This is a genomic window from Streptomyces sp. NBC_01384, from assembly GCF_045040035.1.
GTDB lineage: Bacteria > Actinomycetota > Actinomycetes > Streptomycetales > Streptomycetaceae > Streptomyces.
The window spans coordinates 9,393,287-9,618,234 of sequence record NZ_CP109559.1 but is presented as its reverse complement, the minus strand read 5'-3'; the positions used below and the strand labels follow the sequence as shown (position 1 = coordinate 9,618,234).

Sequence of the window (224,948 nt, the reverse complement as noted above, 5' to 3'; positions counted from 1 at the left end):
GGCAGGGCGCGGCACCGTGGATGGCGTGCCGCATCGAGGAGACGTCGTAGCGCGCCTTCACCTCGTCGGGCAGTGCCAGCAGCCGGTGGAACTGGGTCGGGACCATATGGGTGTGCGTGCAGGCGTGGGCGTCGATGACGCGGAGCATCTCCTCGGGCGTCCACTTGTCCATCAGCACCAGGCGGTGGCCGATGTGCAGGGAGGCGCCCGCGAACTGGAGCACGGCCGTGTGGTATAGCGGCGAGCAGACCAGGTGGACGTTGTCGTCGTACGGCTTGATGCCGAAGATGCCGAGGAAGCCGCCGAGGTACGCCTCCTCGGGGAGCTTGCCGGGCAGCGGGCGCCGGATGCCCCGCGGACGGCCCGTGGTGCCCGAGGTGTAGTTCATCACCCAGCCGAGGGTGCGGCCGTCGGGCGCCGACTCGGGCTGTCCGGCGAGGAGTTCGGCGTACGGCCGGAAGCCCTCCACCGTGCCGACCGCGTACCGCTGGGCCGTCGGAAGCTTCGCCTCGTCGGCGGCATGGCGGGCGGCGTCCGCGAACCGTTCGTGCGCGATCAGCACCTTGGCGCCCGAGTCGGAGACGATCCAGGCGATCTCGGGGCCGACGAGGTGGTGGTTGACGGGCACGAGGTAGAGGCCCGCCTGCGAGGCGGCGAGGTAGGCGACGAAGAACTCGACGCTGTTGGGCAGGACGACCGCGAACGCATCGCCGCGCTCCAGCCCTGCCGCGCGCAGCCCGTGGACCAGTTGGTTGGCCGAGGCGTGCAGCCGCCCCGCGGTCCACTCGTCCCCGTCCGGGGTGATGAGGACCGTGCGCTCGGGGTCGGCGGCGGCCTGGGCCCAGAAACCGTTCGGCGAGGTGCTCATGACCGGACACTCCTTCCGGCGATCCGGTTGATGCGGTCGACGGCGCGCTCGAAGCCGCTGGTCAGATCGTCGAAGACCGCCTGGACACTGCGCTCGCTGTTCATCCGGCCGACGATCTGCCCGACGGGCGTGCCGAGCAGCGGCTCCACCTCGTACTTCTGGATGCGGGAGACCGCCTCGGCCACCAGCAGCCCCTGGAGCGGCATCGGGAGCGTGCCGGGGCCGCTCGGGTCGTCCCAGGCGTCGGTCCACTCGGTGCGCAACTGGCGCGCGGGCTTGCCGGTCAGCGCGCGCGAGCGGACCGTGTCGCCGGACTGGGCGGCGAGCAGTTTCCGGGTGACGGCGGGCGAGTGCATGTCCGCTTCCGTGACGGTCAGCCACAGGGAGCCGAGCCAGACGCCCTGGGCGCCGAGGCTGAGGGCGGCGGCCACCTGCTGTCCGCTGCCGATGCCGCCCGCCGCCAGTACGGGCAAGGGGTCGACGGCGTCCACGACTTCGGGGGTGAGCACCATCGAGGCGATCTCGCCGGTGTGGCCGCCCGCCTCGTAGCCCTGCGCGACGACGATGTCGATGCCCGCCTCGGCATGCTTGCGCGCGTGCCGGGCGCTGCCCGCGAGGGCCGCGACGAGCACCCCGCGCTCATGGGCGCGCTCGACGACATCGGCGGGCGGTGAACCCAGCGCGTTGGCGAGCAGTTTGATCGGATAGTCGAAGGCGACGTCGAGCTGGGTGCGGGCGACCTGCTCCATCCACCCCGTGATGCGCCATCCGGACGCCTCGCCCTCGGCGAGTTCGGGTACGCCGTACTTGGCGAGGGTGTCCTTGACGTACTGCCGGTGTCCCTCGGGGATCATCGCCTCGACGTCGGCTTCACTGACCCCTTCCACCTTCTTGGCGGGCATCACGACGTCCAGGCCGTACGGCTTGTCGTCGACGTTCGCCTCGATCCAGTCGAGGTCGCGCTTGAGGTCGTCGGGTGCGGTGTAGCGGACCGCGCCGAGCACACCGAATCCGCCCGCACGGCTGATGGCCGCGGCGACGGCGGGAAACGGCGTGAAGCCGAAGATGGCGTGCTCGACTCCCAGTTCCTTGCTCAGCTCCGTCTGCATGGGCGCAGGATGCCGCAGTCCTCCGGACGAGGGAAGACTTTTCCTGATGCTCCGTCAGATTTACGGAAGGGTCTCCAACGCTTTCCGGCGCGGTTGACACACCCACCCCTGACGGGAAATTAGTTTCACTCCGCGCGGCGAATCCGGAAAGATACTTTCATTCGGAGCGACGGGAGGCTCCTCGGTGACCGAAGGCGCGCTGGCCCTCGCGCCCTTCCCCGCGGGGCCGGCGGCGGCCTAGGACAAGGGGTTCATGGTCGACAACCTTGTCTGACCGGCGCTACTCACCCGTGCCCTCCAGCACGGCCATCGCCGCGTTGTGCCCGGGCACCCCGCTCACTCCCCCGCCACGCACCGCGCCCGCCCCGCACAGCAGGACGTTCGGGTGCCGGGTCTCGACGCCCCAGCGGCCCGTGCCCTCCTGGACGTAGGGGAAGGCGAGGTCGCGGTGGAAGATGTTGCCGCCGGGCAGCCGCAGGTCGCGCTCCAGGTCGAGCGGTGTCTTCGCCTCGATACAGGGGCGGCCGTCCGCGTCGGTGGCCAGGCAGTCGGCGAGCGGTTCGGCGAGGTGCGCGTCGAGCTGCGCCAGGGTCGACTTCAGCAGCTCTTCGCGCACGGCGTCGTTGTCCCGCTCGAACAGCCGGGCGGGCGTGTGGAGGCCGAAGAGGGTGAGCGTCTGGTAGCCCTGCTCGACCAGGTCCTGGCCGAGGATGCTGGGGTCGGTGAGTGAGTGGCAGTAGATCTCGGAGGGCGGCGCGGCCGGCAGTTCACCCGCCGCGGCCTGCGCGTGGGCGGTCGCCAACTGCTCGTAGCCCTCGGCGATGTGGAACGTCCCGGCGAACGCCTCGCGCGGGTCGACCGAGGTGTCGCGCAGCTTCGGAAGCCGCTTGAGCAGCATGTTCACCTTGAGCTGGGCGCCCTCGGCCGGAGTCGGCGGCTCGTCGCCGGTGAGGTGCGCGAGCTCCTGCGGCGAGGCGTTCACGAGGACGTGCCGGGCCGCGACGACGCCCTCCCCGTCCACGGTCCGGTAGGTGACCTCGGCGGCCCGCCCGTCCGTCTCGATCCGCACCGCCTCATGACCGGTGGCGATCACCACGCCCGCGCTGCGCGCCGCCGCCGCGATGGCGTCCGTGAGAGCGCCCATGCCGCCGACCGGCACGTCCCAGGCGCCGGTGCCGCCGCCGATCACGTGGTAGAGGAAGCAGCGGTTCTGGCGCAGGGAGGGGTCGTGGGCGTCCGCGAAGGTCCCGATGAGGGCGTCGGTGAGGACGACACCGCGTACGAGGTCGTCGGCGAAGTTCTCCTCCACGGCGACGCCGACCGGCTCGTCGAAGAGCACCCGCCAGGCCTCCTCGTCGTCGATGCGGGCGCGGAGTTCCTCGCGGGTGGGGAGCGGTTCGGTGAGCGTCGGGAACACCCGCTGGGCGACGCGGCCGGTCATGCCGTAGAAACGCTGCCAGGCCTCGTACTCACGGTCCGAGCCGGTCAGCCGCGCGAAGGCCTCGCGGGTGCGGCGCTCACCGCCGCCGACGAGAAGTCCGGTGGGCCGTCCGTCGCGTTCCACGGGCGTGTACGAGGACACGGTGCGCCCGCGCACCCGGAAGTCGAGGCTCAGATCCCGCACGATCTTCCGGGGCAGCAGGCTGACCAGGTACGAGTAGCGCGACAGCCGCGCGTCGACCCCGACGAACGGCCGGGTGGACACGGCGGCGCCACCGGTGCTCGCGAGGCGCTCCAGCACCATCACGGAGCGCCCGGCCCGGGCCAGGTAGGCGGCGGCGACGAGACCGTTGTGGCCCCCGCCGACGATCACTGCGTCGTATCCCTCGTATGCAGGCATGGTTCTTCGTAGCACGTGATGATCTAGAACGGCCAGAGCAGTGCGGCACCCGGGGGCGGGCCCCGCCCGCAAGGGCAGGCCCGCAGCGGCAGTCCGGCCGGGCCGGTCGGCCGCCCGTGCGGTCGGACCCGCCGAGACGGGCCGTCAGCGGCCCTGCGCCGCCCGCTGCTGGCGCAGCGCCGCCACCCTCCGGTACAGCTCCACCGCCTCCTGTCCTCGCCCCAGCTGCTCCAGACAGTGCGCCTCGTCGTTGCGGCTGGCCAGGGCGTCGGGGTGATCGGGGCCGAGGACGCGCTCGCGAGCGGTGGCGACGGCGCGGTACTCGGCGAGGGCGTCGGGCCAGCGGCCGAGCCAGCCGAGGCCGACCGCGACCTCGCGGCGGCTGACGAGGGTGTCCGGGTGGTCGGGGCCGAGGACCCGCTCGCGGATCGCGCACACGTCACGGGACTCGGCGAGCGCCTCCTCCCAGCGCCCCATCCGGCCGAGGTTGACGCCGAGGCCGTGCCGGGCGCGCAGGGTCTCGGGGTGGGTGGGGCCGTGCACCCGGGTGCGGTCGTCGATCAGGTCGCGGTACAGCTCCAGGGCCTGTGCGCTGCGGCCCAGCCGGCCGAGGCTGATGCCGACCTCGTAGCGGGCGGAGAGGGTGTCCGGGTGGTCGGGGCCGAGCGCCTGGGCGCGCGCCTCGGCCACCTCCTGGTAGGTCTCCAGTGCCTCGGGCCAGTGTCCCAACTGACCAAGCGCGTAGGCCACTTCGTAGCGAGTGACGAGTGTGTCGGGGTGGTTCGCCCCGAGCACCCGGGTACGCGCGGCGGCAACCTCGCTCGCCATCCGGTACGAGTCCTCCAGGCGTCCCAGCCTGCTCAGGTTGAAGGCGAGGTTGTGGCGGCAGCGCAGGGTGTCGGGGTGATCGGGGCCCATGGCGCGCTCCCGGGCGGCGAGCACGGAGGTGTACGCCTGGTGCGCCTCGAAGTGGCGCCCCAACTGGCCGAGCACGTAGGCCATTTCCTGGCGGGCGGCCAGGGTGTCGGGGTGGTCGGGGCCGAGCACCCGCTCCCGGCCCTGGGCGACCCGCGCGTACTCGCGCAGCGCCTCGGCGGCGCGCCCGGTGCGGCTGAGGGTGAAGCCCACCTCGTAGCGGCTGGCGAGCGTGTCGGGGTGGTCGGGGCCGAGGGCGTGTTCCCGTTCGACGGCCACCGCGCGGTGCACCTCGCCCGCCTCGGTCCACCGGCCGAGCCGCTCCAGGCTCAGTCCGGCGTTGTGCCGTCCCGCCAAGGTGGTGAGCAACTCCGGTGAAGGGGTGGGGCGTTCGATGCGCCCCGGCACTTCGGGAGCCGCCGTGGCCGGGCGCGCGGTCCAGTCGCCGGTCAGGCCCGCCGCCGCGTCCGGCGGGGTGCCGCCCAGTCCGCCGCCGGCCGCCTTGTGACCGGTGGTCATGCCCCGGGTCCAGGAGGGCAGCCGGGGTTCACGTGAGGGCGAGAGCGCGGGGGCGGGGGCGGGGGCGGGGGCGGGCGACGGTGCCTGCGTCGAGGGCTCCAGCATCCGCTGCTCACGGGCGGGGTGGTCCACGGCCGGGGACACGACGGTGGGCACATACAGCGGAGCCGTACGGCCCGCGCCGATCCGGCGGCCGAGCTCGCGCGCGTCCTGCGGGCGTTGCTCCGGCTCCTTGGCCAGCAGATCCAGGATGATCCGCTCGAAGTACTCGGGGAGTTCGGCGCGGTGGTGGCGCGGCGGCTCGGGAGGTGTGTCGCGGTGTCCGACGAGGATCGCCCAGGCGTCGTCGAGGTCGAACGGCGGCGCCCCGGTGACGATTTCGTAGAGCACACATCCGAAGGAGTACAGATCGCTGCGCTGGTCGACCTGGGCACCGCTGATCTGCTCCGGCGACATGTAGTGCGGGGTGCCCATCGCGACACCGGTACCGGTCAGCCGGGCCGTGAACCCGATGTCGTGGCCGAGGCGCGCGATGCCGAAGTCACAGATCTTCACCGTTCCGTCGGCCAGCCGCATGATGTTGGCGGGCTTCAAGTCGCGGTGCACAATGCCCTGTTGATGGGTGTAGGCGAGGGCCGCGGCCACCTGGTCGGCGATGTCGACGACGTCGGCGACGGGTAACGGATGCTGCTTGTTGTCCTCCAGGAGCTGGCTGAGGTTGCGCCCCTCCAGCAGTTCCATCACCAGATAGAGCACGCCGTCGGACTCGCCGAAGTCGTGCACCACGGTCACCCCGCGGTGCTGCAGCGCCGCGGCCACCCGGGCCTCGCGCCGGAATCTCTCCCGCAGGACACGGGTGAAGGACTGATCGTGGTGCGGGCCGAGGGGCTTGAGGCACTTCACGGCGACCTGCCGTCCCAGCGACTCGTCGCGGGCGCGCCATACCTCACCCATACCTCCCCGCCCGATCAGATCGAGCAGTCGGTACCGGCTCTGGATCAGCCTGGTCTCCGCCATCTCGTGCGATCGCCCCCGTCGCTGCTCGCCGCGCCCTCCCCTGGCCCGTCCAGTATGGCGAGTTATCTGCCGACTTTGTACGGCGCCGGGCGGGAGCCGGGGCCGAGCCGTGCCATGGCGCGCAGAATGTGTCTGGGCGGGAGTTGCCAGCGAAGACGTGCGGGAACGCAGCGCAGCAAGGTGCCCGTGACACGCAGGCGCCGGGTCACCGTCGCCGGGGCTGGTGCCGCTCTGCCGTACAACTCGTGGGCGTACGGCGGCAGGGAGGCGTACGCCAGGTGCGCCACGCGCCGCCACAGCAGGGCGCGCGCCGGGAGGAGCAACGGGTGGATCGGCGGGCGCAACAGGAAGTCGTCCACGTCACGCGCCTCGGGCCCGGCGGCGAGCTCCGGCAGCACCTTCTCGAAGTAGGCGGCCAACTCCCCCTGATTCGAGGGTACGTCGGCGGGGTCGAGGCCCACCAGACGGGCGCTGACCTGGTGTTCGCCGACGTAGCGGTCGGCCTGCGCTTCCGTCAGCCGGAACCCCGAGCGGCGCAGGACGTGCAGATAGGAGTCGATCTCGGCGCAGTGCACCCACAACAACAGCTCGGGTTCGTCGATCCGGTACCGCTCCCCCGTGTCCGGGTCGGTGGCCTTGAGCAGGGTGTGGATCTTCCGGACCCGGGCGCCCGCCTTCTCGGCGGCCTCGGTGGTGCCGTACGTCGTCGTCCCGACGAAGTTCGCGGTGCGCATCAGCCGGCCCCAGGCGTCGCGCCGGAAGTCCGAGTTCTGCAGGACGCCGCGGACCGTGCGCGGGTGCAGTGCCTGCAGATAGAGCGCGCGGATCCCGGCGACCCACATCATGGGGTCGCCGTGCATCTGCCAGGTCACCGAGGAGGGTCCGAAGAACCCCGGGTCACCTGTCCGAGGGGGGCCGAGAGGCCCTTGGTCACCTGTTCGAAGGGCGTCCACCCTGTCAGGTTAACTGTGACGAGGATCGCTAGTTGGCACTGAGCAACGTTCGTGACCTGCGTTGATGCCAAGTAGATTCAGCAACCGCAGGAACGGCAGCGGAGAGATAGTTGGCACTTTGGTACAGCGCAGGTCAGGTGGGGTGTCGCCGCGGCAACAGGCTGGACAGATCGTAGGCGGTTACGGTGTGCGCCGACAGCGGGCGGTCGCCGGCGAATGCCGCCCGCGTCACCATTCGCTCAGGCACACGGAGTGATGATCTCCCAGTCCTTCGCGGGATCTCCGGTCAGCAGGTACTCGCTCAAGTACATGTCCGTGTCCTCGTGGAGGTCGTCCTCCAGTTCCCATACGGACTCGCATTCCGGGCACAGGAAGAATTTCTTGCCCGTGTCCTTGCGCTCGTAGCAGCGTACCCAGTCCTGGCCACAGTGGGCGCAGGCAACCTTTTCCATCAGTTCCAACTCCTCGGAAAGGCCGTGATCACTTCGTTGCCGTGTTCGACGGTGATCGAAATATATTCTTCTCCGGGGTTGTAACCCACCTGCCGGGCCATCGGGATGATGTAGGTGGTACGAGCGCCCTGTTGGTTGACCGACACCGCTGCGGCCCGCCGGTTCCATGCCTCGTCGACTGTCTCCAGCACCCCCTGGTTGCCCGTGTCGAACACTCCGTGAGCGGGCTTCGCGGGGTTGTCCCGGGTGTACTGCATGACATGGGTGATGCGGTGCCCCTCAGCCGATCCCGAACCGTAGTCCAGGCCTTCGGGCGACCGGTACCAGCCGCCGCCGAGGTCCACCGGCAGCGGACAGTCCGGTCATCCAGCAGAGCTCTGCGTGAGAGGTCGGGGGCCTGGGCGGACAGCTGGTCCATTGCGGATGAGTCGCCTAAGCATGATGCCGATCACCGCCCAGCGGATCATGGTCTCCGAGTGAGCGCGGCTGGTCACGTAGTCCCGCGCCAGAGGCCAGTGTGCGGTCAGCCGCAATACCAATGACGCGCCCCTTGGCGGCTCACGCCAGTTCGTCTCACGTGCATCCCCGCAACCCGTTGTGAGTCGCTGGACATGGGATGCAAAGGAGGCTCCCCGGACCTGACCCGGGAAGCCTCCTGGCCGACGGACTACCTGAGGTCAGGCCGGGAGCACCCTGACGGGCGTGGTCATGGTGCGGGTGCGGTCGACAATGCGCTCGTCTCCTTGCAGGGTCACCTGGACCGGAACGCCGCGGTCGCCCGCCGACCGGGCGACGGTGAGCATGAGGTCACCGGGTTCGACACGTCGGCGAAGGTCTCTCCCGGTGAAGCCGGCCATGTCCGTGTGGACCTCGAACTCGACGACACGGGTCTCACCGGCGGCAAGGTCGACGCGGGTGAACGCGATGAGCTGGCGGACCGGGCGGGTGACCGAGGCGACCGGGTCGGTGAGGTAGAGCTGGGGAACGAAAGTCCCCCGGCGCTCACCGGTGTTGGAGACCCTGGCCCGCAACGTGATCGTCGCGTCGACGGACACTACGGCTTCGTCGACGGACGCGCTCTCGATCTCGAAGGTCGTGTACGACAGACCGTGCCCGAACGGGAACGCGGGTGTGGGGTCGATGTTGCTCACGCCGTCGCTCTTGAGGGCGAGCGGAGGCGCCAGGTAGGTGCCCGGCTGGCCCGCCTCGTCGCCCGGGATCTGGACCGGAAGGCGCCCGGAGGGGTTGATCCGGCCCGAGAGGACACCGGCGATGGCCGCCGCCCCTTCCTCGCCGGGGAAGAACGCCTGGACGGTGGCGCCCGCCCGCCGGGCGTGCCGGCCGATGGCGTACGGGCGGCCCGAAAGGACGACGAGGACGGCTTGGTTCGCGGCGTCGAGGACGGCCTCCACCAGTTCGTCCTGGACTCCGGGGAGTGTCAGCACGCTGACGTCGCAGCCCTCGCCGGAGGAACCGTGTCCGAACATCCCGGAGCGGTCACCGACGACGAGGACCGTCACGTCGGCCGCGGCGGCGGCAGTCACCGCGGCGGCGATGCCACTGCGGTCGTCCCCGGTGACCTGGCAACCGGTCTCGTGGCGGACCTCGGCGTCGGGGAACTCGCGCCGGAAGGCGTGGAGCACCGTGGGCGCCTCGACGCCCAGGGGGGTGTCGGGGTGGTGGGGCAGTACGTGGTTGGGGAACGAGTAGCAGCCGAACAGGCACCGGACGTCGTCGGCCGCGGGACCGATGACGGCGACGGAGCGCGCGCCGGCGAGTGGCAGCAGGTCCGAGGGGTTGTCGAGCAGGACGACGGACTCCTCGGCCAGCGCGCGGGCGATGGAGCGGTTTCGGGCCGAGTCGAAGTCAGCAGGAGCGGTGTAGCGCCCGGGATTCCAGTCGGGATCGAGCAGGCCGAGTTCGGCCTTCTGGGTCAGGACCCGCAGCACGGCGCGGTCGACGAGATCCAACGACGCGCCGTCGTCCAAGAGCGGCTCCCCGTATGCGGTGGTGTGGGGCAGTTCGACGTCGATTCCGGCCCGGAGCGCGGCACGTGCCGCGCCCGGGATGTCGGCCGCCACGTGGTGCAGGGAGGCGAGGAACGCGATCGCCCAGTAGTCGGACACCACCGTGCCCTCGAATCCCCAGCTCTCGCGCAGCAGCCGGGTCAGGAGTTCCTCGCTGGCACCACAGGGCACGCCGTCTATGTCGTTGTAGGCGTTCATGACCGAGCCGACCCGGCCCTTCACCACGGCCTTCTCGAACGGCACGAGGATCAGATCGGCGAGTTCGCGGGGACCGACAGCGGCGGGGGCGTGGTTGCGGGCTGCCCTGGAGGCGGAGTAGCCGGCGAAGTGCTTCAGCGTGGCGACGACGCCGGCCGACTGCAGCCCCTGCACGTAGGACAGGCCGAGTTCCGAAACCAGGTAGGGGTCCTCACCGAGGGTCTCCTCCACTCGGCCCCAGCGGTAGTCGCGTACGACGTCCACGACGGGTGACAGTCCCTGGTGGACGCCGACGGCCGCCATGTCCGAGCCGATGGCCGCCGCCATACGGTGGACGAGGGCGGGGTTGAAGGTGGCCGCCCAGGCGAGCGGTGTGGGGTAGACCGTGGCCTGCCAGGTGGTGAACCCGGTGAGGCACTCCTCGTGGGCGATGGCCGGGATGCCGAAGCGGTTCGCCGCCGTCACCCGCTCCTGGAACTCCGCGAGGCGCTTGCGGCCCGCCTCCGGGTCGACCGGCGCCGTACCGAATACCCGGGTCAGATGCCCGAGACCGTCGACGATCGCTTCTTCGAAGCTCTCGGCGCCGCGGAAGGTGTCCTGCATCGGGGCCACGTCTCCGGACTCGTCGTGGCCGGGCCAGGTGCTGCCGAGCTGTGCGACCTTCTCGGCCCTGGTCATGGTGTCGAGGAGGGCCCGCGCGCGAACGGACGCCGGCAGGGCGGGATCGTTCCACAGCCCGGTCGTCGGGCGCTCGTCGCTGATCGTCAAGGTCTCATCCGTTCTGTTGCGGGTGCGCGAGAACCGCGCGAGTGGTCGAGGAGGTCGCGGAGGCACCGCCGACCGGGAAGGGAGTGGGCCCGGACGCCGGTCCGGCGGTCATGGGGAGGCAGACACGCCGGACCGCGTCGCGCGGGTGAGTCGGCGCCTTTCGGCGTCCGGGCCCCGAACGGGGTGGCGTCCCGGTTCGGCGAACCCGGCGGGACGCGGCACCGTTACTTGCCGCCGGCTCCCATCAGACCCGCGACGAGGGCGCGGCGGGCGAAGAGGTAGACGACGAGGATGGGGACAGCGGACATCAGCACCGCGGCCAGCAGGGCCGGCACGTTCGCCCCGTACTCGGAGACGAAGTTGTACAGGCCCAGCGTCACCAGCTTGTTGTCGTTCGACTGGGTCATGATCAGCGGGAACAGGAAGCCGTTCCACGCCTGGAGGGCCGTGAAGACGCATGTGGTCGCGATGGCCGACTTCGACATCGGGACGACCAGCGTCAGCAGGGTCCGCGCCGGGCTCGCGCCGTCCAGCGCCATGGCCTCGTACAGCTCGTTGGAGATGTCCCGCATCCCGCCGCTGAGGACCAGCACGCTCACCGGCAGCGCGAACGCGGCGGTGGGCAGGATGATGCCCCACAGGGTGTCGTAGAGGCCGAGATTGTTGATGATCAGGAAGAGCGGGATGATCACCGCCTGGGAGGGGATCGCCAGGCCCAGCAGGAACAGGCGGAACACACCCTTGGTCATCCAGCCCCGCCCACGCACCACGGCGTAGCTGATCGGGACCGCGAGCGCCAGCACGATGGCGACCGTGGCCACCGCGACCACGACGGTGTTCCAGATGTACTGCAGGAAGCCGCTGTCCAGAACCGTGCGGAAGTTGTCCAGGGTCACGGCGTCGGGGATCGAGACGGGGCCCTTGTCGGTGTACTTCGTCTGCGGCTGTACCGCCGTGTTCACCAGCGCGTACAGCGGGACGCCGATGATCACCAGCCAGACGAGGGCGGCGGCGCCGGCGAGGTAGTTCGGGCGCGTCCTCACAGCCCCTCCATCGTGCTCGTCATCTTGTCGTACCCGCTGAGCTTCGTGAGGATGACGGAGGCGGCGGTGGCGAGCACCAGCAGGAAGCTGGCGATGGCGCTCGCGTAGCCGTAGTCGTATGTCCGGAAGGCCGTCTGGTACATGGAGAACGGCAGGATCGCCGTGTCGGTGCCGGGGCCGCCGTTGGTCAGCAGCAGGACGATGTCGAAGGCCGTGAGACCGCCGACGACCATGAAGATGGTCGAAGTGATCATCGTGTTGCGCAGCTGCGGCAGTGTGATGTGGACGAACTGCCGGACCCGCCCCGCGCCGTCGATCGCGGCCGCCTGGTAGAGCGTGTGCGGGATGGCCCGGGCGGCGCCCTGGTAGAGCAGGCTGTGGAAGGGGACGAACTGCCAGGTGGTGACGAGGACCAGGCAGGCGATCGCGCCCTGCTGGGTGCCCATCGGATTGGTGCCGAACAGCCACTCGAACTTGGACGGCAGGCCGAAGTTCGGGTCCAGCAGCTGGCGCCACATGATGGCCGTGGCCGCCGTGGACAGCAGCAGCGGCAGGAAGAACACCGCCGACAGGATCGCCCGGTTGCGCTGGTGACCGGCCGCCCAGACGCCCAGCAGGATGCTGACCGGCGCCTGTACCACGATGTTCCCGATCAGCAGGACCCCCGTGACCAGGGTGGACTGCCAGACCTGACTGTCGCCGAAGAACCGCGACCAGTTCGCCGCACCGGTGAACTGCGGTGGGTTCAGGCCGTCCCAGTGCGTGAAGGAGAGGTAGAGCACGCCCACCATCGGCGCGACGGCGAAGACGAGGAAGAACAGCAGCCCGGGAACCGCCCAGGCCACGCCGGGCCGCTCCAGGGTGGGCGGAGCGGCCCGGTCACGCACCCGCTGCTTGCGCATGGGCCGTGAAGTCGTTGCGGAGACCACGTGGACGCGCCTTCCTACTTCTTGATCGCCAGAACCGCGCTGACGAACTGCTCCGGCGAACTCTGCCCGTTGAACAGCTTCTGGATCTCGGTCAGCAGCGGCGTGCCGAGAGTGAGGCCGAGCGCCTGGTCCCAGGACTGGGTGAAGGAAGGGGCCTTCTGCACCAGGTCGTACTGGAACTGGGCGTACGCCGGGTCGGCCGCCTTGGTGAGGTACTTCGCGGCGTTGGAGATGACCGGCACCTCACCCTTCTCGACCAGTCCCTGCACGTAGCTGTCGCTGTAGGTGGTCTTCAGGAAGTCCGTCGCGGTCTGCTTGGCGGCGGAAGTGGTCACCGAAAGGTAGTTCGTGGGGTTGCCGACCACGTTGCCGGCATCGCCCTTGCCTCCCTCCACGGAGGGGAAGGCCACGTATCCCAGGCTGTTCTTCGCGAAGTCGGGGGCCTCACTCTGCTGCTGGGCGTACTCCCACGAACCCATCAGCACCATCGCCGCCTTGCCCTTGTTGAGCAGGGTGGTGGTGCCGCCGGGGCCGTAGTTGACCGATCCGAACTTCTCGCCGAACGCGCCGCTGTCCACCAGCTCCTTGATCATCTGCGCGGTCTTGAGGATGGCGGGGTCCTTCCACTGCGACCAGTCGCCGCCCTGGATCTTGTCGAACAGCTTCGGCCCCGCGAGGCGGTCGACGAGGTACTCGACCCACATCAGCTCGGTCCACGAGTAGCTGGCGTTGCCGGCGAGCGCGAAGGGCGTGACCCCCTTGCCCTTGAAGACCTTGACCAGGTTCTGCAGCTCGGCGTAGGTCGTCGGCGGCTCGACGCCCGCGTCGGCGAAGACCTTCTTGTTGTAGAAGAGGAACACCGGCTGGGTGCCCCGGCAGGGGATGCCGACCAGCTTGCCGCCGACCTTGCCCGCGGCCAGCGCGGACGGCAGGAAGCGCGACTCCAGGGCCGTGTCCAGTGTGACCAGCTTGCCGGCCGTGACGTAGTCGGTCAGGCTGCCGCCGCCCCAGCTGAAGAACACCCCGGGCATCTTCGCCGAGCCCATCGCGGTCCGCAGCTTGTCCTTGTACCCGTCCCTGGCGATCACGGCCATGCTGACCTTGCCCTTGCCGGCGGAGTTGAAGGTGTCCACCGCCGCCTTCTGGACCGAGTTGGTCGGGTCCTGCAGCGTCCAGAAGTCAACGTTGCCCGTGGGCGAGGACGTGGAGCTGCCGGACGAACCACAGCCGGCCACGGTGACGCTCAGCGTGGTCGCCGCCGTAGCGGTGAGGAACCATCTCCGGGACACACTGTTCATCGTTGAACACCTTTCGAGTCGGCAGGATCCCCTTCGCGGGTGCACTGCACCCGGCAGGCCGTCCCGGGCCTGCCCGCACTGAGGGATCTGGGTCAATGGCCATGACCGTCAGGCGCTGTTGCGCAAGTGTTGCGGTTCCGTTGCTCCTGCGGTTGAGCTGGCGTCGGTCACGTTAAGCGGCGCAATTCGGCCGCGGCAATATCGGAGCGAAATCACTTCCGAAAGACTTTCGCAGTCCGAGGGCTTGCGAAACCGGCTCAGGTTCGTCCCTATTTCCCGGTTTCGGGCGGCGCCGTGGACATGCGCACGACCAGTTCCGTCGCGAGTTCCCTGCGCGTCGTGGCGGGAGGCCGGCCCTCGGCGAGGTTCAACAGGACACGCGTGGCCTCCTGGCCCAGTTCCCTGAACGGCTGCCTCACCGCACTCAGCGGCGGCGAGGCCATGGCGGCCACGAGGGTGTCGTCGAACGACATCACCGACAGCCGGCGCGGTACGGCGATGCCCAGTTGCCGGGCGGCCTCCAGAGCGCCGAGCGCCTGGACGTCACTCGCGGCGAAGAGAGCGGTCGGTCTCTCGCCCCGCTCCAGCACACTGCGGGCGGCGCGCAGTGCCTCGCCGTAGTCGAAGTCCGTCGAGCGCACGAGCGTGGCGTCGTAAGGGATCCCGGCCTCCGTCAGGGCGGCCCGGTAGCCGTGCAGGCGCGCGGACCCGGCCAGGGAGTGCGACCGGCCGGCCAGCATGCAGATGCGGCGGTGCCCGAGGTCGATCAGGTGCTGGACAGCGGTCGTCGCGCCGTGCCAGTTCGCCACCCCGACACTGGGGATGTCCGCGGACGGCGCGTTCAGGGGATCGACGAGCACCACCGGAATCCGCTGCTCCAGGATCCGGCGCTCGTCCCGCTCGACGAGAGTGGAGATGACGATGACGACCCCGAGGGCGTCCAGCTTCTGACACTCCTCCAACCACTGTGCGATCGAGCGCCGGCTCGTCGTGCCGACGGTCGTGTGGACACCGATTTCGGCCGCCGACTCCACGATGCCGCGGACCACTTCGAGGGTGTACGGGCCGGCCAGGTCCCGGAACACCGCAAGGATCTGCCGTCGCCGACGAGCTTCGGTCTCCCAAGTACGGACAAAGCCACGTTCGGCCAGCAGCGCCTCGATGCGGGCGCGTGTCGCCTCGGACACGTCACGCCGTCTGTGGACGACCTTGGACACGGTCGCAGGCGAGACGCCGACCTCGTCGGCTATCGAGGCGAGAAGCCCGTACTGGGCGTTCCGGCGCGAGCTGGTTGGGCCCGTCACTGCGGTGTGGACCTCCCCTGCCCCATCCGTTGGCCTGTTCTGAGTGCGTGCTGAGTGAACGTACACGCCGGTTCGATCACGGCAGGCCGGGGAAGAGTGCCGAAAGCCGCGTACACCTGCGGAAACGCGAGAGCTCAAGGGCTGCGAAAGTCTTTCGCGACCCGATCGGCCGCCTCTTGTAGGCTCCCCCGCAGCCTGTTCGAGCCGCTCAGGCACGTTACTTCCGGGAGGCCGGGAATGCCGGTGCACAGCATCCACGACACACAACCCGCCGACCGCTGGGAGGACGCTTTCCTCTCCGGCAACGGCGAGTACGGAATCATGGTGTTCGGGCATCCCCACCGGGAGCGGATCGTTCACAACCACCACCGTTACGTGCTGCCCAACGAGTCCCTCGGGATGCGGCCGCCGGCCGTCGCCGACCGTCTTGAACAGGTTCGCGACCTGGCCCTCGCCGGGGAACGGGAGCGGGCACAGCGCGAGTTCTCCGACGGCAGGGCGATGGCCTGGACACAGTCCTTCCATCCGGGGCACGTGCTTCATGTGGATACGGCGGCCGGGGACGGCCCTGTCGAGCACTACCGCCGGGTCACCGACTTCGCCACCGGTGAGGTGAGGGTCACCTGGTCCGACGGGGAACGGGAGTGGGTACGGCGCGCGTTCGTGTCGCGCACCGACGCCGTCGCTGTCGTCGAGATCACCGGTCCGCGGCTCGACCTGGCCATACGGCTGTCCGGAGAGTCGTCGGGCCGCCCCGCCGAGGTCACCTTCACGACGTCCGCCGAGGTCACCGGGGACGGCGAGGCGTCACTCGCCGTCGTGGGAGAGTATCCGCCCGGTCCCGGCGCGGCGGGATTCACCGGCGTGACCCGGGCTGTCGTCACGGGCGGCAGGGTCGTGGCGGAAGGGGACACGGTCCGTGTCGAAGGAGCGACGCGCATCGTTCTGCTGACCCGGATGGACCGGTCGGCGCCCCTCCCCCGCATCGACGCGCTCCGCGCGGTCCTGGCTGAACTGCCCGCCGAATACGACGAGTTGCTCTCCCGGCATGCGCCCGTCCACGGCGAGCTCTACGGCCGCGCCGAACTCGACCTGGGTGTGCCCGACAGCGACCGCGGCCTCCCCGTGGGCGAGCTGATCGCCCGTGCCGACACCAAGACGCTGGACGGCGCGCTGGTTGAGGCGCTGTTCCACTCCGGCCGCTACCTGCTGCTCAGCTCCAGCGGGGTACTGCCGCCCCGGCTGACCGGCCTGTGGCTGGGGGAATGGGGCGCCGCCTGGTCCGGCGACTACACCACCGACGCCAACATCAACCTCCAGATGGCCTGGGCGGTCCTCACCGGCATGCCCGAACTCATCGCGCCGTACGCCGCGCTGATCGGCGGGCAGATCGACGACTGGCGCACCAACGCCCGCACGATCTACGGCACCCGAGGGATCCTTGCCCCCAGCCGGACGGACGGCGAACACGGGCTGCTCTTCCATCTGAACGACGACTGGCCCTGGACCATGTGGCTGGCGGGCGCGGACTGGCTGCTGTTCCCGCTGTACGAGTACTGGCAGGCGACCGGCGACGACGACTTCCTCGCCCGCACCCTCGCCCCCTGGCTCGTCGAGGCCGCCGTCTTCTTCGAGGACTTCCTCATCCGCGAGGACGACGACGGACACGTCGTCCTGGTCCCCTCCTACTCCCCCGAGGTCGGCCCTCGCAACGGGCGTGGCATGTCCGGGGTGAACGCCACCATGGACCTGGCCGCGGCCCGGCACGCCCTCACCACCGCCGCCGACGTCTGCACCCGCCTCGGCATCGAGCAGACCGCGGTCGGCCGCTGGCGCGCGCTGGCGGAGCGGCTGCCGCCCTACCGCGTCGACGACCAGGGAGCGCTCGCCGAGTGGGCGTGGCCGGGACTGGAGACCGCCGACGACCACCGGCACGTCAGCCACCTCTACCCGGTGTGGCCGCTGCACGACATCACCCCGGACGACACCCCCGACCTGGCCGCCGCCGCTCGCGAAGCCCTGCTGCGACGTGGTGACGAGAACCTCTCCGCGCACGGCAGCCTGCACCGCGCCCTGGTCGCCGCACGCCTGAAGGACAGCGAGACGGCGAAGGAGAACGTCCTCAAGATCGTGGGCCGGAACATGGTCTTCCGGTCGCTGATGACCTCGCACAACCCCGATCTGGAGATCTACAACGCGGACGCCGCCCACTGTCTGCCGACCGTGGTCGTGGAAATGCTGCTCGACTCCCGGCCCGGGATCGTGGAACTCCTACCCGCCCGGCCCCCGGAGTGGCGGTCCGGCAGCCTGCGCGGCCTCGCCACGCGCGCCGGGGTCGGCGTCGACGAGCTGACGTGGGATGTGTCCGAGGGCCTCACGAAGGTGGTTCTCACATCGCCACTTGAGCGGGACATCGTCCTCGTGTGCCGTGACGGCTCGGACCAGCGGCAGACCGTACACCTGCTGCCGCACGTCCCCACCACAGTGACCGTCCCGCTCGCCTGAGGCCTCAGGGGCGGGCAAACGCGGGACGCCCGCCCTCGAGGCAACCGCAACGGTGCAACGCGTGCGCCCTGCGGTCACTCACTGTGTATCGACTCGACTGCGCACCGAAGTCGAGGTGCGCAGCACGAGCTCCGTCGCCAACTCGATCCGGGACGACGCGGGCGGTCGACCCTCTGCGAGTTGCACGAGCACCCTGGTGGCCTCGGCGCCCAGCTCCTCGAACGGCTGGCGCACCGCGCTCAGCGGCGGGCAGGCCATGGCCGCCACGAGGGTGTCGTCGAAGGACATGACCGCCAGGTCCTCGGGAACGCTGAACCCGTGCTGACGGGCCGCTTCCAGGACGCCGAGCGCCTGCGCGTCACTTGCCGCGAAGACGGCGGTGGGTGGATTGCCGGAGCGCAGGATCTGCAGGCTGGCGAGCAGCCCTTCTTCGAAGTCGAAGTCGGTCGAGCGCACGATCGCCGGGTCGTACGCGATCCCCGCCTCCTCCAGAGCGGCCCGGTAGCCATGCAGCCGCGCCGCCCCGGCCAGTGAGTGCGAACGGCCCGCGACCATGCCAATCCGGGTGTGCCCGAGGCCCAGCAGGTGTTGCACCGCTTCCCTGGCCCCGCTCCAGTTCGTCACCCCGATGCTCGGAATGTCGTGAGTCGGTGCGCTCAGCGGGTCGATCAGCACCACGGGAAGCCGCCGCTCGACGATCCGGCGCTGGTCTTCCTCGGCCAGCATGGAGATCACGATGATCAGGCCCGCTGCGTCGAGTGCCACGCACTCCTCAAGCCACTGGGAGATCGAACGGTGACCCGTCGTCCCGGTCACCACGTCCAGGCCCAGTTCGTCCGCCGCGTCCACAATCCCACGGACGACTTCCAGCGTGTACGGCCCCGACAGGTCACGGAACACCGCGATGATCTGACGCGGCGCCGCGGGATCAGGTTCTCCCGGGCGGACGTACCCGTGGCGTGCCAGCAGGTCCTCGACCCGGGCTCGCGTCGCCGCTCCGACGTCGGCACGCCGGTGCACGACCTTCGACACGGTGCTGAGCGACACTCCCGCCTCGCTGGCGATGCCGGTCAGCAAACCGTACTGCGCATCCCCGCGTGCGCTGCCCCGAACTGTCACTCGTACGCCTCGCCTTTGAGCTGCCACTCGAAACTCCGCCGCAAGCCAACAGGACGAAAGGCCCGGTGACAAGGCTGCTGCATCGACGACGAGCAGCGCACCGCGTCGGTCTCACTCCCCGTGGATCGTCGAGGGTACGCACGGCGCCGTAGCCGTTCCGTGTTCGCCTGATCAGCATGCTCGCCACCGCGGTCCTGGCCATCACACGTGCCCACGCCGGTCACGTCGGCGAACCCAGCGGCCCACTCGCTCCTGTCAGCTGCCGCGAACTGCTCCGTCTCCTGCCCGTCGCGACCTGGACGACGGGTCAACCAACCGGTTGCGCATGGCGATCTCTGGCTGGTCCCGCCCTGCGACGGGGCCAGCTGGTTTGCCTACACCTCGTACGTGCCCGGCCAGAGCAAGATGCCGTGCTCCCTGGTCAACTGCTCACCGTCCTGAACAACCGGCCGGTCTCCTCGCCCGGATCCTTCGGGACGGTGTATCCCGTCTCGTCGCGGATCTCGTCGAAGTGGTCTCGGACGTCCTCCATCGACAGGGCCGGGTTGAAGTAGCCGTCCGTTCTGCCGACGAAGAACCCCCGGCGAATGGTCACCGCACTCGGCCGTCGAGCAGGCGATCGGCAGCACACTCACTTGACCAGACAATCGCTGGCGGACTGACGGCACATCGAAGCTCCGGGCGGTGCAGGCGACTTGATCGGTCGCCGACATCAACCGGAGCTTCGTTGCGTACGGAACGGGCCGACCACCCGTCAAAATACCGTCGCGACCTGCACACTCACGTGATCATCAGGAATTTGAAACCGCCTTGGATGGCGAGGGTGCGCCGACACGTCAATACACAGCGAACCGCTCCTCTGCGAAACACTTTCGAAACGCGCTGGTGACACAGATGCCCCACGCCCGAATAATTGGCCCATCCCCGCTCCCCGTCGGGGAGTTCAGAGGAGGTGAAGGGGTTGCCTTGTTCGCGATGGCACGAAGGCATTGGAACTGCGTTACAACCGCAGCCGGAATGGCACGCTACCGGCCTCTTTTGAACGGACCGCCACCCATCCGGTCCGCGCCGTCTGCGAAGTACCGACAGCGACGTGACATCAGCGATTCCCCTGTCATCGTCAACGGTTGAGGCAACCGCAACGCTGCCTTCCTCTGCAAACAGTTGCCGCGGACAGGTCGTTCGACTCCCTTCGGCTTTCACGCACTGCGTGCCCTCGACGGAATCGGGCGCGACGAGCGAATACAGTAGAGCGGTGGACCCGCTCGTACGCCATAAGCCGTGAATGCGCCCACTCACCAATCAGGAAACCCGATACCCCAGGGCCGACTCGACTGCACCGATCCGCAGGCTCAGTCCGCGACTCGAACGTTTGGCATCCCCTTGGCGCGGCGTGGACGGGACGCTCCAAATGGCCTGAGGGAAGACAAACCCGCCTCCGCTTTGGCGCCGCCAAGTCGGAGAGAAACCACCGGCCACCGGCATACGGGTCCCGGCTCGCTCCGGGCTCCAAGATCCGATCTTGTCTATCTTTTCGGGAGGAAAGATGAAAGGCACAAGACATCCGCGTAAAGCTTTGATCGTCGTTCTGGCTATAGCCGCGGCACTGTGGACCTTTGCGATGCCTGCGCAGGCGTCCACGCCGACTCCAGCCACCCTCTACCAGCTCCCGAGCAACGCATCCTGCACGAAGGCCACCAACAACTGCGCCCTGTACCCGAAAACGGCCGTGCTGCCGAGCGGACGGCTCGTCGCGGCATTCGAAAAGTCGACGGTAGCCGCCTCGGGTTCGGCCGACGGCCAGACAATGCCGTTGTACAAGAGCGACGACAACGGAACGACCTGGCAACACCTGGCAGACGTCAAGGCACCGGCGTACGCGTCGTCGAACCCCGCCTACTCCTCGTACGTCAGTAACTGGACCAACCCGTATCTGTACGTGCTGCCCCAGGCAGTCGGAAATCTCGCATCCGGCACACTGCTGATGGCCACCGTCGTATCGGGCGACGACTACAACTACCTCGGCCAGAAAGCAACCAACGCCAACTACACGCCGACGCACGACGGCGACCGCAGCAACACGGCGATTGCGCTTTACTCGAGCACCGACTCGGGCTCGACGTGGAATGTCGTCAACGTCATCACGACGGGCAGCTGGTCCAACGGTGCGAACTACCCGGCCACCGAGAACACTTACCACCAGAACGACCCCGTTTGGGAACCGTACCTGATGGTCTACAACAACCAGCTCGTCGCCTACTACTCCGACGAGAACGACTACACCGGCTACGACTCGTCGACCGGCGTCCCGACGATCGACCCGAACAACAACACGACTCCGGATCCCGCCACACAGATCCTTGCGCACCGGACGTGGGACGGCGTCAGCTCGTCGTGGAGCAGCCCGGTTGTCGATGTCTCCGGGACGACGGTCACCAATTCGTCCGGTTACAGCGAGATCGGCGGTGGCCGCCCCGGCATGACCACTGTCGTCCAGACCAGTGACGGCAAGTGGATGATGACCTTCGAATACTGGGGTGGCGGTGACAACGTCCGCTACAAGATCGCCAGCGATCCGCTGCACTTCTACTCGGTGGGCGGTACCGCGGGCACCGGCGTCACCTCGCTCTCGGTGACATCGGGCTCCAGCGCCTTGTCCCGTGGAGGAAGCCCGGTGCTCATGCGCATGCCGAACGGGCGGATCCTCTTCAACGCCGCGGGCAGCGGGGACGTCTGGACGAACGCCAGCGGAAGCAGCACCGGCGCGTGGACGCAGCAGCACACGACGATGGCGTCCTCCTACAGCCGCAGCCTCACCTACATCCCCAGTACGGGCCGAGTCGAGATCGTCGGCGGGACAACCACGATCTCCTACGCGGACATCGACTTCGGAAGCTCCACCGGCGCGTACTACAAGCTCGTCAACGTCAACAGCGGTAAGGCCCTCGGCGTGTTGGGCGCCGACCTCCTGGACGGGAAGAACGTGGTCCAGTGGACCGACAACGGGTCGGCCGACCAGTTGTGGCATGTCACGGATGTCGGCAGCGGATACAGCACGCTGCTCGACAAGAACAGCGGCCGAGCCCTCGGCATCCTGGCGGCCAGCACGTCGAGCGGCGCGAACGCCGTGCAGTGGGTGCAGAACAGCGGCAACGACCAGCAGTGGCAGGTGGTCGCCGTCGGCTCCAACTACAAGCTGGTGAACCGCAACTCGGGTCTCGCCCTCAGCGTTTCCGGAGCAGCCACCAGCGACGGCGCGCAGATCGTCCAGCAGGCGTACACCGGCGCCTCCTCTCAGCTGTGGTCCCTGGTGCTGGTTTCGTCGTAGACACCGGCACGCCTCAACAGGCAGCACACAAAGCGGGAGCCCGGCCAAACGCTGGGCTCCTGCCAGGGTGCCACGTGAGCATGCTCATGGGCAGGCGCACGGTATGGCGCCGGCCCTGCGGCGTCAGTCGAGCGGGACGCTCTGGGCCGAGCGGGGCATCACCTTGGTCCCCGCGGGACACGCTCACGCCGAGCCCGCTCATCAGTTGTCAGCGCACCGCCATCGGGATGCCTCACCCTTCGGCCTGGCGCAGCCTGCACCAGCCGAGACCACGCGTCCTACGCCCTGGCCCTTGAAGATATGGACATGGACCACGACGCCCGCCTCACCACGGGTAGGGTTGGCAAGTTGCTGTACGTACAGTGAGTCTTCGCCATCTTCGAACATGCAGGTCGGAGGCTCTGGCGTGGCGCTCGCTCGGGATACTCGTGCTGATCTCGGGCGGGAGTCTGCGGTCTTGATCATCCGTCATGTCATCGGTCGAGGCTGTCACATGCGGGTCATTGAACCAGCCCAGCCAGCCGGGTTGTTGATGTCAAACAGCCGCTCGCGGCGGCGCGGCCCGAAGGCCACATCAGCCCCCAGCGTCATCTCCCGGTGCGGTACGCTCTCGCGGCCCACGGCCGGCGACGGCGTCCGCGAGGGGCGCAGCCAGGTCTCCCGTTGTATGTAGTGTGCGGACATGACAAGAAGTGAGCGGATCGCAGACCAGCTGGACCGGCACTGGCAGAAGAACCTGCGGCCGCGGCTGCACGGTCTTGCCGATGAGGAGTACTTCTGGGAGCCGGTGCGTGGCTGCTGGAGCATCCGCCCACGTGGCACGTCGGCCGCACCGATGTCGGCAGGTTCGGGGGAATGGACGATGGACTCCGCGTCCCCTGACCCGGTGCCATCGCCGGTGACCACGATTGCCTGGCGGCTGGCGCACATCATCGTCTCGTGCCTGGGCTATCGGGTCGGATGGCACTTCGGCGGCCAGGACGTCGACTCCCAGACATTCGCCTACGCGGGGACCGCTGACGAGGCGCTGAAACAGCTCGATGAGATGTATGGGAGATGGAACGCGGGGGTCCGCGAGCTCTCGGACGCTGACCTGGAGAATCCGCCCACGGTGGGTCCCGAGCGGTTTCCCATGGAGGGCATCGTCCTGCACGTCAACAGGGAGCTGATCCATCACGGCGCCGAGATTTCCCTGCTGCGCGACCTCTACCGCTGGCAGGACGGAGCCGTACCGCGCCCAATATGACTTTCCGGTAACCGGCGATCGAGCTTCGGAAACCTACGTGGACTCCGTGACGCTCCGTGGCTGCGAGCTTCAGTGAAGCTGCGTCCTCTTGAAAGTAGCTGGTCAGGGCGGTGGCGGCGACGTCCAGCCGCGCGGTCGGCTCGTCGAGGACGATGAAACGCGCCCCGAAGGACAGCGCCCGGGCGATCTCCACGAACTGCCGCTGCTCGATGTCCAGTTCACCGCCGGGTGTGCGCACGTCCACGCCGACCGACCAGGTCGCCAGCAGTTCATGAGCCTTGCCGCGGACCGTCCCCCAGCTGATCAGGCCGCCGCGTCAGCGGTCGTGCCGGTTCAGGAAGAGGTTCTCGGCGACTGTCAGTTCGGGGATCCCGGTTCGGAAACGCCGCCGACAACGGGTGGCAGCAGCCGAGATATCCGACGGACATGACGGACGCGGAGTGGGCGGCCGTCCGGCCGTTGCTGCCGGTGCCGGGCTGGACGCGCGGTCGCGGCGGCCGGCCGGAGGCGTACTGCCACCGGGCTGTACTCGATGCGACCCGCGACCTCGTTGACAACGGCATCAAGTGGCAAGTTATTGAGAATCGAGACAGGGCTGTGTCCTTTCGTTCGGTGGGGTGAGGTCCGACGGCCGTTGACTGCGTGCCTGTCCGGGCACTCCGGGCGGGTGTCAGTGGGTTCTGCGATCGTGTGCGTCGTGGATGAACTCGTGGAACGCGTTGATGCGCAGGATCGTGTGCTGGGGGTAGTCAGTCGGCGGGACGCTGTTCGGGAGGGATGGCTGCACCGGGTTGGCGTGGTGGTGTGCCGCGATAGGCAAGGTCGCTTTCTCGTTCATCGGCGTGCCGAACAGTTGTCCCGTTTCCCGGGGCACTACGAACTCGGTGTCGGGGGCGCTGCGGGAGTCGGCGAGTCCTATGAGCAGGCGGCTGCCCGCGAGCTCAGTGAGGAGCTGGGGGCGCTGGCGACAGTGTGCCTTCGGTTCAAGTTCCTCAACCGGGGTGGGCTCAGCCCTCACTGGCTTGGGGTGTGCGATGCCGTGCTTCCGGAGATCGGCGCCCCCGATCCGGGAGAAGTGGCCTGGCACGGGTGGCTGACCGAGTCCGAGTTGCGGCGGATTCTGCAGCAGTGGACCTTCACTCCTGATAGTCAGGAGATTTTCGGTCGGTATCTCGCCTGTCGTGCTGACCCGTCGCTTTCGCGGAAGCGATACTCATGAGCTGGGTCAGAGGGACAAAGGCGCTGGTCGTTCCGAGCTCCTTGGGGGTTGGGCCGGCTGGGCTGGGGGCCATGACAGCAGGCTAGCCCTGCTCGATTCCACGTAAGGCGGGCGATGCCGGCCGGTTTCCCGCCGTGGGACCGGGGCTACGCGTTCTTCCGCCGCTGGCGCGACCATGGCCTGGTCAAGGAGTTCCACGACCGGCTGCGCGGACAGGTCCGCGAGAAGGTGGGCCGCGACGCGGAGCCGACGGCTGCAGTGATCGACTCGCCGCTGGCCGAGCCCGCGCCGGGCCGGTTCACGTCGACTGCGGGCGTGAGCGGGCCAGGCGGCGGGCGGCGAGCACCCAGCTCACGCAGCTCCAACAGCCCAACCGCCGACGGCATCCACGACCTCCCGGGCAGCGACAGCACGACAGGCCACTACTCCCACAAGACCGCCGACCCTACGCCCGACCAGCGAAAACGCAGTCCTCAACTCCGACATGACGACAACTTCTCAATCTCCTTGCTGGGGTGGGAACGTATTGCTGGTGCGGTGTGCCGGACAGCCGTGTTCAGGCGCGCGGGCGGATCCGCAGTCCGTGCATGCCGCCGTCGACGGCGAGATCGGTGCCGGTGGTGGAGCCGGAGAGCGGGCTCGCCAGGTAGGCGATGGCCGCAGCGACCTCTTCCGCGCTGACCAGGCGGCCCATGGGCTGGCGGGCGTTCAGGGCGGCGCGTTCGGCCTCGGGGTCGGCGGCGCTGTCCAGCAGGCGCCCGACCCAGGGGGTGTCGGCGGTACCGGGATTGACGCAGTTGACGCGGATTCCGGAGTGCACGAGGTCGGCGGCGGTCGCCCGGGTGAGGGAGAGGACGGCGCCCTTCGTGGCCGAGTACAGGGCCCGGTCGGGCAGCCCCGCCGTGGCCGCGATGGAGCAGGTGTTGACGATGGCCGCACTGTGCGAGCGCCGCAGGTGCGGCAGCGCGGCACGGGTCACCCGCACCATGCCGAAGACGTTGACCTCGAAGACGCGACGCCACTCGTCGTCGGTGTTGTCCTCGATCGTGCCCTGGGCGCCGATCCCCGCGTTGTTGACGAGGATGTCGATGCCCCCGAGCCTGCGGGCGGCCTCCCCGACGGCCGTTCGTACGCCGGTTTCGTCCGACACGTCGACCTGTATGCCGATGAGGGGTTCGGGCACGTTCTCCGGCTTGAGATCGAGGCAGACCACGCGCGCCCCACGCGCGGCGAGCAACCGAGCGGTGGCCAGGCCGATGCCGGAGGCACCACCGGTGACCAGCGCGGTCAGCCCGGCGAACTCGTTCGTGCTCATGTCCTGGCCTTCGCTTCCCATACCGGGCCCTCGGGGTAGCGGTGGGCCGCCACGGGGTCCGGGTGCAGTTCGGCGCTGATACCGGGGGCGGTCGGCGCGAGGTAGTGGCCTTCCCGGATTCGTACGGGATCGGTGAAGTGCTCGTGCAGATGGTCGACGTACTCGATCACGCGGTTCTCGGTGGTGCCGCTGACGGCGACGTAGTCGAACATCGCCAGGTGCTGCACCATCTCGCACAGGCCGACCCCGCCGGCGTGTGGGCAGACCGGGACGCCGAACTTGGCGGCCAGCAGCAGGATGGCGACGTTCTCGGTGACGCCCGCGGTGCGGCTCGCGTCCATCTGGAGGATGTCCAGCGAGCCGGCCTGGAGCAACTGCTTGAACATCACTTGGTTGTGGGTGTGCTCACCGGTGGCCACCTTCACCGGCGCCAGCGCCTTGCGGATGGCGGCGTGGCCGAGGATGTCGTCGGGGGAGGTGGGTTCCTCGATCCAATACGGGTCGTAGGGCACGAGCGCCCGCATCCAGTCGATGGCCTGCTGGACGCCCCACGCCTGGTTGGCGTCGACGGCGATCCTGATGTCCGGGCCGACCGCCTCGCGGGCCAGCCGCATCCGGCGCTCGTCGTCCGCGCGGTCGGCGCCGACCTTCAGCTTGATCTGGGAGAACCCGTCGGCGACCGCCTCCTTCGACAGCCGCACCAGCTTCTCGTCGTCGTAGCCGAGCCAGCCAGGTGTCGTCGTGTACGCCGGATAACCGTGCTCCAGCAGGTGCGCGGCGCGTTCGGCGCGGCCCGGTTCGGCGCGGCGCAGGATGTCCAGGGCCTCGTCGCGGGTCAGTGCGTCCTGCAGATAGCGGAAGTCGACCAGGTCGACCAGCTGCTCCGGGGACAGTTCGGCCAGCAGTCGCCAGACCGGCTTCCCCGTACGACGGCCGTACAGGTCCCACACGGCGTTCACGATCGCCGCGGCGGCCATGTGGATGGCCCCCTTCTCCGGGCCCAGCCAGCGCAGTTGGCTGTCGCTGGTCAGCCGCCGGGAGAAACCGCCGAGGTCGTTCAGGACCTCTTCCACCGGCAGGCCGACCACCAGCGGGGCCAGCGCACGTACGGCGGCGACCTCCACGTCGTTGCCGCGCCCCACGGTGAAGGCGAGCCCGTGGCCCTCGTCGCCGCCGCTCGTACGGATCGTCACATAGGCGGCCGAGTAGTCGGGTTCGGGGTTCATCGCGTCGGAGCCGTCGAGTTCCAGAGAGGTCGGGAACCGTACGTCGACCGCGTCGACGGCGCTGATCAGTTCACTCATGGTGCCCGGCATTCGCGGCCGGGAGGCCGAGGTGTCGTTTCGGGGTCATGGCAACCACCAATCGTCATGTGTCCATGGCATGTCCGTACTGCAACAGCAGCCTCCAGACATGGGATGGATTTTTTGGGCTCTGCTCGCTGCTGTGTCCATAGCTGAGACGAAAATAGTCGGACACGATCGCTTCTGACCTGCCAAGTAGGCGATAATTTCATAGTTGCGGCAGCGGGTTCAGTCATCCCATGTCTTCCTGTGTCATGGGATGTATTGCTACGGTGCCGCTGCGCACGCAATAACGAGGGGTCAGCCACGCATGTCACTGACCGACAAGGCCATCGACCGCATCAGGGACCTCATCCAGTCGGGCGAGCTGTCCCCCGGGGCCAAACTTCCGCCCGAGCAACAGCTCGCCGCGGAGTTGGGTCTGTCCCGCAACCTGATGCGGGAAGCGGTGAAGGCGCTGGTCGTCGCGCGGGTGCTGGAGATCCGGCGCGGGGACGGCACCTACGTGACCAGTCTGGAACCGGAGCTGCTGCTGAGCAGCATCGGGTCCGCGGTGGAGTTGCTGCGTGGCGACACGTTGCTGGAGCTCACCGAGGTGCGCCGACTGTTCGAGCCGGTCGCCACGGCGCTGGCCGCCACCCGGATCTCGGCCACCGAGCTCGGCGAGGTGGAGCGGCACCTGGACGCGATGCGGACGGCCCGCGACGACGTGGAGCGCCTCAACGAGCACGACGCCGCCTTCCACCGGGCCGTGGTCGCGGCCACCGGCAACGCCACGCTGGCCACCCTCCTGGAGGGCATCTCCGGCCGGACGCTGCGCGCCCGTGTCTGGCGGGGACTGGTCGACGACAACGCCGCCGGCCGCACCCTCGCCGAACACGAGGCGATCTACCAAGCGCTGGCCGACGGTGATGCCGTGCTCGCCCAGGCGGCGGCGCTGATGCACGTCAGCACCACCGAGCGGTGGCTGCGCGAGCACCTGGAACGGGACAGTCGGCTCCCCGGGGACGGTTCAGCCGTGTAGGTGCTTCCTCTCTGACTACTGGTGCGCCCTTTGTCCCTTTTCATTCCTTATGTCTCGCTCTCGGGTACCGAATTGCCGGTCACCGGGCGGGCATGTTCACCTCACCGAGGAGTACCGATGAGATTTCTGCGCGTGGGCCCGGCTGGCTCCGAGCGGCCCGTGTTCCTGGACTCCGACGGCACCGCGAGAGATCTGAGTCCGCTGACCGTCGACATCGACGGAGCGTTCCTGGCCGAGGGCGGCGTGGAACGCGTCCGTGCCGCCCTGGCCGAGAACGTGCTGCCGCGCACGGACATCGCCGGCCGGCGGGTCGGCGCCCCGGTCGCACGCCCCGGCAAGGTGGTGTGCATCGGGCTCAACTACGTCGATCATGCTGAGGAGACGGCGACACCGCCCCCTGCCGAACCGGTCGTCTTCATGAAGGCTGCCAACACGGTCGTCGGCCCCGACGACACCGTGCTCGTACCGCGCACCAGTGAGAAGACGGACTACGAGATCGAACTCGCCGTGGTCATCGGCCGCACGGCGCGCTACCTGGGCTCGCCGGAGGCGGCCGACGACGTCATCGCGGGCTACGCGATCGCCGACGACGTCACCGAGCGGGCCTTCCAGCACGAGCGGGGCGGGCAGTGGGACAAGGGCAAATCCTGCGAGACCTTCAACCCGCTCGGCCCCTGGCTGGTCACCCCCGACGAGACCGGCGACCCGCAGGGGCTGGCCATGCGACTGTGGGTCAACGGCGAACTGCGCCAGGACGGCCACACCAAGAACATGATCTTCGGGGTGCGCCACATCGTCTGGTACCTGAGCCAGTTCATGGTGCTGGACCCCGGAGACGTGATCAGCACCGGCACCCCGGCCGGCGTGGCCTTCGGCGCCAACGACTTCCCCTATCTGGGCGCCGGTGACGTGGTCGAGGTGGAGATCGACCGGCTCGGCCGCCAGCGGCACGTCCTCGGACAGGCCTGATGACCTCCGCGCGCCTGCCCTGGTTCACCGAGCGCGTCCCGCTCGGCCGCTCCGGGGCCACCGTCAGCCGTATCGGCCTGGGCACCGCACCGCTGGCCGGGCTGTTCTCGGCGGTCGGCGACGAGCAGGCCACCGCCACGCTCGACGCCGCCTGGACGGCCGGTGTCCGGTACTTCGACACCGCCCCGCACTACGGCGCCGGGCTCGCGGAACGGCGGCTGGGATCCTTCCTCGCCGACACCGGCCGCCCGCGCGCCGAGTTCACCGTGTCCACAAAGGTGGGACGGCTGCTTGTGCCGGGCGACGCCGCCCTCGGGGACGAGGCGTTCCACGGCGAACGCGGGCTGGTCCGGGTGCGCGACTACAGCGCCGAGGGCGTCTACCGTTCGCTCGCCGAGAGCCTTGAGCGGTCCGGTCTCGAAGCCTTCGACACGGTCCTGATCCACGACCCGGACGACCACTGGGAGGACGCGGTCACGGGGGCGTACCCGGCACTGGCCCGGCTGCGCGACCAGGGAGCGGTCCGGGCGATCGGCGCGGGCATGAACCAGACGGCGATGCTCACCCGCTTCGTCACCGAGACCGACCTCGACTGCACACTTGTCGCCGGCCGCCCAGCAGCCGCCCATCAGGACCGACGAGGGGATGAACCTCGGCTCCGCCTACCCCCGCGACCGATCAACGGCCGCCCGCGCGGAATGCATTGAAGTGATGCGCCGTCATCTCTGAGAACCAACGGCGATCTTGGTGCCAACCAGCCCTCTTTTGTGCCAACTCAGGTTAACGCCGTACCCTCGGCATCCCCAGCCCGATCCACGAGATGATTTCGCGCTGGATCTCGTTGTTCCCGCCGCCGAAGGTGAAGATCACCGCCGAGCGGTAGCCGCGTTCCAGCTCGCCGTGCAGGACCGCACCCGCCGAGCCCTCCTGGAGCACACCGGGTGCGGCGACGATCTCCATGAGCCAGGCGTACGCGTCCCGGCGCGCCTCGGAGCCGTACACCTTGACCGCGGAGGCGTCCTGCGGGGTGAGGGTTCCCTCCTGGACGGCGTTCACCATCTGCCAGTTCAGAAGCTTCATGGCGTCGAGCTTGGTGTGGGTCCGGGCGAGGCGGCGGCGTACCCAGGGGAGGTCGGCGACGCGACGGCCGTCGGCGAGTTTGGTCTCCATGGCCCAGCGCTGGACGTCGTGCAGGGCGCGGATCGCCATGGTGCCGTGCGCGGCGAGGGTGACCCGCTCATGGTTGAGCTGGTTGGTGATCAGTCGCCAGCCCTTGTTCTCCTCGCCGACCCGGCGGGAGACGGGGACGCGGATGTTCTCGTAGTAGCTGGCGGTGGTGTCGTGCGAGGCGAGGGTGTTGATGAGGGTGCAGGAGTAGCCGGGGTCGGAGGTCGGCACGAGGAGCATGGTGATGCCCTTGTGCGGCGGGGCGTCCGGGTCGGTGCGCACCGCCAGCCAGACCCAGTCCGCCGTGTCGCCGTTGGTGGTCCAGATCTTCTGCCCGTTGACCATGTAGTGCCCGGTGGCCTCGTCGCCCTCCCGTACGGCCTTGGTCTTGAGCGCCGCCAGGTCGGTGCCCGCGTCGGGCTCGCTGTAGCCGATCGCGAAGTCGATCTCGCCGGAGAGGATCTTGGGCAGGAAGTACTCCTTCTGCTCCTCGGTGCCGAATTGCATGATCGTCGGGCCGACGGTGTTCAGCGCCATCAGGGGCAGTGGTACGCCCGCCTGGGCGGCTTCATCGAAGAAGATGAACTGCTCCAGCGGGGTCAGCCCCCGCCCGCCGTACTCCTTGGGCCAGCCCACCCCGAGCCAGCCGTCCGTGCCGAGCCGCCGGATCGTCTCGCGGTAGAACCGCTTCTGGGCCGCCGGGTCGCCATACCGGGCGTACGCATGGTCGGGCACCAACTCGGCGAAGTAGCCGCGCAGTTCGGTCCGCAGCCGCTGCTGCTCTGGCGTGTATTCGAGATGCACGGCGCCTCCTGGCTCCCCAAGGCCGGACCTGACGGCGCACACCGTAGAACGTGTTTCAGAAATTGGGAATGCCGAGGACGTACGAGAAGGGCGGGCCCGGACGTCCGGGCCCGCCCTTCTCCACCCGCTCAGTGGGCGACGGGGGTTGCCTCCGGGGCGACCTCCTTCTTCACCGTGGCCGGTTTCGGGGACAGCACCCGCTCCGCCAGGAACCCGAAGACGAGCCCGAAGGCGGTCCACAGGGTCAGCTGGATGGCCAGTGCCGCGAGGCGGAACTGCCAGAGCAGGGTGGCGGAGAAGTCCTTCGGGACCTCGTTCACGGCCGGCAGGAACGCGTACGCGAGCCCGATGGCGAGGACGAGGAACGCGCCCGCCGCCAGCGTCGCGTTCCAGTTGCCCAGGCGCGGCGCGAGGCGCTTGCCCAGGATGACGGCGGCGACGGCGAGCAGCACGCTGAGCACCATCATGAGGAAGTACAGGGTCGTGCGCTTGCCGATGGTGTCGGGGTCGCCGACGGACGGCGGGTTGGCGGGGTATTTCAGGAACGGCACGACATAGACGGCGAGCAGGCCCGCGGCCGACAGGAGCAGCGCGCTCGCGCGCGGCCCGAAACGGCCGATCCTGCCGAGCGCGAAGCAGTACGCGAGGGCGGCGATACCGCCGAACGCGACCCCGTAGACGAGGACACCGGTGGCCAGGCCGCCGGTGGACTGCATCGTGCGACTGACGGCTTCCATGCCGTGCTCGTGCGTGTGCGCATCCTCGTAGGCGATGGCCGAGTCCACGCGCGGCTCACCCAGGAAGTAGGCGACGACCAGGGCGAGCAGGCCCGCGGCGAGACCCGCGAGCATGCCACGCACCAGAAGGTTTCTTACGGTTGCCGAGTTCATGTGCTCGTGCGTTTCCGCGTCGCCGTCAGTGGCAGGGGAAGCCGAGCAGGTGGCGGGCGTCGTGGACCCACTCGTGGACGTTCTCGCCGGACACGAGGGAGGTGGCGCCCTGTTCGGCGCCGACGAAGTAGAGCAGGACCAGCATCAGGATGCCGAAGAAGACCGCCCAGGGGGCGATCGCACCGATCGGCAGCTTCGCGGGAACGGCGGTGGGGGTAACGGTCGGCTGAGCGACGGACTGCGCCATGGGGCAGAACCTCCTGGGGAACTCGCGTCCCATCTTGGTGGTGCACAGGACGACGGCCGCGGGTCTGACTTGCTCGACCTCCACCACCCCTGGCGGGAGTGGTTCGTGCTGGGCTTACAGTGGCGCGACCGTGCCGGATTCCCACCGGACTTCCGCCGAACCGTCGTCAATATCGTCGAGACCGTACCGCGAAGCCGGGCTCCGGCCAAGAGCGCATAAAGAGAGACGACGTGCGCCCTGCGGCCGGGGGCGGCACCGGCTTCCCTTGCCCGGCAAGGATTCTGGTCACGGAAGACCGCACCAGCACGCGAGAGTGGACGTATGACAAGCCGAGTGATCTTGATCTCAGCCGCGATCAGCGCGGCGCTGCGCGAGGCCCGCTTCGACGAGGGAGGCCGGGTCGACGCCGCCGGACTGCGGCTCGCGCGGGCGGCCGCGGGTGCGGTGCCCGACGCGGAGCGGCTGTGGGTCTCCCCCACTGTCCGGTGCCGCGAGACCGCGGACGCGCTGGGCCTCGACGCGGTGGTGGACGCATGGGAGTTGGCCCCTCTGGACGTGGGCCGCTGGCGTGGCGCGACCCTGGAGGAGGTCAGCGCGAAGGAGCCGGAGGCGGTGGCCCGGTGGCTGGCCGATCCCGGTGCGGCGCCGCACGGCGGTGAGTCGGTGCGGGCGTTCTGCGAGAGGGTGGCGGGCCGCCTCGATACGGCCGCGGAGTTCACGGGCCGGACCGTGGCCGTGGTCGAGCCGGAGGTCGTACGGGCTCTGGTGGTTCGGGTGTTGGGGGCGCCGGAGTCGGCATTCTGGCGGGTCGACGTGCCGCCCCTGACCGCCACGGAGTTCAGCGGCCGCGCGGGGCGCTGGAACGTACGGGCCGGACGGCCGCTCGCGGAGCCGGCGTGAACCGGTCCGAGACGGTGCCCGGGTGCGCGGCTCAGCGTCGCGAGGAAGTCCGTGCGGGCCGGGGCACACTCACGGCAGGCCTTCGCGCTGCCCCGCGCACCGGGGCACTCGCCGTCGCCGCGACGCGCGGGTAGCCGAAGGAGAGCGCGTCAAACCCGCAGCGTCACGGACGAGTTCCCGGGCCGAGCACCGTGGGCCGGAAACGCCGGCAGCGGCCGCGCCTGCTGGACGGCTGCCCGGTTCGCAGGCGCGAGCGGGCGCCGGCTACGCGCCCGTCGCCTCCGCCGCCTCCCGTGAGATCTGTTCGAACTGCGCGCCCATCGCCTCGGAGAGCGCATGGGCCGCCGAGAGCGGGCGGACCATCACCATCAGGTCGTCGATCCTGCCGTCCTCGTCGAAGTGCAGGAAGTCGCAGCCGTTGAGTTCCTTGTCGCCCACCTTCGCGGTGAAGACCAGCGCGTGGTCACGGCCGTCGGCACCGGCGATCTCGCGTACGTAGCGGAAGTCGGTGAAGACGCGGGAGACGCCGCGCAGGATCGCCGCGGTGATCGCCTTGCCCGGGTACGGCTTGAAGGCGACGGGGCTGGTGAACACGACGTCGTCGGCCAGCATGTCCTCGATCGCGGCGAGGTCGCCCTCCTCCACGGCCTTCCGGAAGGGGTGCATCCGAGTCCCACCTCTCATCTCTGATAACTGAGTCTGATACTGAAACTGATGCTGATGCTGATGCTGATCTCTGGTACCTGATAGCTGATACTCAACTAATTGATTAGGTGCGGAACAGATTAGTCATGGAGGTGTTCCCCGTCTAGCCTGGGACCATGGCATTGCGCAACGCGGTCCTCGCCGCGCTTCTGGAGGGCGAGGCGTCGGGATACGACCTGGCCAAGGGGTTCGACGCCTCGGTGGCCAACTTCTGGATGGCGACCCCGCAGCAGCTGTACCGGGAACTCGACCGGATGGCGGCCGAGGGACTCATCGAGGCCCGGCTCGTCCAGCAGGAGCGGAGGCCGAACAAGCGGATCTTCTCGCTCACCGACGCGGGCCGCGCCGCGCTGCGGGACTTTACGGCCGAGCCGCCGAAACCCACCGCGATCCGCGACGAGTTGATGGTCAAGGTCTATGCCGTGGACGAGGGGGACGAGCAGGCCGTGCGGGCGGCGATCACCGAGCGGCTGGAGTGGGCCCGCGCCAAACTGGCCCGCTACGACCGGATACGGGCCCGGCTCCTCGACGGGCGCGGCGAGGACGACTATCTGGCCGGAGCCGAGCGCGTCGGCCCCTATCTGACGCTGATGGCCGGACGCGCCTTCGAGCGGGAGATCATCCGCTGGGCCGAAGAGGCTCTGCGTGTCCTGGAGCGGCGCGCCGCCGTGCCGCGCTAGACCTCGCATCGGGTGTTCCCGAGGGTCCATTGGATGTCCTATGGCTCTGCCCGGGCTCCCTATTGGTCACCTATGCCTGGCCCGCATACCGTCGAGGACATCGTCGCCCTGACGATCTGGGTCCAGAGTGTCAGGGCGCGCGACAGGAACGAACAGGAACGCCCCGCCCCCCATTACCCCCGGGAGAAACGCACCATGTCGAAGATTCTCTTCGTGATCACCGGCGTCGACCACTGGACGCTCGCCGACGGCACCCGGCACCCGTCCGGCTTCTGGGCCGAGGAGGCCGTCGCCCCGTACGAGGCGTTCAAGGCCGCGGGCCACGAGGTCGTCGTCGCCACGCCGGGCGGCGTCGTGCCGACCGTGGACCGGGGGAGCCTGGCGCCCGAGGTCAACGGCGGCCAGGAAGGCGCCGACCGGATCGCGCGCGTCCTCACCTCGATGGCCGAACTCCAGCAGCCGATCAAGCTGGAGGAGGTCGACCTGGACGACTACGCGGCCGTCTTCTACCCCGGCGGCCACGGACCGATGGAGGACCTCGCGGTCAACGCGGACTCCGGCCGGCTGCTCACCCTCGCGCTGGAGTCGGGCAAGCCGCTCGGTGTGGTGTGCCACGCCCCGGCCGCGCTGCTCGCCGCGACGAAGGAGGACGGTACCAACGCCTTCGCGGGCTACCAGGTCTCCGGGTTCACCAACGTCGAGGAGACGCAGGCCGGTCTCGCCGACAAGGCCAAGTGGCTGCTGCAGGACCGGCTCGTCGAGGCGGGTGTGGACTTCCAGGAGGGCGAGCCGTGGGCCCCCAAGGTGGTCGTCGACCGCAACCTGGTCACCGGCCAGAACCCGGCCTCCTCCGCCCCTCTCGCGGCCGAACTGCTGATGAAGCTGGCCTGACCTCCATGGGCACTGACCGGCTCGACGAGGTCCTCGACGCCGCCTACGACTGCCTGACCAGGTACGGCGTTCGGCGCACGACGATGGACGACATCGCCTCCACCGTGGGCGTGTCCCGGTCTGCGGTCTACCAGTACGTCCGCAGCAAGGACGACGCCTTCCGCCTGCTCGCCGGGCGCCTGCACGAGCGGGCGCTCCACCGGGCCCGGGAGGCGGCGGCCGAGCAGGACGCCCCGCACGCCGAGCGCGTCCGGGGTGTCCTCGCCGCCAAACTCGACCTGGTGCTTCAGCTGGCCGGCGACTCCCCGCACACCGTCGAACTCCTCGACGAGAAGGCCCGGTTGTTCGGTGACATCTGCCACGCGTTCGGCGGGGAGTTGCGCCGCCTGCTGATCGCCCTCTTCGCCGAGGTGGCCTCCCCGACCGGCGTCGAGCCCGCCGAGGCCGCCGACATCTGCCTGGCCCTGGTCGTCGGCCTGGAGTCGGCCCCCGACGGCAGACGTCTGCTGGCCCCGGCGACCGACGCGCTGCTGACCGGCCTGCTCGGCGCCCACGCCTAGGGGGACAGCAGCTCCGCGGTGGGGCCTTGGCGGACCAGCCGACCGGTCTCCAGGAGATGCACGGTGTCCGTGTAGGCGGCCACCAGGTGTGGCGCCCCTCACCGCCCGCGCGCCGGTGCCGGTGCCGGCACCGGCCTAACTAACCGCGTGGGGGTGCGGTCGTGCCGCGGACCTCGATGACCGGGGCGGTGAGGACGACCTCGCCCGGGCGGGCGGGGTCGGCGATCCGGTCGAGCAGAGACTACGCGGCGCATCCGGAGGGCGCGCTGACCTGGCGCTACGAGCGGGAGCGGGGCGGCAGCGGAGTCCTCGGCGACCTGGCCTCGCACGGCGTCGACCTGGCGCGCTTCCTGCTCGGCGAGATCGAGGCACTGACCGCCGACACCGCGGTCTTCCTGCCGGAGCGGGCCCGCCCGACGGGCGCCACCGCCGGTCACACGCGCGCGACGGGCGGCGAGCTGGGCCCGGTGGAGAACGAGGACTACGTCAACTGTCTGCTGCGCTTCGCCTCCGGTGCGCGGGGCGTGCTGGAGGCCTGCCGGATCTCGGTGGGCGAGCAGAACAACTACGGCTTCGAGGTGCACGGCACCAAGGGCGCGGTCTTCTGGGACTTCAGGCGCATGGGCGAACTGGGCGTCAGCAGGGGTACGTCGTACCAGGACCAGCCCGTCAGCACGGTGTACGTCGGCCCCGGGGACGGCGAGTACGCAGCCTTCCAGCCGGGTTCCGCGAACAGCATGGGCTACGACGATCTCAAGGTCATCGAGGCCCACCACTTCCTGCGGTCGATCGCCGAGAGCACCCCGTACGGCGCGACGCTGGCCGACGCGGTGCACAGCGCGGCGGCGCTGGACGCGATGTCCCGCTCCGCCGAGCGGGGCACGTGGGTGCCCCTGGCCTGACGTGGCGGTCGCGGTGGCCGGATCGATCCGTCATCGCGTCCATGAAGGACGGCGGCCGAGCGACTTTCTGTTATCGGCCGCGTTCCACGGCGTCTCCTGTGCGTAGGCATCCCCAGGCACCGAGCGCTAAGGAACCAAGTCAGTGACAGCACAGATCAGTCGCCGGAACATGCTGAAGATCGCCGGTGCGGCCGCGGGCGCCGCCGGAGCCGCCACCGTCGACGCGGCGGCCCCGGCATCGGCGGCGGGCGGCACCTTCGCACACCCCGGGATGCTGCACACCCGGGCCGATCTGAACCGCATGGCGGCCAAGGTGAAGGCCGGCGCACAGCCCTACACGGCCGGCTTCGCCAGGCTGGCGGCCAACCGGCATGCGCAGAGCACCTGGAGGGCCAACCCCCAGGCGACCGTCTACCGCGGCTCGGGCACACCCGAGAACTACGCCACGCTCTACAACGACATCCACGCCGCCTACCAGAACGCCCTGCGCTGGCACATCACCGGCATCGCCGCGCACGCCGACACCGCCCGCGACATCCTCAACGCCTGGTCGGCCAAGCTGACCAGGCTCGACGGCAGCGCCGACCGGTTCCTCGCCTCGGGCCTCTACGGCTACCAGTTCGCCAACGCCGCCGAGCTCGTACGCGGCTACGAGGGCTTCGAACTGGCCCGCTTCCAGAAGATGATGCTCGACGTCTTCCATCCGCTGAGCGAGGACTTCCTCGCTCACCACAACGGCGCCTACATCACCAACTACTGGGCCAACTGGGACCTGACGAACATCGCCTCCGTCCTCGCGATCGGCATCCTGTGCGACGACCACGCGAAGGTCGACCGCGCCGTCGAGTACTTCAGGCACGGCGAGGGGATGGGCTCCGTCAAGAACGCCATCCCGGTCGTGTACTCCGACGGCCTCGCCGAATGGGCCGAGGCCGGCCGCGACCAGGGCCATGCCCTGCTGGGCGTCGGCCTGATGGGCACCATCTGCGAGATGGCCTGGAACCAGGGCATCGACCTGTACGGCTACGACGACAGCCGCTTCCTCAAGGGCGCCCAGTACGTCGCCAAGTGGAGCATGGGCGGTGACGTGCCCTACACCTCGTACACCCGTAAGAAGGGCGCGCCCGGCATCTGGTCGGGCTCGGAGACCGCGTCCGCGGCTGCGGCCGTCGACCCGGCCATGGCCCGGCCGATCTGGGCCATGATCGCCAACCACTACACCGAGCGCCGGGGGCTGGACGCCCAGTACCTCACGAAGATCGCGGCCCGGTTCGCACCCGAGGGCGGCGGCGGGGACTACGGCCCCAACAGCGGCGGCTACGACCAACTCGGCTTCGGTACCCTGACGTTCACCCGCCCCCGGGCCACCCCCGCCGAGGCGTCGGCATCGCCGACGCCCACCGCCGCCGCGTCGGGTGTATCGCCCTCCGGCCGCACGTCCGCCACGCCCTCCTCCGCGGCGAGCCCCCTCGGTGGGAAGGGCGGCGACCTGGCCGCCACCGGTTCCTCCGACCTGCCGGCCTGGACCGCGGCCACCGGCGTCGCCGCCCTCGCGGGCGGCTTCCTCCTGCTGCGCCGCCGCGACCGGGTCCGCCGCGACGCCGGGGAGTGACGGCGGGCGAGCGCCCGCCCGTCGGTCGCGGCGCGCTCACGTGCGGAGCAGCAACTGGAACTCGAAGGCGTACCGCGAGGAACGGTAGATGTGGGTGCCGTACTCGACCGCGCGGCCGCTGTCGTCGTAGGCCGTGCGCTGCATGGTGAGCAGGGCGGCGCCCACGGACTGGCGGGCGCTGTGCAGGGTGATGCCGACGGCGCGCATCATGCGGTACAGGCCGGTCGACTCCAGCCGGGCGGTGTCGACGTCCAGCACCCCCTCCGGAATGTAGTTGCACAGGGCCGCCACGGGCCGGCCGTGGGTGAGGCGCAGCCGCTCCACGCGGTGCACTCCGCTGCCCTCGGCGATGCCCAGCGCGGCCGCGACCTCGGCGGACGCCGGCTCGACCGCGTTGTGCAGCACCTGGGTCGTGGGACTCTGTGCGGCGCTCTCCAGGTCGTCGTAGAGACTGCTGAGCTCCAGTGGGCGTTTGACCTGGCTGTGCACCACTTGGGTGCCCACGCCTCGGCGGCGGACCAGGAGCTCGCCGCCCGGCCGCTGGTCGCGGACGCACCGCGAGTTCGGCACTCGATCCGGGTGAACACGGTGGCCCCCGGCTTCTTCCGCAGCCAGATCACCAGCCCGCTCTCCGAGGGCGAGCGCGCCGCCGAGTACCTGCGCCGCAACACCCCACTGCCGAAGGAGGGGACGGCCGACGACATCGTCGGTGCGGTCCTGTGGCTCGTCGGCGACGCCGGTGGTTACGTCACCGGGCAGACGGTCGTCGTCGACGGCGGCTGGACGGCACACTGACCATTCGATCACGCCCCTTGAATTGAAAGGGAGCGGCTACGCTGAGGTCATGCCGTCCAGACGTCGTACAGCGCGCCAGACCGACCTGCTCGAGCGGCTGGTCGCGTTGCTGGCGGCGGAGGGTTTCGCATCGTTCACGCTCGACGAGCTGACCGAGCGGCTGCACTGCTCGAAGACGACATTGTACCAACTGGCGGGCAGTAAGCAGGAGTTGGTCCGGGAGGCGGTGAAGCACTACTTCCGAGGGGCCGCCGAGGCCATCGAGAAGCAGGTGGCGGACACCTCCGCGCCCGCGGAGCGCGTGGTGGTCTACTTGAACGCGGTCGCCGAGCAGCTGAGGCCGCTGTCCCGGCGATTCCTCGACGACATGGCGGAGTTCGAGCCGGCCCGCGAGGCGTACGAGGCCAACACCCGTCTTGCCGCGGGCCGGATCAGGCAGTTGATCGCGGACGGCGTGGCCGCCGGAGCCTTCCGTGACGTCCACGCCGCGTTCGTGGGCGAGGTCGTCGCCGCCACCATGCAGGAGATCCAGCGCGGCGAGGTTGCCGCGCGCACCGGGTTGAGCGACGCGGAGGCCTACGGCGAGCTGGCGTCGCTCATCGTGCACGCGGTCTCGCCCTGACCGGAGGGTCGGCGGGCAAGGAGCCGACGCCCCAGTCCCGGAACACGGACTCCGCGTCCGCGCCCGACTCCCCGTCCGCGCCCGTACCCGCGTCCGATGCGCCCAGGGCTGAAGGCCGGCTGCTGGGCGTACGCGAGAAGCGTGGGGCCGGTGCGGCCTGGAGGATGCCGTCGACCTCGATCAGGGTGCTCCGGGCCACGATATGCGGGTGGGTTCCCGCCTCGGCGAAGGTGAGTACGGGCGTCACGCACGCGTCCGTACCGGCGAAGTGCGCGGCCCAGTCGTCGCGCGTCCGGGAGGCGAACCGCTCCGTGAACCGTGCCCGCAGCGCCGGCCAGCCGCTGCGGTCGCCCTGGGCGGGCAGCCCGGCCGGGGCGACCCCCAGCCCGTCGAGCAGGGCCGCGAAGAAGTGCGGCTCGAGTGCGGCGACGGCGACGAATTTCCCGTCACCGCACGCGTAGGTGTCGTAGAAGGGGGGCCGCCCCGTCGAGGAGATTCGCGTTCCGCTCGTCCGACCACTCGCCCATGCCGCGCAGCGCGTACGTCATCTGGCCGAGCAGGGCGGTCCCGTCGACCATGGCGGCGTCGACGACCTGCCCGGCACCGGAGCGTGAGCGCTCCCAGAGCGCGGCCAGGACACCGATGACCAGGAGCATGGATCCGCCCCCGAAATCCCCCACCAGGTTGAGCGGAGGGGGCGGCGAACCGTCGGCACGGCCCATCGCATGGAGCAGGCCGGTGAGACCGATGTAGTTCAGGTCGTGTCCGGGGTCCTGGGCGAGCGGGCCGTCCTGACCCCAGCCGGTGATCCGTGCGTGGACGAGCCCCGGGTTCTGTGCGCCGCAGTCGTCGGGGCCGACTCCCAGCCGCTCGGCGACGCCCGGCCGCAGGCCCTCGATCAGGACATCGGACCGGGCGGCCAACGCCCGTACGAGCGAACGTCCTTCGGGCTCCTTGATATCCGCGAAGACCGACCGGCGGCCGCGCCGCACGACGTCGGTCGCGCCGACGGGGCCGAGCCGAAGCGCCCGGCCGGACGGCCGCTCGACGCGCACCACGTCGGCACCGAGATCGGCCGGCACCATGGCCGCGTGCGGAGCCGGCCCGAGCCCCACGAGTTCGAGGACACGTAAGCCGACGAGGGGACCGCCGGATCCATCTCTGGACAGCATGGCGTTACGGTACCAATAACGATACTGTTGTATCGCTTTCAGTATCACATTCGTCAGCGACCGAGGAAATCCCATGCCAGCTACCCGAACGCTTCCCTCCCCGGAAGCCGTGGATCTGATCGGCCTGACCCGTGAGCTCGCCGAGAAGGAGCTCGCGCCGCGCGTCGCCGAGGCCGAAGCCGGGGAGAAGTTCCCCCGCGAGGTCTTCCGCACGCTCGGCCGGGCCGGCCTGCTGAGCCTGCCCTACCCCGAGGAGTACGGCGGCGGTGGCCAGCCCTACGAGGTCTACCTGCAGGTTCTCGAAGAGATCGGGGCGGTGTGGGCCAGCGTCGCGGTCGGCGTCTCGGTGCACGCGCTGTCCTGCTTCGGCCTCGCCGCCTTCGGCACCGAGGAGCAGAAGAACGAGTGGCTCCCCGGCATGCTCAGTGGCGAGCTGCTCGGCGCCTACTGCCTGTCCGAAGCCCATGCCGGTTCCGACCCCGGGGCGATGCGCACCCGGGCCGTCAGGGACGGCGATCACTACGTCCTCAACGGCGCCAAGGCGTGGACCACGCACGGCGGGCACGCGGACTTCTACACGGTCATGGCGCGTACGTCCGACGCGGGCTCGCGGGCCATTTCCTGCTTCCTCGTCCCCGCCGACACCCCCGGCCTGATAGCCGATCCCCCCGAGCACAAGATGGGCCTGACAGGGTCGGCCACCGCCACCGTGCGCCTGGAGGACGTACGCGTCCCCGCACACCGCAGGCTCGGCGAGGAGGGCCAGGGGCTCACCATCGCCTTCGCCGGACTGGACTGCGGACGGCTCGGCATCGCGGCCGTGGCCACGGGCCTCGCCCAGGGGGCACTGGACCACGCGCTGCGTTACTCCCGCGAACGCGAGACCTTCGGCCGTCCCATCATCGAGCACCAGGGGCTGGCCTTCGTCCTGGCGGACATGGCCGCGGCGGTACAGGCCTCGCGCGCCACCACGCTCGCCGCCGCCCGTCTCAAGGACCAAGGGCTCCCGTTCGCCTGCGAAGCCTCCATCGCCAAGCTGATCGCCACCGACAACGCCATGAAGGTCACCACAGACGCCGTCCAGGTGCTCGGAGGCTCCGGCTACACCCGTGACTTCCCGGTCGAGCGCTATATGCGCGAGGCCAAGGTCATGCAGATCTTCGAAGGCACCAACCAGATCCAGCGCCTGATCATCGGTCGCGCACTGCGGGAGAACGACCGGGGCACCCTCAGGGTCCGGGACTGACGGAGGCGGCACGCACCGACGCCGCCTCGGAGTCGGCCGTGGTTCTCCACCGGCTTCTCGCGGCGCGGCCGCCGCGTCCCCGAGCCGCCTGTGAGGCGTCGGCGGTCTGGGCGGGCACGGCGTCCAGTTGCTGCGCGCGGTGGGCGCCTGCCGACCGCAGCACCGGACCTGCCGCTCATGCCGCCGGTCGAGGCGGACCGCATCGAGCTCCGCGATGAGGGGCCACAGATTTCCCTCGTCGGCCAGGAAGTCGTTTCAGCGGGTCGACCGGCAGAGCCCCCGTCCGGCTCCGGTCGTACATCAGACCGGGAACAACAGGCAGCTGCTGGTGGTGTGGGCGAGGAGCCGGTCGGCGGAATCGAAGAGCTCGGCCTGGGCGAGGGCGGTGCGGCGTCCGCTGTTGAGGACGGTGCCCACGGCGCGGACCTTGCCGGTGTCCACGGTGATCGGGCGTAGGAACTTCACGTTCAGGTCGAGCGAGGTGTACCCCATGCCCTGCGGCAGGACCGACTGCACCGCGCAGCCCGCGGCCGAGTCGAGGAGGGTGGCGTAGACGCCGCCGTGGACGCTTCCGATCGGGTTGTAGTGCTCCTCGCCCGGTACCAGGGCGAAGACCACCCGGCCGTACTCGACCTCGTCGAGGGTCATGCCGACGGTCGCCGAGATCGGCGGGGCGGGGAGCCGTCCGGCCTGCATCTCGCGGAGGAAGTCCAGACCGCTGTGCTCCCCGACGACGGCGGCGGAGACGGTCGGGTCCTCCCAGTCGTATGTGCGTGACCTGCCCATGGCACTCCCTCGATCATCTGGCTGCTCTCTTCGAAGCTAGCCAGTGCGAGACCTGGCTGTCAATGTCGAAGCCAACCTAGGATGGGGGGTATGACATGGCTCGAGACAAGCACCGAGAACTGCACGATCCAGCGGACTCTCGACCTGGTCGGCGAGAAGTGGTCGCTGCTGGTCCTGCGGGACGCCATGAACGGCGTACGGCGCTTCGACGACTTCCGGCGGCACGTCGGGCTGTCCGAGAGCGTGCTCGCGGACCGGCTGCGCAAGCTCGTCGCGGCCGGCATCCTGAACACCGTCCCCTACAGCGAGCCCGGCAGCCGCACCCGCCACGAGTACCGGCTCACCCGCAAGGGCTGGGAGCTGTGGCCCGCGATGATCGCCCTCAAGCAGTGGGGTGACCGCTACGTCGCGGACCCCGAGGGTCCCCCCACGGAGGTCACGCACGCCGACTGCGGCCGGCCGGTGCAAGCCGCGGTCATCTGCACCGCGGGACACGGATCGCTCATTCCGCCGGAGGCGCGCACCCGCCCCGGCCCGTCGGCGAAGCCCGCGGACCTGACCGCTCGTTAGGCGGGGATCTACCGGTATCGCCATGCCGATGAGCCGCGTTGGAGCGCCGCTGAGGCCGTGGGGTGAACGAGCAGCTGCATCTTGCGCCCGGCCCGCAGCGGTATGCCCCGGCTCGCCGGGGTCCAGGGTGCGCGCCGAGCAGCTCGATCGACCTATGACGGGGCCGGCGCCGCAGGCTGCCCGCCCACCGCATGACCACCGCCACCGCATCCGGGGCGTACCCGTTCCTCGCCGAGGGCGGCCTGGGCGCCGAGGGGAGCGTGATCCGCAAGTACTGGCGGGGATGGCGCTGGGCCGCATGCTGGAGAAGGTGCCGCTGCTGAACCGCGCGCTGTCCAACAGCTTCACCGATCACCATGCATTCATGGTCGCGGCGATGCTGCGGGCGATCGACCAGGCAGACGCCCGGATCGCTCAACTGAGCCCGGAGATCGCTCGTCAACTGCAGCCGCTGCGGCGCCAGGTCGAGCTGCTGACCACGATCCCCGGCGTCAGCCTGGTCCTGGCTCAGGTGATCATCGCGGAGATCGGGGTGGACATGAGCAGGTTCGCTACCGCCGGCCACCTCGCCTCCTGGGCTGGGATGTGCCCGGGAAACAACGAGTCCGCCGGCAAACGAATGTCCGGCCGCACCCGACACGGCGACACATGGCTCAAGACTGCTTTGTACATGGCCGGTTCAAGCGCCGCCCGGATGAAGGCCACCTACCTCGGCGCCCAGTTTCGGAGGCTGGTGCCACACCGCGGCGTGAAACGGGCGACCGTCGCGGTCGGGCACTCCATCCTCGTCGCCTCGTGGCACATCTTGCACGACGGTGTCCCCTACCGGGACCTGGGAGCGGATCACTTCACCATTCGACTGGGCAGGGAACGGCAAACCCGACGCCTGCTCGCCCAACTCGCGGCACTTGGCCACGACGTCACCATCGCACCCCACCAGGACACTGCTTGACCTGGGCTAACGCGAGAGCCCGCGGCTGATTTCCAAGAGAGCTCCGGTTGGAGCGGGTGCCCCCTCAGTGGCTGTTCTGCGGGTGTTCGGTGGTTCTCGTCGCGCTTGAGGGCGGGTTGTCAGGTTCCGGGGCTTCACGGTTGGCCCGGGGTACGGTCTGCTGGAAAGCAGGGGCGGGCGCAAGTCGTACCCGAGCGATCTGCCGGATGAGGCATGGGATCCGGGCAGAAGGAAGCGGAGCTGATCGGCTCCGAGAGGGGGACCCGCCGGGGCCATGAATGCCAAGGTTGACGGGTCTACGCCGGGGCGCCGGACGCTCCCGGGCGGAGGATCTCCGACGGGGTGCGGCCGGCGAGGGTTCGCGCCGTGCGGGTGAGGTGTGCCTGGTCGGCGAAGCCCGCGAAAGCAGCCGCGGCGGCCGCGGACTCGGCCGGTAGTTCGGTCATGGCGGTGCGCAGCATGGCCCACAGGCGTAGCCGCGGGAGCGGGATACCCACCCAGTCGCGGACGAGGGTGCGCAACCGCGGCTGGGAGAGCCCGACCTGGGTGGCGACCGCGCCGATCGTGGCGGTGGACCCGGGGCGGGTGATCTCCCGCACCGCGTGGGCGACCCTGGAATCGAGCGGGGTGCCCGCTCCGGCGAGGGTCGCGAGCTCGGCACGGGCCGCGTCCAGGTCAGCGCCGGGGCCGGGATGGTCGAGGGCCGCGAGTACGCGGTGGGTCGCGGTCTCGTTCAGGCGGGTCGGGCCGGTGCCGAGCGCCAGCTCCCACGGGTCCAGGAAGAGGGCGACGTAGGCCGACGAGACGGCGCAGGTGTGTGCCAGCTGCGGCGGCACGATCACGCCGACCGCGGCGACGGTGCGGTTACCGCCGTAGCCGACCTCGACACCGCCGCCGAGCGCGAGCACGATCTTCCACGCTGGGTGCCGGTGGGGGCGTACCCGAAAGGCGCCGGACTCGGCGAACATCGTCGCCGCCGGGCCGGACGCGAAGTGGAGTCGGCGATCGTTTCGTTCAAGCGTCCACGCCCGGGTCGGCGGCACTGTCATGGCATGAATTCTATTGTGGCCGTCGCCTTGGCGGCCTTCCTGATTGTCAACGGCGTCGCGCACTTCGTGCGCCCGGACTACGTCCGCCGGATGGTCCCTTCCTGGCTGGGTCGCGCACGACTGCTCGTCGCTGCGGGCGGGGTTGCGCTGATCACCGACAGTGTTCTCCTCCTCGCGCCGCGGAGCCGAGCGGCGGGCGGGTGGATCGCCGCGGCGATGATCTCGGTCTTCCTCGTCGCCCATCTCGATGGGCTGGCCCGGGTAGTGGCTGAGCGGCCGCGCCGTGCTCGCGGGTTGGCGAGCGCAACCGTCAAGGTGCTTCTCAACTTTGCCTACATCGGTTGGGCCGTCGCTGTTGCGACGACGGTTTGAGCCCGGCCACCAAGGCCTGGCCGAACACGCGCGGAACAGCCACTCAAGTCGCCCTGCCGAACCGGAGCTTCGATGTGCCGTCAGTCTGCCAGGGTCTGCCTGATCAAGTCGCCCTTGCGCCAGCACCGCGCACTGCCGGGACTGCCGCAGCGACTGGCCGCACTGGCGGATCCGCGGCACCGGCGCGGGAAGCGTCACCCGTTCGTGAGCGTATTGCTCACTGCGTGCTCAGCCGTGCTGGCTCGCGGGCGGCATCATCGACGCCGGTCCCCTGACCGGGCTGTCGGCGGGCGATCTTCGACTCCCGCCTCCAGGCGGCCTTCGCCGCCGCCCGCGCGGCGGCGACCCGGCTTCCCGCCGAGGGCTCGCTCACGTTCAGCTCGGGGATGTCAAGTCCTGAGCTCAGGTGGTGGGGTTAGGTGAGGGTTCTGCTTCCTCGGCTGTGCCGAAGCGGCCGAGGGGAGTGGTCGATCCGGCGGCGGCGGTCGCGTCGTCGGAGTCCGGCCCCGGCTGCGAGCGCAGGAGTGGGGTGTCGATCCGGCCGAAGCGGACGGTGTCCACGCCCAGCCGTGCAGGGCCACCGAAGCCCCACCGCGCCTATGCCCGCGACCTGGCACGGACGGTTTCGGAGACAGTGGCCTCGCAGCCGGCACCGATCGCGTAGTGCCGTCGCCACTGGTCGGTCCTCTGCTCGTGCCGGATCTGGGTGCACTGCAGCCGATCGTGCACTCGCGGCAGGCTTTGCGTGGAAAAAGCACCGGCAGCCGGGGTGCCCATCGCCGAGGGTGGGCTTCCAGGGTGAGCTGGTCCCGCCGTGGGGGCAGGTCAGGGAGCCGCAGAGCGCCAGCAGCTCCCGCTCAAGGAGTCAGAATCGTCCGGCCGGAGAACGCGGCCCGATACTCGGAGGGCGACACGTCGAGGATTCTCCGAAAATGCAGGCGGAGGTTGGATCCGGTTCCCAATCCGACGCGCTCGGCGATCTGGTCGACCGGGAGCTTCGTGGTTTCCAGGAGTGCTCGGGCAGCGTCGACTCGAGCGCGGAGGACCCACTGCAGCGGCGTCTTGCCGGTCTCCTCGGCGAAGCGGCGCATGAAGGTGCGCAGCGACATCCGCGCGTGCGTCGCGAGATCGGTGACTGCGAGCGGTTCGTGGAGGCGCGTCAGCGCCCATTCCCGGGTCGCCGCGAGCGTATCGCCATGCGGTGCCGGGCTGCTTCGGGGAAGGTACTGAGCCTGGCCGCCGCTCCGATAGGGCGCCGTCACCAGACGGCGGGCGATGTCGTTCGCCACGCTCACGCCGAGGTCGCGCCGGACGATGTGAAGGCACAGGTCGATGCCCGCCGCGACACCGGCTGATGTGAGGACCGAACCCTCATCGACGAACAGAACATTGGGCTCCACCACGATGTCCGGATGGCGCAGCGCCAGCATGTCCGCTGCGTCCCAATGCGTTGTCGCGCGCCGCCCTTCCAGCAGACCTGCGTCGGCCAGGGCGAACGCGCCGTAGCAGATCGATGCGATGCGGGCTCCTCTTGAATGCGCCCTCCGAAGCGCTTCGTGCACTGCGGCCGGGATCGGCCGGCCGACCGGCGCGTAGCCGGGGACGATGATGGTGTCCGCCCTGGTCAGCGCGTCGAGACCCTGCGGCACCGTGTACCCGAAACCCTCACTGGACGGCACCGTTCCCGCAGCGACGCCGCACACTGTCAGCTCGTACGGGAGTCCGTCACGCGAATGGAACACCTGGGTCGGGATGCCGACGTCGAGCGGGAGCGCCCCATCCAGCACAAGCACCATCACCTGGTGTGAACTCATCATCGTCCCTCTCCTCGGCTCGCGGCGCTCAATCCCCTGCGGCAGGATCCTCGCACATATTGGCATTCTTGCCACTGGAGGGTGTCGTCCAGCCGCTCGACACTGAGTGGGCCGTCCAGTCGGGTTCGGTCCTATGTCGAGTGGATAGGAGTTGGTTCCATGCCGCGTCCAACGGTTCCGCCGGTCGTTGCCTTCGTCTCGTCAGCTATCGCGTTCATGACAGTGATGGCCGCCGCGGGAGCACCGAGCGCCCTGCTGGTCGTCTACCAGCAGCACTGGCATTTTTCCGACAGCGAGCTGACGGTCGCGTTCGCGATCTACGCCCTCGCGCTCCTCCTCGCGCTCCTCGGCATCGGTTCCCTGTCGGATCGAATCGGTCGCCGTCCGGTACTCATCGCGGCCCTCGCACTTCAGGCGGTTGCGATGGTGGTGTTCCTGCTCGCGCCGAATATCGGCGTCATTATCGTCGCGAGGGCGTTGCAGGGCTTCGCGACGGGAGCGGCTACGAGCGCGTTCAGCGCCTACATCCCCGAGGTCGCACCGGCGGCACAGAAGAAGGTCGCAGCACTGGTCGTGAGCATCGCATCCGTCGCCGGTCTCGGCATCGGTGTCGCCCTCACCGGCATCGCCATCCAGTTCGCGGCAGCACCCGCCGCAGTCGTGTTCGGAGCCGCACTCGCGATTGTCGTCATCGCCATCGTCGTCACAGCGGCCTCGCCTGAGACGGTCGGCGAGTGTCAAACCGGCGATGCCCTCGTGCCACGCATCGGCGTTCCATCCGCGGCCCGGACCGCGTTCGCTCGCACTGCCCCAGGGATGATCGGGATCTGGATGTCGGCCGGGCTGGTCCTCGGCCTCGGGGCGTCGATCGTCCATCAAGCCCTGCACGTCACCAGCGGAGCCGCCCTCGGCCTGGTAGTCGCCGCCCAGCCCCTGGCTGCGGCCGTCTCCGCGCTCCTGCTTGGCCCGCTGATGCCGCCCCGGCGGTTCATGCTCGCCGGATATGTTGCCGTGCTCGCCGGTGTGTCGCTGGAGGCGTGCTCGTTCGCGGCGGGCCTCGCATCGCTGATCATCTGCGGCGCGGTCATCACCGGCCTTGGCTTCGGCGCCGTCTTTTCCAGTACGCTCGGGATCCTTGTTCCGCTGACGCGCGCGCAGGAGCGGGCGAGGCTGTTCTCCGCCGTCTACGTCGTGGCTTATCTCGCGTATGGCATCCCTACCATCGTGGCCGGCTTCCTCAGTGACGCCATCGGTTTGGTGCCCGCAGCAGTCATCTACGCCGCCGCAACAGTCGCCATAACAGCCGCTGGACTGATCGTCTCGCTCTCCCGGACGGGATCGATGCAGAGGGACGCTCTGCCCGGCGGCACGCAAGAAGCACGAGCGCACGACGTGCGAGCGTCCACATCAAGCGCGGCCTAGCTTGACTCTGATGCTCGTATAGCTGTCAAGGAAGGTCAGGCTGCGGTTGCCAGGCTTCGGCAGGAGGTCAGGTGGTGGCCTGCAGTTCGGGGGACGAGTAGGCGGTAGACCTCACGGACGATGTGCCGTTTCAAACAGCGGATGATCTCGGTCTTCGCCTTGCCTTCGGCTGTCCGGCGGGCCACGTAGGCCTGTGTGCGTGGCTCCCAGGCCATCCGGCTGACCGCGATCGTGTAGAGGGCGTGGTTGGCTTGGCGGTCGCCACCGCGGTTGTGGCGGTGGCGGCTGGTCTTGCCGGAGGAGGCGGGGATCGGGGCGACGCCGCAGAGGTGGGCGAAGGCAGATTCGGAGCGGAGCCGTCCGGGGTTGTCGCCGACAGCGATGAGCAAGGCCGCGACGGTCTCGGCACCAAGTCCCTTAACGGCCATGAAGTCAGGTGCGGCCTGGCCGACGAGCCGCTGGAGGTGGCGGTCAAGCTCTGTGATTTCGTCGTCGAGCTGTTGGTAGCGGTGCGCGATGGACTTCATCGCCAGTTTGGTGACCGTAATCAAGGTGTCCGGCTCGACTCCTGGGCGCCACCGGGTGACGGTGCGGATCAGTTCGGCTCGATGGTGAGCTGGTTGACGGCTTGTGTGCGGGCCTTCATCGCGCTGCGTCGGGCGACCCGCAGGGCACGGATCATCTCGATGGCGCCGCCGCCGCTCTTGGGTGTCGCTGTGGCGGTCCCGGCCTGCACTGCCCGTGCGGCGACTTCGGCATCAACGGCATCGGATTTGCCGCGGCGGCGTGTCCGACGATTCGGGCGGTTGACCTCAATGACACGGTGGCCGCGCTGCCGCATCCTCCTCGACAGGCCGGCGCCGTAACAGCCGGTGCCTTCCAGGCCCACTTGCTCGACGGTGCCCAGGCTGGTGGCCCATCCTTCCAAGGACGCATAGCCGCCTGGCGTCGAGGGGACGACGAGCGTGCCCAGCCGAGGCCCGAGTTGATCGAGAGCGGCAGCGACATGGACATCGGCGTGGGTGTCGACTCCGAGGTTCTCGGTGGTGGCGAGCCTGGACGGACAAGGACCCACCCTCCGAGCTCCAGGCCCTGATCGATGCGGTCACCACCGGACACGGCATTGATCTCTACTGCCGGATTCAACGAACTACCGGTAGCAAGCCCGACGAGATCGCCTACTACCTCGCCTACGCCCCTTTGGAAGCCACCGTTAAGGAGTTGGTGCGAACCGCCGGGACGCGCTGGGCGATCGAAGAGTGCTTCCTGGCCGCGAAGAACGAGTGCGGCCTGGACCAGTACGAAGTCCGTCGCTACGTGGGCTGGTACCGGTACATCACTTCGGCCATGCTCGCGCACGCCTTGCTGGCGGCCATGGCGCACCAGGTCCGGGAAAAGGGGGCGGCGCCGGTGGGACAGCCGGGGCAATCGAGTTCACAGTGGCGGGGTTTCGGCTGATTGACCGGGACCCATATCTGCCCGAGTGCCGGACTGGTGGTCGAGCACGCTGCGAGGTTGCGCATGTCCCGGCCGAGCGAAGGCCAGTCCGCCGGTCATGCGACGGTGGCGCCCAGCAGGAGGTCGAAGGCGTCATTCGCCTCGCGGAGCACCGCCGTCGCGTCGTGGCGGCCGAGGCGCCACGCCGCCTGGTAACAGGCGACGGTCAACTGGGCGGCGAGGACGGCGGTGGCCGGCGGGGTGCCGTGGTCGATCAGGTGTTTCTCGAGGAGGTCGGCGTAGTGCCGGGTCTTGCGGGTGTGGCGGTCTTCGAGCTCGGGGTGCTGCTCGACCAGACGGTGGTAAACCGCGTAGTGGTCGGGGTTGCGGGCGGCCTCCGTGCAGATCGCGAGCAGCAGCCGCCGAGATGTGGCCAGTGCCTGCGCGAGATCCTGGAGCGGCTCGGTGGGCGCATCGTGCATGGCCGCGGTGAGCGCGCGCAGGAAGTCGTCCTCGGTGGAGAAGACGACTTCCTGCTTGTCGCCGAAGTAGCGGAAGAAGGTGGTGCGGCCGATCTCGGCCCGCTGGGCGATCTCGTCCACGGTGACGACATCGAACCCCCGCTCCATGAAGAGCGCGAAGGCCGTCTCGATGATCCGTTCCCGGGTCTGGCGGCGTTTGCGATCCCGCAATGACTCCACCGGAAACTTGTTCGCGCTCATTCGGCCAGGATATCCGCCCGTCCCGCCCGGCGGTCAGCGTCGACGAGGCGGGCGGCCTCGCGCCACAGCTCCTCCTCGCGGGCCTCGTCGTGCGACTCTGGCGACGACGGCACGTTGCAGCCGCGATCGAGGTAGGACCCGGTCCGGGCGGTCAGCCCGGTCAGGATCGTCTCAGCGAGCCGCGCGCCCGCCTGCTGCGGCGTCATGCCCCGGCCGAGGAATCGCTGAAGCTGGAAGAATCCGTTGAGCACGCCCCGCACGGGCCCCGGGGCGTGGCGGAAGAAATCGGTGCCCGCGACGAGCGCCGGGTTGTAGGAGTAGACACCGACGCTCTCGGGCAGGCGGCGGGCCAGCGCGTGGGTCAGGTAGATAACGCCGAGTTTGCTGGTCGCGTACGCCCGCCCGGCCTCCCGCGCGCCACCGGCACGAGGCGTGGCCAGTCGTTCCGGCGTCTCCCAGCGCGGCGGCGGCGTGGCGCCGAGCGTGTAGCGGAACTGCCCGAAGTGGCAGTCGCTCGAGGTGAGCACGATCCAGCCCGGACCGGTAAACCGGGGCAGCAGCTCCCTGACGAGCAGGTAGTGGGACAGCACATTGACCCCGAAGGTCATCTCGTACCCGTCCGTGGTGCGTTTCTCGGTCGTCGTGACCGTCAGGCCGGCGTTGCCGAGATAGCCACCGAGCGGCGGCAGGTACCCGGTGTCGAGCCCACGCAGAATCTCCTCCACCGCCCGCCTGATCTCGGCGAGCGAAGCGAGGTCACAGTCCACGCCTGTGACCCCGGAAGCGCCGGTGGCCTCGGCGAGTTCCGCAGCGAGGCGTTCGCCGCCGCGGCGAGCCAGCACGACGTAGTGGTCCTGCGGCCGTTCCCGGATCAGCAACTCGACGGACTCGCGGCCGAAACCGCGGGTCACTCCGGTCAACACGATGGTCCGGCTATCCATGGCCGACTCCTCGGTACTAAGTTCCAAGTGGTACTCAGTACCGTAACATGTCATGGTTCACTTCCACATCGAGCGACGAAACCGCCGCTGACACGCTGGCCCGCATTCCCAGGCTCGAACGGATCTACATCCGCGGCGTGTACTTCCCGGCCACGAGGCGTGTGCGGGACCCCTCGAACTGGTACCCGAGCTTCAAGGCGGCGATCGACGGGCTGACCGACGAGAAGCGCAAGGGCCAGGTCCTGACGGTGGGTGTGCTGTCGGACGACTCCGACGAGCACGTGGTCGGCCCGGACATGCGGCTCGGCGACGTTGTGACGCGGCCGCACATCACGATGCTGATCTTGGACCTGACCCGCCAGGCCGGGTCGGCCGCGGGGGAGGCCGCCGATGCCCGGTGACCGCCCACCCCTGCCCGCCCCCGCGAAGGGCTGCCTGTGCGGTTGGGGCGGCTGCAGCGGCCGTTCCGAGGGGCGGGTGTGGTCCAAGCCGCTCCGCCGCGGCGACTACGTGCGGGACCGGGCCGTGGTCGAACGTCCGGGCGGGGCCGGGTGACCGCTGGTGATTCCCGTCCCGCGCGAGCTGCGCCCCTGCCCCGACTGCCACAAGGGCGTCCTGTGGACGGTGACCCGGAACGGCAAGTGGCTCCTGGTCGACGGCAAGCCGGACGACCAGAGCAACCAGGCGTGCTACCGGGACGACCCCGCACGTGGAAATCGCGCTCCCTCGATGCGGCTGGTGCAGAACCGCCCGCCAGGTGGGAGCACCGGTTCATGCCCCACGTGCGGACGTGCCCGAGCCGGGGCCGCAGCAGGCGGAGCTGCCCCTGGACACGCCGCAGCCTGCGGTGCGTGCGGCGCACACGCGGATCGCGGAGGCCCGGTAGGCCGAGCGCGACGCGGTGACCGCCGCCCGCGAGATCGGCATCCAATGGCGGAAGATAGCCGAAGCGATCGGCATGGCGCAGTCAAACGCCTCCCGCAAGTATGGGCCTGCCCGCACCCGTCGGCAGGCTCACCGGTCGTACGAGGACTTCGTCGCCGAACAAGTCGAGTACGCGGGCAGCGCTGCCTACGAACGCGATGTGGCGTTCTGGCGGGCGCGAGCCGACGAGATCCCGTCGAGCATCCCGCCGACCTCGGCGCACACCGACGTCACCGGGATCGAGACTGTCCGGACGGTGCCTATCGCCCCGGACGACTGGCGCGAGGTGCTCCGATTCGCCCGGCACGCGGCCGCCACCCCGTTCACAGTGATCCTGACCTGTCTCGGCAGAGCGCTGCGGCATCTTGTGGGGCAGTCCCGGATCGCCATCGGGCTCTCGGTGTCGATGCGACCGCCCGAAGGCTACGAGGCGGTCGTCGGCAACTTCACCAACATCGTTCCCGTCGTACTGGACCTGCGGTCCGGTCCGCTGCTCCGGCAGGTCGGACACACGACGGACGCAGTCCTGGACAGTTTCGACCACGCGCGCGTGCCCATACAGGACATCCTTCCCGCGCAGACCGGACAGAACCGACGGGACAGGGCCCAGCCGCTGACCGTGACAGCGACCACCTATGCCCAGCACGACCGGCTCACCCTGCCCCGCGGCGGAACCGCTCACACTGTTCCGGTCCACCGAGGCGCTTCCAAGGTGGGTCTGAGCGTGTACCTGGCGGTGGGCGCGGACTCCGCCGAGATCCATGTGGTGAGCGGGGCCAGCCGGCAGGTGATCGGCAGCGGACCGGTGGCTGACGAACTCCGGGCCGAGATCTGCCGGCTGGTGCGGGAGCGAGACACCTCGATCGGCGCATGACATCGGAAAACGGAGGACAGCGCACATGGACGAGCTCAACTACGTGGTGGTCAACGAAGAGGAGTAGTACTCGATCTGGCAGTCCACGGCTTCCTTACCGGCCGGCTGGTCGGCCGTCGGGCAACCGCAGCCCAGGGAGGACTGCCTCGACCGGATCGAGAAGCTCTGGACGGACATGCGGCCCGCCAGTGTCCGGCGCTGGGTGCGCCAGGAGACGGCCGAGGCCGGTGCTGCGGCGAACCCGCCGAAGCTGGTGTCGGCACATGACGTCGAATCGGCAGCGGAACGGATCAAGCCGCACATCGATCACACCAAACTGGTGCCCGTCATCGGTACCGACGGGATCCATGCCAAGCTGGAATGCGATCAGCCCACGAACTCTTTCAAGATCCGGGGCGCGATCAACGCCGTGGCCGTTCTGGCCGAAGAGGGCGCCGTCCGGCACATAGTGGTCCACTCGTCGGGCAACTACGCGCGCAGCATCGCGCACGCCGCCCGGCTGTACGGGATCAAGGTGACTGCCGTGCTCCCCGACACCGCGCCGCCGGTGAAGGTGGACGCCGTTCGGCGGCTCGGCGCCGAGGTCCTCGTCGTTCCGCCCGCCCAGCGGGAGAGCGCGGCGTCGGACCTGTGCGCGGAGAGCGGCGGTCGGCTCGTACCGGCGGACGAATTCGCCGCGATCGCCGGAGCCGGTACCGTCGGGCTCGAGATCGTGCACGACCTTCCCGAGACGGCCGCGATCCTCGTGCCTGTCTGCAGCGGCAGCCAGTTGGCGGGCATTTCCGCGGTCCTGAAGGCCGAGCACCCGTCCGTCCGTGTCATCGGGGTCGAGCCCGAACTCGCCGCCGACGGCGCGGAAAGTCTCCGCCGCGGTGCATTGACCTCCTGGCCGGTCGAACTGACATACCGCACAGTCGCCGATGGACTGCGTGCGCCATCCATGGGCCGGCTGGCATGGGCGCACATCCGACGCTTCGCCGACGACATACTCACCGTCGACGAGGATGCCATCGTCGAAGCGTCCGCACTGCTGCGGACCAGTACGGGGGTCACCGCGGAGCCGAGCGGCGCAGTGGGCCTGGCAGCTTGGCTGCGACACCGTGAGACTCTGCCCCGGGGGCCGGTGGTGGCAGTGGTGACGGGGGGCAACGCGGCTGCGGACCCCGCCTGATCCTTGACCCACGCGAGAGTTGTGCCAGTCCATCATTTTCACCAACTCAAGCCACTGCAGCACCAGTTGGCGCGAGCCCCGGTCTCGTTGCTATGGTCGCGCCATGCAGATGCGACTCGGCCCTTCCGGTTGGCGTAGCCCCTGAGGGGCGACGCCGGTCACATCCGCATTCCTGACGTACCGCGGCCGCCTGAATCCGGGCGGCCGTTTGCGTACGCGCCTTCGGCGGTCCGGCGCGGCGGCTTCCCTCGCTGAGAGAGCAGAAGCCATGCCACACCTCACCGCCATCACCATGTCCGGCAAGCACCTGCCGTGTACGCGGCTGCTCCTGCCGCCGCATCAAGCGCGGACACCACGCGGGACCCTCATCGACCAGTCCTTCGGCTCCGGCCGGTAGCGGAACCGGAGATGATCCCAGTGAACATGCCCACGTCCATCAGGCGCATCGCTCCGGAACCCGGGCCGGTGCGAATCCTGGCCGTCGCCACCTTGGTCAACATGGTGGGCAACGGTTTCTACGCCAGCGTCAGCATGCTCTTCTTCACCCGCAGCCTCGGACTGTCCGCCCAGACAGTGGGCGTGTGCCTCACGGCGGCAGCACTCCTCGGCGTTCCCTCCGCGATCCCGGTCGGGCACCTCGGGGACCGGCTCGGAACCCGAAGGGTCTTCATCGCCCTCCAACTGCTGCAGGCCGTCTTCATGGCCGCACTCCCTCTCGTCCACGGGATCGGTGCCTTCGTCGTGGTCATCTGCGGGGTCACAGCAGGGCAGCGGGGTGCCCTGGCCGTCAACGGGGCACTGATCGGCCAGGTCGGACCCCCCGAACACAGAGCGCGGACCAGGGCGTACCTCCGGTCGATCACCAATCTGGGGGTGTCCTTGGGAATCGCGCTCTCCGGTTTCGCCCTGCAGGCCGACTCCCAGGGCTTCTACAGCGCGTTGATCTGGGCCAACGCGTTCAGCTTCGTCCTGACCGCGATGCTTCTCCTGCGGTTGCCGGATGATCGGCAGGGGACGCCCAAACCGAAGATCCGGGGCACTGAGGCACTGCGCGACCGCCCCTACCTCGCCATTGCGGGACTCAGCGGCATTCTTTCCTTCCAGTACGACGTCATCGCCATCGCCTTGCCGCTGTGGGTCGTGGAACACACGGCGGCGCCTCGCTGGCTGGTCGCCGTACTGCTGTTCCTCAGCGGAGCCATGGTCGTGCTGTGCCAAGTGCGGGCGGCCCGTCCTGTGGTCGACGTGCCCTCCGCCGGCCGGATCACCCGGCGAGCAAGCATCGTGTTCCTGGCCAGCTGTTGTCTGTTCGCGTCCGCGGCCGGCACTCCCGCAGTCATGGCGATCGTCCTGCTCACGCTCGCCGTGCTCGTTCATTCTCTGGGCGAAGTATGGTTCGCCGCCGGCACGTTCGAGCTCAGTTACGGGCTGGCCCAGGACCACGCCCACGGCCAGTACCAAGGCACGTTCAATCTCGCCGCCGGCCTCGTCAGAACCACCTCACCGGTCGTCCTGGCGCAGCTCTGTCTGACCTGGGGACGCCCAGGCTGGGTCACTCTGGGCATCATGTTCTCCGTCACAGGACTGACCGTCCCGCCGGTCGCGAGGTGGGCCGAGCGCAGACGACGCGCCGAACAGCCGACACGGGGATCCGATCACCTGCCCCTGGGTTGACAGATTGACTACCGCATGGACGGCAGCCGCCACGTGGAGCGTCCGTGACCAGTTACGCGGAGTCGACACTCTGATCGCTTCCGTCACCCCGATGGCGACCGGCAGCCCACACACGCACAGCACGAAGATCGCCGCGCATCCGCCTATGTTGATCTCCGTCCTCTCTCATAGGCGTTTCGTGGTGGTGCCCGCACAACCGGGAGGTCAGGGACAGAAGCGAACGTGAACCTTCCCAGGGAAGCTTCACCGAAGCGAGTCCCCTCCGTCCAGTCCTTCCGGCCCTATTCGATGCCCTGCCGGGAACACCCGATGAAGTTTCACTGCCTGACAGTCCCTCCACTGAATGCAACCCCGCCAAGGCTGCGGCCGTCCTGCCTTCCGACCCCCTTCACGGCATCTGGCAGCCAGCCAGAATTTCGGGGATGCTCGGTTCAGCGGGCCGCAACAGTTCTCCACCACCAGGCCTGCAGGGAATGGGGAACACGCCCGAGTTTGGGATCGAGACACGAAGTGCTTACTACGCTCGCACCGGAGCCCTCCGCGCTTCCGATGAACCCTCGGTCAGACAGTGTCTCTGCAGTCCGCCCTGAGGCCAGACTTCGCCCGGCAGCCGGACAGCCGCAAACGCTCCCGTTCGCATCCGCACAGATGATCATCGCATCCCCAGCGCCGGCACTCCCCGGGGCAGGCTTCTCGGGTCGATCCGTACGCACGCCAGCCATATCTGACAACCTGTCGCCAAAGTCAGCAACAGGTCAGCATCAGTACCGCCGGAACCCGCTTCCGACCGACATGAACCGCCAAGATCATTCGCTAGTCCAACATGGCCTGACCTGCAAAAATAGAGGTCAGAGGCTCATCCGCTAGTCTCATCAGGAGGTATCCATGAAGATGCTCATCAACGTGGCGGAGACGGTGGTCGCGGACGCGTTGCGGGGTATGGCGGCCGCGCATCCCGAGCTGACGGTGGATGTCGAGAACCGGGTGATCGTACGGCGGGACGCCCCGGTGGCCGGAAGGGTGGGACTCGTCTCCGGTGGCGGGTCCGGGCACGAACCGCTGCACGGCGGATTCGTGGGGCCCGGGATGCTGTCGGCGGCCTGTCCGGGGGAGGTTTTCACGTCTCCGGTGCCGGACCAGATGCTGCGGGCGGCGGCGGCCGTGAACAGCGGCGCGGGTGTGCTGTTCATCGTGAAGAACTACACGGGTGACGTGCTCAACTTCGACATGGCGACGGAGCTCGCCGAGGACGAGGGCATCCAGGTGGCGAAGGTCCTCGTCAATGACGACGTCGCCGTCACCGACAGTCTGTACACCGCCGGGCGGCGCGGCACCGGCGCGACCCTGTTCGTGGAGAAGATCGCGGGCGCCGCGGCCGAGGAGGGCGCTCCGCTGGAGCGGGTGGAGGCACTGGCCCGGCAGGTCAACGAGAACTCCCGCAGTTTCGGTGTCGCGCTCGGCGCCTGTACCACTCCTGCCAAGGGCAGCCCCACCTTCGACCTGCCGCCCGGGGAACTGGAGCTCGGCGTCGGTATCCACGGCGAGCCGGGCCGGGAGCGGCGCGCGATGATGACCTCGCGGGAGATCGCCGACTTCTCGGTGCACGCGATCCTGGAGGACCTCAACCCGCGCAATCCCGTCCTGCTCCTGGTCAACGGGATGGGTGCGACACCGCTCCTGGAGCTGTACGGGTTCAACGCGGAGGTGCAACGGGTGCTCACCGAGCGCGGGGTGCCCGTGGCCCGCACGCTGGTCGGGAACTACGTCACCTCGCTGGACATGGCCGGCGCCTCGGTGACGCTGTGCCAGGTGGACGAGGAGCTGCTGCGGCTGTGGGACGCGCCGGTGAAGACACCGGGGCTGCGCTGGGGCGCGTGAACCCTGGCGACATCGGCATGATGGCGCGGTCCGGCCCGGTCAACGTTCGTACCACGCAAGGAGATTCTGTGCTCGACGCCGATTTCTTCCGCCGTTGGATGACGGCGGCCGCCGCGTCCGTGGACCGCGAGGCGGAGCGGCTCACCGCTCTGGACTCGCCGATCGGCGACGCCGACCACGGCAGCAATATGCAGCGCGGGTTCAACGCCGTGGTGGCCGAGCTGGAGAAGGAGGCACCGGACACCCCCGGCGCCGTTCTCACGCTCGCCGGACGCCTGCTGATCTCCAAGGTCGGCGGTGCGTCGGGGCCGTTGTACGGCACCTTGCTCCGCCGTACGGGCAAGGCCCTCGGGGACGCCGCCGAGGTCACCGGGGAGCAGTTCACGGACGCGCTGCGCGCGGGTGTGGACGCGGTGATGGCGCTGGGCGGAGCCGCGCCCGGCGACAAGACCATGATCGACGCGCTGGTGCCCGCGGTGGACGCGCTCCCCGACTCCTTCGCCGCGGCGAGCGCTGCCGCCGAGGAGGGCGCCGTCGCGACGATTCCGTTGCAGGCCCGCAAGGGCAGGGCCAGCTATCTGGGCGAGCGCAGCATCGGGCACCAGGATCCCGGCGCCACGTCCTCGTCCCTGTTGATCGCCGCTCTCGTGGAGGCCTCCGATGAGTGACTCCCCGGACGGGACGGAGAAGCTCGTCGGCATCGTGCTCGTCTCCCACAGCGCCGCCGTCGCCGCCTCTGTCGCCGAGTTGGCGAAGGGACTCGCGGGCGGCGGCACGATCGCACCCGTCGCCCCGGCCGGCGGCACGGTGGACGGCGGCCTCGGCACCAGTGCCGAGCTGATCTCCGCGGCGGCCGCCTCCGTGGACCGTGGCGCCGGGGTCGCCGTCCTCACCGACCTGGGCAGCGCGGTGCTCACCGTCAAGGCCCTGCTCTCGGAGGGCGACGAGCTCCCCGACCACTCCCGTCTGGTGGACGCGCCCTTCGTCGAGGGCGCGGTGGCCGCGGTCGTCACGGCCTCGACGGGAGCCGACCTCGCGGCGGTCGAGGCGGCGGCCGTGGAGGCGTACACCTACCGGAAGGTGTGAGCCCTCCGGTCAGTGATCCCGGGTCTGATCAGGAAAGTCCTTCCGCCGCGACGGCGAGGGCCGAGCGCACGGTCGCCACCAGCTCGGCCTCGGCCGTCGCGGCGTCGGGCTCCCCCTCGGGGGTACGCCATGCGTACTGCTCGATCGCCGTGCGCAGGGCCGCGTTGAGCATGGCGGCCTGGATCTCCGCGCGCAGGTCGACGGCCCGTGGATGCCGACCGCGACGCCCTCGGCCCGCAGGTCCTCGCCTCGTACATGGGCAATGTCGGCAACCCGGCCGAGGCCGAGGAGCAGGCCGCAGCCATCCTGTTCCTCGCCTCGGATGCGGCGAGCAACATCAACGGCGCCATCCTGCCCGTCGACAACGGCTGGGCGGCGGTCTGACGACCCTTCAGGACCTGGGAACTCCGGCCCCACAAGCGCTCGCTCAGGTACCGCCCGCCGGAGTGCCGACAGGCGGCGGTCTCGGCGAAGAACTTCGGAGAAGAACGGGTCGGTCCGGACGGTGCTCGGCGGGCCCGGCGGGCTCGCCGGGCGCATTGGGGCCGAGGGCCCGAGCCGCGGTCGGCTCGGGCCGCTCGACCGCCCTCGCCGGCGCGGGATCAGCGACGACAGCGGTCCGCGCCGAGGGCACGAACTCCCCAGCGAAGAGGGTGAGTTCACACCGCGTCAGGGATCAGCATACGTAGCCGCAGGACGGTCCGACGAACGGCCGCCGCCCTCTTGATGTGGCCGCGTCAGCCATGTCTTATAGGTACAGACCAATCCCGTCGAGGGAAGGCAGGCCCCGTGCGGCGCGTTTGCCTTGCGTTGATGTGTGCGTTGATGTGCGGCTCGCTGCTCGCCCTGACGTCCTGCGGGGACGGCGCCGCGAACGGGGGCACGAGCGGGCGACTGCCCCCGGCCCCGTTGGGAGTCACCGCGGCGGCGGGCAGTGCGACCAGCGTGCACGTCATGTGGAACCGGGTCTCCGGGGCCCCGGAGGTCATCGCCTACGAGGTGTTCCGCGGCACCACGAAGGTCGAGCGCGTGCCCGGCGGCGAGCACATGGTGGACATCACCAGACTCACCCCGGCCACGTCGTACGTCTTCACGGTCCGGGCCCTGGACACCGACGGGAACCCCGGACCGCCCAGCGAACAGGTGCGTGCCACCACCCCGGCCGCGGTCGCCGCCGACCGCACACCCCCGACCCGCCCCGGCCGACCGCGCGGCAGGGCCGTCGGGAGCCACGCCGCCCAGCTGGAGTGGTCGCCGTCGACCGACGCCCGGGGCGTGGCCTCCTACGACATCTACCAAGGCGGCTCGAAGATCCACAGCGTGGGCGGCGGACAGACGGCGACCGTGGTCACCGGGCTGCGCCCCGGCACCGGCTACTCCTTCACCGTCAGGGCGCGCGACGCGGCGGACAACGTCTCGCCCGCGAGCGACGTCGTCCGGCTCACCACCGCGCCGGGTACGGACGACGGCCGGGGCACCGCGCCGAGCGACTTCCGCGCGGGCGCCCACCGCGCGGACGGCGCGTACTACCTCGACCTCTCCTGGCTCCCGCCGCGGACGGACGGAGTGATCATGGAGTACCTGATCGACCTGGACGGCCACCCGGCGACCTCGCTCGTGTGGGGCGGCACCCCGCCTCGCGGCAGGTCCACGTACAGCTTCTATGTGGGACGGGACGCCGGGGTCTCGTACCGGGTGCGGATCAGGGCGAAACTGCCGGACGGGACCTGGGGCGGCTACTCGGCGCAGCGGAAGGTGACGACCGGCGGCGACGGCAATAGGCGATAGGCGATAGGCGATAGGCGATAGGCAGAACATAGGCTGATTCGTATGCCCCATAGCAAAGCCAATGCCTCGGCGCCTTCTCTGGACATCTCCCTGCTGCGCACCTTCCTCGCCGTGCATCGCGCGGGCTCGTTCACCGCGGCCGCACGACTGCTCGGGCTGTCCCAGCCGACGGTGACGACACAGATGCGGTCGCTGGAGGAGCAGGTGGGGCGGGTGCTGTTCGAGCGGCAGCCGCGGGGGGTGGTGCCCACGTCGGTGGCGGACGAGCTGGCGGCGCGGGTCGCGGCGCCCCTGGACGCGCTCGCGGTGGTCGCGGACCACGGGGGGTTCGGTGCGCAGCAGCCGCCGGACCCGGTGCACCTCGCGGGCCCCGCCGAGCTGCTGTGCACGCGCGTACTGCCCGCGCTCGCGCCGCTGACCGCACAGGGCGTACGGCTACGGATCACCACCGGTCTCACCGACGACCTCCTGGACGGGCTGCGCGGCGGCCGCTTCGACCTCGTGATCGCCACCATCCGGCCGCGCGGCCGCACTCTGACCTCCGTGCCGCTGATGGACGAGGAGTTCGTGCTCGTCGCCGCCCCGGGGTGGGCCGAGCGCATCGGACCCGACCGGGTGGCGGCCGAGGGGCCCACCGCGCTGCACGGGGTGCCCCTGGTGACGTACGCCGAGGATCTGCCCATCGCCCGCCGCTACTGGCGGCATGTGTTCGGGGTACGGCTGACCGGGCAGGCCGCGATCACGGTGCCCGATCTGCGGGGTGCGCTGGCCGCGGTGGTCGCGGGCGCCGGGATCACCGTGCTCCCCCGCTATCTCTGCCTTGCCGACCTGGCCTCCGGTGCGCTGGTCCCGCTGCTGTCCCCCGAGGACCCGCCGATCAACACCGGGTACCTCACCCAGCGGCCCGGCGCGTCGGACAACCCGCATGTGGCGCTCGTCCGGGAGCGGCTGCTCCAGGCGGGCCGCACCTGGTGACGAGCCACCTTTCAGGTCGCATCCACCGTGGCGTACGTGGCATCCATGGCGTCCGCCGGACGAAGGAATTCGTCACCTGCCCGGTCCCCGTCCGCATGCGGGCCGGGCCGAAGGCGCATTGGCTCTCCCTGAGGCAGCACGGGCCTTTCCAATCCTCGGCGGCGCATGGGATGTACCGCCAACCGTGCCGCTGGAGGGCAGTCCTATGCGTACTACTCAGATACTTATCCGCTCCGGCCTCACGGTGGCCGCCGCCGCTGCGCTTCCGCTCACCCTGGCCTCCCAGTCGGCCGCCGCTTTCGGTTCGGGCATCTCGGTGAGCACCAGCGGTTCCGCCGTTTCGGTCACCACCAGCGCCTGTCCGAGCAACGGCAGCAGTTTCGGCAACGCCGCGCTGCTCGCAAACGGACAGGTGAACTTCTCCCAAGGGCGCCAAGTGCCGTTGACCGGGACGAGCGCCAGTCAGTCGGCGGTCTGGTCGAGCGTCGGCAACGGCACCTATACCGTCGTCGTGGTCTGCCAGGACGGGACGACGGCCGGCACCCAGTCCATCATCGTCTCGGCCCCCTCGGGCCCCTCGGCCCCCAGAATCACGACGGCGACGGCCTCACCGTTGCGCGGCGTACTGGGTGGTCTCGGCGGGGCCTCCAGGGACTACGGCACCGTGACTCTGGTGGGCGGCGGGGTGCTCGTGGGTACGGGCGTGGTGGCGACGGCCTGGTTCCTGCGCCGCCGGGCCAAGCCCCACCGGCTCTGATCCCGGGATCCGTCACACCGGCGGCCGTCCGTCCGCCCCACGCCGGATGGCCGCTTTTTCGGTAACGTCCTCACATACGCCTTCGGATGCGTGCCCAGGTACTTCTTCGGGTACGGGCGGCCGGTCGCCGAGGTGCGCGAACTCCTCCAGCGCGTGTGTCAGCCACTGTGTCCAGAAGGTCTCCAGATCGATTCCGGCCCGCAGTACCAGGTGCCGCAGGCGGTCCTGAGGAGTGTCCTTGCCCGGCGGGAAGTCCCGCTCCTGAATCACCTCGTACTCGGCCAACTGACGCTGGTGCAGCGCGAGATGGCGCCGCAGATCCGTCTCGATGCCCGCCGTGCCGACGACGGCCGAGGCGCGCAGCCGCAGCAGCATCGTGTCGCGCAGCGGCTTGAGGTCCTGCGGCGCGGCGGTCCAGCGGGCCAGTTCGTCACGGCCCGCCGGCAGCACCTCGTAGCTCTTCTTCTGCCCCCGCGCCGGCTGCTCGGACGGCAGGGCGCGGATGTACCCCTCGGCCTCCAGTTTTCCCAGCTCGCGATAGATCTGCTGATGGGTCGCCGACCAGAAGTAGCCGATCGACTTGTCGAACCTCCGGGTCAGTTCGAGGCCCGACGAGGGCTTCTCGAGCAGGGCGGTGAGGATCGCGTGCGGGAGTGACATGGGGTCATCCTAGGGACGCCGGACGGACGCCCCCCGGCCCAACTCCCCCGGCCACGGCTCCCCCCTTTACAGCGCCGCCGCCAGCTCCGTGCCCTGCTTGATGGCGCGCTTGGCGTCCAGTTCGGCGGCCACGTCGGCACCGCCGATGAGGTGCACGCTGCGACCCGCCGCGGACAGCTCCTCGTACAGGTCGCGGCGCGGCTCCTGCCCGGTGCACAGTACGACGGTGTCGACCTCCAGGACCTGGCTGTGGCCCTCGACGGTGACGTGCAACCCGGCGTCGTCGATCCGGTCGTACTGGACGCCCGGGACCATGGTGACTCCCCGCTGCTTGAGCTCGGTGCGGTGGATCCAGCCGGTGGTCTTGCCGAGTCCGGCGCCGACCTTGGAGGTCTTGCGCTGGAGGATGTGGACGGTGCGCGGCGGGGCGGGCCGCTCGGGCGCGGCGAGGCCGCCGGGTGCCCGGTAGTCCATGTCGACGCCCCAGTGGCGGAAGTACGTCGCCGGGTCCTCGCTCGCCTTGTCGCCGCCGTCGGTCAGATACTCGGCGACGTCGAAGCCGATGCCGCCCGCGCCGAGGATCGCGACCCGGTCACCGACGGGGGCGCCGTCGCGCAGGACGTCGAGGTAGCCGAGGACGCTGGGGTGGTCCACGCCGGGGATCTCGGGGGTGCGCGGGCTGACGCCGGTGGCGACCACGACCTCGTCGTAGGCGGAGACGTCCTCGGCGGCGACGCGGGTGTTCAACCGGACGTCCACGCCGTGCAGTTCGAGCTGGGTGCGGAAGTAGCGGATGGTCTCGTCGAACTCCTGCTTGCCGGGGACCTTGCGGGCCACGTTGAGCTGGCCGCCGATCTCGCTCGCGGCGTCGTAGAGCGTGACGTCGTGGCCGCGCTCGGCCGCGGAGACCGCGCAGGCCAGGCCGGCGGGGCCGGCGCCGACCACGGCGACGCGCTTGCGCAGCCGGGTCGGGGCGAGGACGAGCTCCGTCTCGTGGCAGGCGCGCGGGTTGACCAGGCAGGAGGTGATCTTCCCGCTGAAGGTGTGGTCGAGGCAGGCCTGGTTGCAGCCGATGCAGGTGTTGATGGCCTCGGGCTGTCCGGCCGCCGCCTTGGCGACGAAGTCGGGGTCGGCGAGCATCGGGCGGGCCAGTGACACCATGTCGGCGTGACCGTCGGCGAGCAACTGCTCGGCGAGTTCGGGGGTGTTGATGCGGTTGGTGGTCACGAGAGGGATCGAGACGGCGCCCATGACCTTCTTGGTCACCCAGGTGTAGGCACCGCGCGGCACGGAGGTCGCGATGGTGGGGATACGGGCCTCGTGCCAGCCGATGCCGGTGTTGATGATCGTCGCTCCGGCCGCCTCGACGGCCTGGGCGAGGGTGATCACCTCGTCCAGAGAGGAGCCGCCGGGCACCAGGTCCAGCATGGAGAGCCGGTAGATGATGATGAAGTTCTCGCCGACGGCCTCGCGCACCCGCCGGACGATCTCCACGGGGAAGCGCATGCGGTTCTCGTACGAGCCGCCCCAGCGGTCCTCGCGCCGGTTGGTCTGGGCGGCGATGAACTCGTTGATGAGATAGCCCTCGGAGCCCATGATCTCGACGCCGTCGTACCCGGCGAGCTTGGCCAGCCGGGCGGCGCGGGCGTAGTCGTCGATGGTCTGCTCGACCTCGGCGTCGGTGAGCGCGTGCGGCGGGAAGGGGCTGATCGGGGCCTGCAGGGCGCTGGGGGCGACCAGGTCCTGGTGGTAGGCGTACCGCCCGAAGTGCAGGATCTGCATCGCGATCTTCCCGCCCTCGCGGTGCACCGCGGCGGTGATCTCCGCGTGCTGCCCGGCCTCCGCCTCGGTGGTCAGCTTGGCGCCGCCCTCGTACGGCCGTCCCGCGTCGTTGGGCGCGATGCCGCCGGTGACGATGAGACCGACGCCGCCGCGAGCCCGGATGGCGTAGAACTCCGCCATCCGCTCGAAGCCGCGCTCGGCCTCCTCCAGGCCCACGTGCATGGAGCCCATGAGCACGCGGTTGGGCAGCGTGGTGAAGCCCAGGTCGAGTGGGTTCAGCAGATGCGGGTAACGGCTCATCGGGCCCTCCGTACGCGGTGTCGTGTGTCTGTTGTAGACGACCGTCGGCGCATTATGCAACTAGTTGCACAATGACGGTGCTCACTCCGCCGAGGGCCGCGTCAGGGCCGTGTCAGGTCAGCCGAGGGCCACCTGGGCCACGAGCCGGGGACGGGTTCGGGTCAGGGCTCCGATGCCCGGCAGCCACCCGAGGCGGTCGGGGCGGCGGGCCGACGGTCCGGGGCCGAGCACGGCATGCCGGACGAGCGCGCCCCAGTGATCAGGGCCTGGTGCCGATCACGACGTGGGCGTACAGCTCGTCGGAGACCTCGAGTCGGGCGATCAGGCCGCTGTCGGCGAAGGTTTCGACAGCCATGGGTGCCTGGGCTTCGCTCGTCTCGACCAGGAGGCAGCCGCCCGGGGCCAGCCAGCCGGGCGCCTCGGCGGTGACGCGGCGCAGGATGTCGAGGCCGTCGGCGCCGCCGTCGAGGGCGACGAGCGGTTCGTGGTCGCGGGCCTCCGAGGGCAGCAGGCCGACCTCGTCCGTGGGGACGTACGGCACGTTGGCGGTGAGGACGTCGACGCGGCCGCGCAGGGTGTCGGGCAGGGCAGCGAACAGGTCGCCCTCGTGGACGTGCCCGCCGAAGGGCACGACATTGCGGCGGGCGCAGCGCACGGCGGCCGGGTCGATGTCGGCGGCGTGCAGTTCGGGCGAGCCGAGGGAGGCGGCCAGCGCGGCGCCCACCGCGCCGGAGCCGCAGCACAGGTCCACGACGAGGGACGCGCCCTGCGCGAGGGCCACGGCCTGGTCGACGAGGAACTCGGTGCGGCGGCGGGGCACGAAGACACCCGGCTCGACGGCGATGCGCAGACCGTGGAACCCGGCCCAGCCGAGGACGTGTTCGAGGGGCAGACCCGAGACGCGCCGGTCCACCATGGCGGTGACCTCGTCCGGGGTGCGGGCGGTGGAGAGAATCAACTCCGCCTCGTCCTCGGCGAAGACACAGCCTGCGGAGCGGAGCGTGGCGACAACGGAATCGGAAAGAGGGGGCATGGAAGCCGAGAGCCTTTCGGTGAGCCGAAGGGCGCTCTCGCGGTCACCTACAGGCGGCGATCCGCATTGTCCTGAGGTGAGAGCACCCGACCTGACACAGCGGTAATGGGTCCCACCTCCTCGGCAACTCCTCGGCTGGGGCGGTCCGCAGCCGGGACGGCAACCATACAGGAACGGCCGGACGGCGACGGAGTTCTCCCCCACCTTCACCTTCCTCCGCCCTTCAAGTTGTACTCTACAACTAGAGAGGGAAGGAACTCCCGTGGAAGCAGCCGACGCGGCCGTCGAGACCATCCAGCGCGAGATGACGGCCTTCGCCCGCCGGGCCAGGGCCTCGGCGGGGCGGATGCACCCGGAGCTGTCGCTGGTCTCGTACACCCTGCTCGGTCATCTGGAGGAGAGCGGTGGCTGTCGTGCCACCGACCTGGCCACGTACTACGCGCTGGACAAGTCCACGGTGAGCCGGCAGGTGGCGGCGCTGGAGCGGGCCGGGCTGATCGGGCGCCGGCTCGACCCGGAGGACCACCGGGTGCAGGTGCTGCAGTTGACCGAGGCGGGCACCCGGATCCTCGCCCAGGTCACCGAGCGCCGCCGGATCGCGTTCCGCGAGCGGCTCGCGGACTGGCCGGCGGCGGACCTGGAACGGTTCGCCGCGTATCTGGAGCGGTACAACGCGGCGGCCGCGGCGCCGGGCCGCGACTGAGCCGTCGTCACCGGGCTCCCGCGGTCTGCCCGTCCGCCAGGTGTTCGGGCACCCGGGCCGCCAGGAAGCGCGTGGTGCGGCGCAGCTTGAAGCCCAGGGACTCGTAGAGCCGGATGGCGTTGGTGTTCTCGGCGGCGGTGTGCAGGAACGGCGTCTCGCCGCGCTCGCGGATGCCGTGCGCGACGGCCAGGATCAGCCGGGACGCGAGGCCCTGGCCGCGGAAGTCCGGGTCGGTGCAGACCGCGCTGATCTCGGTCCAGCCCGGCGGGTGCAGCCGCTCCCCCGCCATGGCGATCAGCGCGCCGCCGCGCCGGATGCCGAGATAGGTGCCGAGCTCGACGGTGCGCGGCAGGAAGGGACCGGGCCGGGTGCGCTCCACCAGGTCCAGCATCTCCGGTACGTCGGCGGGGCCGAGCCGCACCGCTTCCGCGTCCGGCGCCGCGGCGAGTCCGTCGTCGACCAGCTGGACGCCGTCCAAGCTGAAGGTCACCTCCCAGCCTTCCGGGGTCGGCCCGACGAAGCCGGCCAGCGGTGCCTCGCCGCCGGGGCCCACGAGGGCGGCGAGGTCGGCCCAGTCGTCGGCGTCCGGGTCGTCGGGCAGGGCCAGCCAGGGCGATACGTCGACGGGGTAGCGCAGGACGCGCCCGCGGCGTTCGGCGAAGTGGGCGTGCGGGCCGGTCAGCGAGCCGAGGGCCGGGTTGTCCAGCGGGTGCACACCCGCGGTGCGACGGTCGCTCATCGGGCGACCTCGATCACGATCTTGCCGCGCGCATGCCCGTCCTCGACGGCGCGCAGCGCCTCGGCGGCCCGGTCGAGGGGGAAGGTCCGGGTCACGAGGGGCCGGAGTCTGCCGTCGGCCACGAGCCGCGCCACCTCGTCGAGGACGGCGGCGGTGCGGGCGCGCTCGACGGGTGCTCCCCCGAGCCGCGCGACCGTCGCCCGGTCGGCGCCGGTGATCAGCTTCGCGCGGTCGGCCGGCAGCGTCGCCGCGGCTTCCAGTACCTCGCCTCCGACGAGGTCGAAGACGGCGTCCACCCCGTCCGGCGCCGCCGCACGCACCCGGTCGGCGAGATCGGGCCCCGAGGGGACGTGCACGGCCCCGAGCGACCCGACGAAGTCCTTCTTGCCGTCACTCGCGACGCCGACGACCCGCAACCCGAAGGCGAGCGCGATCTGGGTGGCCGCGACACCCACGCCGCCGCCCGCACCGGTGATCACCACGGTCGCGCCGGAGGGCAGGTCCAGCTGGCGGATGCCGTCGTACGCGGTCGCCGCCGCGACGGGCAGCGTCGCCGCGTCCGTGAAGGAGACACCGGCGGGCTTGTGGGCGGTCACCGTGGCGGGCAGCAGGGCGTACTCGGCGTATCCGCCGGCCACCGAACTACCGAAGACCTCGTCACCCACCGTGAACCCGCTCACATCGGGGCCGACCTCCTCGACGACTCCCGCGACCTCGCTGCCGAAGACGGCCGGCAGTTCGAGCTCGGCGGCGCCGGGGAGTCGGTACCCCGTGCGCAGCTTCCAGTCGACGGGGTTCACGCCGGCCGCGCGGACGGCGACGAGTACCTGGCCGGGGCCCGGGACCGGCCGGTCCCGCTCCACCAGAGCCTCGGTCTCGGGGCCGCCGAACCGGGTGAAGACGTACGCCTTGGGCATCTGCTCCCTCACTCTCCTTCGCCGCCACGGGAGTGGCACTATCGGCAAGGAAGATCACGGCGCGGCTATTCCCGGGCCTCGGGAGAGTTCATACGTCCGCAATGACCGGGACCCCGCCCCCGCCCTGGCCCGGAGCACGGCCGACGGCCACGTACGGTTGAATGCGTAAACACTGTTCCGAAACGCGTCAGCACTGTTCACGCTCGACCGGCGGGCCGCCGCTCCCGACGGCCTCCTGGAGGCACCACCGCCATGAACGTCACCCGAGACTTCACGGGCCGCGCCCGCGTCCACAACCCGGGACTGCCGCCCGGCCAGTACGACGCGGGCGACGACTGGCCCGTCCTGTCCGCCGAGGTCACCCCCGACCTGGCGGCCGCCGAGTGGAGCCTGCGGATCGACGGGCTGGTGGCCGAGCCGCGCGCCTGGAGCTGGGAGCAGGCCCACGCGCTGCCCGCCTCGGAGTACGAGGGCGACATCCACTGTGTGACCAGCTGGTCGAAGTTCGGGGTGCGCTTCGGGGGTGTGTCCTTGGACGCGTTCCTGGACGCCGCAGGCCCGGACGCGAGCGCCACCCACGCGGTCGCCTACTCGCACACCGGGTACACCACGAACCTCCCGCTCGCCGATCTCACCGGCGGGCGCGCCTGGATCGTCTGGGAGTACGACGGGAAACCGCTGCCCGCCGAACACGGTGGCCCGGCGCGGCTGATCGTGCCGCACCTGTACTTCTGGAAGAGCGCCAAGTGGATCGCGGGCCTGCGGCTCCTCGACCACGACGAGCCGGGCTTCTGGGAGCAGAACGGCTACCACGCACGCGGCAACCCCTGGGAAGAGCAGCGCTACTCCGGTGACTGAGACGATGACCGACCCGTTCGTCCCGCCCACGCGCTTCGCCGTGCCCGGGCGGATCGCCGTCAGCGAGCAGGCCGCCGCCACCTGGCAGACCGCCACGCTCACCGAGATCCGCCGGGAGACGCCGGGCGCCGCCACGTTCCGGTTCGCGGTACCTGAGTGGATGGGGCATCTGCCCGGACAGCACCTGATGCTGCGGCTGACCGCCGAGGACGGCTATGTGGCGCAGCGCCACTACTCTCTCGCGTCGCCGCCCGACGACGCCGGGCACATCGAGCTGACCCTCGACCATGTCGAGGGCGGCGAGGTCTCCGGCTGGTTCCACACGGTGGCCGAGCCCGGTGACTCGGTCGAGGTACGCGGCCCGCTCAGCGGGTTCTTCGCCTGGCCCGGCGACCGGCCCGCGCTGCTCATCGGCGCCGGCTCCGGTGTCGTACCGCTGATGTCGATGCTGCGCCACCACCGCGCCCGCGCACTGGACGTGCCGCTGCGGCTGCTCGTCTCCGCGCGCAGCCCCGAAGAGCTCATCTACGCACGGGAGTACGGCGCGGAGACCACGCCCGTCTTCACGCGCGGTGCCCCGGAGGGCGTGGCCGTGGGACGGCTGGCGGCCTCGCATGTGGCGCCGCTCCTGGCCGAGTCGCCTCCCGGCGGGTGGGAGGCCTATGTGTGCGGCTCCAACGGGTTCGCGGAGCACGCTTCGCGGCTGCTGGTGGAGGCCGGGCAGCCCGTGGACCGTATCCGCATCGAACGCTTCGGCTGAGGCCGTCGGTCAGAGAGCGGCCCCTGCGCGCAGACCCTCGTCTCGGGGAGCGGTGCGGCTCGCCGACATCAGGACCTCCAGTGCGCGTCGAGCGCCGCAGGATGGGCACAGGTCATGGTGACCCCTGCTCGCTGCACGGAGTGATTCGCCGGTCCCCCAGGGGGCGCGGATCAGGCGTACGGCGAGAAAATCGACTCGGGGGTTCCCGGTCGACGCGCGGGGCCGCGCGCGGTGGGCCGGGAGAGGTGGAGCGGCCCCGTACGGGGTCCGTTCGGCCTCCGCGGGCGGGACCGCGGAGGCGAGGAGGTGCAGATGCGTGCCCGGGTACGCGGTTGGCGCTGGCGCCGCAATCCGCTGCGTCGCCGCTCGGACGTCGTCGAGGCGTGGACGGTGCTGGCCGTAGCCGTGCTGTTGTTCATCGGAGCGCCGCTGGCCGGGGCGGCGGTGGGGTGGTGGGTGTACGACGGCGCGCAGGCGCGGGCGGCGGCGCAGCGGGCCCAGCGGCATCAGGTACGCGCCGTGCTCGTCGAGACCGCGCCCGCGGCGGTGCCCTCGCCGCAGGGCGGCAAGCAGCCCATGTACCCGGTGAAGGTGCGCTGGACCGAGCCGGGCAAGGGTTCACGGACCGGGGAGGCCCGGGTCCCGGCCGGCAAGGAGCGCGGCGACCGCTTCGACATCTGGGTGGACCGGCACGACCGGAGCGTCGGACCACCGGTCAGCGACACCGCGATCTGGCAGCACACGCTGACGACGGGGGCGCTCGCCGCCGGGGGCACCATGGCCGTGGTGCTCGGCGGTCACTTCGCCGTACAGCGGGTCGCCGCCCGCCGCCGCCTCGCCGAGTGGGAGCGGGACTGGGCGCGCACCGGGCCGGAGTGGAGACGGCACACAGCTTGACGGGCGGGTCCCGCCATCGCTTTCCGGCCACCCGGCCCTTTCCCCTGACCTGTGGCTCGCGCACCCCGGACGGCAGCCCGCGGGCGTACGCCCCTTACGGTGTCGGCAGCGGCCGGTGAGCCATCGATACGGGAAGGACGTCATGCCCACGCTGAGCAGCCTGTGCGAGGAGCCCGACTTCTGCCTTCGTTTCGTCAACGGGGGTCCGACGGCCGACCGCACGGTGGATTCCGTGCGCGCCCTGTCCCTGGCCGCGACCGCGGGCGGCACGCTGGGAGATGTGCGGGACGCGCTGGTGGTGATCGGTGACTTCTGGGTTTCCGGGCGGACGTCCCTGCACGAGGGGGTCGAGCCGTTGCTGCGTGAGCTGTCGCGGCAGCGGGCCGCCGGACTCGCCGTGGTGGTCCGGGAGCACGGCGCGCAGGCCGTTCCCGTGGTGATTCGCAGCTCGGCCGTCCGCCTCGGCATACCGCTGCTGACCACGACGAAGACACTGCGCGACTGGCGCGAACTGATCCCGCGGCTGCGCGAGTACCGCTACCGGCAGGCCGAATGGCACGCCGATCAGCTCACCGCGCTGCTGAACCGGCTTCCGGACCGGTTCACCGACGCAGGCGCCGACACGGACGCGATGCAGCCGATCGCGGACTGGCTGGCGGCCGCCGTGGACGCGGAGGTGGTGGTCAGCGATCCCCTGCGCGGTGTACTGGCCGCGGCACCCGATGCCCTCGCTCGGCGGGCTCCTCGAACCGCCTCCCCACAGGCGGAGTCGCTCCCCCTGAGCGCTGCCGCTTTTGCCGCGGTGCTGTCCGTGACCAGCCGCCGTCCGCTCGACGACGTACGCACCGATCTGCTGGGGCACGCGGCGAAGGTGCTGGGTCTCATCGACCAGGCCCGGTTGCGGGACCAACTGACGGAGGCCCGGCGCGAGGTGCAGCTGAGCGTCCTGCAACTGCTGATGGTGGGCGAGGAGGTGGCGGCCCAGCGGGTGATGGCCGGACTGGCGCCGGGGCTGCTGGCGACCGAGTCGGTGCGTGTCCATGTGATCGACTGCGCGCGGCACGACCGCGAGGTGGCGCTCCGGCAGGCGGAGGACGCGGTGGCCGGACGTGCGCTGCTGGCGCGGTGCCCGGTGTTCAATCACCTGATCGTGGTCGATCCGCTGCCCACGGACGAGGACGCTCCGCGCAGCGTGCGGCACGCGCTGGGGAAGGTCGTCGCCACACTGCCCGGACACCACATGGGCGGCAGCCGGGTGTACGCGCTGAGCAGGGTGGCGGACGCCTATACGCAGGCGGCGGGCACCCTGGTGACGGCGCGCCGGATGCCCGGCCGGGTCGCGCTCGCCGAACAGCGCCCCGACCTCGTGGACGTCCTGCCGCCGGCCACGGCACGACGGTGGGCGGGCACACTGCTGCGCCCGGTGCTCACCCTTCCGGCCGGGGCGCGCGAACAACTTGTACGGACGCTGGAGTTGGGGCTCGAGTTCCAGCACACGGCCGTCGGCCGCCTGCTCGGCATCCACCGCAACACGGTGACGCACCGCATCGACAAGGGCTTCGATCTGCTCGGCCTCGACCGCGGCCAGGTCCTGAACCGGGTGGTGGTCTCGACGGCGCTCCAGGTCGTCGTGAAGTACGGGCACGACGCGCGCTCGGCCGACCCGGCGGCCGACTTCGCCGCGATGGTGTCCGCTCCCGAGGTGCGCGCCTGGGCCGACTCGTTCCTCGAGCCGCTGCGGACCGACCGCCGCGATCTGCTGCGCACGCTGCGCGTCTGGCTGGAGAACGACACCCACACCGGGCGGACGGCCGCCGCGCTGGACCTGGCGCCGGTGACGGTCCGCAGTCACCTGCGGGCCGCCGCCCCGCTGATCCAGCGCGACCTGCTGGTGGGCCCGGACGAGACGGACGTGCTCGACGGGAACGAGCACGGGCAGACCCTCAGCGGCGTACGCCCGTTGGCGTTCGCCCTGCACGCCGGCACGGGCCGTCCCTCCCTGCCGGCCGCCTGAGCCGGGGCGCGAACCGGTGCCGGACGGCGAACCCACGCCGGACTGTGCACCGGTGAGGGGGCCGGGCCGCCCTGTTGTGCACGAGAACGCCTCCCGCCCGCCACGCCGTGGTGTCCGGCGGGCCGACTGTGCACGCGTGCCGTGGCACCGCGCGCCCGCACTCCCTAGCGTGGCGCTCGTTCCGCCCGACACCACGTCGGGCCCCGGCGAAGGAGGCCACCATGAACGTCAACCGCTGGTCGCGCAGGCCCGACGACGACCGCCGGGCCACTGCCCGTGACGCAAGCTGGACCGTGGCCGACGCCCACGGGTCCGGCGGCTGACCGAGGGGGCCTGGCGGCCCTGCGGCGGCCCACGTACGGTGTGATCATCCGCACCCGTGACGTCAAAGGTGGTCCTTCATGGCCCAGTTCGACCTCCCCCTCGACGAGCTCCGCGAGTACCGCAGCGTGTCCGCCGAGCCCGAGGACTTCGACGCTTTCTGGGCCAAAACTCTCCAGGAGGCGCGTGGGCACGACCTCGATGCCCGCTTCGAGCCCGTCGAGACCCCCCTCAAGACCGTCAAGGTCTACGACGTGACGTTCGCCGGGTTCGGCGGGCACCCGGTCAAGGGCTGGCTCACCCTGCCGGCCTGGGCGAACTCCCCGCTGCCCGCGGTCGTCGAGTTCGTCGGGTACGGCGGCGGCCGCGGCCTCGCGCACACGCATCTGCTGTGGGCCTCGGCGGGTTTCGCGCACTTCGTGATGGACACCCGCGGCCAGGGCAGCGCCTGGGGCGGCGGCGAGACCCCGGACCCGGTGGGCAGCGCGCCCGCGTACCCCGGGTACATGACCCGCGGTATCGACGCTCCCGAGAACTACTACTACCGCCGGGTGTTCACGGACGGGGTGCGCGCGGTGGAGGCGGCCCGCTCGCATCCGCTGGTCGACGCGGCGCGCACCGCGGCCGTCGGCGGCAGCCAGGGCGGCGGCATCACCATCGCGGTGGGCGGTCTGGTCGCCGACCTGGCCGCGATCGCGCCGGACGTGCCGTTCCTGTGCGACTTCCCGCGCGCGACGACGCTGACGGACCGGCACCCGTACCGGGAGATCGGCAACTACCTCAAGACCCATCGCGGCCGCACCGAGGACGTGCTGCGCACACTGTCGTACTTCGACGGCGTGCACTTCGCGGCGCGCGGCCGGGCGCCCGCCCTCTTCTCGGTCGCGCTGGAGGACCAGACCTGCCCGCCCTCCACGATCTTCGCGGCCTTCAACGCATGGGACCACGAGGACAAGAAGATCGAGGTCTACGACTTCAACGACCACGAGGGCGGCGGCACCTACCAGGAGGCGGCCCAGCTGAACTGGCTGCCCTCGTATCTCTGAGAGAACTCGTCTCGCAGGACAGGTCTCTGAGCGAACCAAGGAGTCCGATGGAAACCACCCAGGCCGCGGAGCACTTCGTCCGGGTGTGGGAGCGGGCCTGGGCGGCCCACGACGTCGAGGCGATCCTCGGCCTGTACGCCGAGGACTGCGTCCACCGCTCGATGCCGTTCCGCGAGCCGCACCGGGGCCGGGACGAACTCGCCGCGTACATACGCTGGTCGTTCGCCTCCGAACGGACGCTCGATGTCCGCTTCTCCCCGCCCCTCGTCACCCAGGACGGCCGCGCGGTCGCCGAGTTCCGCGTCCTCGCCGAGGAGGACGGGGCACCGTCGACCCTGGCGGGCTGCGTCTTCGTACGCTTCGACGCCGACGGTCTGGCGGTGGAGACCCGTGACTACTGGCACTTCGTCACGGGCCGGCAAGAACCGACCGGTTCGATGTTCTTCGTTTAGCTCCCGCTGGTTCCCGCGCGGTACGACCGTCGACAGGACGGCGGGCAGGGGGTACCAGTCCGCCGAGACCACGCTGGCGTGCTGGTGGGCGAGGAGGGTGACGCGGTCCAGGGCCTGGGCCTGGGTGGGGTTGGTGGCGTCGATGGCCGGGGGCACGTTCTGGCCGTCGGTCATCACGACGAGGTAGTGGCGGTCGTCGTACCAGGCGGTGTCGATGGTGCCGCCCGCGTAGGTGGCGGCGTCACCGTCGAAGATCACGAACCAGGGGCGGATCGTCGCGTCCGTGTAGCGGGTGCGCGGGTCGCCCGTGGCCGCGTTGTGCACGGCGGGGAAGGCGGCCGCCTCGCGCAGCCGGCCCGCGGCAGCGAGGTCTCGGAGTGCTCCCCCTGCCTCCTGCGTCTCGGTGGTCAACTCACGTGCAGCGTAGGGGTGTTGGGTAACATCTGAAAGATCCCGGGGTGAAGGGACGACGGGCGCCGCCGTACGCACGGGAGACGGATGTCGTCTCACCGCTTCCCCCCAGTCCGACCAGTCGGTATGTTCGGGGCCTGTGTCGCTACGGATGACGGAGGTCCCATGTCCCAGCCCGCGCCGGACGTTCAAGGCCACTGCGAGGCCCGCTTCGCGGCGGTGCGCACCGCGTTCGAGGAGAACTTCCGGGACCGCGGCGAACTGGGCGCGGCCGTGACCGTCACGCTCGACGGCGAGACGGTGGTGGACCTGTGGGGCGGTTGGGCCGACCCGGCGCGCACCCGGCCCTGGGAGCGCGAGACGCTGGTCAACGTGTGGTCTACGTCCAAGGGCCCGACCTCGCTCTGCGCGCACATCCTGGCCGATCGCGGGCTGCTCGACTTCGACACCCCGGTGGCCGCGTACTGGCCGGAGTTCGCGGCGGCGGGCAAGGAATCCGTGCTCGTACGGCATCTGCTGTCGCACCGCGCGGGGCTGGCCGGACTGCGCGAGCCGCACAGCTTGGCCCAGCTCTGCGACTGGGAGCTGACCGTCGAGCGGCTGGCGGCGCAGGAGCCCTGGTGGGAGCCGGGGACGCGGTCCGGGTATCACGCGCTCACGTTCGGCCATCTGGTCGGTGAGGTGGTGCGGCGGGTCTCCGGGCTGTTGCCGGGCGCGTTCCTGGAGCGGGAGGTGACCGGGCCGCTCGGGATCGACTTCACCATCGGGCTGCCGGAGAAGGAGGCCGACCGGGCGGCCGAGCTGGTACGTCCGCCGGTCGCGTCGAGCAGTGAACAGGCGGCGGTCTTCGCCCAGTTGGCGCCTGCGGCGGTGGCAGCCCTCGCCAATCCGGTCGTCGGAGCCACCGGGGCCAACACTCCGCGGTGGCGGGCGGCCGAGATCCCGGCGGCAAACGGTCACGGCACGGCCCGCGCGGTCGCCGCGCTGTACGGGATCTTCGCCGGGCGGGGCTCGTACGGCTCCCGGCAGGTGCTCTCGCCGGAGGCGGCCGAGCGGGTGCGCGAGGGGCAGGGCAGCTGCCGGGACCTGGTGCTGGGCACCGGGTTCGAGCACGAGACGGAGATCGGCCTCGGGTTGTGGCTGAGCGGGCCCAATGGCTCCTACGGTCCCAACCCGAGGGCTTTCGGACACGACGGCTTCGGCGGCTCCTGCGGTCTCGCCGACCCCGAGGCGGGCCTCTCGCTGGGGTACGTCATGAACCGCATGGGCCCGCACATCGCCGACGACCCAAGGAAGATGGCACTCGTGGACGCCCTCTACCGCGCGCGCTGAGCGCACCCGCGCCGCGCGGCGGGTGCGGGCCGAAATCGGCCGAACCGTCCGACCGCTCTTCCCTCATGGTTTAGACCAATGCTAGATCTGGTGGCGCACCGAGCCCGCACGGCTACGTCTTGTCACCACGGTCACTCCACAGGAGGCGCGGACATGGCCCGCACCACCAGTCCATCCGTCCACGAACCCCGCTACGCGACGATCGCCGCTCAGTTGCTCGGCGAACTGCGCGACGGCACCATTCCGCCCGGTGAACGACTCCCGGGAGAAAGGGAGTTGGCCACCCGTTTCGGTGTCAGTCGCGAGACCGTGCGTCAGGCGCTGCAACTGCTGCGGCGCGGCGGCCTGGTCTCCACCGACCGGCGCGGCAGCCACGCCACGCTCCCGGGTACCGTCGCCGAGCACATCCCGTCGCTCGACTTTCCCGTCGGCGCGCACAGCGGCGAACCGTGCGGCGTCCCCCGTACGACGGTGACCTGGGAGCCTCCCCCGCCCGAGCACGCCGAGGCCCTGGGGCTCGCGCCGCGCCGGCCGACCCTGGTCCATCGCTACGAGTCCGCCGCGGCGGACGGCAGCGGACTGCGTACGGCCGTCACCTCCTTCTCCGCCGTCGCCGTGACCGAAGTCGAAGAACTCGCCCGCTATCGCGACCGCGCGGACGGCTCTGCGTCGGCTCAGCTTCGGCGGGCGTACGACTGGATGCGCAAGGCAGGGCTGACCCTGCACCACCGGGACGCGATCACACGGCTCCCGCAGTCCGTACGGGTCACCCGGCGCGTGCACGACCAGTACGACCGACCCCTGGAGATCACCGAACTCGTGGTGGAGGCCCAACAGGACGCCCTGGTGTACGAGTTCACGCTGCCGGCCGCCCAGTGACGGAGGGCGGGTCGACCGGCTGGCCGGCGGTCGATCGGCCGGGCGGATCGCGGTCACTCCCCGGCCGGGGGCAGACCCGCGTCAGCTTCGCGTACGGCGGCGGGAGCCACCGCGCCGGGTGGCCACGACCATCCGGCAGCGCGGGCTGCCGTCACGCCGCCACCCGAACTCGGGCAGCGCATGGAGCTCCACCTCGAACCCGGCCCGGGTCAGCTCCCGCTGTACGTCGGCGAGCCGGAACGCCCGGTAGTACATGACGAACGGCGGACGCCAGACGGTGTTGCGCACCCGCATCGCCGCGTCGAAGCCGAGCAGGGCCCAGTACCAGGGCGAGCTGGGGCGCGGCGGGGCCGTCATGGGGAACACGAAGCGACCGCCCGGCCGCAGCGTGGAGTGGACCTGGGCGAACAGGCCCGGCAGCTCACACGGCAGGAAGTGCCCGAAGGCGCCGAAGCTGACGACAAGATCGAAAACGGGCCCGAACGGCAGGGCGCGCGCGTCACCACGCACCCACGCGACGTGCGGCGCCGCATCGCTCCCCCTGACCTCCGGCCCGCGAGAGTCCGCGGTTGCGCGCGGGCGAGACCCCGCGGCACCGTGCGCATCGTGCGCACCTGGGCTCGTGTTCTCCTGTCCGCCGGGCGTGGCAGGGCCGCGCTCCCCTCCGCCGGAGCTCGTCCCCGCGTGCGCGCCGGGCCGCGGGCGCAGCCGGCCGCCGGGGCGCGCACCCCCCGGCGCACCCGTTTCGGTGCGCTTCGGTTCCCCCGTGCCCATCCGCTCCCGCCCCACGGCGAGCATCCCCGCACTGATGTCGACCCCGGTGACACCGACCCGGCACAGTCCGCGCAGCACCTCCATGCCCGCCCCGGTGCCGCAGCACAGGTCGAGGCCGCGGTCGAACGGGCCGATCGGGCCCAGTGCCCGGGCCACGGCGCCCTGGATCGAGTCCGGTGTCCGGAACGGCGTGTGGTCGAACTTGGGCGCGAGCAGGTCGTAGCCGTGCTCGACGGACGACAGGGCCTGCACGGCCAGCTCGCGGAGGGTGGGACCTTGCGGGGTGAACATCACGACCAGCTTAGGGGCAGCGCGCGCCCCGTGCGCTTACCTATGGTCGCGGTCCAGGAACCGAAGCACATCGTCACGCATGAGTTCGAGCGAGTAGTCCCCGGGCCAGTCGCTACGGCCGTGACCGCGCAGATCGAGCGCGTGCACCCGTCGGGTGCGGGCGAGGGCGGGCATCACCTCGGCCCAGTCGGTGCCGTCCTCGCCCAGCGCGTGCAACAGGACGAGCGGCGCGGCGCCCGCCGGACCCGACACCTGACAGGCGAGCCGGACCCCGCCCACGTCGATGGAGCGGTGATCATCCATGAGTGGAGGATACGTGTCGCTCGCGATGAGCCGACGTGGCAGGTGCCGCCCCTGCGCCCTCCGGGTTTGTAACCCGGTGCTCTGCTGCCGAGCTACACGCCGATGAGCACTGAAGGTGGACGCCGCGGCGATGTCCGTACAATCCCTGTTTTCGTGGACCTCTGGACATCGCCCGTAAGGTTGTTCGGCGTCGGACTCCTGCGGACGGCTCAGCCGACCATCAAGGCGATCGCGCCGGAGTAGGTACCCCCCGCCTCGATGGCCGTCGCCGTGCCGTCGACCGTCATGGTCACGGACTTGCCGTCCGCCGCCCGCACCGCCGCGTCGGCGGCGACGGCCAGCTTGGTCAGGTACGACGTGCCGGTCACCGTCCAGGCCGAGCCGCTGTTCAGCTGGACGATCACGCCGTTGTTCACGGCGGCCTGGACGGTGTTGGTGACCTGGCCCAGCTCGTAGAAGTTCGAGGAGTCGATCGTGCCGACGTGATGCTCGGCCTTGGTGGCCGAGATGACGCCCTGCACGGTCGAGCCCTCGAAGGTGAGGACCATGTTCTTGCCCGCGCGCATGCCGTTGTAGAAGTCGCCTGCCAGCGCGATGGAAGTGAAGGTGGCGGCGCCGTCGGCTGTGTGCACCGCGGTCGTGTCGAAGGTGCTGTCCTTGGCCGGGTCGCCCGCGGGTTCGGTGTAGACGCCGACGTTCATCATCTTGCCGTCCACAGGCACCGGGCCCGGGTCGTCGCTCTCCATCATCTGCAGGATGATCCCGTTGCCGGGGTTGAGCTGCGCGCCGTCCGAACCGTCCACCGTGATCGTCGTCTGCTGGCCCTTGTTGAGGAAGGTGGTCTGCGCGGAGGTGATGATGGTGCCGCCGTCCAGCTTCAGCGTGCCGGTGCCGAAGAACATGAAGCCGAAGTGGCCGGAGTTGACGACCGTGACCCGGGCCGGGATCGCCGCCAACTCGGCCTCGGTAAGGCCCAGTCCGAGCGAGGAGTTGAGCTCCGCGACGGCTTCGCGCGTGCTGTCGCCGTAGTGGATCGAGGCGGCCGGCCCGGCGCAGATGGTCGCGTAGCTGCCGACGTCGAACTGCGAGCCGAGGACGCGGACGGTGGCGTCCCCGATGGCGTAGGTGCCGTAGCCGTACGCTCCCGTGTTGCCGACGCTGCTGTTGATCGCCGTCAGCTGGAGTCCGTTGCCGCCCTCCACGGAGAGGGCTCCCCAAGTCTCCGACAGCACAGTCGAGTTGATGTATGTGGCCTTGGTGTTCGCGCCGATGAGGTTGGTGGCGCGGACGTTGCCCTCCAGACCGAGCATCCACGGCACGGACTCCATGTACGGCGTCTCCACGGTCGCCTGGTAGTCGGCGGGGAGGATGCCGTTCCGGGCCCGCAGACGGGAGTTCTTCACGATGACGTTGGCGCCGTCGTCCGCGACGACGGTCGTCCGCACCACGCCCTTGTTGTTGATTCTGGCGCCGTCCACGACGAGCGTCGTGGCCGAGCCGGTGCCGACGACCGCCGCGCCGTAGCCCGCGAAGTCGCAACGCCCGTTGCCCGTCAGGGAGATGGCGGTGCTCTTCAGCGTGTAGCTGCCGTTCTTCACGAAGACGCCGTCGAAGCACTCACCGGTGGAGGTGATCGCGACGTTCCGGGCGAGGGTGTCGGTGAGCGTGCCGCCGACGACTCCGGAGAGGACGGACTTGGCGCGGTCCACGCCGTCGGCGCCGACGTAAACGGCCTGCCGGAACGGGAAGGTGACCGTCCGATAGGTCACCGCGTTGGCCTCCGCCACGGTGAGCACGACGTCGCCCTGGTAGGTGCCGGCCGAGATCAGCGTCTCGATTCCGCCCGTCTCGGTGAGGAGCTGCCCGGTCTCCACGCCGTCGACGGTGAGGGTGACGCTGTACCCGTCGGGCGCGGTGACCTTTCCGCCTTCGGCGATGGACAGCTCGCTCACGCGCGTGGTCGCGGAGAGCTGGTACGTCTCGTCGGCGCCCACGGAGATCGTGCCCGCCTCCGTCGCCTTCCCCGCCGGCTGCGCGGCCAGGGCGGGGGCCGCCGGAACGAGCAGGGCTCCGGCCGTGGCCGTACCGGCGATCAGGAACGAGCGTCGGGTGATCAGCGTCATCGCATGCCTTCCCAGAGATGGAGTGCGCCGTCGCGCAGCGTGACCGACCGGCCGTCGGATTCATGGGGGGCGACGGCTCGGGCGGAGGCACCAAAGGTGCGCACGAGGAAGTGAATCAGCCCTGTGCACAGGGGAGTAGCCGCCTTACGGACACATACCGGAGGGCGATGTCTCGGATCGTGCGGCCCGGTTCATGGCCATCACACAGAGTTGTCACAGGCTGGGCTCGCGGGGAACGCGCGACGGTGAGGCGGACGGCCCGATGCCGTCCGCCTCACGATGTTCACCCGGCGACGGACTACGCCGGTGCCACCATCCCCGCCGACAGATCGATGTCCGCCCCGCACAGCCCCGGCATCGCGAGCATCGCCACCAGCGCCTGGGCGACCTCGTCCTCCTCCACGAGTCGGCCCAGCGCGGCGCGCGAGGCGAAGTCGCGCTCGGCGGCCTCGGCACTCGTGCCGGTCAGCTCGGCCGTCAGCCGGAAGCTGCGGTCCATGCGCGGGCCCCGAACCGGCCCGGGGGAAAGGGAGTTGACCGCGACGCCATACGGTCCGACCTCTCCCGCCAGCGTCCGGGTCAGACCGAGGAGCGCCATCTTGGACGCGGTGTACGGGGTCCGGTTGAGCAGCGGTCGCTTGCCGCTCACGGAGGCGATGTTGACGATGTCGCCGCGGCCGGCCGCGATCATCGGCGGCAGGAAGGCCCGCCCCAGCGGTCCGCCGCCGCCCGTGATCAGCGCCGTACGCCCCTGCGGGGTCATGCGCCGTTCCACGGCAGCTCGTCCCCCGCGGCCTTCGCCGCCCGTACGTCACCGGAGCGTGCGTGCCCCTCGAACAGTTCGACGCGCGAGGCGCGCCCGCACAGCCGGCCGAGCAGGGCCCCCGACGCGGTGTCGGTGACCTCCTGGTAGGTGACCGTCTTCAGGTACTTCCCCACCCACAGGCCGCCGGTGTAGCGGGCCGCGCCCCGGGTCGGCAGCACATGGTTCGTACCGATGACCTTGTCGCCGAACGAGACGCAGGTGCCCTCGCCGAGGAACAGGGCGCCGTACTGGGACATCTTCTCCAGGGCGAGCCGCGGCTCGGCGGTCAGCACCTCGACGTGTTCGAAGGCAAACTCGTCGGCGAGCGCGTACAGCTCGTCGAGCGAGTCCACGACGTGCACCTGCCCGTGGTCGCGCCAGGCGGGCCCGGCGAAGTCGCGGGTGGGCATGCCGGGCAGCAGCCGCTCCACCTCGGCGATGGTCTTCTCGGCGACCTCGCGGGAAGTGGTGATGAGGACGGCCGGGGAGTCGGGGCCGTGCTCGGCCTGGGAGAGCAGGTCGACGGCGCACACGAAGGGGTCCGCCTGGTCGTCGGCGAGGACGAGGATCTCGGTCGGGCCCGCGAACAGGTCGATGCCGATCTCGCCGAAGAGCTGCCGCTTGACCTCGGCGACATATGCGTTGCCAGGCCCTGCGATCAGGTTCACCGGCCGCATGGTGTCCGTCCCCACCGCCATCGCGGCGACGGCCTGCACCCCGCCCAGCAGCCAGATCTCGTCCGCGCCGGCGAGGTGCGCGGCGGCGACGGTGGCCGCGGGAATCTCGCCGCGGATCGGCGGCGTACAGGCGACGACCCGCGGCACGCCCGCGACCTTCGCCGTGACGATGGTCATGTGCGCGGACGCGGTCAGCGGGTAGCGGCCGCCGGGGATGTACGCGCCGGCCGCCTGCACCGGGATGTGCTTCTGCCCGAGCCGGACGCCCGGCAGGGTCTCCACCTCGAACTCGCCCATGGAGGCAAGCTGGTGGCGGGCGAAGGAGCGCACCTGGTCCTGGACGAAGCGAATGTCGTCGATGGCCTGCTGCGGGACCGAGGCGACGATCTTCTCGATCTCCTCAACGGAGAGCCGGAAGGAATCGGGGCTCCATTTGTCGAACTTCTCTGAGTACGCGCGCACGGCGTCGTCGCCGCGCTCGCGGATGTCCGCGATGACACCCGCCACGGTCTCGCGCACCTGGTCGAGCGAGGCGGCGACCTCCGCCCTGGGTACGGCGTGCTTCAGGATCGTTGCCACAACTGCGGCCTTTCTGCGGGTAGTTGGATCACGCAGGAGGGAGCTTGGATCACACCGGCGGGGCTTGGATCACACGGGCGGAGCGACGAACAGCACGTCGGGATCGTTGAACTGCTCCTTGGCGACCGACTCGCTCATCGGATCGGCGGTGCCCCACTGGTCCTGGGTGATCGGGTCGTCCACGTCATGGCGGCCCGGATGCCACAAGTCCTCTTCGAGTACGGCGAGTTCGGTCGTGTACTCGACGGTGTTGCCGTGCGGGTCGTGGAAGTACGAGAAGGTGTTGTCGCCCGCGAGATGGCGGCCCGGACCCCAGGTAAGCCGGGTCCCGGCGCGCAGCGCCCGCCCGGTTCCGCGCATGTACTCCTCCACGCCGCGCATCTCGAACGAGGCATGGTGCAGGGAGACATGGGGTCCGCGTGCGATGGCGAAGGAGTGGTGGAGCGGGCTGCACCGCAGGAAGTACATGAGGTCGCCCATATGCGTGGAGTACAGGGTGTCGGTGAGCCGGAAGCCGAGGTGCCGGACGTAGAAGTCCCGCAGCCCTTCGGGGTCCTGGGAGTTGACCACGCAGTGCGAGAGACGGACCGGGATCGCCTCGCGCTCCTCGATCTTGCGGTGCGTGCGGGTCGCGACATCGGCGGACACCTCCACGACCCGGCCGTCCGGGTCGAAGAAGCGGAAGCCATAGCCGCCGCCCGGTGTGTCCAACGCCCCTGGTTCGCCGATGAGTTGGACTCCCGACCGCCCGAGGCGCAGATGCAACTCGTCCACGGCGGCCGACGAGAGGGCGCCGAAGGCGACCAGGTCCATCCGCTTCCGCTCGTCCTGGCGGATGCGGACGACGTACTGCTCCGGGCTCCCCTCGGCGGCGAAGAACGCGACCCCGCTGTCGCCTGCGACCTCGGTCAGGCCCCACGTGGTGCCGTAGAAGGCGCGCTGCCTGGCGAAGTCCGGTACGGCCAGGTCGACATGGCGCAGATGGGTGATGGGCTGAAAGGGTGTCACTGTCCGCTCCTGACGGTGTTGCGCTGGTGGCCGAGGCCGGTGATCCGCGACTCGATGACGTCCCCGGCCTTGAGGAAGACGCCCCAGTGCGCACCGTTGCCCGCCGGGGAACCGGTGAGCAGCAGGTCGCCGGGGCGCAGGGTGGTGGTCGAGGAGACATAGGCGATGAGCCGGGGAATGTCGAAGATCATGTCCTTGGTGGACTCGTCCTGGCGGACGACTCCGTTGTGGCGCAGGGTGATCCGGACGTCTGCGTCTTCGGTGGGGTTGCCGACGAAGGCGGCCGGTACGAGAAAGGGACCGGTCGGCAGGAAGGTGTCGGCGTTCTTGGCGGTGAACCAGTCGGTGCCGATGGCCTTCAGGTCGGGGCGGTAGAGCCGGTCGCGGGTGGTGAGGTCGTTGCAGATGGTGTACGCGGCGACGTGCGACATCGCTTCCTCGGCGGGGATGTTCTTGCCCGGCTTGCCGATGACGAGGGCGAGTTCGAGCTCCCAGTCGTGCTGTTCGCCGAGTTCGGGCAGGACGATGTCGTCGTAGGGGCCGCATATCGCGCGGGGCGAGCCGAGGAACACGTACGGGACGCCGCTGCGGATCCGCTCGTCCATCATCTTCTCGGCGTCCGCGCGGGCCTCCTCGGGTGTGGCTCCGTGCACGCTCTCCTTCTCGGCGGCGACCAGGTCGACCACGTGCTTGCGGTAGTTGGCTCCGCTCTGCAACACCTGGCCGGGCTCGATGGGGGCCAGGGCACGGAGGTCGGCGAGGGCGTGCCAGCCGTCGGAGACTTCCTGGGCGAGGTCGGCCAGGCGCGGGAAGAGGGCGTCCCAGTCCTCGATCACCGCGCGCACGGACGGGACGAGATCGGACAGGTCGCGCACCCGCGGCCCGACGACCAGGCCCGGGAAGCCGCCCCCGGACGCGGCGGTCGCGAAGGTGCCGAGCGCGAACGGTCCGGCATGGGTGGGAAGTCGGTCGGGCACGGGCGCTCTCCTCGTCGGGATGGGTGGCTTGCCACCGACGCTAGGCAGCCTCCGGGCGCGGCGGAAATGGCGATCCGCGATGCCTGCCATCAGAGGCCCGGACGCCGTGTGATCAGCGGCCCATCGCCGTACGGGATGGATGACGTGCCCCTTGCCGATGCCTCGATCCGTTGACCCTGCATCGACCGTCCGAGCAGGCTCGGAGCACCATCGGACCAAGGAGCTGTCTGTGATCGTCGAGCATGCCGAGCTGACCGTCGAAGCCGGTCGTGAGCAGGACTTCGAGGCCGTCTTCGAGAAGGCCCGTGAGGTGCTCGCCGAGGCCGACGGCTTCCGCTGGACCGAGTTGCTGCGCTGCGAGGAGCGGCCGCGGACGTTTCTGCTGCTGGTCGGCTGGGAGTCGGTCGAGGCCCACACGGTGGGGTTCCGGGACTCGGAGCGCTTCCAGCGGTGGCGGGCCCTGGTCGGCCCGTTCTTCGCCGCGCCGCCCGCCGTCGAGCACTACCGCGAGCTCGGCGACCGCTTCGCCGGCTGACCGCACCGCTCCTCTTCTTCTACGTTCGCAAGGATCGCCCATGCCCGTACAAAAGGTGCTCGTCGTCGGTGGCGGCATCACCGGTAGCGTGCTGTCGCTCGCGCTCGCCCAGCGGGGCGCCGAGGTCGAGCTCGCCGAGATTTCGCCCCAGTGGTTCGGTGTGGGCCACGGCATCACCGTCCAGGGCAACGCGCTCAAGGCGCTGCGCTCCGTGGGGGTGCTGGACCGGGTGCTCGCCCGGGCCGTCCCGTTCGACGCGATGCGGCTGCGCCGGGCCGACGGAGGGCTGATCGCGGAGCTGCGCACCCCGCACACCGGCGGCGCCGACCTGCCGTCGACGGTGGGCGCGCTGCGCTCGGATCTGCAGGACGCGCTGTGCGACGCGGTGTACGCGCGGGGGGTCAGGGTCCGGCTCGCGCTGAGCGTCGCGCGGCTCGACCAGTCCCCCGACCATGTGGACGTCACGTTCACCGACGGCACCAGCGGCCGGTACGACCTCGTGGTCGGCGCCGACGGCATCAACTCACGGATACGCGCGCTGCTCGGCATCACCACCAGGCCCCGCCCGGTCGGCATGTCGATCTTCCGGGTGGTCGCTCAGCGCCCGCCCGAGATGGACTGCGCGGAGGTGTACTACGGCGGCCCGCGCTACAAGGCCGGTTACAGCCCGATCTCGCCCGACCAGTGCTACGCCTACCTCCTCGACGAGAATCTGGACGCCTCGCTGATCGGACCGCGCGCCCCGCTGTCGCTGCTGCGCGAGCGCGGTGCCGGATACGGCGGAACCTGGGGAAAGGTCCTCGCCTCCCTGCCCGAAGACACGCCGGTCGACTACCGGTGGATCGAGGCGATCCTCGTCGACGAGCCCTGGTACCGGGGCCGTACGGTGATCATCGGCGACGCGGCCCACGCCTGCCCACCGCTGATCGCGCAGGGCGCCGCCATGTGTGCCGAGGACGCGGTCGTACTCGCGGAGCTGGTCACCGGCCAGGCACCGCTCGACCAGGCGCTCGACACGTTCATGGCGCGCCGGCTGCCCCGGGTCCAGGTGGTTCTGGAGAACTCGCTGCGCCTCGCCGACTGGGAGATCCACCCGGACACGCCGGGCGCCGACCCCGCCCGGATCATGTCCGAGACCCTGGACTACCTGACGGCCGCCGCATGAGCACCCCCGTCGTCGACTTCCATGGTCACCTCGCCGTCCCCGCCGCCGACGCGCTGTGCGCGGGCACGCCCGGCCTGGCCGCCGAGCTGGCCGCCGAGGCGCGGGCCCACTCCCCCACGTCGCTGGCGGTCAACCGCGCCCAACTTCAGCGCCTCGCACCGAAGTTGACGAACGTCACGACCAGGCTCGCCGACCTGGACGCGATGGGTGTCGACCTCCAGGTGGTCGGCCCGATGCCGATGCACCACTACTGGGCGGACGCGGACCTCGCCGTACGCCTGGCGCGCACGGTCAACGAGGCCGTGGCCGCGCACTGCGCGGTGGCGCCGGAGCGGCTGTACGGCCTGGGCACGGTCCCGCTCCAGCATCCCGACCTCGCGGTCGCGCTCCTCGACAAGGCGGTCACGGAGTACGGCCTGTACGGGATCAGCGTGTCCACGACCGTGGACGGACGGGAACTCGCGGACCCCGCGCACGACCCGGTGTGGCAGCGGGCCGAGGAGCTCGGCGCGGTCGTCTTCGTGCACCCCTGGGGCTGCTCGCTCGGGGAGCGGCTGGCCACCCACTACCTCGGCAACACGGTCGGGCAGCCCGTCGAGACGACGGTCGCGCTCTCGCACCTCATCTTCACGGGTGTCCTGGACCGCTTCCCGCGCCTCAAGCTCGTCGCCGCGCACGGCGGGGGTTATCTGCCGACGTACATCGGCCGTTCCGACCACGCCTGGCACATGCGCGAGGACGCGCGCGGCTGTGCGCAGCCGCCGAGCGCGTATCTGCGGCGCATGTGGTTCGACGCGCTCGTCTACACCCCGGGCGGACTGCGCCATCTGGTCGAGGAGGTCGGCGCGGACCGGGTCGTCCTCGGTACCGATCACCCCTTCGACATGGGCGTCGAGGACCCGGTGGCCCGGCTGGACGCCGCCGGGCTGTCCCCGGCCGACCGTGCCGCCGTCGCCGGGGGCAACGCTCTCGACCTGCTGCAGAAAGGACGTACGCGATGAGTCTGGGTCCGATTGAGGAAGAGCTGGCCAAGGCCCGTTCCGCCTACCGGAACTGGGGCCGTTGGGGTGAGGACGACGTGCTGGGCACGCTCAATTTCATCGACGACGCGATACGGGCGCACGCGGCGGGCCTGGTCCGGCGGGGCCGGTCGTTCTCGCTCTCCCAGGAGTTCAACGAGGGGGGCCCGCAGCGCGGTTTCCGTGGCCGGATCAACCCCGTCCACTACATGAAGGACACCGGTTCGGACGCAGCCGCCGGGACGCAGGGCTTCCCGCACGGCTTCGGCGGCGCAGACGACCACGTCGTGATGCCGCTCCAGGCCTCCACCCAGTGGGACGGCCTCGGCCACATCTACGACAACAAGCAGGCCTGGAACGGCCGTCCGTGCACCATCGTGAACGGCGACGGCGACTCGGTCACCGGCATCGAACACATGAGGGATGCCTTCACCGGACGTGGTGTCCTGCTCGACGTGGGCCGCGCGGTCGGCGACGAACTCGGCGAACTCCCGGACGGTTTCGCGATCCTGGAGGAGCATCTGCGCGCCACGATCGAGGCGCAGGGCGCCACCTCGTCCGTACGTCGCGGCGATCTGGTCCTCATCAGGACAGGGCAGTTGGGGCGGGTACGGCGACTCGGCGCGTGGGGCGGGTACGCCGCCGGGGACGCCCCGGGCCTCTCCTTCACCACGCTCGGCTGGCTGCACCGTACGGAGATCGCCGCGATCGCCTCCGACACCTGGGGACTCGAGGTACGCCCGTACGAGTTCGCCCAGCCGGCGATGTCCCCGCTGCACCAGATCGCGATCCCCAACATGGGCCTCCCGCTGGGTGAGATGTGGGACCTGGAGGAGCTGGCCGAGGACTGCGCTGCCGACGGTGTCCACGAGTTCCTGCTGATCGCGGCGCCGCTGCCGGTCACCGGCGCGGTGGGCGCCCCTGTCAATCCGATCGCGATCAAGTGAGTACGAGCGTGCACATCGACCGTTTCTCAGGCACCCTCCACTTCCCCGGCGACGAGGACTTCGAGGAGGCGTGTTTCGGCCGGGTCTTCAACGCCCGCCGCCCGTCGGACCGTACCCCCGCCGCCGTGCTGATGGCCGAGTCCGAGCAGGACGTCGTCGACGGTGTACGACTCGCCCTGGAGCGGGGCTGGCAGGTCGCCGTCCGCTCCGGCGGGCACAGCTGGGCCGCCTGGTCGGTGCGCGAGGACGCGCTGCTGATCGACCTCGGGGGCCTGCGCGAGATGGCGTACGACCCGCGGACCGGGATCGTGACGGCGACCCCCGGTATCAAGGGCGGCGACGAACTCAACCCGTATCTCGGAGAGTTCGGGCGCTTCTTCAACGGCGGGCACTGTCCCTCCGTCGGCATCGGCGGCTTTCTGCTCCAGGGCGGGCAGGGCTGGAACGCGCGCGGCTGGGGCTGGGCCGCCGAGAACATCGTCGCGATCGACGTCGTCACCGCCGAGGGCGAGCTGGTGCGTGCGGACGAGACGCACCACGGCGACCTGTTCTGGGCGGCGCGCGGCGCGGGCCCGGGGTTCTTCGGGGTCGTCACCCGCTTCCATCTGCGCACCCGACCGCTGCCGAAGCATCTGGCGCACACCGTCCACGCGTACCCGCTGGCCCTGTTCGACGAGGTCATGACCTGGCTGCACGGCATGCACGACACCGTCTCCGACCTGGTCGAGATCGTCGCCCTGACACAGACCCCGCCCGCCGGGGACGGGCCGGTGCTGCTGGTCACGGGCGTGTCGATGACCGACACCGCCGAGCAGGCCGCCGAGGCACTGGCCCCGCTGCACGCCAACCCGTACGCGGACCGGGCGCTGCTGCGGATCGAGGCGCAGCCGACCACCCTCGCCGAGCAGCTTCAGGGTCAGCGCCTCGCCAACCCCGAGGGGCACCGCTATCTCGTCGACAACGCCTGGCTGACCGGGTCCGCCGCCGAGGTCGTGCCGGCGATCCGCAAGGCGTTCACCGAGCAGCCGACCCAGCAGACCTTCACCATCTGGTTCTCGATGGCCCCGCTGCGTGAACTCCCGGACATGGCCTTCTCGTTGCAGTCCGAGATCTACTGCGCCACCTACGTCATCCACGACGCTCCCGGGCGCGACGCCGAGCTGCGCGGCTGGCTCGACGAGGCGATGGCGGCGATGCGGCCGGTGACCGCGGGCCAGTACCTCGGGGACTCCGACTTCACCGTGCGGCAGCTGAGGTTCATGGGTGACGCGCAGTGGGAGCGGCTTCGGGAGATCCGGGCGGCTCGCGACCCGAAGGGCCTCTTCGTGGGCCATCTGAGCGCCGGGACCGTCACCAACACCAACGACTGGGAGCGATAGGGCATGCGGTTCACGACATACGCGTACGAGGGCGTGGAGCGCGCCGGGGTCGTCCGGGACGGGGTCATCCATCCGCTGCCGCCCGGCACGACCGTCCTGTCACTCCTCGAGCAGGAGGCGCTGCATCTCATGGGCACCGAAGCGCTCGCCGTCGACAGTGACTTGATGGTGGATCAGGTGCGGCTGCTGCCCCCGCTGAAGCCCCCGTCCATCCGGGACTTCGTCGGCTTCGAGGCGCACATCGAGGGCGTCGCCAAGTCGCTGGACGGTCTGGAGCACGTGCCCGAGGAGTGGTATCGGGCGCCGAACTTCTACTTCACCAACCCGCACGCCGCGTACGGCGCGCACGACGACGTTCCCGTTCCGGCGGGGTGTTCGGTGCTCGACTTCGAGCTGGAGGTCGGCGCGGTCATCGGGCGCGCGGGTCGGGACCTCACGCCCGAGCGGGCCCGCGAGCACATCGTCGGCTATCTCGTCTTCAACGACTGGTCGGCGCGCGATCTGCAGAAGCCGGAGAAGAACCTCGGCCTCGGGTTCTCCAAGGGCAAGGACTTCGCGAACACCCTCGGCCCCTACCTGGTCACCGCCGACGAGGTGGCGGACCGGCGCGATCCGGACGGCTTTCTCGACCTGGAGATGGCCGTCACTCTCAACGGCGAGCTCATCGGCCGCGACACCCTCGCCAACGTCTCCTGGACCTTCGAGGAGATGGTCGCGTACGCCGCCCGCGACGCCTGGGTGCGCCCCGGCGACATCCTCGGCTCGGGCACCTGCGGCTGGGGGGCGCTCGCGGAGTTCTGGGGGCGCGTCGGGGAGCGCACTCCGCCGCCCCTGAAGCCCGGTGACGAAGTGACGCTCACCGTGGAGCGCCTCGGCAGCGTCTCCAACCGCGTCGTGCCCGGGCGTACGGACGTGTATCTTCCGCGGGCCCGCAAGCGCGGCCGGACGCCCCGGCCGTAAGCCTCCGTACCCCTGTCGACCTGCACACATCCAGGGATCGGATGGCTGCTATCGGATCCCTGTGAGTTCCCTCCTGGACTCTTCCTCGGCGGCAACCCGGTCGTTACGCTCCCGTTCCACCGAGCTTCAACGACGCGGCCGGAAGGAGACACGCATGGGTCTCGGAGCAATCGACCTGAATCTTCTGGTGGCACTGGAAGCCCTTCTGGAGGAGAAGAACGTCACCCACGCGGGGGTGCGGCTGTCCACCAGCCAGTCCGCGATGAGCGGCTCGCTGGCCCGGCTGCGGCGGCACTTCAACGACGAGCTGCTGGTGCGGGTGGGCCGCGAGTACGAGCTGACGCCGCTCGCGGAACGGCTGCTACCGGTCGTGCAGGCCTCCCTCTACAAAGCCGAGGAGGCGCTGTCGCTGACCCGGCACTTCGAGCCGTCGCGCAGCCGGCAGCGCTTCTCGGTGGTGATGTCGGACTACGTGATGACGGTGTTCGTGGAGCCGCTGCTGCGGGCCATCGCGCAGGAGGCACCGGGCGTCCGCATCGACTTCCACCCCATCGTGGACGGGCAGCTGGAGACGGAGACCCATCTGCGCTGTCACGACCTGATGATCGTGCCGCTCGGGTACCAGCTGCCGGGCGTCAGCGAGGCCGTGATGCACGACCGGTTCGTGTGCCTCGTCGACCCCGACAACCCACGCCTGGTCGACGGGCGGCTCGCCCTGCGCGACCTGGCGGAGATGCCGCACGCCGCGTGCGGCATCGGCAAGCTCACGCCCGCCGACCGCCAGCTGGAGACCCTCGGCATCACGCCCAGGGTGCAGGTCAGCACGCCCGGCTTCAACGTGCTGCCGTTCCTGGTGAGCGGCACCGACCTGGTCGCTCTGGTGCCCGAGCGGCTCGCCCGGCGCTACGAGGGCTTCGCCCGCTGCGCCGTCGTACCGACACCGTTCCCGGACGTGCCGCTGGTCGAGGCCATGTACTGGCACCACAACCGGCACGCGGATCCCGCGCACCGGTGGTTGCGGGAGAAGGTCCGCAAGGTGGGCGCGTCGCTGGACGACCCCGCGCCCACGGAGATCGTCGACGTGGATGCCAGCCATGGCGAACGCGCGTTTCCGGAGCTTGCCCCCGCTTCCTAGCGTGGGAAGGGAACCCACGCCCCCTTGGAGGAAGCCGTGAGCCGCACACGCCTGGCCGGTCGTACCGTCGTCATCACCGGAGCCGCACAGGGCCAGGGAGCCGTGGAGGTGGCGGCGGCAGCACGCGAGGGCGCCTCGGTCGTCGCGACGGACGTCCTCGACGAGCCCGGCGAAAAGCTGGCTGCCACCCTGCGCGCCGACGGCCTGGACGTGCGCTACCGCCACCTGGACGTGTCGTCCCCCGACGACTGGGCGGCCCTGGCGGCATCTCTGGAGGCCGTGCACGGGCTCGTCAACAACGCCGGGATCCCCATGCGCGCCCGCCTCGGCTCGGTCGAACTCGCCGACTGGAACCGGGCGTTCGCGGTGAACACCACCGGCCCGATGCTCGGCATCCAGGCCCTCGCCCCGTTGATGCCTCCCGGGTCCTCGATCGTGAACGTCGGCTCGGTGGCCGGTCTCACCGCCCATCACGCGGTCGCGTACACGGCGAGCAAGTGGGCGCTGCGGGGCCTGTCGAAGGTGGCGGCGCTGGAACTGGCGCCGCGCGGTATCCGTACGAACGTGATCCACCCCGGTTACATCGAGACGCCCCTGATGGCGACGGCCAACCCGGTCTTCACGCGGGCGCACCTCTCGATGACTCCGCAGGGCCGCCCGGGCAGCTGCGAGGAGGTCGCTCCGCTGGTCGTGTATCTGCTCTCCGACGAGTCGTCCTACGTGAACGGCGCCGAGATCACCGTGGACGGCGGCTACTCCGCGCACGGCGGCGTGAAGGCGATCACGAACGCGCTCGACTCGGTGTGACCCCCGGGCCCGGGGACGGTCGCCGCGGACGGGTCCTACGCCGATCGGCACTGCGCGAGCCGCTTCTGCAGAAAGCGCCGTTCGGCGGCGTTCTCCACGAGCTCCAGCGCCCGGTCGTACGCCTCGGCCGCCTCCGCCGGGCGTCCCATGCGGCGCAGCAGGTCCGCGCGGGTGGCGGGCAGCAGGTGGTAGCCGTCCAGCTCGCCCTCCCGCTCCAGCTGAGCGACGAGCGCCAGCCCCGCCTCCGGGCCCTCGGACATGCCCACCGCCACCGCCCGGTTGAGCCGCACCACGGCGGAGGGCACGAAGCGGGCCAGTTCCCCGTACAGCGCGGCGATGTCGGCCCAGTCCGTGTCCTCGGCCGTCGCGGCGGTGGTGTGGCAGGCGGCGATGGCGGCCTGGATCTGGTAGGGCCCCGGGCGTCCGCGGCGCAGGGCGCTCTCCAGGAGGGCGGCGCCCTCGTCGACGGCGGTCTTGTCCCAGGCCGTACGGTCCTGGTCCTCCAGCGTCACCAGTTCGCCGGTCGCGTCCACCCGGGTGGCGCGCCGGGCGTCGTGCAGCAGCAGGAGGGCGAGCAGACCGAGGACCTCGGGTTCGTCGGGCATCAGGCGGGCCAGGACCCGGGCGAGCCGGATGGCCTCCGCGCAGAGGTTCGTACGCACCAGGTCGGCGCCTGACGTGGCGGCGTACCCCTCGTTGAAGAGCAGGTAGACCACGCCGAGGACGCCGGTGGTGCGTTCGGGCAGCAGATGCGCGGGCGGTACGCGGTAGGGGATGCCGGCGTTGCGGATCTTCCGTTTGGCGCGCACCAGGCGCTGCGCCATGGTCGCCTCGGGCACGAGGAAGGCGCGGGCGATCTCGGGGGTGGTGAGCCCGGCGAGGGTGCGCAGGGTCAGTGCCACCCGGGCCTCGACGGGGAGCGCCGGGTGGCAGCAAGTGAAGATCAGGCGCAGCCGGTCGTCCCGGACGCCGCTGTCGTCGCCGTCGTACTCCGGGTCGCTGGGCCCCTCGTCCCGTGCCAGCACCGCCGCCTCCCGCAGCTTCTGAGCCCCCACCGCCTCGCGGCGCAGCACGTCCAGGGCCCGGTGGCGTGCGGTCGTGGTCAGCCAGGCGCCGGGGCGGCGCGGCACTCCGTCGCGCCGCCATCGGTCCAGGGCCTGGGTGAAGGCGTCCTGCGCGCACTCCTCGGCGAGGTCCCAGTCGCCGGTCACCCGGATCAGGGTGGCGACGACCTGGCCCCATTCCTCGCGGAAGGCGGCGGCGACCGCCGCCTCCACGTCTTCGGTGTCGTTCACTCCCAGACCGGCCGCACCTCGACCGAGCCGCCGCCCAGCGCCGCCGGATGCCGGGACGCGAGCGCGATGGCCTCGTCGAGGTCGGCAACCTCGATGAGGTCGAAGCCGGCCACGTACTCCTTGGACTCCACGAACGGCCCGTCGCTGAGCAGGACTTCGTCGCCCTGGACGCGGACGGTGGTGGCGTCGGTGGACGGTCGCAGGCGCGCGCCGCCCTTGACGATGTCGCGGCTGCGGACCTCGCCGATGTACGAGGTGAAGCGGGGGTCGTCGGCGATCTGCGCGGGGCTCAGCTCCTCGCCGCCGACGGGGGTGCAGATGAACAGGACGTACTTCATGACAGGCCCTCCGTGACGCCGGTGTCGAACGGGATCGAGGTGTGCTGGTGGACGATCTGCCAGCGGTCGCCCGCGGCGCGGTAGCCGGTGGTCACCCGGGCGGTGGTGTCGAGCGGTTCACCGGTGGCGAGCGTGGCGCGGATCCGTACGAGCGCGTGGCTGAAGGCGACGCTCTCGTCGACCCGTACACGGAAGTCGGACACCTCACGGTGCACGGGCCCGCTCAGGGTGGAAAACCACAGCTCCTCCGCCTTGCGCAGGGCCTCGACGCCGCCCTGTTCCAGACCGCTCACGGGGTGGAACACCTCGACGTCGGGGGCGTAGCAGGCCATCGCCCGGTCGAAGTCCCGTTCCCGGCCGGCGGCGGTGAGTTCCGCGTCGAGCCGGCGGATCTCGGTCTCGGCGTCCTCGTCGTCCCAGAAGGCGCGCACCTCCATGGCGCCGACGGCCGCGACGGGGTGCTGCGCGGCCACCTCGACGGCCTCCTCCAGGCTGTCGCAGTCGAGGATGTCGTACCCGGCGACGTACTCCTTCGTCTCGGCGAACGGCCCGTCGGTGCGTAGCACCTCGCCGTCGCGCACCCGCACGGTGACCGCCTCGGCGGGGAGCCGGAGCCGGTGGCCGTGCAGCCGGACGCCGCTGCGGGCGCCGTGTTCCTCGACCCAGGGCTCGACGGGGGCCATGCCCGAGGCGTCGGCGGTGTCGTCGCCGCAGACCAGCAGCATGTACTTCATGGTTCCTCCCGGTGCTCATGAACTTCCTACACCCCACCGACGAACGGGACCGCACCGAATCGACACCCTGGGCGCGCGAAGAGGCCGGGGCCCCAGGCCCCGGCCTCTTCGCGACGACCCGCGCTACGCGGTGGCCGTCCGCACCGACGGCTCACCGCCGGCGCCGACCGCCGCTCGGGCGGTGTTCTTGCGCACCAGCAGCAGGGTGACCAGTGCGCCGAGCAGGGAGGCGCAACCGCAGATCACCACGCCGAGAGCCATGCCGTGGCCAAGCGCGGTCTGGGCGGCGGCCCTGGCGCTGTCGCTGCCCGCGTTGACGACGGCGAGCGGGCCCGCGGCGGCCTCCATGCCGGCGTCCGCGCCGTTGAGCTTGCCCACCAGGGCGGAGGACGCGGCGCTCATCGCGATGGTGCTGATGACGGCCGGTCCGAGGCCCTGGCCGAACTCGCGGACCAGGCTGGTGGCGCCGCTGGCCATGCCGGTCATGTGGATCGGTACGGCGTTCACGGCGGCCGAGGTCAGTGAGGAGACGACGCAGATGAAACCGATGCCGAGCAGCAGCACCGGGCCGATGAAGGCGGCGAGGGAGGTCGTGGTGATGGGGAGCGCGGCGATCCAGAACTGTCCCGCGGCCATCGGCAGCAGTCCGCCCATCAGGAGCCAGCGGGCGTCGACGCGGGTGAGCATCCTGCTGAGCACCGGTGCCAGAAGCAGCGGGATCAGCTGGAGGATCACGAACGGCATGCCGGCGCGCAGCGCGCTCAGATGCATCACGGCGCCGAGGCGGATGGAGACGCAGTACGCGGTGCCGATGAAGCCGAACATGCCGGCCAGGGCGACGACGGCCGCCGCGGCGAAGGACGGGATCCTCAGCAGGTCCAGGTTGAACATGGGCGAGGCGGCGCGGGTCTCGGCGACGACGAAGCCGACGAGGGCCACCGTCGCGAGGGCCAGCGAGCCGACGATGGCCGCGCTGCCCCAGCCGCGGTCGCCGCCCTCGATGATGCCCCAGAGCAGGGCGGTGAGGCCGACGGCGATGGTGATCTGGCCCGGCCAGTCCAGGGCGCGGCCCTCGGGGGCCTTGGAGTCGGTGACCAGTTTCCAGCTCGCGACCGCGACCGCCAGACCGAGGACGACCGGCGGCACGAACGCCCAGCGGAAGTCGGCGACCGTGGCGAGCACGCCGGAGGACAGCGGTCCCACCGCGGAGGCGAGGGAGATGCTGAGCGCCCAGGTGGAGACCGCCTTGGCACGGTCCTTCCCGTCCGGGGTGGCGGCCGCGATGACCGCGAGGGAACTGGGGAAGAGCGCCGCGGCGCCGATACCGGCCAGCGCCTGTCCGGTCCACATCATGGTGATGTTCTGGGAGGTGGCGTTGAGGAGTTCACCGAGCGCCAGGACGAGGCCGCCGAGCACCAGCAGGCGCTTGCGGCCGAAGAGGTCTCCGACCACACCGAAATTCAGTTCAAGAATGGCGGTGGGGAGAATGAAGGCGGACGTGACCCAGGCGACCTGGGAACCTGACGCCCCGAAGGCGGCCTGGATTTCGCCATTGATGGGGGACGGAACGGTAATGCACAGTTGCGCGGCGGCGACTGCGAGACAGCAGGCTATGAGTGTTCCGAGGTCCAGTTTCTTCAAAGAGGTCGTGGAGATCGAATCCGTCATCGTGCGTGCCCTCACTCTGCGTTTTTCTCTATGAGTTCGATGAGATTTCCCTCGGGGTCGGTGACCCAGGCCATGCGAATACCGGGTTCGGGGGAAGGACCCGGTTTCATGGCCTCGCCCGCTCCGTGCGCCACCAAGGCCGCGTAGACGGGGTCGAGTTCCGCCGTGGTGACCGCGAAGTGCCCGTATCCCTCGGTGAGGGCTGCGGTCAGCGGGTCCGGGGCCCGCAGCCCCGGCGCGGATCCGGGCCTGGCGAGGAGTTCGATCCGCCAGCCGTGCGGATGTTCCAGGACGACGGCGCTCAGACCGGGTCCTTCGAGGGTGAACTCGAAGACGGTCCTGAGCCCGAACGCCCCCTGGTACCAGCTGGTTTGGGCGGGCAGATCGCGTACGTTGACGCCCACGTGGTCGAGTCGGACGGTCACCGGCGCTCAGCCGGCCATCGCGCTGTCGCCACCGTCGACCATCAGGTTGGCGCCGTTGACGAACGCCGCCTCGTCGGAGCAGAGGAAGACGGCGGCGCGCGCGATGTCCTCGGGCTCGCCCACCCGGCCCACCGGGATCCGCGCCTCCAGCTGCGCCTTCGGTCCGTCGGGGTCGTCGAGGAAGGGCGCGGTCGCGGAGGTGCGGGTCATGCCGGGGGCGATGGTGTTGACCCGGATGTGGTGCGGGGCGCCGGCCGCGCACAGGTGCTTGCTCATCGCCAGCACCCCGCCCTTGGCCGCGCCGTGCGGAACCATCGGCATGAAGGGGGCGCCCCGGACGGCGGCCACCGAGGCGACGTTGAGGACGGCTCCGCCACCGCGGGCGATCAGGTGCGGCCAGGCCGCCTGCGTACAGAAGTAGGGGATGTCGAGCTCGTTCTTGATGGTGAAGTACCAGTCCTCGGCCGGCATGGTCGCGAACGGCCCGTTCCGCAGTGCGGAGGCGTTGTTGTAGAGGATGTCGATCCCGCCGAGGGCCTCGATCCCCGCGTCGATCCACTCATGGGCGCCCGCCTCGGTGGAGAGGTCCACCGGTGCGAGGGACCGCATGACACCGCCGGCCTTCTCGACGAGTTCCACCGTTTCCGCGGCGGCGTCGGCATCGAGGTCGCAGCCGAATACGGTGGCGCCTTCCGCGGCGAATACCTGGGCCGCGGCCCGCCCTATTCCGGCCCCCGTTCCGCTGATGAAAGCGATTTTTCCGGCCAGTCGACCCATGATTGCCATGTCCCTTGTCCAGTGCCGCCGGTGTGCGGTGCTGGCAGCGTAGGGACGGCCATTGCCCAGAACAAGAAAAGGGTCGGCGCAGGGGCATCGCGGTGTCGTATGGCTGGTATGCGGCGCGGTGTCGTACGGCGGTATGCGCGCGGTCAGCCGTGCGAGGTGCCGAGCCGTACCGGAAGTGCCCGCACGCTGTTGCCGACGAAACTGGAGTGCCGGGAGAGTTCCGCCTCCGTCACGGCGAGGTCGAGGTCGGGGAAGCGGGTGAACAGCCGCTCCAGGGCGATGGTCGCCTCCATGCGTGCCAGCGGGGCGCCGAGGCAGTAGTGGGCGCCGTGCCCGAGGGAGAGGTGCCGAGCGGCGCCGGACCTGCCTGGCCGGGTGACGTCGAAGCGGTCGGCGTCCGGGCCGTGCACGGACGGGTCACGCCCCGCCGCCGAGTATCCGGCCAGCACGGGCGTCCCCTTGGGGATCAACGTGCCGTCGACGGTCAGGTCCCGCACCGGATAGCGGAAGGGGAAGTAGCTGACGGGCGCGTCCCAGCGCAGGGTCTCCTCGACCACGTCCGCCCAGCCCACCCCGCCCTCGCCCGTCATGACCAGCTCCAGCTGGTCCCGGTGACCACAGAGCGCCCGTACGGCGTTGGTGAGGAGGTTGAGCGTGGTCTCGTGTCCCGCGATGATCATCAGTACCAGGGTGCCGATCAGCTCCTCCTGGCTGAGCCGATCACCCTCCTCGTCCCGGGCGGCGATCAGCGCGCTGGTGAGGTCCTCGCCCGGCCGCTCGCCCCGCGCGACGGCCACGGCGGCGAGCACGGCGACGAGTTCACGGTTGGCCGCCAGGGCCTTCTCGGGGCCGATGTCGGTGGCGACCACCTGGTTCGACAGGTGGTGCAGCCGGTCACGGTGCTCCGCGTCCACCCCGAGCAGTTCCCCGATGACCCCCATGGGCAGCGGCATCGCGAAGTGCCTCCGCAGATCGGCGACTCCACCGTCCCGCTCGGCCGCGACCCGGAGGTCGTCGAGCAGTCCCGCCGTCAACTCCTCGATCCGGGGTCGGAGTTCCTCGACCCGGCGCGCGGTGAACGCCTTGCTCACGAGCGACCGCAGCCGCCGGTGGTCCTCGCCGTCCGCGGTCGTCATCCCGCGTACGGTCGCGAAGGTCGCGAGCGGCCACCCCGGCGCTATCCGCCCCTCCCGCAGCTCGGTGAAGTGCTCGGCGCCCTTGGCGACTTCGGGATGCGCGAGGAACTCCTTCAACGCCTCGTGCCCGAGCACCGCCATGCCCTCCACCTCGCCGGGCAGCACCACCGCCGCGACGGCGCTCCGCTCGAGCAGCCGCGCGTTGTCGGCATGCGGGCAGCCACCGGCCGGGTCCATGCGGTGCGGCGTGACGGGAGAGGTGTCCACCGAAGATCTCCTTATGGGCGTGGGGAGTCGGGCGTGGGCGCTGCGAGCCGTTACGACGAAGGATTCTGCCCGCTCGACCCCGTGACCGACAGCGATGACGTACGCGCCGATCCGCGGTTCCTCCCCCGCATCCGCCTCCGTCCACGGTTGGATGGTTCCATGACCGACGAGCACGAGCGGATGATGCGGGCCAACCAGGCCAACTGGGACGCGCGGACCCCCGTCCACCTCGCCAGCCGGTTCTACGGGCTGAGCGAGAAGCTCGACCCGGCCCGCTGGTTCGCGGCCTTCGAGTGGGAGGACCTCGGCGAGCTGGCGGGCCGCGACGTGCTCCACCTCCAGTGTCACCTGGGCACCGAGACGATCGCCTTCGCCGAGCGCGGTGCGCGGGCCGTCGGGCTCGACATCTCCGAGGCGTCCGTGGCCGCCGCGGCCGGCATCGCGGCGCGGACGGGCGCCGACGTGGCGTACGTACGGGCCAATGTGTACGACGCCGTCGAGGCCCTGGGCGGGCGGCGGTTCGACGTGGTCTACACCGGCAAGGGCGCCCTGTGCTATCTGCCCGACCTGGACCGCTGGGCCGCCGTGGTCGCCCGACTGCTGCGTCCGGGCGGCCGGTTGTACATCGCCGAGTTCCATCCCCTGCTCAACTCGCTGGGTCCCAAGCCCGCCGAGGACGAGGGCACCGCACTGCTGCTGCGCCACGACTACCTGGGCGGCCGGGACGCCGTACACCGGGATGCGACCTACACGTACACCGACGGCCCGGCCGTCGAGGGCGCGACCGACAGCTACGAGTGGATGCACGGAATGGACGAGGTCGTCAACGCGTTGACGGGAGCGGGACTGGGCATCCGACGGCTTCGGGAGAGCGACGAGCTTCCCTGGCCGCGGTGGCCGCAGATGGTCCGTACGCCGTCCGGGTGGTGGCGCCTGCCGGACAACGAGCCGCGCATCCCCCTGCTGTACGGCCTCCTGGCGGGCCGCTGAGAGGCACATCACAGCCGAACCGGCTCAAGCCGTGGTAGCCTGCGGTCAGCACTTGTGCACGCCCCGTCTCGGGCGCCGGTGCGGATTCACCTTCTTTTCGCTGACAGGCCCGTCATTCCTCGACCGGCCGACCAGCTTCTTCGCATCACCTTCTGAGCGCGGTCACCCGTGACTCCTTCAGGTGATCTTCCCCGCCGTACGGAGGCGTGAGCACGCCGCCTCACCCGGCACATCCCCTCCCTCCCTCCCTCATGACCTCATGAATCCGTCCTCGAAAGGACCCTCACTCATGACCACCACACTCGAACACCCTCCTGTACAGCAGCAGCTCCCGGCCCACGCCACCGGTGTCCTCGACATCGCGCACAACGGGCAGGGGTACCTGCGCGCCGCCGCGAGCTGCCTGCCCACGCCGGCCGACATCCAGGTCTCCGCCACGCTGATCCGCCGTTACGGCCTGCGCAAGGGCGACACCGTCGAAGGCGTACGCGGCGGGCCCCGTGCCCTCGCCGAGGTCGAACGGATCAACGGCCGGACGCCCGAAGAACTGCGCCGACGCCCGCACTTCCGCGACCTCACCCCCCTGCACCCGCGCGACCGGCTCCGCCTGGAGCACCCGGCGAGCGGCACGGCCGGACGCGTCGTCGATCTGGTCTCGCCCGTCGGCAAGGGCCAGCGCGGCCTGATCGTCGCCCCGCCCAAGACCGGCAAGACGGTGCTGCTCCAGCAGCTCGCCGCCGCCGTCGCGGGCAACCATCCCGAATGCCATCTGATCGTGCTGCTCCTCGACGAGCGGCCCGAAGAGGTGACCGACATGCAGCGCTCCGTCCGGGGCGAGGTCTACGCCTCGACCTTCGACAAGACGCCCAAGCAGCACATCGCGCTCGCCGAACTCGTCGTCGAGCGCGCCAAGCGGCTCGTCGAGCAGGGCGAGGACGTCGTCATCCTGATGGACTCCCTCACCCGGCTGTGCCGGGCCCACAACAACGCGGCCGCCTCCGGTGGCCGCACCCTCAGCGGCGGCGTCGACGCGGCCGCGCTGCAAGGCCCCAAGAAGTTCTTCGGTGCCGCGCGCCTCGCCGAGGAGGGCGGTTCGCTCACCATCCTCGCCACCGCCCTGGTGGAGACCGGCTCCCGCGCCGACGACTTCTTCTTCGAGGAGCTCAAGAGCACCGGCAACATGGAGCTCCGCCTCGACCGGACCCTCGCCGCGCGGCGCGTCTTCCCAGCCGTCGACATCACCCCGTCCGGTACCCGTCGCGAGGAACTCCTCGTCCCCGCAGCCGAGTTGGCGACCGTACGAGGCCTGCGACGCGCCCTGCAGACACGGGACGGCCAGGCCGGCCTGGAAACCCTGCTGGAGCGGTTGCGCGCCACCGAGGACAACGCGACCTTCCTGCGCCAGGTCCAGCCGACGCTGCCCGCCGCCTGAACCTCGGCCCCGAACCACCGTCCTGAGCCTCTCTCGCGTGCGGCATCCGGGTGCTGCGCCCCCTCGCTCGGGCCTGGCACCCCGACGTCCGGCGACTCCGTTCCTACGTTTGCGGTATGACTATCGGATTCCCACCCCGGGCCACCACCTCCCGCACCACCGTCTCCCGTGCCGCCGTCTCCCGTGCCGCCGTCTCCTGCTCCGCCTTCTGCGTGGTCGGCGCGCTGGCCCTCGCGCCGAGTACGGCCCTCGCTCACACCGGCACGGACCCGGGCCTGCCGAGACCCGCGGCCTCCCAGCCGCCCTACCTCCAGCGGTCCGGGACGCAGGTACGGCCGGGATCCGGAGCGCCCGAGGTGCCGGACGTCTCCGCGCTGTCCTGGCTGGTGGCCGACGCCCGCACCGGCGCGGTCCTCGCCGCGCACAACGCGCACCGCAAACTGCCGCCCGCCAGCACTTTGAAGACCCTGTTCGCGCTCACCGTGCTCCCGGCGCTGCCCGGCGGCATCCGGCACACCGTCAAGGAGGAAGAGCTGGAGGGTATCGGCGACGGCAGCAGCCTGGTGGGCGTCACCAAGGGGCACACCTACCGCGTGGCCGACCTGTGGCGCGGTGTCTTCCTCAACTCGGGCAACGACGCCGTGCACGTACTGGCCGCGATGAACGGCGGCTGGGAGCGGACGGCCGCCCGGATGCAGGCCAAGGCCCGCTCACTGGGCGCCCTCGACACCCACGTCAAGTCACCGGACGGATACGACTTCCCCGGCCAGGTCTCGTCGGCGTACGACCTCGCGGTGTTCGGCCGGGCCGGGCTGCGCCTCCCGGATTTCGCGCGCTACTGCTCCACCGTCGAGGCCACCTTCCCCGGCGACGGCGACGCGTTCGAGATCCGGAACACCAACCGGCTGCTGACCGGCGCCGACGGGGTGGAGCCCTACCCAGGCCTCATCGGCATCAAGAACGGCTACACGAGTGAGGCGGGCAACACGCTCGTCGCCGCCGCGCGCCGGGGCGGGCGTACCCTCGTCGTGACGGTGATGAACCCTCAGGCGGGCGGCGGGACCACGGTGTACGAGGAGGCGCGCTCGCTGCTCGACTGGGGTTTCGCGGCCGCCGGGCACGTCGAACCCGTCGGGTCGCTCCTCGACACGCGCGGTGTTCCGGCGGCGGTCTCCGATTCCGTAGGGGCGACCGCCGGGCCCGCGCTTTCGGAGAGCGACGGCGCCCCCGGCTGGCCGGAGGCGGCGGGCATCCTGGGCGCTGCCGGTCTGGGTGCGGGCGGAGTGGCCCTCGCCCTGCGTCTCAAGGCCCGGCGGGCCACGCGCGGCTGACCGGCCGGCAGCCACAGCAGCAGGCCCAGCGTGATCCACGTGTACGTGTTGCTGCCGAGGAATCCGTCGAGGCCGGAGGAGTCGTCGAACCAGAGCCACACCACGCTGCTGCACAGCACCGCGTACAGGGCGGCCGCGACCCGCGCCCGGTGCCGGTGCAGCAGCACGGCGAAGGACGGCAGCAGCCAGACGAGGTGGTGCACCCAGGTGATCGGGCTGACGAGGCAGGCGGCGATTCCGGTGAGAGCGAACGCGGCCGTCCAGTCCTCGTCGGCCAGGGCTCGCACGGCCCGCCACGCCCAGACGCACAGAACCAGCAGGGCGGTGGCCGCCCAGGCGACCCGGCTCGGTTCGCCCGGTGCCGCGAGCCGGGCGAGTACGCCCTGCACGGACTGGTTGGAGACATAGTCGAGGCGTCCGATGCGGTCCGTGTCCCACAACGCCTCGGTCCAGTAGAAGCGCGACGCGTCCGGCACGAGCCAGGCCGCCAGCGCGGTGGCCGCGGCCGCGACGGCCGCCGCGACTCCCGCGGCACGGCGGCGCCGGGCGAGCAGCAGCAGGGCGATGAAGAGCGCGGGGGTGAGCTTGATCGCCGTGGCCAGGCCGATGCCGACGCCCGCCCGGCGGCCCCGGCCGGTGGACAGCAGCCACGCGTCGCTCAGCACGAGCGCCAGCAGCAGCAGGTTGACCTGCCCGAAGCTGAAGGTGTCGCGGACCGGTTCGAGCAGCGCCAGCAGACAGACGGCGAGGGCGCAGCCGAACCAGCCGTAGCGGCGCAGCGCGGGCCCCACCAGAATCCACACCACCACGGCCAGCGCGACGAGGTTGAGCAGCAGCGCGACCGCGATCGCCGTACGCAGCCCGACCAGCGCCATCGGCAGCATGACGAGGGCCGCGAACGGCGGATACGTGAAGCCGTACGTCGTCCCCGGCTGCAGGTAGTCGTAGATCCGGCCGCCGTGATGGGCCCAGGCATCGACAGTCCCGTAGTAGACGCGCAGGTCGAACCAGTCGCGGAGCAACGGCACGGTGGCGGTGAACACACCCACGGCGGTGGCGAGTCCGAGCAGGCCGAGCAGCCGTCGGCGATCGGTGTCCAGCCCTCTCACGCCGTCCGCCCCAGCACCGGTGCCTGCGCCTGGGCCTGGGCCTGGGCGGCCTGATGGGCCTGCCAGAGTACGACGAGGGCGAGCACTCCGCCGGAGACGGCCAGCACCACCTGATCCACGTCCGGCGGGCCGCCGCTGGGCAGCACACCGAGCGCGAGGACTCCGCTGGCGGCCGCGACCCGGTGGCGCACCGAACCGCTGGGCGCCGCCGCGGCGATGAGGAACAGACCCCACAGGGCGTACCAGGGCCGGATCGCGGGCCCGAACACGGCGACCGCGGCCAGGCTCAGTCCGAGCGCGTAGATGGGTCCGGGCCGCAGCCGCAGCCATATGAACAGGACGACGAGCACGGTCACCACCAGTCCGGTCGCGTGCCAGACGGGCAGGGCGAGCGGGGCGAGGCCGCTGCCGAGTTCCTTGAGCAGGGCGCCGGTGGCACGGCCGAGCAGGCTGGTGGGCGACCAGTTGTGCGGGGAGACGGGCGTCTTCAGGGCCGCTATCCAGCCGTACCCGGTGCCCGCGAGGGCCGTTGCCACTACCGTCGTGGCCGCGGCGACCGCGGTGGTGATCAGGGCGGACTTCACCATGCCCCGGCGCCCGCGCAGCGCGACCACCGCCAGCAGACCGAGCGCGGCGGGCGCCTTGACCAGTGCGGCGAGGGTGACGAGCACGACGCCCAGCACGTGCCATCGGCCGCGCGCGGCGACCAGGCCGACGCCGAGCAGCCCGAGCATGATGGCGTCGTTGTGCGCGCCGGCCACCAGGTGCAGCAGGACGAGCGGGTTGAGCGCGCCGAGCCACAGCGCGGCGGCCGGATCCGCGCCGCTGTGCCGGGCGAGGCGGGGCAGCGCCGCCGCCATCAGCGCGACGCCGAGCAGGGCGACCAGCCGCATACCGAGCAGCCCGGCCGGTATCTCCCCGCGGGTCAGGCCGGACAGCGCGGAGGCGACGGCGAGGAAGACCGGGCCGTACGGCGTCGCGGTCTGCTGCCACACCGGCGCCACCTCGTCGGCGAGCGGTCCGCCGAGCTGGTCGGGCCCGTGCGCGTACACGTCCATGTGGGCGTCCACCATGGCGCCCTGCGCGAGGTAGCTGTACACGTCCCGGCTGAACAGCGGCGGCGCGAGCAGCAGCGGCGCCGCCCACGCGGCCAGCACCAGCAGCAGCGAGCGCGGGGTCGGCGGCTCGGGACCCCGGACGACGGTGCCGAGCAGGACCCACGCGGCGATCAGCAGGACGACGCCGAAGTACACGCCGACGAGGCCCAGCACGGCTCGCGCGGCCCCGGGGGCGAGGAGGTCATGGGTGGGCAGGGCGCCGGCCGTCTCGCCGCCGAGCGCGAGGAAGGCGGTACCGGCCAGGCCCAGGGCCTGGCAGCGGCGGAGATCGACGGGGGGAGCCTTGGCCAACACTTGGTCAGCGTGTCAAGGGTGGGTAGCCGGAAAGCGACGTCGTGCCTTCCCGACGGGGTCCGTAGCGTTACCTCCGTGTGGTGGTTCGTCGGGTGCGGGTACGTCGTGGCTGGTCGCGCGGTTCCCTGCGCCCCTGAAGGGGCGCGGCCGTACCGCCCCTGACAAGGCACCGCAGATGACGTGGCCCTCTTAGAACACCGAAACCCCTGTCAAGGTCGTGAAGCGGTCCAAGGCCGCCACTCCCGCCACCGAGTTCCCCCGTTCGTCCAGGCCAGGGCTCCAGACACACAGGGTGCAGCGGCCGGGGACGACCGCGATGATGCCGCCGCCCACGCCGCTCTTGCCGGGGAGGCCGACTCGGTAGGCGAAGTCGCCCGCCGCGTCGTAGGTGCCGCAGGTCAGCATCACCGCGTTGACCTGTTTGGCCTGGCTCCGGGTGAGGAGTCGGGAGCCGTCGGCGCGGATGCCGTGCCGGGCCAGGAAACCGGTGGCGAGGGCCAGATCGGCACAGGACGCCTCGATCGAGCACTGCCGGAAGTACTGGTCGAGGAGGACCGGTACCGGGTTGTCGATGTTGCCGTACGACGCCATGAAGTGGGCGAGCGCCGCGTTGCGGTCCCCGTGGGTGGCCTCGGAGGCGGCGACCTCCTTGTCGAAGGTGAGGTCCGGGTTACCGCTCTCGGTGCGGAGAAAGGCCAGCAGGGTGCCGGCCGCGTCACCGGTCCGGGTCTGGAGCCGGTCGGTGACGACCAGGGCGCCCGCGTTGATGAAAGGATTCCGCGGGATGCCGTTCTCGTACTCCAACTGCACCAGGGAGTTGAAGGGGTTGCCGGAGGGCTCGCGGCCGACGTGTTCCCACAGTTCGTCGCCCTCGCGGGCCAGGTCGAGGGCGAGGGTGAAGACCTTGGTGATGGACTGCGTGGAGAACGGCTGCCGCCAGTCCCCCACGCCGTACACCGTGCCGTCGAGCTCGGCCACGGCCATGCCGAAACTTCGCGGGTCGCGGGCGGCCAGCGCCGGAATGTAGTCGGCGGGCCGCCCACGGCCGGGTGTCTGCTCGATCTCGGTGGCGATGCGCTCCAGGACCGGCTGGAAGGGCAGGGACGACGGATACGACGGATACGCAGCCATGATCACCATTCTGCCGCCCGGCCGGTCCGCATGCTCATCGGGTCAGACCGTCTGCGGGGTGCCGTTGCCCGCGACCACCTCGGGCCGCAGCAGGGCCGCCAGCCGCTCGGCGGGCAACAGGCCCTTTTCCAGAACGAGTTCGGCGACACCGCGCCCGGTGGCGAGGGCCTCCTTGGCGATGTCGGTGGCGGCCGTGTAGCCGATGTGCGGGTTGAGCGCGGTGACCAGGCCGATGGAGTTCTCGACCGCGGCGCGCAGCACCTCCGTGTTGGCGGTGATCCCGGTGACACAGCGCTCGGCGAGGGTCAGGCAGGCGGTGCGCAGGTGGGTGATGCTCTCCGAGAGGGAGTGCAGGATGATCGGCTCGAAGGCGTTGAGCTGGAGCTGACCGGCTTCGGCCGCCATGGTGATGGTGACGTCGTTGCCGATCACCTCGAAGGCGACCTGGTTGACGACCTCGGGGATCACCGGGTTGACCTTGCCGGGCATGATGCTCGAACCGGCCTGCACCGGCGGCAGGTTGATCTCGTTGAGTCCCGCGCGCGGCCCGGAGGACAGCAGCCGCAGGTCGTTGCAGCTCTTGGAGAGTTTGACGGCGATCCGCTTGAGTACGCCGGACATCTGGACGAAGGCGCCGCAGTCCTGTGTCGCCTCGACCAGGTTGGCGGCGGTGACCAGCGGCAGCCCGGTGATGTCGGCGAGGTGTCGGCGGGCTGATTCCGCGTAGCCGGCAGGGGCGTTGAGGCCGGTGCCGATGGCCGTGGCACCTAGGTTGATCTCGTGGATCAGCTCGACCGCCTCGGCGAGCCGGCTGCGGTCCTCGTCCAGCATCACCGCGTACGCCGAGAACTCCTGCCCGAGCGTCATCGGCACCGCGTCCTGGAGCTGCGTACGCCCCATCTTCAGCACGTCGCGGAACTCGAAGGCCTTGGCGGCGAACGCGTCCTGGAGCACGGCCATCGCCTTGAGCAGCCCGCGCACGGCGAAGACGGTGGCGACCTTGACGGCGGTCGGGTAGACGTCGTTGGTCGACTGGCCGAGGTTGACGTCCTCGTTGGGGTGCAGGTACTGGTACTCGCCCTTGGCGTGGCCGAGGAGCTCCAACGCCCGGTTGGCGACGACCTCGTTGGCGTTCATGTTCGTCGAGGTGCCGGCGCCGCCCTGGATGACGTCGACGACGAACTGGTCGTGCAGCTTGCCGGCGCGGATCTCCCGGCAGGCCGCGACGATGGCCAGGGTCTTCTCCGGCTCGAGCAGGCCGAGTTCCTCGTTGGCGCGGGCGGCGGCCTCCTTGACGGCGGCCAGGGCGTCGATCAGGTGCGGGTAGGCGGAGATCGGCGTTCCCGTGATGGGGAAGTTCTCCGTGGCGCGCAGGGAGTGGATGCCCCAGTACGCCTCGGCGGGTACGTCACGGTCTCCGAGCAGGTCGTGTTCGCTGCGGTGCGCTGCGGCGGCGGTGGTCATGGCTGAGCGGTCCTCTTTCGGAGGGGTGAGGGTGGATGGGTGAGGCGTACGTGCGGGTCGGTGCGGAAGGCAGCGGCGGCGGTACCTCCGGCCGGGCAGCGGAGGCGAGCCCGTGAGCCGGACCCGAGGCGCACGGACCTGAGGGGCGCGGGGCTGAGGGGCGCGGGGCTGTGACATCGTGCGGCTCCGCCGCGTGGGCGCGACCAGCCACAGCGAACCCGCAGCTTCCGCACAGCCCCACGGCCGTCGTCGCGCGGCGCTCAGGCCGGGAGCGGGTCGAGCGCCCGGGCGGGGCGAATGTCGCCCACCACCGCACCGCCCCCGAGGAGCGGTGCGGAGGCGAACTCCGCGAGTGCCGCCGGGTCGACCCCGGCGCGCGCGAGGGCGGCGGCGGCCACCGGGCCGCGCGCCCGGTCGGCGCCGTCGGCGATCTTCACGGCGACGGCCCGGCCGTCCGGCAGCGCGGCCATCTGGACGCCTTCGAAGCCGTCCTTGGTGAGCAGCCCCGGCACGGCCCGCATCAGCGCGGCGACGTCTCGGCCGGAGCCGGACGCCATCTCGGCGTGTTCGCGCATCGCATCGGCGACCCGCGCCTCGGGGGTGCCCGGCGGGGCGGTGGTGATCCGGGCGGCTGCGCGGGCGAGCCCGTGCAGCGAGACGGAGAAGAGCGGCGCGCCGCAGCCGTCGACGGTCACCTGGGCGATGGCCTGTCCGGTGAGGTCTTCGACGATCTCCACGATGGCCTGCTGGAGGGGGTGGGCCGGGTCGAGGTAGTCGTCGAGGGACCAGCCGTTGAGACGGGCGGTCATCAGCATGGCGGCGTGCTTGCCGGAGCAGTTCTGCGCGAGCCGGGAGGGCAGCCGCCCCTCACGGATCCAGGAGTCGCGGACGACCCGGTCGTACGGCAGATCGGGCACGTTGCGCAGGTCGTCCTCGGTGACGCCGGCCAGCTCCAGGATCCGCCGGGTCCCGGCGAGGTGCAGTTCCTCGCCGGAGTGACTGGCCGCGGCCAGCGAGAGCAGTTCGCCGTCCAGCGGCAGTCCGGCCCGCAGCATCGCCACGGCCTGCACCGGCTTGAGTGCCGAGCGCGGGTAGAACGCGGCCTCGATGTCACCGATCTGCAGGTCGACACCGCCGTCGGCGGCCAGCACGACCACCGAGCCGTAGTGGATGCCTTCGATGACTCCGCCGCGGACGAGCCGGGCGACGGGGGCGTGCAGGGGTTCGCGGATCGCCGGGGCGGCGGCGACGGAAGCGGCGTACGTCGTGCTCGTGCTCACGCGTCCACTCCGTCACGGATGCCGGAGACCCGGCGACGCGCTCCGAACCAGCCCGCGACCAACGCCGCGACGATCAGCGGCAGACACAGCACGGTGGTGCGTCCCGCTCCCCCGTCGGCGTACATCAGGACGAGGACGGAGACGAGGAAGGCGATCGTGACGATCTCGGTCCACGGGGAGCCGGGCAGGCGGTAGCTGGGCCTGGTCAGCTCGCCGTTCCGGGTCTTCCGCCAGAACATCATGTGGCAGAGCATGATCATGCCCCAGGTGGCGAGGATGCCGATCGCGGCGAAGTTCAGGACGATCTCGAAGGCGTCGGCGGGGACCACGTAGTTCAGGCCGACACCGAGGACGCAGATGCCGCTGGTGAGCAGGATGCCGCCGTACGGGACCTGGCTACGGCTCATCACCCCGGTGAACTTGGGGGCCGAGCCGGACATCGCCATGGAGCGCAGGATGCGGCCGGTGGAGTACAGGCCGGAGTTGAGGGACGACATGGCGGCGGTGAGGACGACGAGGTTCATGACGCCACCCGCGGCCGGGATGCCGATGTTCGACAGGACGGTGACGAAGGGGCTCTGGCCCGCGCTGTACTTGTTCCAGGGCAGCAGCATCGACAGCAGGACGACCGAGCCGACGTAGAAGAGGCCGACGCGCCACATGATCGAGTTGATGGCCTTCGGCATGATCTTCTCGGGGTTCTCGGTCTCGCCCGCCGCGACACCGACCAGCTCGACGGAGGCGTAGGCGAAGACGACACCCTGGATGATCAGCAGCATCGGCAGCAGGCCGTTGGGGAAGATTCCGCCGTTGTCGGTGATCAGGGACGGGCCGGGGGTGTGGCCGTCCACCTGGTGCTGGGTGGCCAGCAGGAAGATGCCGATGAGCATGAAGACGACAAGCGCGCTCACCTTGATGATCGCGAACCAGAACTCCAGTTCGCCGAACATGCGTACGGATATCAGGTTCACCGTGAGGACGACGGCGAGCGCGATGAGCGCGATCAGCCACTGCGGGATGTCGGAGAACATGCCCCAGTAGTGGGTGTAGACGGCCACGGCGGTGATGTCGGCGATACCGGTGGTGGCCCAGTTCAGGAAGTACATCCAGCCCGCGACGTACGCGCCCTTCTCACCGAGGAACTCCCGGGCGTACGACACGAAGGCGCCGGAGGACGGCCGGTACAGGACGAGTTCGCCGAGTGCGCGCACGACGAGGAAGGCGAAGACACCGCACACCGCGTACGCGACGAAGAGGGAGGGGCCCGCGTCGGCGAGCCGGCCGCCCGCGCCGAGGAAGAGGCCGGTGCCGATGGCGCCGCCGATGGCGATCATGTTGACATGCCGGGACTTCAGCGACTTGCTGTAGCCCGCGTCTCCGGCGTCGACGTGCGCGGCCGGAGCGACCGCCGAGGGGACGGCCGACGGGACGGCTGATGTGGCCTCTTTTTGAAGGGACTGCTCGCTCACGCCTCGGGTCCGCCTTCCGTGGGGATGTCCGTACGCGCGGGGCGCACGATGTCGGTGAGGGTGGTCTCCACGCGGTCGAGGTGATGGGACATAGCCTCGACCGCGTCATGTTCACTGCCGTCGATCAGCGCTTCGACGATCGCCCGGTGCTCGCGGTTGGACTGCTCGCGCCGGTCGCCGAGTTCGTTGAGGAAGGCGGACTGGCGGGCCAGCGCGTCGCGGATCTCTTCGATCACCTTGCGGAAAACGGGGTTCTGGGAGGCCTCGGCGACCGCGATGTGGAAGATCGTGTCCATCGCGACCCACGCTGTGGTGTCGGTCTCCCTCTCCATCCGGTCCAGCAGATGGGCCAGGTGGTCGAGGTTCTCCGGGGTGCGGCGCACCGCCGCGTACCCGGCGACCGGGATCTCCACATGCCGACGCACTTCGAGCAGATCGCTCGCCGCGTAGTCACCGAAGGTCGGGTCCTCGACCGTGTTGGCGAGCACGAAGGTGCCCTTGCCGGTACGGGACACGGTCAGGCCCATCACCTGCAGGGCCCGCAGCGCCTCGCGGAGCACCGGCCTGCTGACTTCCAGGCGGCGGCACAGTTCGGCCTCGGAGGGGAGTTTGTCGCCGATGGCGTACTCGCCGCGCTCGATGGCGCCGCGAAGGTGGGTGAGCACCGCTTCCATGGCGCTGACGCGCCGCGGTACCGAGCCACCTGTCTGGCTGTCTGACAGGTTCACGGAGGTGATCCTGCGGGTGACGAGCGGGGGCTGTCAAGGGGAGTGAAAAGAAAAATTCAGGGGGCGCGAAGCCTGTAAACCGGCTTCGCACCCCCTGTGATCTGCTGTTTCCGCGATCAGCTGGCGAGCGTCCCGGTGGCCAGCAGCCCGAACAGCGCCACGCCGATCACGATCCGGTAGATCACGAAGGCGTTGAAGGAGTGCTTGGCGACGAACTTCAGCAGCCAGGCGATCGAGCCGTACGCGACCACGAAGGAGACGATTGTCCCGACGGCGAGCGGCGCGGCGCCCACCCCCGCGCCCAGCGCGTCCTTGAGCTCGTAAATACCGGCGCCGGTCAGGGCCGGGATGCCGAGGAAGAAGGAGAGCCGGGTGGCGGCGACGCGGTCCAGGTCGAGGATGAGCGCGGTCGACATCGTGGCGCCGGAGCGCGAGAAGCCCGGGAAGAGCAGGGCAAGGATCTGCGAACAGCCGACCAGCATCGCGTCCTTGAAGGATGTGTCGTCCTCACCGCGCTTGTGCCGGCCCATCTGATCGGCCGCCCACATCACACCACTGCCGACGATCAGCGAGGCCGCGACCACCCACAGCGAGCCGAGCGCCCCGTCGATGAGCGGCTTCGCGGCAAGGCCCACGATCACGATCGGGATCGTCGCGTAGATGACCCACCAGGCGAACTTGTAGTCGTGGTTCTGACGCTCCTCGCGGTTGCGCAGTCCGCGGCCCCACGCGGAGACGATCCGCACGATGTCCTTGAAGAAGTACACCAGTACGGCCGCGATCGCGCCGACCTGGATGACCGCCGAGAACCCGACGACGGCCTTGTCGTCGACGGGGATGTGCATCAGCCCCTCGGTGATCTTGAGGTGGCCGGTGGAGGAGACGGGGAGGAACTCGGTCACTCCCTCGACGACTCCGAGGACGACGGCCTGACCGACGTTGATGACGCTCATGGAATCCAGTTCTGAGGAGATGGAGGAGTTGGAGGAGTTGGTCGACAGTGCTGTAGACAGTCTTACTATGCGCGAGTGACGCCCGAGTGCCTACGCCCAGAAAGCTTGCGCGAACGAGACCCCCGCGAACGCCGCACCGAGCCCGGCCGCCACGCTCACGGCCACATTGGCGGCAGCGTAGAGCCCCGCGCCGGTCTCGGTCAGCCGTAGTGTCTCGTACGAGAACGTCGAATACGTGGTCAGCGCCCCGCACAGGCCCGTACCGAGGAAGAGCTGAAGGTGTGAGCCCGCGGCGCCGGCGCCGACGGCGCCGGTCAGCAGACCGAGGATCAGACAGCCCACGGCGTTGACCGCGAAGGTGCCCCAGGGGAAGACCGTGTCGTGCCGGGTCTGTACCGCACGGTCGGTCAGATAGCGCAGGGGCGCACCGAGCATTCCACCGGCGATCACCAGCAGCCAGTTCACAACTACTTCTTACCTTCCTTGCCCGTTTTGCCGGGCTCCGGGTTCCGTCCGACGTACCGGATGACCTCGCAGTCGTCGAGGATCACCAGCCCCTCACCGACGAGTTCGTCCAGCTCGGGCAGAAAGGCACGGATGCGGTCCTCGGTGTCCACGATCACGATCGCGACGGGAAGGTCCTCGCTCAGCGACAGCAGCCGTGAGGTGTGGATCAGCGAGGAGGCGCCGAAGCCCTCGATGCCGCGGAAGACGCTGGCACCGGCCAGGCCTGCCGCGCGGGCACGGTGCACGATCTCGGTGTAGAGCGGCTTGTGGTGCCAGGTGTCGTTCTCGCCGATGTAGATCGTCACCCGTAGGGCACTGCCCGTCAGCTGTGTCATCGCTGCCTCCGTACCAGGACGCGCCGGGTCGCCGTCACCGCGAGCCACACCGCCGCGAGCGCCGCGCACAGGGTCGCGGCGAGATAGGCGAGGCCGGCTCCGGGGTGGCCCGAGTCGACGAGTTTCTGAATGTCGACGGCGTACGTCGAAAAGGTGGTGAACCCTCCCAGCACACCCGTGCCGAAGAAGGGCCGCACCAGCCGGTGGGCCGCCCACACGTCGGTGATGACGACCATGAAGACGCCGATCACCGCGCAGCCGAGGACATTGACCCAGAACGTGGTCCAGGGGAACCCGCCCGTCTCCACGGGCCACAGCCGCGAGGCCCCGTACCGGGCGGTGGCGCCGACGGCCCCGCCGAGCGCCACCATCGCCACGACCGGGGCCTGGCCGTGCCAGGGGGACGCGGGGCGCGCGGGCGGCCGTGCGGTGGCACCGGACTCGTCGACTCGCTCGGAGTGCGGGACTGTCATGGACGTACTTCTCCTGCTCGCCGGGGCCCGGACGCCCGGGCAGGCTCCCCCGAGTTCTCTGCTTCGCTCGAACAGGGAGGTACCCCCACCGCAAGTAGGGACCGTTGGCGGCGGCTGTGCCGCGGTTCGGGTACGGCGGGCCCCACCGCCGCGCCGCGACACATGATCACGGCCGGTGAACAGGGTAACGCCGGGGCGACCGGCCTCGCACACTCGGCCGGGAGGCGTGGGGCGGAGCGGGGTCCAGGGCGCGAAGCCCCCGGCCGGGGCCGGGGCGGGGCCCGGAAGGATTGCCCCCTCCTCTACCAGCCCTTCTCGAACAGTTCCCGGACCTCCGCGATGCGGTACTCGTCGCGGCGGTAGAACGTCCGCCGCCCGATCGTTCTCGCGCGCAGCAGACCGATCCCGGTGAGGAGGTCGAGGTGGGTGCGGGCCATGGCGCGGCTGACGCCGAGCTTGGCGGCGAGGGCGGCCGCGTCGACGCCGTCCTCGATGAGATCGCCGTACCGCTGCGGCGGGAAGTACGCGACGGGGTCCCGCAGCCACTCCAGGATGTCCAGTCGTTGCCCGCCGACGGGAACCCTCAGCATCTCGTCCCCTTCCGTGAAGATTCCGTGATGACGACGCTCTGTGGCCACTGTCCCGCAGCCCGGGGCGACACGCACGGGCCTTGGGGACGTTTGCGGAGGGCCCGAGAACTCTGGGGTACCACAAGGGCCCGGCTGCCTCAGGAGGCTGTCGGCGAATCCTGGTCGGCGTGGTGGGCGGTCTGGCCGGTGGCTCCAGGGCCACGGTGTATGGCCCGGAGAATGTGACACTTGCGCGGCGAGTGTCACATTCCCGCGGCCGACTACCCGGCCGCAGCGGATTCGCCAACAGCGTCCCTCGGCAGCCGGGCCCTCACGTCATCGACGGTGACCGGTCAGCGGTGGCTGAACCACGCCATGGCCGGCAGGGCCTTGTCGTCGAAGCCGAACAGCGCCTGGTTCTCCCAGCCGTTGCCGGAGGTGGCGTCGGTCGGGTCCCAGCCGTTGCCGGTGACGGCGGTCCAGGTGGCCTCCCAGTAGAAGACACCGAGGCCGCGGCCGTTGGGGACGGCCTCCACGATGTTCGCCACGGCGTTCATCCACGCCGTCTGCCCGGCCGTGGTCGCCGGATAACCGGTGACCAGTTCACCGGTCGTGTCGATCTGGTTGACGAGCGAGTCGTCGCTGTCGAGCCGGAAGGGATAGGCCGTCTCGGCGATGAAGACCGGCTTGCTGTAGCGGGCGGCGACATCGTCGAGGGTGGTCTGCGCGGCGGCGAGCGAACCGTGCCAGTAGCCGTAGTACGACAGGCCGATCACGTCGTAGTTGATCCCGTACGTGGCCGCGTTGTCGAACCACCAGCGGACGGTGGAGTCGTCCCCGGCGTTGGCCAGGTGCAGCGCGACCTGGGTGCTGGAGGAGACCGCCTTCGCGGCGCTGTAGCCGGAGTTGATCAGCCCCGCGAGCTGCGACCAGTTGTCGGTGGAGCCCTCGGACCACAGCATGCCGCCGTTGATCTCGTTGCCGACCTGGACCATGTCGGCGGTGGTGCCCTGGGCCTTCAGCGCGTTGAGGACGTCGTACGTGTGGTTGTAGACGTCCGTCTTGAGCTGGCTGTAGGAGTGGCCCGCCCAGGCAGCCGGCTTGGTCTGCTTGCCGGGGTCGGCCCAGGTGTCCGAGTAGTGGAAGTCGACCAGGAGCTTCATGCCCTGCGCCTTGATGCGCTTGGCCATCGCCAGGACGCGCGTCTTGTTGTTGTAGCCGTCGGCGGGGTTCACCCAGACCTTGAGGCGCGCGTAGTTCATACCCGCGGACTTGAGGATCGCGAGCGCGTCGCCGGTGGTGCCGGAGCTGGTCTTGTAGACGCCGCCGAGGGCCTCGCTCTTGGCGAGGGAGGAGATGTCGGAGCCCTTGATCGACAGCCCGGTGGCGCTGCCGGAGGTGAACGTCAGGTCGTCGACGTTGATCCAGTTGCCCGCGTTGGCATCGGAGTTGATGCTGATCGTGCACTGGTTGTCGGTCACCGCGACGGGGACGACGAGGTGTATCCATCCGCTGCTGGAGACCGGCAGGTCGGTGCGCTGCTCGGTGCCGCCGCAGTTCTTCAGCGCGAGGTAGGCGGAGTTCTGGCCGCCGCCCGAGCGCACCCAGGCGGTGAGCCGGTAGTTCCCGTTGGTCAGCCCGGAGAGGTACTGGTACGTCTCCACCTTGTAGGCGGCGGAGGAGTACTGCGTGAGGCGGTAGCTACCGCTGTGGCCGCCGGCCTCCACGTACGAGGCGCCGGTGTCGCCGTACTCCGACCAGCCACTGGGGGTGGCGGCGCCGGAGCCGTCGGCCTCGAACCCGGCGTTGGTGAGGGTGCTCGCCGCCTGTGCCGTCTGCGCGGGCAGGGCGGTGAGGGCCAGCCCGGCCGCGAGCGGCAGCAGCAGGGCCCTGAGTGTGCGTCTGGGATGGAACATCGTCGTCCGTCGTCCCTTCGACGTGATGGGGATGAGTGTGCCCCCGAAGTGGCTCTGGGGGGCGACCCCTCCGCCCGCGGCTCTCGTGGCACTCACGGGCGGAGGGGAGTCGGCTCGGCCGTCGGGTCCTGAGACCCGGACGGCGGTCGGGTGAGGCGTGGAGTCGTACGACCCGGACTGCGGTCGGCTCAGCCGTCGAGTCGTACGACCCGGACGGCGCCCGCGGGCACCGCGAGGCGGCCCGCGGCGCGTTCGCCCGTCAGCAGCTCGGTGCCGGCCGCGTCCAGCGGCACCTTGGCGTCCGACGAGGTGTGGTTGATCGCGAACAGGAAGGTGCCCGACCCGCCGCTGCGGCGCACCACTTCGATGTCGCGGGGCAGGTCGGCGCGCGGGGCGATCCGCGCGTCGTCACAGGCCCAGCCGATCAGGGCGTCCAGACCCTGGGCGCCGAGGCGGGTGGAGACGTACCAGGCCGAGCCCTCACCGAGGCGGTGCCGGGTGACGGCCGGGTGGCCCGCGGTGAGCCCGTCGGCGTACGTCCACACGGTCTCGGCGCCACGCGGCACCACGAACTCGGTCCAGACGTCGCCGGTGAGTTCGGAGCCGTCGGGGCCGGTGATCCGGACCCGGTCGTCCTTCAGGAGCGGTGAGAACTCCTCGACGGTCAGGCCGAGGACGTCCCGCAGGGCGCCGGGGTAGGCACCTTCGTGTACGGCGTCGTGCTCGTCGACGATGCCGGAGAAGTACGAGACGACGAGGGTGCCGCCGTTCTCGACGTACTCCCTGAGGTTGTTCCCGGCGGCCTCGGTCATCAGGTAGAGGGCGGGGACGACGACAAGGGGATAGGCCGACAAATCGGCTTCCGGGTGGGCGAAGTCGACCGTGAGGTGGCGGTCGTAGAGCGCCTCGTAGAACGCGTCGGCGCGCTCGCGCGGGTCGTGGTCCTCGCTGGGGCGCCAGTCGAGGGTCTGCGCCCACCAGGAGTGCCAGTCCCACAGCACGGCGGCGTCGGCGACGGTGCGGGTGCCCTTGACCGAGGTCAGCGAGTCGATGGACGCGCCGAGTTCGACGACCTCGCGCCAGACCCGGGATTCGGTGCCGGCGTGCGGCAGCATCGCCGAGTGGAACTTCTCGGCGCCGCGCCGGGACTGCCGCCACTGGAAGAACATGGCGCCCTCGGAGCCGCGCGCCACGTGCGCGAGGGAGTTGCGGGCCATCTGGCCCGGGGCCTTCGCGGGGTTGCGGGGCTGCCAGTTGACGCCGGACGTGGAGTGTTCGAGCAGCAGCCAGGGGGCGCCGCCCGCGACGGAGCGGGTGAGGTCGGCGGCCATCGCGAGGTTGACGTGGGTGCGGCGGCCGTCGGTGATCAGGTAGTGGTCGTTGGTGACGAGGTCGACCTCGCGGCCCCAGGCCCAGTAGTCGACGGAGTCGCACTGGCTGAGGGCGGTCATGAAGTTCGTGGTGACCGGGATGCCGGGGGCGAGACGGTGCAGGATGTCCCGCTCGGCGACGAAGTTCTCACGCATGGTCTCGTCGGCGAAGCGCTTGTAGTCCAGGGCCTGGGCCGGGTTGCCGACGGTGGGGGTCACGCGCGGCGGGTTGATCTGGTCGAAGTCGGCGTAGCGCTGGCCCCAGAAGGCGGTGCCCCAGGCCTCGTTGAGCGCGTCGACGGTCCCGTACGTGCGGGCCAGCCAGCGGCGGAAGTGGGCGGCGCAGGACGCGCAGTAGCAGGCCGAGACGGGGACGCCGTACTCGTTGTGGACATGCCACAGGGCGAGCGCAGGGTGGTCGGCGTACCGGGTGGCGAGCTCGGTGGTGATGCTCGCCGCGGCGGCGCGGTAGTCGCTGTTGCTGTGACAGATGGCGCCGCGCGAGCCGAACTCGTAGCGGGTGCCGTCGGCGGCCACGGGCAGCGCCTCGGGGTGCTCGCGGTAGAACCAGACGGGCGGTGCGACGGTCGGGGTGCCGAGGTCGGCGCGGATGCCGTTCTCGTGCAGCAGGTCGAGCAGTCGGTCCAGCCAGCCGAAGTCGTGAGCGCCCCGGGCGGGTTCGAGCAGCGCCCAGGAGAAGATCCCGACGCTCACCATCGTGACACCCGCCTCGCGCATCAGCCGGACGTCCTCGTGCCAGACGCTTTCCGGCCACTGCTCGGGGTTGTAGTCCCCACCGAAGGCGAGCCTGGTGAGGCCCCTGGGGGTGGTCTCCGGCATGGATCTTCTCCCGTTTAATCGATCATTTGGGAACGTGCACACACTCGATCAGCGGCGCGAGCCCAACATAACCGCACAGCAACAACCATTGACAAGTGTCCGGGATGTTTCTCTACTGTGAACGCTCACAGAAGCGTGGCACGGTCGCCGCAGCAGGCGGGGACCCAGGTCAGGGGAGAAAGATCCATGCCAAACACGAAGCTGCGTCGCCTCGTGGCCACCTCCATCGCCGTCGCGCTCGGCGGCACCGCACTCGCCGCCTGCGGCTCGTCGGACGACAAGAGCTCGTCCGAGTCGGGACCGGTGTCCCTGACGTACTGGTCCTGGACACCGGGCATGGACAAGGTGGCCGACCTCTGGAACAAGGGGCCGGGCAAGCAGCAGAAGATCACGGTCACGGTGAAGAAGCAGGCGTCGGGCGACACGCTGGTCACCAAGATCCTCACCGCGCACAAGGCGAAGAAGGCCCCGGACCTGGTCCAGGCCGAGTACCAGGCGCTGCCGACCCTGGTCAGCAATGACGCGCTCGCCGACATAGCGGGCGAGTCGAAAGACGCGAAGAGCAAGTTCGCCGACGGTGTCTGGCAGCAGACGACGCTGGGCTCGGACGCCGTCTACGCGATCCCGCAGGACATCGGCCCGATGATGTTCTACTACCGCCAGGACCTCTTCAAGAAGTACGGCCTGACCGTTCCCACGACCTGGGAGCAGTTCGCCGAGACCGCCCGCGCGCTGAAGAAGAAGGCCCCGGACAAGGACCTGACCACCTTCTCCGCCAACGACTCCGGCCTTTTCGCCGGTCTCGCCCAGCAGGCCGGCGCCAAGTGGTGGACGAGCTCCGGCCAGAAGTGGAAGGTCAGCATCGACGACGCGGCGACGGAGAAGGTCGCCAAGTTCTGGGGCGGTCTCGTCAAGGAGGGCGCGATCGACAACCAGCCGATGTACACGCCGTCCTGGAACAAGGCGCTCGACACCGGCAAGCAGATCGCCTGGGTCAGCGCGGTCTGGGCGCCCGGCACCCTCACCACCGCGGCCCCCGACACCAAGGGCAAGTGGGCGATGGCCCCGCTGCCGCAGTGGGACAACAGCTCGAACGTCACCGGCAGCTGGGGCGGCTCCTCCACGGCCGTCACCACGGACTCCCAGCACAAGGCGGCCGCCGCGAAGTTCGCCACCTGGCTGAACACGGACCCGGAGGCGGTGGCCGCGCTGGCGAAGGAGGGTGGCATCTACCCGGCCGCCACGACCGCGCAGACCAGTGACGCGTTCTCCGAGCCGCCGGCGTTCTTCTCCAACCAGCCGGACTTCTACACGAAGGCCTCGGAGATCGCCAAGACCACCGCGCCGTCCGCCTGGGGCCCGAACGTGAACGTCGCCTACACGACCTTCAACGACGCCTTCGGCGCCGCCGCCAAGGACAAGTCGGACTTCACCGCCGCCCTGAAGAAGATGCAGGACGACACGGTCGCCGACCTCAAGAAGCAGGGTTTCGGGGTCGCTCAGTGACAACGGCACGTCGGAAGTCGTACGGGGTCAAGGGGGCCCCGTACGCTTTCCTCCTCCCCGCGACGATCCTCTTCGCCCTCTTCTTCGCGCTGCCCATCGGCTACGCCCTCTGGCTGAGCCTGCACAAGGTGCAGGTCAAGGGCCTGGGCCTGGGCGCGGGTGCCCGTAACGAAGTCTGGGCGGGGCTGGAGAACTACAAGGACGCCCTCTCCGACTCCGAGCTGCTGAGCGGCGCGGTGCGCGTGGTGGGCTACGGCGCCATCGTGATCCCGGTGATGCTGGGTCTCGCACTGCTCTTCGCGCTGATGCTCGACACGGACAAGGTGCGCCTCACCCCCTTCACCCGGCTCGCGATCTTCCTGCCGTACGCCATTCCCGGCGTCGTCGCCGCGCTGCTGTGGGGCTTCCTGTACCTCCCGGACGTCAGCCCCTTCTACTTCGTCCTCGACAAGCTGGGGATGCCGCAGCCGAACCTGCTGGACGGCGGCCCGCTGTATCTCGCCCTGTCCAACATCGCGGTCTGGGGCGGTACCGGCTTCAACATGATCGTCATCTACACCTCGCTGCAGGCCATCCCGGCCGAGGTGTACGAGGCGGCGAAGCTGGACGGCGCCACGCCCCTGCAGATCGCGCTGAAGATCAAGATCCCGATGGTGGCGCCCTCGCTGGTGCTCACCTTCTTCTTCTCGATCATCGCGACGCTCCAGGTGTTCAGCGAGCCGACCACCCTCAAACCGCTCACCAACTCCGTCTCCACGACCTGGAGTCCGCTGATGAAGGTGTACCAGGACGCCTTCGGCAAGGGCGACATCTACTCGGCCGCGGCGGAGGCGGCGATCATCGCCGTCGTCACCCTCGTCCTGTCCTTCGGCTTCCTGCGGGCCGCGAACTCCCGTAACAAGCAGGAGGAAGCACGATGAGTTCTCTTGCCGTACGCAAGGCCGCACCGGCCGCGGGTACCACCCCCGGAACCGCCCAGGGCCCGCCGCTGCGCAGCCGCATCGCCTTCGTCCCCACCCTCACGCTGCTGCTCGGCGCGCTCTACTGTCTGCTGCCCGTCGCCTGGGTGCTGATCGCGGCCACCAAGTCCGGCCGTGAGCTGTTCTCGACCTTCACGTTCCTGCCGGGCTCCGGCTTCACCCAGAACGTCAAGGACCTCAACGCCTACCGCGACGGCATCTACTGGAAGTGGATGGGCAACTCCGCCCTCTACGCGGGCCTCGGCGCCCTCCTGTCGACGGCCGTCTCGGCGTTCAGCGGCTACGCGCTCGCGGTCTACCGCTTCCGGGGCCGCGAGACCGTCTTCAGCGTCCTGATGGCCGGCGTGCTGATGCCGCCGGTGATCCTGGCGATCCCGCAGTACCTGCTGCTGGCGAAGGCGGACCTGACGGACTCCTACGCGTCCGTGCTCCTGCCCCTCATCCTCTCCCCGTACGGCGTCTACCTCGCCCGGATCTACGCCTCCGCGGCCGTGCCCGGTGACGTGGTCGAGGCCGGGCGGATGGACGGGGCGAGCGAGTGGCGGATCTTCACCCGGATCGCGCTGCCGATGATGGTGCCCGGACTGGTGACGGTGTTCCTGTTCCAGTTCGTGGCCGTGTGGAACAACTTCCTGCTGCCGTACATCATGCTCAGCGACGACGAGAAGTTCCCGATCACGCTGGGTCTGTTCACGCTGCTCGAACAGGGCTCCAACACCCCGGCGCTGTACACGCTGGTGATCACCGGTGCGCTGCTCGCGATCATTCCGCTCATCGCTCTCTTCCTGGTCATCCAGCGTTTTTGGAGCCTCGATCTGCTCTCGGGAGCCGTAAAGTCGTGACCATGACCAACGCGGGGGGCAGGCGCAAACCGCCGACGATCCATGACGTCGCGCGAGAGGCGGGCGTGTCCCGTGGCACGGTGTCGCGGGTGCTGAACGGCGGGCACTATGTGAGCCCCGCGGCACAGGAGGCGGTCAACGCCGCCATCCGCAGAACGGGCTACGTCGTGAACCGGCACGCCCGCTCGCTGATCACCGGCCGCTCCGACTCGATCGGCTTCCTGCTCACCGAACCCCAGGAGAGGTTCTTCGAGGACCCGAACTTCAACGTCCTGTTGCGCGGCTGCACCCAAGCACTCGCCGCGCACGACATTCCCCTCCTGCTGATGCTCGCGGGCACCGAGGACGAGCGGCGGCGCATCACGCGGTACATCACCGCGGGCCACGTCGACGGAGTACTGCTGGTCTCCAGCCACTCCGGTGATCCGGTCTCCGAGCAGTTGCGCGAGGCGGGCGTCCCGCTGGTCGCCTGCGGCAAGCCCATCGGCCTGGGCTCCAAGGTGAGCTACGTCGCCGCGGACGACCGCGACGGCGCCCGTGACATGGTCAAGCACCTGGTCTCCCTCGGCCGTCGCCGCATCGGCATGGTCACCGGACCGCTCGACACCCCGGGCGGCGTCGAGCGGCTCGCGGGCTACCGGGAGGTGCTCGCCGAGGCGGGCATCGAGACCGACGACCGCCTCGTCGCCTCCGGCGACTACAGCCGGGCCAGCGGCGAGGCCGGCGCCGAGCAACTCCTCACCCGCGCCCCGGACGTGGACGCGGTGTTCGTCGCCTCAGACCTGATGGCGCAGGGCGTCCTGGCCGCGCTGCACAAGGCCGGCCGCCGGGTCCCGGAGGACGTCGCCGTCGGCGGCTTCGACGACTCCCCCGCCGCCACCGCGGTCACCCCCGCGCTCACCACCATCCGCCAGCCCTGGGACCGCATCAGCACCGAGATGGTCCGGGTACTGCTCGCCCAGATAGGGGGCGAGGACCCGGCGGCGGTGATCCTGCCGACGGAACTGGTGCGCCGCGACTCGACCTGAGCATCGGCGCCCTGGCGGAGCGCTTCGGCCTGGCGACGCATGTGCTGCGGCACTGGGAGACGAAGGGCTTGCTCACGCCGGTACGAGATTCCGCGGGCCGCCGCCGCTACGGCACCGCCGACCTCACCCGCGTGGCGGTCATCCTCCGGGCCAAGGAGGCCGGACTCTCCCTGGACACCATCCGCTCACTCGTCGTGACCGCCGATCCGGCCGCCCACCGCGGCATCCTGCGCGAGGAGGCCGAAGCCCTCCGCTCCCGCATCGCCGCCGCACAGGCCTCCCTCGCGCTGATCGAGTGCGCCCTGCCCTGTGAGCACGAGGACTTCGCCGACTGCCCGCACTACCGACGACTGCTGCGGGGGCGGACAGGGGATCTTGCCGGGGCCGGGATATGACCAGCTCGCCAGCGAGGTGCGGCGTCATCACCAGCGTGGGAGTGGGAGTGGGCGAGTGCTGCGGGCAGCGCGGCCCTGTCGCCGGGGGCGGTGGCTCGCTCCCGGTCCGGCGGTTTCGTGACCGCGGGCGGTGAGCAGCGCCACGGCACCGGCAACGCAGAGGGCCATCCCTGACCGGGGTCTCCTCATGCGCCGACACGCCAGGCAGCTTCCCACATGATCACCATCCTCCGTCGCGACCGACCCTGAGCAACCGGTCAGGATTCGAGAAGCCTTCCGGCACTCCCCCGCTCTAGCGTGAAAGCACCGACACACCGCGTCGGCGAAGCAGCACCGACACGTATCACGGAGGAATCGCCATGACCGCAGGGCTGAAGACCATCGTCTACCCCGTCAAGGACCTCGCACGGGCGAAGGCCCTGTTCAGCGCGTTGCTGGGGGTAGACCCGTACGCGGACGAGGCATACTACGTCGGCTTCAAGGACGCCGGACAGGACGTGGGCCTCGACCCCAACGGCCACGCCAAGGGGATGACCGGACCCGTTCCGTACTGGCACGTCGACGACATCAGGGCGACGCTCGCGGGTCTTCTGGAGGCCGGGGCCGAGCCGCTGCAGGACGTCCAGGACGTGGGCGGCGGCAGGCTGATCGCCTCGGTCAAGGACGCGGACGGGAACCTCGTCGGGCTCGTCCAGGATGCCTCTGGCGAGTAGCCCCGGAAGCCGTCCGGGCGGCTTGATGCAGGCGCACTAATTGCACACTCAAGGAACGGCCCGACCTCTGTTACCGTGCAGATATGGCAGCGAATACGGCGGGTGGGGCCCGGCTCGAGGAGCAGTGGCGGGGCATCCTGTCGGTGCATGCGCGCACGATGTGCGAGATCGACCGCGCCCTGCATCCACACGGTCTCGGCGCCAGCGACTTCGAGGTGCTGGACATCCTCGCCTCGGGCGAGCTCGCGCAGGCGGGCGCGCAGTGCCGGGTGCAGAACATCGCCGACCGCGTCCATCTGAGCCAGAGCGCCCTGTCCCGCCTGATCGGCCGACTGGAGAAGGACGGCCTGGTGGAGCGGAGGCTCTGTCTGGAGGACCGGCGCGGTGTGTGGGTCGCGCTCACCCAGAAGGGGCGCGACCTGCACACCGAGGTGCGCCCCCTGCAACGCGCCGTGCTCGCACGCATGTTGGACGACAGGGCCTAGCAACACCATCTGCGCCAAGAAGCATGTCGCCGGCGAGAAGTCCGTCTACACCACGAACTCCGAGCCGTCCGGCAGCACTTCGACCCCGGCCCCGCTCACCCACGCCCGGGCGTCCGAGGCCGGGTCGAGCAAGGGGTTCGTGTTGTTGAGGTGGGTGTAGATCCGGCGCGGTCCGGGATGGCGGGCCAGGGCGGCCAGGCTGCCACGCGCCCCCGAGACCGGAAGATGCCCCATCGCGGCCTGCCGCCCGCCGCGCGAGCGCACGGCCGTGCCCATCTCGTCGGCCGCGTAGAAGGTGCCGTCGAGCAGTGCGCAGTCCGCCGTGCCGAGCAGTTCGTCCAGCACCGGGGTCCAGGCGCCCACACAGGGCGCGTAGACGAGCACTCCGCCGCCGGCCAGGTCCTCGATCCGGTACGCGGTCACCCAGCGGTCGTCCGGAGCGGGGACGGCGACGTACTTCGGGGTCTTGGCACCGACGGGGTACGCGGTGACGACCAGGCCGCCGGACAGCACGAACCCTCCCTCGGCCAGGCTGTCCGCCCACTCCCACGGGGTATAACGGTCGAGCGCGGTACGCAGCGGGGCCAGCGTGGCCAGGACGGGCGGTGCGGCGTAGACCCTGAGTCCCGAGCCGCCCCGCAGCACGACCAGCCCGCTGACGTGATCGGCCTCGGCGTCGGTCAGGAGCACGCCCCGTACCGGGGTGTCCCGTGGCCCCGGCCCGGGTGCGAGCGTCGGGGTGGTGGTCAGCTGCGTACGGATGTCGGGGGAGGCGTTGAGCAGCCACCAGTCACGGGAGTTGCCGCTGACGGCGACGGACTCCTGTGTGCGCGCGGGCAGTTTTCCGTCGCGGGCCGCCGCGCAGAGCGGGCACGCGCAGTTCCACTGCGGGAAGCCGCCACCAGCGGCCGTACCCAGCAGGACGACCTTCACGGGAACCCCCATCCTCCGCGGCGAACCGTTCCCCGGGGATCTTCCCCTCGCAACGGCCCGAACTACGTGGTGGCCGGGGGCAATTCCGGACGATCTTCGCCGGGGCGCCGGTCCGCGGGACGCGCGGGCGGGATCGGGGTCGTGGGGAAGTCCCGGGACCCGGTCCACAGCGCGGGGACGGCGTCGCCGCGGCGGCACAACTCGTACGCGATCGTCTCGTAGTTGACCCGCCAGCCGTGGAAGTGCGGCCATGCCTGCTCGGCCGTCCGCTCGACGGGGAAGCCCGTCGCCTCCAGCATCGCGACGGCCGCTTCGAACTCCACGAAGGAGAGCTGGATCGGCGCGTCGGGAGCAGGGTCGGTGTCATAGGCGAAACGCAGGGATCGGGCGACGTCACGCAGTGCGGTGAAGCCCGCGCGCAGCATCAGCCGGGCCTCCGGCGGGGCGCTGCTCGGCGTGAGGGCGAGCTGTATGGCGGCCGCGTCCATGACGGCGACCAGGCCGACGATCCAGCTACGGTACGGCCGCGGTGAACGGAACGCCAGCAGGACCGGGTACGTGGAGTGGCTCTCGCCGATGTCCGAGGCGAGCCGCTCCCAGGCGCGGTACAGCTCGGGCAGCGCGGTCTCGGTGTCGACCAGCCACTGCCGGGCCAGGATCTCCGGTCCCCAGGCGGGTTCGCCGGCGCGCGACTGGAGCAGGGTCACCTCCAGTTCACGGCGGTTGTACGCGGCGTACAGGGTGGGCAGATAGGCGATCTGGAGGGCGATCACCACCGGCCCGGTGGCCGCCGCGATGAAGTCCACGACGGACAGGTGCAGGCGGTCGCCGCTGGCGAAACCGAGCGTGAACAGACTCGAGCCCGCCTCCCGCAGGGACTGCGTCCAGGTCAGCGAGGAGATGGCGTGCAGCAGCAGTCCGAAGCCGATGAAAGCGCCGCCGAGCCAGCTCGCGAGCATGCCGATCAGCATGAGCGGGGCCAGCCAGGTCTGCGCGCGGTCGATGGCGCGGTAGTTGCCACCGGGGGCGGTGAGGCGCAGCAGCAGCCGCAGCGTACGCCACCAACGGACCACCATGGAGGAGTACAGCCCGCGGGGCACCACTAGGGTACGCAGGATGCTGGCGAACACCAGCAGCAGAAGCAGGCCGCCGGCCACGCCCGAGATCCATTTCATGCGGTCATTGTCACGCGGGGCGGTTTCCGATTCCCGCGGCCCCGTCACACGGGGCGCGCGCCTCACCTCAGCGCAGCAGATCCCGTACGGCGTCGAAGGCGGCCGTGACGGTCGACGGTTTCGCCGCCAGGGTCAGCTGTATGCCGGCGTGTCGCCGAACGGGATCCACCATGTCCAGCGGTGGCCACCGAGCTGCGCAGACGAACATGAATGTGACGTGATGAAAATAACCATTCAGCTCTCTGGACTGTTGCATGGTGCCATGCCGAACCTAGCCTGTGGCAACTCTTTAACGCACCGCTAACACCGTGAGGCCGCCCCATGGCATCTGTCGACCAGCTCACCCCACCAAGCACGGGCCAGCACCACAGCTCCCTCCGACGGAACGTCGGACTGATCGGACTGCTCTGGGCATCCGCCGGCTCGATCATCGGATCCGGCTGGCTGTACGGCGCGAAGAACGCCGTCGTCGCCGCCGGCCCGGCGGCTCTGATTTCCTGGGGCATCGGCGCGGTCGCGATTGTGCTGCTGGCGTTCGTTCATGCCGAGCTGGGTGGAATGTTCCCCGTCGCCGGCGGTACCGCCCGTTACCCGCACTACGCCTTCGGCGGCCTGGCAGGCATGTCCTTTGGCTGGTTCGCCTGGCTGCAGGCGGCAACCGTGGCGCCGATCGAGGTCGAGGCCATGATCGGCTACGCCGGTCACTGGCACTTCGCCAAGAGCTTCCTCAATGACAACGGCACCCTGACGACGAGCGGCTTCATCGTCGCGGTGATCCTCATGGGCGTCTTCGTCGCCGTGAACTTCCTCGGTGTCACGGTGCTGGCCCGGACCAACAGCGCTGCCACCTGGCTGAAGATCTTCGTGCCGCTGCTCGCCATCTTCACGCTCGCTGCGACCCACTTCCACAGCAGCAACTTCACCTCGCACGGCTTCGCGCCGTTCGGCTCCAAGGGCGTACTCGCCGCGATCAGCACCAGCGGCATCGTCTTCGCCCTCCTCGGTTTCGAGCAGGCGATCCAGCTGGCGGGCGAGAGCCGCAACCCCAAGCGCGACATCCCTCGCGCGGTGCTCGGCTCAGTGGCCATCGGCACGCTGATCTACGTCCTGCTGCAGGTCGTCTTCATCGGCGCGCTGCCCGGCAGCAGCTTCGCCAAGGGCTGGGACAAGCTCGACTTCGTCGGTATCAGTGGCCCCTTCGCGGGTCTGGCTACTCTTGTCGGTCTGGGCTGGCTGACCGTGGTGCTGTACTTCGACGCCATCGTCTCCCCGGGCGGCACCGGTCTGATCTACACCACCTCCACCTCCCGTATCTCCTACGGTCTGAGCAAGAACGGCTACGCGCCGCGCGTCTTCGAGCGCACGGACTCACGCGGGGTCCCGGTGTACGGCCTGATCATGTCCTTCGTCACCGGCGTGGTCTGCTTCCTGCCGTTTCCGAGCTGGCAGCAGCTGGTCGGCTTCATCACCTCCGCCAGCGTGCTGATGTACGCGGGCGCTCCACTGGCCTTCGGCGCGCTGCGCCGGCGCCTGCCGAACCGTGAGCGCAGCTACCGGCTGCCGTTCGGCGGTGTGCTCTCCCCGCTGGCGTTCATCGTCGCGAGCCTGATCATCTACTGGAGCGGCTGGCAGACCCTGGAGAAGCTGGGCGAAGCGATCGTCCTGGGCTACATCCTGCTCGGCGGCTACGCCTTCTACGCGACCAAGAAGGGCCTGCCGAACGCTCCGCGGATCAGTTGGAAGTCCGCCCAGTGGCTGCCGGTCTACCTGCTCGGCATCGGTGTGATTTCCTGGCAGGGCACCTTCGGTAACGGCCAGGGCAACCTGCCGATGTGGACGGACATCGCCGTCGTGGCCGTGTTCTCCCTGGCGATCTACCACTGGGCGATCCGCGTGGCCCTGCCGACCGACGCGATCGAGCAGAACATCGAGGACGTCGAGGTCGTCGACGCGGGCGGTCACTGACCCGTCCGCACTCCCTGATACCGGAGCGGTCCCGAAGCGGCCGGTTTTGGGGTGGCGCAAGCACACTGCCCCGGCTGTGGGGACCGGTGGGGCAGCCGTTCGCGGCTGCCCCACCGGTCCCCACAGCCGGGATCTCGACGGCGGTCACCCCGGCGGCCGGGACGAGGATCTCACCGGGCAGGGTGAGCTCGAAGGAGTACGCACCGGCGGTGCCGACGGGCCGCCCGTCCGCCGTCATGGCGAGCAGGTTGCGGTCCATTTCGAGCGCCGCCCACCAGACCCCGCCGCCCTCGGTCGGGGTTTCCGGGAAGCGCCCGAACGCGGCATGGAGTGTGTCGACGAAGACGCCGAGGTCCTGGTCGGTCGTGGGACGGATCTCCATTGCTGCCGCTGCCTCCCCGGGATACCGGCGCCACGACTCGTGGTGTCCCGCCACAGTGCAGCGTTGACCCGCGGCCAGGTCAAACGAATTACGGCCGGGCCCGCGGCCGGTCACAGCACAGCCCGGTCCCAGCCCACGGGGGTGAGTTGCGGTGGTCGGGCTCGGCGGCGGTGATACCCGCCGCCACCCGCACGGGAGGCTCAGCCCTCGGCACCACCGCGGGTGTCCGCCGTGGCGCTGTCGGCGGTCGTGGAACTGTCGAAGAGGGAGCGGTCGATGGCGCGCTTGAGGATCCTTCCGGTCGCGCCCTTGGGGAGGGTATCGACGAAGGCGAGCAGGTGCGGGACCTTGTAGGCGGACAAACGCTCCTTGGCCCAGGCGCGCAGCGCCGCCGCGTCCGGGGACGCGCCCGGGCGCAGTGCGATCGCGGCGGCGGCCTCCTCGCCATAGTGCGCGTGCGGGACGCCGATCACGGCGGCCTCGACGACGTCCGGGTGCTCGTAGAGCACCTCCTCGACCTCGCGCTGGTAGACGTTGTAGCCGCCGCGGATGCTGACTCTCGCCTCGCTACCCTGAGAGTTCTCCCGAGGCGTTCGTCAGTCGCCTCACCACCTGCCGAGGCAGGACCACCTCAGCGCTCGGTTCCATGGGCACCAGAACGAGAACGCGCCCCGACGGTGACGCGAGAGTCAGTACGCTTCGAGGGTCTTCAACTGTCGGGTGTCTGGCTTGAGCAGGCTGGTTGATGCTCCTTCGTGTCATCGGTGCGGATCCTCAGGATCTGCCGCTGTCGTCACATCCGTGGGCGGGCCAACAGGGTGCGCACGCCCTCGGAGTCGAGGGTCAGACGGTGCGGCGAGCTCGCGTCGATGGTGAGGGACAGGTCCCCGGACGGCCACTGGGAGGCGAGGGCGCCCAGCGGAACGAGGCGGTAGCGGGAGACGAACGGCAGCAGTTCGGCCATCTCCAGCTCCGAGGTGAACACCGGCACCACCGGCTCCCCGCCCGGCTGCTCCAGGACGGGCAGCGCCACGGCTGCGGGATCGCGTGCGTCCTCCTCGCTCGCGTCGTCCGGCACGGGAACCAGCACCTCGCTGCCGGCCAGCGTGTCCAGCGCCATCGTCTTCTCGGTGTTCTCGGTGTTCTCGGTGTTCCCCGCGAGGGTGTTCAGGGCCTGCTGGGCCGGTGTGGCGAACGGGAGCAGCGGGCGGTGGTGGTTCGAGGGTGTGTCCATGGCAGATCCCAGGTAGTGGCGTACGGACCGCCCGGGGCGGGACCCGTCCCGGGCGCGGCTTCCGTCGCGCGTACCCACCTGGGGCCGGGACATTCCTCGTCACACCGTCCACAGAGGATCCGAGGATCAGAGGGGCCGGTAAATGCCGTCCGACGGCAGGCCGAGGTGCGACCGGATCACGGCGGTGTCCCGGAAGCAGCGCTGCATCCGGGACGCCGTCGCCGGCATGCCGGAAGCCCGCCGTGCGGAAAACGCTGGTATGCGTGGAGTTCGGCGCGGCGATCTGTCATACCGCGTTGCGGCACTCGGGTGGCCGAGTCCACATCTCGCTCGGCTTTGGCAACTCCCGGGCTTGAGACGGTGGTTCAGCCGGTCTTGCGAGCCACGCCCCCGTAGAAGCCGATCTCGCCGGACCGCGCCGGCGGCGGGGTGTCCGGGCGCCAGAACGGGACCTGGGCCAGGCCTGGTTCGACCAGTTCGAAGCCGTCGAAGAACCGCTCGACCTCGGCGTGGGACCGCAGGTTCAGCGTGGCGGTGGCCTTGTTGTAGATGGCCTGGGCCGCGCTGCGATCAGCGAAGTCACCCGTGGCGTGCGAGAGCACCAAGAAGCTACCGGCCGGCAGCGCGTCGCGCAGGGTGGCGACGACCTGCTCGGGCTTCTCCGCGTCGGTGAGGAAGTGAACGACGGCGACAAGGAGCAGTGCAACCGGCTCGTCGAAGTCAATGACTCGGCGAACGTCGGGGTGATCCACGATGGCCCGCGGGTCGCGCACGTCACCGAGCACGATGCTGGTGGCGCCCGAGCGGCTGAGCAGCGTGTCGCCGTGCGCCTTCACGATCGGATCGTTGTCGACGTACGCGACGCGCACGTCCGGGGCCACCTCCTGGGCGGTCTCGTGCACGTTCGGCGAGGTGGGCAACCCGGTGCCGACGTCGAGGATCTGACGGACGCCGCTGCTCACGACGAAGCGGACGGCGCGCTGCAGGAAGGCACGGTTGGCCTGCACGCCGATCCGCGCCTCGGGCGCCGCAGCGGCGAGTGCGTCGCCGGCCTGCTGGTCCACCTCGTAGTTGTCCTTGCCGCCCAGCAGGTAGTCGTAGATCCGCGCAGGGTGCGGCCTGCTGGTGTCTATCCCCTCGGCGGGGAAGCCGTCCTGTCTCACGCTGCGCTCCTCTCGACGACCGCCACGCCCCCTTGCCCGCGAACGGCTGACGACAGCTTCCCATATCAACTGCCATGCGCACGCCTGCAGTTACCGGCGCCGACGGCGCGGCCACCGACTGGGTGACCGTGGGCGTGGTGGCGGGCGTCGGTGATCATGTGGACAGGCGAGCAAGGCGCGCGATGCCGAGAAAGGGATGCCGCAGGGCAAAGGCACACCCTCGGTCCTGCCATACGGCATGGATCCGCTCCCGCCGCGAGGGCTACGTCTACTGAAGGAAGAGACAGCGCTGGGTCGGACCCCAGCCGCCTGCTCAAGGAGATCTACGGCGGCCCGCTCATGGTGAAAACGGACCAGTAATGGTGACCGGGGCCCACTCGCCCGGCGGACCCCGCCGCCTACCGTGGGCGCATGCCGATGCAACCCTGGTTTCCCGACGCCAAGCTGGGCGTCTTCATCCACTACTGGTCTGCTTCGACGCCCCACGTGACAACGTCTCGCTGCGCGGCCTGCGCGGCCTGCGCAACGGCGTCAAGCGCGTCACGGTCCTGGGAACCGGCACCGAGCTGGGCCACCACGTCACCGGCGGCCTCGGCGCCGTCCCGGGCGTGACCTGGATCGACGCACCGGCCGCGGCCGACCTCGACGAGTACGCCACCGTCCTCGCCGTCGAGCTGGAGGGCGAGCTGGACCTCTACCGGGGCGCCGGGCGCGGCTGACGCGGGAACGCGTCCGGTTCCGCCGCCGTGGGCGCGATGGCGGGCCCCGGCGTGGTGACGGCGGCATCGGTGCGGCGGGCGGCGTCCGCCGGGCCGACTCCTGTACGAAGGCGGCCATGAAGACGCCTGTGTGCGCGTCGCCCGCCCCGTCTCTCCGATTTCCGACGGAGGTGTGGTCCGCAGTGGGTGTGGTGTCAGCCGCTGGAGTCCGTCATCGTCGACCTACCTGTCCAGACGTGTCCGGTGGACGGTAGGTGGGCCGTCCCGGGGCGTCAAGGGCCCGGGATCATGATCGCCCGGCTGGCGAGGAAGGTGAACGGTACGGCCACCGCGGAGGCGAGCAGCGCCGCGGTCCGCGATCCGCTGTGGCACACCTCGACCAGCAGGTTCAGGGCGATGGTGGAGACCACCAGGTTGGTGACGGTGGCCAGCGGGAAGCGCAGGAACTTCCGCCAGGTGGGGCGGGTCCGGTAGGTGAAGCGCGCGTTGAGGAAGAACGAGACGACCGTGGCCGCGCCGAACGCCAGGAGATGGGCGGTCAGATAGGGCAGGGCCACCAGGAGGACGAGGTAAAGGCCGTAGTACACCGCGGTGTTGACCACCCCGACCACGGCGAACCTCAGGAACTGGCCGCCCGTCCCACCGCCCGGCACAGGGCGGGGCTCCGCCTGCGGTGTCGCCCGCTCCGGGCGCCGATGAGATGGTTCGATCATGGTGTCGCCATTGAAACAGAGCGCGACGAGCGGCTGGTCCCGAGTCCCCATGTCTGTCCCCCATGTCTCTCCCCCGTATCTGTCCCCCCATGTCCTCCCCCTACAACGTCCTTCCTTACGACGGCGAGCAGCGGTAGAGGCGCGACGGCTGCTGGGGTACGCGCGAGCAATGGGCGCGCACCCAGGCGGCGTTGGTCCGGCCCGGGACGGTCACCGCGCCGCCGAGCACGACATAGCGCAGCCGGCCGGTGGCGATGAGGTGTCGGAACTCGGCGCCGGTGGGCGTGGGCGCGGCGCCGGTGAAGCCGCCCATGGGAAGCACCTTGGCGCCCGCGTAGAGGATGTACGCGGCGGCGGACCGCCAACTGGTCGTCGCGAAGAGGTAGGTGGCGCCGTCCTGGTGGGCCCGGGTGTAGGCCAGGAGCTGCTGCTGCTCCTCGTCGAGTGCCGTCCCGTCAGAGGGCTTGAAGGGCTTGAAGGCGGTGTAGTCCTCGGAGGTCTTGGAGGTCTTGGAGGTCTTGGAGGTCTTGGAGGTCTTGGAGGGTTCGCTCTCGGCGTGGGCGCCGACCTGGCCGGTGGAGGAGAAGGTCCGCTGCCGCGCGCTGTGGTGCCAGGCGGACACCGGCCCGGCCGAACCCATGCCGGAATGGCCGTACTTCGGGTCCAGGACCGATGACGCCCAGGCGGCGGACGGCAGCAGCATGGCCGCGATGCCCACGCCGAGGCCCAGCACCGCCGCGCGCCGCCGCGCCCCTTCGTCACCGGTACGGGACAGTGCGAGCAGCGCCAGCGCGCCCGCCCCGAGGACGATCGCGGCGGGGGCCAGCCACGGCAAGAATGTCGGGAACTGCTCCGCGACGACCGCCGACCAGGTCACCGTGGTCACGACCGCCGTCGGCAGCGCCCACGTCCGTGCCCCGCTCCCCCCGCGCCAGGCACGCCAGAACTGCACCGTCCCCGCGCCGAAGAGCGCCGCCAGGGGCACGGCCACCACACCCATGTAGTACGTGTGGCCGCCGACGGCCCCGGCGCTGAACACCAGGAAGTACGTGGCCAGCCAGACCGCCCAGAGCAGAAAGCCCGCCCGCAACGGGTCCGTACGCGGCCTGCCGCGCAGCCACACCGGACCACACACCGCGGCGAGCGCCGCCGCCGGGTACAGCCAGCCCACCTGCGAGGCCAGCGACGGACCGAACATCTTGCCCCACTGCGCGACGGCCTGCCCCTGCTTGGACGCCGCCGGGGCGGTCCCCGCCATGGTCGACGTCGACACGCTTCCGGTGTCCTTGGCGCTGAGGCCCAGACCGGCGAAGCGGTTGAGGAAGTTGTAGCCGACGACCTGGCTGACGGCCGAGTTGTTCGTCGTACCGTCCACGAACGGACGGTCCTTGGCCGGCGTCAGCGTCACCAGCAGCACCCACGAGGCCGACACCGCCAGGCACATCGCACCGGCCGTCGCCAGGTGTGCCAGCCGACGGCGCAGCACCACCGGTGCCGACAGCGCGTACAGCAGACCGAGCGCCGGGAGCACCGCCCAGGCCTCCAGCATCTTGGCCTGGAAGCTCAGGCCGACCCATGCCCCGGCCGCCAGCAGCGGACGCAACCGCGCCTCCCGGGCCGCGCGCAGTGTGGCGTCGGCGGCCAGCAGGACGAGCAGGGTGAACGCGGGGTCCTCGGCCTGCGTACGGAACAGCCCGGCGATCGCCGGGGTGAGCGCGAACGCGCCCGCCGCGAGCAGGCCCGCGCTCTCCCCCGCCCAGCGGCGCACCGCGCGGTGCAGGACGGCGACGCTGAGAACACCCTCGATCACCTGGGGCAGGGTCAGCGCCCATGGATGGAATCCGAAGATCCGCGCGGACAGTGCCTGCGGCCACAGGAAGCCCGGCAGTTTGTCGATCGTGATCGAGTTGCCGGGGTCGAACGAGCCGAACAGGAACCCCTTCCAGCTCTCGGTCATGCTGCGCGCGGTCTCCGCGTAGAACGCGTGGTACCCGCTGTGCTGGATGTCCCAGGTGAACAGCAGTGCCGCCACGACGAGGATCGCCAGCCTCGCCGGTCTGGCGTGGGCCGGGACGACCGCCGGGCTCCGGCCGGACGGCCCGGAACGGGCGCGCAACCGCCCTCCCGTGCGCTGGGCCGACGCGAGGATCGCTGCGGTGGTGCTGACCATGGACGTACCTTCCCGGTGGCAACTCTCCGTTCGCTCTGGAAGATGGGCCGGCTGCCCGTCGGGATGCCTGGGGGCGGTCGCTGTTCAGGTGATGTTCAGGTCGTCGGGTTGACGCCGCAGCGCGCGCACCGAATGCACACGGGCTGGTCGACCAGCCGGTCCACCATGCGCAGAAGTACTCCGTCGAGGTGCCCGGTCGGCCCGGCATGTTCGAGGAGCGCCACTGGAGCCCCGTCAACATCCCGGCCCTCGACGCCGACGGTCTGGTGTCGCTCATCGTCCACCGCGTCGAGGAGGTCACCGCGCTGGTCCGCGCGCGGCGGGCGCTCGGCTCCGCGCCGGGAGTCCCCCGCACTCCCGAAGACGCCATGACCGCCGATCTGCCTCAGCGTGGGCCCGACGACGACTCCGCGCTCGTGGTCATGCGACTGTGCCGCGTGCCGTCCCGATGGCGCTCGCCCCCAGGTCATTCGCCCCCAGGTCGCTTCGTCCTCAGGTCGTGGGGTCGAACCAGGTAGGTGCGTCCGACAGGGCCTGCTTGATCCGGAGTATCGCGAACTCGTTCAGCTCCGGCAGTGCGTCGACCGCGAACCAGCCGACGTCCAGTGACTCGTCGTCGTTGACCCGCGCCTCACCGCCGACCGCCCGGCACCGGAACGTGGTGTCCATGTACTGGCAGGTGTCGCCGTTCTCGTACGTGACCGGGTCCAGGGCCTGGACGAGCACGACGCGCTCGACGACGCAGCGCACGTTGGTCTCCTCGTGGACCTCCCGCACGGCGCAGGCCGCGGGCTGCTCGCCCGGGTCCGGGATGCCGCCGATGACCGACCACTTGCGGGTGTCGGTGCGCCGGCCCAGCAGCACTCTGCCCTCGTCGTCGAAGACGATGGCGGTGACTCCGGGGAGCCAGAGGAGCTGATGGCCCGCGGAGGCCCGGATGGTGCGGATGAAGTCAGGGGTAGCCATGGACCGACCCTAACGGCCCGATTCCGTTACCCGGTCGAGGTCAGGCAAGCTCGCCCCGAACGGCGCCGTCCCGACGCCTGCGGACCGCCGTCGTCCCTGCCCAGCCGAGCCCGCCCACGGCGACCAGCACCAGAAGCATCTCGGGCAGGATGCCGAGCCGCGTGGCGGGGGTCTCGGAGGAGCGCAGCGGCACCTTCTGGACCAGCGAGTCCGCCACGAACATCCCGGTCTTCTGGGTGATCTTCCCGTCCGGCATGATCACGGCGCTGACGCCGCTGGTCACCGGCACGGTGACGGTGCGGCTGTGCTCCACGGCGCGGACGCGGGACATGGCGAGCTGCTGGTAGGTCATCTCGCTGCGGTCGAAGGTCGCGTTGTTGCTGGGCACCGAGATCAGCTGCGCGCCGTCCGTGACGGTGCTGCGCACGGCCCAGTCGAAGGCGGCCTCGTAACAAGTGACGAGCCCGACCCTGGTGCCGTCCATGGTGAAGACGCCCGGCTTGTGGCCCCGGCTGAAGTCCTGGCGGACCATCGCCGTCCAGTTCTTGTTGATCGCGCCGAGCAGTGAGCGCAGCGGCAGGTACTCGCCGAAGGGCTGGACCTGTCGCTTGTCGTACGTGTCGAGGGGGCCCTTGACCGGGTCCCACAGGATCTGCTCGTTGTAGAGCTTGCCGTCGCGCTCGACGACACCGCCGATCGAAATGGGCGCGCCGATTGTTTTGGCGGTGCCGTCGATCACGGCGCGGGCGTCGGCGTTGGCGAACGGGTCGACGTCGGAGGAGTTCTCCGGCCACAGGACGAAGTCGGGCTGCGCGACCTTGCCCGCCTTGACCTCGGCGGCCAGCCGCAGCGTCTCCCGCGCGTGGTAGTCGAGCACGGCGCGCCGCTGGGAGTTGAAGTCGAGCCCCGCGCGCGGCACATTGCCCTGGATGAGGGCGACGGTCGCCGTGCCGTTCTCGGCCTTGTCGCTCACCAGCGACCGCGCGGCCAGCGCCCCCACCACGGGGACGGCCACGCTGAGCAGCGCCGCCGCGGCGGCCCCGCGTCGTACGGCACCGGTACGGCGGCCGTCGACGACCAGGCGTACGACCTCGTACAGCCCGAAGCCGCAGAGCACTACCGCGAAACCGAGTACCGGGGTACCGCCCACCGCGGCCAGCGGAAGGAAGATGCCGTCCGCCTGGCCGAAGGCGATCTTGCCCCAGGGGAAGCCGCCGAACGGCGCACGCGCGCGTGCCGCCTCGCCCGCGATCCAGATCGCCGCCGCCCACAGCGGCCAGGCGGGCAGCCGGGATACGAAGGTGATGCCCACGCCGACGAGCGCGATGTACACCGCTTCCACGGCGGCGAGCGCCAGCCACGGGCCGGGGCCGACCTCGACACCGGTCCAGACGAGCAGCGGCAGCAGGAAGCCGAGGCCGAACAGATAGCCGAGCCCGAGGCCCGCCTTCCAGGAGCGACCGCGCAGGGTCCAGCCGAAGACCGCGAAGGCGGGCAGGGCCAGCCATGACACGGTGCGGGGCGGGAAACTGACGTAGAGCAGCGCTCCGGAGAGCACCGCGGCGGCGGCCGGAGCGTATCGCCGCGCCAGTCGGGCCCCGCGCGAAGAGGGCGCGGCCTGGGGTTCGAGCTGTTCCGGCTCTTCTACGGATGTTGCGGTGGCGGTCACTCGGGGAGTGTACGGCTCGTGACCTGGGCGCCGACAGCACGGTCCGCACCATGAACCTCCCGGTGCCCGGGGGCGGTCCGTGCGCTCCGCGAACTGCCGTATGCCCGCCTGATGCATCGTTCCTGCGCAACTCATCCACAAACCGGCGCATCAGCCGTTACGGTGTGCGCGAGCCTCTGACGTGCGGCCGGATGCGGCCGCGAGGGTCGGGGCCCGTCACAGGTCGGGGGGCGACGGGGTGGGGTCCACGGGGATGAGATCCGCGGCCGGTTCGGCGGCCGAAGGCGAGAGACGAAACGTTTCGGACGCTACGGGTGTGATCGTGCTCGGGGCCTGCGCGGTCTGGTCCCGATCACGGCGACCGCGCACGACGGGCGGCCCGAGGGCGTACTCCTGGCGGTGCTCGCCGTTGCCGCCGGTTACGCCTCGGGCCGGATCCTCGGCGCGCTCCTGCCGGTCGCCGCCCCTTGCGTCGGGGCCCTGGCCGGACTGGGCCTCGCGCTCACCGCTCCGCACACCACTCCGGGCCCGCAGATCACGACGCCGCTGGGACACGCCGGCGCCACGGCCGCGCTGCTGGCCCTGGCCACCGGAGCCGCGTGCTGCGCGGCCTGGGCGGCACGTTCGCCGGCGCTGCGGCTCGCGCTGCGCCTGCTGGCCGTCGGGATCACGGTGACCGCGGCGGTCCTCGGCTCGATCGCGGGATGCGTGGCCGGCGCCGGAGTACTGCTGTGCTCGCTCGCCTCCGGCCGCATCCGCCGCCGCGCCCTGGGGCTCGGGGGCCTCGCGCTCGCCGCGGCGCTGGTGACCGGGGCGACCTGGGCGATCGCGGAGAACGTGTTCCCCGCCGGTCTGACCGTTTCCCTGGAGGGGCAGCTCACCCGGCACCGGGTCCTGCTCTGGCACGACGCGCTCCACCTCGCCCGCCGGAATCCGGCCCTGGGCGTGGGGCCCGGGCGCTACGGGGAGCTCGCTCCGACGGTCACGCAGTCACTGCTGCCCGACGGAAAGCCCCACTCCGCGCCGTTGCAGCAGGCGGCCGAGCAGGGCGTGGCCGGCGTGACCCTGCTCGCCGCGGCCTTCTGCTGGGTCCTGTATTCGCTGTGGCGTTCGCCGCGGTCCACCCCGATCGCGCTGACGGCGGGCGCGGCCCTCACGGCGCTGGCGGCGATCGCGTCGGTGGGCAACGCGCTGAGCTTCACCACGGTGACGGCGGGCGCGGGTCTGCTCGCGGGGCTCGCGGCGGCACGGCCCTTGGCGGACGAGGAACTGGAGTACGCCCTGGGCGCGGGCGACCGACCCCAAAGGAGTCGGCTGGAGCCCTGAACTCAGCGGCGATCCGTGGCGATCGGTGGGGGTCAGATCACGGTGCCGGGGGTGGCGGGCCGCAGTCGGTCACGGATGATCCGTACCATCGCCTCCGCGTTGTCCACCGTGATCGTGAACGTGTGCCCGTCGCCGAGCCGGAGCACCACGCCCTCGCCACGCCGGACGATGACCGCGGTGCCCTTCTCGGGACGCCAGCGATAGCCCCAGCCGCCCCACTGCCGTGGGGTGACCCGGGGATCGAAGTCGGCGCCGACGACATGCGAGAGCGGGATACGGCGGCGGGGCAGACCTATGTGGCCACAGCGCACTTCGAGGCAGTCCTTGTCGACCTTCACAGCGACGTGCACGAAGGCGAGCGTGCCGAACAGGATGAGCAGTCCCGCCGCGATGCACCCGACGACGGACATGGCGAGCGCCGCGACGCCCGACGTCCACGTGGAGTCGACGGCCAGCTCGATGCCGAGCGCGATGCAGGCGGCGCCGCCGAGCGCGGGCAGCCACTGGACGCGGTTGGTCGCGCGCCCGGTCCAGACATCGGGGCGCACGCTCTCGCGGTGGCGGTGGTCCCTCATACTTAAGAGACTACTCAGGTTCCGCACCGCGGGCACCGGGTTGCGGAGGGTCACTGCTCCGGCTGGACGTTCGCCGGACGGAGGGCGTTCGACCGGTGACCGGTGGTCAGCGGACGGGACTGACCTCCTGCAACAGGCGGCCTTCCTCGTACGCCAGTGCCGTCGCGGGCAGCGTGCCCTCACGGCCGCCGAGCAACACCGTGAGGGAGCCTACGGCGGGGGCCTCGGGGGCGGGGAGCTCGCCGATGCGGCGCAGCGCCTGCGCGGCGACCGCCCCGGCGGAGCCGTGCAGGACGAGCGGCGGAAGGCCGGGCTGCTGCACGGCCGCGCGAATGCGTTCGGCGACCAGCTCGTAATGGGTGCAGCCCAGGACGACGGCCCTTACATCGTCGGGGGTGCGGAGGGCAGCCGCGGCGATCGCGGCGTCAATGCCCGCCTGGTCTCCGTGCTCCACGGCGTCGGCGAGCCCGGGGCAGGCCACTTCGGTCACGGACACCCCGTCGGCGAACTCGCTGATGAGTCCGCGCTGATAGGGGCTGCCGGTGGTGGCGGGCGTGGCCCAGATCGCCACGGGTCCGCCACCGGCCGCGGCCGGCTTGATCGCCGGGACCGTGCCGATGACGGGTACCTGCGGCTCCAGACGGGCGCGCAGGGCGGGCAGGGCGCGTACGGAGGCCGTGTTGCAGGCGACGATCAGGGCGTCCGGGCGGTGCTCGGCGGCCGCCTCGGCGACAGCGAGGGCGCGGGCGGTGACGTCCTCGGGCGTACGCGGGCCCCAGGGCATGCTGCCCGGATCCGAGGAGAGCACGAGATCGGCGTCGGGCCGCAGTCGACGTACCGCGGCGGCAGCGGCGAGCAGTCCCATTCCGGAGTCCATGAGCGCGATCTTCACCCGGTCACCATAGACGATCCGCCCCTGGGGGCCGCCGTGGTGGGGCAGACTGCGGCGGGTGAGTGCCGTCGCGTGGACCGCTGTGGGATCACTGGCCGCATGGCTGTGGCTGCTGCTCGGCCAGGGCTTCTTCTGGCGTACGGATCTGCGGCTGCCGCCTCGCCGGGAACCGGACGACTGGCCGTCCGTCGCTGTCGTCGTACCGGCGCGGGACGAGGCCGCCGTGCTGCCCGAGAGCCTGCCGTCGCTGCTGGCCCAGGACTATCCGGGGCGGGCGGAGGTCTTCCTCGTCGACGACGGCAGCTCGGACGGCACCGGGGAGCTGGCCCGTGAGCTGGCCCGTACGCACGGTGGGCTGCCGCTCACCGTCGATTCGCCCGGGGAGCCGCCCGCGGGCTGGACCGGCAAGCTCTGGGCCGTACGCCACGGCATCGGCCTGGCACGGGCGCGGGGACCCGAACCGCATGGCCCCACCTACCTGCTGCTGACGGACGCGGACATCGCGCATGCGCCGGACAGCCTGCGGACCTTGGTGGCCGCGGCGCGCACCGGCGGCTTCGACCTGGTCTCCCAGATGGCCCGGCTGCGCGTGGAGAGCGTGTGGGAGCGACTGGTCGTACCCGCCTTCGTCTACTTCTTCGCGCAGCTCTATCCCTTCCGCCGGATCGCGGTGAAGGGATCACGGACGGCGGCCGCGGCGGGCGGCTGCGTGCTGCTGCGTACGGACGCCGCCGAGCGGGCGCGGATTCCGGAAGCCATCCGGCAGGCCGTCATCGACGACGTGGCGCTCGCGAGGGCGGTGAAAGGGAGTGGAGGCCATATCTGGCTGGGACTGGCCGACCGGGTCGACAGCGTGCGCCCCTACCCACGGCTGCACGACCTGTGGCGCATGGTCTCGCGCAGCGCGTACGCCCAACTGCGGCACAACCCGCTGCTGCTCCTCGGTACGGTTCTCGGCCTCGCCGTCGTCTACCTGGTGCCGCCGGTCGCGCTCTTCACGGGGCTCGTCGCGGGGAGTACAGGGGTCGCGGCGGCGGGAGGGCTCGCGTGGCTGCTGATGACGGCGACGTATCTGCCGATGGTGCGCTACTACCGGCAGCCGCTGTGGCTTGCTCCGTCGCTGCCGCTCACCGCGTTCCTGTACCTCCTCATGACGGTCGATTCCGCGGTGCAGCACTACAGGGGGCGCGGCGCAGCCTGGAAGGGCCGCACCTACGCGCGCCCCGACACCGCCCTCGACGAGCGCTGACCGCTCGCTTCCTGCAGGTCACTTCCTGCGCGTCACCTCCTACAGGTCACTTCCTGCCGGGGGTCCAGTTCATGCCCCACCCGTAGACCCGGTCGACGGTGCGCTGCGGGCTCACACCACGCTCGGGGACGAGATAACGGGCCTCGCGCTGGACGATCAGATCGCCGCCGTTGTTGGTGATGAGGGCGAGGGAACAGACGGTCGAGGGCACCGTGCACTCGTCGAGCGAGAAGTCGACCGGAGCGCCGTTCAGCGGCTGGAGGGTGACCGTGGCGTGCAGATCGGCGAACGAGCGCGCCCCTTCGTAGATGGTCACGAAGATGAGGATGCGCCGGAAGCTCTGCTTGTGGTCGAGGTTGATGGTGAGGTTCTCACCGCTCGCCACGGCACCGGTGCGGTCGTCGCCGTCGAGATGGATGTACGGCGGCTGGTGCAGCGCTCCGAAGGCGTTGCCGAGCGCCTGGACGACTCCCTTACGGCCGTCGGACAGCTCGTACAGGGCGCAGAGGTCGAGGTCGAGGTCTGCGTGCGTCGCGACGGCCCGGCCCCGCTTGTTGCCCCACCCCGAGAACTGCTTGCGCACCTCCCAGTTGAGGTTCACGCGCATCGCGCCGGAGGTGCCGCCCTGCTTGGTCAGCGAGACCGAGGGCGCCTCCTTGGTGAGCGTGACCTTGGAGAGGCGGACCGGGGCCCTGGGCGGAGCGGGCGGCGGCGTCATGGTGGGAGGCGGCACGGTGACGGGCGGGGCGACCGGCGGGGGCGGACCGGCCACGCGTGTGCCGGGCGCGGGCGGCATGGCGGCGGGGGGTGCGAGGGTGGGCGGTACGGCGGCAGGCCGTGCGGCCGAGGATGGCGGCGCGTGCTGCGGCTCGTCCACCGTGATCCCGTAGTCCGTCGCCAGACCTTCCAGTCCGCTGCTGTAACCCTGTCCGACGGCGCGGAACTTCCAGGCACCCTGGCGCCGGTAGAACTCGCCGAGCACGAAGGCGGTCTCGACGGTCGCGTCCTTGCTGTCGAAGCGCGCGACCTCCGTGCCCTGCCTCGCGTCGAGCACCCGGACGTACAGACCGGGCACCTGCCCGAAGGTGCCGCCGTCCGCGGAGGCGGCCAGCACCACGGTCTCGACCGCGGGTTCCACGCCCGCGAGGTCGACGAGCAGCGTGTCGGTCACCTGACCGCCCTCGTTGCGCTTGCCCTCGTGCCGCACGGCGCCGGAGGAGTGCGTCGGCTGGTTGTAGAACACGAAGTCGCCGTCGGAGCGGACCTTTCCGGACACCAGCAACAGCGCGGAGGCATCCGTGTCGGGTATCCCGGGTCCCGAACGCCAGCCCATTTCGACGCGCAGCGCACTCGTCGGCACCGGAACATTCGAACCTTTAGGCATTGTCATGTCCGCCCCCATCTCGTGTCGCCGCGCCAGGCCGCGCCTCGGGCCGCCCCTCGGACCCTTTCCTCCCAACCTATTCCCCCAGGGTGACGAACTCCTGTGTCGAGCCTCGGCAGGCCGAGCGACGGTCACCAAAAGATCGCCGGTCAACCGCCGGTAACCCCCTGGGAACTCGGCCTTTACGCGATCTGAACCCGGTTTGACGCCCTTTTTTGCCGAGTTCGCTCGCATTGGGGATCCCGCGTCACTGCCGACACGGAAAACAACCCTCTTATCGGTCTCCCCAACCAGCACATCGTGGGCTTAACTTATGGCCATGACCTCCCCCCGCTCCACCTATGGCGGCGGTTACTACTCCGCGCCGTCCTTCCCGGACACCCCGATCTACGACTCCCTCGTCGCCGAGCGGGGCACTCCCCAGATCGCCCCGATCCGGGTTCCCGCCGCCTACGACACGAGCAGCAGCTACCTGCCCGCGCTCCCGTCGGCACTTCCCGCCCTGCCGGCCGGACCCTCCTCCCAGCAGGGTCCCTCGTACGGCGGCTACCCGCAGTACCAGCAGCCCGCGCCGCTGCAGCAGGCCCCCGCGCCGTACATCCCGCAGCAGTCCGCCCCGCGCGGCTACCCGGGACCCCAGCAGCAGCCGCAGCGTCCGATGGCGGCCGGCACGGGCTATGAGGCGATGCGCCCCGCTGCCCCCCGTCCCGCCCCGGCTCCGTACCAGGACCCGTACAACAACCAGCAGTACCGCGGGTACTGAGGAGCTGAGGCACTGAGGCACTGAGGCACTGAAGGCATTCGGACCGGGATGTCGGTGCCTGCTGGCACCATGGGGTCATGGGGAATGCGGAGCTGCACTCGATCCATGTCCATCCGGTCAAGGCGTTCCGGGGCCAGTCACCCCGGGAAGCCGTAGTGGAGCCCTGGGGGCTGGCCGGAGACCGACGCTGGGTACTGATCGACGACGGGGGGAAGGTCGTCACGCAACGCCAGCAACCACGCCTGGCGCTTGCCGCCGCCGAGCTGCTGCCCGGCGGCGGCATAGGTCTGTCCGCGCCCGGCCGGGAGCCGGTGACGGTCCCCGTGCCGGAGCCGACCGGCACGACGGCGCTGGACATCTTCGGCGACAAGGTGCAGGCGGTCCTCGCCCACGACACCGCACATGCCTGGTGCAGCGACTATCTGGGGACCGAGGTGCGCCTCGTCCACATGGACGATCCCGCCGTGTGCAGGCCCGTGGACCCGGATTACGCGCGCCCGGGCGAGACCGTCAGTTTCGCCGACGGCTATCCGCTGCTGGTCACCACGCTCGCCTCGCTGGACGCGCTCAACTCCCTGATCGCGCAGGGTGACCGCGCCGATGAGGGCCCCCTCCCGATGAACCGCTTCCGGCCGAACGTCGTGGTGGCGGGCACGGCCGCCTGGGCCGAGGACGACTGGAAGCGGATCGCCATCGGCGAGGTCACCTTCCGGGTCCCCAAGATGTCCGGCCGCTGCGTCGTGACCACCACCGACCAGGACACCGCCGCGCGCGGCAAGGAGCCGCTGCGCACCCTCGGACGCCACCGCCGCTTCGGGTCCGAACTGGTCTTCGGACAGAACCTGGTGCCGGAGTCTCCCGGCACAGTGCGGATCGGCGATCCGGTGACGGTTCTCGGATAACCGCGCGACCGCCTTCTCCCGTCCCGTTCTCCCGCACCGTTCTCCCGCACCGATCTTCCGCACCGATCTTCCGCACCGTTCTCCCGTCCCTCGTGATCGAGTGGCGCGAATGGACCCAGGGTGGGAACCCGGGCCCCAGGTACGGTCGTTGAGACTGCGTGAGAAGTTCATGAGAGGCCCGTGCGGGGGGTGATTTCGCTCTCTCTTTCCCAGGCTCGGAAGTGAGCGGCTGCACGGGTTATCACGGACGCGGAAGGGGGTGCGGGACGGTGCGAGCAATCGGCGGACTCTGGCGCTGGCGGCACAATCCGCTGCGCCGTACGACCGATCTGGTCGAGGCCTGGCTGGCCCTGCTGGCCGTCCTGCTGATCCTCGCCCTCGCGCCCCTGATCGGCTCCCTCACCGGAGCAGCGGCCGAGGACGCCCTCCAACAGGCCGTACGGGACCAGCGCCAGGCCCGCTACGAGGTGATCGCCACCGTGGTCAAGAAGGTGGAACAGGCCCCGCTGGAGCCCGATCCCGAGGCCTCGTCGGCGCGGAACCCGCACAGCCGTGTGCTCGCCGACTGGACCGCACCGGACGGCTCAGCGCACCACGGCAAGGTGCTGGCCGCCCTCAAGTCACCGCACAAGGGCGACCATTTCGCGCTCTGGACCGACGAACACGGCGACGTAGTGGGCCGCCCGCTGGATTCGGCCACCGCGACGACGCACGCCGTGCTGGCGGGGATCGGTGCGGCCCTGGTGACCGCGGGACTCCTCGACGGCGGCAGACGTCTGATCGTGTGGCGCATGGTCCGTCGCCGGTACGCCCGTTGGGATCAGGCCTGGGACAAGGCAGGTCCGGACTGGGGCAGGACCGGCACCGGCAGCTGACCGCCTGCCGGCTCCGGTCAACCCACCGCCCCCGCGCACGCTACGGTGGACCGACCGAACCGTTCGGCACCGTCGTGAGAAGCTGTTCTTGATCACGACGGGGTTTCAGCACGGCCTCGCAGGACCCGCGTACGACGAGGTGGGGGCACAACAGCGCCATGGCACAGGGCACGGTCCAGGTGACGCACACCGGCACCTCGCGGTGGCGGCGCCGCACAGGAGAGTACGCATCGCTGGCCGCAGCCTTGGAGGCCGCGGCCGACGGCGACGTGCTCACCGTCGCGCCCGGCACCTACCGGGAAAACCTCGTGGTACAGCGCGCGGTGACACTGCGCGGCCCCGAGGGCTCCCCCGGCTCCGTGCGCATCGCGCCGGTGGACGGAGTGCCGCTGACCATACGTGCCTCCGCCGTGGTCCAGGATCTGCACGTGGAGGGCCAGGACTCGGCGGCGCCCGCGCTGCTCGTCGAAGAGGGCGCTCCGGACCTCCTCGACCTGCGGATCGTCACGCGGTCCGCGGCCGGGATCGAGGTGCGCGGCGGCGCCCGCCCGACCGCCCGCCGCTGCACGGTCGACAATCCGGCCGGCATCGGCATCGCCGTACTGGACGGCGGCGGTGGGGTGTTCGAGGAATGCGAGGTCGTCGCGGCCGGGCAGTCCGGCATCGCGGTCCGCGGGGGCGCCCATCCCCGCCTGGAGCGCTGCCGGGTGCATCACACCTCCGGCGCGGGCCTGTCGGCGACCGGCGAGAACTCCTCGCTGGAGGCGGTCGGCTGCGAGGTGTACGAGGTCAAGGGCTCCGGCGTGCAGATCACCGCGCGCGCCACGGCCCATCTCACCGACTGCGATGTGCACCGTACGACCTCGGACGGCGTGACGCTGGACACGGACGCCGTGCTCACGCTCGCCGACTGCCGCATCCACGACATCCCGGAGAACGCGGTGGATCTGCGTTCCCGCTCGGTCCTCACCCTGACCCGCACCACCGTGCGGCAGTTCGGGCGCAACGGACTGTCGGTCTGGGACCCGGGCACGCGCGTGGACGCCAACCAGTGCGAGATCTTCGACAGCACCGGCGACTACCCCGCCGTCTGGGTCAGCGACGGCGCGACCGCGGTGCTCGAGTCCTGCCGGGTGCACGACGTGCCGGACGCCCTGTTCGTCCTCGACCGCGGTTCGCGGGTGGACGTCGTCGACAGTGACCTCTCCCAAGTGCGCAACACCGCCGTCTCGGTGAGCGACGGCGCGACCGCGCAACTCGACGACTGCCGTATCCGCGACGCCGCGACGGGCGCCTGGTTCCGCGACCACGGCAGCGGCGGCACCCTGTCCGGCTGCACCGTGGACGGCACCCAGACCGGCGTGATCGTCACCAAGGGCGCCGACCCCACCATCGAGCGCTGCACGGTCGACTCGCCCGCCGAGGCCGGCTTCTATGTGTCGGCGGGCGGCCGCGGCAGCTTCCACAACTGCCGGGTGACGGGCAGCGGGGGCTACGGCTTCCATGTCATCGACGGCTGCCGGGCGACACTGAAGAAGTGCCGTACGGAGCGCTGTGCGCGCGGGGGCTACGAGTTCGCCGACGGCGGCAACGCACCGGGCGGCGGCCCGGTCGTCGAGGACTGCACCAGCGACGAGAGCGCCGGAGTGCGGCCCCCGGCCCACGAGACGGCCGTACAGAGCTCCAGCGCGTCCCCGAGCCTGCTGGGCGCGATCCCGGTTCAGCGCAGCACCGAGCAGGAGCCGCTCGTCACCGCCGCGGAGCCCGAGCCCGCACAGCCGGCCCGCACGTCGAAGGTCGTCCTCGGTGAACTCGACGCGCTGGTGGGCCTGGAGAGCGTCAAGCGCGAGGTGCGCGCCCTCACCGACATGATCGAGGTGGGCCGCCGCAGGCAGCAGGCCGGCCTCAAGGCGGCCTCCCCCCGCCGCCATCTGGTGTTCACGGGCTCCCCCGGCACCGGCAAGACAACGGTCGCCCGGCTGTACGGCGAGATCCTGGCCTCGCTCGGTGTCCTGGAGAAGGGGCATCTCGTCGAGGTGTCCCGGGTGGACCTGGTCGGCGAGCACATCGGCTCCACCGCGATCCGCACCCAGGAGGCGTTCGACCGGGCGCGCGGCGGTGTGCTGTTCATCGACGAGGCGTACGCGCTGTCGCCGGAGGACTCGGGCCGCGACTTCGGCCGCGAGGCCATCGACACGCTGGTGAAGCTGATGGAGGACCACCGGGAGGCGGTCGTCGTGATCGTCGCGGGCTACACGGCCGAGATGGAGCGGTTCCTCGCGGTCAACCCCGGTGTGGCGTCCCGCTTCTCACGGACCATCACCTTTGGCGACTACGACTCCGAGGAGCTGCTGCGGATCGTGGAGCAGCAGGCCGAGGAGCACGAGTACAGCCTGGCGCCCGGCGCGCCCGAGGCACTGCTGAAGTACTTCACGGCCATCCCCAAGGGACCGGCCTTCGGTAACGGCCGCACCGCGCGGCAGACCTTCGAGGCGATGGTCGAGCGGCACGCGGGCCGGGTCGCCCAGCTCGCCGAACCGAGCACGGACGACCTCACCCTGCTCTACCCGGAGGACCTGCCGGAACTGCCCTGAGCATCGCCCTGAGGACGGGGCGTCGCCTTCAGGACGGGGCGTCGCCTTCAGGACGGGGGCCCGGCACCGCCTGTGGTCGCAACCGCGCCAGCAGCCGCTCGCGCTCCTCGGCGAAGGCCGGGTCCGCCTCGTAGTCCCCGTGCCCCAGGATCGGCGCGGGGAGCGGATGCTCCTGGGTGCGCCCATAGGCGAGCGGGTCCTCCAGGGGTGCGCGGTCGACCTGTGGGCCGCAGTCGCCGGGCAGTCGTACGGGGCCGCCGATGGGGTCGGTGAGGCGGTACAGGTTGCGCCAGCAGTCGACCTCACGGTGCAGGGAAGTGAGGGCGGCCGGGCCGAAGTGGGCCGGGAACCAGCGCCCGTAGAGCCGCTCCAGCGGTGAGCCGTAGGTGAGCAGCGCGACCCGCTTGCGTACCGAGGGCTTCAGCTGCCAGGCCGCGGCGGCCGCCAGCACACTGCCCTGGGAGTGCCCGGAGAGCACGAGCCGCCCGCCGGTGTACGGGTCCAGGCGACCATGCGCCAGGTCAGGTCGGGTACGGCGCGCTCGGCGTAGCAGGGCGGCGCGAAGGGGTGGGCGGCGCGCGGCCAGAAGGTGCCGACGTCCCAGAGGATGCCGATGGTGCGGCGGGCCGCGGGGTCCTTGTAGGCGCGGCGGCCCCAGGTGACCAGGAGGATGAAGCCGAGGCCGATCAGCCAGGAGCCGAGTGCCTGCGCGGTCTCGGCGGTGCCCCGGACAAGGGCGGACGACCCTCGGGCGGCCTCTTGCGGCGTGTCCCCGGTGGTCAGGGCGCCCACCAGGGCTCCGGCGCCGAGGAGCAGGGTCACGAACGAGATGACCCCGACGATGAGGGGTGCCCGGTCGGTGAGGGCGGCCATCGAGCGCGTGCTCGCGATGCGGCGGGTGCGGGCGGTGTCCTTGGCCTCCCCCTGGTAGTCGAGTTCCACCGCGCGCATCTCGCGACCGCGCAGCTGCCAGGTGCGCCCGGCCAGCCGGGCGCAGAGGCCGAGGAGCACGAGGAGCGTCGGCGGGATCACGGACGCCTGCCAGGTCAGCAGGACGGGTGGGCCCGGCAGCGAGCCCCTGGTGTCGTCAAGCCAGTCGGCGACGCGCTGGGCGACTCCACCGGACATCACGGCGCCCAGGGCACAGGCCAGCATGGCGACGGCAGGTCCGGCCAGACCGCGCATCGCGGTGCGGGTGTCCGGACGGCCGCGGTTCAGGACGCGGGCCACCACGGCCAGCAGAATGACCAGCAGCCCCTGGGAGAAGGCGAGGGCGCCGAAGGTCGTGTCGCCGGGCAGCCGCCCCGTCGAGTGCCAGCCGGGCCGTGACCATCCGGCGTACAGCAGGGTCAGCGCGAGCAGGACGATCGAGCCCAGGGGCAGCCCGCGCACCAGGGTCGCGTCCAGTTCCTGGTCCAGCCGGTGTTCGCTGCGCCCGCGGCGGCAGACCACCCACAGCACCACCACCGCGCCCACGACGAGGGATGCGTACAGAAGCAGGCCCAGGCTCCCGAGCACGGCGGGGCCTGCGGGCTCGCGGTCGAGGCGGGCCGCGGGGCCGCCGACCGCCGCGGTGACCGTCAGGAAGCCCGCGGCGGTGTGCGCGGCGCGCAGCCGGGCCACCAGGCGGCGCCCGTACCAGAAGCCGGGCCTGCCCAGCCCGGTGCGGCCGGTCTCCTCGGCGGGCTCGGGTCTGCGGGACATCGGCTGCTGGGACTCGTACGCGCTCCAGGTGCGGTGGGACAGGTACCAGAGCAGGCCGGTCAGTCCCGCGGGCACCAGTGCGGCCAGGGCGAGGCGGCGGCCGGGCCGGCTCCACCAGCCGTTGCCGGACAGCTCCGGGGAGAGGAAGCCCAGCCAGGAGTGTGCCTCGGCGCACGCGCGCGTGCCCGCGCACTGCCAGGCGGCCAGGTCGAGGGCGACCTCGCAGGCGGCGGCGACCAGCAGCACCGTCAGGGTGAGCCCGGTCAGCCGGACGAGCAGGCCGTACAGGCGGACCGTGCGGGTGCGGGTGCGGCCGCGGGTGGCGGGGCGCATCCAGTGCGCGAGGTTGACGACCATGAAGGGCAGCAGCAACAGCCACAGGGCACGGGTGCCGTTGCCGGAGGTGAGGTTGCACCACACATAGGCCTCGGGGACCGGTTTGCCGCGGTAGTCGTCGGGGCGGCGCTCCGCGTCGGCGTCGTCGAGGCGCCGGTAGACGGCCGCCGTGTCGTCGCCGCTGATCCGGACCGTCCGGGGATCGTCCAGCATCTCCTCGGGTGTGGTGCCGCCGACTCCGTGGACCAGGAGTTCGAGGGCGATTTCGGCTGCTTCGGGCCGCTGGGCGGGGCCGCTGAGCTCCCCCGTCGAGGCATGTTCCCGTGCACGCTCCACTGTTCTGCACCTCCCCCGTGCCGCGCGTATGGCATGTGTCATGTGCAGGCACAAGGATCTCCGCTCAGGGGCGCGCGCGCACTTGTGGTCACGGAATCTCCCCGATACGTGTGACAGTGCCGCACCGGAAGTGACGCGGTGTGTGTACGGGGAGTGGCGCGCGTGTCGGTGGCCCGTGCGAGGATGGGTCGTCCTCCAGACCTAGGACAAGGAGAATGTCCACGTGGGAGTGGGTTCGGGCGGAGTGTTGGGCAGGTTGCGGCGAAAGGATCGGAGTGGACGTGAGTGAGAATCAGAACCTCCTCGCGGAGCAGCGCCGCGCCCTGATCCTCGACGAGGTGCGGCGCCGGGGTGGCGTCCGGGTGAACGAGCTGACCCGTAAGCTCGGCGTCTCCGACATGACGGTCCGTCGCGACCTCGACGCCCTCGCCCGCCAGGGCGTGGTGGAGAAGGTGCACGGCGGCGCGGTGCCGGTGGTCGAGGCGAGCACGCACGAACCGGGCTTCGAGGCCAAGTCGGGTCTGGAGCTGACCGCCAAGGAGGACATCGCGCGGGCCGCCGCCGAGATGGTCGCGCCGGGCACGGCGATCGCGCTCTCGGGCGGTACGACCACCTATGCCTTGGCCCATCGGCTCCTTGACGTGCCGGACCTGACCGTGGTCACCAATTCGGTGCGCGTGGCCGACGTCTTCCACACGGCGCAGCGCCTCTCCGGTCAGCGGCAGGGCGCGGCCACGGTCGTGCTGACGGGCGGTGTGCGCACCCCGTCCGACTCCCTCGTCGGCCCCGTGGCCGATCAGGCCATCGCGGCGCTCCACTTCGACGTGCTGTTCCTGGGAGTGCACGGGATATCGGTCGAGGCGGGCCTGTCGACGCCGAACCTGGCGGAGGCCGAGACCAACCGGCGGCTGGTGCAGTCCGCACGGCGTGTCGTCGTGGTCGCCGACCACACCAAGTGGGGCACCGTGGGGCTGAGTTCGTTCGCCGCGCTGGAGCAGGTCGACACGCTGGTCACCGACGCCGGGCTGCCGGCCGAGGCCCGCGCGGAGATCTCCGAACACCTGAGGCGTCTGGTGGTGGCCGGTGAGCCCGGGGACGGTACAGACATCTGACGGTCCGCCAGCTATGGTGACGCTGCCCGCGGCTCCGTTCCCAGGTGGGAGTTTCGTCCATGGCACGCCGTCTGCGCCCGGTGGGGCTCGAGTTCGCCGAGACCGCTCCTCTGCGTCTGGTGTTCGCTCGCGAGGTGACCGCTCCGCCTGAAGCGGTCTTCCGCGCGCTGGCCGAGGACGTGCCCGGCTGGGCCGAGTGGTTCTCGGCGGTGACGCTCGCCCGGCCGACCGGGGGCGGCACCGGGCGCGAGGTCCGGCTCCGGGGCGGCACGCGCTTCCAGGAGACGGTCCTGGTGGCCAAGGCCCCACAGGTGTACGCGTACCGGGTGGACGTCACCAACGCGCCGGGCGCCCGCGCCCTGGTCGAGGAGTGGCGGCTGGCGCCGGCCGGGAAGGGCACCCTGGTCCAGTGGACCTTCGCCGCCGACGGCACGGCCCCCTTCCGGCTGGCCCTGAAGCTGGGCCGGGCCGGGCTGGGGCGCGCCTTCCGCCAGGCGGTGAGGGCGCTGGACCGACGGCTGGCGTCGACGCACGCGTGAGGTCGGGGACGGGTCGGCGCCCGTCCGCCCGGGGTGCGTGAACTCGCCGTCCACGCACGCGTGCACCCCGAAATTCGGCCACGTACATGTGCACCCCGGAAACCGGCCCGTCAGTTCGGCCAGACGCCCGTCTCCAGCAGGGACGCGATCGCGGCCGTGTACGGCGCGATGTCCAGGCCCTGTTCGGCCAGCCACGTGTCCGAGTAGTACTTGTCGAGATAGCGGTCCCCGGGGTCGCACAGCAGCGTCACCACGCTCCCCGTACGCCCCTCGGCCACCATCTCCGCCACGATCTTCAGCGCGCTCCACAGCCCGGTGCCGGTCGAACCTCCGGCCTTGCGTCCGATGGCCTGTTCCAGCGCCCGTACGGCCGCGACGCTCGCGGCGTCCGGCACCTTCATCATCCGGTCGATCGCGCCGGGCACGAAGCTCGGCTCCATGCGCGGCCTGCCGATGCCCTCGATGCGGGAGCCGCAGTCGCAGGTGACGTCCGGATCGCCGGTGGTCCAGCCCTCGAAGAAACACGAGTTCTCCGGGTCGGCGACGCAGATGCGGGTGTCGTACTGCATGTAGTGGACGTAGCGTGCGAGGGTCGCCGAGGTGCCGCCGGTGCCGGCCGTGGCGACGATCCACGCGGGCTCCGGAAATCGCTCCAACTCCAGCTGCCGGAAGATGGATTCGGCGATGTTGTTGTTGCCGCGCCAGTCCGTGGCCCGTTCCGCGTAGGTGAACTGGTCCATGTAGTGGCCGCCGGTCTCCATCGCGAGGGCGGCGGACTCCTCGTACATTTTGCGGGAGTCGTCCACGAAGTGGCACTGCCCGCCGTGGAACTCGATGAGACGGCACTTCTCGGCGCTCGTCGTGCGCGGCATGACCGCGATGAAGGGCACGCCGATCAGCTTCGCGAAGTACGCCTCGGAGACCGCCGTCGAACCGCTGGACGCCTCGATCACCGGGCGGCCAGGCCGGATCCAGCCGTTGCACAGCCCGTAGAGGAAGAGTGAGCGGGCGAGGCGGTGCTTGAGGCTGCCGGTGGGGTGGGTCGACTCGTCCTTCAGGTAGAGGTCGATGCCCCACGCCTCGGGCAGCGGGAAGCACAGCAGATGCGTGTCGGCCGAGCGGCGGGCGTCGGCCTGGACCTTACGGACGGCCTCTTTGAGCCAGCTCCGGTACCGCGCGTCACTGTGGTCGACATCGAGGGTTTCGCCGGTCCGGATCTGCTGGGGGCTGCTCACGGCGGGGCTCCTTACGCATCGCGCCGACGCCGGATCGGATGGTCGGACGCCTCGATCATAAACACCTTGCACACGCTCCTCACCTGCATAAACATACCTTTGAGCACCTCAAAGGCAGTCCTGGAGCAGGGGTGTCCGAAGCGACGGGGGCGCACCCGGGCGAGTGCTCCCGTCCCCGCCGTCACCTCGTCATGCGCACTGGTGCTCGCCGCTGCCTGCAGGCAGACTGCACCGCATGGGACGCGGCCCGCGTCCCACCGCACCGCACGGGACGACGCTCCCGGAGCGGTCGCACACACCGGATCACGAACCGCGCGGGATCCGGAGCAGAGCACAGCCGAACGCACAAGGGGGCGGGGCATCATGGCGGAGCCGGAGTTCGCGGCCACGGGCGTGCGGATCGGGAAGAGGTTGCGTTCGCTGACCCGGGCCGGACAGGTCCGGATCAGCGAGGGCAGGTTGCAGCTGCTCACGAGTTACGGGAGCGAGATCGACAGTGCGCCGGTGCAGGCGGTGCGGGCGTCGAAACCGTGGTTCGCGCCCGAGGACCGGGCGCTGGCGGACGTCAACGGCACGCGCTACTCGCTCACGCTCGGCGAGCACGACCCCGCCCCCGGCAAGCCGGGGCCGCCGTCGGCACGCCGGTTCATCGAGGCGGTCCGCAAGGCGGCGGGACGCAACGGCTGAGACGGCCGAGGGGCGCCCGAGGCAGGAGCCTTCGGTCCGCCGCCGGCGAGGGCCGACACCGGCACCCGAGGCTCGCAACCGGCACTACTCGGCACGAGAACCCACGGTTGGCCACCGACGCCTGCCGGCGCGGGAGCCCCCGGTTCGCACCCAGCGACCGTCGGCGCAGGAGTCCTCGCCAACCACCAGCGGGGCCCACGGGGAAACCACCGGCTCCCACGCCGGCGACGCCCCGCATGAGAACCCCCGGCCCGCAACAGCGAGGACCGACGCGGGAGCCCTCGGCCCGCAGTCGGCGACGGCTGACGCGAGCCGCGGGCTTGCACCCCGTGAAGGCCAACGCCGTAGAGCTCAGCCCCGCAACCAGCGAGGACCGACCGGGAAGCCACCGGCTCGCACGCCGGCGACGCCCGGCACGACAGCCCCCGGCTTGCGACCAGCCACGGCCGACACGGATGCCCTCCGTTCGCAACCAGCCACGGACGGCGCACGAGCCCGGGCTCGCAGGACGCCACAGCCCACGCGAGGCACCCGCCCCGCACCCCGCGACGGCTCGAGCCGGAGCCGACCGCACCGCGAGTTGCAGGACCGCACCCCCTGAGTCACGCTGTTCCCACATCATCACTCTGGGTTTACCGGCGATAACGCTGCGAACCAGCCCGCCGGTCACCGCAGCAGGCGGCCGTTCCACTCAGCCACTCTGCTGGATCCGATCTCCGTCTTCTTCCGGACCTCAATTCGGGGAGTCGCAGCCGTGATCAGCCAGCCAAGCAGGCATTGCACGGTGGAGCTCCAAGCCCTGCCGTCGCGGATCGGCCAGGTCCGCAGAATCGTCTCTGCGCAGTTGCGCTACTGGCATCTGGACCCCTTGATAGACCGGGCCGCACTCGGCGTGACCGAGCTGCTGACCAACGTGCACCGACACGCCCAGCCGGACAAGCTGTGCACCGTGGAGATCGAGCTGCTGCTCGACCGGCTCACGGTCTCGGTGCACGACCACGACCCCCGCCTGCCCGAGGTACGGGACGTGGACGCCACGGAAACCTGCGGTCGCGGTCTCGCGATGGTCGCCGCGGTCAGCGAGAGCTGGGGCGTGCGCCCGGACGGCGAGTCGGGCAAGGTCGTGTGGTTCACGCTTCCGGCGCCCGCGCCCACGGGGGCGACGTCCGTCCTCGCGCCTTACCACACGACCCACAGGGCCCCGCACCGGCACTCCGCCGACGCCCTCGACCCCCTCGACGGCCGCAGGCCCGAACGCGCTCCCGCCCGGTCCGCCGTTGCCGGCTGACCGGGCGGTGACCTCCACCTCGTACGTCCTTGCGTCGTACGTCACTCCGTGGCGATGGCGCGCAGCACGTCCAGTCGGGCCGCCCGCCGGGCCGGGCTCAGGCCCGCGAGGGCTCCGGCCGCGAGGCCCACCAGCGCCACCACCACGAGCCGCACCGGCGGGATCGCGAAGGCGAAGGCGCTGTCCGACGCGCCGTCGGAGGCCTTGACCAGCACCCAGCCCAGAAAGGCACCGAGGGCGAGTCCACCCGCCGTGCCGAAGGCGGCGACGAGGACCGACTCCCAGCGGACCATGGCGCGCAGCTGCGCTCGGGTCTGCCCGACCGCCCGCAGCAGACCGAGTTCACGGGTGCGCTCGTGGATCGCGAGGGTGAGCGTGTTGGCGATGCCGAGCAGGGCGATCAGCACCGCGAGGGCGAGCAGCGCGTAGACCAGGGTCAGCATCATGTCGATGCCGCCGGCCGAGACTTGCGCGTACTCGTCACGGGTCTGCACCTCGGGATTTCCGTACCGCTCGGCGATCTGCCGCACCGCCGCCTTGCCGTCGGCCGTGCCCACGCCTTCCTTGAAGGTGACGGCGACGAGCGTGTCGGAGTCCTGGGTGCGGTGCGGGGCCCAGGCGGCGCGGGTGATGACGTAGTCGCCCGCGAGTTCGGAGCGGTCGTAGACCGCGCGGACGGTGAAGTTCTCCTGTCGTCCGTCGGTGAAGGTGAGCCGGGCGGTGTCGCCGGTGGTGAGGTGCTGTTTGTCGGCCTCCTTCCTGGTGAGGGCGATACCGTCGGTGCCCAGGTGGCCGAGCGAGCCGCGTACGTCACCGAGGTCGAACACCTTGCCGAGCGTGACCGGGTCGGTGACGGTCAGCGCACGCCCCTTGCCGTTGACTTCGGCGACCCCGCGGCCCAGACCGACCGCGTACCGGACGGCCGGCTGACGCGCGATCGCGGGGGCCAGCTTGGGGCTGAGCCCGCTGCCGCCCGCGCCGAACGACGGGGAGCTGACGGCGACATCGCCCGCGAACGACCGGGAGACCGTCTGGTCCATGGTGGCCTTCAGCGAGGCGCCGAAGACCGTGAACAGCGAGACGACGGCGACGCCGATCATCAGGGCGCTCGCGGTGGCGGCGGTCCGCTTCGGGCTGCGCAGCGCGTTGCGCCGGGCCAGGCCGCCGGTGACGCCGCGCAGCCCCTCGAGGGGCGCACCGAGGGCTCGTACGGCGGCCGACGACGCGACGGGCCCCAGAACCACGAAGGCGGCGAGGGCCAGGACGGCGCCGAGGCCCGCGAGCCACAGCGACGGATGCGCCAGTACGCCGGTCAGGGTGGTCCCCACCGCCAGCGCGGCGAGGCCGGTGCCGGCGATCGCCCGTCCGCGTGAGGCCCCGGACTGGTCGACGGCCGTCTCGCGCAACGCGGCCAGCGGGGCGGTGCGTCCCGCGCGTACGGCGGGCAGCAGCGCGGAGCCGAGGCAGACCACGACGCCGACCGCGAGCGGCAGCAGCAGGGACAGGCCGCTGATCACCAGGTCGCCGCCCGGGAAGGGGAATCCGATGGCGGGGAAGAGGGCCTGGAGCCCGGCGGCGATCCCGACACCACCCGCCAGACCCGCGGCCGACGCGGTCACGGCGACGGCGCTCGCCTCGACGAGGGTCGACACGGTGACCTGGCGGCGGGAGGCGCCGAGGGCACGCAACAGGGCGTTCTCGCGGGTGCGTTGGGCGACGACGATCGCGAAGGTGTTGTGGATGGAGAAGGTCGCGACCAGCAGTGCGATGCCGGAGAAGACGAGCAGGAGGGTGGTGAAGATGTTCAGGAACTGGCTGGAGATCATGTCGGTGTTCTCCTGCGCCGACTCCTGGCCGGTGATCGCCTCGACTCCCTTGGGCAGGACGGGATTCAGGTCGGCCACGAGCGTGTCCTGGCTGACCCCGGGGCCCGCCCGCACCCGGATGCTCGCGGCCTCGCCGGGCTTCGCGGTGAGGTACTTCTCGGCATCGGGCTGCGTCATCCCGGTGAACGTCACCTGCGCCATGCCGTCCTCGCCTCCGAAACTCGCGAGGCCCACGATCCTCACCTTGACCGGATCGGGGGTGCGCAGGGTCGTCGTGTCGCCGATCTTCAGGCCGCCCTTCTTCGCGGCCCCTCGGTTGACGACGACCTCGCCGGGCTTCGACGGGGCGTGGCCCGCGGCGAGTTGGTACGGGTTGAGCTTGGGGTCGGTGATCCAGTTGCCGGCGAGGGTGGGCGGGCCCTGGCCGCCGATGGGCTTGCCGTCGCCGCCGACGAGCTGGCCCGCGCCCTGGATGTCGGGGGCGGCGGCCGCGACGCCGGGGACGCGCTCGACCGTTTTGACCAGGGCGGTGTCGACCGGCCGGCGCACGCCCTGGCTCTCGCCGGGCGTCGTGATGGCGTCCGCGCTGCGGACGACCGCGTCGGTGCCCTTCGTCGCGTCGCCGAACATGGTGTCGAAGCCGGCCCGCAGTGTGTCGCCCATGACCAGTGTTCCGGCCAGGAAGGCGACGCCGAGGAGCACCGCCAGGAACGTACCGGCGAAGCGGCGTCTGTGGGCGCGCAGGGAGGAGACGCTGATGCGCAGCGCGGCGTTCATTCCCGGACTCCCTTGCCGTCGAAGGCCTTCATCCGGTCGAGGACCTTGTCGGCGGTCGGGGACTCCATCCGGTCCACGAGGCGTCCGTCGGCGAGGAAGACCACCTCGTCGGCGTGCGCGGCCGCCACCGGATCGTGGGTGACCATGATGACCGTACGGTCCATCCGGCGCACCGCTCGGGCGAGGAGGTTCAGGACCTCCTCGCCCGAGCGGGAGTCGAGGTTGCCGGTGGGTTCGTCGGCGAAGACGACATCGGGTCGGCCGGCGAACGCCCGTGCCACGGCGACGCGTTGCTGCTGTCCGCCCGAGAGTTCCGCGGGGCGGTGGTGGAGCCGGTCGCGCAGGCCCACGACGTCGACGAGCGCGTCGATCCACTCACGGGAACCGCGGGCCCCGGCGAGGTCCAGGGGCAGCGTGATGTTCTCCGCGACGGTCAGCGTCGGGACCAGGTTGAACGCCTGGAAGACGAAGCCGACGCGGTCGCGGCGCAGCAGGGTGAGGCGGCGGTCGTCCAGGGTGCTCAGTTCGGTGTCGCCGATGAACGCGGCGCCCGAGGTGAGCGTGTCCAGGCCCGCCGCGCAGTGCATCAGGGTGGATTTGCCGGAGCCCGAGGGCCCCATGATCGCGGTGAAACGCCCGGCCGGAAAGCCGACGCTCACCCCGTCCAGGGCCCGTACTGCGGTGTCGCCGGTGCCGTACACCTTGACGGCGTCGGCGACACCCGCGGCATGACGCGTCGCGGTAGCGGTGCTCATGCCGCTCCTCCCTTGCCCGTCCGGCCGAACTGCTCGTCCAGGACGGAGAGCCGCCGCCAGTACTCGTCCTCGTCGATCTCGCCGGAGGCGAAGCGCCGGCCGAGCACGGCGATCGGCGAGTCGCCGGTCGGGTGGGAGTCGCCCATCGCGCGCCATGGTCCACGGCGGCCGCGCCAGACCGTACGGCGCAGGACCGTCACGACGCCGATCACGACGGCCGCCCAGATCAGCGGGAAGAACAGGATCCACGGGCCGGGGCCACCGCCGTCCCAGTTCGCCAGGGTCTGCATCTCTAGTCATCTCCTAGGTGGGAGCTGTTGCGATGCCTTGAGACTCGCTCCGGGAGGGGGTCCGAGTCGTCGTACGGCCAGCGGCCGTACGCGTACCTCCGCGGGAGTACGTGAGGCGCCGCGGCCTGCTTCCCGAGATCCTGGTTGCGGCGGCCATGGCCGAGGCCGAGCGGCTCGCCGCGCTCGACGGCGCGGTCTGCGCGGCGGCCGCCGTCGACCCGCGCCATTGGGAGCTGGTGCACTTCTCGCTCTGGGATCACGACACGCCCAAGGCCCCGGGCGAGGTCTTCCAGGTGCTGCACATGTCGGCGCCCGGGCGCGACCGGCTGCCGCGGGGCCGGCAGTGGTGAGCGCGATCCCTCCGAACCTCGACGGGGCGGTCCATACGGTGGTACGCACGGTCCTCGGGGACGTGCCGACCGAGCACCTCGGGATATGCGACGCCCACGACCACCTCTTCTTCGGCAGCCCCCAACTCCCCGGCCAGGAACTGCGCGACGCGTCCGCCGCCCGGGCCGAACTGGCCGCGTTCCGCGAACAGGGCGGCGCCACCGTGGTGCAGTGGACGCCGTACGGGCTGGGCCGGCGCGCCGCGGACCTGCCGCTGCTCTCCCGCGACACCGGCGTCCATGTGGTCGCCGCGACGGGACTGCATCAAGCGGCGCACTACACACCGGAGTCGCTGACCGAGCTGCGCGGCAAGCCGGCGGACGTCTTCGTCTGCGAACTCACGTCGGGCATCGGCACGTCCGGCGTCCGGGCCGGGCTCATCAAGGTCGCGGGTGGCTTCCACGCGCTCGACGCGCACGCCCGCTGGACGATGACCGCCGCGGCCGAGGCCCATCACGCCACGGGTGAAGTCGAGCCCCGCCCCAAGTAAAGCCCGCCGCAACGGCGTATGGCATATCGGCCGGATCGGGTATGGCGGGATCGCCGCGGATCCCCTTAACCTCGTAAATAGTAGCTCTATGTAGTTTTCCGGGTGCCGCAAGTGTTTCTCACCCCAGGGTTTCGGGGTACTTGCCTGCGGTAGTGCACAACCGTCCACTACGATCGACGGGCACCATCTGGGCGGTTCGGGGGGAGTGGGAGGACTGCGGTGGTGCATGGGGGGCAACCCTTGTGGCGTAGGAGCAGTGCCTGTGGCAATGAGAACGAGTGCGTGGAGGTGGCCGTGCAGGAGGGGCACGTACTCGCGCGCGACTCGAAGGCACCTGCCCGATCCGCGCTGTTTTTCGCCACCCCCGTCTGGACGGACTTCCTCCGCGCGGTGACGCAAGGAGAGTTAGCAGGCCCGTGACTTCCTTACCGGGCCAACGGCATGAGGGGTGGGGCCTTATGGGCACCGAGGCATCAGCGATGCGGCAGGACGAGAAGCATGTGCGCCGTCGGTCCGCCGCTGCGAGCGGTGCCGTGGTGTACTCCCTTTCCGCCGGAGCGCTGGCGACGGTGACGGCCGCGGCGGCTTCCTTACTGGTTGACAGCGTGGTCGCGAAGCGGATTCTGTGGGTGGTCGTGCTGCTCGCGGTCGCCATCGGCGCGGGACTGTGGCGCGCCGGCCAGTCCACTACTGCGTCCCCACCGCGTTCTGATCGTCTTCCGCACGGCCCTCGCGCGGGTTCACCGCGCTAGCGGCGGCCTCACGCCGCCCGCGCAGCGCACGGAGCACGCGCCAGGCGATGAAGGCGGCACCTGAGCTGCCGAACAGGCTCATGACCGCCGTGCCTATGCTCGACCAGGGAAGATGCAGGTCTCCGGCCGCCTCGACCACGAAGAGGGCGGCACCGGTCACCACGACGACCACCGCGAGGGCCAGCAGGCCGACCAGCGCGACCATCTTCAACTTATTGGCCGCGCGGGCGTTCTCTATGTCGATGAGGTTCTTGGCGTGGTCCGCGTTCTGACTCACCTGCGCCTTGAGTTCTTCGTCGGTGAAACCATTTGCCTGGTCCACCGCGAGCGCGTCGGTGCGCGCCCACTCCTGCAGACGCTGCCACATCGACCTGAAGACCACGTCGGTCCTCCCCTGGCTCCACAACCGGCAGTTGGCGCCGACGACCTAGCGGGCGCCGAGCTCTTGCTTGACGCAGCCGATCAGGTCGAGAGACTCGGCGTCACCGAGTGCCAGGTCCGTGATCGTTTCAAAGCACTCCTGGTAACGCGCCAGCAGTTCCAGGTCTTCGCCGCCGGTCATGCTGCCCGCGGCGTGCTCCAGATACAGCAGGTCGTCGTCGTCCGGGAAGCCGAGCAGAACGAAACTGCCCAGCGTGCTGTAGTGGGCTCCGGCTTCGAACGGCAGCACGCGGATCCTGACGTCGTCGCGGGCGCCGAAGTCCAGCAGTTGCTGCAGCTGTCCCGCCAGTACCGTCTTCCCCCCGATCTGGCGCCGCACCGCGGCCTCGTCCAGAACGAAGGTGGAGACGAGCTGCCCGTTCCCTTCGAACATCCTCTTCTGCCGCGCCATTCTCAGCTCGACCACGCGCTCGGCCCGGCCGGGCTCGATGCCTCGCGGTGCGAGCAGCGCTGACGCGTAGTCGCGGGTCTGCAGATGCCCGGGGACGACGATGGGGTGGTACGTGTGCAGGGTGGTCGCGGCGCTCTCGTACCCCAAGTACTGGGCGAACTGGGGGGTGAGGACATCGTGGAAGGAGGACCACCAGCTGGGCCCCTTGCTTCCCCGTGCCGCTTCCTCCAGTTCCCCCACGACCGTGTCGTCGGTCAAGCCGTAGAGCGTCATCAGTGCACGCAGGTCGCTCACGGAGACGCTGACGGTGCCCGTCTCCACGCGGATGAGTTTCGACTGCGACCATTCCACCCGTTCTGCCGCCTCGCGCTGGGTCAGGCCCACACGTTCGCGTGCCTGACGCAGAGCGAGGCGCAGCTTGCGCCGGTTGAGACTCGGATCCACCGGGGGTGTCATTCGTCGCTCCTTCGCCGCGCACGTACCCTGAGCCCATCCGGCCATGCACAGAAAGTTCCTAGCTTTCAGCTCCGGTCATTATGCCTCCATCAAAGAGGATAGAGCTGATGGGCACTTCCCGGCGGACGGCGGCCCACCGCCCTCGACCTCGATCCGCGGTCCGATCTGCTGAGACGGTGTCATCTCCGCAACGCCGCAGGGAGATCCGTGGTTCCACACGCGGCGCGTTGGGGGCGCACTCGGCCGCTGACGGCGCGTAACGAATGTGCCGGAGCGCGGAGTTGACACCTTCGTGCTCCCACACGCCGAATGCGCCCGGCGCCCGAGGTGTCGTCAGGACGGCTCGAGGGCCAGCGCCGCCGGCGGGTCGTCCAGTACCGGCTGCCACGCCAACTCCGCAGCCCCGACGAGGGTGTTGTGGTCGAGGGTGCAGGCGAGGATGGGAACGCCGCCGCTCTGGCCCCACAGGCTGCGGTCGGCGACGACGGCGCGCAGGCGGTCGGGGTCGGCGTCGAGGAGGGTGAGGTGCAGGCCGCCGAGGATGATCCGGTCGGGGTTGAGGATGTTGACCAGTCCGGCGAGTCCGAGGCCGAGGCGGTCGATCAGCGCCTCGGTGGCCATGCGGACGGACGGGTCGTCGTACCGGGTACGGATCAGGTCGTTGGCCTGCTGGAGGAGGGACACCTCGGGGCCGGGGTCGCGGCCCGCCGCGGTGAGGAACGCCAGCGGGTCCGCCTCGACGTCGAGACAGCCGCGGCTGCCGCAGTAGCAGGGGCGGCCCTCGGGGTTGACGGTGAGGTGGCCGACTTCGAGGGCGAGGCCCGAACTGCCCGTGTGCAGGCGGCCGTCGAGCACGAGCGCCCCGCCGACACCGCGGTGCCCCGTGGCCACGCACAGCAGGTCGCGGGCGCCGCGCCCGGCGCCGTGGCGGTGCTCGGCGAGGGCGGCGAGGTTGATGTCGTTCGCGGCGAACGCCGGGCCCTGGATGCCCGCCGCGCGCACCCGCTCGGCGAAGATCTGGCGTACGGGGGCGCCCGCGGGCCAGGCCAAGTGCAGTGGGTTGAGGGCGAGACCGTCCGGTTCGGCGACGGCGGACGGTACGGCGAGTCCGGCGCCCACACAGCGCCGCCCGGTCTCGTGGAGCAGTTCGGCGCCCGCCTCGACGACCGAACCGAGCACCTTCGCCGGATCGGCGTCGACGGTCTCGCAGCTGGGCGTGGTGGCGACGATCCGGCCGCCGAGCCCTACCAGCGCCGCGCGGAACCCGTCGGCGTGCACCTGCGCGGCGAGCGCGACCGGCCCGTCCTCGGCGACCTCCAGGCGGTGCGAGGGCCGCCCCTGCGAACCGGCCGCCGCGCCGGGCCGCGCGTCGACCCGGATCAGCCCCAGTGCCTCCAGCTCCGCGGCCACCGCGCCCGCGGTCGCCCGGGTGACCCCCAGCTCGGCGGTGAGCACGGCTCGCGTCGGCGCACGTCCGGTGTGCACGAGCTCCAGCGCGGGTCCGAGCGCCCCGCGCCCCCGGTCCAGCCGCGTCCGCGTGTTCCCTTCCCCCGCCGCCCGGGGGCCCGCCTTGCCGTTCATGAGGGCGAGTCTCCCATGATCCGATCGTGCGGTGCCCCGTCCGGCGCCACCTGGAAGCCACTCACACGCAGGGTCACGTTCAGACGGCCGGTCAGCCCCAGTTCGGGCGGCGCCGTGCCGGCGTGCACCCGGGGAACCCCGTGGTAGGCGAGCCGGGAGGCCCCGCCGAACACGAACAGGTCCCCGCTGCGCAGCTCTAGATCCGTGTACGGCCGCGAGCGCGACTCGGTGTTCCCGAACCGGAAGACGCACGTGTCGCCCAGGCTCAGCGACACCACCGGCGCGTCCGACTTCTCGTCGCTGTCACGGTGCATGCCCATGCGGGCGTCGGCGTCGTAGAAGTTGATCAGTGCGATGTCGTACGGCGCCCTGGCGGCCGCGGGGCCGAGGGCGTCCCGCACCGCGCGGCGGCCGAGCTCGTCCAGCCAGGCCGGGAAGGGCTTCACGGGGGTGCCGTCGCCGTCGACGACCGTGCGCGCGTACCGGTAGGGGTACCAGTGCCAGCCGAGGCAGACCTGCCGGGAGGTCATCGTGCCGCCGCCGGGTGTGCGGACCGTACGCAGTCCGGCCGGCGGGCAAGCCCACTCGCGGCAGGCCTCAAGGAGCTCCCGCTGGGCATCCGGGTCCAACCAGTCCGGCAGGTGCACCGCGCCCGGCGCGATCTCCGTGCGGTTCCGGGGAAACAGCTCCGCGTCCATGGACATGCCACCATCCTCGCGCACCCCGGCCGTACCGTGCTCGGATCTGCTCCGGCCCCGGTGCGAACCTGGCTGAGCTGCGGCTCGGCTAGCCTTGACCCACGATGAACGACCGGATGACCGCGCCCTGGGCCGAGTACGCGCTGGCCCGCTTCCCCGAGGACCCCCGCGACCGGCTCCGTGCCTGGGACGCCGCCGACACCTATCTGCTGCGGCACCTCGCGGAGAGCGGAACCTCGCTGTCCGGGTCGGTCGTGGTGGTCGGCGACCGCTGGGGCGCGCTCGCCACGGCGCTGTCGGCGCACCGGCCGACGCAGATCACCGACTCGTTCCTCGCGCAGGAGGCGACCCGGGCAAACCTGGCCCGCAACGGGGTCGAGGCGGCTGCGGTACGGCTGCTGACCACCCAGGACACCCCTCCCGACCGCATCGACGTGCTGCTCGTCCGGGTGCCGAAGAGCCTCGCCCTGCTGGAGGACCAGCTGCACCGGCTGGCGCCCGGCGTACACGAGGGCACGGTCGTCGTCGGCACGGGCATGGTCAAGGAGATCCACACCTCGACGCTGCACCTCTTCGAGCGGATCCTCGGCCCGACCCGCACCTCACTGGCCGAGAAGAAGGCCCGGCTGATCTTCTGCACCCCGTACCCGGGGATCGCCCGGGACCCCAACCCGTGGCCGTACAGCTATCAGCTGCCCGACGGCATCGGCCCGGTCTCCGGCCATACGGTCATCAACCACGCGGGCGTGTTCTGTGCCGACCGGCTCGACATCGGCACCCGCTTCTTCCTCCAGCACCTGCCACGCAGCCGCGGTCCCGAGCAGGTCGTGGACCTGGGCTGCGGCAACGGGGTCGTCGGTACGGCGATCGCGCTGGCCAATCCGGAGGCCGAGGTGCTGTTCGTGGACGAGTCGTACCAGGCGGTCGCCTCGGCGCAGGAGACGCACCGGGCGAATACCGGGGGCAGCGCGGAGTTCCGCGTCGGCGACGGTCTTGCGGCTGTCCCCGCGGGAAGCGTGGACCTCGTCCTCAACAATCCGCCGTTCCACTCGCACCAGGCGACGACGGACACCACGGCCTGGCGGATGTTCTCGGGGGCGCGGCGTGCACTGCGGCCGGGCGGCGAGCTGTGGGTGATCGGCAACCGTCATCTCGGCTATCACCTGAAGCTGCGCCGTCTCTTCGGCAACAGTGAACTCGTGGCGAGCGACGCGAAGTTCGTGGTCCTGCGGGCCGTCAAGAAGTAGCGTCCCGCAAGGCGCGGGCTCGGGGGCTCCTCGGTGCGTCAGGAAGTCGTTCCTCGCAGCACGCGGGGCGAGGCGCCGAGTTCACGGCGGCACGCCTTGTTGAAGGCCTGTAGGTCGGGGATGCCGACGGAGGCGGCGACCGCCGGGATGGAGAGTGTCGAGGCGCGCAGCAGATGGTGGGCGCGCTCCAGTCTGCGGCGGCGGATGTAGGCCACGACCGTGGTGCCGGTCTCGGCGCGGAAGAGCCGGGTGAGGTGGTTGTGGGAGATCCCGGCGGCGCGGGCGATCTCCGGGATCGTCAGCGGGGCGGCCAGCTGCGCCTCGATGTGCGCGATCGCCGTGCCGACCGCCGGATGCGGGCCCCGGCTCGCGGCGGTGGGCGGGGTGAGCTGCGCGAGGCGCCACAGCGCGGTCCAGATCTCGGCCCGGGTGTGCTCGGGTGCGCCGGGGGCCGCCGCGATCGCGTTCAGCAACAGGCTGGAAAGCATGGGGAATTCGGGTCCCGCGTCCTGCATCACGGGGACGGTGCGGGGCGGGCCCGCGGGGGCGATACGGAGATGGGCGTAGAGGTGTTCGGAGCGGCCCTGGTAGCGGTAGCGGACCGTGGTACCGGGCGGTACGAGGCTGACGCGGCCGGGGCGGATGGTGTGCGCGGTGCCGTCGACGGTCAGCTCGGCGTCGTACCGGTACAGGTGCAGCTGCCACAGCTCCGGCAACCGGAAGACGTCCGTCCTGCTCGCCACGCCGTGCACACCGACGCCGATGTCGACGACGGCGGGTGGCTCGCCGAGGTGCAGTTCCGTCTCCCGCATGGTGAAAAATTACCAGCAGTGGTGAGCGGGGCCAACGCGGCGACGGTGGCGCCGAACCTACGGTGAGTCGCATGACCAACACGCTGGAGCACACCACGGGCGCCACACTCCTGAGTTCGGTCCGGATGGCGCACTTCGTGGCGCACGGCTCGCTGCGGCTGGACGCCGTGGTGCCGCCGGAGATGAATGCCGAGGGAACGGAGGTCCTGCGCGCGGGCATGCCCGACGTGCCGTACGGCAGCACCGTGCCGGACGCCTACCCGGAGGGGTCCTTCGTCCGTCGACTGATAGAAGTCCCCGCCGTGGCCGGGGCCTTGCGGAGCCTCGTCGGACCCGGCCCCGCCGTCGACCACCACTACGTCCACATCCGCGAGCCGCGCGAGGGGCGGGCGCAGCCGCTGCACGGCGACGCGATCATCGATGTGCGCACCGACGCCTTCGACGTGCAGTTGATGTACTACCCGCAGGACGTCACCCTCGACATGGGCGGCACGCTCAGCGTGCCGGGCAGCCATCTGCGGCGCACCAACGAAACGGACACCGGGCGCTACCAGAATCTGCGTGGGCAGAGCCGACTGGCCTGCCCGGCGGGCACCGTGGTGTTTCTGCACCATGGCCTGTGGCACGGCGGGCGGCGCAACGACAGTGATGTGGTCCGCTATATGTTCAAGATCCGCTTCAATCCGACGGTCCGGCAGCGGCGGCTGTGGGACACCGCGGACCTCGACGACCCGCGTGTCGCCGAGGAGCTCGCAACGACGTTCCCGTGGTACGAGCCCGCCACCGGTCGCCTCGAGGTCTACAACCGTGTCCTGCTGTGGCGCTCGCTCACCGGGGACGACTCCTTCGACCTGGACCACTGGGTGACCCGGGTCTCCAACCGCCCTCAGGAGAACGCCGTATGAGTATCCGTCAGCAGGTTTTGGTCCTCTACCTGGCCACATCCGCCCTGGACGCGGAGGTGGTGGGCTGGTCTGTCTACGACGGCACCGGCCGGACGTCCCCCACGACCGGGGACAGCGACGAACCGCCGTACGAGTCGGGCGTGCATGCCCTGGAGGACGGCTGGCGGCTGTTCCAGGCGGCGCAGCTGATCCCGCCGTATCCAGGGGGCGAGTACGACGTGTCGTTCCTCAAGCACGAGTTCTTCTTCGAGAAGCTGGTCGACATCGAGACCGCCTGAGGTCATGCCCTCAGTACGCCGATGAGCCGTGCCACCGTCCGCGCCATCGCCTCCCGTCCCACGCTGAGGTACGTGCGGGAGTCGACGGCCTCGGGGCGGGCGGCGAGGAACTCTCGGATGGCCCCGGTCATCGCGATGTTCAGTGCGGTGCCGACGTTGACCTTGGCGATGCCGCCCGCGACGGCCGCCGCCAGTTCGTCGTCCGGCACTCCGGAGGAGCCGTGCAGGACGAGCGGCACGTCGAGGGCCGCGGCCAGCCGCTTGAGCCGGCCGTGGTCGAGAGCCGCGGTGCGCGTGGTCATCGCGTGCGAGCTGCCGATCGCGACGGCCAGGGCGTCCACGCCGGAGTCGGCCACGAAGGCGCGGGCCTCGGCGGGGTCGGTGCGGGCGCCTGGCGCGTGCGCTTCGAGCGGCGGCTTTGCCCGTCTCCCCCGCCCGCCCGGGCCGGCCTTGCCACCCACCTCACCCAACTCGGCCTCGATCCAGAGATCTTGGGTGTGTGCCCAGTCGGCGGCGGCCCGGGTGGCGGCGAGGTTCTCCTCGTACGGCAGCCGGGCCGCGTCGTACATCACGGAGCTGAATCCGGCGCCGGGTGCCTGTCGGAGCAGGTCGTCGCTCTGGACGTGGTCGAGGTGCAGCGCGACGGGCACGGCGGCGCGTTCGGCGGCCGCGGTGGCGGCGCGGGCCAGCGGGAGCAGCCGGCCGTAGCGGAACTTCACCGCGTTCTCGCTGACCTGGAGGACGACGGGGGCGGCCACGGACTCGGCGCCCGCGATGACGGCCTCGACGTGCTCCAGGGTGATGATGTTGAAGGCGGCGACGGCGGTCCGCGCCCCGGCCGCGGCGGTGACCAGGTCACCGGTGGCTGCGAGTGGCACAACTCCTCCTTGGCTACAGGTGATCGAGCCGACTCAGTGGGCGGTCCGGTCGAGGATCACCGAGCGGGTGAGGTGGCGCGGCCGGTCGGGGTCGAGTCCGCGGGCCGCGGCGACGGCGACCGCGAGCCGCTGGGCGCGCACGAGCTCGGCGAGCGGGTCGAGAGCGCCGGCCACCCACAACGCGCCCGTGGCCCGTACCTGTTCGGCCAGTCCTTCGGGCGCCTCACCGAACATCCAGGTGGCCGTGGAGCCGGTGGTGACACTGATGGGCCCGTGCCGGTACTCCATCGCCGGGTAGGCCTCGGTCCAGGCCAGCGAGGCTTCGCGCATCTTGAGCCCGGCCTCATGGGCGAGCCCGACGGTCCAGCCGCGGCCGAGGAAGGTGAACTGCGTGCAGTCGACGAGCCCTTCGGGCAGCGGCGTCTCGAGCGCGGTGCGCGCGTCGGCGACGACGGCGTCGGTGTGCAGTCCGAGGTGGGCGCGGAGCAGGGTGAGCGCGGTGGTCGCGAACCGGGTCTGCACCACGGACCGTTCGTCCGCGAAGTCGAGCACGACGAGGTCGTCCGCTGCCTCCATCACGGGGGTCTCGGGGTCGGCGGTTATCGCGGTCGTGCGGGTACGTCCACGCAGCCGCCCGAGGAGTTCGAGCACCTCGGTGGTGGTGCCGGACCGGGTGAGGGCGACCACGCGGTCGTATGCGCGGGTGTCCGGGAACTCCGACGCGGCGAAGGCGTCCGTCTCGCCCTGCCCTGAGTGCTCACGCAGCGCGGCGGCGGACTGCGCCATGAAGAAGGAGGTCCCGCACCCCACGATCGCGACCCGCTCCCCCACGGCGGGCAGCGCGCCGCCGTGTGCCGTGGCCTGCTCGGCGGCGCGGATCCAGCACTCGGGCTGGCTGCTCAGCTCGTCCTCGACATGGGTCATGCCCTACCCCTCCCATTGATGCTCGTTCATGCAAGATATAGCTAGCTTTCGAGCACAATCAAGCAAATCTGCACCGGGAATGCTCGGGAATCCGGTGCGCTAGGGTCGCGGAGGATCGAGGAACGGAGAGTGCGGATGTCGCGCGACGCCCGCTGGAAGGCACTGCTGGAACTGCTCGTGGAGCGGGGCCGGCTGGAGGTCGAGCAGGCCGCCGCCGAGCTGGAGGTGTCGGCCGCGACGATCCGGCGCGACTTCGACCAGCTCGCCGAGCAGCAGATGCTCGTGCGCACCCGGGGCGGCGCGGTCGTGCACGGGGTCTCGTACGAACTGCCGCTGCGCTACAAGACCGCCCGGCACGCCTCGGAGAAGCAGCGCATCGCGAAGGCGGTGGCCGATCTCATCGCGCCCGGCGAGGCGGTGGGCCTGACCGGCGGCACGACCACCACCGAGGTGGCCCGCGCGCTGGCCGTACGCCCCGATCTGGCCTCGGGTTCGCCCGCGCTGACCGTGGTGACGAACGCGCTCAACATCGCCAATGAGCTCGCTGTACGCCCCCAGTTCAAGATCGTGCTGACCGGCGGGGTTGCCCGCCCGCAGTCGTACGAGCTGGTCGGACCCCTCGCGGACGGTGTACTCAGCCAGATCACCATGGACGTCGCCGTCCTCGGCGTGGTCGCCTTCGACGTCGCGCACGGCGCGGCCGCCCATGACGAGGCCGAGGCCGCGATCAACCGGCTGCTGTGCGAGCGCGCCGCGCGCGTGATCGTCGCGGCCGACTCCAGCAAGCTGGGGCAGCGCGCCTTCGCCCGGATCTGCGCGGCCGACTCGGTGGACACCCTGGTCACGGACGCGGCGGTGGGTGAGGAGATGGTGCGGCGGTTCGAGGAGGCGGGGGTCGGGGTCGTCGCCGTCTGACGACCCCGACCCCGGCTCGGCGATGCGTCAACAGGGGTTTCTCAGAGCCGAGTTCACGAACTCTTCCGCGCCTGCGCGGCGCCTGTGAGCGTGCGGACGTCGCGGCTGGTGGCCGCGGGGTCGGGCGCGGCGAGCACGATCCTGGGACTGCCCGGGCGGTGCAGGGTGATGGAGGGGAAGGCGGGCTCGGCCTGGGCGAGTTGGCCGGTGCCGGGGGCCTGGGGATACATGCCCAGGCTCGCCCAGACGGCCCAGGAGGACATGGCGCCTAGGTCGTCGTTGCCGACGAGGCCGTCGGGGCGGTCGCTGAACAGGGTGGCCAGGGCGCGGCGGACCGTGTCGCGGGCGCGGTCGGGGCGGCCCGCGTAGTCGTACGCCCAAGGGGTGTCGAAGGAGGGCTCGTTGCCGAGGTAGGCGTAGGGCTGGGTGCCGCCCGCGTTGAGCTGGGTGAAGAAGGTGTCCAGGCGGCTGGTGACGGCGGCGTTCCCGCCCATCAGGGTGAACAGGCCGGGCAGGTCGTGCGGGACCATCCAGGTGTACTGGGCGGCGTTGCCCTCGACATACTCCTTGGTCTGCGCGGGCGTGAAGGCCGGCCAGGTGCCGTCGGCGGCGCGCGGCTGGAGGTAACCGGTGGCGGGGTTGAAGAGATGGCGCCAGTTCCCGGAGGCCTTCAGCAGGGTGTCGTGGGCGGCGGTGTCGCCCAGACTGTGGGCGAGCTGGGCCAACGCGTAGTCGCAGACGGCGTATTCGAGGGTGGTGGCCGCCGAGCCCCACACTCCCTTGGCGCCGGCGGGGACGTAGCCGACGGTGTCGTACTGCTCGTGTCCGGGCCGCTGGCGCTCGTCCTTACGGCCCGCCATGGCGGCGCGCAGCAGGCCGCGGGCGTCGAAGTCGGTGGCGCCGAAGGCGTGGACGGCGGCGGCGATGACGGGCAGCGGGTCGCCGACCATGACGCCGGTGCCACCGTTGGCGAGGGTCCAGCGGTCGAAGTAGCCCGCCTGGAGGCCCTGGTTGAGGACGGACTGTGCGATGTCGGAGGCCTCGTGCGGGGCCAGCAGGGCGAGCAGCTGGACCTGGGAGCGGTAGACGTCCCAGCCGGAGAAGTTCGCGTACTGAACGTGTCCGGGGCGGGTGCGGTGGATGGCGCCGTCCATGCCGGGGTAGCGGCCGTCGGTGTCGCTGAGGGTGCTGGGGTGCAGGAGCGCGTGGTAAAGGGCGGTGTAGAAGACGCGGCGCCGGGTGTCGGTGCCGCCGCCGACGGCGATGCGGCCTAGCCAGTCGTTCCACTGGGCGCGGGTGGCCCGGCGGATCTCGTCGTACGGGTTCGTGTGCTGCTCGGCGGCGACGTTCCGGCGGGCACCGTCGACGCTGACGAAGGAGACGCCGACCCGGACGGTGACCGTACGCACGTCGGGTCCGAAGGAGACGTGGGCGGCACCCGGTTTGCCGTCCGGGTGGGCGGCCTCGGCGAAGGGATGGTCGAAGGCGGCGTGGAAGTAGAGCCGGTAGCGGTTCTTGGACTTGCAGAAGCCGCCGCTGTCGGTGAAGCCGGACAGGGTGTCGGTGCCGATGTCGACCGTGCCGGTGGCCGCGTTGAACGCCTTGCCGGCGTCGATGCTCAGCGCGGCGGGGCGGTCGTCGGTGTCCGGGTAGGTGAAGCGGGCGATGCCCGAGCGCTGGGTGGCGGTGAGTTCGGTGCCGATGCCGTTGTCGAAGTTGACGTGGTAACTGCCGGGTGAGGCCTGCTCGTTGGCGTGCGAGAAGGTCGCCCGGCCGGCCCTGTCACCGGCGAGCATCGGCATGAAGGGCACATTGCCGTAGTCCTTGCACCCCGCCCCGGAGATATGGGTGAGGCTGAACCCTCTGATCCGGTTGTCCCCGTACGCGTACCCGCCGTGCTGGTAGGTCACCGTGTCCGGGCTCCACTGCACTCCGCCGAGCGGTGCCGTCGCTCCGGGGAAGGTGTTTCCGGCTCCGCCGCCGTGGCCGAAATCGGCCCCTCCTGGCGCGGTACCGACGAACGGGTTCACGTACTGGGCCGGATCGACGACCGCGTCGTCCGCGACGGCGGGTGCGGTCGGGGCGGTCGAGACGACGAGGACGGCGGCGCCGGCCAGCGCGGCCCGGCGGAAAGGGAATCGCACGAGGGTCTCTCCGGGCTGTGGCGGGGACAGGGCCTGGTCCCATGGCGGCAGGGCATGAGGGCGACAGTCTCCCCGGAGATGTCGCCGCCTTCGCGCCGCCGCGCCCGGAGATCACCCGGGCGGCCCAGCGCCCGTCGTCATCGGAGAGGCTCGCGCAGCGCGGCACGCTCCACCTGCGCATCATCCACAACCGGCCACACTGCGATGTCCGAACACATGCACCAACTGGCTAGACTACGCACCCTCGTGCATGTGATCCGGTCACGTCCGAACGCAGCCGTTCCCGAAGGGTTTCGACGCTTGATAGCCATCGAAGATGTCAGCAAGCGATATGCCGACGGCACGGTGGCCGTCGATCGCCTGTCCCTGCAGATACCGAACCACTCCATCACCGTGCTCGTCGGGCCTTCGGGGTGCGGCAAGACCACCACGCTGCGGATGATCAACCGGATGATCGAGCCCAGCAGCGGCACGATCCGGGTCAACGGCGAGGACATCCTGCGCAAGCCGGTCAACGCCCTGCGTCAGTCCATGGGTTACGTCATCCAGAACGCGGGGCTCTTCCAGCACCGCACCATCCTCGACAACATCGCCACGGTGCCCCGGCTGCTCGGCTGGTCCAAGCAGCGCGCCCGGGCCCGCGCGGCGGAACTGATGGAACGGGTCGGCCTCGACCCCAGCATGGCCCGCCGCTACCCGTACCAGCTCTCCGGCGGCCAGCAGCAGCGCGTCGGCGTCGCCCGCGCACTGGCCGCGGACCCGCCGATCCTGCTGATGGACGAGCCGTTCTCCGCGGTCGACCCGGTCGTCCGCCGGGGCCTGCAGGAGGAGTTGCTGCGCATCCAGGGCGAACTGGGCAAGGCGATCGTGTTCGTCACCCACGACATGGACGAGGCCATCACGATCGGCGACCGCGTCGCCGTCCTGCGCACCGGCGGCAAGCTCGCCCAGTTCGCCGCCCCCGACGAACTGCTGTCGGCGCCCGCCGACGCGTTCGTGGAGGAGTTCCTCGGCGGCGACCGGGGCATCCGCGGTCTGTCGTTCCTGTCCACGCGCGACCTCGAACTCGACCGCTCCCGGGTCTTCCCGGTCGGCACCGACTGGCAGCAGCTCGGCGGGCAGCCGGGCGACGCGGGGACGGTCCTGGTCACCGACGCGGGCGGAAAGCCGCTGGGCTGGGCCGATCTGACGGTGTGGACGGGTGACGTCCAGGCGCTGGAGCCGTACGGGCAGGCCTTCGAGGTGGGCAAGGACTCGCTGCGGGTCGCCCTGGACCGGGCGGTGCTCTCGCCCACCGGTCAGGCGGTCGCCGTGGACGGGGCGGGGCGGGTGCTCGGGCTCGCCGGGCAGGAGACGGTCGCCGCGGCGATCCGCGCGGCCCGGCAGCGGCGTGCCGCGGAGTCCTCGCAGGACTCGTCGCCGGGCTCTTCGCAGGTGAAGGCCGCGCGATGAACGGCTTCTTCGACATTCCGAGCGACCTCCAGCACAGTTACACCGGTCTGATCGCCATCCACATGCAGGAAGCGCTGATCCCGGTGCTCGCCGGTCTCCTGCTGGCGCTGCCGATCGGCCTGTTGTGCGTCCGCTACGACTGGCTCTACCCGCCCGTGCTGTGGACCTCCACGGTGCTGTACGCGATCCCGTCGATCGCCTTCTTCGTGGTGCTCATCGACTACACCGGGCTGAGCCAGCTGACCGTGATGATCCCGCTGTGTCTGTACAGCCTCGTCGTCCTGGTCCCGGCGGTCGTCGACGGCATCCGCTCCGTCCCCGAGGAGACGAACGCCGCCGCCGCGGCGATGGGCATCGGCCCCGTACGCCGTTACTTCCAGGTCCAACTGCCCATCGCGGTACCGGCGATCATGGCCGGCCTGCGGGTGGCGACCGCCTCCAGCATCAGCCTGGCAAGCGTCGGCTCGCTGATCGGCAACCAGGGGGCGCTCGGCAATCTGCTGGCCAGCGCGATGCTCTACCATCGCCCGCGCCTCGCCGTGACCTCGGTGGTCACCACCGCCGTCCTCGCGATCCTGGTCGACTTCCTGCTCGTCCTGCTGCGGCGGGTGCTCACCCCCTGGGAGCCGCCCTCCGGCCGCAGGACCGGGCGCCTCACGGCCACGACCTCGGGCCCCACGCGCACACCGGAGAGCGTCTCGTGAACGTACTCAACTTCATGCAGTCCTTCTTCACCGACGGGTCCCACTGGCACGGCTACGACGGCATCCCGCAGCGCGTGTGGGAGCACGTCCAGTACACCGCCTGGGCGCTCGCGATCGCCGCGGCCATCGGCCTGCCCATCGGCCTGGTCACCGGGCACACCGGCCGCGGTGGCAACGCGCTGGCCTTCGTGTCCTCGGGGGCCCGGGCACTGCCGACCTTCGGGCTGTTGGTGCTGATGTTCGTCTGGCTGGGCCTCGGCATCGTGCCCGTGATGATCCCGCTCGTGGTGCTGGCGATCCCCCCGATCCTCATCACCACCTACGAGGCGATCCGTACTGTGGACCCCTCCCCCGTCGACGCCGCCCGGGGTATGGGCATGTCGGAGGGGAAGGTCCTGTTCCAGGTCGAGGTGCCGACGGCGCTGCCGTTGATCCTCAGCGGCCTGCGCTCGGCGGCGATCCAGATCGTGTCGACGGCGACGATCGCCGCCTATGTCAGCCTCGGCGGGGTCGGCCGCTACATCCTGGACGGCCTCTACCAGCGCAACTACGAGAAGGTGGCGGGCGGCGCCGCCCTCACCGCCCTCCTGGCGCTGCTCGTCCTGGTGCTGTTCTGGGCCGTGACCCGGGTCGCGGTCTCCCCGGGCGTGCGCAGGCGGCGTACGGCTTGAGGGAAAGGAAAGAAGGGGGGACGGGCCCGGGCCCGTCCCCCCTTCTTCTTCTGTTTCTTCTTCTGTTCACTGCTCCGCGGTCGCCAGCGCGTGTTCGAGGACGACCAGGAGCGCGTCCCTGACCGACCCGCGCTCGCGGGCGTCGAACACGGTGAGCGGCACGTGGTCGCCGACGTCGAGGGCCCACCGTACGTCGTTCAGGTCGTGCTCGACCTTGCCGTCGAAGGCGTTGACGGCCACCGCGAAGGGGATCTCGCGGTGTTCGAAGTAGTCGACGGCCGCGTAGCAGTCGTCGAGCCGGCGGGTGTCCACGATGACGAGCCCGCCGAGGGCGCCCTCGACCAGGTCGTCCCACATGAACCCGAAGCGCTCCTGGCCGGGGGTCCCGAACAGATAGAGCTTCAGGGTCGGATCGAGCGTGACACAGCCGAAGTCCATGGCGACGGTGGTCGTCATCTTCTCCGGGGTGTGGGAGAGGTCGTCGATGCCCGCGGCGACCGAGGTGATGGACGCCTCGGTGGTGAGCGGCTCGATTTCGGAGATGGCGCCCACCGTGGTGGTCTTGCCCACGCCGAAACCGCCCGCGATGACCATCTTCACCGGCATCGGCGGCCGGGGACCCTCGGTGTCAGCGCTCACGGATCGCGCCCCGGGAGTCGGGGATAGCTCGGAGACCATCGATAACCCTTCGCAATACGGTGGCGTCGCGGGCGGAGTCGGCCTGCGGTGCGTACAAGGCCAGTTGACCGTCGGCGCGCAGGTCGTCGGCGAGCACCCTGATCACATTCAAATGCATCCGCAGTTTCGCCGCGATCTCCGCCAGCGACTGCGGCTGGCGGCAGACCGTGATGATGTCGCGGTGCTGGTCGAAGACGAAGGCGTCCAGCGTGGCCAGCCCGAGTTCGGTCGCGACGACCTGCGTCTCGATCGGAATCGTCGGTACCAGACTGCCGCCGCCGGCGATCCGCCCCGCGGTCAGCAGGAATGGCCGGACGATCGACGGGGGATGCTCCGCTCCCCATACGTCGTCGTCGGCGGCTGATGGCTCGCCGGCCGTCATCTCGTCCTCACCCTTCACCTCGCGGGTCGTCCCGGCCTTCGCGACGCCCCCGCCGACCGTCAACCGGTCGGCGCGATCCCCACGGTGTTCTTGAGCTCCATGACCAGCTGCGGGCTCAGGGCGGCACCGGCCCGGTTGGCGAAGAGGGTCATCTCGTACGCGATGTTCCCGAGCTTCGCCTCCTTGGAGGCGACCACGCCGAGCACCGCGCCCGCGCCGAGCGCGGACACCAGGACGTGTCCCTCCTCCAGATCGATGATGACCTTGTTGAGCCCGCCGAGGCCGTAGTTGCCCGACGCGCCCATGGCGAGGCTGGTGATCCCGGAGACGATGGCCGCGAGCCGCTCCGAGTCCGCCTTGCCGCGCAGTTGGGACACCGCGATCAGCAGACCGTCGGAGGACACACCGATCACGTCGACGACCCCGGCGGTCTCGGTGGCAAAACGATTGAGCAGCCAATTGAAGTCGGCAGCGGCGGTCTTCACGTCCGTCGCCGGTTCCACGGCCGCGGACTCCGGGCCACCTGTCCACATGGTCACTTGCTCATGCCTTCCGGGAATGAGGGTCTGTTGTTCTCTGTGCTGGATTCGTTCGAGGTGTCGGGACGGCCCCCTGAATGGGCCGACCCGATGCCGGTGCTGTGGGCCTCTGCCGCGCTGTCGCGCTCGGCCCGCAGGACGGCGGCCTCGAACTCGTCGATCTCGGATCGTGCCGCTTCCGCGTCGGCGGTCTGCCAGGCGGGCGGCCGCGGGTTGGTGATGGTCTGTTTGGGCAGGCGGGTCGAGGCGGTGGTGGCCTGCAGGGTCGCGCCGCGCACCCGCCGCCGCAGCGGACTGGCGCCACCCTCTCCCGGTCGCGCCGGGGCGCTGCCGGACGTCGACGGGGCCGTGCCGGAGCCGGGAGCGGTGCCCGCGCCGCGCGAGGGCCGCCCGACTCCGCTCCCCGTGCCGGTACCCGTGTTGGGGCCGGTGCCGGTGCCGCGCTGGGGACCCGGTCCGCCGGCCGCGCCCTGCGGCATACCGCGTCCTGCCGCCTCGCGTGCGCCCGCGCCCGTACCCGCCGGGGTCCGCGGGGCCGTGGCGCCCGATGCGCCGACCGGCCTGGGCCGCGAGACGCCGGGGCCGCCGTACCCGCCCACGCCGCTGTCGCCCGTCGGTTCCTGACGGCCCGTGTGGCCGGATTCCGTGCCCCGGCCGCGGGCAGGGATCCTGCGAGGCAGGGCCGAGGGGCCGGGCTCCGGATCCACCGCCGCGGGGCGCGGCTCGGTGCCGCCGGAGCGGCGCGGCGGGGGCAGGATGTGCGGGGCCCGGGCCGCGGCCCCGGTGGGGTCGGCGAGCAGCAGATGGGACGAGGGCACGGCCACGGTGGCGGTGACACCGCCGCCCGGGGTGCGGGTGAGCACGACCTCGATGCCCCAGCGCCGGGACAGACCGCCGACCACGAAGAGGCCGAGGACCTCCGTCGGGGCCAGGTCGAGCCGTTCGCGGCGGATCAGCCGGGCGTTCTCCTCCTCCAGCCGCTCGACGCTCATTCCGAGACCGTGGTCGATGATCTCGATCAGGGCGCCGCCGCCGGAGCCGTGCCGGGGGCGCAGGACGACTTCGACGCTGCTGGACGCCGGGGAGAACGTCACCGCGTTCTCCAGCAGTTCCGCGAGCATCAGTGTGAGGTCGCCGACGATGTCGGGGGCGACGGTGACATCGCCCTCGGCGTGCGGGGTGACGCGCTGGTAACCCTCGATCTGGCCGAGCGCGGCACGGACGATGTTGCTGAGCCGCATGGGCCCGGTGTTGAGGCCCGTCTCGCGGATTCCGGCGAGCAGCATCAGGCTGTCGGCGTTGCGCTGGAGGCGTACGGCGATGTGGTCGATGCGGTAGAGCCGGTCCAGTACCTCGGGGTCGGTCTCGCCGCGCTCCACCGAGTCGATCAGCGCGAGCTGACGTGCCGTCAAGTTGCTGACGCGGTGGCCGACGTTGCCGAACATCTCGGCGATGTTGCGGCGGCTGATGACCTGGCGCTCCAGCAGAGCGGTCGCGGTGACCTGCACCTGGTTGAAGGCTTCCGCGAGTTCACCGATCTCGTCGCGGACCGGGACCGGAACGGCTTCCAGGCGCGGCGGGCTCGCGTCGTCGGCGTCGTCGTCCGCGACCCGGGCGAGCTCGGTCTCGGCCGCGGCGGCCACGTGCTGGGCCGCCTCGGTGAGGGTCCGCACGGTGCGCACCACGGAGCGGCGGATCAGCACGGAGAAGAGGATCCAGGCGGCGAAGGCGGCGAGGTTCGCGGACACCAGCCAGATCACCTGCCACCAGGCGTCGCCGGACGCCTCCTGGGTGTCGGAGGCGATCTCATGGATGACCGACTCGGTGATCTTCAGCCGGTTCTGCGCCTGGCGCTCGTAGGTGGGATCGGCGGCCAGCGCGTCGCCGAGCGCGGCGCGCAGCTGGGCCGCGTTCCCGGCGACCAGACCGCTGGGGTCGACCTGGAGGGCGGCGTAGTGCTGGGCGATGACGCTCTGGAAGGGGCTGTGCTCGATCGAGGCGAGTTCGGCACCCTGTTCCTGGCTGGCGAACCGGGTGAACCGCTCGGCCTGGTAGGTGTACTGCTCGTAGTCGCCGACGGCTCCCGTGTACTCGATGAGCGCGTTGGGGTCCCGGGTCCGGGCCGCGAAGACGCTGGTCTCGAAGGACGCGTGGGCGGTGTCGGCGCGCAGCAGGGCGTCGAGCAGATTGCCCGCGGACTCCGAGGACTCGTCGCCGGACTGGCCGAGCCCGAGGCCGTTGATGAGGCCCTCGATCACCGATCCGTACGCCGGGTCGATGTTGTCGGCGGGGATCGGCCCCTCTTCGATGGTCTTGCGGAGGCTGTCGAGGCCCTCCAGTTCCTTGAGCGCCTGGGCCTCGGCGTCGGGCAGCCGGTCCCCGTAGATGGACCGTACGGCCTCTGCCTGGATGGCGACCTTCTGCTGAGCCTGGAGGTAGGAGGAGGTGTCAGGCGCCTTGTCGCCGGGGCGGGCGGCCTCGTAGCGCAGGGAGACGAGGAGCGCCTGCCGGTGCTCGCTCTGCACGCCGTCGATGAGCTTGGTGACCTGCGCGCTGTCCCGGACGAGCCGGGCGGTGTCGGCGGCGGAACGGGCCAAGCCGATCTCGGAGTAGACGATGTAGGCCATCATCGCCGACACGACGGCGAGCGGAACAATCACCAGGATGTTGAGTTTCCGACGGAAAGGCCAACGGTCGAGGAGGGAAGGCGTCCGGCCTATTCGGGGAGCCGTGGTCTGCGGCCCCCGGGCGGCTTTCCTGTGCGCGGGCACCAAACCTCCTTGACTTCATTCCCAATTGGAAGCCCGCAGCCCGAGCTGCGTGGACTCGGGTCATGTCAGCACGCTCGGGCCGAGCAAGTGGAACCAGATCCCCCGACTCGGCCAACATTAGCGGCTACCGCAAGAGTACGGCCATGATCAACCAAAACCTGGCACGGGGATACGTCGGATTCACCACCGTTTCGGTCAGGTTGCGCCCACGGGCTGAAGCCGGGCGGTCTCCATCGGTGATCTATTCGTGTCTTGACGGTGCGTTACTGCGCTCGCTTGGATCGTCATCACGCCATGCCTTCCGGCCATGCCTTCCGGCCTCCGACCGCCCATGCACAAGTCTGGATGACCAACGTGACCCACGCCAGAAGCACCAGAACGACCGCAACGTACGCTGCATCCCTGCTGGTTGTGGCCGCGGCCGCCCTCACGGGCTGCGGTTCCTCCGACAACTCGAGCGGCAAGGACCCGCTGCAGGGCGGCTCCGCCAAGGGCGGAACGGTCGTGGTCGGCTCCAACAACTTCCCCGAGAGCATCCTGCTCGCCGACATCTACGGCGAGGCCCTGAAGGCCAAGGGCATCAAGGTCAGTTACAAGCTGAACATCGGCAGCCGCGAGACCACCTACGGTCTGATCAAGAACGGCACGATCACCGTCCTGCCCGAGTACAACGGCGCCCTGCTGGCCTACCTGGACGCCAAGGCTGCCCCGACCACGGTCGCGGACACCGGCAAGGCCATCACGGCGAAGCTCGATGCGAAGCTGTCCCTGCTGGAGCCCTCCGAGGCCCAGGACAAGGACGCGATCGCGCTCAACGAGGCCACGGCCAAGAAGTACAGCCTCACCGCCACGTCGACGATCGCCGACCTCACCGATGCGGCGAAGGACCTGGTCATCGGTGGTTCGCCGGAGTTCCAGACCCGTAAGCAGGGGCTGGTGGGCCTCAAGTCCGAATACAGCCTCAATTTCAAGTCGTTCAAGGCGCTGGACGCGGGTGGTCCGCTGACCGTTGCCGCCCTCAAGGGCAACAACATTCAGGCCGCGGATATTTTCACGACCGACCCCGGAATCACGAAGAACAAGTTCGTGGTCCTGCAGGACCCGAAGAATCTCTTCGGATTTGAGAACGTGACGCCGCTGGCCTACAAGAGCGATCTCACTTCCGCCGGAGTTTCCGCGCTCAACGCCGTGTCGGCGAAGCTCGACACGGACGCCTTGGTCAAGCTCAACGCCCAGGTGCAGAACGACAACAAGGACCCGCTGGACGTCGCCAAGACGTGGCTGTCGTCCGCCGGACTGTCGTCCTGACGGAGTGCGTCGGCCGGGGCGGACCTCCGCTCCGGCCCCGGCGGGGTCACCGGGGAAGCACGGTGGAGTCGCCGGGGACGGACGCTTGACGCCCCCGACGAGAGCCTCGCCGGCAGCCCGTCCGCGGCTCACGGCGACGGCGAGGTCGTCGGATCCGCCGCCGGCTCGGGCCCTGGGCCGGGGCCGACCGGCGCCGGGCGGGGTCTCGACGGAGCCGGTGGTCATGTCCACGGTCAGGACATTGCCGCCGGGCGCGCTCGCCCGGCCGGCCAGGCGGCCGTCGACGAGCAGGTCCTACACGCCGTCCGGGCGGGGCGGGGCGCCCTGGTAGGCCATCTTGGTGGGGAGCGTGTCCAGGTCGACGGCCGTGGCCCGGGTGCGGAAGACCAGCCGCGCACCGGAGGGCTGGGCCTCCGCCATGGCCAGCTGCCCGTCGGCGCACTGCGCGCGGGCCCGGGCGGGCAGCCGATGGGGCAGCACTCCGTGCGCGGTGCGCTCCAGGTCGAGCGCGCCGCGCAGGAGATCCGCGGTGATGGGTGTGGTGACCCAGTCCGTAGGCGTAGACCGGGGCGTGGCGGCGAAGCCGGAGACGTCGTCGTGCTGGTGATTCATGTCCTCACCGTGTCGACCGGATTCCCGATCCGCACATGTTTTCAGGCCCACCGCCCAGCCGGCCCTGGCCGAGCAGGGCACGAGCGGCGTCCGGTTGACCTTTCGGCTCGGCGGCTCATGCTCCGCCGGTCACGAACCGGTCGAGGGCCGAGGTCAGTTCCGCCGGTTTCTCCACCGGCAGTTCGTGGCCGGCGTCCACGATCCGGACCACCGCGTCCGGGTAGGCCTTCGCCATCCGCAGCATCTGCGAGACGGGCAGCTGGATGTCGTGGTAGCCGTGGACCAGGAGCGTGGGCGTGCGGATCTCGCCGACCCGGTCCAGGACGTCGAAGGACCGCATCGCCCCGTAGCACGTCATGACCACCTCGCGCGGCGTGGCCGAGGAAGCCCGGATGCACTCCCGGATCTGCTCCCGCGGGTAGCCGGGCGCGAAGGCCCGCTGGATGTTGGCGGCGACGAACAGCTTGAAGGGCACCCGCGTCGATACCGCCATCAGCAGGCCCCTCCCCCGGCTGTAGGTCATACGGCTGATCGAGTTCACCAGCGCCATGCGCTCGATCCGCTCGGGATGCTCGAGGGCCAGGGTCTGCGCGATCATCCCGCCCATGGAGTGACCGACGGGGATGAACCGGTCGGCCTCCAGGTGGTCGAGGACGGCGAGGACGTCCCCGGCCAGCTCCTCGACGGTCCGCCGCCCCGACCCGTCGCTCTCGCCGTGCCCGCGCAGGTCGAGGCGTATGACCCGGCGCTTCGGGGAGAAGTGCGCCAACTGGTGGTCCCAGCGGCGGCGGTTGGCCGTCCAGCCGTGGATGAACACCAGGGGCACGCCGTCACCGTCACGGGGGCCCTCGTCGTCGTACGTCAGTGTGGCGCCGTCGACTTCGAGCTGCGGCATGGGTCGCCTCCTGCGGTGCGGTCCGTCCGGTCCGGTCCGGTTACTGACGGGTACGGTATCCGGCCGCCCAGGGCGCCGTCACCGTCGTTCGCCGAGGAAATCCAGGATGTGCCCGAACACGTCGAGGACATCGAGAAATGGGGGTGCTCTGGCCCACGGCCAACAAAGGAGCGCCGCCGCCCTGCGCGGATGCGACGGCTCCCACCACCGCCGCGCCCACCGGCCCCTGACGGCAGCGGACTTCACGGCGTGTCCGGAGCGCCCGGGTGTTCGATGCGGGCGGCGAAGGCGGCGATGTCGGCGACCACGCGTTCGGGCTGTTCCCAGTGGACGACATGCCCTCCGCCCTCGTAGGCGAGGAGGTGTGATCCGTGGATGGCGTCCAGAATGGTCTGCTGGTCGCTGCGCGGCAGGAGGCCGTCCTGGTCGCCCCAGATGACGAGGGTGGGCACCAGGACGCCTGCGAGGGTTGCGGGCAGATCGGTACCGAGCAGTCCGCTCAGGGTCTCTTTCCAGACATACGCGGGGAGCTTGAGCCCTTCGTCGATCATGGTCTCGATGAGTCCTCTGGCCATCGGTCGGGCCACCATACAGGCGATGAAGTCCTCGACGAACTCTCGGGGGACGGGGTCGGAGAGGCCCCCGACGTCCTCCTGCAGCCTGGCCACGGCCGGCTTGTCCGCGAGCGTGCCCGGGACACCGATCAGCACCAGTCCCGAGATCCGGTCGGGGTGACTGCCCGCGACCAGCCGGGCATGCACTCCGCCGGTGGAGGATCCGACGAGAAGGGTGCGGTCGATCTCGACGGCGTCCAGGAAGGCCACGAGGTCGGAGGCGAAGTCCTCGGGCCTGTAGCCGTCGGGAGGGCGGTCCGCGTCGCCATGGCCGCGCTGGGTGGGTGCGTAACCGTGCAGGGAGGCCGGGAGACGCCTCAGGAGGGGCTCGAAGGACCACCAGGAGTCGCCGAGCCCGTGCACGAAGACGACCGGTGTGCCGCTGGGGTATCCGGCTTCGGCGTAGGGGAGGACGAGTCCCTTCCTCACCAGCGTGGACTTCAGGGAGATCACGGTCACGACGCCCTGCCTCCTTCCGCTCGCTTCCGACGGTACCGATGAGTGGCACAGCCCGCGCTGCGGCACGGCGTGTGCCTCAGGACGACGCCCGGACGAAACGGGTGAGGGCGGCGACGTACTGCTGTGAACGGGTGACGTGGCGGATGCGCCCCGCCCCTTCGAGAGTCTGCCGCCGTGCCTGCGGCAGGGCTTCGCCGCCGCCCGCCGGTTCGTGGAGGTGCATGAGCTGCGTCGTCCAGGGCCTCGGCGATCACGAAGTACGGGAAGAGCGTCGACTCGATCACCTCGCGGAAGGCGTCGTAGCACCTGGACAGGACCGGCGGTCCCAGGTGCCATGGCCGAGACCAGCCTGCCGGTGCACTCCTGCTCCTGCACAGAGGGCGTCTTCCATCTCCTGGGCAAGCGTTGGACCCTCCTCCAGCGTCCCGCCCGCTTCAGCGAACCGCACTCCGCGCTGCCGCCGCTGTCCAAGCGCGTACTGAGCGACCACACCGGTCGTCGAGGCGGCGCGGGCAACGCTGCAGTCGGCCTACCCCTCGGCTCGTCGAGTAGATGGCGGTTGTCCGGGCGGACGAGTCGCAGGACCCGGAACTGGAAGAGGCGATCTTCGACGTACGCCGCACATGGCACAAGTCAGGACACGGTCCGGTAGCGGTGTTCGGGGCGGCCCGTCGCGCCGTAGCGGAGTTCCAGCCGGACCATGCCCTCCCGTACGAGATAGGAGAGGTACCGCTGGGCCGTGGCGCGGGAGACGCCGGTGAGCTCCGCCGCCTCGGCCGCCGACAGGTCCCGGCGGGCGCTGCGGACCACCTCATGGAGCAGGGCGAGGGTCGGCGCGGAGTGGCCCTTGGCCGGGACGGTGGGCAGGGCGGTGGGGCGGACGACGCTGAACAGGGCGTCCACGTCGGCCTGGTCGGTCTCCGCCTCCGGGCCCAGGACGTCCACCCGGTGCTGGAGTTCGCGGTAGGCGGTGAGCCGCTCGGCCAGGGCGGCGGCGCCGAAGGGCTTGACGAGGTATCCGACGGCTCCGAGCTTCATCGCGGTCCGTACGGAGGTGATGTCCCGGTCGGCCGTGATCACGATGGCGTCGGGGCGGGCGCCGCCCGCGTCGCCGGTCAGCTGCCGCAGCACGTCGAGACCGCTGCCGTCGGGCAGGAAGATGTCGAGGAGCAGCAGTTCCGGGTGGAGCGTACGGACGGCGTCCAGCGCCTCGGCCACGTTCGCCACCTGCCCGACGACCTCGAAGCCCTCGACGCGGGCCACATAGGTGCAGTGGAGTCCGTTCACCCGGAAGTCGTCGTCCACCACCAGGGTCCGTATCACCAGCGCTCCCCTCCATCGGCCGCGGCCAGAGCGCCTGCCGGTACCGGCAGGGCCGTCGTGAACAGTGCGCCCTGCGGCGCGGGCACGGCGTCCGGCAGGGGCAGCGTCACGGTGAAGACCGCTCCGGGCCCCTCGCTGACCGTGATGATGCCGCCGTGCCGCTGGACCAGCCGGTGGACCAGGGCCAGTCCCAGGCCCCGCCGGGCGGTGCCCCGGTCCGGCCGGGTCGACCAGCCGTCCTCGAAGATGGACTCGGCCGCGCCCGGCGGGATGCCCGGACCGGTGTCGGCCACCCGCACCAGCACCTCCGTCCCGGCCTCGACCACGGTGAGCCGCACCTCACGGCCGCCCGCCGGGGTCGGTCCTCCGACCGCGGCGTCGAGCGCGTTCTCCAGCAGGTTGCCGACGATGGTCAGCAGCCGGTGCAGATGCGGCGGCTGCTCTCCGAGCGCGGAGTCCTCGTCCAGCACGATCCGTACGCCGCGCTCGGCGGCGACCGTCGTCTTGGCCACGATCAGACCCACCATCAGCGCGTTGCCGATGTGCTCGCGCACCGACTCGGTCAGCTCCTGGTCGGCGCCGGCCAGCTCGACGGCGTACTCGTACGCGGACTCGTACTCCCCCACGTCCAGCAGCCCGGCCAGGGTGTGCATCCGGTTGGTGAACTCGTGCTGCTGGGCCCGCAGTGCGTCCGTCAGCCCGCGCACCGAGTCGAGCTCCCTGAGCAGTCCGACCAGTTCGGTGCGGTCCCGCACGGTGACCACCGCTCCCAGCGCGCGGCCGTGCAGCGTCACCGGCATCCGGTTGACGGCCAGGCAGTGGTCGTCGGTGAGGACCGTGATGTCCGTGCCGCCGAGGGTGCCGTCCAGGGCCCGGCGCAGCCGCCCCTCGGGCAGGAGTTCGTCCAGCCGGCTGCCCAGTGCCGTGCCCAGACCGAGCAGGTGGCGGGCCTCGTCGTTGATGACGGTGACCCGGCCCTCCGGGTCGAAGGCGACCACACCCTCCCGGATGCCGTGCAGCATCGCCTCCCGGTCCTGCAGCAGCCCGGCGATCTCCTCCAGTTCCAGCCCGAATGTCGTCTGCTTCAGGCGTCTGGCCAGGAGGAACGCGGCCGCCGAGCCGAGCGCGGTGGCGATCGTGGCATACAGGCCGAAGGTGGGCAGCTCCCGCCACAGCTCGCCGAGTACGTCGTGTTCCGGGATACCGACCGACACCTCGCCGACCAGCGTGCCGGTGGGCCCCTTCAGCGGAGCCTTGCCGTTGGCGGACCGCCCGGTCGCGCCCTGGTCGGTGCCGACGTGGGAAAGGCCGTCCAGCACCACGATCGGATCGCCCACCGGCTCGCCGATCAGCGCCGGGGTGGGGTGCGAGTGGCGGATGCCATGCAGGTCGATCACGACCACGTACGACGCCTTCGACGCGTTCCGGATCCGTTCGGCGACGGTCTGCACGATGTCGCCGCCACCGCCGTACTCCATGGCCTGCTGGATCTGCGGCTCGGCGGCCGTGGTCTGCGCGATGGCCAGCGCCCGCTGCTCGTAGGAACGGTCGATCTCGGCCCGCTGAGCGAACGCGAACAGTACGAAACCGATGGCTCCGGAGAGGGCCAGGATGGCCAGCTGGTTGGCCAGGATCCGCGCGGAGAGCCTCCCCTTCCTGGCGCGGCCGATCCGGATTCGGATGGGCATCACAGGTGCCTTCGCCCTTGTCTTGCTGCCGGGCCCGGCCCCTTCGCCGTAACCCGTGGTGGCGTGATTGTGCCCCACCAGGGACATGCTGCCCACCCCCGGCCCGCTGAGCAGAACGCGCAGAACCCCGGTTAACACAACTAACGCGAGATACGTCTGAAACAGCGACGTAATACGGGGCGGCCTCTAGCGTCTGCCTTCCTCGACCCCGAGGTTAGGAAGGAGACGGCCTCAGATGGCTTCGCAAAACGATGCCGCGTTGAGCCCGGCCGCCGACAAAAGCGGCCAGGACAGCGCGCGAGTCGAGATTTCAGGGCTCACCAAACGATTTCTGACTCCTGCGGGTGAGGTGTTCACGGCGCTGCAGGACGTTTCGTTCACCGTGGAGCCTGGCCAGTTCTGCGCGGTGGTGGGCCCGACGGGCTGCGGCAAGTCGACGACCCTGAGCATGGTCTCCGGGCTCGACCGGCCCAGCGAGGGCTCGGTCAAGGTCGGCGGCCGTGAGGTGGACGGTGTCACCGACGGCGTCAGCTTCATGTTCCAGTCCGACGCGCTGCTGCCCTGGAAGACCGTCCTCGGCAACGTGCTGATGGGCCCGGTCTTCCGCGGCGTCCCCAAGCAGAAGGCCCAGGCCTCGGCCCGCGACTGGCTGCGCCGGGTGGGTCTGTCGGGGTTCGAGGACCGCTATCCGCACCAGCTCTCCGGCGGTATGCGCAAGCGCGTGGCGATGGCCGCGGCGCTGATCAACGAACCCAAGATCCTGATCATGGACGAGCCGTTCGGCGCCCTGGACGTGCAGACCAAGGCGATCATGTCGACCGAGCTGCTCGGCCTGTGGGAGCAGATCCGGCCGTCGGTCATCTTCATCACCCACGACCTCGACGAGGCCGTGGCGCTCGCCGACCGGGTCGTCGTCATGACGTCCAGCCCCGGGTCGGTCAAGGCGGTCTTCGACATCGACCTGCCGCGCCCGCGCGGCTCGGTCCAGGAGATCCGCTTCCAGCCCCGCTTCGTCGAACTTCAGCACCAGATCTGGGATTCGCTGCGCGAGGAGGTGGAGCGCGCCTACGCACGCACCGCAGGAGGTAAGGCATGAGCACGACGTCCACCGTTTCCGCCGCTCCGGTCAAGGACGGCGCACAGTCCTCGGCCGCGGCAGCCGCCAAGCGGCAGGTCCGCAAGCGCGTCGCACTGACGTGGGCGGGCCGCATCGTCCTCGCGGCCATCGTCATCGGCGGCTGGCAGGCGTTCACCACCTGGGGGATCGTCGACAAGTTCTTCTTCGGGCAGCCGACCGGCATAGCCAAGCGGCTGGTCGAACTCTTCCAGCACGGCACCGAGCAGGGGTCCTACTACGCGGACATCTGGACCACCGTCCAGGAGGCGCTCATCGGCTTCGCCCTCGGGACCGTCTCCGGAGTGATCTTCGGCATCGCGCTGGGCCAGAGCCGCTTCCTCTCCGAAGTGCTCGGCCCCTACATCAAGGTAGTGAACGCGATCCCGCGTATCGTCCTCGGCTCGATCTTCATGATCGCGTTCGGCATCGGAACGCTCCCGAAAGTCCTGCTCGCCGCGGTCCTGGTGTTCTTCATCGTCTTCTTCAACGCCTTCCAGGGTGTCCGTGAGGTCGACCGCAACATCCTCGCCAACGCCAAGGTGCTCGGCGCCTCACAGCTGCAGATCATCCGGCACGTCACCGTGCCGTCCGCGCTCACCTGGATCATCGCCAGCCTGCACAGCGCCTTCGGCTTCGCCATCGTCGGCGCACTGGTCGGCGAGGTGCTCGGCGCGCAGAAGGGCCTCGGCCTGGTCATCAAGACCGCGCAGGACAACTTCGACCCCGACGGCGTGTTCGCGACCATGGTCGTCATCGCGGTCATCGTGCTCGGCGCCGAGTGGCTGATCGGCAAGCTCGAGCACCGGCTGCTCGCCTGGCGCCCGCCGGCCCCGTCCGAGGTCAGCTCCCTCTGACTCCATCCCCGTCCGCCCCGTCCCCGTCCCCCTCCCCATCACCATCCCCTCTGTTTCTCCCCGGAAGGAAAGTGCCTGCCATGTCCAGACGACCCGCCGCCGTTGCCGCGTCCCTCATCGCCGTCCTCACCCTCGGTGCCGCCACCGCCTGTTCCAGCAACTCGGGCAGCTCCAGCAGCTCAAGTGGCATGCCGACCGTCAAGATCATGGTCGGCGGCATCGACAAGCAGATCTACCTCCCGTACGAACTCGCCCAGAACCTCGGCTTCTACAAGAAGTACGGCGTCAACGTCTCGCTGAGCACCGAGCAGAGCGGCGGTATCGGCGCTGAGGACGCCATGGCCTCCGGGCAGGTGGACATGGCCGGCGCCTGGTACGTGCACACCATCGACTTCCAGGTGAAGGGCAAGGCGGTCGAGGACATCGTCCAGCTGTCCGGCGCGCCGGGCGAGCGGGAGATGTGCGTCCCGAAGAGCGGCGTCCACTCCGGCGCGGACTTCAAGGGGAAGACGCTCGGTGTCACCGACATCGGGTCGGGCACCGACACGCTCACCCAGTTCATGGGCGTGCAGAAGGGCGTCAAGGCCAGCCAGTTCAGCCGGATCGGCATCGGCCAGGGCTCCACCGCCATCGCCGCGCTGGAGAACGGCAAGACCGCCTGCGTCATGACGACGCAGCCGACGGTGGCCGCGATCGAGAAGAAGGGCATCGGCACCTCCGCGATCGACCTGGCCACCACTGACGGCGCCAAGACGGCACTCGGCGGCACCTGGCCGGCCGCGTCCGTCCTCGCCCAGACCTCCTGGGTGAACTCGCACAAGGACGCGGCCCAGAAGGTCGTCGACGCGCTCGTCGCAACCATGCACTGGATCAACACGCACAGCGCGGCCGACATCGCGAACAAGCTGCCGTCGTCGTACGTGTCGAACCAACTGGTGACCAAGGCCGACTACATCACCGCCCTGAACCAGGACAAGGGCCAGTTCCTCCCCGACGGCATCATGCCGGCCGGCGGCCCGAAGACCGTTCTGGCGACCGAGGAACTCGTCGGCCACGCGACCTCGAAGGTGAACCTCGGTACGACGTTCACCAATGACTTCGCCATCAAGGCCAACAAGTTGGAGGGCTTCACCACCACCACGGCCCCGGCGGGCTCGAACGGCTGAGTCTGACGGCGCTCACGGGGCCGCCCAGGTGTCCATCACCCGGGCGGCCCCGCACTGATGCCCCGCCGGAGAGTCCGGCGGGGCATCAGTGCAGTCCGTCTACTTACCTTTGTCTGATCGCCCGTCGCCGTGGCTCAGAAGTACAGGTACGCGGTGGGAGTGCTGTGGGTACCATTGATGCCATATCCAACGACTTCCAGCACCTTGGAGTACTGGCTGGGCAGAAGCTTGTAGACCGCGTTCGCAGTTTCAGTCGCACCGCCGTACGAGTAAACCTTCTTGTACTGCTCATTTCCACTCTTGTCGATCCAGACGACCTCGACGTACGCCTCGGAGCAGTAAATAGAATTTGCCGACGAGTCCCCGATGAACACATAGCCCCCGTACGTCGAGCTGTACGAAGAGTGCCCGCTGACGGTGACCGTGCAGTTCCCGTACGACACGTTCTTGCTCTGCGAAGGGTAATTCACGCCAGACGCGAACGCGCTGGTCGCCGCAAGGGCAACCGCTGCACTGGACACGCCGGCGACCGTCAAAACGCGCTTGAGGCTTTTCAGCATTCCTTGTTCCTCTCTCTGGGCAGGCGAAAGCAGTTTGCGGACGGATCAGCAGATTCCAAGCCCCAAACCGAAAGAACGCCCCCCGATGAATTTCCGCTCGGATACTTCCGAGCTTGATCAGGCTGTGGCCCACCCATGCCCCTCAACAAGAGGAATGGGGACTTGATGATAGAAACTTTACGCTCAGCCGCAGAGTCCAATGGCGGCCTCCGTGGAATTAATCATGCCCCACCCGTTCGTCAAATGCGATCGACCTTCGAGATCCTTGAGCTTGTTATGAGGTTCCCGTATAGACGAAATACGCATGCGACATAAGCCGGACAAAGAGGTTGCGATAGCAGGCCATCGAAACGTGATGGAGCGCCAAACTTTCCCACGGCCACGCCGAGGCCGATCTTCGTGAGTCCGCCGACACCGCCGACCAGGCAGAGCTGGCGTGGAGAGTGGGCGAAGCAGTCCCGGACGGTGGACGCGACCAGCCCCACACGCTGTCGGCAGCGACCGCGATGGCGTTGAAGACCAGGCCGAGCAGCAGCATCTGCGGCACGACGCGCCCACTTCGGGGTCGACGAACTGTGGAGGTGCGGCGGCGAAGAACACGATCGTCTTCGGGTTGGTCACACTGAGCGCGAACCCTTCCCAGAAGGTGCGCAGTCCGCCGCATGCCGCCTCGCCTCCGGTGAACACGGCTAGCAGCGACCGGCGTTGACGCCGCGCCCTGATAGCGAGATACACCAGGTGGCATCGGGGAATGTCACCATGGGATGTACCCAAGGTCACTCAGCTCGGCTGAGCACCACGGTCACCAGTCCGCACAGGGCCCGTCCCGGCTTGCTCCGTGGCGGGTCCGCGGTCGGAAGCTGCGGGCGTCCGCCTGCGCCCCGGAAGAACGGGCAGCCGCGGCGAGGTGAGGAAGCCCTCGGCGCGGGCGCTCGCGAGGCCGATGCGCGGGAGGTCGCTGGTCTTCTCGAAGAGGAGGAAGCGGGGTTCCCACACGGGCCGGTACTTGGCGTTGGCGCGGTAGAGGGACTCGATCTGCCACCAGCGGGAGAAGAAGGTGAGGATCGCGCGCCACAGCCGCAGCACCGGACCGGCGCCGAGCTTGGAGCCGCGTTCGAAGACGGAGCGGACCTGCGTCATGACGACGCAGCCGACGGTCGCCGCGATCCAGAAGAAGGGCGTCGGTACGTCCGCGATCGACCTGGCAACCACCCAGGGTGCCCAGGCGGCGATGGGCGGCGCCTGGCCGGCGGCGAGCGTCATCGCCCGTACCGACTGGGTGAACTCGCACAAGGATGCGGTGCAGAGGGTGGTCAACGCGCTCGTCGCCACCATGCACTGGATCAACACCCACAGCGCAACCGACATCGCGAACAAGCTCCCGCAGTCGTACGTGCAGAACCAGCTGGTCACCAAGGCCGACTACATCTCGGCCCTGACCCAGGACAAGGGCCAGTTCCTCCCGGACGGCATCATGCCGGCCGGCGGCCCGAAGACCGTCCTGGCGACCGAGGAACTGGTCGGCCACGCGACCTCGAAGGTGAACCTCGCCACGACGTTCACCAACGACTTCGCCATCAAGGCCAACAAGACCGAGGGCTTCAAGACCACCACGACCCCGGCGGGGCCGAACGGCTGAGTCTTCGCCGGTCACGGGGCCGCCCAGGTGCCTGCCGCCTGGGCGGCCCCGGCCGTGAGCACGAGCCCCCGGGCGGGTACCTTCTGCGCCACGCCTGCATGTCCCCGCCCACCCGCTCGCAAAGGAGACCAGTGATGAAGCCGGTCACCACGTCCTTGCTCGCCAAGGCCGCCTGCGTCGCCCTCGCCCTGGCCGTGCCCGCGTGCAGCGCAGGGGGCATGTCCAGCGCCACGGTCGCGTCCAAGAGCGGCGGCGGCACGCCCGCGGTACGGATCATGGCCGGCGGCCTCGACAAGCAGATCTATCTGCCGGTGATACTCGCCCGGGAGCTCGGCTACTACCAGGCGCAGGGCCTGGATGTGCGGTTCTCCGACGAGCCGGGCGGGGTCGAGGCCGAGACGGCCATGATCTCCGGCCAGGTGGACGCGGTGGTCGGGTTCTACGACCACACCGTCGACCTGCAGTCCAAGGGCAAGTCCGCCGAGTCCGTCGTGCAACTCCTCCGCGCCCCCGGCGAGGTCGAGATGGTCCGCGCCGACAAGGCCGGCAGCATCAAGAGCCCCGCCGACTTCAGCGGCAAGCACCTCGGTGTGACCGGCCTCGGCTCCTCCAGCAACTTCCTCACCCAGTACCTGGAGGCCAAGAACGGCGTCACGGCGGGCAAGGCCGTCTCGGTCGCCGTGGGCGCGGGTTCCACCTTCGTCGCGGCGATGCAGAACAAGCAGATCGACGCCGGTATGACCACCGAGCCGACCATCTCGCTGCTGGAGCAGAAGAAGCTGGCCAAGCCGCTGATCGACATTCGCACGGCCGCGGGCGCCAAGGCCGCGCTCGGCGGCACCTACCCGGCCTCCTGTCTCTACCTCACCACCGGGTACGTCCAGAAGAACCCGGAGGTGGTGCAGAAGCTGGTCAACGTCTATGTCGAGACGCTCAAGTGGATCCAGTCCCACTCCGCCGCCGAGATCGCCGACAAGATGCCGACCGACTACTACGCGGGCGTCGGCAAGGACGTCTACACCAAGGCCCTGCAGAACGAGAAGGGAATGTACTCCCCCGACGGCCTGATGCCCGCCGACGGCCCCAAGACCGTCTACAAGGTCCTCTCCGCCTTCGACCCGACGGTCAAGGGCCACACCGTCGACCTGTCCAAGACCTACACCAACGACTTCGTCAACAAGGCCAAGTAACCACCACCAAGTCCGGTGCCGTGCCGCACAGTTCCGGCACGGAACCGGCCGGCACGAAGCAAACCCCGCCTCCGGAACGCCGGAGGCGGGGCTGTGTGGAGCACCGGGCAGGCCTTGCACCTGCATCTCCCCGCAGGAAGCCGGGCATCTTTCCTCGGACCACCTGGAGGGCCGGTCCAGCACGGTCAGCTCGGGCCGTTCCGTGCGGGGCATACACGCTCCACCGGCCGTTACGTCGGCGGTCGCGCCGCCGGCGTCTTGCTGAACGGGGTGACGGGGCGCTCCACGCGCTCGCCGTCCACGGTGATGTCGACCGCTTCGTTGTAGAAGGCGAGGAGTCCCTTGACGGCGCCCACCGCGGGCAGCGGGTCCGGATAGCTCCACAGCAGGTTGGGCGGAACGTCGGCGTCACCCCGCCACGACCAGTACTCGGCGGTGCCCTTGTACGGGCACCCGGTGCTGTGCTCGGTGGGGACGAGCAGATCGAGGCGGACGTCCTCGCGCGGAATGTAGTACCGCACCGGCAGGCCGGTCTCGAAGAGCAGCACCGGGCGGCGGGTGTCCGCGACGACAGTGCCGTCGATCTCGACCCGGACGTGCCGGCTGCTCGGGATGGCGTCCACCCGCTTGTGCGGATCGCGGGGGTGGATGAAGATCTCTTCCTCCTCCTCGTACCAGTGGTCGAGTCCCCGGCCACTGCGCCGGAACCATTCGAACGAGATGTGGCCGGCCAGGTCGTCGGCGGGGAACGTCCAGGCCGCGTTCTCCAGCAGCCCACCGCCGACTTCGAGGTCGTAGAAGATCCGCGATCCGAAGTGCGTGCCCGTCGGAGGGTTCTTCGCCGGGCGGAGCAGTTCCTCACGGACCTCCTCACGGGGGAACGCGTACAGCGGAACGGGCAGTCCGGGCTCCCATACGAGGACCGGGTGCCGGCTGTCGACGACCGTGACATCGCCCTTGCGCCCGCGCACCCAGCGCTCGCTGGGCTCCCACAGAAGACCTTCCGGAGTCATCCTGACGGCCCGTGCGGTGGGAAACGTGGCCATGCCCGACTCTCCTTCGGATTGCACGAGCGCGGCAGACGGATGCCGCGTTGCGTGACGCCGGTGACGGGGCGAGACTCTTATGGGTGCCTACTTCAGGGGAGCGCGAGACACGAAGGTACACGTCGGACCGACGGCAACAACCGTAACGACGACGGAAAACACGTACGCAAGGCCACTCCGACGGGCAGTACACCTACTAGCAGACCCCGAGCAGACCCCTAGCCGAGGATCTTGCGCTTCTGATCCTCGAATTCGGCCTCGGTCAGGACACCCTGGGCCTTGAGTTCCCCGAGCTGCTTCAGCTGATCGATCCTGCTGCTCATGTCGTCGGCCGTGGCCGGCTGGGCGGGCGGGGGCGCGGCCGAGGGCGCGGGCTGCGGCGGGGCCTCCTGGTACTCATGCTGGGCCCATCGCCCCTGTTGACGACGTGACACACGGTTCGACACGGCGGTCGCGGTACCGGCCACTACGGCTGTGCGGGCGACCCCGCGGAGGAGACCTGGCACGGCGGTTTCCTTTCTCGCATCTCGCACGATATCTCGGCATATATCGCAGGATGCATGTGGAATATCGGCTCGGAAAATAAACAAAACTTCCCCGGCCGACGCGCAATTGTCGACGCCTCGGACACTCCCATTGGAGCACCGCATGGATTCCCTCGCACATCGACCTCGGCGCCGCCCTGCGCACATTCCTCCGTTCTGCCGGTCGACGATTCTCATGGCAAGCTGAAATGTGAACCACCGGCCGGTCACCGGTCGGTGGAGAGGTCTACGTGGGAGGAGCTCGAAATGACCACGACTGGAATGCACCACCAACGCGGCACCGGGAGCGGCGGAGGCGTGTGGGTGTCCAGCTGGACCGCCTTCGCCGGGGTCATGATGATCTTCGGCGGGGCAATGGCGATATTCGAAGGAATCTCCGCCATCGCCCAGGACGACGTCTTCGTCGTCACCCGCAACTACGCCTACGACTTCAATCTGACGAGTTGGGGCTGGATCCACCTCTCCCTCGGCGCCCTGGTCGTCCTCGCGGGCGTCGCCCTGTTCAGTGGAGCGGCGTGGGCACGCGTGGTCGGAGTCGTCCTGGCAGGCCTGTCGATGATCGCCAACTTCATGTGGCTGCCGTACTACCCCGTCTGGGCCATCGTGCTGATCGCCGTGGATGCCTTCGTCATCTGGGCGCTGTGCGTCGGAACCAGCCGGGAGGCCCGCACCGGCACCGAGTAGCCGACCGCGCCGTCCCGGGCAGCCCGAAGGGCCGACATTGGGCCGTTCAGCCCGGGCCGGCACCCCGACCGGCTGACAGAGGACGTGCCACCGAGCCGTCATGGCCCACCAGTGTTTTCGTTGTGGGGCGTATTTCCTCCGAAAAGCGGATTCCTCCGATGGTCCGCGTCGGCACCCACAGGGAGAAACGAGTGGAAACCAGCGGCAATGACGGTCGCCAGCCCCTTGCCAGCCCGCTCCTCAAGGGGCAGAAAGCGCTGGTGACGGGCGCGAATTCCGGTATCGGCAAGGCCACGGCGATCGGCCTCGGGCGGGTGGGCGCCGATGTGGTGGTGAATTACGTGGCCGGGCGGGACGCCGCGGAAGAGGTGGTGCGCGAGATCGAGGAATACGGCGTCCGCGCCTACGCGCACGAGGCGGACGTGTCGCAGGAGGACCAGGTCGTCGACATGGTCTCCCGCATGGTCAAGGAGTTCGGGACCATTGACGTCATGGTGGCCAACGCGGGCCTCCAGCGTGATGCCCCCATCACCGACATGACCATCGACCAGTGGCACAAGGTGCTGGACGTCAATCTGACCGGACAGTTCCTGTGCGCCCGTGAGGCGACCAAGGAATTCATGCGGCGGGGCGTCGTCCCGGAGATCTCCCGTTCCGCCGGGAAGATCATCTGCATGAGTTCGGTCCACCAGATCATCCCCTGGTCGGGCCACGTGAACTACGCGGCGTCCAAGGGCGGGGTGCAGATGCTCATGGCGACCCTCGCGCAGGAGCTCGCGCCCTACCGGATCCGGGTGAACGCCGTTGCTCCGGGAGCGATTCGCACGCCGATCAACCGCAGCGCCTGGGACACCCCCGAGGCCGAGTCCGAGCTTCTCCGGCTCATCCCCTACCGCCGCGTCGGCGACCCGGACGACATCGCGAACGTGGTGGCGGCGCTGGCGTCCGACCTCTTCGACTACGTCGTGGGGACCACGATCTACGTGGACGGCGGAATGACGCTGTTCCCCGGTTTCGCCACGGGTGGCTGAGAGGCACCGTCCTTCAGCCGTCCGGTACGAGCCACCGAGGCCTATGTGAACGCGCATGTGAACAGCGTGATCGACCATTTTCTGGCGGACGGCCCACCACAGCTGCTACCGGCCCGGGAGCTGATGGCCTTCACCCTGGCCTCCCACATCCTGCTCGTGCCCTTCGGTGTGGCCCTGCCCGCCATCACCCTCCTGATGCACTACCGCGGGCTGCGCAAGGGCGACGCCGTCGCCCTGCTGCTCGCGCGGCGCTGGTCGGCCGTCATGGCCGTCCAGTTCGCCATCGGCATCGTGACGGGCACGGTGCTCTCCTTCGAGTTCGGTCTGCTGTGGCCGGGGATGATGGGCCGGTGGGGCGACGTCTTCGGCCTCGGTTTCGGCGTCGAGGCATGGGCGTTCTTCCTTGAGGCGATCCTCATCGCCATCTACCTGTACGGCTGGCGCCGGCTCAAGCCGTGGACGCACTTCTGGCTCGCCCTGCCCCTGCCGCTGACCGCCCTGATGGGCGCGTTCGGCATCGTGGCCGCGAACTCCTGGATGAACACCCCACGCGGCTTCACGCTCGACGCGTCCGGCAAGCCCGCGCACGTCAACGTGCGGCAGGCGGTCTTCACGCCGATGTTCGGCCCCGAGTACTGGCACTTCGTGGTCGGCGTGATCCTGACCGCCGGGTATGTCGTAGCCGGGGTGTACGCGGTCGGCCTGCTGCGCGGTCGGCGAGACCGCTACCACCGGCTCGGCTTCACGGTGCCGTTCTCCGTCGCCGCGATTCTCACCCCCGTGCAGTTCATGCTCGGCGACTCGATCGCCCGCTCCGTCTTCCACAAGCAGCCGGTGAAGTTCGCGGCCGCCGAAATCGTCTGGAAGACCGACACCCACGTACCGGAGTACATGTTCGGGCGTCTGCATCCCGACGGGTCGATCTCCGGCGGGATCAAGATCCCCCAACTGGACTCGATCCTCGCCGGTTTCAGCCCGGACACCAAGGTGACGGGCCTGTCGTCGGTCCCCGCGAGCGACCGCCCGACGGCGACTCAGGCCACCATCGTCCACTGGGCGTTCGACATCATGGTGACCATCGGCAGCCTGCTCGTCCTGCTCGCGCTCTGGTACGGCTGGTGCTGGCTGCGCCGCCGTGAACTGCCCCGGTCGCGCTGGTTCTTCCGGTCTGCCGCTGTCGCCGGCGCCGCCTGCCTGCTGACCGTGGAGTGCGGCTGGATCACGACCGAAGTGGGCCGGCAGCCCTGGATCGTCTACCAGTACATGCGGGTCTCGGAGGCCGTGACGGACACCCGTGCCGCGTCCCTGTGGACGATGTTCGGCATCGTCGTGGTGGTCTACGTCCTCGTCCTTGGTTCCTTCCTGACCATCCTGCTGAAAATGAGCGGGCGGTGGCGGCTGGCCGACGAGGGCGCTCTCGCCGGAGCCACCGCCGAGGACCTGGAGGACGACACCCCCTACGGGCCCCGCCCGTTGTCCACGACCGGGGGCGGGGACAGGGGTGGGGACGAATGATCGAGGACGTCGTCGCCTGGGTGCTGCTGGCCGCGGTGGCCGCCTACGCGTGCGCGGGCGGCACGGACTACGGCGCCGGATTCTGGGACCTCGTCGCGGGCGGCGCCGAACGCGGCAAGCGCCCCCGGTGGCTGATCGACCACGCCATGGAACCGGTGTGGGAGACCAACAACGTCTGGCTCATCTTCGTTCTGGTCATCATGTGGACCGGCTTCCCGGTCCTGTTCCAGACGGTCTTCTCCGCCATGTGGCTCCCCCTGGCACTCGCGGCCGTGGGGCTCGTTCTGCGCGGCGCCGGCTTCGCGCTGCGCAAGCCGACGCGGCGGCTCGCCCGACGCAGGGTCTACGGCGCCGTCTTCGCCGTCTCCTCGCTCCTGACGCCCTTCTTCCTCGGAGCGGTGGTCGGGGGTCTCGCCACGGGCCGGGTGGCTCCTGACACGAAGGCGTCCGCCGACGCCTGGTCCAACGGGACGTCCGTGCTCGCCGGGCTGCTCACCGTCGCCGCGACCGCGTTCCTCGGGGCGGTGTTCCTGACCGCCGACGCCCGCCGCTTCGACGCCCCCGACCTCGTCGGCTACTTCCGGCTGCGGGCCTGGTGCAGCCTGGGCGTCCTCGCCGTGCTGGCGATCGTCGGCCTCGCCGTGACCCATGACGACGCGCCCTACGTCCACGACGGGCTGACCAGCGGAATCGGTCTCGCCCTCGTCCTGGTCGCCGTCGTCAGCGCGTTGGCCACCGCGTGGCTGCTGTACCGCACCGCGACGGGATGGGCGAGGGTCACCGCGGTCGGCAGCGTGGCCCTCGTCGTCCTGGCGTGGGGACTGGCCCAACGGCCCTATCTCATCCCCACCTCGCTGACCGTGTCCCAGGCGGCCGGTGCCTCGACGACACTGCGCTGGCTGATGCTGGTCACGGTCATCGCGGTGGTGCTCGTCGGACCGCCCCTTGTCCTGCTGTACCGGCTGGACACCCGCGGGGCCCTCCAGCCCCTCACGGAGGCCGACTTGCGGCAGACGGCTGCCGGACGGGACCCGGAGAGCCCGTGACCAGCGCCGGGACCGGAGCCGGTGCTGAAGCCGGGACCGGGGGCGGAACCGGGACCGGAGCCAAAGCCAGGTCCGACGCAGGCGGTGAGGCCGGGAAAACGCCGCCGATCGTGGTGGTCCTGGGCGTGTCGGGCTCCGGAAAGACCGCCGTCGGCAGGGCGGTCGCCGAGCAGTTGAGCCTGCCGTTCATCGACGGCGACGACTTCCATCCCGCCGCGAACATCGCCAAGATGACCGCCGGTCACCCCCTGGACGACGCCGACCGCGTGCCCTGGTTGCGGGTCCTCGCCGACCGTATCCGGCACTCCGCCGAGGCCGGCGAGGGGCTGGTCGTCGCCTGTTCGGCCCTCAAGCGCGCCTACCGCGACCAGCTCCGGGCGGCCGCGGGCTCCGGGCTCTGGTACCTGTACCTCGCCCTGGACCGGGACACCGCGCGGGATCGTGTGTCCCGGCGCGCCGACCACTTCATGCCGGCCCGGCTGGTCGACTCGCAGTTCGAGACGCTGGAGCCGCTGGCGGCGGACGAGCCGGGCATCACCCTGGACGCCACGGCCGGACTTCCGGCGAATCTCGCCCGGGTGCGGGCCGCCGTCACGCGCTTCGACGAGCGCCCGGCCCGCTGACGGGGGTCAGGAGCAGGACCCCGGTGAGGCCTTCGAGCTCCGCGCCGGTGCCCGTGGCCGCGGCGAACAGCTCCCCCGGGGCGAGTTCGATCCCGGCGGCCCTGATGCTGTCGCGCTCCGCCTCGCGGGTGTGGGCCCTGAACCTCTTCAGGTCCAAGCCGAGCCCGGGCAGCGTAGAGGATCACCGCGACGGTGGGAGACCAGCGGCGAGAAGGTGCTGCCCAGGAGCCGCTCGGGGTTGACGTCGTCCGTCAGCACGCCGGCGGTGAAGCCGACGGGCAGCAGCACGATCAGCGCGGGGACGCGCAGCAGGCTCGCCACCACCTGCGAGAGGGCGGCCAGTACGACGATCAGGCCAAGTCCCAGGAGCACTTGGTCTGCCGTCACCCGATGCCTCCCGCACTCCCGCACTTCCGGACGGCAGCCTCGGGCGCCGCCCGGCCGTTCTTCGGATGCCGCGGGGCCCTGCCCGCTACTCCGTCGCGTCGAGGGCGGCCAGCACGGCCGGCACCGGTATCCGGCCGGAGGCCACCAGTTGCGCACCACCGCGTCGCAGGGCGGCTGCGAAGGGCGCGGCCCACAGGTTCTCGTAGACCAGGATTCCGGCGGAGTTGCCGGGCTCCAGGGCGTTGCCCGCCTCCTCGATGTCGTCCTGGCCCAGCAGGCCGGAGGAGGCGCCCTCGAAGACGGCCAGGTCCAGGGCTCCGTCGCCGGTGAGGTCGGCGATTTCCAGGCCGACCACGGATCCGTCCTCCTCCTTTTTGACAAACATCAGATCGAGGATGCGGATGAGGCCGCGGTCCACCAGATCGACCAACAGAGGAAATCCCTCGCCGGTCATTCGGCTGCCGGGAAACTCGACGACCAGATAGTCGATCGGTCCCATTTCAACGAATTCATCGCTCAAGGCTTCATCGCTCACGGCTTCACCCCTGGGTGATCGTGGAATTCCCCTGTCCTCGAACGCCATTGCGTCCATCGGCCTCGAATGCAATGGCATCCGTCGGCCCCGTATGCCATTGCATCATCGGACGGAAGCAGCCGCACTTCGGTGCGGTATTCACCCGTTGGGCCGGGCCCGGGTCGCGGGGCCGGACGCGTATGGATCTCCTGTAACCATGACGAGCAGCGAGCCCCCGTCGGACCCGGGCAAACACCCCGAAGAACCGTCCGGCGAACGGCGGCTCTCGGCACGGGAACGCAACGAGCTGGACGAGCTGCGGCACCGGGTGAGCGCCCTGGAGAGCGCCGGGCCGCCACGGGAGGCGGGGCACCACTGGCTCCGGTCCACGGGATCTGTCCTGCTGATCCTGCTCGCCTCGCTGCTGTCGCTGCTGGCCGTCGTCGCCGTCTGGGCGAACACCATCGTGCGGGACACGGACCGCTATGTCGCCACCGTCGGGCCGCTGGCGAGCAATCCGGATGTGCAGAAGGCGGTGACCAACCGGGTCACCACCGCGGTCCTGGCGCAGATCGACGTGGACAAGCTGGTCAAGGAGCTGGAGCAGGCGGCGTCGCAGAAGGGTGCCCCGCCCAGGGCGGCCAAACTGCTCGGCGACCTGAGCGGCCCGATCACGAGCGGCCTGAAGAGTCTGATCAGCAACACCGTGGAACGGGTGGTCTCCAGCAATGCTTTCGACACCCTCTGGGTGAACGCGAACCGCCGGGCCCACAACGCGTTGAACAAGGCCCTCACGGGCAACGCCACCGGCGCGGTGTCCGCCAAGAACGGTCAGGTCACCATCGACGTGGCACCGATCGTGGCCCAGGTCAAGGACCGACTGGTCAGCGCCGGCTTCAAACCGGCCGCCCGGATCCCGGCCGTCCACACGGACTTCGTGGTGTTCGCGTCGAAGGACGTCGGCAAGATCAAGACGTATCTGAGGGTGCTGGACATCATCGGCGGCTGGCTCCCCATCATCGCCGTGCTGATCGCCGCCGCGGGCGTGTACCTGGCCACCCACCGCCGCCGGGCCCTGATCGGGGCCGCGCTCGGGGTGTTCGCCGCCATGCTGCTGCTCGGCGTCGCCCTCGCCCTCGTACGGGCGATCTACCTCGATCATCTGCCCGTCGGGACGTCCGAGGACGCCGCCGCCGCGGTGTTCGACTCGCTGGTCAGGTTCCTGCGCGCCGGTGTGCGGGCGGTCGGTGCGCTCGCACTCGTGACGGCCGCCGGTGCCTTCCTCATCGGCCCCTCCCGGGCCGCCGTCCTCACCCGTACGGGCTGCCGCAGGAGCATCGGCGCCCTGCGCGACGTCGCCGTGTCGGCGGGGCTGACGCTGGGTGCGGTCGGCCGGTTCGTGCACCGTTTCAAGCGGTGGATCGGCGCCGCGATCCTGGCGGTCGCCGCGATCGTCCTGTTCACCTGGAGCTACCCGACCACGGCCGTCGTGGTGTGGACGGTGGTGATCGTGCTGGTCGCCTTCGCGATCCGCGAGTTCCTGGACACCGGCCCCCCTCCGACGGCCTCCGCTCCCACTGCGTCCCCGCCGACGCCGTCCGCTCCTACGCCGTCCGCCTGACCGCACGCCCGTGCGGGCGTTGGCTCACCCGCTACGACGGCACGCTGCGCGACGGCACCCCGGCGGCGGACGCGCTGTCGCCGGACGGCGCGAGCGCCCAGTCCGTCGACCTGGCCCGCGACGGCTTCGTCGGACGCGGGGTCCTGCTCGACATCCCCCGGCTGCACGGCGTCCGCTGGCTCGAACCCGGATCGCACGTGACCTCCGAGGACCTCGCCGCCGCCGAGGCCAGGCAGGGGCTCCGGGTCGGCCGGGGCGACATCCTCCTCGTACGGGTCGGACACCGCCGGCGCCGTGCGGAGCTGGGCCCCTGGGACACGGTCGGCGCCCGTGCCGGACTGCATCCGACCGCCATGGAGTTCCTCGCGGAGCGGGAGGTGGCCGTACTCAGCCCGACGCCGATGGCCAGCTTGGCGGCCAGTGCGGCCGTGGAGGGCGGGGACTTCGGCGCCGGCGGCTTCCCGCCGGTCATGAGCAGCACCGCGGCGATGATCCCGACGAAGCAGGCCAGCCATGTGAGGACGAAGGCCAGCCCCTTCCAGATCCCGCCCGGGGTCGACAGCACCAGGACGAATCCGGTGACCGGCAGCGGGTTCAGGGCGATCGCCAGGCCGATGAGGACGAGGTCAAAGACCATCGCTGCCCCCACATGGCCGCGCGAGGCACACGGCGGCCACATCGCACCTGCCCGCGACGGCGCCGGATTCGCGCATGATCCCCATCGTCACCGCCCCCGCCCGCGTCCACAAATCAGCGGCTCCGTCCGGAACGCCACAGGCGGCCTCTCCCCCGTACGGCGCAACGGCGCTCGCGCCGCAGACCCGGCGGGCGCCCCGGGCGGCACCCTGGTGGCGCGGTCACGTCTCGCGGGCGTGGAGCCCAGGCCCGACCCCGGGAGCAGAATGCGCGCAGGCAGAGGATCCGGCTCGCCCACGGGCGGCGCGGCGAGCCGCCTGCGCGGGCGGGCGGCACATCTGCGGGCCCGGCTTCTGCGGCTACGTCACACCGCCGAGGGGCGGTTTCCGGTGATCACCCACCTCACCTCGCACCTGATCGCGGTGAACCTGCTGGACTCCGCGACACGGCTGGCGGCCCAGGTTTTCCTGACCGCTGTTCCCCTGCTCTTCGTGTTCGCCTCCTTCGCCCCCCAGGTGGTGCGCAACGAGATCGTCAGCTCCCTGCATGACGTCTTCGGTATCAACGGCTCCGCCGAACAGGAGCTGAAGAAGGTCTTCCAGGCCGATTCCGAAAGCCTGCGGCAGAGCACCGGGGCGGTCAGCGGGCTGATGGTGCTGCTGTCCGCCACCGCCTGCAGCCGTGCCATGCAACGGCTGTGCCAGCGCGCCTGGCGGCTGCCGAGTGCGAGCGCGCGGATCGCCGCCTGGAGATGGCTCGTGTGGATCGCGGCCTGGCTGGTCGTGCTCGCCCTGCAAGGACCGCTGCGCAGCGGATTCGGCGCGGGGCCGTGGCTGGGCCTGCCGCTCCTGCTGGTCACCCAGGTGGGCGTCTGGTGGTGGACCCAGCATCTGCTGCTGGCCGCGCGCATCCCCTGGCTGCCGCTGCTGCCCGGTGCGCTCCTCACCGGGGTGGCCATGACCGCGCTGACGGTGGTCTCCAAGCTGTACGTACCCACCGCGCTCAACCGCAGCCTGGACCGGTACGGGTCGCTGGGTGCCGTCTTCACCGTGCTGTCCTGGCTGATCGGACTCTGCGTCGTCATCGCCGCCTGCATCACAGCCGGCGCCGTCATCGCGCGGGAACCCGCCGTTTCCCGGCGCCTCGACCCACCCGAATAGCCCAACTCGCCGGAAGTATCACCCAGGGATACCTTGGGAGTCGGGTCGGATGTCCAGAGCAGGTGAGGGCGATATCCAATTCACCCGGCAGAATTCCGGGCCATTCACCCGGCAGGACCGGACCATGCTCCGAGGACGGTGGCCTGCATGACCGACGCTCAGCACTACGACGTCATCGTTATCGGCACCGGTGCGGGCGGTGGCACGATCGCGCATCGACTGGCACCCACGGGGAAACGGATTCTCCTTCTCGAACGTGGCGGCTATCTGCCTCGTGAACGCGACAACTGGGATTCCACCGCGGTCTTCGTCAAAGGAAAATACCGCGCTCCGGAGTTCTGGTTCGACAAACACGGAAACCAGTTCCCGCCCGAGGTCAATTACTACGTGGGCGGAAATACCAAATTCTACGGCGCCGCGCTCTTCCGTATGCGCCCCGAGGACTTCGGCGAACTCCGCCACCACGACGGCCTCTCCCCCGCCTGGCCACTGAGCTACGAGGATCTCGAGCCGTACTACACCCGGGCCGAACACCTCTACCTCGTCCACGGCCGCCACGGCGAGGACCCGACCGAGGGTCCCACCAGCGCCCAGTACGCCCACCCGCCGGTCCAGCACGAGCCGCGCATCCAGCAGCTCAGCCACGACCTGGAGAAGCAGGGGCTGCACCCCTTCCACCTCCCGATCGGGGTGAACCTCACCCAGGACGACCGGGGCCGGGCCACTCACACCAGCGCCTGCATCCGCTGCGACCGCGTCGACGGCTTCCCCTGCCTGGTCGGCGCGAAGTCCGACGCGCAGGTCATCTGCGTCGACCCCGCGCTCGAACACGCCAATGTCGAGATGGTCACCCATGCGGATGTGCGGCGCCTCGAAACGGATGCGACCGGCCGGAGTGTCACCTCGGTCGTCGCGACGGTGGGAGAGGGGGGAGACGGGGACGGGAACGGTTCGACCGTGGAGTTCAGCGCCGACATCGTGGTCGTCGCCTGCGGCGCCGTCAACTCCGCCGTCCTGCTGCTGCGTTCGGCCAATGACCGGCATCCGCGGGGCCTGGCCAACAGTTCGGACGTGGTGGGCCGGCACTACATGCGGCACAACAACCTGGCCCTGATGGCCGTATCCAAGGAGCCGAACGACACCAGGTTCCAGAAGACCCTGGCGCTGCACGACTGGTACCTGGGATCCGACGACTGGGACTATCCCCTCGGCGGCATCCAGATGCTCGGCAAGTCCGACTCCGCGCAGATCCACGGCGAAGCGCCCCGCTGGGCCGGGGCCGTCACTCCCGACATGCCCTTCGAGGTACTCGCCCACCACGCGGTCGACTTCTGGCTGTGCGGAGAGGACCTGCCCGTCGCCGACAACCGCGTCACCCTGGACCAGGACGGCGGCATCCATCTGGCCCTCGACGAGAAGAACAACATCGCCGGGCTGAAGCACCTTCGGCACAGACTGCAGGGCATGCTCGGCCACCTGGGCATGCACGAACATCATCTCCTGTCGCGCAGCATCTATCTGCACAAGGGCATGCCCATCGGTGCCACCGCGCATCAGGCGGGCACGGTCCGCTTCGGCCACGACCCCGCCGACTCCGCCCTCGACGTCAACTGCAAGGCCCACGACCTCGACAACCTGTACGTCGTCGACACGAGCTTCTTCCCGAGCATCGGAGCGGTCAATCCCTCGCTGACCGCGATCGCCAACGCCCTGCGCGTCGGCGACCACATCGCGGAGCGACTGCGATGACCTCCCACCACCCGGCCGACGGCGGCACCCGGCACCGTACGCCCGAGGAGCGGGCCGCGCTCGGCAAGGCCGCCCGGTCCGCCGTACCCCGCTCCAGCCACGCCGAGTTCGCTCCCTCTTACAAGCGGCCGGACCCGTTGGACGTCATCGAGGCGCAGTCGGCGACGCGGGTGCCCGAACTCGTACCGATCCGCTACGGCAGGATGACCGAGTCGCCGTTCCGCTTCTATCGGGGGGCCGCCGCCATCATGGCCGGGGACCTCGCCGACACCCCCCGGTCCGGGATCAGAACGCAGTTGTGCGGCGACGCGCACCTGCTGAACTTCCGGCTGCTGGCCTCGCCCGAGCGCCGCATGATGTTCGACATCAACGACTTCGACGAGACGCTGCCCGGTCCGTGGGAGTGGGATGTCAAGCGGCTGTCCGCCAGCTTCGTCATCGCGGGGCGGGCGAACGGCTTCAGCACCAAGGAGCGGGCCGACGTCGTACGGTCCACGGTGCGGTCCTACCGCGAGTGGATGCGGCGTTACGCCGGGATGGGCAATCTCCCCGTGTGGTACGCCCGGTTCGACGAGGAGTGGGTGTGGGAGCACTTCGTCGAGGACGTGGACGCGCGGGCCCGCCACCGCTGGTCGGAGTCGGTGGCGAAGGCACGCACCCGGGACAGTCTCCAGGCCTTCGACAAACTCACCCAGGTCGTCGACGGGAAAACCCGCATCGCCGCGGATCCGCCGCTGGTCACGCCGCTCCGGGACCTCCTCCCGGAGCTCGAACGCGGCGCGCTGGAGAAGCAGATCCGCCGGCTGATGGAACGTTACGGTCATAGCCTGCAGTCGGACCGGCGGTTCCTGCTGGAGCAGTACCGCATCACCGACCTGGCCCGCAAGGTGGTCGGAGTCGGCAGTGTGGGCACGCGCTGCTGGATCATTCTCCTGCTCGGCCGGGACGACACGGACCCGCTGTTGCTGCAGGCCAAGGAGGCCGACGCATCGGTGCTGGCGCCCTTCGCCGGCGCCTCCGGCTACCGGACGCAGGGCGAGCGCGTGGTCTCCGGTCAGCGGCTCATGCAGGCGACCAGCGACATCTTCCTGGGCTGGGAACGGGCCGACGGCATCGACGGCATCGACGGCCGCCACCGGGACTTCTACGTACGGCAGTTGCGGGACTGGAAGGGCATCGCCGAGCCCGAGTCGATGGTGCCGACCGGAATGCGGGCCTTCGGTGAGCTGTGCGGTGCCGCGCTGGCCCGCGCGCACGCGAGGTCGGGCGACCGGATCGCCATCGCGGCGTATCTGGGCGGGGGTGACGTCTTCGACAGGGCGCTGGTGACGTTCGCCGAGCGCTACGCCGACCAGAACGAGAAGGACCACCAGGCACTCGTCGACGCCGTCGGCTCGGGACGGGTGAAGGCTGAAGCAGCCTGAGAAGGAGACCAGAATGGATCGCTATCCGCCCATCGCCGACCACGGCCTCGTCGGGGACCTGCAGACCGCGGCTCTGGTCTCGTCCCAGGGAGTGATCGACTGGTTCGCAGCACCGCGCTTCGACTCGCCGAGTATCTTCGCCTCCCTGCTCGACCACGACGAAGGCGGCTATTTCCTCCTCTCGCCCGAGCACCCCGAAGGGACCTGGAAACAGCTCTACTACCCGGACACGGCCGTCGTGGTGACCCGCTTCATGTCCCCCGACGGAGTCGGCGAGATCATCGACCACATGCCGGTCCTGCCGGGCCCGACAGCGACCGACCGGCACAGCCTGGTGCGGGTCGTACGGTCGGTGCGGGGCACCGTACGCTTCGCCCTCGAATGCCGGCCGCGCTTCGACTACGCGCGGGCCCCCCACGAACTCGACCTGACGCACGACCCGGTGACGCAGGACACGGCGACGTTCCGGGCCCCCGGGACGACCGCCTACCTTCAGGGCACCTTCCCGCTCGAACGGGACGGGCAGGACGTCAGGGGCGCCATCACCCTGGGCGACGGGGAGACGGCGGCCGTGGTGTTCACCGTGTGCGCGCCGGAGGGGGAGGCACCACCGCCGCCCACCACCGAGGGGATCGCCGAAGCGCTCTGGGAGAACGTGGACTTCTGGCAGAAGTGGGTGCGCACCTCGCGCTATCACGGCCGCTGGACGGAGGTGGTGCACCGCTCCGCGATCACCCTCAAGCTCCTCACCTACGCCCCCACGGGCGCGCCGGTCGCCGCCGCCACCATGGGACTTCCCGAGCAGGTCGGCGGTGAGCGCAACTGGGACTACCGGTACACCTGGGTGCGGGACGGCTCCCTGTCGGTACGGGCTCTGCTCGACCTCGGCTTCGTGGAGGAGGCGACCCGCTTCACCCGCTGGCTCGGCGACCGCCTCGGCGCCCGCGAAGGACCGGCCCACGAGCCCCTCCAGATCATGTACCGGGTAGACGGCGACCCCCATCTGACGGAGGAGATCCTGGACCACTTCGAGGGCTACCGCGGCTCCTACCCGGTCCGGGCCGGCAACGCCGCCTCCGGCCAACTGCAGCTCGACATCTACGGCGAGGCCCTCTACGCCCTGGCCGAGGGCCGCGAGGTCGGCCAACAGTCGGGCTACCACGGCTGGAAAGCCCTGGCCGCCACCCTCGACTGGCTCGCCGACTCCTGGGACCGGCCCGACGAGGGCATCTGGGAGACCCGGGGCGGACGAAGGGACTTCACCTACAGCCGCGTGATGTGCTGGACCGCCTTCGACCGCGGGCTGAAGCTGGCCCACGAGTACAGCAGGCCGGCCGACACCGTGCGCTGGACCCAGGCCCGGGACGCGATCCTCGAACAGGTCATGGAGCGCGGCTGGAACGACAAGGAGCAGGCCCTCGTCCAGTACTACGACGGCGATGTCCTGGACGCCTCCCTGCTGCTCGTCCCCCGGGTCGGATTCATGGCCCCCCGCAGCCCCGGCTGGCTCAACACCCTCGACGCCATGGACCGCGTCCTCGTCTCCGACAGCCTCGTCTACCGCTACGACCCCCACGCCTCCCCCGACGGACTGCGCGGCGCCGAAGGGACCTTCAGCCTCTGCACCTTCCTCTACGTCGACGCCCTCGCCCGCGCCGGGCGCCTCCCCCAGGCCCGCTACACCTTCGAGAAGATGCAGACGTACGCGAACCACGTCGGTCTGTTCGCCGAGGAGATCGGCCCCAGCGGGGAGCAACTCGGCAACTTCCCGCAGGCCTTCACCCATCTCTCCCTCATCATGGCCGCGACGACACTGGACAAGGCTCTCGACGCGCTCCGCCGCTGAACCCCGGGATCCCCGGCCCCTGCGGCAGCAACTCGGTGGTCACGAAGGACACCACGGTGGCGAGTGCTACCAGCACCACACAGCTGACGGGCAGCCGCAGCGCGGCGGCGGACGCGGCCGCCGTACCCGCCGCCATCCCCGGCACGACGCCGAGCCCCGGCAGCGGCGCGAGCAGGACACCCACCGCGCCGCCGGCCGGCGTCCTGCGCCTGGGTAACCTGAACTGGCCCTATACGCACCAGCTCCCCAACGCCGCACGCGTCCGGCACGCCGTGTCCCTCGACGAGACACGCCGTCCCTACCGCGAATTCCTGGTGACGCCCCGACCGGAACCGCTCCAGGACACGGCCGAGGAGGTCTGGTTCGCCGGTGTGCACTCCGATGTCGGCGGCACGTTCGCGCATGCGGAGAACGCGCCCCTGCTCTCCACGATCCCCCTCAAGTGGATCACCGACGGGGTCACTCACGATCTGGATTTCCGTCCGGGCGCCTCTCTCGAAGACTGCGCGGTGACCGAGGAGTTCGCGAGCGCCCCCGTCCACGACAACGGCCCGCTCTGGATCCTCGCGGGCCGACGCTCGCGTCCCGTCCCCGAAGGCGCGTCGCTGCACGCCGGCGTCAGGCTCCGGCGCGAACGCGATCCCCGGTACCGCTCCGATCTCCCCGATCCGCGGGAGCCGGGACGGTGGGCCGACCCCGACTGGACCAAGCCCGCACAGTCATCCGGCGGTTGACGGCACGGTGGGCTGGTCATGGCGGCCGCTGAGGGGGTGGACGAGGTGGCCCCCGGATGGATGCCCATGCCGAAGCCGACGTGGCCGGAAGGGGCGCGGCCGAGGTCGAAGCGGTCTGGATCGCTCCAGCGGGCCGTATCGCGGTCGGCTGGAGCCGAGCAACATCAGGATCTTGGTTCCTCGGACCGAGGTCGCCCGGACCGACGCCCGGACCGAGGTCCCTCGGCGCGCCGGTGTACCGCCCAGCGGATCGAAAAGCGGTCTTCCCGCGGGTGCTGCTGCCGCTCGCGGTCACGCGTTCACCCTCACCTCGCCTGCCGCTTGCTCCCCCACCGCCACTCGCAGAAGCCGCGCCCGGAACATCTACCGTGAGTTCCACCGGCGTGATCGCCTGCGCGAAGGCCGACCGGGCGGAGACCCGTCGTGAGTCGCCGACCTGCTGTGACTTCGGCCACCCCCTCTTGCCGCGAGAAAGAAGGCATACCTAAGTTCTGTCTCATGGCCCCACATAACCCCCCACCTCCCAACGACCCGGACAAGGCCGTCGGCCGACACCTGCCCGGCGCTGAAGGACCGGGCACCCCCGCGCTGGTCGACTTCGCCGTCGACCTCACCTCGCAGGAGGTGCGCCGGCAGGTCCAGGTCCTGACCGCCCTCGGCCCCGACTGGGACCCGATGGAGGTCCTGCGCGGAGAGGAGGCCGCGTACGACCTGCTGTACTCCGGTCTCGACGACGAGCAGCAGCGTCTGTACGACGACCTGGTCGCGGCCGGTGTGCTCCCCCGGCGCGGGGGCGGCCATGCTGCCACTTGACCCTCAGGCAGACCCCGGGCGCCGCGCCTGGGTGACCTGTCCGAACTGCAACGACAGCCGCGGGTGCGCACCGTGCGAGCAACAACGCACCTGCTCCGACCACTGGCGCTACCTGCTCTCCAACACCGGCAGCCTGCTCCACCTGCAGTGCCCGTCCTGCACCCACGTCTGGGTGCACGAGAGCGGCTTCGGCGCCACCCGCTCCCTGTGGAACCGCATCACCGGCGGCCGCCCAAAACTCTGACAACGGGCTCGCCCCGCTGAACGCCCATGTGCGCGTCGTCGCGGTGGCTGAAGGCGCGCGGCACGGTGACGTCGCGGCTGTGCGCCGTCTCGGTCCGGCAAGTCAGCGCCGTCCCTGGGTGTGCCGCGTCCGTAGGGGCGATTCCATGCCCTCGCCGGCGAGTACTGCTCGGCGTGGCGCGGGACGCCGGGGTGCCGGAGAGCGCCTCATCCGCATGGCCCACGACGCGCTGCGGGACGGCCGGGTACCAAGGCCACCGCTTCCGTCCGGACGACGCGGGACGGCTTGGGCGGGAGACTGAACCAGCAGGTCCGCTCCTGCGGGTCTCCCGACGCCGGTGTCGGGGTTCACCTGACCGTGTCACGTACACCGTCTCCGCGCGGGCTCGGTGGGGGGATGGCTACGGCGAACGGCCGGGCCGCAGGGGTGCCGCCTGGACAGCGATGCCCGCACGATGACGGACTGATGCCCTGGCTTGAGGGGGGAATGGCGCCGCGGGACGCTGGAGAGGGTGTCCGTGATGTCCGCCTGGCTTCCCCCAGGCGCTCCGCCGGGCTCCACCGAGGCGAGAACGAGGGTAAGAGCCCATGGATAGCGAGCACGTCGCATCCGGAGGAACGACGCAGGGACCGGTACCGGAGGACTTTACGGTCGTCATCGACGCCCGTGGGGCGATCTTGGTGTGGAGTGACGGAGCCAGGCAGCTGCTCGGATACGAACCCGACGAGATCGTGGGCCGGCCCGCCGCCGAACTGCTCGCCGCCGCTCTGCCCGCGTCCGCGCGGCGCCACATGGCCGACGGACACCGGTGGGCCACCGAGGTGGCGCTTCGACACCGGGAGGGGGGTCGTGTCGTGGTGCGGCTGCGGGGAACGCCGCTGGTGGACGCAGCCCGCAGAAGGGCTTGGCTCGTGACCGGTGCGGAGCCGGCGAACCCTGCCGGACCGTCCGACCCGGAGGCGGCGGCGTTGTGGGACCGCACGCTGGCGCAGCTCCCGTTGCCGGTGGCGGTCTACGACCGCGAGGCGAAACTCGTGGCCGCCAACGAGGTCATGACGCGGGTGATGGGAAGGACCGAGGAGGAGATGCGGGGCCTGACTCTGTGGGAGATCGAGCCGAACTGGCCCTTCGACGAGTACGACCGCCTCCAGCGGCAGGTTCTGCGCACAGGGGAGGTGATCTTCCATGAGCAGCACGGCCAGGCTCCCGGCGAGACCCGGGAGCATGCGTGGTCGATGTTCTTGTCGCCGCTGAAGGACGAGACCGGCACGGTGCACGGGCTGTCGGCGGCCGTGTTCGACACCACCGAGCAGTACTGGGCCCGCCAACGCCTGGCCGTGCTCAACGAGGCCAGTCTCCGCATCGGCAGCACCTTGGATGTGACCCGAACGGCTGAGGAACTGGCTGAGGTGGCCGTGACCGGGTTCGCCGACTTCGTCACCGTGGACCTGCTGGAATCCGTCGCACAGGGCGACGAGCCCCAGTCGGTACCGCCCGGCGAGCCGGTCACTGTCCGCCGCACCGCGCAGCGATCGATACTGAGGGGCTGCCCGGAGTCGGTGGTCGCCTCGGGCGACACAAGTCTCTACCCTGCGGATTCGCTGCCGGTACGGGCGCTGGTCACAGGCCTTGGCACTCGGCATCGGTCGGACGATCCGGAGCTGCGGAAGTGGATCGAATCCTCCCCGGCCCGCGCCGAGACCGTGGGCAGGTACCTGATCCACTCGGTGATGATGGTGCCGCTGCGTGCCCGGGGGGTGACCCTGGGCCTGGTGCACTTCCTGCGGCACCGGACGCCGGAGTCCTTCGGCGAGGACGACCTGCTGCTCGCGGAGGAGATCGTCGCCAGGGCGGCGGTGAGCCTGGACAACGCCCGCCGTTACACGCGTGAACGCCGGACGGCGCTGGCGCTCCAACGCAGCCTGCTGCCCGAGCGGCCGCCGACTCTCGCGGCGGTGGAGGTCGCCTACCGCTACCTCCCGGCCGATTCCGGAGCGGACATCGGAGGGGACTGGTTCGACGCGATCCCGTTGTCCGGCGCGCGGGTCGCGCTGGTCGTGGGCGACGTGGTGGGCCATGGCATTCACGCCTCGGCCACGATGGGGCGCCTGCGGACCGCTGTACGGACGCTCGCGGACGTCGACCTCGCCCCCGATGAGTTGCTCACCCAGCTCGACGACCTCGTCATCAGGCTCGACCGGGAGGAGGGTCCCGAGGTCCGCGGGTGGGCGAAGGGAGCGTCGGGGGAGGTCGGGGCCACCTGCCTGTACGCCGTGTACGACCCGGCGTCCCGTCGCTGCACCCTGGCCCGCGCCGGGCACCCGCCGCCCGCGCTGGTCTCGGCCGACGGCGCCGTACGGTTCCTGGACCTGCCCGCCGGGCCACCGCTCGGCCTCGGCGGCCTGCCGTACGAGGCCACCGAGGTGGAGCTGGGCGAAGGCAGCCTGCTCGCCCTCTACACCGACGGCCTGGTCGAGTCCGCCGACCGGGACATCGACGTCGGGCTCGGTCTGCTGCGCCACGCGCTGAGCAGCCCGGCCGACACGCTGGAGGAGACCTGTGACCATGTGCTGAGTACCGTGCTGGCCGGCCGTCCCACCGATGACATCGTCCTGCTCCTGGCCCGTACCTCCGCGTTCGACGCCCAAAGCGTGCGCACCTGGCAGCTGCCGCGGGACCCCGCGGCTGTCGCCGGGGCCCGCAAGGTGGCGGGCGAACAGGTGACCGCCTGGGGGCTGGAGGAAACGACGTTCGCCACCGAACTGATCGTCAGCGAACTGGTCACCAACGCGATCCGATACGGCGACGCGCCGATCCAACTGCGGCTCATCCGCGACTCCACGCTGATCTGCGAGGTCTCCGACGGCAGCAGCACCGCCCCGCACCTGCGCCGAGCCCGCGTCTTCGACGAGGGCGGGCGCGGGTTGCTGCTCGTTGCCCAGGTCTCCGAACGCTGGGGCAGTCGCCAGACTCCCACCGGCAAGACCATCTGGGCCGAACAGCCGCTGCCCGCCTGACACCGTGCGCGGCGCGCGCAACCGGAGAGGGGCCTGCCGCAGGGCGGGCCCTCCCCGTCGCAGGCCACCTTGGGACGGGGAGGAGTCAGCGCCCGGCGACGCACCACGAAGGCCGGGAGCGGGGAAGGCGGCTCAGCGGGCGCGGGGTCCCGCTTCGCCGGAGTCCGCCCGACCCGACGTGCGCAGCGTGCCGACCGTCTTCAGCAGCCGGTCGGCCGGTTCCCGCAGCCTGGGATGGGCCAGGACCGTGTTCCGCAGGCCGCGCACCGGCCTGCGCCACAGCCGGTGCGCCGTCGCCACCGGGTGGGGGCGGGTCGCGAACCCTTCGCCCACGCGCAGCTCGCGGGTCTTGAGCCAGTCCTTGTACTCCTTGTCGCCGCGTCCCAGATCCATGAGCCGCACGCCCTGCCGGGCCGCGGCCTCGGCCATCCGAAGGTGCATGATCAGCCCGGGCGAGTAGTAGCGGAGCTCGGGGTCGTACGCGGTGAACCAGGCCGCGAACACCGTGCGCGAGGTCGGCCCGAAGTGTGCGGCCACCGGCCGGTCGCCGGCGTACACCACGGACAGCACACCGGTGAAGTGTTCTTCACGGACGTGGAACAGGTGGTCCACGAGGTCCACGATCCACGGCCGCGCGAACCGGTCCATCCGACCCGTCCTGCGGTACTGGGCGGACTTCCACTGCATCAGCGTGTGCAGCACCCGCGGGTCGCGCTCGTCGAAGACGAACCGCATCTCGCCCACGTCGCGCCCCAGGCGCCGTTCCTTCTTCAGCGTCGTCTTGGCCAGCCCCGGGTACGCGCCCCGCAGCCACTCCGCGTAGCTGCCGTCGCCGTCCTTCAGGTCGATCACCGGTGAGGCGAACGTCCCCGTGACGTATCTGCCGAAGGGCTTCTGCTCCTCGACGAGATGGTCGAACTCGAAGACGGACAGCCCGCAGGCCCGCAACAGTTCCTGGGGGTCCCAGGTGACCCCGGGGCGGTGCACCAGGGCCTGGCAGTCGGAGAGACCGAGACCGATGGCCCGGCCGACGCCGAAGGAGTTGCGCTCGTACGGGAAGAAGCCGACGGGCTCCCCGCTCTTGTGCAGAACCGCCACGTGCGCCCCGCCACGGTACCTGCCGATCCCGGCCGCGAACTCCGGTGCCAGGAAAGGGTTGGCGTAGTCGGGCGACTCGTCCATCACCCGGTGCCAGGCCCGGCGAAGCGAGATGCTCAGCTCCTCGGGTCTATGGATCGTTATGTCCACGTCAGATCAACCGCCCTTCCGCGGGCTCCGCGACAGACCTGCCATCCGCGTCGTAGGCCCCTAAGGCGTGTGGATCATTGTTCATGGATCGCATGGCCGACCGCCCCCCATTTCCCCCATGACGCGCTGCCCGCGTCCGCCACTTCTTTGGCTATCCGCTGATCCAAGCCGTGTACGCGCCCGTGCCACGGTCGACGATCGAGACTCGAACTGTTCGGCGAGGCTCAAACGTCGCGAAACAGTACGCACGCTGTCAAGGGTGTCTGTCGTAACGGAAGAGTGAGCCCATTTGGCACCGCGATGTGGCGGGGGGCTTGTCGGCCGGGTGCGCGGCTGCCGGTTTCGCCTACGCCGCTCCGGCGGGAGTTGCAGCTCCCGTAGGGGCGCCGCTCCGGAGCGTCAAGGCATGCGGCTGACACTCCGGCCGAAACCGCCGCGGCACACGAGCGTGCCGGTCGCGGCGGTGATCTCGGTGTGCGTGGCGAACCTGCCCCGGTCGGTCTCGCCCCGGAGCAGCGGTCGCAGGGTGCCGAGGGCCTCGTCGGAGAGGCGGCAGCGGGCTACCCGCCGTCCTCGTGCGGGGGCAAGGAACTCCAGGGACGCGGCCCTGCCCAGCGGTACGACGCCCTCGAAAATCGGCGGCGTCCGCGCTCGCGGCGATGATCGCGCCCAAACGAGCTGCGCCCGGCGCGATCCGTGCCGTTCACCGGCCGTGCTGGAGCCGGCGGACCTGAGCGCCTGCATCAGGGCCTCGCTCCTCGGCCCGTTGGGTGATGGCTGACTCGGTGCGGTCCCCCAGGAACTCGTACCACCGGCGCTCCAGGCAGACGTAACGCACATCGGCTTCGACGAGGCTGAGGAAAGCCGACACGGTCTCGGTGAGACGTTGTTGCAGCCCCGGGTCGGCCAGCGTTCCGTCCTCGGCGAAGGCTGGATGCCCGCGGCGGTCGTCGCCTTGACGGCCTTGTGCAGGCGGGCCGTCCGGCCGGGAACGCCGCAGCGCTCCAGCATCGGGGCCGCGCTGCCGACCGCGCCGCGCCGAGCCGCGCGGGGCGTTCCGTATCTACTCCTGTCTACTGCTGTCTACTGCTGTCCACTCCTAGTGTGGAGGTATGGCCGATGGCGTGGTGACGCTGTTCGTCTGCGGTGATGTGATGCTCGGGCGCGGCGTCGATCAGATCCTGGCGCGGGCGGGTGATCCGGCGCTGCGGGAGGGGTACGTCCGGGACGCCCGAACGTACGTGCGCATGGCGGAGTCGGTCAACGGTCCGATTCCGGTCCCGGTCGAGCCGTCCTGGCCGTGGGGCGACGCGCTGCGACTGCTGGAGGAGACCGCCCCGGACGTCCGGATCGTGAATCTGGAGACGGCTGTGACAAGCGGTGACGCGTTCGCGCCCGACAAGGCGGTCCACTACCGCATGCACCCGGCCAACCTGCCCGCTCTCGCGGTGGCCCGGCCCGACGTCTGCGTCCTGGCCAACAACCACGTGCTGGACTTCGGCCGCGCGGGCCTGGCGGAGACGCTGGACTCGCTGGCCCGCGCGGGCCTGCGGGCGACGGGCGCGGGGCGGAACGCCGACGAGGCATGGACCCCCGCGGCGGTCCGCGTCCCGGCCGGCGGCCGCGTGCTCGTCCTCGCCCTGGGGACGCCGTCCAGCGGCGTCCCGCCGGGCTGGGCGGCGAGCGGCGACCTGCCCGGTGTCGCCTACGTTCCCGACCTGTCGGCGGGCTCGGCCGCCGCGGTGGTCCGGCGTGTACGGCAGGTGAAGCGGGCGGGCCACATCGTGGTCGTGTCCGTGCACTGGGGGTCCAACTGGGGCTACCGCGTTCCCCAGCAGCAGATCCGCTTCGCACACGCCCTGGTGGACGGAGGCGTCGACGTCGTCCACGGGCACTCCTCGCACCACCCCCGCCCCATCGAGGTGTACCGCGACCGGCTGATCCTCCATGGCTGCGGCGACTTCGTCGACGACTACGAGGGCATCTCCGGTTACGAGGAGTACCGCGACGACCTCCGGATCGCCTACCTCGTCACGGTGGCGGCGGACACGGGTCGGCTGACCGGCCTGCGCATGGTGCCCCTGCGGGTCCGGCGCATGCGGCTGGAGCCCGCGCCGGACGAGGACCGTGCGTGGCTGCGCGCCACCCTCGACCGCATCAGCGACGGTGTGCACATCAGCTTGGAAGCCGACGGTACGCTCTCGGCGGCGGCGTCCGCCGCCGCACACACGAGGGGAACCGGCCCGTGAACCGGTGGCGCGGTTCACGCTGTCAGGCGTCGGCGCGATGAGCTTGCCGCGGTTCGCCCCGGCAGGTCTGCCGCTCCGCTACGGCGGACACCGTGCGGCCTTCGACGGCGGCCCCGGCGCCGAGAACCGCCGCCCGGGCCACTCGCGGGCCGGCTGGTCACCTACGAGCGGCCGGAGCCGGTATCCGCGCTGCGCCGGAGCGCGGCCGCGCGGACCGGCCGGCCGTGCTCCACCTCACAACGGCCGACGGGACGAAGCGGGAACACCCCGGGGTGGTCGACCGTTGACTCGTACGTGGCTGCGGAGGGGACAGTGTCCCCGGGCCTCACCTATGGCCCATGGGGACGATCGTCCGGCTGAAGCCCCGTGGAGCCTTCCGCCGAGAGGCGACCGCCCTCCGCCGGCCACCACTTACGGCCCCGGCTGGTCCCCCCCGTCCAGCCGGGGCCTCTCACTGCCCGCGGTGCGCGACAACAGCCGTCGGGTCGGGCCGCATCCAGTGCCCGTCGGTGCTCCAGCCGAGGAAACGGCGGACCCGGCGGCGGGTGTCGACGTCCTCGTGGGTCAGTGCGGTGGCGAAGACCTTGGCCAAGGGCACAGCGATCCGCCGCACCCGGCCGGGCACGGACCACCGACAGAAGGATCACCGCACCACCCGGTCACCGAACAGCACCACCCACCGAACGGATGTTCAGTCGTTGTCGGCCGCGCCGCCCGCCAGCATCCGCGTCAGCACCGCGCGCTGCACCGGCAACGCCTCGCCGTACAACACGCGCCCTTTCGGGGTGAGGGACACACGCACCCCCCGCCGATCCTCCGCGCACACGCCGCGGGTCACGAGACCGTCCTTCTCCAGGCGGGCGATCAGCCGGGACAGGGCGCTCTGGCTCAGATGGACGCGGTCGGAGATCTCCTGGACGCGGTACGAGCAGCCGCCGTCGGGCGCGGCGCCGTCGGCCAGCACGTCGAGCACCTCGAAGTCGCTCGCCCCCAGGCCGTGTTGATGCAATGCGCGGTCGATCTCGCACAGGGTGCGGGCATGCACCACGAGGATGTCGCGCCACTGGTCCACGAGCACCTGCTCGGCCTTCTTCGCCGCCATGGGCGCACCGTAGCAAAGAATCGACTTTGTTGCATCGGAATTAAATGCACTTGCATTCAATGCGCGTGCATGTACTGTCTTCCGCATGACCTCTCCGCTCACGCAGGACGCGGAGAACGCTCAGGACGCTCAGGACGCGGAGGAGCGAGTGCCGGTCCGCGACTGATCCAGGGCCTGTCTTCAGTCGTGATCGCATCCGGGTTCTGGGCCCGGGGTGGGGTGCCGGTCCGACACGGTTGGCGCGCCCGGAACACGGCCCGCGGCAGCAGAAGGAACTGCACGACCGTGTTCGTCGGGCACGCCTCCTGGACCACAGAGTCCCTGCGGGGACCGTGCGAGCGGTGACCGACGGCCGGCGTGTGGCGGACATCGCGCGGAAGGTGGTGACCGCCACCGGCCGGACCGGGCCCCACTTCGTCGACAGACCGCGCCCGAGCGAGTGGGCCCGTCCGGAACGTGCGGCCACCGTGAGCGATCAGTAAGCAGATCCTGCCTGCCGTCAGAAGTTGCCCGGGGCCCTGACCAGGGGTATCACGGGTGGTACGCCCCAGAGGAACCGCCCGGCCGATGCGCTGCCGATCGCCTGCGCAACCCCGCTGGGACGCAGCCGACCAAGCGGGAGCCGTCGTCCCGCACCCCTCAACTCAGGACGCGCCCAGACCCGACCCCGCCGAACAGGACGATGCCGCCGCGGGCGCCCGCTCGCCTTGGGAACCACCCGGGTTGTCCGGATGGGGCATGCCGCTCCTGGAGTAATGGCCGATTGCCCTGACCGGCCGTGTCACGCTGTGGTCTCGGTTGATCAGGGCGGTGTCAGGAGGCCGGAATGTACCGCTCACGTGAGGAGCTGTACCAGCGGATCCATCCTCACCGGCGGGCAGACCCGACGACAGCGGTGCGGCAGTCGGCCCGGTTCAGCGAACCCGCCGACACCGATCCCGCCGAGCCGCTCCCCACGTTCGCCGAGAAACAAGAGCGCAAGACCACCGCACTGGCCGCCGGCGCCCCGTTCACCCCGTTCACCCTGATCGGCATCGATCGCTGCCGGCTGAAGGTGGTCGAGAGCGCGCTTCAGACCACCGGACGCTCGTGATGGCAGAAGAGAACGAAGGGAAACAACCGGGGCAGCCACACCTCCCCGATCTGCACGTGCGGCTGCGTGCCGAGTTGGGCCGGATCGACGAGCAACTGCGCGGCCTGCTGAACACCATGGACCGACTGCAGGGCCTGCTCGATGCGGTGGTGGCCATCAGCCGGGAGGTGGAGCTGCCTGCCGTGCTGCACCGTATCGTGACCACCGCCATGGACTTGGTCGGCACCCGCTACGGGGCACTGGGCGTACTCAGCGAGTCCGGAGATCACCTGGAACGGTTCATCGCCGTCGGCCTGTCCGAACAGGAACGTGCTGATCTGGCCGAGACCGACCTACCCCGCGGTCGGGGCGTCCTCGGGCACCTGATCCGTCACCCCGAACCCCTGCGGGTCGACGGCATCTCAGCTCATCCGTCATCCGCCGGTTTCCCGCCCGGCCACCCGTACCTGCGTACCTTGCTCGGCGTCGCCATCAGCGTCCGCGGCGAAATCTACGGTGACCTCTACCTCTCCGAGCGGCGTGACGGACAGCCCTTCGACGTCCACGACGAGAACGTCGTCATCGCCCTGGCCAGCGCAGCAGGCATCGCGATCGAAAACGTCCGCCTGTTTGAACGGGTTCGCATCGGAGCCGAGCAGTTCCAACGGCTTCTGTTGCCAACACTGCCCGACCTGCGGCCGTTCGCCGCCGCTGCCGTCTACCAGCCCGCCGCCGAACCCAGTCAACTCGGCGGGGACTGGTACGACGCCATCCCGCTGCCCGACAACGTCGTGGCGGTCGTCATCGGTGACGTGGTCGGCCACGATCTGCAGGCCGCGGCCGCCATGGCCTCCACCCGTAACATGCTGCGCTCGTTGCTGTTCGACCGTGCCGATCCACCCGGCGCGGTCCTCGCCCGGCTCGACCGCACCCTGCAGGCCATCACAAACAACCCCGTCACCACGACTGCCCTGGCGCGTTTCGAACCGGAGGGAGGGGGCTGGCGCCTCCGCTGGAGCACCGCGGGCCATGTCCCACCCCTGCTGATCGCTCCTGGGCACCGCGCGGAATACCTGTTCGCCGAACCCGGGCTACCACTCGGGGTCGACCCCAAGCAGCCCCGCCCCGACCACTCGCGCTTCCTGCCCCCGGACGCCACCGTGGTCTTCTTCACCGACGGACTGATCGAACATCCCGACCACCCCATCGACGAGAGTCTGCATCAGCTCGCCGATCTCGCCACCGCGTATGCCGCTCTGCCCCTGCAAGAGTTCGTTCAGGCACTGGCCGATCACCACCCCAGCGACGGTCACGACGACATGGCCATCCTCGCCCTGCGCACCCCGCACGTCTGATCCCCGACGCCGGGCCGACCCGAGCGCGCGCAGCGGTGACAGCGGCGCGTGACGACACCTTGCTCTGTGACCGAGCACCGAACGTTCAGTTCAACCGAACGTTCAGTTCAACGGCGCCGTGGAGGATCCGGGAGATCCGGCGGATGATGGACATCGGGGCGATGTCGATGCGGAGGTCGCCCGATGGCTGTCGCACGGCATGCATGGGTCCGGTGCGGTGGTCTGGCTGCCCTGGAGATCTGCGCCGTCGCGGCGCTGTATTACGGCTCCGCCCAGGTGGGACTGCTCCAGCAGCTGGTGCGCGGCCAGGTCACCCCATTGTGGCCACCCACCGGCATCGCCCTGGCGAGCCTGCTCCTCCGCGGCCCGCACGTCTGGCCCGGAATCGCACTCGGCGCGCTCCTGGTCAACGTCTCACTCGGGCCATCGATACCGGCCGTGCTCGCGATCGTCACGGGAAACACCCTCGCGCCCCTCTGCTCGTACGTACTGCTCCGTCGTACGGGATTCCATAACGCACTGGACCGCTTGCGGGACGCGCTGGCGCTGATCTTTCTCGGCGCGTTCACCGGAATGCTGGTCAGCGCGACGATAGGCAGCGGAACACTGGTTCTCGCCGGTGTGCTGAGCGTCGGCGACTTCTGGCCGACATGGTCGGTCTGGTGGACCGGCGACGCGATGGGTGTTCTGGTGGTCACGCCGGTCCTGCTCGTTCTCCGCTCGGCACACTGGCCGAAGCACGCTCGGCCGTCCCGTTGGGTGGAGGGACTGCTGCTTCTGGCAGCCACTGCCTGCGTCGGTTTCGTCGAAACGGGCAGCACGCCCGTCATGTTCCTCGGCTTCCCGCTGCTGATCTGGGCGGCCTTCCGCTTCCAGCTGGCCGGTGCCGCGCCCTGCGCCTTGGCCGTGTCGACCTTTGCGATCATCGCCGCTGCCCAGAAAACAGGCGCGTTCGCCGGTCACGACCTGCTCACCAACATGATCACCCTGCAGGCGTTCAACGGTTCTGCCTCGCTGACCGCACTACTGCTCGGGGCAACCGTCAGCGAACGCAATCAGACCCAGAAGGAGATCGCGCGAGCCTGCCGGCAGCTCGCCGAGATGGCGGCCAAGATCGCCGCCGGTGGCCACCACCATCTGACGCTCCCCGACGGCGACGCCGACAGCGACAGCGACAGCGACGGGCCCAAAACCCGGATGTGACCACGCCTGAAGACAGACCCTGGTTCCCCTCGCCCGTGGCTTCAATTCGACGCGCCCGGCAGGCAACTCCTTGCCTGCCGGGCCCGCTGCCGTGACACTCGACGGATGGGGAGACGCACGCAGGCACAGCGGGACGCAATGACGGTCGAGATCGGGTACGCGGTGTTCAGCGCGGCCTTCGTGGCGGCCGTCGTACTGGGCGCCGTGTCCGGCCCCGCACTGCTCTTCGATCTCCCGGTCCTGGTCAAAAAGACCCTGATCACCTCAGGGGTGCTGCTGGCCGTCGCGCTCTTCGCGGTGCGCGTGGTCACAGTGCTCGTCCGCTTCGGCCGCGCGGCCGGCGCTCACCCGAGCCACCCCGGCCGCACCAACCCCGACTCGTAGGCCAGCACGACCAGTTGGGCCCGGTCGCGGGCGCCGAGCTTCACCATGGTCCGGCTGACGTGAGTCTTGGCGGTGAGCGGGCTGACGACCAGGCGCCGCGCGATCTCGGCGTTGGACAGACCGATACCGACGAGGGCCATCACCTCCCGCTCCCGCTCGGTGAGCTGGGTGAGCGACTCGGCGGCCGCGGGCTCCTTGGAGCGGGCCGCGAACTCGGAGATCAGACGGCGCGTCACCCCCGGTGACAGCAGCGCGTCGCCCTCGACCACCGCCCGTACCGCGCGCAGCAGTTCATCCGGCTCGGTGTCCTTGACCAGGAAGCCGGAGGCGCCGGAACGGATGGCCTCGAAAACGTACTCGTCGAGCTCGAAGGTGGTGAGCATGACCACCTTCACATCCCGCAGGCTCGGGTCGCAGGTGATACGGCGAGTCGCGGCGAGGCCGTCGAGCAAGGGCATGCGGATGTCCATCAGGACGACATCGGGGCGCAGTTCGCGCACCTTGCGCAGCGCCTCGTCGCCGTCCGCCGCCTCGCCCGCCACCTCGAGGTCCGACTGTGCGCCGAGCAGCGCCTTGAAGCCGGCCCGGACCAGCGACTGGTCGTCGGCGAGCAGTACGCGGATCACCACACCTCCCTCACCTTCACCGCTCCTCTCCTCCCTTTCCCCTTCACCTTCACCGGTCCTCCTTGACCTTCAGTGGGAGCACGGCCAGCACCCGGAAGCCTCCGTCGTCACGCGGGCCCGCCTCGATCGTGCCACCGAGGGCGACGGCCCGCTCCCGCATCCCGGCCAGCCCGTTGCCGCTGCCGCCCGCGTCGGCGCCGGTCGAGGGCCCGTCGTCGTCGATCCGCAGCCGCAGCGTGCCCTGCGCGGACTCGAGCCGCACGCGCGCGTGCCGCGACCCCGAATGCCGTACGACATTGGTGAGCGCCTCCTGGACGATGCGGAACGCGGCGAGGTCGGTACCCGGCGGCAGTTTCGGGGCCTCACCCTGAACGTCGACGGTCAGGCCCGCCCCGGCCGCCTGGTCGACTAGTTCCGGGAGCCGGTCGAGCCCGGGCGCCGGTGCACGCGGCGCCTCCCCCGGCGTA

Annotated in this window: 209 protein-coding genes, 1 tRNA gene, 22 pseudogenes and 1 riboswitch (2 of these 233 running past the window's edge); of the genes and pseudogenes, 112 read left to right on the top strand and 120 right to left on the bottom strand. The window is 70.4% G+C overall.

The genetic code is table 11. The features are described 5' to 3' along the window. The 12 genes from OG747_RS44260 to OG747_RS44205 all read right to left on the bottom strand — a co-directional run. On the bottom strand, positions 1-868 hold the 5' portion of the coding sequence (locus OG747_RS44260; RefSeq protein ID WP_405885011.1) for an acyl-CoA synthetase. 683 nt of this gene lie to the left of the window's left edge; only the first 868 of its 1,551 coding nucleotides appear in the window; its start codon is at positions 866-868; the stop codon falls past the left edge of the window. Then, positions 865-1,977: an NAD(P)H-dependent flavin oxidoreductase gene (locus tag OG747_RS44255; protein WP_405885010.1), complete on the bottom strand. Its 1,113-nt coding sequence runs from the start codon at positions 1,975-1,977 to the stop codon at positions 865-867. The genes OG747_RS44260 and OG747_RS44255 overlap by 4 nt, the downstream gene beginning before the upstream one ends. A 280-nt stretch (positions 1,978-2,257) precedes the next feature. Beyond that, positions 2,258-3,817 (bottom strand): phytoene desaturase family protein, encoded by a 1,560-nt coding sequence (locus tag OG747_RS44250; protein ID WP_405885009.1) that lies wholly within the window; start codon positions 3,815-3,817, stop codon positions 2,258-2,260. 144 nt (positions 3,818-3,961) lie between these two features. After that, a complete protein-coding gene (locus OG747_RS44245; protein ID WP_405885008.1) occupies positions 3,962-6,268 on the bottom strand; it encodes a tetratricopeptide repeat protein in 2,307 nt (768 codons plus the stop codon). A gap of 62 nt (positions 6,269-6,330) precedes the next feature. Then, positions 6,331-7,128, bottom strand: a complete 798-nt coding sequence (locus OG747_RS44240; RefSeq protein WP_405886019.1) for an oxygenase MpaB family protein — start codon at positions 7,126-7,128, stop codon at positions 6,331-6,333. Positions 7,129-7,460: 332 nt separating this feature from the next. Beyond that, positions 7,461-7,673 (bottom strand): hypothetical protein, encoded by a 213-nt coding sequence (locus tag OG747_RS44235; RefSeq protein WP_405885007.1) that lies wholly within the window; start codon positions 7,671-7,673, stop codon positions 7,461-7,463. Then, positions 7,673-8,017: a hypothetical protein gene (locus OG747_RS44230; protein ID WP_405885006.1), complete on the bottom strand. Its 345-nt coding sequence runs from the start codon at positions 8,015-8,017 to the stop codon at positions 7,673-7,675. The genes OG747_RS44235 and OG747_RS44230 overlap by 1 nt, the downstream gene beginning before the upstream one ends. Positions 8,018-8,350: 333 nt before the next feature. After that, positions 8,351-10,666 carry a beta-glucosidase gene (locus OG747_RS44225; protein WP_405885005.1) on the bottom strand — a complete coding sequence of 772 codons (2,316 nt, stop codon included), beginning with the start codon at positions 10,664-10,666 and terminating at the stop codon, positions 8,351-8,353. A gap of 224 nt (positions 10,667-10,890) precedes the next feature. Further along, entirely contained in the window at positions 10,891-11,709 is an 819-nt protein-coding gene (locus tag OG747_RS44220; protein ID WP_405885004.1) for a carbohydrate ABC transporter permease, read from the bottom strand. Further along, complete coding sequence (locus OG747_RS44215; protein WP_405885003.1) at positions 11,706-12,611, bottom strand: carbohydrate ABC transporter permease; 906 nt, start codon at positions 12,609-12,611, stop codon at positions 11,706-11,708. Before OG747_RS44215 ends, OG747_RS44220 begins: the two co-directional genes overlap by 4 nt. A 41-nt stretch (positions 12,612-12,652) precedes the next feature. Further along, entirely contained in the window at positions 12,653-13,936 is a 1,284-nt protein-coding gene (locus tag OG747_RS44210; protein WP_405885002.1) for an ABC transporter substrate-binding protein, read from the bottom strand. Positions 13,937-14,205: 269 nt separating this feature from the next. After that, a complete protein-coding gene (locus OG747_RS44205) occupies positions 14,206-15,240 on the bottom strand; it encodes a LacI family DNA-binding transcriptional regulator (RefSeq protein ID WP_405885001.1) in 1,035 nt (344 codons plus the stop codon). Between the two features lie 237 nt (positions 15,241-15,477). Between OG747_RS44205 and OG747_RS44200 the strand changes: the two genes are divergently transcribed. Beyond that, on the top strand, positions 15,478-17,745 hold the full coding sequence (locus OG747_RS44200; RefSeq protein WP_405885000.1) for a glycosyl hydrolase family 95 catalytic domain-containing protein: 2,268 nt from the start codon (positions 15,478-15,480) through the stop codon (positions 17,743-17,745). A 78-nt stretch (positions 17,746-17,823) separates the two neighbouring features. Here the strand turns inward: OG747_RS44200 and OG747_RS44195 are convergent, their stop codons facing one another. After that, positions 17,824-18,864: a LacI family DNA-binding transcriptional regulator gene (locus tag OG747_RS44195; protein WP_405884999.1), complete on the bottom strand. Its 1,041-nt coding sequence runs from the start codon at positions 18,862-18,864 to the stop codon at positions 17,824-17,826. Positions 18,865-19,285: 421 nt separating this feature from the next. Next, positions 19,286-19,459, bottom strand: coding sequence for a hypothetical protein (locus OG747_RS44190; protein ID WP_405884998.1), 174 nt, complete (start codon positions 19,457-19,459; stop codon positions 19,286-19,288). Positions 19,460-20,485: 1,026 nt separating this feature from the next. Here OG747_RS44190 and OG747_RS44185 point away from each other — a divergent pair. Continuing rightward, the gene (locus OG747_RS44185; protein WP_405884997.1) at positions 20,486-22,192 is read left to right on the top strand and encodes an RICIN domain-containing protein; all 1,707 of its coding nucleotides are present in this window, start codon (positions 20,486-20,488) and stop codon (positions 22,190-22,192) included. 489 nt (positions 22,193-22,681) lie between these two features. Here the strand turns inward: OG747_RS44185 and OG747_RS44180 are convergent, their stop codons facing one another. Continuing rightward, on the bottom strand, positions 22,682-22,876 hold the full coding sequence (locus OG747_RS44180) for a hypothetical protein (protein ID WP_405884996.1): 195 nt from the start codon (positions 22,874-22,876) through the stop codon (positions 22,682-22,684). Between OG747_RS44180 and OG747_RS44175 the strand changes: the two genes are divergently transcribed. Beyond that, positions 22,875-23,438 (top strand): DinB family protein, encoded by a 564-nt coding sequence (locus OG747_RS44175; RefSeq protein ID WP_405884995.1) that lies wholly within the window; start codon positions 22,875-22,877, stop codon positions 23,436-23,438. The genes OG747_RS44180 and OG747_RS44175 overlap by 2 nt on opposite strands. A gap of 112 nt (positions 23,439-23,550) precedes the next feature. On the opposite strand, the pseudogene OG747_RS44170 reads toward OG747_RS44175, so the two are convergent. Beyond that, positions 23,551-23,898, bottom strand: a pseudogene (locus OG747_RS44170) (sugar ABC transporter ATP-binding protein); the annotation flags it as partial. Here OG747_RS44170 and OG747_RS44165 point away from each other — a divergent pair. Continuing rightward, entirely contained in the window at positions 23,865-24,059 is a 195-nt protein-coding gene (locus OG747_RS44165) for a transposase (RefSeq protein WP_405884994.1), read from the top strand. The pseudogene OG747_RS44170 and the gene OG747_RS44165 sit on opposite strands and share 34 nt — an antisense overlap. A gap of 76 nt (positions 24,060-24,135) precedes the next feature. Then, positions 24,136-24,657: an NUDIX domain-containing protein gene (locus OG747_RS44160; protein WP_405884993.1), complete on the top strand. Its 522-nt coding sequence runs from the start codon at positions 24,136-24,138 to the stop codon at positions 24,655-24,657. Positions 24,658-25,213: 556 nt separating this feature from the next. Here OG747_RS44160 and OG747_RS44155 read toward each other — a convergent pair. Together OG747_RS44155 and OG747_RS44150 are read right to left on the bottom strand one after the other, a co-directional pair. After that, a complete protein-coding gene (locus OG747_RS44155) occupies positions 25,214-25,972 on the bottom strand; it encodes an SDR family NAD(P)-dependent oxidoreductase (RefSeq protein WP_405884992.1) in 759 nt (252 codons plus the stop codon). After that, a complete protein-coding gene (locus OG747_RS44150; protein WP_405884991.1) occupies positions 25,969-27,276 on the bottom strand; it encodes an L-fuconate dehydratase in 1,308 nt (435 codons plus the stop codon). Before OG747_RS44150 ends, OG747_RS44155 begins: the two co-directional genes overlap by 4 nt. A 310-nt stretch (positions 27,277-27,586) precedes the next feature. On the opposite strand from OG747_RS44150, the gene OG747_RS44145 reads away from it, so the two are divergent. From OG747_RS44145 to OG747_RS44135, 3 genes are all read left to right on the top strand, one after another. Then, positions 27,587-28,300 (top strand): FadR/GntR family transcriptional regulator, encoded by a 714-nt coding sequence (locus OG747_RS44145; RefSeq protein WP_405884990.1) that lies wholly within the window; start codon positions 27,587-27,589, stop codon positions 28,298-28,300. Between the two features lie 117 nt (positions 28,301-28,417). Beyond that, entirely contained in the window at positions 28,418-29,269 is an 852-nt protein-coding gene (locus OG747_RS44140; protein ID WP_405884989.1) for a fumarylacetoacetate hydrolase family protein, read from the top strand. After that, positions 29,269-29,976, top strand: coding sequence for an aldo/keto reductase (locus OG747_RS44135; protein WP_405884987.1), 708 nt, complete (start codon positions 29,269-29,271; stop codon positions 29,974-29,976). The genes OG747_RS44140 and OG747_RS44135 overlap by 1 nt, the downstream gene beginning before the upstream one ends. A 73-nt stretch (positions 29,977-30,049) precedes the next feature. On the opposite strand, the gene OG747_RS44130 is transcribed toward OG747_RS44135, so the two are convergent. From OG747_RS44130 to OG747_RS44120, 3 genes are all read right to left on the bottom strand, one after another. Then, on the bottom strand, positions 30,050-31,240 hold the full coding sequence (locus OG747_RS44130) for an acyl-CoA dehydrogenase family protein (protein ID WP_405884986.1): 1,191 nt from the start codon (positions 31,238-31,240) through the stop codon (positions 30,050-30,052). Positions 31,241-31,368: 128 nt separating this feature from the next. After that, complete coding sequence (locus OG747_RS44125; RefSeq protein WP_405884985.1) at positions 31,369-32,130, bottom strand: CbtA family protein; 762 nt, start codon at positions 32,128-32,130, stop codon at positions 31,369-31,371. Between the two features lie 25 nt (positions 32,131-32,155). Then, on the bottom strand, positions 32,156-32,377 hold the full coding sequence (locus OG747_RS44120; protein ID WP_405884984.1) for a CbtB-domain containing protein: 222 nt from the start codon (positions 32,375-32,377) through the stop codon (positions 32,156-32,158). Between the two features lie 36 nt (positions 32,378-32,413). Then, positions 32,414-32,578, bottom strand: a riboswitch (cobalamin riboswitch). Between the two features lie 120 nt (positions 32,579-32,698). Here OG747_RS44120 and OG747_RS44115 point away from each other — a divergent pair. Continuing rightward, a complete protein-coding gene (locus OG747_RS44115; protein WP_405884983.1) occupies positions 32,699-33,277 on the top strand; it encodes a histidine phosphatase family protein in 579 nt (192 codons plus the stop codon). 264 nt (positions 33,278-33,541) lie between these two features. On the opposite strand, the gene OG747_RS44110 is transcribed toward OG747_RS44115, so the two are convergent. Continuing rightward, positions 33,542-33,943, bottom strand: coding sequence for a nuclear transport factor 2 family protein (locus OG747_RS44110; protein ID WP_405884982.1), 402 nt, complete (start codon positions 33,941-33,943; stop codon positions 33,542-33,544). A 155-nt stretch (positions 33,944-34,098) separates the two neighbouring features. On the opposite strand from OG747_RS44110, the gene OG747_RS44105 reads away from it, so the two are divergent. The 5 genes and pseudogenes from OG747_RS44105 (at position 34,099) to OG747_RS44085 (ending at position 38,627) form a co-directional block, all read left to right on the top strand. Beyond that, entirely contained in the window at positions 34,099-34,662 is a 564-nt protein-coding gene (locus tag OG747_RS44105; protein ID WP_405884981.1) for a PadR family transcriptional regulator, read from the top strand. Between the two features lie 195 nt (positions 34,663-34,857). Then, positions 34,858-35,553: a type 1 glutamine amidotransferase domain-containing protein gene (locus OG747_RS44100; protein WP_405884980.1), complete on the top strand. Its 696-nt coding sequence runs from the start codon at positions 34,858-34,860 to the stop codon at positions 35,551-35,553. A 5-nt stretch (positions 35,554-35,558) separates the two neighbouring features. After that, complete coding sequence (locus OG747_RS44095; RefSeq protein WP_405884979.1) at positions 35,559-36,113, top strand: TetR/AcrR family transcriptional regulator; 555 nt, start codon at positions 35,559-35,561, stop codon at positions 36,111-36,113. Between the two features lie 224 nt (positions 36,114-36,337). After that, a pseudogene (locus OG747_RS44090) lies at positions 36,338-37,015 on the top strand (Gfo/Idh/MocA family protein); the annotation flags it as partial. Between the two features lie 169 nt (positions 37,016-37,184). Beyond that, positions 37,185-38,627, top strand: a complete 1,443-nt coding sequence (locus OG747_RS44085; protein WP_405886018.1) for an alginate lyase family protein — start codon at positions 37,185-37,187, stop codon at positions 38,625-38,627. A gap of 36 nt (positions 38,628-38,663) precedes the next feature. On the opposite strand, the pseudogene OG747_RS44080 reads toward OG747_RS44085, so the two are convergent. Next, positions 38,664-39,152, bottom strand: a pseudogene (locus OG747_RS44080) (GntR family transcriptional regulator); the annotation flags it as partial. Here OG747_RS44080 and OG747_RS44075 point away from each other — a divergent pair. After that, positions 39,111-39,422 carry an SDR family oxidoreductase gene (locus tag OG747_RS44075; protein ID WP_405884978.1) on the top strand — a complete coding sequence of 104 codons (312 nt, stop codon included), beginning with the start codon at positions 39,111-39,113 and terminating at the stop codon, positions 39,420-39,422. The pseudogene OG747_RS44080 and the gene OG747_RS44075 sit on opposite strands and share 42 nt — an antisense overlap. Before the next feature lie 49 nt (positions 39,423-39,471). Beyond that, entirely contained in the window at positions 39,472-40,044 is a 573-nt protein-coding gene (locus tag OG747_RS44070; protein WP_405884977.1) for a TetR/AcrR family transcriptional regulator, read from the top strand. On the opposite strand, the gene OG747_RS44065 is transcribed toward OG747_RS44070, so the two are convergent. Further along, complete coding sequence (locus tag OG747_RS44065; protein WP_405886017.1) at positions 40,019-40,540, bottom strand: CoA transferase; 522 nt, start codon at positions 40,538-40,540, stop codon at positions 40,019-40,021. The genes OG747_RS44070 and OG747_RS44065 overlap by 26 nt on opposite strands. After that, positions 40,491-41,216 (bottom strand): CaiB/BaiF CoA transferase family protein, encoded by a 726-nt coding sequence (locus tag OG747_RS44060; protein WP_405884975.1) that lies wholly within the window; start codon positions 41,214-41,216, stop codon positions 40,491-40,493. The genes OG747_RS44065 and OG747_RS44060 overlap by 50 nt, the downstream gene beginning before the upstream one ends. Positions 41,217-41,289: 73 nt before the next feature. Between OG747_RS44060 and OG747_RS44055 the strand changes: the two genes are divergently transcribed. Next, on the top strand, positions 41,290-42,462 hold the full coding sequence (locus OG747_RS44055) for an acyl-CoA dehydrogenase family protein (RefSeq protein ID WP_405884974.1): 1,173 nt from the start codon (positions 41,290-41,292) through the stop codon (positions 42,460-42,462). A gap of 300 nt (positions 42,463-42,762) precedes the next feature. Here the strand turns inward: OG747_RS44055 and OG747_RS44050 are convergent, their stop codons facing one another. Beyond that, positions 42,763-43,248 carry a PaaI family thioesterase gene (locus OG747_RS44050; RefSeq protein WP_405884973.1) on the bottom strand — a complete coding sequence of 162 codons (486 nt, stop codon included), beginning with the start codon at positions 43,246-43,248 and terminating at the stop codon, positions 42,763-42,765. A 90-nt stretch (positions 43,249-43,338) separates the two neighbouring features. On the opposite strand from OG747_RS44050, the gene OG747_RS44045 reads away from it, so the two are divergent. After that, a complete protein-coding gene (locus tag OG747_RS44045; protein WP_405884972.1) occupies positions 43,339-43,818 on the top strand; it encodes a winged helix-turn-helix transcriptional regulator in 480 nt (159 codons plus the stop codon). 283 nt (positions 43,819-44,101) lie between these two features. Then, positions 44,102-44,770: a transposase gene (locus tag OG747_RS44040; protein ID WP_405886015.1), complete on the top strand. Its 669-nt coding sequence runs from the start codon at positions 44,102-44,104 to the stop codon at positions 44,768-44,770. 296 nt (positions 44,771-45,066) lie between these two features. On the opposite strand, the gene OG747_RS44035 is transcribed toward OG747_RS44040, so the two are convergent. Then, positions 45,067-45,819: a helix-turn-helix domain-containing protein gene (locus OG747_RS44035; RefSeq protein WP_405884971.1), complete on the bottom strand. Its 753-nt coding sequence runs from the start codon at positions 45,817-45,819 to the stop codon at positions 45,067-45,069. 3 nt (positions 45,820-45,822) lie between these two features. On the opposite strand from OG747_RS44035, the gene OG747_RS44030 reads away from it, so the two are divergent. Then, positions 45,823-46,191: a hypothetical protein gene (locus OG747_RS44030; protein WP_405884970.1), complete on the top strand. Its 369-nt coding sequence runs from the start codon at positions 45,823-45,825 to the stop codon at positions 46,189-46,191. Positions 46,192-46,408: 217 nt separating this feature from the next. On the opposite strand, the gene OG747_RS44025 is transcribed toward OG747_RS44030, so the two are convergent. The 3 genes from OG747_RS44025 to OG747_RS44015 form a co-directional block, all read right to left on the bottom strand. Continuing rightward, positions 46,409-46,564, bottom strand: a complete 156-nt coding sequence (locus OG747_RS44025) for a hypothetical protein (protein WP_405884969.1) — start codon at positions 46,562-46,564, stop codon at positions 46,409-46,411. Between the two features lie 29 nt (positions 46,565-46,593). After that, the gene (locus tag OG747_RS44020; RefSeq protein ID WP_405884968.1) at positions 46,594-46,752 is read right to left on the bottom strand and encodes a hypothetical protein; all 159 of its coding nucleotides are present in this window, start codon (positions 46,750-46,752) and stop codon (positions 46,594-46,596) included. 296 nt (positions 46,753-47,048) lie between these two features. Beyond that, complete coding sequence (locus OG747_RS44015) at positions 47,049-48,008, bottom strand: GlxA family transcriptional regulator (protein ID WP_405884966.1); 960 nt, start codon at positions 48,006-48,008, stop codon at positions 47,049-47,051. A 156-nt stretch (positions 48,009-48,164) separates the two neighbouring features. On the opposite strand from OG747_RS44015, the gene OG747_RS44010 reads away from it, so the two are divergent. After that, positions 48,165-49,427: an MFS transporter gene (locus OG747_RS44010; RefSeq protein ID WP_405884964.1), complete on the top strand. Its 1,263-nt coding sequence runs from the start codon at positions 48,165-48,167 to the stop codon at positions 49,425-49,427. Between the two features lie 35 nt (positions 49,428-49,462). Here the strand turns inward: OG747_RS44010 and OG747_RS44005 are convergent. Further along, a pseudogene (locus tag OG747_RS44005) lies at positions 49,463-50,502 on the bottom strand (IS110 family transposase). Between the two features lie 83 nt (positions 50,503-50,585). Here OG747_RS44005 and OG747_RS44000 point away from each other — a divergent pair. Then, positions 50,586-50,885 (top strand): annotated as a pseudogene (locus tag OG747_RS44000) (IS701 family transposase); the annotation flags it as partial. A 95-nt stretch (positions 50,886-50,980) separates the two neighbouring features. Here the strand turns inward: OG747_RS44000 and OG747_RS43995 are convergent. Further along, a complete protein-coding gene (locus tag OG747_RS43995; protein ID WP_405884963.1) occupies positions 50,981-51,586 on the bottom strand; it encodes a TetR/AcrR family transcriptional regulator in 606 nt (201 codons plus the stop codon). After that, a complete protein-coding gene (locus OG747_RS43990; RefSeq protein WP_405884962.1) occupies positions 51,583-52,527 on the bottom strand; it encodes an SDR family NAD(P)-dependent oxidoreductase in 945 nt (314 codons plus the stop codon). Before OG747_RS43990 ends, OG747_RS43995 begins: the two co-directional genes overlap by 4 nt. A 47-nt stretch (positions 52,528-52,574) precedes the next feature. Between OG747_RS43990 and OG747_RS43985 the strand changes: the two genes are divergently transcribed. The 10 genes and pseudogenes from OG747_RS43985 to OG747_RS43940 all read left to right on the top strand — a co-directional run bounded on the left by OG747_RS43985 (position 52,575) and on the right by OG747_RS43940 (position 60,134). Continuing rightward, on the top strand, positions 52,575-52,928 hold the full coding sequence (locus OG747_RS43985) for a hypothetical protein (RefSeq protein WP_405884961.1): 354 nt from the start codon (positions 52,575-52,577) through the stop codon (positions 52,926-52,928). Continuing rightward, complete coding sequence (locus tag OG747_RS43980; protein ID WP_405884960.1) at positions 52,918-53,082, top strand: hypothetical protein; 165 nt, start codon at positions 52,918-52,920, stop codon at positions 53,080-53,082. Before OG747_RS43985 ends, OG747_RS43980 begins: the two co-directional genes overlap by 11 nt. Positions 53,083-53,428: 346 nt before the next feature. Next, the gene (locus OG747_RS43975; protein ID WP_405884959.1) at positions 53,429-54,325 is read left to right on the top strand and encodes a condensation domain-containing protein; all 897 of its coding nucleotides are present in this window, start codon (positions 53,429-53,431) and stop codon (positions 54,323-54,325) included. 73 nt (positions 54,326-54,398) lie between these two features. Further along, a pseudogene (locus tag OG747_RS43970) lies at positions 54,399-54,443 on the top strand (hypothetical protein); the annotation flags it as partial. Between the two features lie 57 nt (positions 54,444-54,500). Then, positions 54,501-55,496, top strand: a complete 996-nt coding sequence (locus OG747_RS43965; RefSeq protein WP_405884958.1) for a threonine/serine dehydratase — start codon at positions 54,501-54,503, stop codon at positions 55,494-55,496. 268 nt (positions 55,497-55,764) lie between these two features. Then, positions 55,765-55,893, top strand: coding sequence for a hypothetical protein (locus OG747_RS43960; RefSeq protein ID WP_405884957.1), 129 nt, complete (start codon positions 55,765-55,767; stop codon positions 55,891-55,893). Between the two features lie 26 nt (positions 55,894-55,919). Further along, complete coding sequence (locus tag OG747_RS43955; protein WP_405884956.1) at positions 55,920-57,170, top strand: MFS transporter; 1,251 nt, start codon at positions 55,920-55,922, stop codon at positions 57,168-57,170. A gap of 885 nt (positions 57,171-58,055) precedes the next feature. Next, positions 58,056-59,048 carry a dihydroxyacetone kinase subunit DhaK gene (gene dhaK, locus OG747_RS43950; protein WP_405884955.1) on the top strand — a complete coding sequence of 331 codons (993 nt, stop codon included), beginning with the start codon at positions 58,056-58,058 and terminating at the stop codon, positions 59,046-59,048. A 68-nt stretch (positions 59,049-59,116) separates the two neighbouring features. After that, the gene (dhaL, locus tag OG747_RS43945) at positions 59,117-59,716 is read left to right on the top strand and encodes a dihydroxyacetone kinase subunit DhaL (RefSeq protein ID WP_405884954.1); all 600 of its coding nucleotides are present in this window, start codon (positions 59,117-59,119) and stop codon (positions 59,714-59,716) included. Further along, positions 59,709-60,134 (top strand): PTS-dependent dihydroxyacetone kinase phosphotransferase subunit DhaM, encoded by a 426-nt coding sequence (locus OG747_RS43940; RefSeq protein WP_405884953.1) that lies wholly within the window; start codon positions 59,709-59,711, stop codon positions 60,132-60,134. Before dhaL ends, OG747_RS43940 begins: the two co-directional genes overlap by 8 nt. 28 nt (positions 60,135-60,162) lie before the next feature. On the opposite strand, the gene OG747_RS43935 is transcribed toward OG747_RS43940, so the two are convergent. Then, positions 60,163-60,306 (bottom strand): hypothetical protein, encoded by a 144-nt coding sequence (locus OG747_RS43935; RefSeq protein WP_405884952.1) that lies wholly within the window; start codon positions 60,304-60,306, stop codon positions 60,163-60,165. 35 nt (positions 60,307-60,341) lie between these two features. Between OG747_RS43935 and OG747_RS43930 the strand changes: the two are divergent. From OG747_RS43930 to OG747_RS43915, 4 genes and pseudogenes are all read left to right on the top strand, one after another. Further along, positions 60,342-60,518 (top strand): annotated as a pseudogene (locus OG747_RS43930) (SDR family oxidoreductase); the annotation flags it as partial. A gap of 429 nt (positions 60,519-60,947) precedes the next feature. Next, positions 60,948-61,922 carry a fibronectin type III domain-containing protein gene (locus OG747_RS43925; protein WP_405884951.1) on the top strand — a complete coding sequence of 325 codons (975 nt, stop codon included), beginning with the start codon at positions 60,948-60,950 and terminating at the stop codon, positions 61,920-61,922. A gap of 42 nt (positions 61,923-61,964) precedes the next feature. Next, positions 61,965-62,897: a LysR family transcriptional regulator gene (locus tag OG747_RS43920; protein ID WP_405884950.1), complete on the top strand. Its 933-nt coding sequence runs from the start codon at positions 61,965-61,967 to the stop codon at positions 62,895-62,897. Between the two features lie 205 nt (positions 62,898-63,102). Then, a complete protein-coding gene (locus OG747_RS43915; protein WP_405884949.1) occupies positions 63,103-63,654 on the top strand; it encodes a hypothetical protein in 552 nt (183 codons plus the stop codon). Positions 63,655-63,774: 120 nt separating this feature from the next. Here OG747_RS43915 and OG747_RS43910 read toward each other — a convergent pair. The 3 genes and pseudogenes from OG747_RS43910 to OG747_RS43900 all read right to left on the bottom strand — a co-directional run. Then, a pseudogene (locus tag OG747_RS43910) lies at positions 63,775-64,314 on the bottom strand (PadR family transcriptional regulator); the annotation flags it as partial. Positions 64,315-64,380: 66 nt separating this feature from the next. Next, positions 64,381-66,396 (bottom strand): FAD-dependent oxidoreductase, encoded by a 2,016-nt coding sequence (locus OG747_RS43905; RefSeq protein WP_405884948.1) that lies wholly within the window; start codon positions 66,394-66,396, stop codon positions 64,381-64,383. Positions 66,397-66,655: 259 nt separating this feature from the next. Beyond that, complete coding sequence (locus tag OG747_RS43900; protein ID WP_405884947.1) at positions 66,656-67,429, bottom strand: putative protein N(5)-glutamine methyltransferase; 774 nt, start codon at positions 67,427-67,429, stop codon at positions 66,656-66,658. A gap of 262 nt (positions 67,430-67,691) precedes the next feature. Between OG747_RS43900 and OG747_RS43895 the strand changes: the two genes are divergently transcribed. Continuing rightward, positions 67,692-68,132, top strand: a complete 441-nt coding sequence (locus OG747_RS43895) for a MarR family winged helix-turn-helix transcriptional regulator (protein ID WP_405884945.1) — start codon at positions 67,692-67,694, stop codon at positions 68,130-68,132. A 7-nt stretch (positions 68,133-68,139) separates the two neighbouring features. Here OG747_RS43895 and OG747_RS43890 read toward each other — a convergent pair whose 3' ends face one another. Together OG747_RS43890 and OG747_RS43885 are read right to left on the bottom strand one after the other, a co-directional pair. Continuing rightward, positions 68,140-68,871 (bottom strand): GNAT family N-acetyltransferase, encoded by a 732-nt coding sequence (locus tag OG747_RS43890; RefSeq protein WP_405884944.1) that lies wholly within the window; start codon positions 68,869-68,871, stop codon positions 68,140-68,142. Further along, positions 68,868-69,788 (bottom strand): NADP-dependent oxidoreductase, encoded by a 921-nt coding sequence (locus OG747_RS43885; RefSeq protein WP_405886013.1) that lies wholly within the window; start codon positions 69,786-69,788, stop codon positions 68,868-68,870. The genes OG747_RS43890 and OG747_RS43885 overlap by 4 nt, the downstream gene beginning before the upstream one ends. Positions 69,789-70,040: 252 nt before the next feature. On the opposite strand from OG747_RS43885, the gene OG747_RS43880 reads away from it, so the two are divergent. From OG747_RS43880 to OG747_RS43855, 6 genes are all read left to right on the top strand, one after another. Next, on the top strand, positions 70,041-70,646 hold the full coding sequence (locus OG747_RS43880; RefSeq protein ID WP_405884943.1) for a sulfite oxidase-like oxidoreductase: 606 nt from the start codon (positions 70,041-70,043) through the stop codon (positions 70,644-70,646). 4 nt (positions 70,647-70,650) lie between these two features. Beyond that, positions 70,651-71,406, top strand: coding sequence for a ferredoxin reductase (locus OG747_RS43875; protein WP_405886011.1), 756 nt, complete (start codon positions 70,651-70,653; stop codon positions 71,404-71,406). 312 nt (positions 71,407-71,718) lie between these two features. Continuing rightward, complete coding sequence (locus OG747_RS43870; RefSeq protein ID WP_405884942.1) at positions 71,719-72,303, top strand: hypothetical protein; 585 nt, start codon at positions 71,719-71,721, stop codon at positions 72,301-72,303. Positions 72,304-72,445: 142 nt separating this feature from the next. After that, a complete protein-coding gene (locus OG747_RS43865; protein WP_405884940.1) occupies positions 72,446-74,317 on the top strand; it encodes a helix-turn-helix domain-containing protein in 1,872 nt (623 codons plus the stop codon). A 401-nt stretch (positions 74,318-74,718) separates the two neighbouring features. Further along, complete coding sequence (locus tag OG747_RS43860) at positions 74,719-75,684, top strand: acetylxylan esterase (RefSeq protein ID WP_405884939.1); 966 nt, start codon at positions 74,719-74,721, stop codon at positions 75,682-75,684. Positions 75,685-75,731: 47 nt separating this feature from the next. Continuing rightward, complete coding sequence (locus OG747_RS43855; RefSeq protein ID WP_405884938.1) at positions 75,732-76,136, top strand: nuclear transport factor 2 family protein; 405 nt, start codon at positions 75,732-75,734, stop codon at positions 76,134-76,136. A gap of 12 nt (positions 76,137-76,148) precedes the next feature. Here the strand turns inward: OG747_RS43855 and OG747_RS43850 are convergent. Then, positions 76,149-76,514 (bottom strand): annotated as a pseudogene (locus OG747_RS43850) (hypothetical protein); the annotation flags it as partial. Positions 76,515-76,712: 198 nt separating this feature from the next. Here OG747_RS43850 and OG747_RS43845 point away from each other — a divergent pair. Both OG747_RS43845 and OG747_RS43840 read left to right on the top strand, forming a co-directional pair. After that, a complete protein-coding gene (locus OG747_RS43845; RefSeq protein ID WP_405884936.1) occupies positions 76,713-77,879 on the top strand; it encodes a serine hydrolase domain-containing protein in 1,167 nt (388 codons plus the stop codon). Positions 77,880-78,032: 153 nt separating this feature from the next. Next, a complete protein-coding gene (locus tag OG747_RS43840; RefSeq protein ID WP_405884935.1) occupies positions 78,033-78,758 on the top strand; it encodes a GntR family transcriptional regulator in 726 nt (241 codons plus the stop codon). 81 nt (positions 78,759-78,839) lie between these two features. Here the strand turns inward: OG747_RS43840 and OG747_RS43835 are convergent, their stop codons facing one another. The 8 genes from OG747_RS43835 to OG747_RS43800 all read right to left on the bottom strand — a co-directional run bounded on the left by OG747_RS43835 (position 78,840) and on the right by OG747_RS43800 (position 86,295). Next, positions 78,840-79,823: a class I SAM-dependent methyltransferase gene (locus OG747_RS43835; protein ID WP_405884933.1), complete on the bottom strand. Its 984-nt coding sequence runs from the start codon at positions 79,821-79,823 to the stop codon at positions 78,840-78,842. 36 nt (positions 79,824-79,859) lie between these two features. Then, positions 79,860-80,126 carry an alpha/beta fold hydrolase gene (locus tag OG747_RS43830; RefSeq protein ID WP_405884932.1) on the bottom strand — a complete coding sequence of 89 codons (267 nt, stop codon included), beginning with the start codon at positions 80,124-80,126 and terminating at the stop codon, positions 79,860-79,862. Between the two features lie 30 nt (positions 80,127-80,156). Further along, a tRNA-Cys gene (locus OG747_RS43825) sits at positions 80,157-80,228 on the bottom strand. 107 nt (positions 80,229-80,335) lie between these two features. Next, a complete protein-coding gene (locus OG747_RS43820; protein ID WP_405884930.1) occupies positions 80,336-82,249 on the bottom strand; it encodes a hypothetical protein in 1,914 nt (637 codons plus the stop codon). Between the two features lie 298 nt (positions 82,250-82,547). Further along, a complete protein-coding gene (locus tag OG747_RS43815) occupies positions 82,548-83,012 on the bottom strand; it encodes an SDR family NAD(P)-dependent oxidoreductase (RefSeq protein ID WP_405884929.1) in 465 nt (154 codons plus the stop codon). After that, positions 83,009-84,310: a histidinol dehydrogenase gene (gene hisD / locus OG747_RS43810; protein WP_405884928.1), complete on the bottom strand. Its 1,302-nt coding sequence runs from the start codon at positions 84,308-84,310 to the stop codon at positions 83,009-83,011. The genes OG747_RS43815 and hisD overlap by 4 nt, the downstream gene beginning before the upstream one ends. A 69-nt stretch (positions 84,311-84,379) precedes the next feature. Next, positions 84,380-85,318 (bottom strand): VOC family protein, encoded by a 939-nt coding sequence (locus tag OG747_RS43805; protein ID WP_405884927.1) that lies wholly within the window; start codon positions 85,316-85,318, stop codon positions 84,380-84,382. Continuing rightward, positions 85,315-86,295, bottom strand: a complete 981-nt coding sequence (locus OG747_RS43800; protein ID WP_405884926.1) for a fumarylacetoacetate hydrolase family protein — start codon at positions 86,293-86,295, stop codon at positions 85,315-85,317. The genes OG747_RS43805 and OG747_RS43800 overlap by 4 nt, the downstream gene beginning before the upstream one ends. A 229-nt stretch (positions 86,296-86,524) precedes the next feature. On the opposite strand from OG747_RS43800, the gene OG747_RS43795 reads away from it, so the two are divergent. The 8 genes from OG747_RS43795 (at position 86,525) to OG747_RS43760 (ending at position 94,242) form a co-directional block, all read left to right on the top strand. After that, positions 86,525-86,830, top strand: coding sequence for an antibiotic biosynthesis monooxygenase family protein (locus OG747_RS43795; protein WP_405884925.1), 306 nt, complete (start codon positions 86,525-86,527; stop codon positions 86,828-86,830). A 40-nt stretch (positions 86,831-86,870) separates the two neighbouring features. Next, positions 86,871-87,995 carry an FAD-dependent monooxygenase gene (locus OG747_RS43790; RefSeq protein WP_405884923.1) on the top strand — a complete coding sequence of 375 codons (1,125 nt, stop codon included), beginning with the start codon at positions 86,871-86,873 and terminating at the stop codon, positions 87,993-87,995. After that, entirely contained in the window at positions 87,992-88,996 is a 1,005-nt protein-coding gene (locus OG747_RS43785) for an amidohydrolase family protein (RefSeq protein WP_405884921.1), read from the top strand. The genes OG747_RS43790 and OG747_RS43785 overlap by 4 nt, the downstream gene beginning before the upstream one ends. Continuing rightward, positions 88,993-89,961, top strand: a complete 969-nt coding sequence (locus OG747_RS43780; RefSeq protein ID WP_405884919.1) for a cyclase family protein — start codon at positions 88,993-88,995, stop codon at positions 89,959-89,961. Before OG747_RS43785 ends, OG747_RS43780 begins: the two co-directional genes overlap by 4 nt. Before the next feature lie 8 nt (positions 89,962-89,969). Next, positions 89,970-91,340 (top strand): FAD-binding oxidoreductase, encoded by a 1,371-nt coding sequence (locus tag OG747_RS43775; protein ID WP_405886009.1) that lies wholly within the window; start codon positions 89,970-89,972, stop codon positions 91,338-91,340. 3 nt (positions 91,341-91,343) lie between these two features. After that, positions 91,344-92,300 (top strand): fumarylacetoacetate hydrolase family protein, encoded by a 957-nt coding sequence (locus tag OG747_RS43770; RefSeq protein ID WP_405884918.1) that lies wholly within the window; start codon positions 91,344-91,346, stop codon positions 92,298-92,300. A gap of 154 nt (positions 92,301-92,454) precedes the next feature. Beyond that, positions 92,455-93,435, top strand: coding sequence for a LysR family transcriptional regulator (locus OG747_RS43765; protein ID WP_405884916.1), 981 nt, complete (start codon positions 92,455-92,457; stop codon positions 93,433-93,435). A 36-nt stretch (positions 93,436-93,471) separates the two neighbouring features. Beyond that, positions 93,472-94,242: an SDR family NAD(P)-dependent oxidoreductase gene (locus OG747_RS43760; protein ID WP_405884915.1), complete on the top strand. Its 771-nt coding sequence runs from the start codon at positions 93,472-93,474 to the stop codon at positions 94,240-94,242. Positions 94,243-94,277: 35 nt separating this feature from the next. Here OG747_RS43760 and OG747_RS43755 read toward each other — a convergent pair whose 3' ends face one another. From OG747_RS43755 to OG747_RS43725, 7 genes are all read right to left on the bottom strand, one after another. Then, positions 94,278-95,537, bottom strand: coding sequence for an RNA polymerase sigma factor (locus OG747_RS43755; protein ID WP_405884913.1), 1,260 nt, complete (start codon positions 95,535-95,537; stop codon positions 94,278-94,280). Further along, the gene (locus OG747_RS43750; RefSeq protein WP_405884912.1) at positions 95,534-95,875 is read right to left on the bottom strand and encodes a YciI family protein; all 342 of its coding nucleotides are present in this window, start codon (positions 95,873-95,875) and stop codon (positions 95,534-95,536) included. Before OG747_RS43750 ends, OG747_RS43755 begins: the two co-directional genes overlap by 4 nt. After that, a complete protein-coding gene (locus OG747_RS43745) occupies positions 95,872-96,609 on the bottom strand; it encodes a nuclear transport factor 2 family protein (protein WP_405884910.1) in 738 nt (245 codons plus the stop codon). The genes OG747_RS43750 and OG747_RS43745 overlap by 4 nt, the downstream gene beginning before the upstream one ends. Positions 96,610-96,732: 123 nt before the next feature. Continuing rightward, on the bottom strand, positions 96,733-98,277 hold the full coding sequence (locus tag OG747_RS43740; protein WP_405884909.1) for an MFS transporter: 1,545 nt from the start codon (positions 98,275-98,277) through the stop codon (positions 96,733-96,735). A gap of 11 nt (positions 98,278-98,288) precedes the next feature. Then, positions 98,289-98,702, bottom strand: a complete 414-nt coding sequence (locus tag OG747_RS43735) for a VOC family protein (RefSeq protein WP_393014967.1) — start codon at positions 98,700-98,702, stop codon at positions 98,289-98,291. 6 nt (positions 98,703-98,708) lie between these two features. Beyond that, positions 98,709-99,488, bottom strand: coding sequence for an SDR family NAD(P)-dependent oxidoreductase (locus OG747_RS43730; protein WP_405884908.1), 780 nt, complete (start codon positions 99,486-99,488; stop codon positions 98,709-98,711). A 143-nt stretch (positions 99,489-99,631) separates the two neighbouring features. Beyond that, entirely contained in the window at positions 99,632-100,891 is a 1,260-nt protein-coding gene (locus OG747_RS43725) for a cytochrome P450 (protein WP_405884907.1), read from the bottom strand. A gap of 159 nt (positions 100,892-101,050) precedes the next feature. Between OG747_RS43725 and OG747_RS43720 the strand changes: the two genes are divergently transcribed. The 3 genes and pseudogenes from OG747_RS43720 to OG747_RS43710 form a co-directional block, all read left to right on the top strand. Then, positions 101,051-101,881, top strand: coding sequence for a class I SAM-dependent methyltransferase (locus tag OG747_RS43720; protein ID WP_405886007.1), 831 nt, complete (start codon positions 101,051-101,053; stop codon positions 101,879-101,881). 289 nt (positions 101,882-102,170) lie between these two features. Continuing rightward, positions 102,171-103,313, top strand: a complete 1,143-nt coding sequence (rho, locus tag OG747_RS43715; RefSeq protein WP_405884905.1) for a transcription termination factor Rho — start codon at positions 102,171-102,173, stop codon at positions 103,311-103,313. Between the two features lie 116 nt (positions 103,314-103,429). Continuing rightward, positions 103,430-104,299: pseudogene (locus tag OG747_RS43710) on the top strand (D-alanyl-D-alanine carboxypeptidase family protein); the annotation flags it as partial. Between the two features lie 59 nt (positions 104,300-104,358). On the opposite strand, the gene OG747_RS43705 reads toward OG747_RS43710, so the two are convergent. The 14 genes from OG747_RS43705 to OG747_RS43640 form a co-directional block, all read right to left on the bottom strand. Then, the gene (locus tag OG747_RS43705) at positions 104,359-105,753 is read right to left on the bottom strand and encodes a glycosyltransferase 87 family protein (RefSeq protein WP_405884904.1); all 1,395 of its coding nucleotides are present in this window, start codon (positions 105,751-105,753) and stop codon (positions 104,359-104,361) included. Then, a complete protein-coding gene (gene mptB / locus OG747_RS43700) occupies positions 105,750-107,165 on the bottom strand; it encodes a polyprenol phosphomannose-dependent alpha 1,6 mannosyltransferase MptB (RefSeq protein ID WP_405884903.1) in 1,416 nt (471 codons plus the stop codon). The genes OG747_RS43705 and mptB overlap by 4 nt, the downstream gene beginning before the upstream one ends. Positions 107,166-107,354: 189 nt before the next feature. Next, positions 107,355-108,305, bottom strand: a complete 951-nt coding sequence (locus tag OG747_RS43695) for a glutaminase (protein ID WP_405884902.1) — start codon at positions 108,303-108,305, stop codon at positions 107,355-107,357. A gap of 33 nt (positions 108,306-108,338) precedes the next feature. Next, positions 108,339-109,760 (bottom strand): aspartate ammonia-lyase, encoded by a 1,422-nt coding sequence (aspA, locus tag OG747_RS43690; RefSeq protein WP_405884900.1) that lies wholly within the window; start codon positions 109,758-109,760, stop codon positions 108,339-108,341. Between the two features lie 260 nt (positions 109,761-110,020). Further along, complete coding sequence (locus tag OG747_RS43685; protein WP_405884899.1) at positions 110,021-111,040, bottom strand: asparaginase; 1,020 nt, start codon at positions 111,038-111,040, stop codon at positions 110,021-110,023. Further along, on the bottom strand, positions 111,037-112,509 hold the full coding sequence (locus tag OG747_RS43680; RefSeq protein WP_405884898.1) for an amino acid permease: 1,473 nt from the start codon (positions 112,507-112,509) through the stop codon (positions 111,037-111,039). Before OG747_RS43680 ends, OG747_RS43685 begins: the two co-directional genes overlap by 4 nt. After that, entirely contained in the window at positions 112,506-113,183 is a 678-nt protein-coding gene (locus OG747_RS43675; protein ID WP_405886005.1) for a FadR/GntR family transcriptional regulator, read from the bottom strand. Before OG747_RS43675 ends, OG747_RS43680 begins: the two co-directional genes overlap by 4 nt. A 170-nt stretch (positions 113,184-113,353) precedes the next feature. After that, on the bottom strand, positions 113,354-114,190 hold the full coding sequence (locus OG747_RS43670) for an undecaprenyl-diphosphate phosphatase (protein ID WP_405884897.1): 837 nt from the start codon (positions 114,188-114,190) through the stop codon (positions 113,354-113,356). Between the two features lie 90 nt (positions 114,191-114,280). After that, positions 114,281-114,655, bottom strand: a complete 375-nt coding sequence (crcB, locus tag OG747_RS43665; protein ID WP_405884896.1) for a fluoride efflux transporter CrcB — start codon at positions 114,653-114,655, stop codon at positions 114,281-114,283. 2 nt (positions 114,656-114,657) lie between these two features. Further along, on the bottom strand, positions 114,658-115,032 hold the full coding sequence (locus OG747_RS43660) for a DUF190 domain-containing protein (RefSeq protein ID WP_405884894.1): 375 nt from the start codon (positions 115,030-115,032) through the stop codon (positions 114,658-114,660). Beyond that, positions 115,029-115,505, bottom strand: coding sequence for a fluoride efflux transporter CrcB (crcB, locus tag OG747_RS43655; RefSeq protein ID WP_405884893.1), 477 nt, complete (start codon positions 115,503-115,505; stop codon positions 115,029-115,031). The genes OG747_RS43660 and crcB (OG747_RS43655) overlap by 4 nt, the downstream gene beginning before the upstream one ends. A gap of 302 nt (positions 115,506-115,807) precedes the next feature. Continuing rightward, positions 115,808-116,095, bottom strand: coding sequence for an ArsR/SmtB family transcription factor (locus OG747_RS43650; protein WP_405884891.1), 288 nt, complete (start codon positions 116,093-116,095; stop codon positions 115,808-115,810). 332 nt (positions 116,096-116,427) lie between these two features. After that, the gene (locus OG747_RS43645; RefSeq protein WP_405884890.1) at positions 116,428-117,990 is read right to left on the bottom strand and encodes a glycosyl hydrolase 53 family protein; all 1,563 of its coding nucleotides are present in this window, start codon (positions 117,988-117,990) and stop codon (positions 116,428-116,430) included. Between the two features lie 188 nt (positions 117,991-118,178). Then, on the bottom strand, positions 118,179-120,200 hold the full coding sequence (locus OG747_RS43640; RefSeq protein ID WP_405884889.1) for a beta-galactosidase: 2,022 nt from the start codon (positions 120,198-120,200) through the stop codon (positions 118,179-118,181). A 186-nt stretch (positions 120,201-120,386) separates the two neighbouring features. Here OG747_RS43640 and OG747_RS43635 point away from each other — a divergent pair, with 186 nt between their 5' ends. The 7 genes from OG747_RS43635 to OG747_RS43605 all read left to right on the top strand — a co-directional run bounded on the left by OG747_RS43635 (position 120,387) and on the right by OG747_RS43605 (position 126,149). Further along, positions 120,387-121,706 (top strand): ABC transporter substrate-binding protein, encoded by a 1,320-nt coding sequence (locus tag OG747_RS43635; protein ID WP_405884888.1) that lies wholly within the window; start codon positions 120,387-120,389, stop codon positions 121,704-121,706. Further along, positions 121,703-122,626: a carbohydrate ABC transporter permease gene (locus tag OG747_RS43630; protein ID WP_405884886.1), complete on the top strand. Its 924-nt coding sequence runs from the start codon at positions 121,703-121,705 to the stop codon at positions 122,624-122,626. Before OG747_RS43635 ends, OG747_RS43630 begins: the two co-directional genes overlap by 4 nt. Continuing rightward, on the top strand, positions 122,623-123,528 hold the full coding sequence (locus tag OG747_RS43625; RefSeq protein ID WP_405884885.1) for a carbohydrate ABC transporter permease: 906 nt from the start codon (positions 122,623-122,625) through the stop codon (positions 123,526-123,528). Before OG747_RS43630 ends, OG747_RS43625 begins: the two co-directional genes overlap by 4 nt. Then, positions 123,525-124,556: a LacI family DNA-binding transcriptional regulator gene (locus OG747_RS43620; protein ID WP_405884883.1), complete on the top strand. Its 1,032-nt coding sequence runs from the start codon at positions 123,525-123,527 to the stop codon at positions 124,554-124,556. Before OG747_RS43625 ends, OG747_RS43620 begins: the two co-directional genes overlap by 4 nt. Then, positions 124,553-124,951, top strand: coding sequence for a MerR family transcriptional regulator (locus OG747_RS43615; protein WP_405886004.1), 399 nt, complete (start codon positions 124,553-124,555; stop codon positions 124,949-124,951). The genes OG747_RS43620 and OG747_RS43615 overlap by 4 nt, the downstream gene beginning before the upstream one ends. A 359-nt stretch (positions 124,952-125,310) precedes the next feature. Further along, positions 125,311-125,664: a VOC family protein gene (locus tag OG747_RS43610; protein WP_405884882.1), complete on the top strand. Its 354-nt coding sequence runs from the start codon at positions 125,311-125,313 to the stop codon at positions 125,662-125,664. An 83-nt stretch (positions 125,665-125,747) separates the two neighbouring features. Further along, a complete protein-coding gene (locus tag OG747_RS43605; RefSeq protein ID WP_405884881.1) occupies positions 125,748-126,149 on the top strand; it encodes a MarR family winged helix-turn-helix transcriptional regulator in 402 nt (133 codons plus the stop codon). 45 nt (positions 126,150-126,194) lie between these two features. Here the strand turns inward: OG747_RS43605 and pqqB are convergent, their stop codons facing one another. After that, positions 126,195-127,082, bottom strand: coding sequence for a pyrroloquinoline quinone biosynthesis protein PqqB (pqqB, locus tag OG747_RS43600; RefSeq protein WP_405884879.1), 888 nt, complete (start codon positions 127,080-127,082; stop codon positions 126,195-126,197). Between the two features lie 62 nt (positions 127,083-127,144). Beyond that, positions 127,145-128,257, bottom strand: coding sequence for a hypothetical protein (locus tag OG747_RS43595; protein ID WP_405884878.1), 1,113 nt, complete (start codon positions 128,255-128,257; stop codon positions 127,145-127,147). Positions 128,258-128,578: 321 nt separating this feature from the next. Here OG747_RS43595 and OG747_RS43590 point away from each other — a divergent pair, with 321 nt between their 5' ends. After that, positions 128,579-130,222 carry an APC family permease gene (locus tag OG747_RS43590; RefSeq protein ID WP_405884876.1) on the top strand — a complete coding sequence of 548 codons (1,644 nt, stop codon included), beginning with the start codon at positions 128,579-128,581 and terminating at the stop codon, positions 130,220-130,222. A gap of 130 nt (positions 130,223-130,352) precedes the next feature. Here the strand turns inward: OG747_RS43590 and OG747_RS43585 are convergent. The 4 genes and pseudogenes from OG747_RS43585 to OG747_RS43570 form a co-directional block, all read right to left on the bottom strand. Then, a pseudogene (locus tag OG747_RS43585) lies at positions 130,353-130,604 on the bottom strand (GNAT family N-acetyltransferase); the annotation flags it as partial. Between the two features lie 200 nt (positions 130,605-130,804). Next, positions 130,805-131,113 carry an AMP-binding enzyme gene (locus OG747_RS43580; RefSeq protein WP_405884875.1) on the bottom strand — a complete coding sequence of 103 codons (309 nt, stop codon included), beginning with the start codon at positions 131,111-131,113 and terminating at the stop codon, positions 130,805-130,807. A 284-nt stretch (positions 131,114-131,397) separates the two neighbouring features. Continuing rightward, on the bottom strand, positions 131,398-131,838 hold the full coding sequence (locus OG747_RS43575; protein ID WP_405884874.1) for an SseB family protein: 441 nt from the start codon (positions 131,836-131,838) through the stop codon (positions 131,398-131,400). Positions 131,839-132,203: 365 nt separating this feature from the next. After that, positions 132,204-133,001, bottom strand: a complete 798-nt coding sequence (locus OG747_RS43570) for an SAM-dependent methyltransferase (protein WP_405884873.1) — start codon at positions 132,999-133,001, stop codon at positions 132,204-132,206. 464 nt (positions 133,002-133,465) lie between these two features. On the opposite strand from OG747_RS43570, the pseudogene OG747_RS43565 reads away from it, so the two are divergent. After that, a pseudogene (locus tag OG747_RS43565) lies at positions 133,466-133,720 on the top strand (alpha-L-fucosidase); the annotation flags it as partial. Between the two features lie 272 nt (positions 133,721-133,992). Here the strand turns inward: OG747_RS43565 and OG747_RS43560 are convergent. Both OG747_RS43560 and OG747_RS43555 read right to left on the bottom strand, forming a co-directional pair. After that, complete coding sequence (locus OG747_RS43560) at positions 133,993-134,433, bottom strand: GtrA family protein (RefSeq protein WP_405884872.1); 441 nt, start codon at positions 134,431-134,433, stop codon at positions 133,993-133,995. Between the two features lie 115 nt (positions 134,434-134,548). Further along, on the bottom strand, positions 134,549-136,603 hold the full coding sequence (locus tag OG747_RS43555; RefSeq protein ID WP_405884870.1) for an ArnT family glycosyltransferase: 2,055 nt from the start codon (positions 136,601-136,603) through the stop codon (positions 134,549-134,551). Between the two features lie 170 nt (positions 136,604-136,773). Between OG747_RS43555 and OG747_RS43550 the strand changes: the two are divergent. Then, positions 136,774-136,923 (top strand): annotated as a pseudogene (locus OG747_RS43550) (protein phosphatase); the annotation flags it as partial. Between the two features lie 172 nt (positions 136,924-137,095). Here the strand turns inward: OG747_RS43550 and OG747_RS43545 are convergent. Both OG747_RS43545 and lnt read right to left on the bottom strand, forming a co-directional pair. After that, complete coding sequence (locus OG747_RS43545; RefSeq protein ID WP_405884869.1) at positions 137,096-137,569, bottom strand: NUDIX hydrolase; 474 nt, start codon at positions 137,567-137,569, stop codon at positions 137,096-137,098. 40 nt (positions 137,570-137,609) lie between these two features. Beyond that, a complete protein-coding gene (gene lnt / locus OG747_RS43540) occupies positions 137,610-139,238 on the bottom strand; it encodes an apolipoprotein N-acyltransferase (protein WP_405884868.1) in 1,629 nt (542 codons plus the stop codon). 253 nt (positions 139,239-139,491) lie between these two features. Here lnt and OG747_RS43535 point away from each other — a divergent pair. Then, positions 139,492-140,564 (top strand): annotated as a pseudogene (locus tag OG747_RS43535) (O-antigen ligase family protein). A 32-nt stretch (positions 140,565-140,596) separates the two neighbouring features. On the opposite strand, the gene OG747_RS43530 reads toward OG747_RS43535, so the two are convergent. Both OG747_RS43530 and OG747_RS43525 read right to left on the bottom strand, forming a co-directional pair. Further along, positions 140,597-141,139, bottom strand: a complete 543-nt coding sequence (locus OG747_RS43530) for a hypothetical protein (protein WP_405884867.1) — start codon at positions 141,137-141,139, stop codon at positions 140,597-140,599. Positions 141,140-141,245: 106 nt separating this feature from the next. Beyond that, positions 141,246-142,031 carry a glutamate racemase gene (locus OG747_RS43525; RefSeq protein WP_405884866.1) on the bottom strand — a complete coding sequence of 262 codons (786 nt, stop codon included), beginning with the start codon at positions 142,029-142,031 and terminating at the stop codon, positions 141,246-141,248. 58 nt (positions 142,032-142,089) lie between these two features. On the opposite strand from OG747_RS43525, the gene OG747_RS43520 reads away from it, so the two are divergent. After that, a complete protein-coding gene (locus OG747_RS43520; RefSeq protein WP_405884864.1) occupies positions 142,090-143,280 on the top strand; it encodes a glycosyltransferase in 1,191 nt (396 codons plus the stop codon). Positions 143,281-143,326: 46 nt separating this feature from the next. Here the strand turns inward: OG747_RS43520 and OG747_RS43515 are convergent, their stop codons facing one another. Next, positions 143,327-144,682: a TerD family protein gene (locus OG747_RS43515; protein ID WP_405884863.1), complete on the bottom strand. Its 1,356-nt coding sequence runs from the start codon at positions 144,680-144,682 to the stop codon at positions 143,327-143,329. 301 nt (positions 144,683-144,983) lie between these two features. On the opposite strand from OG747_RS43515, the gene OG747_RS43510 reads away from it, so the two are divergent. The 4 genes from OG747_RS43510 to OG747_RS43495 all read left to right on the top strand — a co-directional run bounded on the left by OG747_RS43510 (position 144,984) and on the right by OG747_RS43495 (position 149,798). Continuing rightward, entirely contained in the window at positions 144,984-145,427 is a 444-nt protein-coding gene (locus tag OG747_RS43510; RefSeq protein WP_405884862.1) for a DUF6643 family protein, read from the top strand. A gap of 77 nt (positions 145,428-145,504) precedes the next feature. Continuing rightward, positions 145,505-146,329: an MOSC domain-containing protein gene (locus tag OG747_RS43505; protein WP_405884861.1), complete on the top strand. Its 825-nt coding sequence runs from the start codon at positions 145,505-145,507 to the stop codon at positions 146,327-146,329. Positions 146,330-146,598: 269 nt separating this feature from the next. Further along, positions 146,599-147,204, top strand: coding sequence for a hypothetical protein (locus tag OG747_RS43500; RefSeq protein WP_405884859.1), 606 nt, complete (start codon positions 146,599-146,601; stop codon positions 147,202-147,204). 158 nt (positions 147,205-147,362) lie between these two features. Beyond that, on the top strand, positions 147,363-149,798 hold the full coding sequence (locus OG747_RS43495) for a right-handed parallel beta-helix repeat-containing protein (RefSeq protein ID WP_405884858.1): 2,436 nt from the start codon (positions 147,363-147,365) through the stop codon (positions 149,796-149,798). On the opposite strand, the pseudogene OG747_RS43490 reads toward OG747_RS43495, so the two are convergent. After that, positions 149,768-152,174 (bottom strand): annotated as a pseudogene (locus OG747_RS43490) (hypothetical protein). The gene OG747_RS43495 and the pseudogene OG747_RS43490 sit on opposite strands and share 31 nt — an antisense overlap. Before the next feature lie 281 nt (positions 152,175-152,455). Between OG747_RS43490 and OG747_RS43485 the strand changes: the two are divergent. Together OG747_RS43485 and OG747_RS43480 are read left to right on the top strand one after the other, a co-directional pair. After that, the gene (locus OG747_RS43485; protein ID WP_405884857.1) at positions 152,456-153,286 is read left to right on the top strand and encodes a DeoR/GlpR family DNA-binding transcription regulator; all 831 of its coding nucleotides are present in this window, start codon (positions 152,456-152,458) and stop codon (positions 153,284-153,286) included. A gap of 59 nt (positions 153,287-153,345) precedes the next feature. After that, complete coding sequence (locus OG747_RS43480) at positions 153,346-153,825, top strand: SRPBCC family protein (RefSeq protein WP_405884855.1); 480 nt, start codon at positions 153,346-153,348, stop codon at positions 153,823-153,825. A gap of 110 nt (positions 153,826-153,935) precedes the next feature. On the opposite strand, the gene OG747_RS43475 is transcribed toward OG747_RS43480, so the two are convergent. Then, positions 153,936-155,060 (bottom strand): PLP-dependent cysteine synthase family protein, encoded by a 1,125-nt coding sequence (locus OG747_RS43475; protein WP_405884854.1) that lies wholly within the window; start codon positions 155,058-155,060, stop codon positions 153,936-153,938. A gap of 363 nt (positions 155,061-155,423) precedes the next feature. On the opposite strand from OG747_RS43475, the gene OG747_RS43470 reads away from it, so the two are divergent. Together OG747_RS43470 and OG747_RS43465 are read left to right on the top strand one after the other, a co-directional pair. After that, positions 155,424-155,747 carry a hypothetical protein gene (locus OG747_RS43470; protein WP_405884853.1) on the top strand — a complete coding sequence of 108 codons (324 nt, stop codon included), beginning with the start codon at positions 155,424-155,426 and terminating at the stop codon, positions 155,745-155,747. Between the two features lie 754 nt (positions 155,748-156,501). Next, on the top strand, positions 156,502-157,035 hold the full coding sequence (locus OG747_RS43465; RefSeq protein ID WP_405884851.1) for an ATP-binding protein: 534 nt from the start codon (positions 156,502-156,504) through the stop codon (positions 157,033-157,035). A 41-nt stretch (positions 157,036-157,076) separates the two neighbouring features. Here the strand turns inward: OG747_RS43465 and OG747_RS43460 are convergent, their stop codons facing one another. Genes OG747_RS43460 through OG747_RS43450 form a run of 3 tightly spaced genes read right to left on the bottom strand, consistent with a single transcriptional unit; the run spans position 157,077 to position 160,683 of the window. Then, positions 157,077-159,638: an ABC transporter permease gene (locus OG747_RS43460; protein WP_405884850.1), complete on the bottom strand. Its 2,562-nt coding sequence runs from the start codon at positions 159,636-159,638 to the stop codon at positions 157,077-157,079. After that, entirely contained in the window at positions 159,635-160,393 is a 759-nt protein-coding gene (locus tag OG747_RS43455; protein WP_405884848.1) for an ABC transporter ATP-binding protein, read from the bottom strand. The genes OG747_RS43460 and OG747_RS43455 overlap by 4 nt, the downstream gene beginning before the upstream one ends. Continuing rightward, positions 160,390-160,683, bottom strand: coding sequence for an SHOCT domain-containing protein (locus tag OG747_RS43450; protein WP_405884846.1), 294 nt, complete (start codon positions 160,681-160,683; stop codon positions 160,390-160,392). Before OG747_RS43450 ends, OG747_RS43455 begins: the two co-directional genes overlap by 4 nt. 95 nt (positions 160,684-160,778) lie before the next feature. Between OG747_RS43450 and OG747_RS43445 the strand changes: the two are divergent. The 3 genes and pseudogenes from OG747_RS43445 to OG747_RS43435 form a co-directional block, all read left to right on the top strand. Further along, positions 160,779-161,033 (top strand): annotated as a pseudogene (locus OG747_RS43445) (DUF4865 family protein); the annotation flags it as partial. Positions 161,034-161,116: 83 nt separating this feature from the next. After that, positions 161,117-161,539 (top strand): annotated as a pseudogene (locus OG747_RS43440) (phosphotriesterase); the annotation flags it as partial. Between the two features lie 243 nt (positions 161,540-161,782). Next, complete coding sequence (locus OG747_RS43435) at positions 161,783-161,983, top strand: DUF397 domain-containing protein (protein ID WP_405884845.1); 201 nt, start codon at positions 161,783-161,785, stop codon at positions 161,981-161,983. A gap of 267 nt (positions 161,984-162,250) precedes the next feature. Here the strand turns inward: OG747_RS43435 and OG747_RS43430 are convergent, their stop codons facing one another. The 4 genes from OG747_RS43430 to OG747_RS43415 form a co-directional block, all read right to left on the bottom strand. Beyond that, on the bottom strand, positions 162,251-162,697 hold the full coding sequence (locus tag OG747_RS43430) for a hypothetical protein (protein ID WP_405884844.1): 447 nt from the start codon (positions 162,695-162,697) through the stop codon (positions 162,251-162,253). Positions 162,698-162,742: 45 nt separating this feature from the next. Next, complete coding sequence (locus OG747_RS43425) at positions 162,743-163,603, bottom strand: helix-turn-helix domain-containing protein (RefSeq protein ID WP_405884843.1); 861 nt, start codon at positions 163,601-163,603, stop codon at positions 162,743-162,745. A gap of 333 nt (positions 163,604-163,936) precedes the next feature. After that, positions 163,937-165,184 (bottom strand): ROK family protein, encoded by a 1,248-nt coding sequence (locus tag OG747_RS43420; protein WP_405884842.1) that lies wholly within the window; start codon positions 165,182-165,184, stop codon positions 163,937-163,939. Then, positions 165,181-165,882 carry an alpha-ketoglutarate-dependent dioxygenase AlkB family protein gene (locus tag OG747_RS43415; protein ID WP_405886003.1) on the bottom strand — a complete coding sequence of 234 codons (702 nt, stop codon included), beginning with the start codon at positions 165,880-165,882 and terminating at the stop codon, positions 165,181-165,183. Before OG747_RS43415 ends, OG747_RS43420 begins: the two co-directional genes overlap by 4 nt. A gap of 116 nt (positions 165,883-165,998) precedes the next feature. Here OG747_RS43415 and OG747_RS43410 point away from each other — a divergent pair, with 116 nt between their 5' ends. Then, positions 165,999-167,129, top strand: a complete 1,131-nt coding sequence (locus OG747_RS43410; protein ID WP_405884841.1) for a methyltransferase — start codon at positions 165,999-166,001, stop codon at positions 167,127-167,129. Between the two features lie 38 nt (positions 167,130-167,167). Here the strand turns inward: OG747_RS43410 and OG747_RS43405 are convergent, their stop codons facing one another. Next, positions 167,168-167,941: a helix-turn-helix domain-containing protein gene (locus OG747_RS43405; RefSeq protein ID WP_405884840.1), complete on the bottom strand. Its 774-nt coding sequence runs from the start codon at positions 167,939-167,941 to the stop codon at positions 167,168-167,170. Between the two features lie 71 nt (positions 167,942-168,012). Here OG747_RS43405 and OG747_RS43400 point away from each other — a divergent pair, with 71 nt between their 5' ends. Then, entirely contained in the window at positions 168,013-168,846 is an 834-nt protein-coding gene (locus tag OG747_RS43400; RefSeq protein WP_405884838.1) for a phytanoyl-CoA dioxygenase family protein, read from the top strand. A 2-nt stretch (positions 168,847-168,848) separates the two neighbouring features. After that, on the top strand, positions 168,849-169,124 hold the full coding sequence (locus OG747_RS43395; RefSeq protein ID WP_405886001.1) for a hypothetical protein: 276 nt from the start codon (positions 168,849-168,851) through the stop codon (positions 169,122-169,124). Positions 169,125-169,126: 2 nt separating this feature from the next. On the opposite strand, the gene OG747_RS43390 is transcribed toward OG747_RS43395, so the two are convergent. Continuing rightward, positions 169,127-170,002: a ketose-bisphosphate aldolase gene (locus OG747_RS43390; protein WP_405884837.1), complete on the bottom strand. Its 876-nt coding sequence runs from the start codon at positions 170,000-170,002 to the stop codon at positions 169,127-169,129. A gap of 33 nt (positions 170,003-170,035) precedes the next feature. Then, entirely contained in the window at positions 170,036-170,926 is an 891-nt protein-coding gene (locus OG747_RS43385) for an SIS domain-containing protein (RefSeq protein WP_405884836.1), read from the bottom strand. 135 nt (positions 170,927-171,061) lie between these two features. Here OG747_RS43385 and OG747_RS43380 point away from each other — a divergent pair, with 135 nt between their 5' ends. Continuing rightward, positions 171,062-171,841, top strand: coding sequence for a DeoR/GlpR family DNA-binding transcription regulator (locus OG747_RS43380; RefSeq protein ID WP_405884834.1), 780 nt, complete (start codon positions 171,062-171,064; stop codon positions 171,839-171,841). A gap of 53 nt (positions 171,842-171,894) precedes the next feature. On the opposite strand, the gene OG747_RS43375 is transcribed toward OG747_RS43380, so the two are convergent. Continuing rightward, positions 171,895-173,985 (bottom strand): GH92 family glycosyl hydrolase, encoded by a 2,091-nt coding sequence (locus tag OG747_RS43375; RefSeq protein ID WP_405884833.1) that lies wholly within the window; start codon positions 173,983-173,985, stop codon positions 171,895-171,897. A 300-nt stretch (positions 173,986-174,285) separates the two neighbouring features. Here OG747_RS43375 and OG747_RS43370 point away from each other — a divergent pair, with 300 nt between their 5' ends. Genes OG747_RS43370 through OG747_RS43360 form a run of 3 tightly spaced genes read left to right on the top strand, consistent with a single transcriptional unit; the run spans position 174,286 to position 176,812 of the window. Beyond that, entirely contained in the window at positions 174,286-175,437 is a 1,152-nt protein-coding gene (locus tag OG747_RS43370) for an ABC transporter ATP-binding protein (protein ID WP_405884832.1), read from the top strand. Next, a complete protein-coding gene (locus OG747_RS43365; RefSeq protein WP_405884831.1) occupies positions 175,434-176,141 on the top strand; it encodes an ABC transporter permease in 708 nt (235 codons plus the stop codon). Before OG747_RS43370 ends, OG747_RS43365 begins: the two co-directional genes overlap by 4 nt. Beyond that, positions 176,138-176,812, top strand: coding sequence for an ABC transporter permease (locus OG747_RS43360; RefSeq protein WP_405884830.1), 675 nt, complete (start codon positions 176,138-176,140; stop codon positions 176,810-176,812). The genes OG747_RS43365 and OG747_RS43360 overlap by 4 nt, the downstream gene beginning before the upstream one ends. Positions 176,813-176,878: 66 nt before the next feature. Here the strand turns inward: OG747_RS43360 and OG747_RS43355 are convergent, their stop codons facing one another. From OG747_RS43355 to OG747_RS43340, 4 genes are read right to left on the bottom strand one after another with little or no spacing between them, the layout of a single operon-like run. Further along, positions 176,879-177,490: an ATP/GTP-binding protein gene (locus OG747_RS43355; RefSeq protein WP_266426118.1), complete on the bottom strand. Its 612-nt coding sequence runs from the start codon at positions 177,488-177,490 to the stop codon at positions 176,879-176,881. Further along, positions 177,441-177,872 (bottom strand): DUF742 domain-containing protein, encoded by a 432-nt coding sequence (locus OG747_RS43350; protein WP_405885999.1) that lies wholly within the window; start codon positions 177,870-177,872, stop codon positions 177,441-177,443. Before OG747_RS43350 ends, OG747_RS43355 begins: the two co-directional genes overlap by 50 nt. Positions 177,873-177,931: 59 nt before the next feature. Beyond that, positions 177,932-178,405 carry a roadblock/LC7 domain-containing protein gene (locus OG747_RS43345; protein ID WP_405885997.1) on the bottom strand — a complete coding sequence of 158 codons (474 nt, stop codon included), beginning with the start codon at positions 178,403-178,405 and terminating at the stop codon, positions 177,932-177,934. Positions 178,406-178,407: 2 nt separating this feature from the next. After that, positions 178,408-181,182 (bottom strand): ATP-binding protein, encoded by a 2,775-nt coding sequence (locus OG747_RS43340; protein WP_405884829.1) that lies wholly within the window; start codon positions 181,180-181,182, stop codon positions 178,408-178,410. A gap of 345 nt (positions 181,183-181,527) precedes the next feature. Here OG747_RS43340 and OG747_RS43335 point away from each other — a divergent pair, with 345 nt between their 5' ends. Further along, the gene (locus tag OG747_RS43335) at positions 181,528-182,490 is read left to right on the top strand and encodes an ABC transporter substrate-binding protein (RefSeq protein ID WP_405884828.1); all 963 of its coding nucleotides are present in this window, start codon (positions 181,528-181,530) and stop codon (positions 182,488-182,490) included. A gap of 191 nt (positions 182,491-182,681) precedes the next feature. Here the strand turns inward: OG747_RS43335 and OG747_RS43330 are convergent. From OG747_RS43330 to OG747_RS43305, 6 genes and pseudogenes are all read right to left on the bottom strand, one after another. Continuing rightward, positions 182,682-183,102: pseudogene (locus OG747_RS43330) on the bottom strand (lipase); the annotation flags it as partial. Between the two features lie 115 nt (positions 183,103-183,217). Continuing rightward, a complete protein-coding gene (locus OG747_RS43325; protein WP_405884827.1) occupies positions 183,218-183,997 on the bottom strand; it encodes an alpha/beta fold hydrolase in 780 nt (259 codons plus the stop codon). Between the two features lie 242 nt (positions 183,998-184,239). Then, entirely contained in the window at positions 184,240-185,070 is an 831-nt protein-coding gene (locus OG747_RS43320) for an alpha/beta fold hydrolase (protein WP_405884825.1), read from the bottom strand. 76 nt (positions 185,071-185,146) lie between these two features. After that, a complete protein-coding gene (locus tag OG747_RS43315; protein ID WP_405884823.1) occupies positions 185,147-185,293 on the bottom strand; it encodes a hypothetical protein in 147 nt (48 codons plus the stop codon). Between the two features lie 410 nt (positions 185,294-185,703). Next, positions 185,704-186,393, bottom strand: coding sequence for a response regulator (locus OG747_RS43310; protein WP_405884822.1), 690 nt, complete (start codon positions 186,391-186,393; stop codon positions 185,704-185,706). Next, entirely contained in the window at positions 186,390-188,081 is a 1,692-nt protein-coding gene (locus OG747_RS43305) for an ATP-binding protein (RefSeq protein ID WP_405884820.1), read from the bottom strand. Before OG747_RS43305 ends, OG747_RS43310 begins: the two co-directional genes overlap by 4 nt. Before the next feature lie 235 nt (positions 188,082-188,316). On the opposite strand from OG747_RS43305, the gene OG747_RS43300 reads away from it, so the two are divergent. The 3 genes from OG747_RS43300 (at position 188,317) to OG747_RS43290 (ending at position 191,218) form a co-directional block, all read left to right on the top strand. Further along, positions 188,317-189,177 carry an ABC transporter ATP-binding protein gene (locus OG747_RS43300; protein WP_405884819.1) on the top strand — a complete coding sequence of 287 codons (861 nt, stop codon included), beginning with the start codon at positions 188,317-188,319 and terminating at the stop codon, positions 189,175-189,177. After that, the gene (locus tag OG747_RS43295) at positions 189,174-190,052 is read left to right on the top strand and encodes an ABC transporter permease (protein WP_405884817.1); all 879 of its coding nucleotides are present in this window, start codon (positions 189,174-189,176) and stop codon (positions 190,050-190,052) included. Before OG747_RS43300 ends, OG747_RS43295 begins: the two co-directional genes overlap by 4 nt. 80 nt (positions 190,053-190,132) lie before the next feature. Continuing rightward, a complete protein-coding gene (locus tag OG747_RS43290; RefSeq protein WP_405884815.1) occupies positions 190,133-191,218 on the top strand; it encodes an ABC transporter substrate-binding protein in 1,086 nt (361 codons plus the stop codon). 134 nt (positions 191,219-191,352) lie between these two features. Here the strand turns inward: OG747_RS43290 and OG747_RS43285 are convergent, their stop codons facing one another. From OG747_RS43285 to OG747_RS43275, 3 genes and pseudogenes are all read right to left on the bottom strand, one after another. Continuing rightward, complete coding sequence (locus tag OG747_RS43285) at positions 191,353-191,778, bottom strand: hypothetical protein (RefSeq protein WP_405884814.1); 426 nt, start codon at positions 191,776-191,778, stop codon at positions 191,353-191,355. Between the two features lie 362 nt (positions 191,779-192,140). Next, a pseudogene (locus OG747_RS43280) lies at positions 192,141-192,519 on the bottom strand (LysE family translocator); the annotation flags it as partial. 39 nt (positions 192,520-192,558) lie between these two features. After that, positions 192,559-192,906: pseudogene (locus OG747_RS43275) on the bottom strand (phosphatidylglycerol lysyltransferase domain-containing protein); the annotation flags it as partial. 10 nt (positions 192,907-192,916) lie between these two features. On the opposite strand from OG747_RS43275, the gene OG747_RS43270 reads away from it, so the two are divergent. Both OG747_RS43270 and OG747_RS43265 read left to right on the top strand, forming a co-directional pair. Next, complete coding sequence (locus OG747_RS43270) at positions 192,917-193,417, top strand: hypothetical protein (RefSeq protein ID WP_405884813.1); 501 nt, start codon at positions 192,917-192,919, stop codon at positions 193,415-193,417. Between the two features lie 134 nt (positions 193,418-193,551). Then, positions 193,552-194,607 (top strand): ABC transporter substrate-binding protein, encoded by a 1,056-nt coding sequence (locus OG747_RS43265; protein WP_405884811.1) that lies wholly within the window; start codon positions 193,552-193,554, stop codon positions 194,605-194,607. A 230-nt stretch (positions 194,608-194,837) separates the two neighbouring features. Here OG747_RS43265 and OG747_RS43260 read toward each other — a convergent pair whose 3' ends face one another. Both OG747_RS43260 and OG747_RS43255 read right to left on the bottom strand, forming a co-directional pair. Beyond that, complete coding sequence (locus OG747_RS43260; protein ID WP_405884810.1) at positions 194,838-195,653, bottom strand: DUF427 domain-containing protein; 816 nt, start codon at positions 195,651-195,653, stop codon at positions 194,838-194,840. Positions 195,654-195,871: 218 nt separating this feature from the next. Next, a complete protein-coding gene (locus tag OG747_RS43255) occupies positions 195,872-196,159 on the bottom strand; it encodes an SHOCT domain-containing protein (RefSeq protein ID WP_405884809.1) in 288 nt (95 codons plus the stop codon). Between the two features lie 285 nt (positions 196,160-196,444). Between OG747_RS43255 and OG747_RS43250 the strand changes: the two genes are divergently transcribed. The 5 genes from OG747_RS43250 to OG747_RS43230 all read left to right on the top strand — a co-directional run bounded on the left by OG747_RS43250 (position 196,445) and on the right by OG747_RS43230 (position 201,097). Continuing rightward, entirely contained in the window at positions 196,445-196,882 is a 438-nt protein-coding gene (locus tag OG747_RS43250) for a hypothetical protein (RefSeq protein WP_405884808.1), read from the top strand. 191 nt (positions 196,883-197,073) lie between these two features. Further along, positions 197,074-197,913, top strand: a complete 840-nt coding sequence (locus tag OG747_RS43245) for an SDR family oxidoreductase (RefSeq protein ID WP_405884807.1) — start codon at positions 197,074-197,076, stop codon at positions 197,911-197,913. Positions 197,914-198,036: 123 nt separating this feature from the next. Beyond that, positions 198,037-199,428, top strand: a complete 1,392-nt coding sequence (locus OG747_RS43240; RefSeq protein WP_405885995.1) for a cytochrome ubiquinol oxidase subunit I — start codon at positions 198,037-198,039, stop codon at positions 199,426-199,428. Further along, positions 199,425-200,474, top strand: a complete 1,050-nt coding sequence (locus OG747_RS43235) for a cytochrome d ubiquinol oxidase subunit II (RefSeq protein WP_405884805.1) — start codon at positions 199,425-199,427, stop codon at positions 200,472-200,474. The genes OG747_RS43240 and OG747_RS43235 overlap by 4 nt, the downstream gene beginning before the upstream one ends. Further along, on the top strand, positions 200,471-201,097 hold the full coding sequence (locus OG747_RS43230; RefSeq protein WP_405884804.1) for a gluconokinase: 627 nt from the start codon (positions 200,471-200,473) through the stop codon (positions 201,095-201,097). The genes OG747_RS43235 and OG747_RS43230 overlap by 4 nt, the downstream gene beginning before the upstream one ends. Here OG747_RS43230 and OG747_RS43225 read toward each other — a convergent pair. From OG747_RS43225 to OG747_RS43215, 3 genes are all read right to left on the bottom strand, one after another. Next, complete coding sequence (locus tag OG747_RS43225) at positions 201,066-201,254, bottom strand: hypothetical protein (protein ID WP_405884802.1); 189 nt, start codon at positions 201,252-201,254, stop codon at positions 201,066-201,068. The two genes, OG747_RS43230 and OG747_RS43225, sit on opposite strands and share 32 nt — an antisense overlap. After that, entirely contained in the window at positions 201,245-201,484 is a 240-nt protein-coding gene (locus tag OG747_RS43220; protein ID WP_405884801.1) for a hypothetical protein, read from the bottom strand. Before OG747_RS43220 ends, OG747_RS43225 begins: the two co-directional genes overlap by 10 nt. An 85-nt stretch (positions 201,485-201,569) precedes the next feature. Beyond that, positions 201,570-201,983: a DUF6325 family protein gene (locus OG747_RS43215; RefSeq protein ID WP_405885993.1), complete on the bottom strand. Its 414-nt coding sequence runs from the start codon at positions 201,981-201,983 to the stop codon at positions 201,570-201,572. A 232-nt stretch (positions 201,984-202,215) separates the two neighbouring features. Here OG747_RS43215 and OG747_RS43210 point away from each other — a divergent pair, with 232 nt between their 5' ends. Together OG747_RS43210 and OG747_RS43205 are read left to right on the top strand one after the other, a co-directional pair. Beyond that, positions 202,216-203,619 carry a hypothetical protein gene (locus OG747_RS43210; RefSeq protein WP_405884800.1) on the top strand — a complete coding sequence of 468 codons (1,404 nt, stop codon included), beginning with the start codon at positions 202,216-202,218 and terminating at the stop codon, positions 203,617-203,619. After that, positions 203,616-203,948, top strand: a pseudogene (locus tag OG747_RS43205) (cyclase family protein); the annotation flags it as partial. The gene OG747_RS43210 and the pseudogene OG747_RS43205, both read left to right, overlap by 4 nt. Here OG747_RS43205 and OG747_RS43200 read toward each other — a convergent pair. Further along, positions 203,933-204,256, bottom strand: a pseudogene (locus OG747_RS43200) (GAP family protein); the annotation flags it as partial. The pseudogenes OG747_RS43205 and OG747_RS43200 overlap by 16 nt on opposite strands. Between OG747_RS43200 and OG747_RS43195 the strand changes: the two are divergent. The 8 genes from OG747_RS43195 (at position 204,234) to OG747_RS43160 (ending at position 215,242) form a co-directional block, all read left to right on the top strand. Next, positions 204,234-205,415: a YhjD/YihY/BrkB family envelope integrity protein gene (locus OG747_RS43195; protein ID WP_405885991.1), complete on the top strand. Its 1,182-nt coding sequence runs from the start codon at positions 204,234-204,236 to the stop codon at positions 205,413-205,415. The pseudogene OG747_RS43200 and the gene OG747_RS43195 overlap by 23 nt on opposite strands. 147 nt (positions 205,416-205,562) lie before the next feature. Further along, entirely contained in the window at positions 205,563-207,164 is a 1,602-nt protein-coding gene (locus OG747_RS43190; RefSeq protein WP_405884799.1) for a GMC oxidoreductase, read from the top strand. Beyond that, positions 207,161-208,588, top strand: coding sequence for a DUF2252 domain-containing protein (locus OG747_RS43185; protein WP_405884798.1), 1,428 nt, complete (start codon positions 207,161-207,163; stop codon positions 208,586-208,588). Before OG747_RS43190 ends, OG747_RS43185 begins: the two co-directional genes overlap by 4 nt. Before the next feature lie 13 nt (positions 208,589-208,601). Beyond that, entirely contained in the window at positions 208,602-210,434 is a 1,833-nt protein-coding gene (locus OG747_RS43180; RefSeq protein ID WP_405884797.1) for a glycoside hydrolase family 15 protein, read from the top strand. A 56-nt stretch (positions 210,435-210,490) separates the two neighbouring features. Beyond that, the gene (locus tag OG747_RS43175; RefSeq protein ID WP_405884796.1) at positions 210,491-211,168 is read left to right on the top strand and encodes a phospholipase effector Tle1 domain-containing protein; all 678 of its coding nucleotides are present in this window, start codon (positions 210,491-210,493) and stop codon (positions 211,166-211,168) included. Between the two features lie 498 nt (positions 211,169-211,666). Then, on the top strand, positions 211,667-211,981 hold the full coding sequence (locus tag OG747_RS43170) for a DUF6400 family protein (RefSeq protein WP_405884795.1): 315 nt from the start codon (positions 211,667-211,669) through the stop codon (positions 211,979-211,981). Next, on the top strand, positions 211,968-212,225 hold the full coding sequence (locus tag OG747_RS43165; protein WP_405884794.1) for a hypothetical protein: 258 nt from the start codon (positions 211,968-211,970) through the stop codon (positions 212,223-212,225). Before OG747_RS43170 ends, OG747_RS43165 begins: the two co-directional genes overlap by 14 nt. Before the next feature lie 587 nt (positions 212,226-212,812). After that, positions 212,813-215,242, top strand: a complete 2,430-nt coding sequence (locus OG747_RS43160) for a SpoIIE family protein phosphatase (RefSeq protein ID WP_405884793.1) — start codon at positions 212,813-212,815, stop codon at positions 215,240-215,242. 132 nt (positions 215,243-215,374) lie between these two features. On the opposite strand, the gene OG747_RS43155 is transcribed toward OG747_RS43160, so the two are convergent. After that, the gene (locus OG747_RS43155) at positions 215,375-216,490 is read right to left on the bottom strand and encodes a GNAT family N-acetyltransferase (RefSeq protein ID WP_405884792.1); all 1,116 of its coding nucleotides are present in this window, start codon (positions 216,488-216,490) and stop codon (positions 215,375-215,377) included. 399 nt (positions 216,491-216,889) lie between these two features. Then, positions 216,890-217,234, bottom strand: coding sequence for a hypothetical protein (locus tag OG747_RS43150; RefSeq protein ID WP_405884791.1), 345 nt, complete (start codon positions 217,232-217,234; stop codon positions 216,890-216,892). Between the two features lie 368 nt (positions 217,235-217,602). On the opposite strand from OG747_RS43150, the gene OG747_RS43145 reads away from it, so the two are divergent. Further along, positions 217,603-218,739, top strand: coding sequence for a CapA family protein (locus OG747_RS43145; RefSeq protein ID WP_405884790.1), 1,137 nt, complete (start codon positions 217,603-217,605; stop codon positions 218,737-218,739). Positions 218,740-219,190: 451 nt separating this feature from the next. Here OG747_RS43145 and OG747_RS43140 read toward each other — a convergent pair whose 3' ends face one another. Further along, positions 219,191-219,331, bottom strand: a complete 141-nt coding sequence (locus OG747_RS43140) for a hypothetical protein (protein WP_405884789.1) — start codon at positions 219,329-219,331, stop codon at positions 219,191-219,193. A gap of 99 nt (positions 219,332-219,430) precedes the next feature. Next, entirely contained in the window at positions 219,431-219,841 is a 411-nt protein-coding gene (locus OG747_RS43135; RefSeq protein ID WP_405884788.1) for a MarR family winged helix-turn-helix transcriptional regulator, read from the bottom strand. A gap of 826 nt (positions 219,842-220,667) precedes the next feature. Between OG747_RS43135 and OG747_RS43130 the strand changes: the two genes are divergently transcribed. The 4 genes from OG747_RS43130 (at position 220,668) to OG747_RS43115 (ending at position 223,855) form a co-directional block, all read left to right on the top strand. After that, positions 220,668-220,934 carry a hypothetical protein gene (locus OG747_RS43130; protein WP_405884787.1) on the top strand — a complete coding sequence of 89 codons (267 nt, stop codon included), beginning with the start codon at positions 220,668-220,670 and terminating at the stop codon, positions 220,932-220,934. Further along, positions 220,934-222,268, top strand: a complete 1,335-nt coding sequence (locus tag OG747_RS43125) for a PP2C family protein-serine/threonine phosphatase (RefSeq protein WP_405884786.1) — start codon at positions 220,934-220,936, stop codon at positions 222,266-222,268. Before OG747_RS43130 ends, OG747_RS43125 begins: the two co-directional genes overlap by 1 nt. A gap of 183 nt (positions 222,269-222,451) precedes the next feature. Beyond that, complete coding sequence (locus OG747_RS43120; protein ID WP_405884785.1) at positions 222,452-223,471, top strand: MASE1 domain-containing protein; 1,020 nt, start codon at positions 222,452-222,454, stop codon at positions 223,469-223,471. 105 nt (positions 223,472-223,576) lie between these two features. Next, positions 223,577-223,855: a DUF6332 family protein gene (locus OG747_RS43115; protein WP_405884784.1), complete on the top strand. Its 279-nt coding sequence runs from the start codon at positions 223,577-223,579 to the stop codon at positions 223,853-223,855. Here OG747_RS43115 and OG747_RS43110 read toward each other — a convergent pair. Beyond that, positions 223,816-224,481, bottom strand: coding sequence for a response regulator (locus OG747_RS43110; RefSeq protein ID WP_405885989.1), 666 nt, complete (start codon positions 224,479-224,481; stop codon positions 223,816-223,818). The genes OG747_RS43115 and OG747_RS43110 overlap by 40 nt on opposite strands. Positions 224,482-224,530: 49 nt before the next feature. Next, on the bottom strand, positions 224,531-224,948 hold the final stretch of the coding sequence (locus tag OG747_RS43105; protein WP_405884783.1) for a sensor histidine kinase. Its footprint extends 830 nt past the window's final position; only the last 418 of its 1,248 coding nucleotides appear in the window; its start codon lies off the right edge, out of view — the gene reads right to left on this strand; its stop codon occupies positions 224,531-224,533.

Bases quoted from the DNA above. Each gene is read 5' to 3' on its own strand.
- OG747_RS44255 (WP_405885010.1), bottom strand. From the start codon at position 1,977: ATGCAGACGGAGCTGAGCAAGGAACTGGGAGTCGAGCACGCCATCTTC.
- OG747_RS43160 (WP_405884793.1), top strand. From the start codon at position 212,813: ATGGATAGCGAGCACGTCGCATCCGGAGGAACGACGCAGGGACCGGTA.
- OG747_RS43515 (WP_405884863.1), bottom strand. From the start codon at position 144,682: ATGGGGGCGGACATGACAATGCCTAAAGGTTCGAATGTTCCGGTGCCG.
- OG747_RS43180 (WP_405884797.1), top strand. From the start codon at position 208,602: ATGGATCGCTATCCGCCCATCGCCGACCACGGCCTCGTCGGGGACCTG.
- OG747_RS44045 (WP_405884972.1), top strand. From the start codon at position 43,339: ATGACATGGCTCGAGACAAGCACCGAGAACTGCACGATCCAGCGGACT.
- OG747_RS44200 (WP_405885000.1), top strand. From the start codon at position 15,478: ATGCCGGTGCACAGCATCCACGACACACAACCCGCCGACCGCTGGGAG.
- OG747_RS44095 (WP_405884979.1), top strand. From the start codon at position 35,559: ATGGGCACTGACCGGCTCGACGAGGTCCTCGACGCCGCCTACGACTGC.
- OG747_RS43645 (WP_405884890.1), bottom strand. From the start codon at position 117,990: ATGTTCCATCCCAGACGCACACTCAGGGCCCTGCTGCTGCCGCTCGCG.
- OG747_RS43530 (WP_405884867.1), bottom strand. From the start codon at position 141,139: ATGAGGGACCACCGCCACCGCGAGAGCGTGCGCCCCGATGTCTGGACC.
- OG747_RS43770 (WP_405884918.1), top strand. From the start codon at position 91,344: ATGCGGTTCACGACATACGCGTACGAGGGCGTGGAGCGCGCCGGGGTC.
- OG747_RS44150 (WP_405884991.1), bottom strand. From the start codon at position 27,276: ATGAGTGAACTGATCAGCGCCGTCGACGCGGTCGACGTACGGTTCCCG.
- OG747_RS44060 (WP_405884975.1), bottom strand. From the start codon at position 41,216: ATGCTGTCCAGAGATGGATCCGGCGGTCCCCTCGTCGGCTTACGTGTC.
- OG747_RS43185 (WP_405884798.1), top strand. From the start codon at position 207,161: ATGACCTCCCACCACCCGGCCGACGGCGGCACCCGGCACCGTACGCCC.
- dhaK (WP_405884955.1), top strand. From the start codon at position 58,056: ATGAAGATGCTCATCAACGTGGCGGAGACGGTGGTCGCGGACGCGTTG.
- OG747_RS43780 (WP_405884919.1), top strand. From the start codon at position 88,993: ATGAGTCTGGGTCCGATTGAGGAAGAGCTGGCCAAGGCCCGTTCCGCC.
- OG747_RS44010 (WP_405884964.1), top strand. From the start codon at position 48,165: ATGCCGCGTCCAACGGTTCCGCCGGTCGTTGCCTTCGTCTCGTCAGCT.
- OG747_RS43365 (WP_405884831.1), top strand. From the start codon at position 175,434: ATGAACGGCTTCTTCGACATTCCGAGCGACCTCCAGCACAGTTACACC.
- OG747_RS43935 (WP_405884952.1), bottom strand. From the start codon at position 60,306: ATGCTCAACGCGGCCCTGCGCACGGCGATCGAGCAGTACGCATGGCGT.
- OG747_RS43590 (WP_405884876.1), top strand. From the start codon at position 128,579: ATGGCATCTGTCGACCAGCTCACCCCACCAAGCACGGGCCAGCACCAC.
- OG747_RS44105 (WP_405884981.1), top strand. From the start codon at position 34,099: ATGGCATTGCGCAACGCGGTCCTCGCCGCGCTTCTGGAGGGCGAGGCG.
- OG747_RS43120 (WP_405884785.1), top strand. From the start codon at position 222,452: ATGGCTGTCGCACGGCATGCATGGGTCCGGTGCGGTGGTCTGGCTGCC.
- OG747_RS43980 (WP_405884960.1), top strand. From the start codon at position 52,918: ATGCCCGGTGACCGCCCACCCCTGCCCGCCCCCGCGAAGGGCTGCCTG.
- OG747_RS43145 (WP_405884790.1), top strand. From the start codon at position 217,603: ATGGCCGATGGCGTGGTGACGCTGTTCGTCTGCGGTGATGTGATGCTC.
- OG747_RS44135 (WP_405884987.1), top strand. From the start codon at position 29,269: ATGACCTCCGCGCGCCTGCCCTGGTTCACCGAGCGCGTCCCGCTCGGC.
- OG747_RS43285 (WP_405884814.1), bottom strand. From the start codon at position 191,778: ATGCTGAAAAGCCTCAAGCGCGTTTTGACGGTCGCCGGCGTGTCCAGT.
- OG747_RS43870 (WP_405884942.1), top strand. From the start codon at position 71,719: ATGCGTGCCCGGGTACGCGGTTGGCGCTGGCGCCGCAATCCGCTGCGT.
- OG747_RS43855 (WP_405884938.1), top strand. From the start codon at position 75,732: ATGGAAACCACCCAGGCCGCGGAGCACTTCGTCCGGGTGTGGGAGCGG.
- OG747_RS44155 (WP_405884992.1), bottom strand. From the start codon at position 25,972: ATGAGCACGAACGAGTTCGCCGGGCTGACCGCGCTGGTCACCGGTGGT.
- OG747_RS43400 (WP_405884838.1), top strand. From the start codon at position 168,013: ATGACCAACACGCTGGAGCACACCACGGGCGCCACACTCCTGAGTTCG.
- OG747_RS43325 (WP_405884827.1), bottom strand. From the start codon at position 183,997: ATGCCGCAGCTCGAAGTCGACGGCGCCACACTGACGTACGACGACGAG.
- OG747_RS43420 (WP_405884842.1), bottom strand. From the start codon at position 165,184: ATGAACGGCAAGGCGGGCCCCCGGGCGGCGGGGGAAGGGAACACGCGG.
- OG747_RS44165 (WP_405884994.1), top strand. From the start codon at position 23,865: ATGACGGACGCGGAGTGGGCGGCCGTCCGGCCGTTGCTGCCGGTGCCG.
- OG747_RS44100 (WP_405884980.1), top strand. From the start codon at position 34,858: ATGTCGAAGATTCTCTTCGTGATCACCGGCGTCGACCACTGGACGCTC.
- OG747_RS43560 (WP_405884872.1), bottom strand. From the start codon at position 134,433: ATGATCGAACCATCTCATCGGCGCCCGGAGCGGGCGACACCGCAGGCG.
- OG747_RS43470 (WP_405884853.1), top strand. From the start codon at position 155,424: ATGGCGGAGCCGGAGTTCGCGGCCACGGGCGTGCGGATCGGGAAGAGG.
- OG747_RS44180 (WP_405884996.1), bottom strand. From the start codon at position 22,876: ATGTCCGCACACTACATACAACGGGAGACCTGGCTGCGCCCCTCGCGG.
- OG747_RS43415 (WP_405886003.1), bottom strand. From the start codon at position 165,882: ATGGACGCGGAGCTGTTTCCCCGGAACCGCACGGAGATCGCGCCGGGC.
- OG747_RS43195 (WP_405885991.1), top strand. From the start codon at position 204,234: ATGAGGACGAGGTCAAAGACCATCGCTGCCCCCACATGGCCGCGCGAG.
- OG747_RS43240 (WP_405885995.1), top strand. From the start codon at position 198,037: ATGGCCTTCACCCTGGCCTCCCACATCCTGCTCGTGCCCTTCGGTGTG.
- OG747_RS43650 (WP_405884891.1), bottom strand. From the start codon at position 116,095: ATGCTGAGGGTTCCCGTCGGCGGGCAACGACTGGACATCCTGGAGTGG.
- OG747_RS44110 (WP_405884982.1), bottom strand. From the start codon at position 33,943: ATGCACCCCTTCCGGAAGGCCGTGGAGGAGGGCGACCTCGCCGCGATC.
- OG747_RS44085 (WP_405886018.1), top strand. From the start codon at position 37,185: ATGCTGAAGATCGCCGGTGCGGCCGCGGGCGCCGCCGGAGCCGCCACC.
- OG747_RS43150 (WP_405884791.1), bottom strand. From the start codon at position 217,234: ATGCAGGCGCTCAGGTCCGCCGGCTCCAGCACGGCCGGTGAACGGCAC.
- OG747_RS43455 (WP_405884848.1), bottom strand. From the start codon at position 160,393: ATGAGCACCGCTACCGCGACGCGTCATGCCGCGGGTGTCGCCGACGCC.
- OG747_RS43545 (WP_405884869.1), bottom strand. From the start codon at position 137,569: ATGGCTACCCCTGACTTCATCCGCACCATCCGGGCCTCCGCGGGCCAT.
- OG747_RS43385 (WP_405884836.1), bottom strand. From the start codon at position 170,926: ATGACCCATGTCGAGGACGAGCTGAGCAGCCAGCCCGAGTGCTGGATC.
- OG747_RS44210 (WP_405885002.1), bottom strand. From the start codon at position 13,936: ATGAACAGTGTGTCCCGGAGATGGTTCCTCACCGCTACGGCGGCGACC.
- OG747_RS43885 (WP_405886013.1), bottom strand. From the start codon at position 69,788: ATGCCCAAGGCGTACGTCTTCACCCGGTTCGGCGGCCCCGAGACCGAG.
- OG747_RS43790 (WP_405884923.1), top strand. From the start codon at position 86,871: ATGCCCGTACAAAAGGTGCTCGTCGTCGGTGGCGGCATCACCGGTAGC.
- OG747_RS43840 (WP_405884935.1), top strand. From the start codon at position 78,033: ATGGCCCGCACCACCAGTCCATCCGTCCACGAACCCCGCTACGCGACG.
- OG747_RS43995 (WP_405884963.1), bottom strand. From the start codon at position 51,586: ATGAGCGCGAACAAGTTTCCGGTGGAGTCATTGCGGGATCGCAAACGC.
- OG747_RS43345 (WP_405885997.1), bottom strand. From the start codon at position 178,405: ATGTGGACAGGTGGCCCGGAGTCCGCGGCCGTGGAACCGGCGACGGAC.
- OG747_RS43290 (WP_405884815.1), top strand. From the start codon at position 190,133: ATGTCCAGACGACCCGCCGCCGTTGCCGCGTCCCTCATCGCCGTCCTC.
- OG747_RS43880 (WP_405884943.1), top strand. From the start codon at position 70,041: ATGAACGTCACCCGAGACTTCACGGGCCGCGCCCGCGTCCACAACCCG.
- OG747_RS43355 (WP_266426118.1), bottom strand. From the start codon at position 177,490: ATGGTCTCCGAGCTATCCCCGACTCCCGGGGCGCGATCCGTGAGCGCT.
- OG747_RS44015 (WP_405884966.1), bottom strand. From the start codon at position 48,008: ATGATGAGTTCACACCAGGTGATGGTGCTTGTGCTGGATGGGGCGCTC.
- OG747_RS44240 (WP_405886019.1), bottom strand. From the start codon at position 7,128: ATGCACGGCGACCCCATGATGTGGGTCGCCGGGATCCGCGCGCTCTAT.
- OG747_RS43965 (WP_405884958.1), top strand. From the start codon at position 54,501: ATGCGGCCCGCCAGTGTCCGGCGCTGGGTGCGCCAGGAGACGGCCGAG.
- OG747_RS43130 (WP_405884787.1), top strand. From the start codon at position 220,668: ATGTACCGCTCACGTGAGGAGCTGTACCAGCGGATCCATCCTCACCGG.
- crcB (WP_405884893.1), bottom strand. From the start codon at position 115,505: ATGACAGTCCCGCACTCCGAGCGAGTCGACGAGTCCGGTGCCACCGCA.
- OG747_RS43640 (WP_405884889.1), bottom strand. From the start codon at position 120,200: ATGCCGGAGACCACCCCCAGGGGCCTCACCAGGCTCGCCTTCGGTGGG.
- OG747_RS43380 (WP_405884834.1), top strand. From the start codon at position 171,062: ATGTCGCGCGACGCCCGCTGGAAGGCACTGCTGGAACTGCTCGTGGAG.
- OG747_RS43765 (WP_405884916.1), top strand. From the start codon at position 92,455: ATGGGTCTCGGAGCAATCGACCTGAATCTTCTGGTGGCACTGGAAGCC.
- OG747_RS43745 (WP_405884910.1), bottom strand. From the start codon at position 96,609: ATGAAGTACATGCTGCTGGTCTGCGGCGACGACACCGCCGACGCCTCG.
- OG747_RS43350 (WP_405885999.1), bottom strand. From the start codon at position 177,872: ATGACGGCCGGCGAGCCATCAGCCGCCGACGACGACGTATGGGGAGCG.
- OG747_RS43815 (WP_405884929.1), bottom strand. From the start codon at position 83,012: ATGACCCCGCAGGGGCGTACGGCGCTGATCACGGGCGGCGGCGGACCG.
- OG747_RS43605 (WP_405884881.1), top strand. From the start codon at position 125,748: ATGGCAGCGAATACGGCGGGTGGGGCCCGGCTCGAGGAGCAGTGGCGG.
- rho (WP_405884905.1), top strand. From the start codon at position 102,171: ATGACCACCACACTCGAACACCCTCCTGTACAGCAGCAGCTCCCGGCC.
- OG747_RS43510 (WP_405884862.1), top strand. From the start codon at position 144,984: ATGACCTCCCCCCGCTCCACCTATGGCGGCGGTTACTACTCCGCGCCG.
- OG747_RS43625 (WP_405884885.1), top strand. From the start codon at position 122,623: ATGAGTTCTCTTGCCGTACGCAAGGCCGCACCGGCCGCGGGTACCACC.
- OG747_RS44055 (WP_405884974.1), top strand. From the start codon at position 41,290: ATGCCAGCTACCCGAACGCTTCCCTCCCCGGAAGCCGTGGATCTGATC.
- OG747_RS43450 (WP_405884846.1), bottom strand. From the start codon at position 160,683: ATGCAGACCCTGGCGAACTGGGACGGCGGTGGCCCCGGCCCGTGGATC.
- OG747_RS44125 (WP_405884985.1), bottom strand. From the start codon at position 32,130: ATGAACTCGGCAACCGTAAGAAACCTTCTGGTGCGTGGCATGCTCGCG.
- OG747_RS44245 (WP_405885008.1), bottom strand. From the start codon at position 6,268: ATGGCGGAGACCAGGCTGATCCAGAGCCGGTACCGACTGCTCGATCTG.
- OG747_RS43925 (WP_405884951.1), top strand. From the start codon at position 60,948: ATGTGTGCGTTGATGTGCGGCTCGCTGCTCGCCCTGACGTCCTGCGGG.
- OG747_RS43660 (WP_405884894.1), bottom strand. From the start codon at position 115,032: ATGACACAGCTGACGGGCAGTGCCCTACGGGTGACGATCTACATCGGC.
- OG747_RS44120 (WP_405884984.1), bottom strand. From the start codon at position 32,377: ATGGCGCAGTCCGTCGCTCAGCCGACCGTTACCCCCACCGCCGTTCCC.
- OG747_RS43335 (WP_405884828.1), top strand. From the start codon at position 181,528: ATGACCAACGTGACCCACGCCAGAAGCACCAGAACGACCGCAACGTAC.
- OG747_RS43555 (WP_405884870.1), bottom strand. From the start codon at position 136,603: ATGGTCAGCACCACCGCAGCGATCCTCGCGTCGGCCCAGCGCACGGGA.
- OG747_RS43865 (WP_405884940.1), top strand. From the start codon at position 72,446: ATGCCCACGCTGAGCAGCCTGTGCGAGGAGCCCGACTTCTGCCTTCGT.
- OG747_RS43985 (WP_405884961.1), top strand. From the start codon at position 52,575: ATGTCATGGTTCACTTCCACATCGAGCGACGAAACCGCCGCTGACACG.
- OG747_RS43595 (WP_405884878.1), bottom strand. From the start codon at position 128,257: ATGAAATGGATCTCGGGCGTGGCCGGCGGCCTGCTTCTGCTGCTGGTG.
- OG747_RS43875 (WP_405886011.1), top strand. From the start codon at position 70,651: ATGACCGACCCGTTCGTCCCGCCCACGCGCTTCGCCGTGCCCGGGCGG.
- OG747_RS44175 (WP_405884995.1), top strand. From the start codon at position 22,875: ATGACAAGAAGTGAGCGGATCGCAGACCAGCTGGACCGGCACTGGCAG.
- OG747_RS43425 (WP_405884843.1), bottom strand. From the start codon at position 163,603: ATGACACCCCCGGTGGATCCGAGTCTCAACCGGCGCAAGCTGCGCCTC.
- OG747_RS43720 (WP_405886007.1), top strand. From the start codon at position 101,051: ATGACCGACGAGCACGAGCGGATGATGCGGGCCAACCAGGCCAACTGG.
- OG747_RS44115 (WP_405884983.1), top strand. From the start codon at position 32,699: ATGACAAGCCGAGTGATCTTGATCTCAGCCGCGATCAGCGCGGCGCTG.
- OG747_RS43190 (WP_405884799.1), top strand. From the start codon at position 205,563: ATGACCGACGCTCAGCACTACGACGTCATCGTTATCGGCACCGGTGCG.
- OG747_RS43675 (WP_405886005.1), bottom strand. From the start codon at position 113,183: ATGGAAGCGGTGCTCACCCACCTTCGCGGCGCCATCGAGCGCGGCGAG.
- OG747_RS43750 (WP_405884912.1), bottom strand. From the start codon at position 95,875: ATGAAGTACGTCCTGTTCATCTGCACCCCCGTCGGCGGCGAGGAGCTG.
- OG747_RS43695 (WP_405884902.1), bottom strand. From the start codon at position 108,305: ATGGTGATCATGGCTGCGTATCCGTCGTATCCGTCGTCCCTGCCCTTC.
- OG747_RS43210 (WP_405884800.1), top strand. From the start codon at position 202,216: ATGACGAGCAGCGAGCCCCCGTCGGACCCGGGCAAACACCCCGAAGAA.
- OG747_RS43405 (WP_405884840.1), bottom strand. From the start codon at position 167,941: ATGCGGGAGACGGAACTGCACCTCGGCGAGCCACCCGCCGTCGTCGAC.
- OG747_RS43940 (WP_405884953.1), top strand. From the start codon at position 59,709: ATGAGTGACTCCCCGGACGGGACGGAGAAGCTCGTCGGCATCGTGCTC.
- OG747_RS44235 (WP_405885007.1), bottom strand. From the start codon at position 7,673: ATGGAAAAGGTTGCCTGCGCCCACTGTGGCCAGGACTGGGTACGCTGC.
- OG747_RS43270 (WP_405884813.1), top strand. From the start codon at position 192,917: ATGACGACGCAGCCGACGGTCGCCGCGATCCAGAAGAAGGGCGTCGGT.
- OG747_RS43480 (WP_405884855.1), top strand. From the start codon at position 153,346: ATGGCACGCCGTCTGCGCCCGGTGGGGCTCGAGTTCGCCGAGACCGCT.
- OG747_RS43730 (WP_405884908.1), bottom strand. From the start codon at position 99,488: ATGGCAATCATGGGTCGACTGGCCGGAAAAATCGCTTTCATCAGCGGA.
- OG747_RS44140 (WP_405884989.1), top strand. From the start codon at position 28,418: ATGAGATTTCTGCGCGTGGGCCCGGCTGGCTCCGAGCGGCCCGTGTTC.
- OG747_RS43575 (WP_405884874.1), bottom strand. From the start codon at position 131,838: ATGGACACACCCTCGAACCACCACCGCCCGCTGCTCCCGTTCGCCACA.
- OG747_RS43835 (WP_405884933.1), bottom strand. From the start codon at position 79,823: ATGTTCACCCCGCAAGGTCCCACCCTCCGCGAGCTGGCCGTGCAGGCC.
- OG747_RS43260 (WP_405884810.1), bottom strand. From the start codon at position 195,653: ATGGCCACGTTTCCCACCGCACGGGCCGTCAGGATGACTCCGGAAGGT.
- OG747_RS44035 (WP_405884971.1), bottom strand. From the start codon at position 45,819: ATGACAGTGCCGCCGACCCGGGCGTGGACGCTTGAACGAAACGATCGC.
- OG747_RS43135 (WP_405884788.1), bottom strand. From the start codon at position 219,841: ATGGCGGCGAAGAAGGCCGAGCAGGTGCTCGTGGACCAGTGGCGCGAC.
- OG747_RS43990 (WP_405884962.1), bottom strand. From the start codon at position 52,527: ATGGATAGCCGGACCATCGTGTTGACCGGAGTGACCCGCGGTTTCGGC.
- OG747_RS43410 (WP_405884841.1), top strand. From the start codon at position 165,999: ATGACCGCGCCCTGGGCCGAGTACGCGCTGGCCCGCTTCCCCGAGGAC.
- OG747_RS43785 (WP_405884921.1), top strand. From the start codon at position 87,992: ATGAGCACCCCCGTCGTCGACTTCCATGGTCACCTCGCCGTCCCCGCC.
- OG747_RS43670 (WP_405884897.1), bottom strand. From the start codon at position 114,190: ATGAGCGTCATCAACGTCGGTCAGGCCGTCGTCCTCGGAGTCGTCGAG.
- OG747_RS44250 (WP_405885009.1), bottom strand. From the start codon at position 3,817: ATGCCTGCATACGAGGGATACGACGCAGTGATCGTCGGCGGGGGCCAC.
- OG747_RS43165 (WP_405884794.1), top strand. From the start codon at position 211,968: ATGCTGCCACTTGACCCTCAGGCAGACCCCGGGCGCCGCGCCTGGGTG.
- OG747_RS44185 (WP_405884997.1), top strand. From the start codon at position 20,486: ATGCCTGCGCAGGCGTCCACGCCGACTCCAGCCACCCTCTACCAGCTC.
- OG747_RS43890 (WP_405884944.1), bottom strand. From the start codon at position 68,871: ATGAGCGACCGTCGCACCGCGGGTGTGCACCCGCTGGACAACCCGGCC.
- OG747_RS44070 (WP_405884977.1), top strand. From the start codon at position 39,472: ATGCCGTCCAGACGTCGTACAGCGCGCCAGACCGACCTGCTCGAGCGG.
- OG747_RS43820 (WP_405884930.1), bottom strand. From the start codon at position 82,249: ATGACGCTGATCACCCGACGCTCGTTCCTGATCGCCGGTACGGCCACG.
- OG747_RS43960 (WP_405884957.1), top strand. From the start codon at position 55,765: ATGCCACACCTCACCGCCATCACCATGTCCGGCAAGCACCTGCCGTGT.
- OG747_RS43900 (WP_405884947.1), bottom strand. From the start codon at position 67,429: ATGCCCCCTCTTTCCGATTCCGTTGTCGCCACGCTCCGCTCCGCAGGC.
- OG747_RS43505 (WP_405884861.1), top strand. From the start codon at position 145,505: ATGGGGAATGCGGAGCTGCACTCGATCCATGTCCATCCGGTCAAGGCG.
- aspA (WP_405884900.1), bottom strand. From the start codon at position 109,760: ATGACCACCGCCGCCGCAGCGCACCGCAGCGAACACGACCTGCTCGGA.
- OG747_RS43460 (WP_405884850.1), bottom strand. From the start codon at position 159,638: ATGAACGCCGCGCTGCGCATCAGCGTCTCCTCCCTGCGCGCCCACAGA.
- OG747_RS43170 (WP_405884795.1), top strand. From the start codon at position 211,667: ATGGCCCCACATAACCCCCCACCTCCCAACGACCCGGACAAGGCCGTC.
- OG747_RS44215 (WP_405885003.1), bottom strand. From the start codon at position 12,611: ATGCGCAAGCAGCGGGTGCGTGACCGGGCCGCTCCGCCCACCCTGGAG.
- OG747_RS43295 (WP_405884817.1), top strand. From the start codon at position 189,174: ATGAGCACGACGTCCACCGTTTCCGCCGCTCCGGTCAAGGACGGCGCA.
- OG747_RS44050 (WP_405884973.1), bottom strand. From the start codon at position 43,248: ATGGGCAGGTCACGCACATACGACTGGGAGGACCCGACCGTCTCCGCC.
- OG747_RS43495 (WP_405884858.1), top strand. From the start codon at position 147,363: ATGGCACAGGGCACGGTCCAGGTGACGCACACCGGCACCTCGCGGTGG.
- OG747_RS43315 (WP_405884823.1), bottom strand. From the start codon at position 185,293: ATGCACCTCCACGAACCGGCGGGCGGCGGCGAAGCCCTGCCGCAGGCA.
- OG747_RS43115 (WP_405884784.1), top strand. From the start codon at position 223,577: ATGGGGAGACGCACGCAGGCACAGCGGGACGCAATGACGGTCGAGATC.
- OG747_RS43860 (WP_405884939.1), top strand. From the start codon at position 74,719: ATGGCCCAGTTCGACCTCCCCCTCGACGAGCTCCGCGAGTACCGCAGC.
- OG747_RS43305 (WP_405884820.1), bottom strand. From the start codon at position 188,081: ATGCCCATCCGAATCCGGATCGGCCGCGCCAGGAAGGGGAGGCTCTCC.
- OG747_RS43955 (WP_405884956.1), top strand. From the start codon at position 55,920: ATGCCCACGTCCATCAGGCGCATCGCTCCGGAACCCGGGCCGGTGCGA.
- OG747_RS43250 (WP_405884808.1), top strand. From the start codon at position 196,445: ATGACCACGACTGGAATGCACCACCAACGCGGCACCGGGAGCGGCGGA.
- OG747_RS43915 (WP_405884949.1), top strand. From the start codon at position 63,103: ATGCGTACTACTCAGATACTTATCCGCTCCGGCCTCACGGTGGCCGCC.
- OG747_RS43920 (WP_405884950.1), top strand. From the start codon at position 61,965: ATGCCCCATAGCAAAGCCAATGCCTCGGCGCCTTCTCTGGACATCTCC.
- OG747_RS43740 (WP_405884909.1), bottom strand. From the start codon at position 98,277: ATGACGGATTCGATCTCCACGACCTCTTTGAAGAAACTGGACCTCGGA.
- OG747_RS44145 (WP_405884990.1), top strand. From the start codon at position 27,587: ATGTCACTGACCGACAAGGCCATCGACCGCATCAGGGACCTCATCCAG.
- OG747_RS44040 (WP_405886015.1), top strand. From the start codon at position 44,102: ATGGCGCTGGGCCGCATGCTGGAGAAGGTGCCGCTGCTGAACCGCGCG.
- OG747_RS43845 (WP_405884936.1), top strand. From the start codon at position 76,713: ATGTCCCAGCCCGCGCCGGACGTTCAAGGCCACTGCGAGGCCCGCTTC.
- OG747_RS43905 (WP_405884948.1), bottom strand. From the start codon at position 66,396: ATGAGCCGTTACCCGCATCTGCTGAACCCACTCGACCTGGGCTTCACC.
- OG747_RS43125 (WP_405884786.1), top strand. From the start codon at position 220,934: ATGGCAGAAGAGAACGAAGGGAAACAACCGGGGCAGCCACACCTCCCC.
- OG747_RS43635 (WP_405884888.1), top strand. From the start codon at position 120,387: ATGCCAAACACGAAGCTGCGTCGCCTCGTGGCCACCTCCATCGCCGTC.
- OG747_RS43300 (WP_405884819.1), top strand. From the start codon at position 188,317: ATGGCTTCGCAAAACGATGCCGCGTTGAGCCCGGCCGCCGACAAAAGC.
- OG747_RS44030 (WP_405884970.1), top strand. From the start codon at position 45,823: ATGAATTCTATTGTGGCCGTCGCCTTGGCGGCCTTCCTGATTGTCAAC.
- OG747_RS43215 (WP_405885993.1), bottom strand. From the start codon at position 201,983: ATGGGACCGATCGACTATCTGGTCGTCGAGTTTCCCGGCAGCCGAATG.
- OG747_RS43235 (WP_405884805.1), top strand. From the start codon at position 199,425: ATGATCGAGGACGTCGTCGCCTGGGTGCTGCTGGCCGCGGTGGCCGCC.
- OG747_RS43610 (WP_405884882.1), top strand. From the start codon at position 125,311: ATGACCGCAGGGCTGAAGACCATCGTCTACCCCGTCAAGGACCTCGCA.
- OG747_RS43830 (WP_405884932.1), bottom strand. From the start codon at position 80,126: ATGGATGATCACCGCTCCATCGACGTGGGCGGGGTCCGGCTCGCCTGT.
- OG747_RS43265 (WP_405884811.1), top strand. From the start codon at position 193,552: ATGAAGCCGGTCACCACGTCCTTGCTCGCCAAGGCCGCCTGCGTCGCC.